This window comes from Larkinella terrae, assembly GCF_009668025.1.
Lineage (GTDB): Bacteria > Bacteroidota > Bacteroidia > Cytophagales > Spirosomataceae > Larkinella > Larkinella terrae.
The window spans coordinates 1,622,166-1,837,223 of record NZ_WJXZ01000014.1; the positions used below are offsets into that span (position 1 = coordinate 1,622,166).

Genomic DNA, 215,058 nt, shown 5'->3' on the forward strand with positions numbered 1-215,058 from the left:
CGGTGGTCCCGTCCAGCGGAACCGTAGTTTTGCGGTTTGATCAACCCTACGACAATCACAACGGCGGAAAAATCGCATTTGGCCCCGATGGCTACCTGTATATTGCGACCGGCGACGGCGGAGCCTGGGGAGATCAGCACGGTTACGCCCAAAACCGGTCGTCGTGGTTAGGGAAATTTCTGAGAATCGACGTAAATAAATCGGAGAAAGGTCAGTACGGCATTCCGTCCGACAATCCGTTTGTTGGAAACCGGGAGGGGTTTCGGGATGAAATTTACGCCTACGGTCTTCGAAACCCCTGGCGGTTTAGTTTCGATACGAAAACCGGTCAGTTGTGGGTTGGCGACGTGGGGCAAAATCAATTTGAAGAGATCGACATTATTACCAAAGGCGGCAATTACGGCTGGCGATTGAAAGAAGCGGATGTTTGTTATAACCCCAAAAAAGACTGTGATCCCGGCACCTTAACCGACCCCATTCACCAGTATCCGCGCGACGAAGGGGTTTCAATTACCGGGGGAGTGGTTTATCGTGGCACCCGCCACCCGGACCTGGTCGGGAAATACCTGTATGCGGATTATGTCAGCGGCAACGTCTGGGCGTTAACCCACGAGAACGGCAGAAAAACCGCTAACCAACTGCTGGTGAGTTCGGCGGGTGCCATTTCCGCATTCGGGGAAGACGAATCCGGTGAAGTTTACCTCCTTGATCATCAGGGAACGATTAAAAGATTGGCTGACCGAAACTAACTTTTCAGTCATTTGAACAGGAGTTGATTTACAGGAAAAGCAACTCCTGTTCAGGGCAAGTTTTCCTTAATAGTCGTATTTAATGCCCATTTTTTTAGCCATATCCGAAAAGACCTGTGGGTCAAAATCGTCGGCTCCCGGGGCATTGAGTTGCGGCTCTTCTTCCAGATCCGGAACTTCGAAACCCGGAATGGCTCCTTCAATCACCACGCATTCCTGGCCGTCGTCGGGGTGTGCGCCGTTCCAGATCAGGCCTGCCTGTTTATAATCGTCCTGGCTGAACGTGTACAGTTGCAAGTGCAGCTTCTGTTCCATGAATTTTCGGGCTTCCGGAAAGGCATTGTTGCTCAGGTCAGGAATCGGCAGTAGTTTGGTCACTTCCACGCCCGTCAGTTTTTCCAGCGCTTTCGCGTAGGCGACGATGTGCAGCCCTCCGCGTACCAATAAATAACCGACCATCGTCCGGGCGGTCGGATCCGAAACCATTTCGTAAGCCCGCATTTTGTTGCCCCGGGCGCCACACTCCAGAAAGAAGTTATGCAGCAAATCCAGTTTCAGGTTGCCGCTGCTGAAAACATTCTGGCCGGACCAGAAATTACCCATTGAGTCGACCGGCAGCGATCCTTGCCCGCTGGCGATATAATGGTAAGTATTGCGGGCATTGACCGCATCTGCCAAGGGAGCCGATACCGGATCATGACCACGTTTGGTAACCCCCGTTAGCAGCAGATTGATGGCATACGAAACCACTTCGATGTGTCCGTATTCTTCGCCCGCAATGCTGCTGATGACGTCATAAAACGGTCGGATTTTCTTGCGACCCCGGAAATTAAACGATTGATAGGTGTAATTCATCAGGGTCGACATTTCGCCGAATTTTCCACCCAACAGTTCCTGAATGGCCGCTGCGTCGTTTGCGGAAGGGTTTTTAGGGGTCGGTAGCTCAATAGGGAGCCGGTCCATTTTTAAAATCATAGCTTTTTGATAAATAGTTGATTAGTTATTCATGTAATTGACATACAGCAGGTTACTGGTTGGAACCAAAATGTTAGGACAGGGTGTCGGACAGACAGAAATTTGACAGGGCATTGAAACAGAACACTTCGTTGAACGTATCGCACAGCACCTACGTCTGGTTTTCGTGCGTTATACGGATCTTCAGGGAGCCTTCGGTGTCTGGTATTGAACTAATCTTCGGTTGTGAATGGCTGAACCGGTTCCTGGAAGTGAGGGAGCGGCCCGAACTGGCGATCTGCCGGAATAAGTGGAAATTTATAAATGACGGGAGCCAGGGCAGCCAGTAAAGCGACCATAAAAAAGGCGACAGTGGTTATTTAACCAGCCCTGTCGCCCTTCCGGATTTCAACGTAATATTATTCGCTGGCAGCCGATTCATTCACTGAACTTTCGGCAATATCCGTCAGCAGCGAATCGGTTTTCTTTTCTTCGGCCAGAGTTGCTTCCAAAAGTGTAACCGCATCCTGAAAACCCAATACACCCGCAAGGGTTTTGAGCGTTCCGTACGAAGCAATTTCGTAATGTTCCACTTTCTGAGCAGCCGAAATCAAGGCGACATCCCGCGTCAGACTCCCATCTTCCGTTTCTTCAATCAGGCCCTCGGCTTCTTCGATCAGGCCCGCCATGGCATCACATTTCTTAGCTGAAGCTTTTTCACCCACGGCTTCAAATACCTGTTCCAGACGGGAAACCTGGTTTTCGGTTTCGGCGAGGTGTTTCTGAAAGGCCGTCTGTAATTCGGGGGATGTTGCCGAATCCGCCATTTTCGTCAACGCTTTGGTCAGATGTTTCTCCGCCCAGTAAATGTCTTTCAACTCATCGACGAATAATTCCTGAAGTGCACTTGCATCACTGGCTTTTTTCTTCGTTGCCATAGTTTGGGGTTTGATTGTTTGAAAAGCTAACCTGTTCCCTTTTTATTTGTTGGTTTCCATTGGGTCATCGGTACAAGGGAGAAAGAGCCGTTTTGCCGGGCTTTGGGTTACTAAGTGCGCTTAAAACGAACCAGATAGCGGGAAGAATATTCGCCCATTTTCTGATTTGATTCGGCCGGGCTGGTAATCAGAAGTGAGGATTCGGTCCGGCAGAGCGGCTGAAAAGCGTGGCTTCTTTTTCATACGCAGGAAAACCGGTGCGGGAAATTCCAGGAATTTTCCCAATTGCCCGCGCGTTTTTTTTCATCAATTTTGTACAGGGATCAAAGCTGCGGTTAACCATCCCCTGACGGCCGATTAAACCGTTTAGCCGGCATTCTCAAATTGAGTATATCCCGTTGCCCTGTTGGCTTACCGAATACTAACCTTCCTGGTGTTTTGGTCATTAAATAGTAGTTTAAAATGTTAAAAGTCTGAAACTTACGCACGGAAACTCAACGTGTGTACATGAAAAAATACTCTACTGCCCTTTGGTGGGTATTACTGGTTTGTAACCCTCTTTTTTCGTTTGCTCAGATTGGCATTAAATGGCAGAAATGGCCGGCTAATCTGCAATTGTATCCGCGCGATGATCAGAATAAGGCTGAGGTTCCCATTATTGGGCAACTCAAGTCAACCGCGTACCTCAACGCGTCGGTGCTGGTTTTCAAAAATGGGGCGAAATGGAAATACCAGCGAATTGCGGTTACCAAAAAGGGAAACCTGTCGCAAATCGAATTCAATCCCACGATCGATGCCGGTTTAAACCAGTACAAATTCATGGTATACGCCATCAAAGGCAAGGATTCGGTGCTGGTCGGCAGCCGGGATAATATCGTTTGCGGAGATGTCATTCTGTGCAATGGGCAATCTAATCTGACCGGTTTTTATCCCAACAACTATTCCTATTCGAATAATTTTGTCCGGACATTCGGCAATAATGCCGGTGGCACGCCCGACACCCTCTGGCGGTTATCCAATGTTCAGGAAGGACAGGTTGGCCGGATCGGAACTGAAATTCAGCGGCTCATTCTGGAAAATTTCAACATGCCGACCTGCCTGATCAACGCTTCCGTGGGTGGAACCTCCATCAAAAGTCACATTTACCGTAATCCCGCCAATCCGGCGGATACGCAGACCCTATACGGCAGACTGCTCTACTGGGCTCAGAAGGCTGGCGTGGCTGGTCGGGTAAAGGCGTTTATCTGGCGGCAGGGCGAAAACGAAGCGGGTGGCGGTTCTACGCTGGGCTATGAAGACGATATGCAAACCTTATTTAAAAACTGGCAGAACGACTACCCAAATGTGGGCAAATACTACGTTGCCCAGGTGAATTTATTGCCGGACGGGAATAAGGGAGCCGCCCAATTGCGTGATTTTCAACGCCGTACTTCCCAGATTTTTCCCAGAACCGAAGCCATCGCTACTTTGGGACTTTCGGGTTACGAAGGTGTTCATTACGGAGCGGAAGGCCATTTCCAGTTTGCGAAAGAAGTTTTCCGGCTGCTTGCCCGCGATATTTACCAGTCGGGCGATGTCAGCAATGTTTCGTCGCCCAACATTCGGAAGGCCTATTACAAAACCACTGAAAGGAAAGAAGTTGTGCTCGAGTTCGAACCCGGCGCCACGATGGTCTGGAAGCAGGATACGCTGGTAAACGGAACGACGATGGATATCCGGGATTTTATCTATTTCGATTACGCAAACGTTCAGCAAACCAGGGTGATTGCGAGCGGCTTGGCGGACGGAAACCGCATTATTCTGAAACTCACCAAACCGGTTTCGGCATCCACGATTACGTATCTGCCCAATAATTACAAAACACCCTTTGGCGGGCCTTTCCTGAAAAACAGTCGCGGAATGCGGGCACTCACTTTCCATAAAGTAGCTATTGAAGCCGCTTCGGCCGAAACACCGACCACGCAAAATAATCCTCCAGGCGCTAATTACGGCGGAAGTTTCGACGGCGTAAGTTGCGGGAACATCTGGGGCTGGGTTTACAATAAGGATTTCCCGGATGCGCCGATCACCATTGAATTTTTAGCCAACAACGCCGTGGTGGGCTCGATTCAGGCCACTAATTTCCGTCAGGATCTGAAGAAGTCCGGCAAAGGAAACGGAGAGCACGGTTTTAATTTCACCCCACCGGCGGCTATTCTGAATGGTAAAAATCAGGCTATTAAGGTTCGGGTTGTGGGCACGAATTATCTCCTGCCGGGCGGTCCGAAAAACATGACCTGCCCGAACAAATCCCGGATGGATGCCGAACCCGGCGAACCGTCGGTAGAGGTCAGCGTCTTTCCGAATCCTTCGGCGGGCCGACTCACGGTTCGTGCGTTCATTCCTGACAAGCAGCCTGCGTATTTCCGCATGGTCGATTTTTCCGGGCGTATGGTGTGGCAGCAAACCGTAGTGGGGCTTGGCAAAATCCACGAAGAAGTCGTTGAGGTACCGAATACGGTTTTTCAATCGGTTTTGGTTTCAGTACAAGTTTCTGACTCACAGTTTGTTAAGAAAGTAATAATTAGCCGGTAAGCAATTTCGACACCGTGGCCATAAACTGCGCTGCGGTGCTGAAATTGGTTTCAAAAATCCAGTTTCAGCGCTTAAAGTTGTCTGTTTCCTAAAAACACTCTAATTTTGGTTTTTAGAATCGTATCATGACAACCGAACAAATTCTGATTCTCGATTTCGGTTCGCAGTACACCCAACTCATTGCCCGCCGGGTGCGCGAACTCAATGTCTACTGCGAGATTCATCCCTACAATCACATTCCAACAATAAGCCCGGACGTTAAGGGCATTATTCTATCCGGAAGTCCCTGTTCCGTCCGCGATGCCGATGCACCAATGGTTCATCTGGCGGCTTTTCGTCACAAATTACCGATTCTTGGCGTTTGCTACGGCGCGCAGCTGATGGCGCACACCAGCGGGGGAGAGGTAAAACCGTCGACCATCCGGGAATACGGCCGGGCTAAACTGAGCACGCTGAATACCGAAAATCCGTTGCTGAAAGGCCTGGAAACCAATACGCAGGTCTGGATGTCGCATGCCGACACCATTACGTCGGTGCCGGAAAGTTTCCAGATCATTGCTTCGACCGAAACCGTGCGGGTAGCGGCTTTTCAAATTGCGAACGAGCAAACCTACGGCATTCAGTTTCACCCGGAGGTAACGCACTCGACGCAGGGAAAAACCGTCCTGAAAAATTTTGTCGTCGATATCTGCGGCTGCGCGCAGGGCTGGACCGCCGAGTCGTTCGTGGAAACAACCATTGCTTCCCTGAAAGAAAAACTCGGCAACGATAAGGTCGTCATGGCCCTTTCGGGCGGGGTGGATTCGTCGGTGGCCGCTACGCTCGTTCACCGGGCGGTTGGCCAGAACCTTTACTGTATTTTCGTGGACAACGGGTTGCTGCGAAAAGACGAATTTGAACAGGTGCTCGAATCGTATCAGCATTTGGGCCTGAATATCAAGGGCGTCGACGCCAAGGATCAATTCTACGGAGCCCTCGCCGGGCTGACCGATCCCGAAGCGAAACGCAAAGCCATCGGCCGGACGTTCATCGAAGTTTTTGACCAGGAATCGCACCTGATCGAAGATGTAAACTGGCTGGGACAGGGGACGATCTACCCCGATGTTATTGAGTCGGTTTCGGTGAAAGGACCGTCGGCCACCATCAAATCGCACCACAACGTTGGCGGTTTGCCCGATTTTATGAAGCTGAAAGTTGTGGAGCCGCTGAATACGTTGTTCAAGGACGAAGTTCGGACCGTCGGAAAAGCCCTCGGTTTGCCGGATGCCATTCTGAAACGCCATCCGTTCCCCGGCCCCGGTTTAGCCATCCGGATTCTGGGCGATATCACCGCCGAAAAAGTGCAGATTTTGCAGGAAGTGGATGCGTTATACATCAACGGTTTGAAAAAATACGGGTTGTACGATCAGGTCTGGCAGGCTGGAGCCATTTTGCTGCCGATTCAGTCCGTCGGCGTCATGGGCGACGAACGGACGTATGAACGCGTCGTAGCCCTCCGCGCCGTCACCAGCGTCGATGGCATGACCGCCGACTGGGCGCACCTGCCGTACGAGTTCCTGGCCGACATTTCCAACGAAATCATCAACCGCGTTAAAGGCGTCAACCGCGTCGTCTACGACATCTCCTCCAAACCGCCCGCAACGATTGAGTGGGAGTAAGAAACGAATGAAGAATGATGGACGATGGATAAATGGCTAAGTAAAATAATTCATCGTCCATAATTCATCATTCTTCACTAGAGAGTCCGTCTGCTTCTTCATCTTCTTCATACAAAGTTGTTTCGGTCAGGTCGGGGTCGGGGCTGGGCAGGTTGCCGGAAGGGCTGATGTCCGGTTCCAGTTCTTCGCCGTTATCCAAATCATTGCGGGCCATTGTGGATGCAATTCCCTGATTTTCATCTTCGGCCGGGTTATAATTTTCCATGCGGTTTTGAGTTAGGTGCCACTGCGGGTTACTTTGCCGCCGAGGGCATAGTTGTCGTCCTGATGATGATCGTGCTCGCCGGTCGGATCGCCGTCTTCGTCCAGCGGCTCATCATACATGTCTTCTTCTTCCTCGATTTCGTCCAGTTCGTCTTCATCTCCATCTTCCATTGCTGCTCCGCTCTGGTTTTTGAAGATGTCGGGGTTCATGTGCGAAATCCGGAAGTCGCCCATCAATGCTAAGATTTCCGTTTTCATGATTTCCGTGCCTGCGGACTTGAGTCCGTGGATACGTGAATAACCAATCCGGTCGGGAAAGGTTTTTTTACTAACTTACCAACCTGAACACCTTGACCGTGAAAAAACTTCTCGCCTTTTTCCTGCTGGCTCTGCCCTGGACTGCTTCGGCGCAAACCGCCCGCGAACCGCTTTTTACCTCATTCGATGGCACCCAGATTCACTATGAAGTGGCCGGTGAAGGAAAACCGGTGGTGCTCGTCCACGGTTTTATGGGCAATGGAACCTCGTGGCAAAAATCGGCTCTGCGCCAGACCCTGCTCGACGCTGGTTACAAAGTGGTTCAACTGGATTTACGCGGGAACGGCTTGTCGGATAAACCGCACACGGTGGAAGCGTATCGGAATGATGCCGAAGCCAAAGACATTATGGGGTTGATGAAACACCTGAAACTGAAAAACTACGATGCTATTGGTTATTCCCGGGGATCGATCATCACGGCGCGGCTGCTGGTGTTGGATAAAAACCTGCGCTCGGCGGTTTTGGGCGGTATGGGCGCCGATTTTACGAATCCGAACTGGTCGCGCCGAATGGCTTTTGCTGAATTGTTCAGTGGCAAAGCCCACCTGCATCCCGAGTTTCAGGGCGCGCTGAATTCGGCCAAAACGCGCGGATTGGACACCCTGGCGCTTGGTTTTCAGCAACAGACCCAGCCGTCGACCAGCCCGGCAGAACTTAACAAAGTGAAAATCCCGGTTTTGATTATTTCCGGCGATCAGGATGAGGACAACGGACGCGCCGGTGATCTGGCGAAGTTACTGCCGAATTCAACCTTGAAAACCGTGCCCGGCAATCATGGCAATACCTCAGGTTCAGAAGGTTTCGCGCGGGAAGTGCTGGCGTTTTTGAAGAAATAATGATAAAACGCTATGCGATTAACGGCTTTGCTTTCTTCCTTTTGGTTGCTTTTCAGTAGTCCATTTGCCTGCACGCAATCCGCCGAAAAACTCAAGCTGCCCGGTTTGAAACAGCCCGTCGAAATCCTGCGGGACCGCTGGGGCGTTGCGCACATTTACGCCCGAAACGAACACGATTTGTTTTTTGCACAAGGCTACAATGCCGCGTCCGACCGGCTTTTTCAGCTCGAAATGTGGCGACGGCAGGCCACCGGAACGCTGGCCGAATTGCTGGGACCGAAGGAAATCAGGCGCGATCAGGGCGCGCGTCTGTTCAGGTTTCGGGGCAATCTGGAGCAGGAATTGAAACACTATCACCCCCACGGGCCTCAGATCGTTAACGCTTTTGTTGCCGGAATTAATGCCTACATCCGGCAAATCAATCAGACGCCCGAAAAACTTCCTGTCGAATTTCAATTGCTGAAAACGCAACCCGGTTTCTGGACGCCGGAAGTGGTCATCAGCCGTCATCAGGGTTTGCTGGAAAATGTCCGCTCCGAACTGGATTATGGTCGGCTGGTGCATTTATTGGGACCCGAAAAAGTGCGGGAGTTGTCCTGGTTTCAACCCGTAGCCAAAACCGGTGAGCCTGATCTGACCCTTCACGTAAACGGTGACGAGCTTTTTCAACCCATTCTGGAGCTGTACGAAGCGTTTCGGCTGCCCGTTCGGTTTACGGACAAGGACCGGGGCCAGGGCGCAACCGAAGAAGAGGCCTCAGTTTGGTTTAAAAATCAGAAACAGTATACCGGTTCCAATAATTGGGTCGTTAGCGGCAAGCGATCGGCGAGCGGTTCTCCGATGCTGGCCAACGACCCGCACCGGGCTATCGGAGTGCCGTCGCTGCGGTATTGGGTCGATCTGCATGCGCCGGGCTGGAATGTCGTCGGGGCGGGAGAACCGGCCTTACCGGGAGTTTCGGTAGGGCATAACGAGTTCGGGGCCTGGGGATTGACCATTTTTGAAACCGATACCGAAGATTTATACGTTTACGAAACCAATCCGGCCAATCCAAACCAGTACCGGTACAAGGGAAAGTGGGAAGCCGTTCGAATCATTTCCGACACGATTGCGGTGAAAGACCAAAAACCGGTTGTTGTATCGTCGAAGTATACGCGTCACGGGCCAGTGGTTTTTGAAGATGCGAAAAACCGGAAGTTGTACGCCGTACGGGCGGCCTGGCTCGAAACCGGTGGAGCGCCGTATCTGGCCAGTCTCCGAATGAATCAGGCTAAAAACTGGACCGAATTTCGGCAGGCATGTTCGTACAACCGGATTCCCGGCGAAAACATGGTCTGGGCCGGACGGCCATCGGCGGGCCAGAAAGGTACGATTGGCTGGCAAGCCGCCGGAATTTCGCCCATCCGACCTTCCGGTTCGGGACGTGGCTGGACAGGTTTGGTGCCGGTGCCGGGCGATGGACGGTTTGAGTGGGGCGGTTTTTTGCCCATTAACCAATTGCCCAGCAAAGTCGATCCACCGGAAGGGTTCATCACAACTGCTAACAACAACCTGATTCCCAAGAACTACCCGAACCGGAATGCCGTGGGGTGGGAGTGGTCGTCGCCGACGCGGGCCAACCGGATTGCGGAGGTTTTGAAGAGCAGGCCCCGGCAATCCCTGGCCGATTTCAGGACGTTACAGGCCGACTATCTTTCCATGACGGCCCGGCGATTAGTGCCGCTTTTAAATGAGTTAAGGGCTGATAACGAGCCGGTTGAGTGGGCCCGCCAGCAGCTCCTGGATTGGGATTTCAAACTCGAACCCGGTTCCATTACGGCGGCAATTTACGTGGCCTGGGAAACGCGGTTGTGGTCGGAGGTCTACGAAAGGGCCGTGCCGGAAAATGCCTGGCGCTACCTCCCGTCGATTCCGACAGAGCGGGTTATCGAGTGGCTGCAACCCGCTTCTCCGGGTCCCTTGAAAAACATCGACCGGACAGATTTACTGCTTTCCTGCCTCGAAAACGCAATGGCCGACCTGACCGAACGACTGGGTTTCGACCGGACGCACTGGTGGTACGGGCAAACAGGGAACAAACATGTTTACCTCACACACCCGCTCAGTAACTTATTGTCTCCGCAACAGGCATCTGAATATGCCATCGGCCCGGTGCCAAGGGGAGGTTACGGCGAGACGGTCAACAGCACCGGAAATTTGCTGAATCAGGAAAACGGCGCGAGTTTTCGGATTCTGGTCGATACGAAGGATTGGGATAAAACGCTGGGAATCAATAACCCCGGGCAGTCGGGCGACCCCGCCAGCCCGCATTACCGGGATCTGTTTCCGCTCTGGGAAAAGAACGACTATTTTCCGGTTTATTTCTCGAAAGAAAAAGTTAAAACCGTCACAGAAAAGCGGACGGTTTTGGAACCGTAAATGCCTTTATTTCAACTTTTTCAGTAAACCGCCCGGTATTTTTAGCATCGTCAGGCTATCGTATTGCAGGGCAAACGAATCAAAAATGTCGCGCTCAATGGTGATATTGGAACTGTCCCGTGAGGTAATGGCCGCGCTGCGGACGTGATTCGTTGGCTTGGTGTGAAGCTCGCTGCCCTGGCTGTCGGCCACGGTGAGCGTCCCGATGGTGCTGTTCGTCAGCAATACCCCACCATTCTGCTGGGTAATTGCCAGATTTTCAGTCGTCAACCGGTTTAAATTACAACTTATTTTGTTCGTGATCAGCGTATGTAGCGAGGGAGTCAGTATGGTGGCCGCAGGAACGGCATTGATGTACTGATTCGGCTTCGACTGCCAGGGCGACGATTCCGGTTTGTAAGCAACCACCAGCGTGTCGCCCAATGAGCGAAAAGTGAACTGGTTTTTAACGTCTTCCTGAAGCCGCATTTCGGACGTTTTTCCGGTTTCGACACTAACCAGGCCGTTTAAATTGCCTTCCAGTTTCAGGATTTGAAACGGTTTTAACGCGATGGACGAAAGGCCGGAAAAGGGGTCATTGAAATCGATTTTATCGTGTTCAGCTTTTAAGGCTACATTAGCCCCGATCAGCGTGAGCAAAGCCGTTATAAAAAGGCCGGTCAGGAGCTTATTACTTGTTTTCATACTGTTTTCGTTTTTGATATACTACTCGGTGAATAGTAAGGTTTTACAGAATTAACCAGCTGCAAATCACCTTTAAATTAAACGGGTCGTTTATTTAAATTCAACTTCAATAAACGCTTTAAAACGCTCCTCAATTTCTTCCAGACTGATGTTCAGTAAATACAAATTTCGAAAAAAATGAGGTAATTCCGTTTCCAGAAATTGCTCCCGCCGGTAAGATTTAATGCGGTCGTCGGCATCATCAGCCGCGAAATAACCGATGCCCCGCTTGTTATAAATAATGCCTTTCTGCTGCAAAAAATCATACGTCCGCATCACCGTATTGGGGTTCACTTCCAGTTCAACACCCAAATCCCGAACCGACAGGATTCGTATGCCCGGCGGCCATTGCGCCAGCAGAATTTTATCGCAGACGTAATCGGCGATTTGTAAATAAATGGCTCTTTTATCCTGAAAATCCATAATTATAGCTCTTTTTCCCTGAATCGAACGTAGGCAATATACCACAAAGCGGGTACGACCAGCACCAGGATCGAATTGATGATCAACCGGGGCGCACCGGCCAAAGTAACCAGATACATCCGCCGGTTTTCGATGAAACTAACTTCCTGAAATAACGTAACTCCGTAATGTTCCCGGTGGGGAAAAATCCGGCGAAGGATGAATTCGTTCAAAAATAAGGACGTGATAAAAAAGATGAGGAAGGCAATGACACCGGTTTTTATAAAGGGTATTTTCGGGAAGTAAATGGAGCCTACCATAAAGAAAGGTGGAACCAGATAAGCCAGATACCGCAGATCTTTTTCTAAATATTTACCCCTTAAATCAAGTAATTCATAATGTGGACTACCAACAGGCAAGCGGTCATTTATTAACCAGAATGTAATGCCTTCGATTGCGTAGAAAATTCCGATAAACACCGGAATAAAAAGCAGAACCATCAGAAATACCGATAAGAATTTTTCCAGTTGCGATGCGGGCAGGGCCAGATACGGAATGCCCCGAACGGGCGTACTCACCATTCGAAAGGCTTCACTGGCAAACCAGGCTCCGGCTCCGCAGAAAATAAAAGCAAAGAAAATTCCGTGTTTCCGGTAGATCGATTCATTGAAAACCGAAATCCGGGTTGCATCCGGTAAAAGCATCATGAGCCAGACGCCCGCCAGAACGCCAAGTCCGAGGAGATACGATTTTAGATGTTCCGAAAGATGCAACTTCAGTACCAGTGTAAACCGGTGAAGATCAAAGGTCTGATTCATGGGGTTAGAGGAGAGAAGTGAGAGTTGAAATGAACGACAACAAAGGCGCGGGGAGGTCCGATAGCAGGGCTGGCAAAAGTTGGAGGAAGATGGCGAAAATGCTCATGGAATTAATGAAATAGGTTTTTAATGCCTTCCCGGTTGGTGACGACGGCGTTGAAAAGCCGCTCCAGATCCACTCGGCTGTCTTCCTGCTCCCGGTTTTCCTGGATGACGGAATAGCCCCGCAGGGAGGGTTCGGCGTATAAAACCCGGTCTGATTCGGTTACCTGGCTTAAGGTGTTGAACATCAGCCGGTCGCTGATATCAGTCAGGGAGTGGTTCATCAAAATTTCGCTTTCGTCGATGATGATGACCCCGTCGATCAGGTTGTCGAGGTCGCGCACCTGGTGGGTAGAGATCAGCATCAGCCGATCGGAGGCCAGCGCCGAGGCAACCACTTTCCGGAACTGACTTTTCGACGGAATATCAAGACCGTTGGTCGGTTCGTCCATGATCAGAACCCGGGTGTTAGTGGCCAGCCCGAAACTGATGATGACCTTTTTTTTCTGGCCATACGACATGGCGGTGAGCTTCTGATCGGCGGGCACGTCGAATTCCGTCAGGTATTTCCGGAACTGCGACTCGTTGAATTTCGGATAAAACGGCCCCATCGTGTCGATATAACGGTTGAGCGAAACCGTCGGCAGGTAAATCTCTTCCGGGATAAAATACATTTCCTGCAGGAAAGCGGGTTCGCGTTTGCGGGGCGTGTGGCCAGCCACTTCCACCGTTCCGGCGATGGGGTACAGCATTCCGCCCATCAGCCGCAGCAGACTTGATTTGCCCGCGCCGTTTTTGCCCAGCAACCCGTAAATGTTTCCGGCCGGAAGCGACAGATTCAGATTCCGGAACATCGTTTTCTTCGGTGAGTACCCAAAGGTTAGGTTTTTGATGTTAATCATAGTTTTAGTGTACTATTTAACTAATACACTACAAAGAATGAAAAACGATTTTACATTGTCAAGCGATTTTTTTGTTTCCTCCGAATTATCATACTGGCTCAACTTGATGATCGGGGCATTTAACCGACTAAAACCGGCATTCAACCTATTTTACTTGGTTTTAACGCCATTCAGTAGGAAATTTCGGGTAGTAAAGCGCCAGCCGCTTTATTAGTTTTGTAATAATTGGTTTTATTTCGTACAATCCCCGGTCCTAACCGGGGAATTGTCTTGACATGAACACCTTACCCATCTCTACACACCTGACGAACCTTCAAAAGTGGCAGCTCGCGGCCAGCGTTTTTGCGATTTACTGGCCCATTCGCATTTACGTCAACTGGCCCATTAAACTGGCCAACAGCCCCAATACATTTAACTGGCTCATTCTGGATCGCGTCTGGCCCCTGTGGCTGATGGAAATTGCCTTCACTATCTTTTTTTTTACGCTGTGGCTCCGGGTGACGGAGTGGATTCAACAGCGGTTTTTCAACCAGATGGGAAAAGAGTTCTTGGTGGAATTCAAGCTCCCGGCGCAACTGGCCACGCTCGTCATTGCGGGGGCGCTGGCGGTTTTGTTCAACCTGGTTTTCAATAACCTCTGGATTACGATCAGCGGTTTTCTGGAGCAGAACTTTCATTATTCGCAGATGTCGACCTGGCGGTTTTTTATCGACAAGGATTGCCTGGAGATCGATCTCGAACGGCGCCGGAAAGTGAACAACGGCCTGACGGTGATGGCCATGCTGTCGTTGTTTTACCTGGCGGCCAACCGACGCGGGTACAAGCGGCTGGAGGATGTACGGGTGAATGCCGAACTGCTCAAGCAGGAAGCGATTCAGGCCCAGTTTTCGGCGCTGAAAAACCAGGTCAATCCGCATTTTTTGTTTAATAGCCTGAGTATTCTGTCGTCGCTCGTCGAGACAAATACCAAAATGTCGGTTCAATACATTAGCCGGTTGTCGAAAGTGTATCGGTACATTCTGGAGCAGCGGAATGCCGAGCGCATCAGTCTGAAGTCGGAGCTGGAATTTGTCGATTCGTACCTGTTTCTGCTCAATATCCGCTTTGCCGACAAGCTGAAAGTGATCATCGAAATTCCGGAAGGCGACGCCACCCGCTACGGCATTGCTCCGCTGACGCTGCAATTATTGATCGAAAATGCCGTCAAGCACAACCGGATGTCGAGCGAAAAACCGCTGATTGTCACCATTCGGAAAGAAAATGAAAACCTGGTTATCCGCAACGGAATTCAGCTGCGGCCCCAGGCCGAAGTTTCAACGGGGCTGGGTTTGCAAAATATCATCAGCCGCTACAAATTGCTGACGCCATTGCCGGTTCTGGTCGAAAAACAATCGGGAGAATTTATCGTGCAAATTCCGCTATTGCCATGAACGTACTGATCATTGAAGATGAGGAGCTGACCGCCCGGCGACTGATCAATTTGCTGCACGACTACGATCCCGGCATCCGCGTGCTGGCCCAGCTGCCGTCGGTTGCCAAGTCGATCGAGTGGTTTGAAACCGCCGACGAAGTGAGCCCCGACCTGATTTTTCTGGATATTCACCTCGAAGACGACCTCGGTTTCAGCCTGATCGATCAGCTTAATTTAACGACTCCCATCATTTTTACGACGGCTTACGACGAATACGCCCTCCAGGCTTTCAAGGCCAACAGCGTCGATTACCTGCTCAAACCGATCGACGCCGACGAGCTTGCGACGGCCATCGACAAATTCAAGGCGCTGCGCCAGACTTCCGCGGATTCGGGCGTAAACCCGGATTTGCTGGTGCAACTGATGACCGAAAACCGGCCGTCGTCTTACCGCGACCGGTTTATGGTGACGGTCGGCCCCCGCCTGATGAGCGTTCCTACGAGTGCTATCGCGTATTTCTATTTCGAAAACAAAGCGACTTATCTGACCACTTTTTCGGGCCAGCATTACATCATCGATTACAGCCTCGACAAACTGGGCCAACTGCTCGACCCCAACCAGTTCTTCCGGATCAACCGCTCGTTTCTGGTGGCGCTGTCGGCCATTCAATCCGTTTATACCTATTCGGGCAGCAAACTAAAACTGGAGCTGCTCCCCGAAACCCGCCAGGAAATCTTCGTCAGCATCGACCGCGTAACGGCGTTCAAAGAGTGGCTGGGGCGCTGAAAAACGGCTTTTTCGTCCATTTTCGGTACCGGATGTAGCGCCACATGTCCTTGAAAAAATCGGAATAAATGACAGTTCCAACGCTGTAATACGTGCCGTTATAATGTTCGTTGACGTTGGTTTGGAAAATGGAGAGCCGGTAGCCGATCTGCGCACTGAAACCCACCCAGCGCGACGCTTTGTATTGCCCATAAACCCCCGCTTGGATCGGCATGAAAAAATCCTTGTGCGAATTACCCTTGAGCGTATCCGTGCGGGTATCGGTCGGAACCGCCGACGCCAATCCCGCCCCGATTTCTACCGGCACGCTGAACAGCCACCGGCGGTTGTTGATCAGGTTGGGCCACAACATCAGGCTGCCGTAGGCCATATCGGTTTTCGTATAATATTCCAGATTTAGTCGCCGGGCGGCATTCCGGTGCCAGTTGATCAGGCGCAGATACGAATTATACGACAGCCAATAATACCCAAAGGTGACTTGATGCCGGTTTTCTCCGAACACGATCCCCGTGTTGACGCCCCACACATTGACCGGTTGCCGGTTGACGAACGAGTTCCGAAAATCGAGATTAAGCGTCCACCGAACGGGATACCGTTTGGGCGTTTGCAGGGAATCAACCGGCGGCTGAATGCCGACCGATTGCGCCCAACCGGCGGAAATTCCCACACTAATCAGCCAGAAAATGATCAAAACCGCTTTCATGTTCCAAGACAAAACCCGCCAAAGTTGGCGGGTCTGTACCGATTCTCTTAAAACATTGTCAAAAAATTTTTAAACGGGCGCTAATGTTTTCGGTCGGTAGAAGACGTAAAACACGAGCGGAAAGATGAACAGGGTCAGAAAAGTGGCCGTGATCAACCCGCCAATTACCACAATGGCGAGCGGTTTGGAGGTTTCGGAACCGATGCCGGTGGAGATGGCCGCCGGAATCAAACCAATGGCTGCCATCATCGCCGTCATCACAACCGGCCGCACCCGCGAAATTACCCCCAGCCGGATCGACTCGTTGAGAGGGAGTCGGTTATGCAGGTTTTTCTTGAAAACCGAGATCAGAATTACGCCATTCTGGATGCAGATCCCGAAGAGGGCGATGAAGCCGATACCGGCCGAAATGCTGAAATTGACGTGGGTGATGAGCAAAGCCGCAATGCCGCCGATGATGGCAAACGGCACGTTGAACAGCACCAGCCCGGCGTCTTTGACGTTGCCAAACAGCACGAACAGGATGAAGAAAATACCGAGCAGACTGAGCGGCACGACCTGCGTTAAACGGGCGGTGGCGCGTTGCTGGTTTTCAAAATCACCCGCCCATTTGATCGTATAGCCCTGCGGCAGTTTCACGTTGGCGGTCACTTTCTGCTGCGCTTCGGCCACAGCACCCCCCATGTCGCGGCCTCGTACCGAAAACTTCACGGCGCCGTAGCGTTGGTTGCCTTCGCGGTAAATCAGAATCGGACCGGTCTGGGTGTAAATTTTGGCAATTTCCTTGATTGGAATTTGCGAACCGTTGTTGGTCGGCACCATCAGATTTCCGATGGCGGCTTCGTTGGAACGGAATGGCTGGTCGTAGCGGATGCGGAGGTCAAACTTCCGTTCACCCTCGTAAATCTGCGTCGCGGCTTTTCCACCGATCGCCATTTCGACAACGGTTTGTGCATTGGCTTTATCAACGCCGTAGAGCGCCAGCTTTTGTTCGTCCAGCTCGATCCGGAGTTCCGGCTGACCAATGTTGCGAATCACGCCAAGGTCGGTAATGCCTTCGACGGTGGACAGTTGCTTCTCAATTTCGGTGGATTTATGTTCCAGCGTGTACAGATCCGGGCCGTAGACCTTCACCGCAATTGACCCTTTGACGCCCGAAACCGCTTCGGCTACATTGTCCATGATCGGCTGCGAAAATCCAAAATCGACACCCGGAAAAACCGCCAGTTTTTTCTGCATCTGATTGATCAACTGCTCCTTGGTGATGGACCGCTTCCATTCCTCTTTCGGAAAAATGCTGACCAGAAACTCGATGTTGTAGAAACCGGTCGGGTCGGTTCCGTCGTTGGGTCGACCGGTTTGCGAAATAACGCCTTTGACTTCCGGAAATTCCTCGAAAACGTGCCGCATCTGGGTCGTCAGCTTCACGGATTCGGGCAGCGAAATGCTCATCGGCATGCTCGCCCGGACGTAAATCGAACCTTCATCGAGCTCCGGCAAAAACTCCGTTCCCAGCAATTTAAAACCGGACAACCCAACGGCCACCAGACCGAAAGCTACCAGCAAACTCAGTTTTTTGTGCGCAAAGGTGAAGCCAAACGTTTTGGTCGCATACTTGGTAATGACGTTAACCACCGGATTGTGTTTTTCCCGAACGTTCGTTTTCAACAGAAAACTCGCCATTACCGGCACCAGCGTCAGTGTAAAAATCAGCGCACCAAGCAGGGCAAATCCGAGCGTCCAGGCCAGTGGGGAGAACATCTTACCTTCCACTTTCTGGAACGAGAAAATGGGAATCAGACAGGTGATGATGATGAGCTTGGAAAAGAAAATTGCCTTGCCCATTTCTGTACCGGTTTTGCGTAACACGCTGAGTTTGGCGAGTTTATTGAACTTCGGCATCCCGTTGTGAATTGCCATTTCGTCGAGCGTGACAAAGATTCCCTCGACCATCACCACCGCGCCGTCGACGATAATCCCGAAGTCAATCGCGCCCATCGACAGCAAATTGGCCGACATGCCCTTGAGCCGCAAACAGATAAACGCGAACAGCAGGGCCAGCGGAATGACGATGGAAACGATGACGGTGGTGCGCCAGTCGGCCATGAACAGAAACACGATCACGGTCACGAAAACCAGTCCTTCAATCAGGTTGTGCGTCACGGTATGCGTGGCAAAATGGATCAGCGTTTCGCGGTTGTAAAACGTGTCGATCTGCACATCCGATGGCAAAATGCGGGTGTTCAATTCGTTGATTTTCGCTTTCACGTTTTCGATCACCTCGCTCGGATTTTCGCCCTTGCGCATCACGATGATACATTCCACGACATCATTCTGTTTATCGCGCCCGGCCTGACCCAGTTTTGGCAAAGCCGATTCCGACACCTGCGCTACGTTCCGAACCATGATCGGCGTTCCGTTGGCGTTTTTGATGATTACGTTGCCAATATCCTGGCTGTTTTTGAGCAAACCGATGCCACGTACGACGTAGGCTTCCGAGTTTTTCTCGATCACATCGCCCCCGACGTTGACGTTGGAATTGGCCACGGCCTGGTACAATTGAAGGGGCGTGATGCCGTAATCGAGCAACCGGCGCGGATCGACCGAGATTTCGTAGGTTTTCGCTTCCCCGCCGAAACTGACCACATCGGCCACGCCCGGGACGCTTTTCAACTGACGATCGATCACCCAATCTTGCAGCGTTTTCAGTTCCCGGCTGGTGCGTGTGGTGCTTTTGAGCGTATACCGGAAAATCTCACCGGTTGGGCCGTAGGGCGGTTGTACGTCCGGTTTGACCCCATCCGGAATGTCGATGCTGCTGAGCAAATTGTTGACCTGCTGACGGGCAAACGCATCGTCGACGTTGTCTTCAAACATCACTTTGACCACCGATAAACCAAACAGCGTCGTGGAACGGATGTCAGTTTTTTTCTGAACCGGATTCAGACCGATTTCAATCGGAATGGTAACAAACTTCTCGATTTCTTCCGCACTCCGGCCCGGCCACTGCGTGATGATGGTGATCTGCGTATTGGTAACATCCGGGAAGGCTTCGATGGGCGTGTTCTGGTAGCTGACAAAACCCGCAACCACGGCCAGTGCGGTCAGAAAGAAGATAAAAAACCGGTTCTTCAGCGAGAACGAGATTATATTTTTGATGAACTTGTTCATGGGAGTGCCAATGAGTGAATGAGTGATTTAGCGAATGACTGGGCCGCCGGAGCGGTGAATGGTTTCGCTGTGATGAGGATTTGAATGAAATTTCACTCAATCGCTCAATCGCAAATCACACAATTAATTGCCGAGCGCATTGTATATCAACAACTGATTCTGTTTGACGACGCGGTCACCGGCTTTCAGGCCGCTGTTGAGGTAGGCAATGTCGCCGATGGTTTTGAAAACGTCGACTTCGCGCACGACGGGTTGATTCCGGGAATTGACGGCCACGACGAAGTTGCGGCTTTTATCAAACACAATGGCTTTAGCCGGTATGCCTATACGTTGCTCGTGTCCGGCGTACTGCACCCGTACATTGGCGAACATCTCGGGCTTCAGCGTGAAGTCCGCGTTTTGCAGCGTTACCCGCACTTTCATCGTTTTGCTTTCGGGGTCGAGGACGTTGAAAATCTTGTCGATTTTTCCTTTAAACAGCCGGTCGGGGTACGAAAGCGTGGAGATCGTCGCGTCGAAACCAACTTTGATGTTGGCCAGATCCGATTCGTAAACGTTGGCCAGCACCCAAACCTGATCGAGGTTCGAAATCGTGAACAGATTTTCGGGATCATCCGAGCGGAGTTCCATTCCCTGCGACGCGTTTTTTTCGACGACAAAACCGTCGACGGGCGCTTTTACAACGTAAATGGAGCCCGAACCGCCCAGAATGCTTTTCCGTTCGGCCACCCGATTGACCTCACCCTGAGCGGCCTGCATCTGTTCGCGGGCGGCAATCAGGTCCTTTTGCGCGGCCAAACCGGCTTTCGACATATCTTCGGTTACCTGAAGATTTTTCTGCGCAACCGCCAGTTGACCTTTGGCGGTGATGGCCTGCTGCTCCAGATCGGCCATGTCGCCGGAGCGAATAACGGCCAGCACCTGTCCGCGCTTGACGTAATCGCCGAGATCGGTTTTAACTTCTTCGATGTGGCCGCCAACCAGCGGAAACACTTTTACGACTTTGTCCTGATTGAAGGTGATTTTACCGGTCAGGTTCAGTTCGTTATCGACGGGTAATAACCGGGCAGTATCTATTTTGGCAGTCGCTAACAGATTGACCTTCTGCTTGGTTGCTTCGTCTTCGTTGTCTTCCGGATTAGCCGATGATTGACAGCCTGCCAGTCCTGCCAATAGCAGAAACGATAGAAAATACGTGACCTGAAGAACTGACTGCTTGAAGGAGTGTTGGGCGAGATGATTCGTTTTCATGATGGTACGGTTGGAAAACCGCTGCTTATTTGGTGAATAGGTTCGTGCCGACGGCGAAATTTAGTTCTTCCAGACTTTGCATCCGGTCGTTTTGCAGTTGGTTATATTGAATCTGACTGGCTTTGTAGGAGTCGAAAAAGTCCAGGAATTCGACGACGTCGATGTTCTGTTTCCGGTAATTCGTGATGACGCCATCGATCAACCGGCTGAAATCGCTGTTGAATTTCTGGTCGAACGTCCGGTACAACTGGTCGGTTTGTTGGACCTTTTTGAACGCCCGCTGCACGTCACTTTCAACCTGCAACGTGTAGGCGTCGGTGATTTTCTGACTGCTCTCGGTCCGGATCGTGGCTGCTTTGATGTTGCCCTGGTTCTTGTTGAAAACCGGCAGGTTAATGCCAACGCCAATACCCACGTAATTCGGAATGTAACCGGCATTGCGGTCGTAGGTGGCCTGAACCGTCAGATCCGGGACCGCCAGGGCTTTTTGCAAAGCGAGATTCTGTTTTTCCTGCATTGCCTGATCCCGGAAGGCTTTCAGGTCGAACCGGTTTTCGGTTGCCTGTTTAATCAGCTCATCCGCAGAAAGTTGACCGACGGCAGGTTGAATGGCCTCCGTATTTTCCAGCAACGGTTTTAGGGGTACAGAAGGGCTGGCATTCAGTAAGACAGCCAGATCGGCCTGGTCGTCGGTCAATTTTCGGAGCAACTGCTGACGTTCATTGGTCAGGTTGAACAGGTAAGCTTTCAGCCGGGTGAGGTCTTTCAACGGCACGTTACCTTTGTCGTATTGTTCCTGAAACAGGTTGACGGTCTGGCGAAGCGTGCTGGTTTCCTGTTCGTACACATTGAGCGCCTGTTGCGTATAATACAGGTCGTAGAACGTGGTGCGCAACTGGTAATTCAGCGTCCGCAGCAAATCGTAAAACCGGTCGTTGGCAATCTCGGTGTTCGTGCGGGCAATGGCCAGTTGCTTGTTCCGTTTTCCAGCCAGCAGGAGCAGTTGCTGCAATTGAATCACCTGTTCCGAATTCTGCTGCCGCAGGGGCATCACTTCCTTCGTCTGGTGATTGTAAGGCATTTGCTCAATGTAAATGTTCGGGTTGTTCCAGAGCTTAGCCTGGAATTCGTAGGCTTGATTTTCGTTGACCCCCAGCTTCGTTGCTATCAGTTGAAGGTTGTTCTGACGAAACTGAGCTTCGGCCTGGGCGAGGGTCAGCCGCAGGGTATCGCTTTGGGCAAACGAAACCATTGGAAAACTGAAAAGCCACCCAAACACGAAAGGAAGAATCCTTTTCATGGTGATTAATTAGCTATGTTTTAAGAGTGTACTACGCCGGTTGGCGTTGAAAGAAACCTGGAAGCACTGGGACGGACTCGTCCGGGGAAATTAAAGCGAAGGAATGCGTAACGAACAGAATAACAGGTAATAAGGCTGATGCGGCCCCGCCCGTTTGCCAACGGGAATGAAAAGGCTTTGTTGGGAAGATTCTGAAACTAGCAGAAAATTATTCCATTCAATCGGTAGCGACGGCAGGAAGTTCGGATCGATCGTAGGAGCATGTTCCTCGTTTTCGTCCTGAATAAAATAAAAGGTCGAATCTGAGCTCAGATTCACCTTGTGATTCTCCTGAATGACGGTCGTCTGCATAGTGGAATGCGCGAATGACACCGTTTCGGCGACAGATGGATAAACACGGCAAACCACCGCCAAAATCAGGCCAACAGTTAGTGCTATGTTTCGGAGAAGACCCATTTTTTCTGTCTTTTGTTGGTACAAATGAAGCCTGTCCAGATTTAAAGCGAATGAAATTATTGTTAAAAGGGGGTTAAAATACCCTGACAGCGGTCCCAGGCCCTGTCAGCGGTACTTTAACCCCCTTTTAAATTGAGAGGTTTTTGATAAGAAATTGGCTTATTGGAGATCGGCTGGCGGTTTTAATAGTGAATTAATGAAATCTTAAAACTGAATTTTAAAGGTCGAAACTCTTAACCGCTGTCAGGGTCTTCGACCGCTGACAGGGTTAGCGGAATTTTAGGGTCGTGCCGATGCGGAAACCGAGCTTCTGGTATTGCCAATCCTGCCACTTCGAAATTACTTCGACCCGGAAGAACGGAAAAATACCGGGAATCAGGCCGTCGAGGGCGTAACCGACTTCGGTGTAGTTTTTGGAATTGGGCGTGCCGAGGTAATGCACAAACAGGTTTTCCTTTAAACCGGTCAACCGCACCACTGTGAGTTGGGTGATCAGAAACTTGCGGTATTCCATCAGCACGTGCCCTTCGACAAACCGCTTGCCGGTGCTGTACTGGTAATACGGCAACATGCGGAAAATGGAGGTCGGGTCGCCCTGTTGCAGGAAAAACTCGTTGCCCTGAAAATGCTTGAAGTCCGGGAAAAACACGGCTTTGTTGTTCAGAAAACCGCCCGCCGACACGTTGTAACTCAACCGGCTCCGAATACCGGTTTCGAACGAATGGCTCAAACCGGCCTGCAAAAAGTCGTAATCGACGTCGCTGATGTCGGACTCGCCGGAATGAAGCGGAATGCCTTTGCGGTAATTCAGCGTCAGTTCGGGGCTGTTGTTGCGGCTGGCCACCCGCCGACCGTTGCGAATCCGATAACGTGTTGCCGCCAGTTTTCCCGACAGCGACAAATTGAAAATCAGCGCCTGATTGACCGGAAAACCGGCCGATCCTTCCGCGTTCGCCGGGCGGTTGGGCGTGTAGCTGAACTGGTTCCAGTCAATCCACGGTTTCAGGTTCTCTTTGTAATTCGCCAGTTCGGTTCGTTCAGCGTACTCCAGGCTGCTGTTAAGGCTGATGCGGTTTTGGAACGGCCGCGCGGCTACATTCAGGCGCAGAAAGTCGCGCTGGTAAAACTTCGCGTAATTCTTCTCAAACACCAGCGAAGTAATCGAATTCAGGAACGGACTGATCGGTTCGTTCGGGTTCAACTGATTGACCCAGCGCCCGCCCGTCAGGCTGACGTTCGTGCTTTTGTAATTGTAACCCACAAAACCCGTTCCGATAAACCGCTTCATGCCAAACTCGTAGCGCCCGGCTCCGCCGATGGTTAAATCCGGCGTGGGTTTGTAGACTTCCCGTCGTCGGGTCGAATCCCGTTGCGGTTTTCGGAGAAAATACCGCAGCCGCAGCCCCAGATCGAAGGTGTAGCCTTCCACGGTGTTGTAATAAATTTTCTGGAGCGGGCTATCCCAGGTCAGCGCCGTTCGCTTGCTGAAATTCCAGGTATTTCCCGAAATCAATTGACCCGGTTTGAACGTCTTGCTGTTCCGGTTTTTCTTCGTCGAATCGCGGACGGCTTTGGTACTGTCTTTTTCAACTTCAATTTTCTGGACAATTTTCAGGCTGTCGCGCTTGACGTAACTTTTCAGTTCGGCCGTGGTCAGCGGAACCGCCCGCAGTGAATCCCAGAACGCGTTGCTGCGTTTGCCCGCCAGCGAATCGACGATGGTGGAGTCGTTCCGCGACACCTCGACCTCTTCTTTCCGTTCTTTCTTGGCCTTGTATTCCTGTTTTTCGTACTCTTTCAGCAGTTTCTTGAAGTCTTTGGTCGAATATTCCTTCTGTTTGGCAATTTTATCTTCCAGTTTCTGGCCTTTAATGTCCTTATTGGAAAGCGAAACCGCCGGTTTGTCGAATTTTTCGTCCACAATCTTTACCTCTTCGACAAATGCCGGATTGACTTGCAGACTCTTAAACGATTGATTGATAATAAACTGGGCGTTTCCGGCGGCTCCCATAATCTTGCCTTCCAGGTTATAGCGTTGATTAACCGGCAGCCAGACGTTCTGCACCGGGCTGTAAACCTGGCGGATTTTGATGTCGAAGCCGAGCGGGTTGCGGGTTTCCAGTTGCAGACTATGAATGGCCCAACTGTTTTCGATGATAAATAGATAGCCCCGAAAAACTCCCTCGCCGTAGGCCCGCGGCACTACCTGAATTTTGCTCACGTCGATTCCGCGCTCGCTGAAGGTTCCCTGGTATACAAATTTGTAATAGGCGAAGGCTTTCGGCGACAGTGGCGAAACGGCGTTGTTGACCTCCGGGCGGTAGAAACTCGTCAGAAAATAATCGCTCACCGACAGGTTATCGCCCATCGAGTTGCGGGTGCCGATCAGGTGGTAGCGGTAGGTGTTGGGTTGCTTGAACGTCACTTCCGAAACCGACTCGTACAGCATCGGAACGCCAATCTTAAAACCGTCTTTTTCGGCTTCTTTCAACTGTTTCCGGTACATGAACTGCATCGGCAGGTCGGTTACGGTAAACGTCGTCTTGGTGTAGGCGCGGGCCGTAAAACTCAGCACCTGAAGCTCGTGGTATTTCGCTTTGGCAATGGCCCGGCGCATAATGCTGTAGGCCGGATCTTCCTTGCCCTCACGCGCCTGAACTTCCTGCAACCGAAACGCCTGTTCCTCCATCGTAACGTCGATCGTTTGCCAGTCGCTGCCGATTTCAACGGCTTTTTCCTGCGCCTGAAAACCCAGGTACTGGAAAACGATGCTGTATTTTCCCGGTTTCAGCGCCACTTCGTAACGACCTTCCGCATTCGTTATGGCTCCGTTCGACGTTCCTTTCACGACAATAGCCGCGTAGGGCAGAACCTCTCCTTTGGCGGTTTTGATTGTTCCCCGGATACCCTGGGCAGCTATAAATGGCGAAATAAAGAGGACGAAGAGGATAGTAAGAAAGTATTTCATACGCTCAGGTTAGCATTCGTAATGGAAAATAACTCTTCCGGACCATTGATGCAATAAAGAAGTAACGGACGGATCGTTCGATTCCGGTATGATATGCGGCCGGTTTTTGTCGGCAAGATGTCGAAAGATAGGCTACAGTTGCTCACCGGAGCAGAAAATACGTATTTTTAACAAATTATAACGTTTGCTTTTTCCGATGAACCGACTTCTCCTCCCGTTGTTTCTGGCTCTTTTTTTGACTTCCGGTTTGTTCGCTCAGCCGGTTTCTCCTTCCGCCATTCTGAACGAGCGCGAACGCGCCCGGGTGATCGACGAGATCCTGGAAGACCGATTTAATAATTTCTTGCCACAATTAATGCGCCGGGAAGGGATCGATATGTGGGTGATTATTTCGCGGGAATACAACGAGGACCCGGTTTTGAAAACCATGCTGCCCAGCACCTGGCTCTCGGCGCGTCGCCGTACCATGATAGTCTTTTTTGATCAGGGCGCCGAGAAAGGCGTGGAAAAGCTGGCCATCGCCCGCTACGATGTTGGGAACCTGCTGAAAGGTGCTTGGGACATCGACGTGCGACCGAATCAGTGGGAAGCGCTGGTGAAGATTATCCAGGACCGCAAACCGAAGAAAATCGGGCTTAATTTCTCCAAAAACTACGCACATGCCGACGGCCTGACCTTTACCGAGCACGGCGAATTTCTGGAAAAACTCCCGGCTGACTACCAGAAAAGGCTGGTTTCGGCAGAAAAACTGTCGGTAGGCTGGCTCGAAACCCGAACGGAAAAGGAAATGGCGATTTATCCGCTCATCTGCCGCCTGTCGCACCAGATCATTCAGGAAGGGTTTTCGGAACAGGTCATTCAACCCGGTGTAACGACCACCGACGACGTGGTGTGGTGGTTTCGCCAGCGGATTACTGAACTGGGCCTTGACACCTGGTTTCATCCAACGGTCGACATTCAGCGCGCCGACGCCCAACAATTTGAACACCTCCGGACTTTCTCGAAAAAACCGTCCCTGCAGGTGATCATGCCGGGGGATTTGCTGCACGTCGATTTTGGCATCACGTATTTGCGGCTGAACACCGACCAGCAGCAGCATGTTTACATCCTCCGACCCGGCGAGACCGAAGTGCCCGAGGCCATTCGGAAAGCGTTTCAGCAGGGAAACCGCCTGCAGGACATTCTGACGGAACGGTTTCAGGCCGGAAAAACCGGTAACCAGTTGTTACTCGAAGCGCTGGAGCAGGCAAAAAAAGAGGGCATTATGGGCACCATTTATACGCACCCGATTGGCGTTCACGGTCACGCGGCCGGGCCGACCATCGGGATGTGGGACCAGCAAAAGGGTGTTCCCGGTTCCGGCGATTATCCATTGTTTGCCAATACCGCCTATTCGATTGAACTCAATGCCGCCGTCGAGGTGCCGGAATGGAAGAAAACCGTCCGCATCATGCTCGAAGAAGACGGGTTTTTCGATGGGAAGATCTTTCGGTACGTAGACGGTCGGCAAACCGAAATTTACACCATTCCCCGAAAGTTATCGTATGTAAAATAATTTAGATACGAATATGCGCCTGCCAGTTGCCCTGAATGTTAAAAGAATGAGAACTAATTAGTAAAAAATTAATAAAATTGTTCTTTGCTTAGAAATACTTAGTTTATCAGACTGTTCTATTATACCTTTTTACCGATCTGTGTGACCAGCTTAAGCTATGCACAGAAGTCAATCGGCTCCGATTTTAATGAATGTTTTCCGGCAGCCCAGACAACGGAACGAGCGATTAGGGATGAAAAATAAAAGGCTTCTTGTTAGCCAGGATCGCGGGATCCGTTCCACTGCAGAATGGTCCCGGCCACAATGGGGGCAGCCCTTCGAGGTGGTAAATCGACGGGAAATGGTCATGACGTTAAAGGTCATAGATAATAGAGATAAGGCTTTCATTGCACGTATCGTATTAAGTCACTCAAGATACGCAATACGCAGCTATTTAGGCTACCAAAAGATGGGTATAAATACTAAATTCTTGATTACTTTTTAGAAAATCGTATTTCAATTCAATACCGGGCAATAATTAGCAATAATTTTAACCAATTTGACCAGTTTTTGGGTTAAATATCAGACAGTGATTTAAAAAAATTCTGGATTTTACTTACTTTTTGGAAAGTATAAATTTACTGAATTTGATTCTATGGTCATTTTATCGATTGAAAAAATGGAATGAAAAACCTGATTTGGGAGGAGAAAAGCAGTGCCGGAATGAAGAGGAATTAATGCAGAAAAGTGAGTTGGGGCAGGTGGCACATGAGTCCGCCCGGCAAGTCTAAGCCGTTCGCTGTTCAACGGCACAAAAAAAGAGTTACAAGCCGAAGCTCATAACTCTTAGCTCAAATTCCTAACTCCTTACGCCAGGCGATTGATGCAATTTAAGTCTTCAAAAGCCACTTTCAGACGGCTCACCAGACTTTCTTCGCCTTTGCGCAACCAGACGCGCGGGTCGTAGTATTTTTTGTTCGGCGCATCGGCACCGGTCGGATTGCCCAACTGCCCCTGCAGATAGTCGCGGTTAGCTTCGTAGTAATTTCTAACACCGTCCCAGGTCGCCCACTGAATATCGGTATCGATGTTCATTTTGATGGCACCGTAGTGAATGGCCTCCCGGATTTCGTCCCGGCTAGACCCTGAACCGCCGTGGAAAACAAAGTTGACCGGCAGCGGACCCGTGCCGAATTTCTGCTGAATGTAGTCCTGCGAATTTTTCAGAATGATCGGCGACAGTTTCACGTTCCCGGGTTTGTAAACTCCGTGGACGTTGCCAAAAGCGGCCGCAATTGTGAAATTTGGTGATATTTTCGACAATTCTTCGTAAGCAAACGCCACTTCCGAAGGCTGCGTATAGAGTTTCGAATCGTCGACGTCCGAGTTATCGACACCATCTTCTTCGCCACCTGTAACTCCCAGTTCAATCTCCAGTGTCATGCCGATTTTCGCCATCCGCTCGAAGTATTTGGCGCAAATTTCGATGTTTTCTTCAATCGGTTCCTCCGACAGATCGAGCATGTGCGAGCTGTACAGCGGTTTTCCGGTTTGGTCGAAATGTTTCTCGCCCGCTTCCAGCAGCCCGTCAATCCAGGGCAGCAGTTTCTTGGCACAGTGGTCGGTATGCAGAATCACCGGAACACCGTACAATTCGGCAATGGCATGAATATGTTTGGCCCCGGAAATCGAACCGGCAATTGCGGCTTGCTGGTTGGCGTTCGACAGGGTTTTGCCCGCGTAGAAAATAGCACCACCATTCGAGAACTGAATGATTACCGGCGAGTTAACGGCTTTCGCCGTCTCCAAAACGGCGTTGACGGAGTTGGTACCGACAACATTGACCGCCGGAAGCGCATAGTCATTTTCGTTGGCGTGACGGAATATTTCGGAGACGCCTTCGCCGGTTACGACGCCGGGCTTAAATCGGGTTGCTACTTCGCTCATAGTCAGTAGGGAATAAAAAAAATAGATAGCTTAAAGAAAAAATAGGCTGATTCCTAGACGGTTACCTGTTTCCAGAATCAGCCTGCAAAGTACGATTTATTTTCTAAAGTTATTTCGCGGAGATGAGCGGAGAAGTAGAGAGTTAAGCGGAGGTTATATTCTTTTTCGCTGCTAACCGCTGATTTTCTCTGCTTAACTCCGCGAAACAAAAGTATCTTTGAGTTCAGCCCGAACCTGTATAAAATGAAAGTTAAAAACCGCCTTTTTGTCTTTCTTTTCTTGCTTCCCATTGGAATAGCTAACCTGAACGCCCAGCCCGGAAATACCGATTGCTCCTGCCAGCAACTGGCCAGACAGGCGTTTCCCAACGCGACCATTACCACCGCCGAATGTGTGGCCGCCGGAACGTTCACGATGCCGGGAAGTGGTGTTTCTGTCCCCGACCTTCCCGCGTTTTGCTGGGTTGCCGCGACCTTAAAACCAACTGCCGAATCGAACATCCGGATTGAAGTCTGGCTGCCTCAATCGAACTGGAATGGGCGGTTTTTAGGAACCGGAACGGGCGGTGGCGCGGGAAGCATCAATTACGGTGCCCTGATCAATGGCCTGAAACGCGGCTTTGCCACAACAAATACGGACATGGGAACCTCTCCGAATGCCAGCGAGGCCGTTGGCCACCCCGACCGCTGGACGGATTTTGGTCACCGGGCGACGCACGAAATGACAAAAACCGCTAAAGCCATCACGCAGGCCTATTACCAGAAACCGGCCCAGCGTGCGTATTTTTCCGGTTGCTCGACCGGCGGCCAACAGGCATTGATGGAAGCGCAGCGGTATCCGGATGATTACGACGGGATTCTGGTGGGCGCTCCGGCGAATAACCGCACGCATCTGCACACTGGTTTTGTCTGGAATTATAAGGTTACCAACGAAATACCAGGAAGTGCTTTTCTGCCGAAAGAAAAGATCGCCTTGATTACCAATGCCGTTGTAAAAGCCTGCGCCGGAAAAGACGGCGGGGCACCCGGCGATAACTTCCTGACCGACCCGAGGGCCTGCCGGTTTGACCCGGAAACCTTGCCCAAATGCCCCAACGGTACCGACGATGGAACCTGTCTGACGGCGGCCCAATTGGCGGCTTTGAAAAAGGTCATCACCGGGCCGATCAATCCCCGAACGGGCGAACGGATTTATACGCCTTTGCCCATCGGAAGCGAGAATTCGTCGGCCGGTCTGGAATACCAGCAAAACCCCAAACAGGCCCCCAACTCGCTTTTTTACCAGTATCTGTGGGTATTCGGACCTAAATTTGATTACAAAACGTTCGACTTCGACCGCGATCAGGACAGGATGGATTCCGTTCTGGCCCCGATTCTGAATGCGAATAATCCGGATTTGGAGCCGCTCAAAAAACGGGGCGGAAAAATCCTGATGTACACCGGAACGGCGGACCCGCTTGTGCCGTATCAGGATGCAGTCAGCTATTATGAGCGCGTGGTGGAAGCGCAGGGAGGGGCGAAGCGCACCGCCGATTTTTTCCGGTTTTACCTGATCCCCGGCATGGCGCACTGTGGGGGAGGACCGGGTTTGAACGACTGCGGTCAGAGTCTGGCGCTCAGCGTCCCGCAGGACAGCGAGCACGATGTCATGACGGCCCTGATCAACTGGGTGGAGAAAGGCAACGCACCCGACAAACTCATTGCAACGGCTTATTCGGGCGGGGTTGCCGCGAATGGTATCCGGTTTCAGCGGCCAATTTACCCATTCCCCAAATTGCCCAAATACAACGGCGGAGATCCCAAGTCCCCTGACAGTTACAAGGGCGTCGCTTATCCCAAACGAGCGGTTTTGAGACCGGCTGCGAAATATTTGAGATGAGGATAGTAATTATTTCGCGGAGTTAAGCAGAGATAAAATGAGTTCAGCGGAGAATAAAATAAAACTCTGCTGAACTCATTTTATCTCTGCTCAACTCTGCGAGACAATCCTTCAAAATTTACTTCCGGTAATCCAGCGCCGGTTTTCGGTTTCCAAGCAGAGCTTCGTATTTGAAGTCGGCACCCCGGGCCTGTTGCCAGTCGGCTTTGGCTTTTTGGATGAGCGCCGGGTCTTTGAAGAGGTCAATGGCGGTCAGAGCCAGTGACTTGGCCGCAACCATCATGCCTTTGACGCCAATGCTCGTGCCGCTGGCCGCGACGGCCTGCCAGCTGTGAGCCGCCGTTCCCGGCACCCAGGTGGCTGCCGACAAACCGACCGTCGGAACCACCCAACTGACGTCGCCCACGTCGGTGGAGGCACTGCCCAACAGGTCGTTATTCGAAAAGGGCGAAACCGTGGCGGCTTCTCCCGGTTTCCGAATCGAGCCAAAAGATGTCCCGAAGGATTCCCCCAGTTTCTCGGCAAATCTGGTTTCTTCCGGCGAATAGGCCACTCCACCGACCAGACTCAGGTTTTTGTGCATCAATTTGGAAAGCGATTCCACCGGCAGCAGGTTATAAACCCCGCCAATGATTTCGTATTCCATTTTCGTTTCCGTACCCAACCCGGCTCCTTCGGCGGCTTTCACCATCCGCTTCCAGACATCCTGCAAAATCGTGCGATTTTTGTGACGAACGTAATAATAGACCTCTGCAAAATCGGGCACGACGTTTGGCGCTTCTCCGCCTTTCGTGATCACGTAATGAATCCGCGTGTCCGACGGAATGTGTTCGCGCATCATGTTGATCATGTAATTCATCGACTCCACGCCGTCGAGCGCCGATCGGCCCCGCTCCGGCGAAGCTGCTGCGTGGGCGGCAATGCCCCGAAACCGGAATTTAGCAGTAATATTGGCTAAAGATGTCGACGGATCAGCCCCGTTCCGGTCGGCGGGGTGCCAGTGTAAAACCACATCGGTGTTGTTGAACATTCCTTCCCGCACCATGTACACCTTTCCCGAACCGCCTTCCTCGGCCGGTGTTCCGTACAGTTGAATTGTGCCGGTTTTGCCGGTTTTCTGCAACCAGTTTTTCACCGCAACGGCCGATGCCACCGAACCCGGGCCGAACAGATTATGCCCGCAGGCGTGTCCGGATTTTTTCGAGTCGATCGGTTTGCGTTCGGGCGTGGCATCCTGTGTAATTCCCGGCAGCGCGTCGTATTCGGCCAGAATGCCGATGACCGGTTTTCCGCTCCCAAACGTTGCCACGAAAGCCGTCGGAATGCCCGCGACGCCGGCTTTGATCGTAAAACCTTCTTTCGTCAGTTCCTGCTGCAACAGGGCCGAACTCTTTTCTTCCTGGTAACCCACCTCGGCCCAGTCCCAGATTTGTTTGGAAAGCGTGCCGTAATGAGCCGATTTGTTATCCAGGCCCGCCATGACTTCCCGTTGTTCCTTCGTCGGTGTCGATTGCGCCTGAAGCTGCGTCGCGAACAGGCTCAGGGCGAGAATCCCAAGTTGATGAAAAGTAATTTTTCGCATAAGCCAAGTTTAAAAACCGGTGTAGTCGCCGTACTGCTAGGAACCGGCACAAAGATGCATATTGATGGAGATAATTTACTAAGATTAAAGTTGATACAGGATTTATTTGAAGAGTACGCCAAACAGGCGAACCATTGTGGTTGTTGTATTCTGGACGGAGAAGTGAACGGTTGGTTAAAATGAGTTTAAGGTTTATGGTCTATAGTTTTTAGTTCAATCTGCACAATTATAGTTGGTTGAGTTCAACCATAGACGATAAACTAAAAACCATTAACTATTTAAATAGATTTTCAGGCAGTACTAAATGGATGAATTGTGGAAAGTCAGTTGAAGAAATTGATGCAAACTTTTCCCCGCGCGGGCCGGTTGGAATGGATTGGTATTCGGCCCGTTCGGAACGAACCGCTGGAAATTGTGGCGCAGGTGGCGGTTTCGGAAAAAGAAGGATTGGTGGGCGACCACTACAGCGGTCGCAGCGGTAATCGGCACGTCACGCTGATCCAGGCCGAGCACCTGCCCGCCGTGGCCGCCATGACTGGTCGGGAAACCGTCGACCCGGTTTTGTTACGAAGAAATCTCATCGTTTCCGGTCTGAATCTGCTGGCGCTGAAAGACCACCAGATTCAGATCGGGGATGCGGTTATTCTGGAAATTACCGGCCTTTGTCATCCCTGTACACGCATGGAAATCAACCTCGGACCGGGTGGCTACAACGCCATGCGCGGCCACGGCGGCCTGACGGCGCGGGTGATCCGGGGAGGAACGATTCGATTGGGAGATGCCGTAACGGTTTTACCCGCTTCCTAAACGGATACCGAGCGGTTTGCTAATTCCTGAAAACGGTCGGGCGATAGTTCGGTGAAATCGCCAATCACTTCGTCGGCTCCGGCGCTGATCAGTTCCTTCGCCGAATCCGTGGTAGTCAACCCAATTACGTAAGCGCCAGCCGCTTTGGCGGCCCGTATGCCCGTGGTCGAATCTTCAAAAATCACGCTTTCATTGGGTTCAACACTCAGCAGTTGCATCCCTTTCTGGTAAATTTCCGGGTTGGGTTTGGGATGAGAAACCTTGCTTTCGTCGAGCAAAACATCGAAATACGCGCGCAGATTCAGGGTATCCATCACGAAATCGAGGTTTTCGACCGGCGCGGAGGTGGCAACTGCCGTCCGAATTCCGGAGTTTCGGAGCAGTTGGAGAAAACCGGCCAGACCCGCAACCGGCTGGATGTCCGGCAAATATAGCTCCCGAAATAGTGCTTCTTTTTCGGCGGCCAGTTGCCGGGCTTCGGTCAACGAAAGACTGCGGTCCGGGAACAGGTGACTTAGAATATCATTGTTGTGTTTTCCGGAAACATATTGCACAAAATCGGCGTCGGTGAGCGGTTTTCCGTATCGTTCGAAATACGAACGCCAGGCCAGGCGGTGGTGCGGATTGGTATCGACAATCACGCCATCCATGTCAAAGAGTACTGCTTTCATGTTGTAATTGAGTGAATGGGCGAATGAATGCCAGGGTTGCCCGCCTGGTGAGTGAATTGTTGCCGTAGAACACAATTCGGATTCCCTCATTCATTGCCTGGTATAATTAAATCGTGATTTCGATGCGGTTTTGTTCCGGATCGAGAACGACACTTTCGTAATAACCGTCGCCGGTGGTTCGCGGGCCGTCGACGACACGAAAACCATCGGTTTTCAGGCGGTTAGTCAGTAAATCGACCTGCCGGTGACTACCAACTGAAACCGCAAAGTGAATCAAACCGGTTCGTTGAACCAGCGGGTCTGTTGAGTCGGTCGGAACGTCGGGCCGGTGCATCAATTCGAGCTGACAACCCTCGCCAAACGAAAGGAAATATGAACTGAACTGCTTGGCGGAATTCTGGTAAATTGCTGACGATGTTGCCCCAAAATACGTCTCGTAGAAGGCCCGAATCCGCTCCAGATCCTGCGTCCAGATAGCCAGGTGTGCAATCATAATTTTATCTTTCTTGAAATTCCGGCGCAAATGAACAGCAGCGCAACCACCAATCCCAGACCGTAATTGAGCCCGTAAGCTTCGGCAACCAGGCCGATGACGGGCGGACCTGCCAAAAAACCGATGAAACTAAAGGTCGCGAAAGTGGCCAGACCCGTTGCCGCCGGAATGCCCGGCACACGGAGGGAAGCCGCGTATAAAATCGGAGCCCCCAGCGAACAGCCCGCGCCCAGCAATGCAAAACCGGTCAGCACAACGATCGAAATGGGAACCGCAATGGCGAGCAGCAACCCGGAGGCCGCCACCAGGCTGCCCAGACTCAGAATCAATTTGGCACCAAACCGGGGAATAATGGCGTCGCCCATAAACCGCCCCAGCGTCATGGCCAGCGAAAAACAGCCGAAACCCAGAGCCGCAATCTGGCTCGAAGCCCCCGCCGATTCGTGGAGGTAAACCGCACTCCAGTCCAGGGCCGCACCTTCGCCCATTGCCACCCCCAAACCGATGATGATCATCAGCAACAGCAGGGTGTTCGGACGTACGAATGCGGCCGAGGATTCGGCGGGTGGTTGTGTCGGAATCGAGGCCAGAATGGGCCGAAGGGCAAAGGTTAAAAGCAACAGGGCAATGGTCATCGCCAGCATGTGAACCGATGGTGAAACGTGCAGCGAGATCAGAATACCGGCCAGCGCGGAGCCAACCATGCCCCCCAGACTCCACATCCCGTGGCACGACGACATGATCTGAATGTTATTGGCCTGCTCGACATCGACCGCGCAGGTATTCATGGCCACGTTCAGCAACGCGGCACTCAACCCAACAAAGAATAGCCCGAGTGCCATCAGGGCAATATTGGGCGCATTTATTGGAAGCAATGTGCTGACACACAGCGTTAAGGCGCTCAGGAAGCAGGTTCGGGCTACCCCAAGTCGGGCCACGATCCAGCCCGAAAATGGGTTCATCAGCAGCAATCCGACGGGCATCGCAAACAACACCATGCCCAGACTGGCGTCGGTCAGGTGAAGCTTACTTTTGACGTACGGAATGTGCGCTACCCAACCGCCGAGCAGCAGACTTTCCGTCGTAAAAACCAGGCCGACGGCTCGTGCCTGCGGGTTCAGAAAGAAGTTTTGCAGACTTCGGGTGAGCGTTGGGGCGGATTGCGGTTTTTCGTCGAGAGATAGATTCATGGCGTGCTGGATAATTCGTTGGCAAAAATAAGGCGGTTTTCTTAGTTGGGTTTTAGTTTAATTACCTTATTTTGGTGCTGTATTGATTTTAATGCTCCAGTAAAGATTAATAAAATGTTAATAGTGCATCTATTTAGGCAAAAACGATGAAACCGCAGTTTGAAAAAATAGAACCGGAATTCGGCAGTTCCTGTAAACTGGTTCACCACATAGAGCCGGATAGTTGCTGGGTGTACTGGCACTATCATCCTGAATACGAGATTGTTTACATTCCGCGCGGCAACGGAAAGCGGCACATCGGGCACCACGTTTCGTCGTATCAGGACGGGGAACTGGTGTTTCTGGGTCCCAATTTGCCGCACCTGAATTTCGGGCATGGCGTGGTGGGCGAGTTTGAAGAAATTGTGGTGCAATTGCGCGAAGATTTTCTCGGCAAGGATTTCCTGCAAAAACCGGAACTGGCCGCCGTTCGGCGGTTATTCGACCGGTCGCACCAGGGCATGTCGTTCTTCGGCGAAACGAAGCAGCGGGTGGGTCGGCAGGTCGCTTCGCTGGTGAAATTGCCGCCGTTTGAACGGATGCTGGCGTTACTGACGATTTTCCAGCAACTGGCGGTTTCGACTGAATACCAACTGCTGAATGCGGAAAGTATTAGTCTGGATCTGAACGGGCGGGAGCAGGACCGGATCAACCGGATTTACGGATTTGTCGAAGCCCATTTCTCACAACCGATTGACATACAGGACGTAGCTTCGCTCGCTAACATGACTGTTCCGGCCTTTTGCCGGTATTTTAAAAAAATGACGCTGATGACCTTCACGGATTTTGTCAACGAATTTCGGATTACGCAGGCCCGAAAACTGCTGGCGGGCGAGCGCAGCATTGGCGATGTTTGTTACGACAGCGGTTTTAACAACCTCTCGCATTTCAACAAGGTGTTCAAGCAGCGAACGGGCCAGACGCCGGGCATGTACCGGCGGGCGTTGACGGTGCAGGGCTAAAAACTGTATCTCATGCCGATTTCCGAGACCATCAAATTCGCTTTGACGTCAAAGCGACGTACGGCGAAGGGCGGGCGATTTTTAAAGATCCCAAAACCGACGACGGCACGAAGAAAAGTGATAAAGTGCTTATTCGACTGGTAAGCGATGAAACCGGTGCGTTGGTGATGGAAATCAGGTGACTCGGGAGAAGGAAAAACCGGTCTGCTTGAGACGGTTTGCATTGGTGGTAAGTTGGTGAAAGAACAGACCTTAAGCGAAATCCGGGCGCGGCTGAAGGAGTAATAACCTGATTACAAAGCTGCCCTTTTTACCTGGATATGGCTCGGCCCAAACTTACAAATAAGGCAAACTGCTGTCCGGGAATTGAAAAAAGCCCGGTCGTATTCGGACCGGGCTTCCTTGTTAATAGGGTTTGTTCGTTCCCTGGATGAGCCACATTTTGGCGTAGTGGTGATCCTTGCTTTGGCCTGCGGGGATATAATTGGTACTTCCCAACCGGCTCACGGCTTCAGTGTAATTCGCAATGTATTTGGGGTCCAGATTGGGTGTTGGGTACATGTAACGGATCGGCAGGGCCGCGCCGAACTGGGCCACCGGACCGGTTTTCAGCGCGGGATAGCCCGTCCGGCGCCAGTCGAACCAGGATTGGACGCTGAACCAGGACGAAATCCATTTCTGCTCTAAAATCCGTTCCTGCTTGTTGGTTGCCCCGGCATAACTGACGCCCGGTTGCGCATAATACGTTTCGAAGTTGAATCCGGTGGCTGCCAGCGCTCCTTCTTTGTCCATCGACGCCTGAACCGCTTTTTTGTAGTGCCCTTCCGCATCCGTCGCGCCGAAAGTCCCCAGCAAAGCCGCTTCGGCAAGAATGAACTCAACCTCGGGATAGTTCATGAAATTCATCGCGACGTAGGGATCGGTATTTTTCCGGTAGCGGTCGTGAATGAACGAAATGTAGGGGTTCTGCTCGTTGGGATACACCGCCACATCATTTCCCTTGTTGTAAACGATGCCCTGCGTAATAGGCAAACCGACCGGCAGACCAACGTAGAGGTTGGTATCGGCACTGGAAGCCACGCTCGGCACATAAACCACCGAATACGTTTCCCCGAACTGGTTCGTGAATGACTTCGTGGTTTCCGTTTTCACGTTGGCATCCCACTTTCTCCGTACCGGATTGGCCCAGCGCTGCAAGCGCGGATCTTTCAGTTGCAGTAACTTGTCGACCAGCGGTTTTGCCGGTTTGGTCAGCCAGTTGAAGGTAGCCGAGGCCAGCGGGCCACCGGGCTGGGCATTGTCGGAGTTGGTACCCAGAAACGCGAGGGTTGCGTCGTCGGCCTTGCTGGTAAATGCACCAGCGGCCGCTTCCTTGAACTCGGTTTCCAGGTTAATGCCCAATGCCGACATTTCCGCCTTTTTATCCGCCAGACGAAGGGCATAGCGCAGCCGTAACGAATTGGCAAACTTCCGCCATTTGGCACCATCTCCCTTATACATCACGTCGGAAGTAGCGCTCACTGCATCCTTGGCCGTCAGGTTCTGAAGCAGCTCGTTTGCTTTTTTCAGATCGGTCATGATGCCCTTGTAGACATCCGCCTGATTATCGTATTTCGGGAAAAATGATCCATCGCTGGCTTTCAGGGCTTCGGAATACGGAATATCGCCGTAGAGGTCGGTCAGCAAACCGTAGATCATGGATTTCATGGTCAGGCCGATGCCCTGGAATAGTTTGTTGTCATCCCGCACGCCGTTGTCGTAAATGATCTGCACGTTCCGCAGGATATCGTAATAACCGCCCCAGGCTTCCTGGGTCCAGGCATACTGGTTCGTCTCGGCGGCCCCTTCGTTCGTTCCGGCCTGCATGTACTGCATGGCAGCCGCAATCTTGGAACTGTTCTTGCCCAAACCGAAGATCAGCTTTCCACTATTGACCAGCGAATAAGTGAGAACGTAGTTGGAAGACACATTTTCGGGACTGTTGGGATTCTTGTTGATTTCCGTAAGGTCCTGACAGGCGGATAGCCACAGACACATCATCGCCAGCAGGGGAATTCGTAATGCTTTTATCGTTTTCATTTTCACTTCCAATTAAAAGTCTACATTCAATTTTGCCCCGAATGAACCCGTGAAAGGCAGAACGTTGTAATATTCCACGCCCTGCGACCAGCCTACACCGTTGGGCCGGAAAGCCCGTTCCGGATCAAGTCCCTTGATGCCCGCGGCCGTCCACATGAAGATGTTGTTGGCGACGAATCCAACCGAGGCATTCTGCAAACGCAACCGGTTGACAAAAGCTTTGGGCAGGCGATAAGTGATCGAAATTTCGCGCACCTTCACGTACGTGGCGCTGTACATGTTCTTTTCGGCAAAGGGGCGATTGGCGTATCGGTAGGCGCTGAAAGGGTCAAGCCATTTGCTGCCGGGACCACCCAGGTTTTCGGTATAAACCGTGTTGCCGCTGGCGTCTTTCGTTACCAGAACGCCCGGATTAAGGCTGGCATCCTGCACCCGCCGGCCCGCTTCCACACTTCCTTCCGGCCAGGCAAAACCGTGGTATTCGGCATTGCGGCCACCGACCCAGCTACCCAGGTATTTGTCCGGATTGGCCTTGATCTGCTCGGCAAGGCTTTTGCTCGGATCGTAGGTTTCGCCGGTCAGGGTTTCTTCCAGCTGACCATTGTTACCCAGGAACATCATCGTGTTGGAGTAGAACGACCCGCCCAGGCGCCAGTCTACGTTCGCGAACAACGTAATGTTTTTATACGTGATCGAGGGTTGAACGCCCATCAGGAACTTGTGGTTGAAGTTCCCGATCTTTTTCAGGTTGTTCACATCGTTGTCGGTCTGATAAAGACCACCGCTGGTGACAATCGGGTAATTATAGTACGGCGAATTGGTGTCCTTCACCCGCAGGATCGGGGCCGCGTAGATGTCTCCGACCTGGCCTCCTTCGTACGTCCGTACCTCGGCGCCGGAGTACGACACGAAGGAGAAGTATTTGATTCCGTCCGCCAGCCGGGTAATGTAGGTACGGTTCCGGGTCAGGGTGAAGTTCATGTCCCAGGTAAAGTTATCCGTTTTGATCGGTGTCGTGTACAGGGCCAGTTCGAAGCCTTTGCTTTCGACCAGTCCGGCGTTGATCTGTTTGGTATTCGCTCCGGATTCAATCGGCGTTACGATCGACAGAACCTGGTTTTTGTTACCGCGCTGATAGAACGTTGCATCCAATCCCAGCCGGTTGTTGAAAAATTTCAGGTCAACACCAATCTCGCTTGAGGTGGCAATTTCCGGTTTCAGGTTCGGGTTGGTGAGCGTTCCGCCCATGTACATGCTCTTGGCTGCGCCCCAGTCGAGGGCGGTTTGGTAAATCCGGCTGTATGAGTACGGCGCAACGTCGTTACCCACCTGCGCGTAACCCGCCCGTAGTTTGGCGAAGCTCACCCACCGGGGCATGGTGAACATTTCCGAAGCGATCAGGCTGAGCGAAGCCGACGGGTAGAAATAGGAGTTATTTCCTTTCGGCAGGGTGCTGGTCCAGTCGTTACGCGCGGTCAGATCGAGATAAACCATGTCTTTGAACCCGATGGAAGCGGATCCGTACACGCCGTACAGTTTCTTGCGGTTCAGCAGGCTGTTGTAGGAAACCGCCCCCGGAGCGCCGTTGGAAATGTTGTAAACGCCGGGCACCACGAGGGCCGTTGCCGACGTCGCCAGACTCCGTCCGTATTGTTCCAGCCGGTTTACACCCGCCAGTGCGTTCAGGCTCCAGTTGTCGCCAAAGCTTTTCTTGTAATTCAGGAGCAGGTCAAGGTTGGTTTCCTTGTTGTAGTTGTTCGAAATCTGGTAAGCCCCGTTCACAGCCTCGAAGTTGTTGTAGGCCTTTTTGGCTTCCTGAATCTCTTCGTACGAGTCGCGCGAGTACCGGCCTGTGATCGAAAACTCCTTCGTGATGTCGTAATCGAGCTGAATCTTGCTCACCACCCGGTCACGCTTAAAACCGGTGGGGTTTTCGTACACGAGGTAGAACGGGTTATTCTGTTTGTCCTTGTATTTCCGCTGGGCGATGCCTTCCTGGCCGGGAAGCCAGTAGTCGCGCAGGTCGTTGATGTTTACCTGAGCACCGGTTTCGTACACACTCCGAACGACGTCATTGCGGCTCTGGTCGATAATCGGCCGGTTATTGGAACCCGATTCGGTGATGTTCATATTCACCGAAGCCCGCAGCTTGTCCGTCAGGTTGTAGGTGGTGTTCAGGGCGAGCGTCAGGCGGTACAGATCCGTGTTTGGGATGATTCCGGTATTCTTCATATTCCCGAGCGACAGCCGGATATTCCCCTTATCGTAGTTCCCGTTGACCGAAACGTTGTTCGTATTGGTAATCCCGGTCTGGAAAAAATCCTTGAAACGGTTGGGATAGGAGACCAGCGGCACTTTTTGGCCATTGCTGTTCCACAATACCCACTGCTCGCCTTTGTCGAGTGCCGCGCCCCAGCTTTCGTTTTCCGGTTCTTCCAGAATGTGCGCACCGGTTTTTCCCGATCCGAATTTGTTCTGAACCGCTACGTACTGCAGCGGTACGTCAGCTACCACGGCTGTATTCAGGGATACCCCAATTCCTTTTTTCCCTCCCGCACCGGATTTGGTCGTGATCAGCACCACCCCGTTACCGGCTCGTGAACCATACAGGGCTGCGGCACTGGGTCCTTTCAGAATGGATACGTTGGCGATGTCGTTCGGGTTGATGTCGGAAATGGGGTTTCCCATGTCGGCACCCGCAAAACCGTTGGAGAGTTTGTTGGCGACTGGTACACCATCGATGACAAACAATGGCTGGTTGTCGCCGTTCAGGGAGTTGGCCCCGCGGATGATCATGCTCACCGACGACCCAACGCCCCCGCCCAACTGCGAAATCTGAACACCGGCCACCTTGCCAGCCATCGCGTTCAACACATTGTTCTGCGGAGTTTGGGTCACGGACGTGCCTTCAATCGTGCCTACGGAGTAGCCCAGCGATCGTTTATCGCGCTTGATCCCAAGAGCAGTTACAACGGCTTCCTGCAGGGTATTCACGCTTTCTGTCATCACCACGTCGATCACACTGCGGTTGTTGACCGGAATTTCCTGCGTCTGAAAACCGATGTAGGAAAAGATCAACACGGCGCCCTCGCCGGTGACGTCGAGAGAAAACTTACCCGTCGCATCGGTGGTCGTTCCCGACTGGGACCCTTTCAGAATGACGTTCACGCCGGGAATTCCCGCCTTGTCGGTGTTGGACGTCACCACCCCGGTTACGGTTTTTGCCGGAGCCGTGCGCGTTTCAGCCACCGCGATGTCCATCGCTCCCGATGCCTTAAGGGTGGAAGTGCTCTTTTTGAAGAGCAGAATTTGTTTTCCTTTCACCTCAAACGACGTCTGTAACGGACTCAGCAGTTTGATCAGCACATCGCTTAACCGCTCGTTGCGGGCGGATACGTTTACTTCCAGCGACGACTGAATTTCGCTGGGGTTGTAAATGAACCGGGCGTCCGACCGGGTTTCGAGCGCTGAGAGCACTTTTTTCAGGGTCATGCCCTCCATTTGAAGGCTTATTCTTTTTTCAAGGATTTCCTGCCCGCGCGCGTCGGCACCGGCAAAAGAAAGGCTGGAAAAGACGAGGGCGATACAGAGCTGGAGTATCGATAGTTTCATAAAAGTGCGCCAAAGAGTTTTGAAACGCTGATTTGGGTTCATATTTTCAGTGATTTTACAACCCCTACTGCCTGGGAAACTGTGTTTACCGGGGCCGGGGGCTATTCAACGAAAGAGGTTAAAGGAATTTAGGATTCAGGATGGTTGCGAAACCATTCGTTTTTTGTAGATCAGGTTTTGTTCATAAAGTAGGGTTTCGTGAATGGTTTGATTCTTCTGCGGGTAATTGTTGATCAGTTTCAATGATCACTTTCCCGTCTTCAATGTGATAAGTGCCTTTGATAATGCGACAGATAAGATCCAGTTCGTCATGCAGGCTCATTTCGGAAAATGTTGCGGTCAGCAGGTAGCCGTCCACCGTTGCAGGTTCGTAGACGATGTCGATCCCGTATTCCTTTTCAAGAGCCGAAAAAACGTCCGTAACGGGTGTTTCGTCAAACGAAAACCGGGGTGCCTGATAGCGGTCAGCGAGTCCCTGAACCCTTGATTTTGTAAACCGCCCCTTATTCTGACTGAACGTAACCTGTTCGTTGGGCAACAAAACCAGCTCTGCGGCCTCCGGCCGGATTGCCATCTGGTCCGTTTTTTCCAGGTCTTTTTTCGCGAATACAGCAACCTTGCCCGTGAGCACGCTCACCGAAGCCTGTTTTTCGCGCTCGTAGGCAACTACCCGAAACGAAGTTCCCAATACTCTGGTAACCAATTGGTTCGAGTAAACAAAGAAAGGGTGCGCCGGATCTTTCACGACGTCAAAAAAGGCATCGCCGTCGAGGTAAACGACCCGGTTTGCTGCATTTTCCAGGGCCGAACTAAACGAAAGCCGACTGCCCGGCTGCAGGATTACGGTGCTCTTGTCCTCCAGCAAAACCGTCATCGGCCGATCCGTGTCATTCCGCCGTTCCACCCGGATTTCCGACGGGGCTGAGGTGGTGGCGACGGCATTCAAAGCCGCTCGTTCGGGAAACCGGAACACCAGCCAGCCCAGTCCGGCCACCACCAGGACGGCGGCCGCCACCCGCGCCCACACCAGGTACATGGGCCGACCAATCGGCTGGCTCGTTTCCGGTTCACTATTGAGCTTGCCCAGCGTGCCTTCCACGATCTCATCGAGTTCAACATCGGAAACCGTCTGTCTTTTTTCGGCCATTGCCAGCAAAAGCGCCCTGGCTTCCTGAACCACTTCCGACCGGTCCGGATTTTCGGCCAGCCAGTGTTGCCAGAACGTTTCCGCCTGGGTGTCGTCGGTCAGAACCCACGCCCGGAACGGAGCATCGGTCAGAAAATCTTCGATGGTGTATTTGCGATAGTCGGTCATAGCAATGCGCTTCAATGATGAGATGCAGGGAATGCGTCTCACATACCAGATTTTTGTATTATTTTTTTAAAATTTATGAAAAGAGCCCTTTCTAGCTCAGAAATAGGCCTAGAATGGCGAGGAGGCTGATGGCAACCGTTTTCATACGGTCCCGGAGATTCATGAAAGCCAGTTGGATCAGGTTCGAAACCGTTTGGGGAGAAATGGTCATGACCTGCGCTATTTCTTCCCGGCTGAGTTCCTGATAATATTTTAGATAGATCACCTCCCGCTGGCGTTTGGGGAGGAGGTTGAGCAGATATCCCATTTTTTGGGTTCGTTCGGCCAGACTTTCTTCTTCAATGAGCCACCACTCCGGGGAAAATTCGACGTGAACACTGCTGTCCCCGCCGTCTGCGCTTTCGTGGGGGGAAAAAAGCGGGAGCTTGTTAACTTCCCGGTAAATCTTGCGTCGGAGCGACGAAAAGAGGTAGGCTTTGACGTTGTCGGGGCTGGACAGGGTGAGTTTCCGGTTCCAGATTTCGATGAACAATTCCTGGATACAGTCCTTGAGAAATTCTTCATCCCGGATAAATTTCTGGCCGTAATTCAGCAAAGACCGGTAGTGAAGCCGCATGAGCGATCCAAGTGCCTGCTCATTGCCAAGCACAAGATCTTTCCAGAGTTGAGAATCTCGCAATCTGTTGGTCTCAGGCAGATTGGGCATGTTACTAAGTTAGCTGAAAGGGTAGGATGAGTCGTTATCGATTCGCTTTCTTCTTTTGTCTGAGTATATGTACTCCTAATTTAGAAAAAGGACTAGTGAAAATGGCACTTAAGCCACAATTTAATAGTAAGAAAATGTGAACTTCGCCGTGGGCCGCCAGAGCGAACGGTTTCGATTGATTTTTCCGATCAAAAACCGGTATGAATTCGCGGATGCCTGACCAGGCGAATCGGGTCTGTACTCGATAACTACCCGTGAAGTGAATCCTTCGCAGAACAGGCACCTCACTTTTGTTAGTTTAAATATGACAAAATAATATATTTGGCTGGTTAAAATTTCGAAAATTATATTTTGTAGTTTTACCAGCATGGCAACGATTTTTCGTACTTCCATCGCTCTGATCCGAAATTTATGAACGTCTCGGTTGACAACAACGAGGAAAAACTTCTGGTGGCACGCCTTCGGGAAGGCGACCACCTGGCTTTCCGTGCGATCTACGAAAATTACGCTGACGCGTTGCTGAGAAGGCTTCTCCGGCTGACCCGAGTCGACCACATTGCCGAAGATTTGTTGCAGGAAACGTTTGTAAAGCTGTGGGAAAAACGGGAAACGATCGACCCGGGTCTGCCGCTAAAACCGTGGCTCTATAAAGTGGCTGAAAACCTGGTGTTTCAATTCTTCCGGAAACTCGCCCTGGACAGTCGGCTTCAGAATGAGATGATCGAGTGGTACGGCAAGGTAAACCGCATCGCCTTTGAAGAAGAACTATTTTCCCGGGAAAAACAGGATTTGCTTCACCAAGCTATCCGGCAACTGTCTCCGCAACAAAGGCAAGTTTTTAATCTTTGCAAACTGGAAGGCCTGAGTTACGAAGAAACCGCCAGTCTGCTCGGAATCTCACCTTCGACTGTCAGCAATCACCTGGTGAAAGCCAGCGCCAGTGTGCGCCATTACCTCCGGCAGCACAAAGACTCCATTTTTAGTCTTCTCTCCCTTTTTCTGTAAAACAACCGGCGTTCGAATGGCTTTTGTCCTGGGAAAGCTATAAAACCGGGAGCGAAAAAATATTTTTCGCACTAGACTAGTGTGTTTTCCAATCCTGCGCATATAGGGAAGAAAAAAGCATTTTGAATAGTCCAAAAGACATCCATGACCTTTTCCCGGCTTTTCTCGATGGGACGCTGACTCCGCCGGAATTGACCAGACTGTTTCGTCATTTTGGTACAGCGGACGAAGAAGAACTGCGTTCGCTGATTCAAACGGAAATGGAATTTGGCAAGGAGCCGGTTGAGCAGGCCGACCGGAATCTCAAACCCCGGCTGGAGGCCATTTATAATCGAATTGATCAGCAGGTACGAACGGAAGTGCGGGCCGAACCTGCCATTGGCCGCCGGAATTTTCCGGTTTTCCTGCGCTATGCGGCTACCGTGCTGCTGGTGTTGGGAGTGAGCTGGCTCCTGATGCAAAAGCTTATTCCCGAGTGGAATACCGGTGAATGGAAAAAGATAACGACCCGATACGAGCGCAACAAAGTTGTGTTGCCCGATGGCACCCAGATCTGGCTGGGGCCGCAAAGTAGCCTGGAATATCCGCTGACGTTTTCCGGCAACCTGCGCCCGGTTAAACTGGATGGCGAGGCATTTTTCGAGGTAACCCGGGACGTAAACCGCCCCTTTACGATCAACTCCGGAAAATTAATCACCCGGGTCTTGGGGACCTCTTTCCGAATCGATTCGTACGACAATGAAAAATCGGCAACCGTCACGGTGCTTACCGGCAAGGTTTCGGTTTCGGCAGCAGCTGAGCCGTCAAAGGAACTGAAGCTTTTACCTTTTCAGCAGGCTTACTTACAATCTGATTCACAGGACGTTGCAATGCGTGCTTATCCTTCGGCAAAGGAATTGGTACGGCGAAGAGAAGGCAACATCCGTTACGAAGGAACCAGTCTGGCTGACATTGTGCGGGATATTCAAAAAATCTCCCCGCAACAGATCGTTACGAAGGCTGACCTTTCCAGATGCTCGTTTTACGGTGAACTGAAGGCCGGAGACAACCCACTGAAATTCTTAGAAAACGTTTGTCAAGTTAACAACTTAACCCTCCAGAAGCAAAATGAAACGTCGGTAACCATTACTGGCAACGGCTGCCGGAAGTAGCTGGGCCAAAAAAAGCCCCTCCTCATCGCCAAACAAGAAAGGGGCACAAGTTAACTGTTTTTAAACCTACAACTGACAATGGCCCGAGAAGCCGCCGAGTTGGTATGAAACAACTAACCCGCGTAAAACTATGTATTTAAATCTACTATTCAAAGTAAACCGTACCGCCACAGGCGCCAGATGGTCTGTTGTGCTGTTCTTTATTTTGACGGCCACAGCCCTTTATGGGCATCCGGCGAGCGCGCAGGAAGTGCTGGAAAAAGAGATCACCGTAAAATTCCAGGATACGCCACTGAAAGTGGTCCTGGACGAACTGGCTACCAAATCAGGGCTTCGTTTTATGTATGGCGGGGATGTTGCCAGAAGTGGTTTATTGGTAACTTTTAAAGCCAGCAACAAATCCCTTAAATACGTTCTGGATGAGATTTTTAACCCGACCCGGTTTAATTACATCGTCGAGGATAAGAAGATTCTGGTTTTGCAGAACCAGTCATCCACGGCCGCCAAATCGCTGACAGCCGCCAACAGCCAGGGCGTGTTGCCCACGATGCTCGACAAAGCATCCGAAATCACCGTTGGCGGCAAAGTGACTGATAACAAGGGGCAAAGCCTCATCGGCGTGAATATCGTGGTGAAAGGCACCACCGTCGGCACCACGACGGATGAAAACGGCGGTTTTTCCCTGAAAGTCGAAAACCGGGACCAGGTGCTCGTTTTCTCATTTGTGGGATTTCAGACCAAAGAAGTTGAGCTGAAAACCCAGACCCGCCTGGAAGTGGTTTTGCAGGAGAGCGACAAAACACTGGAAGAAATCGTGGTGGTGGGTTACGGGACCCAGAAAAAAAGGGACCTGACCGGGGCCGTCGCTCAGATCAGCGCTACCCGGCTGGAAAATGAAAACCCGGCCTCGGTGCAGGATATTTTACGGGGAAACATTTCCGGGCTCAATGTTGGGTATTCGACGACTGCCAAACCGGCCAGTTCGCTTCAGGTGCGGGGAAGTAACACCTTAAATGCCAACGGAGACCCCCTGATTGTTCTGGACGGGATCATCTACTATGGTCAGTTGCTGGATATCAATCCCAATGACATTCAGACCATTGACGTGTTGAAAGACGCCAGTTCGGCGGCCGTGTACGGCGCCAAGGCGGCAAATGGTGTGATCCTGATTACCACCAAAAGCGGTCAGAGCGGAAAGGCTATGGTCACGTTGAACACCAATACCGGCATCACCTCGCTGGCGCATGATCAGCCTCTCTACAACGCTAATGATTTTCTGTATTTCCGCGCCGATGTGCAGCGGAGTATGAACGCCAATCAAAATCCGCTGAAATACACGAACCCGAACGCCCTGCCGGCTTCTATGCCGCTAAAGGATTGGCTTGCGCTGGACGGGGCCACGGGGGACCCGACGACGACCTGGCTAAACCGCCTGAACCTGAGCCAGGTAGAAATTGATAATTACAAAGCGGGCCGAACCAATGACTGGTACAAGAAGGTCTTTCAGCAAGGCGTTCAGCAGGATTATAACGTGAGTGTTTCCGGCAAAAATGATGACATTTCCTACTACATTTCGCTGGGATACATGGATAATCAGGGAATTGTTGTCGGCGACCGCTACCGGACGTTTCGATCCCGGCTCAATCTGGACGCCCGAATTGCGAAGTTTCTCAAAATCGGGATCAACACCCAATTTAGCAGCCGGGACGACGGGTACGTGCCGGTGGTCTGGAGCAACATGGTGAACGCTTCGCCCTGGGGTTCTGAATTTGACGACAAGGGCAATCAGCGACTCAGTCCCCAGGACGATCAGATTGCGCTGAATCCCGCGTTATCGAAAGCCTATACCAACCGCCTGAGTATCAATAATACGCTGATCAGTACGATCTATTCCGTGGTGACGCTGCCATTTGGGATTACGTATCAGGCTAACTTTTCACCGAGAGTGGAAGGATACCGGTATTTCAATCACCAGTCTGCCGACAGTCCGCAGTGGGCACAGGCAGGGGGCTATGCGCAACGGGAGCAGCTTGACATTTATAGCTGGCAGATTGACAACCTGTTCAAGTGGAAAAAAACGTTTGGCAAGTCGCACGACCTCGATATTACATTCCTTGCCAACCTGGAAAAATACCAGAGCTGGCAGAACCGGATCGAGAACAGCGGTTTTGACCCCAGCGACCAACTGGGCTTCCACAACATCGGCACCGGGAAAAATCCCATTGTGACCAGCAACGATGAATATGGCACCGCCGACGCCCTCATGGGTCGCCTGTTCTATTCGTTCAAAAGCCGGTATATGCTGACACTTTCCCTGCGACGCGACGGCTACTCGGCCTTCGGCCAGAAAAATCCGCGGGCGACTTTCCCGGCGGCAGCGCTGGGCTGGGTAATCAGTGATGAAAAGTTTTTTAACTCCTCCTGGCTCAATTACTTAAAACTTCGCTTTTCGTACGGATTTAACGGAAACCGGGACATTGGCCGCTACGTCGCCATTTCCGATCTGGTGGCCGGAAAGTACCTGCACGTTTCCCCAACCGGCACGCTCAAGCAGGTTTCCATGCTGTATGTCAACCGGATGAGCAACGAAAATCTCCAGTGGGAGAAGAAATCGTCCCTGAATATCGGCGTCGACTTTTCGATGCTGCGGAACCGAATCAGTGGAAGCATTGAGACCTACACAATGACCAGCACGAATCTGCTGGTCCAGCGCTCCCTGCCGGATGTCACTGGTTTTAAGACGGTTTGGGCCAACCTGGGCGAAATCCGAAATCGGGGTATCGAGCTCAACCTGACGTCGGTCAACATCAACACCCCGCTGGTGACCTGGAAATCCACCCTGAACTTTTCGATGAACCGGAATAAAATCATCAGCCTGTACGGCGACCGGCAAAACATTCTCGACAGCGAGGGGAAAGTAATCGGCACCCGCGAGCCCAACGACATCACCAACAAATGGTTTATCGGCCAGCCGCTGGATGTGATCTGGGATATTAAAATTCTGGGCGTTTACCAGAAGAACGAAGCCGAGCTTGCCCAGAAATACGGGGTAAAACCGGGTGATTTCAAACTGCAGGATGTGAACAATGACGGGAAATATACCGATGCCGACCGCCAGTTTCTCGGTTATACGGAGCCCCGGTTTCGGTGGACGCTTCGCAATGAGCTCCGGCTTTTCAAACGGTTCGACGTTTCCTTCATGATGTATTCGTACTGGGGGAACAAAGGTTCGTTCAATACCGCGAAAAACCAGAATGGATACATGGACCGGGTGAATGCGTATATGCAGCCTTACTGGACGGCCGAGAACCCGATCAACGACTACGCCCGGCTATCTTCCAGCGACGGAAGTGCGTCGTATAGTGTATACCGTGACCGATCGTTTGTCCGTCTCGAAAATGTATCTGTCGCCTATAATCTGCCCGCTAACGTGTTCGGCAGGCTGGGTCTGAAAAATGCAAAAGCCTATTTCAGCGTCCGAAATGTGGCGGTTTACAGCCGGGAGTGGAGCTTCTGGGATCCCGAAAACGGCGCACCGACTCCGAGAACGGCCACCCTGGGCATCAATGTTTCGCTGTGATGATTCCGGAAAACGTTCATGCCGCAAAATGGCGGAAGCCAGGTATTGGAAAGGATTTGAAAACCGGTTTTTATAAACCTATAGTTATGAAACGACGCATTTATAATTTGGCTGGGGCCATCGTGCTTCTTTTGATGGCGGGATGTAACACGGAATTCCTGAAGCCCAAACCGCTCTCCTTCTTTTCGCCCGAAACCACTTTTTCGGATCCGGAGGCCTTGGTGGCGGGTCTGGTCTCCTGCGAAAACATGCTCCGGGATGAATACCTGGGTACCGGTTCACCGATCACCACCCAACTGGTGTTTTCGGAAGTTGCCATCGAAGGGACCACGGATGCCGCCAAACCCTCGCAGAACCTGAACCTCCAGATTACGCCGGACGCCGACCTGAACAATTCGGCAACTACCCGAATCGGGTGGTTCTGGCAGAAATATTACGAAGGCATCCGGTATGCGAATACGGTGATCAGCCGGATTGATCAGCCGAAATACTCCTCGGAAAAGGAACGGAATGCCATTCTGGGAGCCGCTTATTTTCACCGGGCCTACCGCTATTATGGGCTATGCCATGAGTTTGGCGATGTGCCGCTGGAGCTAAAAGAGCGGACGGGCACCAAACTGGATTATTACTCGACAAAGCGGGAGGTGATTCTGACACGCATGAAGCAGGATCTGGAGTTTGCCCAGGAATGGGTCAGTGATGAGGTCGATAAAGGAGCGGTCACCAAAGGGGCCGTCAGTCACCTGCTGACCAAAGTCAACCTCGCGCTGGGGCTTTTCGACGATGCTATTAAATCGGCCAGTAACGTGATCGATGGAGGCCGTTACGCTTTGATGACCAGCCGGTTCGGTGTCGATAAAGGCAACGCGGCAAAAAATATAACCTGGGACCTGCACCGGCCCGAAAACAAGGCGTTGCCGGAAAACCGGGAAGCCCTGATGCTCGTCATCGACCGGCGCAATGTGGCGGGAAATTATACCGGGGCCAATGGCAGCGATCTCATGTACAACGCCGTTCCGCTGTGGTGGAATAACATTCTGACGCCCAACGGAAACCGGGGAACCGTCGATCAGGCCGGTATCAATCTCGATCAGGTTACCTTCTACGGGCGGGGTGTTGGCAAGGCCCGGGCGACCTGGTATACCACCCACGCCGTTTGGGGAGCCGCCGAAAAAGAAGATTTACGGCACGCTCCGGGGAATTGGATGCGCATGCAGGACCTGGTTTACAATCACCCCAACCTGAAAACGATCGGCGACCCGTATTACGGAAAACCGATCCAGTTATTCAGCAGCTCGGGGGTGTTGCTTTGCAGTGACACGATACGAAACTGGTTCGAATGGCCGCAGTACAAATTGTACATTCCCGATCTGGACCGTACTCCGGCCTTTGGCGGTCGGACGGACTGGTACGTATTCCGGCTAGCGGAAACCTACCTCCTGCGTGCCGAAGCTTATTTTTGGAAAGGGGACTTCGCCCTGGCTGCCCAGGACCTGAATCAGGTCAGGGTCAGAGCGAATGCCCAACCGCTGTCGCCCTCAGCAATTACGATCGGTACCATTCTGGATGAACGCGCGCGCGAACTCTACTACGAAGAGCACCGGAAGGTAGAGCTGACCCGCATCGCCTACATTCTGGCCCAGACCGGAAAAACCGCCTACAATGGAAAGACGTATTCGCTGGCCAATTTTTCGGAAAAGAATTTCTGGTTTGACCGGATTATGGAAAAAACCGAGTTCTACAACAAAGGCGCCAAGACCCGGTATGGAAATCCATATACGATAAGTGCGTACCACGTCTTGTGGCCGGTTCCGGCCAGCGCCATCAGCGGCAACAGCCGGGGTGTGATCAACCAGAATTTTGGGTATGCCGGTTTTGAGCGAAACAAACCCGCCCTCACCGCGATCACCGATGAATAGCCTTTCATAACTTCCAGTTCCGTCACCCAATCAGTTCGAATGATGCCAACAGCCCGATATGTAAGGGGTTGAGTGGGGGCTTTTTGCTTACCATTTTCGACAGCGCCGGTGACGACTTATTGAACAACCAAAGAAAAACCGTTAACCAACATGATTAAAGAGAAAAGCGATCGAAGAACATTTCTTGCCGCGACGATAAAAGGTACAGCTGCCCTTTCAGTTGGAGGGATCCTACCCGGATTCAGTCCCCGGAGTTACGCCAACATTGTGGGCGCGAATGAACGGGTGAATGTGGGGATCATGGGTGTTAATAACCGGGGCCGGGCCCTGGCCAAGAATTTTGCCTCCCAACCCAACAGCCGGGTCGTTCATATTTCGGATGTGGATAGCCGGGCGTCAGCCCGATCGATTGAGGAAGTGACGAAGGTGCAGAACAGCAAGCCGGTCGATACACCGGATTTTAGGAAGGCCCTGGAAGATAAACAGTTGGATGCGCTGGTCATTGCCGCGCCGGATTTCTGGCATGCCCACGCTTCCATCATGGCGTTGAAGGCGGGTAAACACGTATACGTGGAAAAACCGTGCAGTTACGACCCCAATGAAGGGGAGCTTCTGGTCAAGGCTTCCAAAAAATACAAAGGAATCATCCAAATGGGCAACCAAAGGCGTTCGTGGCCCAACATCGTCAAAGCCATTCAGGAGTTGCACGCGGGCGCGATCGGCCGGGTTTATTTCGGAAAGGGCTGGTACGCCAATACGCGGCTGGACATCGGAAAAGGAAAAGAGACGGCGGTTCCGTCCTGGTTGAATTACGACCTCTGGCAGGGCCCCGTGCCCCGGCGGCCCTACCGGGATAATCTGGTGCATTACAACTGGCACTGGTTCTGGCATTGGGGAACCGGCGAAGCTGTAGGAAATGGTGTGCACATGCTCGACATGCTGCGCTGGGGAATGGGGGTCGACTATCCGGTGCGGGTGACATCCGCCGGTGGCCGCTATCACTTTTCGGACGATTGGGAAACGCCGGATACCCAGATCATTACCTGGGAATTTGCCAACAAAAGCAGCATTCTTTGGGAAGCCAGAAGTTGTAACGGACACGGCGTGGACGACATTGGTGTTGGCGTAACCTTCTACGGCGAAAACGGTTCGCTGACCATTAACGGCAACGGCTATATCCTGTATGACCTGAAAGGGGCTGTGGTGAAAACCGTCAAAGAAGGCGACAACATGAATCTGCTCGACCGGTCCAATCCGTCCCAAAATCTGGACTCGCTGCACTTCCAGAATTTCTTTGACGCGATCAAAACCGGCGCTGCCCTGAACGCCGACATTCCGAACGGACACATCAGTACGCTGCTCTGCCAGCTCGGAAACATTGCCTGGCGAACCGGCGACGTCCTGCTCACCGATCCGACCAACGGCCACATCCTCAACAGCGCCAAAGGCAAAAAGCTCTGGGCGCGCACGTACGAGCCCGGCTGGGAACTGACTGTATAACACACCATATTTTTTATCAGTGTTTCAACCTTCCTGCCTGCGGGCAGGAAGGTTGAAAAATCACGGCCTTTTCATGGAAAGCATTTCGGTAGCCACCTTGACAAAACCTCAAATTAACCGATCCATCGTGGTGATCGGTAGCTTATTTTTTGTATTCGGTTTTGTTACCTGGATCAATGCCATTTTAATTCCTTACTTCAAGATTGCCTGCGAGTTATCCAACTTCCAGTCGTATCTGGTCGCGTTTGCCTTCTACATTTCCTATTTCGTAATGTCGGTACCGGCATCTTTTCTTTTGAAAAAAGTGGGATTTAAAAACGGGATGCTGTTGGGTTTTCTGGCGATGGCAACCGGAGCGTTTATTTTTCTGCCCGCTGCTTACACCCGGACCTACGAAATTTTTCTATGCGGTTTGTTTACCATCGGAACCGGGCTGGCCATACTGCAATCGGCAGCGAATCCCTACATTACCCTGCTGGGTCCGAAAGAGCGGGCCGCGCAGCGCATCAGTATCATGGGAATTTGTAACAAGGGTGCCGGGATTCTCGCCCCATTTGTCTTTTCGTTCTTTCTGTTACGGCCGGAAGACACCGAAACCATTGCCCATCTGGCCGACATGGCGGCCGCCGAACGGGAACTCTTTCTGAACGCCCTGATCCGCCGGGTCATGCTGCCGTATTCGTGTTTGGGAATTGTGTTGATTGCATTGGGGGCGCTGGTGAAATTCTCCCCGCTGCCGGAAATCGATACGGATGAAGATCCCATTGAAACCCGGCAGGCTGGTCCGGGGAAGAAGAGCATCTGGCAGTTTCCTTACCTGATTCTGGGCGCTGTAGCTATATTCACCCACGTTGGTACTCATGTGATCGCCATCGACACCGTGATCGGCTATGCGGGGTCGATGGGAATTCCATTGACAAAAGCCCGGTCATTTCCCTCATTTACGCTGCTGGCCACGATGATCGGCTACATTACAGGAATCATTTTGATCCCCCGATTTATCAGTCAGCTTTCCATTTTCAGAGCCTGCACCTTGCTGGGCACCGCGCTTTCCCTGGGCATTTTACTCTCCAAAGCGGACGTAGCCCTATTCGGCTATCAGTCAGATGTATCGCTGTGGCTGGTAGTCTTGCTGGGACTGGCGAATTCGTTGATCTGGGCAGGAATCTGGCCCCTGGCACTCGACAATCTGGGCAAATTTACCAAACTGGGCGCTTCGATCCTGATCATGGGATTATGTGGGCAGGCCATCATGCCATTGATTTACGGCTATCTGGCGGATACCTACGACCACCGGTTTGCTTACGTGATTTTGCTTCCCTGCTATGGTTACCTTATCTTTTACGCCTTCAAGGGGTATCGCATTCAAAGCTGGAACCCCCTTTCGGTCCAAACAGAACGTTAATCCAATTCTTTTTTAACTACTGATGAAACGATTTCAACAAGATCTTTTAAGCGTCTCTGTTTTTCAAAACCGGCAGGAACTTGGCCGTGCGGCCGCGACGGAAATTGCCGCCGTGATCAACCGGCTTCTCCGGGAAAAAGAGTCCATTACTATGGTTTTCGGGGCGGCTCCTTCTCAGGACGAAACGCTGCTGGCATTGGTCCTGGACCCGTCCATCGATTGGTCGCGGATCCGTGCTTTTCACATGGATGAATACGTGGGTCTGGCACCGGATGCCCCGCAGCTTTTCAGTCAGTATCTGAAGGCGCATTTGTTCGATCAGGTTCCGTTACGGGAAACGTTCCTGATCAACGGGAACGCTGAGGATCTGGAACAGGAATGCGCGTGGTATGCGGCTCTGCTGAAGGAATACCCAACCGACATCGTCTGCCTTGGCATTGGCGAAAACACCCACATTGCCTTTAACGACCCGCACGTGGCCGATTTTCACGATAAAAGGCTGGTAAAGGTGGTGGACCTGGATTTACAGTGCCGCAGCCAGCAGGTCAATGACGGTTGTTTCCCAATACTGGAAGACGTCCCCCGGCAAGCCATTACGCTTACCGTACCTGCGCTTTTTCGCGCGGACTACGCGTTTTGCATGGTGCCGAATCAACGGAAAGCGCGGGCGGTTTTTTTAACCCTGACGACCCCGGAAATTACCAGTCGGTATCCGGCCTCCATCCTCCGCGAGCACTCCAATGCCGCCTTGTTTCTGGATGCGGACAGCGCCAGCCAGATTCTGGAAGTTTACGAAGTTACCGGTTTCTGAGCTATTCTTCGATTTTTAAAGCCCTGACTATGATTGAATTGCAACAACTGAAACGAAGAACATTCCTGAAAACGACGATTGCGGGAAGCGTTCCATTCGTGTTTTCCAAATCCTTAAAACCGGTATCATTGGCCCAGCCCGGAAAACGGATCGGGATCATTGGCCTTGATACTTCGCATAGTGTAGCCTTTACCAAAGCCTTACATGCCGCTGCTGAGTCCGATACCTATAAGGGTTACAAGGTTGTTGCGGCCTATCCGTATGGCAGTCAGAAAATTCAAAGCAGCAAGGAGCGGATTCCGGGCTACATGGAGCAAATCGGCAAATACCAGGTAGCCATTGTTGATTCGATCCGTGAACTGCTGACGCAGGTCGATTTTGTCTTGCTGGAAACGAATGATGGTACGCTTCACCTGCCGCAGGCGCTCGAAGTGCTGGCAGCAGGAAAACCGCTCTTTATTGATAAACCGATGGCGGCCAGTCTCCGGGATGCCATTGCCATTTTTAAAGCGGCCGAAAAATACAAGGTGCCGGTTTTTTCGACCTCGTCGCTCCGGTATATTAAAGGTATGGACGAGTTGAAAAAGGAGAAAGTCATCGGCGCGGATACGTTTAGCTCGGCAACCATTGAGCCTTCTCATCCGGATCTTTTCTGGTATGGCATTCACGGAATTGAACCATTGATGGCCGCGATGGGCCCCGGTTGTCGGCAAGTATCCCGGATTTCCCGACCCGATTGTGATCTGGTGATCGGTCTATGGGCGGATAACCGCATCGGAACATTTCGGGGACTGAGAGATACCAAGGTGGGTTACGGCGGAACGGTTTTTACCCAGGCCGGGGAGCGTGTACTGGGTCCTTTTGGCGGGTATGAGCCTCTGCTGGCCCAGATTATCAATTTCTTTGAAACAGGCAAAGTCCCCGTCACACAGCAGGAAACGATTGACGTGCTGGCATTGATGGAAGCGGCCGATGAAAGCAAAAAACAGCATGGCGCTTTCGTCTCCCTGGAATCCATGATAGCGCGGGCCCGGCAATGAAATCCCAGCACTACAGCATTGTTAACGGTAAAATCCTGACGCCCCACCGGTGTATTGCGAACGGAAGCGTGCAGGTTGAAAATGGTGTGATCACCGGTGTGTATGAACGAGCATTTTGTGCGCCCGGTTCGGCGGAGATCGATGCGGGCGGCCTCTACATCGCCCCCGGTTTTATCGATATTCACGTGCATGGCGGAGGTGGGGCCGATTTTATGGATGCTACCGACGAGGCCTTCCAAACCGTGGCGGCTACCCATCTTCGGCATGGAACAACGGCCATGACACCGACTACGCTCACGGCGGGTAAAGAAGAACTCGCGGAAACCCTGACCGTTTGCCAGCGGGTTATGGCTGGCAAAACCGGCGGGGTTCGTTTTCTAGGGATGCATTTGGAAGGCCCATATTTTGCCCTGAATCAGCGCGGTGCCCAGGATCCCCGGTTCATCCGCGATCCGGCCCCCGAAGAGTACCAGTCCCTGATCGACCGGTTTCCCGGCGTATTGTCCCGCTGGAGCGCAGCCCCGGAATTGCCGGGCGCACTGGATTTTGCGCGCCATGCGGTTTCCAAAGGCATTCTGGTGTCCCTGGCCCATACGGATGCGTTATAAGACGATATCGTCAACGGTTTTGACCACGGCTACACCCTGGCTACTCACCTGTACTCGGCCATGAACGGCGTGACCCGAAGGGGAACATTCCGGTATGCCGGTGCCGTTGAGGCCGCTTTTTTGATTGATGAAATGGATGTCGAGATCATCGCTGACGGCATTCATCTGCCGCCCCCGTTGTTGCAACTCGTCTACAAAATGAAAGGCCCCGATCGCATTGCCCTGGTGACGGATGCCATGCGGGGAGCCGGTATGCCGGAAGGAGCCAGTATTCTGGGCTCGTTGCAGCACGGAATCAGCGTCATTGTGGAAGACGGAGTCGCCAAAATGCCGGATCGATCCGGTTTTGCGGGTAGTGTCGCGACGATGGACCGACTGGTGCGTACAATGGTTCACCATGCGCATATTCCCCTGATCGATGCGGTCAGGATGGCTACGTCTACTCCAGCCCGCATCATGGGAGCGAAACAACTCGGGGCTCTGGCTGAAGGAAAACGCGCCGATATTGTCCTGTTTGACGACGACATCCGGATCAAACTGGTGATGGTAGATGGCCAGGTATTGGTCGACAATTTGAAAACCGGTCCGATGGAATAACCGGTACACGGTCGTCCGAATCATTTTTAAGTGGTATAATGGGCCACCATTTTATTGACTTTTCCCTGCTCGTCAAAAAACATGACTTCGATTGCTTTCTTATTCATGACTGAGGTATAATAGAGGGCAACCGAATTGACACCTTCGGTTACGTCAATAAGTTCAAAATGTAGGTCCGGGATTTTTTCCAATGCTTTCTTCCAATAGTCGCCAACCGCTTCTTTGCCGGCCAGCGAATCGGTTTTTCCACCGGTTGCCAGTTTGATCATGGGGGTAGAAATCTCGATATCGTCGGCATAATGCGACAGAATACCCTCCAAATCGTGCGAATTCCAGGAAGCAATCCATTCCCTGGCAAATTGATGAGCGTCCATTTCAGTTGGTAGTTGGGATCGGTGAAAAACGAAAGAGGATTCCAAAAATCAATGGATACCATTCCGTTTTTCAAACCGATGTTCGTGGTAAATACTATATTTTCTTATACAGGATGTTTCTGTATTGAACGATAAAGGGCGGTCCGGAGTGCATTTGAAACCCGATTAGCCCTTCCGGGGTAAAGTTTTTAGAGTCTTCATCAATCGAAATACTCATCACCTGGTTATTAATGATGTGAATCATGATGGGGCCTCGGGCAATGATATGGTAGGTATTCCAGCCGTTGATATTGACCACACCGCGCAGCAGGGCCGGGTCGGCAATCTTTGCCACGGATTTGAAAGTGGGGCCTTCGGCCACGCGCGTAACCTCACCGCGTCGGGCTAAGACCACATGCCCGGTTCTGCCCCGTTCTTCATGAACGTTTCCGGTAAATAGGTTGGTGAAATCCAGGTCCGCCTGATAGCCTTTCAGAATCCATTTTCCGACTTCCGGCAGCTCTTTGCTCCGGTACTGCATGCCACTGTTTGTTCCGTTGATTTTAAAATCGAATTTCAGTTCAAAATCTTTGACGGTTCCTCCGCGCCAGATGAGGAAATTGTTTTCCTTCACCACTTTCGTGGGCGTGGTTTCGCCAATGATTATCCCGTTCTCGGCGCGCCAGAAGGTGACATCCCCATCCCAGCCATTCAGGGTCTTTCCATCAAAAATCGGAACGAATCCAAGACTGTCATCCTTGATGGTTGCCGGGAACAATCGGCCCATTCCGCCCGCACCAGGAGGTCTGGCAGCCGGATTTGCTGCGGGAGTGGTTTGCGCGTAACTGGCAGAACCGTTTAAGCATGAAGTGGTAATCAAACTTCCTAAGGCAAACCGGCGGAAGCGGTTTTTAAGGGCTTTCTTCATTTCGAATTTGTTTGAAGGCTGATTGTCAATTTTATACCAAAAGGAAACACCTTTGACCAGATACTGTGTACCCCTCCAGATATTCACTCGTCGAAATGCGATGATTGAGTGAATGCTATTTACTAAAATCGGATCAATCCTGAAACGATTGGAAGAAACGGCTCTTTACCGGCGGTTTTGTATAATTGCCGGATTACGATTGGACGCTGGAACCTTGGGCACTGACACCCGTTCATCCTTCCAGCCAGAATTAAATCCGGCATGGGCAGGTTTTCAAGTCAATTTGTTATCCTCCAATATTTTTTATTACAAATTCCGGTTTTTAACCGTTCGGGGTGCGTATCTGAAATTATTGGGTCGGAACTGGTGTATTTACTGTGAACTTAAGCGGGGAGAATCCGTCGACTTCTCCACCTGACTGGTCGGTAAAAACCGTACCGACTTTCATCTCAATAACTCCCGATGTCCAAAAAGACGTATTTCTTTCTCATCCTGATTTTAGGCAGTTTGACGGCACTGGGGCCGTTTTCGATTGACATGTATTTGCCGGGCTTCCCCGCCATTGCCAAAGACCTCCACACCACCGCAGCCAAAGTATCCCTTTCCCTGTCCGGTTTTTTCATCGGTATTTCCGTGGGGCAGTTGCTATACGGACCTTTGCTGGACCGGTTTGGGCGCAAAAAGCCGCTGTACATTGGGCTGATCGTCTACATTCTGGCATCGGCTGGCTGCGCTTTCACCACGAGTATCGACGGACTGATCGTCATGCGCGTAATTCAGGCCATCGGCAGTTGCGCGGCTGCTGTCGCTTCGGTAGCCATGGTGCGCGATCTATTTCCGGTGAAAGACAACGCCAAGGTGTTCTCCCTTTTACTGCTAGTCGTGGGCGCTTCACCGATGATCGCGCCCACCGTCGGGGGCTATGTGACGGCGGCTTTCGGTTGGCAAACGGTTTTTGTCATTCTGATGGCGATGGGTATGGCGATTCTGCTCGCCGTATTTTTCTGGTTGCCTGCGAGTTACAAACCCGATAAATCGATCTCGCTGAAGCCCAAACCGATTTTGCTTAATTTCTGGAGTGTCCTGCGGGAACCCCAGTTTTACACCTATGCCTTTACCAGCGCCATCGCTTTTTCCGGACTCTTTGCCTACGTCTCGGGCTCGCCGATTTTGTTTATGGAAGTGTTTCATACCGATGAAAAAGTGTACGGCTGGATCTTCGCCTTTCTTTCTGTGGGCTTTATCGGATCCAGCCAGGTAAATACCCTTTTGCTTCGGAACTTCAGGAGCGAGCAAATCGTCAATGTGGCTTTAATTTGTCAGGTGATCGTTGCCCTGACTTTTCTGGCAGTCGCAATGAGCGGTTTGCTAACCCTCTCAATCACCATCGTTTTTCTGTTTCTGTTTCTTTGCTGCATCGGTTTTACAAACCCGAATGCCGCAGCCTTGTCGCTGGCACCATTTGCCAAAAATGCCGGTAGCGCTTCGGCCCTGATGGGCGCGCTCCAGATGGGAATGGGCACGCTGATATCCATTTTTGTAAGCCTCTTCGAAGTGCCTTCTGCCGTTCCGATGGTGTTGGGAATGGCGGGCTCGGCAACCCTGGCCCTGCTGGTTTTGGTGACCGGGCGAAGAAATATCGTTCATCAGGTGGAAGTTCAACAGGACGCCGATTCGGCCCTGATCCATTAAAGCCGAATAGTCTGCTTCATGCACCTGGGCCGAATCGGCAGCTATTGGGTTTACCAAAAACCGCCTTTCATCTTTCTTAATAGAGCCTCCAAGATCGTTCAAGAGTCGATCGATGGAGACCGTAATCGAAGGTGCCGGATTGCCTGAATGGGAGTAACGGGATGAGGAGGCAGGGCGAGAATTTAGGTCGAAAACCGGTTTAATTAAACAACCGTCTGAATGCCAGTGGAGAAAGATTCGTTTTGGATTTAAAGAGTTTACTAAACGATTGGGAGTGCTCAAACCCTAACGCATACGCCACTTCGCTGACCGTTAACTGGGTAGTAGACAGTTTTTCTTTTGCCTTTTCAATCAGTTTTTCGTGAATATAGTGCTGGGCGTTTTGCCCGATGAGCGACCGCAGCATATCACTCAGGTAGCTGGGCGTAAGGTTCACTTGTTCAGCCAGGTAGCCAACACTTGGCAATCCCTGCAAGACCGACGGCTCATCGTTAAAATAATGCTCCAGTACCTCTTCCAGCTTCTGGAGCAGGTCGTGATTCACGGCTTTGCGGGTAATAAACTGCCGTTTGTAGAAGCGATTGGCGTAGTTCAGCATCAGCTCAATTTGAGAAATAACCACATCCTGACTGAAATCGTCGATCCGGCTGGCCAGTTCCTTTTCGATCATCTTAAAGATATCAAAAATCGTGGCCTTTTCTTCTTCGGAAAGATGCAGCGTTTCCCGGGTCGAATACGAGAAAAAACCGTATTGTTTGATGTTCCGGGCCAGGGGATACCCCAAAAGAAAATCCGGATGTATCAGCAAGGTATACTCGGAAAACGCGCCGACCTCGTTGTCGTGACTTCCAACGACCTGACCGGGGGAAGCGAAGAGCAAACCGCCTTCATCGAAATCATAATAGCTCTGACCGTACTTTATTTTGCCGTTCAGTTTGGGCTTGTAAGATATTTTGTAAAAACCCAGCACATGGTGGTGCGCAATCCGGGTCTCATCAACCTGCGTATAGGTCCCGTTGATCAAACTGACCAGGGGATGCTGCGGCTTCAGTAAGCCAAAGGCCCGGTGCGCATCGGCCAGTGAGACCATTTTTTTCGGACTGTTTTCAACTTTGTTCATCGATCTGCAGATTAAAATGACAACCAAACCTTAAAATGGTTCGGTTGTCAGGGATGTTTCGTCAACAATTTTTGCCATCGGCGGGGTTCCTTAATTGGATGCGCCCTGGGCCGAATTGGAAACCGCTTCCCAGGCTTCCCAGGTGGCTAACCGCTCCGCATAAGCCTGACGGACCCAGGGTAAGCACTGGCTGCCGAGGAAAAACCGGAGTGGCGGCTGTGGGGCATCGACTACCTGGAAAAGAGCGTTCGGCGTTGCCGCCGGATCCCCGCGTTCCATTGCCCTTAAACCACCAAAAAACTGATTTTTAAAATCGGTATAAATGTCCAGGCCTTGCGCGAACTTTAAGGATTCCGGCGTTCCGAACTCGGTGGCGTAGGCGCCCGGTTCGATGATGGTAACCTTGATACCAAACGCTTTAACTTCCTCCGCCAGACTTTCATGAATCGCTTCAAAAGCCCATTTTGAAGAAGCGTAGTACCCGATCACCGGTAAGGTGACGTGCCCGAGATTGCTGGATGTTCCCATGATATGGCCGTATCCCTGCTTTCTCAGGAGGGGCAAAGCCGCCTGAATGACGGAAACCGGGCCGATAACATTGGTTTCGTATAGGAGCCGAATGTCATCTGCGCTGGCTTCTTCAATGGTTCCAACCAGGGAATAACCGGCATTATTCAGCACAATATCCAATCGGCCGAAGTGGGCGTGCGCTTGTTCGATGGCGGTTTTTGCCTGTTCAGGCCGGGTCACGTCAAGTTCGATCGGGAGCACGTTGGGGCCGTATTTTTCCTTCAGGTCGGCAATGCTTTCCAATTTCCGGGCAGTTGCCGCCACCTGATCACCCCGCTGCAGGGCGGCCTCGGCCCAGACGCGGCCAAAACCACGGGAAGCGCCCGTGATGAACCAGACTTTAGTCGATTTTACAGAGGTCGGCGCCGTTTGCAGGCTGCTATTTTCATTCTGAGTTTGCATTTTTTCCTAGACATTAAATGATGCGTCAAAGGTCAGGCAATGCAATTCGCTACCTGTAGTCAAATTGAGGGGATCTGTAGCCAAATCAAGAAAAGACCGCTATCTGGTGCGTAGGATAAATACTAGTTAGGAACTTGAAAACCGTGCCATGTCCATTTGTATGGTGAAGCGGTAAATTTGTCCTTTTTCCGCCAACAGTTTTTGAGCTTATTGCCGGACCGGTTTCGGGCAATAGGCTCTTTTTTCTATAAACCCGTGATGATCAGAATTTCTCTGCCGAAATCACTTGAACAACTTTGAGATCAGTTGGAAATAAAGCCTTGTAGGTTTCCTGAGCCATTCAGACAAGTAAATTGAGCCATAAGAGAAATCGGCCATTGGCAAAACTCCGGAACTTTGTCGCATCAATCAACCAATTAAGCAATGACAACGATTCCAAAAATAAGCCTTGGCAAAAATGGTCCGATCGTGTCCAAACTCGGTATAGGCTGCATGCGCATGTCGTCGACCTGGGGCGGGCCGGTAAATGATGAAACCGAAAGCGTGGCAACCATTCAAATGGCGCTGGACAATGGCATCAATTTCTTGAATACCGGGGACTTTTACGGCAGCGGTCATAACGAATTGCTGGTGGGAAAAGCCGTTAAAGGTCGGAGGGACGATGCCTTCATCAGCGTCAAGTTTGGGGCGATTTTCGACAACGGCCACTTGCTGGGCCTGGACTTGCGCCCCATTGCCATCCGGAATTTCATCAATTATTCATTGGTGCGTTTGGGGATCGATACCATCGATCTGTACCAACCGTGCCGACTCGACAACAGCGTTCCGCTGGAAGACGTGATTGGAACGGTCGCTGACCTGATAAAAGAAGGTAAGGTTCGTTACCTGGGTGTATCCGAAATTACCGCCGGGCAACTGCGTCAAGCCAACAGCGTACACCCCATAGCCGCGCTGGAAATTGGCTATTCACTGGCCGATCGCCAGATCGAAGCCGACCTGCTTCCGACGGCCAAAGAACTTGGTATTGTGGTTGTTGCATTTGCCAATACCGCCGAAGGGCTGCTCACCGGAGAGCTGAAGGCACCGCTGCCAGCCAACGATTACCGGCATCACTTTTCGCGTTTTCAGGGGGAGAATCTGGTCAGAAATCTGGAAAAAGTCGAGTTGGTGAAACGGCTGGCTAACGAAAAAGGAATTACGCCAACCCAACTTGCCATTGCCTGGGTGAATGCGCAGGGCGACCACATTATGCCGCTGGTCAGCATGAGTCGGCGGTCGCGGTTACCGGAAAACATCCAGGCAATGACCATCGAATTTACGGCTGAGGAACTGGCTGTGCTGAACGCGCATTTTTCGCCGGGCGCGATCCTGGGCAGCACTTACCTGCAACGGTAAAATGCTGATGGGAAGCCGGATTGTTCTTAATATTGCACCATGACAAATCCAACTGAAATCATCCCGGGTGTAATTTTTTACTCGTATTTGTCAACCCAGCGAAAGGAGAAAGTGGGTTTTCTGAAGCACAACACCCTGGTGATGCAGGTTTCGGGCCAGTTTACGCTGGAAACGTCTGAGCAGACCATTTCGATGGGAAAAGGGGAGATGCTGCTCATTGGCAAAAATCAACTGGGGCAGATCACCAAAACCCCTCCACCCGGAGAAAATTACGAAACGATTGTCATTTCCCTGCAGGAGGAACTGCTCCGCAAAATTGCGTTGGAGGAACAAATCGAGGTGAAGCAGAAGTACGTCGGACCCCTTAATATTTTGGTTCCCGGCGACGATTTCCTGCGGGGTTATTTTCAGTCGGTTGTGCCCTATGTCCGCAATCCGGCCGAAACGATATCGACGGAAATGGGCATTTTAAAAGTGAAGGAAGGCGTGAAACTGCTGCTGCACGCCATGCCCGAACTCAGCCCATTTTTGTTTGATTTTTCGGAGCCTTATAAGATTGATCTGGAAGAATTTATGCTCCGGAATTTTACCTACAATATGCCGGTAGAAAAGTTTGCCCACCTCACCGGGCGAAGTCTAGCCGGTTTTAAGCGGGACTTTCAGAAAACATTTGGAACCTCGCCCCGGCACTGGCTTCAGGAGAAACGCCTGACGGAAGCGCGGCATCTGATCGAAAAAAAGAAAATGAAACCGTCGGCCATCTACCTCGATCTGGGGTTTGAGAGCCTGTCGCATTTTTCCCGTTCGTTCAAGGATCGATTCGGTAAGGCTCCCACTGAGTGGTTATAGTAAAATTATAAATTTTAGACAGCCTCTTACCTGGACGAAAATTTCTTGGGTTTGAGGCCGATGTGTTTTTCAAATATTCTTGAAAAATGACTCAGGTTGGTAAACCCCAGTTGATAACCTACCTCTGAAACGGACCGCTTTTCCGATTGCAGCAAACGTGCGGCTTCTTTCATTCGGAACGTCTGGTAATAGCTGAAAATGCTGGTGCCGAAGATTTGCCTGAATAACCGCTTTAGTTTGGTTGGACTCATGTGAGCGCGCGCGGCCAGGTCACTAATAACCGGCGGTGTTTCCAGATGATCCAGCACCTGCTCTTTTAACTTGTAAATGACTTGAATATCCTGACTGTTTAAGGCGTAAAGCTGTTTCCCATCCCGCTTTTCCAATTCCATTAATAACCGGCAAATCAGTTCTTCGGCCTTCACCCGCAAAAAAAACAGCTCAAATGGTTCAGCCACCGATTCGTTCACCATTTCTTCAACAATCGGCAGTAAAGACGGAAAAACCATTTCTTCGAACAGCAGCGGCTGTGCATTTTCCAGCAGGCTTTGCAGTACCGGCGATTTTTCTGACAAGTCAAAAAGCCCCTGTAAGTAACCGGCATCCACTTCGATATTAATGACTGACGTGTTGGAATGTACCGGAATCACGGCATGGGCGTTTATGCGGCTGGTCGCAATGAAAACGGACGGGATTTGCCTGCCATTGGGGGCCGCATCTGGTTTGGGAATCACGTTCTGAAACTTAAAAAGAATCCTTCGCTCTGCCCCGTTCACATCCGGATTTTCCACCTCCAGATCCTCCTTGAGTTTGTAATTCATGATCATCAGGCGGATATGTTCGTTGAACACAAATCCGGCGCAGTAACCGGAACCGTATTGTTCGGGGATTATCAACCGGCGGTTTTTCACTTCGGCACCCAGCACAGCAGCCAATCGGGTTAGGACGCCCGGAACAGTTGGCGGTTTTTTAGTTTCCATCAAAAGTCTTTTACGACTAGTTTTGCGTCAAACATAACTATTTTATCTATAAGAGGCATGCTACTTTTGCTTTGAAATCAAATGGAGCAATCTAATGATCCTTCGACACAAACGAGTGGCCATCATCGGGGCGGGGCCCGTTGGCCTGACAATGGCCAGATTACTGCAACTGGAAGATATAAGTGTTACGGTTTACGAACGGGACAAAGACGAATTTGCCAGAATTTGGGGCGGTACGCTGGACCTGCATAAAAATTCGGGGCAGGAAGCGCTGACAAAAGCCGGATTACTGGAACGCTATTTCGATTTAGCCAGACCGATGGGACGAACGCTTGCCGATCAGCACGGCAAGGTATTGTTTACCCGAAAACCGACTCCCGAAAATCAACATGACAATCCCGAGATCAGCCGAAACGACCTAAGGAAAATGCTGCTCGGCAGTTTAGCCAGTCAAACCGTTATCTGGGACCGAAAGTTGACGGGGCTTGACGAACGCGATGGCCAATGGATTTTGCATTTTGATACTAAACCGGATGCGACCGCCGACCTGGTGATTGGTGCGAACGGCGGCATGTCGCGACTAAGAAATTTTGTGACGGATGCTCAGGTGGAAGAAACCGGCACTTTTATCATTCAGGGCGAAGTGCCTGAACCGGCAACCGCGTGTCCGGCATTTTTTCAGTTATGCGACGGAAATATTTTGATGAGCTCTTACCGAGGTAACTCATTGGTGGCGAATCCGTACAACAACGGTGCATTGACCTATGGCATCCTTTTTAGAAGGCCTGGTGAGTGGGTGAACGAGAAGGCATTTGATTTTCGGAATCTAGCTGACATCCGGAAATTTCTTTCCGGAAGGTTCTCGGATTGGGATGACCGCTACCGGCAATTATTCGATTCCACGGCCTTTTTTGTTGGACTGCCAACCCGAATATTGCCGCTGGATAAACCCTGGAAGGCGAAGCGTCCCTTGCCGATTACGCTCATTGGGGATGCTGCCCATTTAATGCCGCCCTTTGCCGGGGAGGGAGTAAACACCGGTTTGGTGGACGCATGCGTGCTGGCCGAAGCGCTGACAAACGGAAAACACGAAACCATCGTAGCTGCCGTTGAATCCTATGAACAGAAAATGTTCGTTTATGCCGCAGCCGCCCAACGGACATCCAGCGAGAACGAATTGGCAATGGCTCATCCCGACTTTTCTTTTCAGCAATTCATCCAGTAAGCAACAGAGCAGTTTTCCCGCATTTCCGTCCTTGCAAGGCAAATAAAAAGAATTACTTCCGTCGACTTAACGCATTTAACCGGAAACCTTCAACGGTTTTATCAAGGCATTCAATAAGGGAAATTTTTTGCTCTAAAAAGCCGCTTCGTTACTAATTTTCGGACGGGTTCATCGTAAAATTTTAAGCATAAATACGCCAATAAAACAGAACCAAAAACCAGTGCTAAGGCTCCCGGCAATGATTGTTCGAACGTGAGGTTTTCATTTTTAACCCATGCGTAATACCAATAAATAAAGGGGTAATGAACCATGTACAACGGATAAGAAATATCTCCTAAAAACTTGCATATCCGGGTAGTTATTTTGTCAGTTGTCATGCCTGAAGCGCCCAGGTAAACCAGTAATGGAAAGAGAATAACGGCGCAGACTGTGTCATACAGACCGTTCATCCATAAGCTATTGCTCCCGCCGATTCGCGGCATGGCTGACAAAATAACAATTGATAAACTGCCGATCCAAAAAGCTCCTTTTACCGTAACCGGTTTGAACACACGGGATAAAAGTAATCCGGCCGGAAATGAAAATAACATTCGCAAAAAACCGCCGAGCATATTGTCTCCGGTAATGGAAAAGCCAACGCAAATATCGCCGTACGGCCCCCAAATGGCAAATGCCGCCAATCCGCAACCAGCCAGCAAAACGAGTGCGGAAAGCGCTTTGGTCGGAAGTTTATGAATAAATAACGCGTAGAGGATATTCCCGATGTATTCAAAAAATAAGGACCAGCTCGGGCCATTCAGCGGAAACATTTCACCAACTCCGCGAATTTCAAAACCGGGTGTTGCCGGAATGAGGCAGGCGTTTATCAAGGTGGCTATCAATAGCTGGGGTACTGATACTTTTGTGACATCCCAGGCTGCGCAACCCTGAAAGTAGAACCAAATGGCTCCGATAACAGCGCCCATAACGACCATCGGATGCAACCGGATAAACCGCCTTTTGATAAAATCTTTTACGGTCATGGTTGCCCACCGGTCATCGTACGCGTAGCCCATAACAAACCCGGACAGGAGAAAGAAAAAATCAACCGCCAGATAGCCGTGATTGATTTTCTGGTCTAAGTGGCTGGTGGCGAAAGCTTCAAATAGGTGAAAACAGACCACGGTTATTGCCGCAATTCCGCGTAATCCGTCCAGTGTGTTATAATGCGGTTTGGTATCTGAAAAGGCTGCCGCAGTGATTTTATTTTCTGACATTAATGGTAAACCTGGTATTATAAAATACGGTTAACAGGCATTTGAAGTAACTTTTTGGAACACTTATCGCACTGACTATTGCCACCCTGGAAAATGATGGGAGTTCTGAATGCTAAAAATAGAGCATGCGGGCGGTCATATCAAGTAATCATTTTTTCGGGCTGGTGATTACTTACTTATTGTCTTCATCAGAGGATGAAACCGCTTGTTTTGAACGCTGATTTAATCCACCGAAATGCTGATGGCCGGTTGGGACCAGTCGGCCAGGGTTTGCTGGTAGGCCGCAATTGCGGACTACTCACTCGTCGGCAAGCCGGCATTGGTTCGCAGTTTTCGCTCCCTGAAAAAGAGAAACAAAGGGCAGGTGAAGGCGAATGCAATCAGAAATGTAAGCAGCACGTAAAGCCAGATGTGCTTCATTTTCAGTCGATATCCTTCCCGGACCATCCAGATCAGGACCGGAGTCGTGCCAATTAGAAAATCCGTCGTTATCGAGCGGGTCAGGGGAGTTGCCATTCCGGCCCGTAACCAGGCTGCAACCGTAAACGGGGTATCGCCGTACCGGATGTGTTGAATGTTGTAGTACCAGGGAATTACCAAACCCGCCAGCGAGCAGAACAGGTAAAAAAGCATGATGGGAGTGAGCGGTTTTTGGTTCATGAGAAGCTGGATTTGCAATTGCCACTTAAGCACTGGTGGGCTCGTTAAAAAGAGGAATGGCAACGGTGAACGAGGTTTCCGTTTCGGTTACGGTAACTTCGCGGGTTCCTAAATAAAAATAGACCGATTTCAGACTCGCCAGCCCCTGTTTATGCGACGTTTCGACGAAGTCTTTCTTCTGGAGGTTATTGACGACAAATAACGTATCCTCAGTTGTGAAAATGTGAATCGTCAAGGGTTCTTCGTCGCTGACAATATTATGTTTCACCGCGTTTTCCAGCAGATTCTGAATCGTAACCGGTACGATCTGGCGGTTCAGGTACCTGTCATCGACCTGAATATCAATCTGTAAAGCGTCGCCGAAACGGGATTCCTGGAGCGCAATGTAATTTTGGGCAAAGGTCAGTTCGTCTTCCAGGCTAACCAGCTCTTTATGTTTATTCTGCAAAATGTATCGGTAGATGTATGACAGTTTTCGCAGAAAGACCGAGGCTTCTTTTGGGCTGGATTTAATCAGACTGTTTAGGGAGGTCAGGCTGTTAAAGAGAAAGTGCGGATTGAGGTGGTTGATCAGGTTCTGGTACTGAATTTCGGCTTTGTCACGTTCCAGGCGTGTGGCTTGCAGATGCAGGTGATGCAGCTTTTCCGTTTGCAGGGCCCGGTATCGAATAAAGAAGTACAGCATTCCGCCGACCGCTAAACCGATCAGCGTCCAGAACCAGGAAGATTTATAAAACAACGTATCGATATAAATTGGCAGTGAACTAACCGGCGTTTCCACGCCCCGGGCATCAATTGCCCTGACGCAAAAGTGATACGTCCCGCCCGGAAGCTTTCCATAAACCGCCATGCCGGCCCAGGACGGTTCGTCGATCCAATGCTCATCGTAGCCTTCCAGTTTGTATTGATAATGATAGGTTAGGCCGTTGGCGGGCGCTAAAATGGAGTATTGAACGGAAAATGCATTATTGGTTGCTTCCAGCCGTACGGGACTGGTCGTATTCGGCAGTAAAAACGTCGTATCGGCAATGCTCAGCGAACTGATCAAGACGCGGTTGCCGGAGGAAGTTAAGGACAATTTCTCCGGCTTAAATTCAACCAGATTTCCCTTTTGGGCCGAAAGAATATGCCCGTTTCGTAACGGAAATAAATAGGTTACATATTCAATATCCTGCTCATTCAGCGGCAATACCAGATTCAGGAACCGGTTTTTGGCAACTGAGAAAACCGAAATCTTGTTATACGCACCCACCCAGATATTTCCGAAGTTGTCGGGCAGTGCCGAGCCGCAGTAGTCGTAGACAAGGCCCTGGTTTTCAGTCCAGTTGGTCAGTTCTCCGGATTGGGGATTATACCGGAATAAACCGTATCCGTTCGACGCCATCCAGAAAGATCCTGATCGGTCTTCAGCAAATGAATCGATGGTGGTTTCATACGGTAATTGTCCGGGTACATCAATTCGCTCAAAAGTTTTAGCCTGCCTGTTGAAGCGGGCAAAGCCTTCCGGATACAATTCGACCCAGAGATCGCCCCGGCGGTCAACCAGGGAAAACCGTACGTGGAATCGGGGATCGGTGGAGGTTGACGGGATCGAAAATGTTTGCCAGTGTCCGGTGACAAGGTTATAACAAAAGACATCTTTTCCGTCGCCGGCAACCCAGAGTAAATCGCCCTGACAGGTAAACGTGCGCAGGTATTTACTGCGCACATAGTCAGGAAGTTGCAGCTGGACAAATTGCCGTGTTTGCTTGGTGAAAAGGAATATCGCATTCTCCGTCCCGATGCACAGCCTGTCACCCCGATCGAAGATGGCCAGGATTGGCAGGCCGTAGGGGTAGTTGGCGGTGCCGTTCGGAAGTTTGAAAACGTCCAATCGATTTCGCTGCGGGAAATAGTGCAGCAAACCGCGAATGGATGTTCCCAGCCACCAGGAACCATCCGAATCTTCCTGAACTCTCAGAATCCCACGTTCATCGGTCAATTCCGGAAAAAGAACACTCAGGTCGTAAATGGTATAGAGTGCCCGTTGCGGATTCGTATAGGAAATACCGTTGTTGGTGCCCAGCCACACGGAGCCGTCGGGATGTTGCCAGGCGGCCCAGAAAAAATTAGCCGCGATGGACATCGGTTTTGCGGCCTGATGAAACAGTTCAACCGGGCGATCGGTACCGGCTTCCATGTAGAAGAGCACATTGTTCCATGAACTTGTCCAGATGTTGTGCTGGCGATCGGTAAAAATTGTGGCAATGGGAAAGACGTTCCGCCGGGTTTGGCTGACGGGCGTAATTGTTCGATCAATGGTTTGATTTTTAAGGTTATAGACCACGATCTGATGCGTCTGGTTATCCGAAAACAGCAGGCGCTCGGAGCCATCCAGGGTTAGTGCGGAACTGGCGTGCTGCGCAAAAACCGCCTGCTTTTGCGGATTAAATCGGTAATCCGTGAATTCATGACGCGTGATGTCGAAATAGCTTAAACCGTTGTGCGTTGCCAGCCAGAGACCGTTTTTAACCGGATCGAGGACAAGACCCCGCTTGGCCGGAATGCCCGGCGGGGCCAGGTGCGGATTCGCCGACTGGTACGAAAAAGAATGAATGACACCCGTTTGTGGCTGAAACGAAAATAAACCATTCAGGCGGCTGGAAAACCAGATTACGCCATTCCGGTCACAGACAATATTGTTGCAGTAACCCAGGTCGGTTCCGGCGGCTTGGGTAATGTTGCGGAACTGACCGGTTTGGGGATTATACCCACTGATACCACCCTCAACGGCCATCCAGATGGTTCCATCGGGTGCTTCGCAGAGGGCGTGAACGGCGTTGTGAAGGATTCCGTTCTGGCCGGGCGGTCGTCGTTTGAAGGTAACGAAATGGCGACCATCGTACCGGCTTAGTCCGTCGAAGGTTCCAATCCAGAGAAAACCGTTTCGGTCCTGTAGTATGCAGTTGACCATATTGGCGGCCAGCCCCTGCGGTTCCTGAATATGCCGAAACTCCAACTGAGTGTCGCTTGATTGAGCGGCCAGAAGCCCGAAATTCAGCCAGAACCAGATGGTCAGAAAATAACCATTTCCGGAATTTATTTTTCCAGCCATTTTTTAAAGGAAGGAGCTTTGTCCCGACTGATTTCGATGTCGAACGGATGATTGGGCGCTTTCAGCTTGAGATTCAGTTTAAGATTCGCCAAACCCTTGACACTCTGCACCGCGTCCCGGTTGACGATGCACTGGCGGTTTACGCGGTAAAACTGCTTCGGGTTGAGGAGCGTCTCGATTTCGTCGAGCGTATTGTATTCCAGAATGTAGCGTTCGCCGGTTGCCGTCACCAGAAAAATCAGCTGATCGCGGGTGAAATAAGCAATTTCCGAGATTTTGACCGGCACCCAACTGTTGCGCGCACTTCCCAGAAAGTACTCCTTAAAGGTTGTTTTGGGCAGGCTTGAATCGCCCAGCGCATCGATAAGTTTCTGAATATCAAGCGGCAGGTTCCCCTGCTTCTTGAGTAATGAACGGGCTTTGGCAATGGCTTTCCGAAGTTCTTTCCAGTCGACGGGCTTCAACAGGTAGTCGATGCCATTTACCTTAAAGGCCTGAATGGCGTATTCGTTGTAAGCGGTCGTGAAAATGATCGGGCAGGAAAGGTGAAATTTCTCGAAAATGGTAAAACTGATGCCATCGGCCAGCTGAATATCCGCGAAAATGACATCCGGTTCGGCATTTTCGGCAAACCAGCGAAGAGCGGTTTTTACACTGCCTACGGTAGCAAGAATTTTAATTGACGGATCGACTTCGGCAATCGTGTCGATCAATTCGAGAGCGACCAGTTTTTCGTCTTCAATAATGAGGGCATTCATAGGGTCTCGGCTTAACTTCCCTTAAAGGTTTGATTTTGAAATACTTTATTCAAAATTTATCAATTGAGCCGTATAAAAATGGACCTAAACGACGCAAAGTTTTAACTCAGTCGTAGTCGGTCAATCCGGTTGATTGATGGAGAGTAACGGCTGATTAGCCAAAAGTGATGATTCATGTCGAAAAATGCGATCCGGACCGGTTTTTCAGGTGTCCTTTGTGCCTGGCATCCGATTCATGCCGACTGATCAACGAACGACCTTCACTATGACTCATCAACAGATAACACTCGTTAAACAAAGCTGGAACCTGCTCCGGGAGATTGATCCGGAGCTGCTGGGCGACGTGTTTTACACGCGGTTATTTTTAAAATACCCGGCACTTCGCTCCCTATTCAAACATTCGCTGGTCAGCCAGTATAAAAAATTCATCGCGATGCTCAACCTGATCGTCTCGCGTCTGGATCAGCCCGGCATCCTGACGGAAGAGATCAGGCAACTCGCCACCCGCCATGGTGGCTATGGAATCAAACCGGAGCACTATGACGAAGTGGGTACCGCTTTACTCTGGACGCTCGAAAAAGGGCTGGGAAAAGACTGGAATCCAGCGCTATACCAAGCCTGGGCTGCCTGCTACACCCGGCTCGCCCGGGAGATGCTGGAAAACTCCTGATTCAGTTCTCACGATGTCTTTAAACCGATGGAAATTTAAAAAGAAAAGAAAATGAAAACGCAAAAGGAGTTAAAAGAGGCTTACAAGCAAAAGAAATTCAGAATTGGAGTATTCCAGATCAGGAATTTGGTCAACGGTAAAATTCTGGTTGCCAGCAGTCTGAACCTGGATGCCATCTGGAACCGCACGCGCATGGAATTAAATTTCGGCGGCTACCGCAACGAAGCTTTGCAGGCCGAATGGAAAGAGTTGGGCGAAACCGGTTTTGCGTTCGAAATCTTATCCGAACTGACTCAGAAAGAAGACGACAGCACGGACTATTCCAAAGAAGTTAGGGAACTTGAAAAACTGTATATCGATGAGTTACAGCCCTTTGACAAAAAGGGCTATCACAAACTGCGGCTTCCGTACCCCTGATTTTTGAATACGGCAGTGGGACAACCTAGTCGAGTCCTTCGCAGCTACCTTGAAACTAACCGAGATCCTCCCAAAGCTCAATGCTATTGCCTTCAGGGTCAAGGATATGGACGAATTTGCCGTAATCATAAACGGCTATTTCATCCAGTACGGTGACGCCATCGGTTTTTAGCTGCTTTACCAGTTCTTCCAGATTCTCGACCCGGTAGTTGATCATGAAATCTTTTTTGGAAGGTTCAAAGTAGGTGGTGTTTTTGTCAAAAGCGCCCCAGACTGTCGTGCCCTCTTTGCTGGGATCATCCGCATCGCGCCATTTGAACAGGGTACCATAGCTTTCTACGGGTAATCCCAGATTCTGAGCGTACCATTCTTTCATTTTCTGCGGGTCATCACACTTAAAAAAGATGCCGCCAATTCCGGTTACTTTTTTCATGCAACTAATGTAGCCAATGTTATCATACAAACCACTTGTCGGACCCAAAACAAAAACGGTCTGCCTTCGATTGCCCGAATACTGCCACAATTGTTTTTTGGGCTGAAAAAAAAGTCTTTAAAAAATAGCCGGTGAAAAGAGGAGTAAAATCCTGATTTTCAACGGCTATTTTTAATACAAATCAATTAAAAATGAATTCAGACTCCGGTAAGTATTTCAAAAACAGACACCTGCCGTCAAAATACCCGGTAAATGACCCTTTCGGCGATTTTTTTGACTACCCACGGGACGTCCTCTGAATGGCGGTACGTGCTGCTTCTCACCTTCCAGGTTCCTTCCTTCGCATCCGCGACCAGTTTGGGATTGTCGGAATTTACCAACCCCGGCGTCCAGATTACTTTGAGCGACTTCCCCGGTTCCAGGAACGTATAGCCCGCAAAGGGTTTGTACTGATCCGGTTCAGCCAGCGAAATGACTTTCAGATCGTCATACCGCTTGCCAGGGTCCCAGACCGAAGAAACAAACGCACCGTCTTCGTAGACGAATTTGTACCCGGTAACCGGTATCCATTTGCCCTCGACATCGTCCGACCAGGCCATGTAATCCGGATGGAGCAAATTCGCTTCCCAAACCGTTTCCATTCCCTTCGTCCGGTCGGTGAATTTATAGCCGGGAAGCGGCTCCCACACACCGTTGGTTGCAGAGGTCTTCACATTGAATTCGGGGTGTTTGATGCCCGCCAGCCATTTTACACCGGTTATCTGCCAGAAAAACCGGGAATCGGCGTTATCGGCATCGATCCAGGCATAGCCGGGGTCTGCCGGTTTTGCCATTAAAAAACCGCTGATTCTGACGCTGACGGTCATGGCAATGATGATGTGCCAGATCACAATCAGAAATACAAGGCCACCAAGGATATACTTCGAAAATTTCATGAGCAGGTAGTATTTGAGTTCAATACAGTGCGCTTAAAATTTAATGGCAAGCCCAACCCGCGACGAAGACAAACCGGTATAGCCCAACTCGACAAATGCTCCGATTTTGTTATTGAAATAGTATTTTCCCCCGATGAAGTAGTTGAGAAACAGACCACTCCGGTAATCGTATCCGTAGCCATAGTTGGAGTCGTTCCACCGGAAACTCCGGTAGCCCAGGCCCACGCCCGCATACAGGTCTACTTTTGAAGTATTGAGCTTCAACACCCGGTTGAAATGGTAGGAACCCCGCACACCAAAATAGGTAGCCGTGTACCGCCAGCGCGAGCTGTTGTAGTAATAGTCGCCGTAATTACCGGAATTGTAATCCAGCTGCGCACCGACACTAAAGTCCTTGTCAATACCCGATTCGAACGAAATTCCAAAGGGGTTTCCGTAATAATAAGACGAAAGCCCGACCCCGACATTCAGCAGGTAATCTCCTTTTTTGAAACCCAATCCGCCCGAATTGCTTACGCGTGCCGTTGTTCTGGGTGGTGTGCTGGGGGGCGCAGTCCGAACCGGAGCCGGAGCGGGGTCCGGTTTCCGTTCCGGGGGCGTAGTCGGTCTGTTCGGAAGCGTCGCCGAATTGGGGCGGTTACCGTTCGGTTTTTGCGGTTTTGTTGCCGATGAATTCGGCTTCGTGGTGGTTGGCCTGCTTTGAGCGTTAACGGAGATTGATCCGACGATTGTCAGCAGAGCCAAGAGGATAATGCGTAATTTTTTCATTGTGTTGGGCTGTTAGAGTTAGATTTTCTTGAAATCGCTGAATTGGCCGTGCACCGTTAGGGTATAGGAACCGGGGCCGCCGGAGACTCTGCCGGGACTGACTAAAATCCGGTAGGTGCCTTTCGCCAAATCCTGCCGGACGATGAATTCCAGTTTGGTGGCTACGGCTGCCGACGACACAATCAGGGTGCCCGCGCTGGTCTGCAAATCGATGCCCGCGGGGGTGTCGGGCGACGTCAATTCAATATCCAGCGGGGAGGTGTTCGGCGTCAGCTGGAGGGTGTATGTATCGACCGATGTTTTACCGGCCCAGGTCCCTTTCACGGTGGTAACCTGCGACTCCACCTTTTTCAGGTTTTGCACTTTGCCCACCACACTCAACTGGTAATTCCCGACGCTGCCCCGCTGATCCGTAGCGGCCATTACTGTATACGTGCCTTTTTTTACGGCAACGACTTTATACCGGTACCGGGAGTTGAAGAAATCAGAGGCAATGACCTGGCCCAGCGGATCGTATAAAACCAGCTCCACATCGGTATCCGCCGATTCAAGGGTGACATCGACACTGAGGTTATCCGCGGTTACATCGAAGGTGTAGAAATGATTTTTAAACGTTTTGACGTTGCCACCTCCGCCGAGAGCTCCCCAGCTTTGGGAACCCGATTGCAAGGATTCAAAGGGGATTCGGGTTGCTCCGGCCTTCGTACCCACCAACGCCAGGTCAAACTTGCCGACGGCCCGCCGGTCCGCGGTCACAACCACCCGGTATTGGCCGGCATTGAGGGTGTATTGTTTCGATTCGCTCCGGCTTTGGCCGGAAACGTCGATTCGGGTTCCGAGCGGGTCAAACAACGCATACTGAACATTGATATCGGGCGACGTCAGGGTAATGGCGACGGGGCGATTGGAACCTTCCACCTCAAACAGGTACTGAAAATTTTTGAATGATTCAAGGTTGTTGAAGCCACCGCCACCCCCCTGGGCTGCAATCCACTGCCCGCTCGGTGTTGCGGTAACCACACCAGGATCAGGGCTATACGGATCAGTTTCTTCCTTTTTGCATCCGAGGAGCGCGGCAACCAGCAGGGTAAGAAATAGTAAATTTTTCATGGGAGTTGGGATGATGTAAGGTTGTTACAATACGTTATCCCGAAGAGGAGGCAAAAAGTAACAACCTGTCTCGAAAATTTTTGCAACGATTTTTGAGGTGAAAATTGCAATGCCTCAATCCGATGGTTGTGTTACATTTGGTACTCCCGGGCGTATCTGGTAATAGAACAGGATCATCCCAAATGAGCAGGTAATTATGAGTCAGGCATTTTTGATGCAGTTCGTACTGGCAGTACGTCTGCTCATCTCCGAATCACCGCCCAAAAAACCGGTCGATGAAACCGTACCGGCGCACCGGGTTTATGCCCGTCTGCTGCATACGCTCGGCGATCCCGCCGATGCCCCTGCATTGCAGGTGCTGACCTTCCGCCAATCGGGCGTCGAAGGACGATTGAGATACCGGCCCGACCAGCCGACCCAAATCGAACTGGGCGATGATGTGCTGACACTCTGCCGGGGCTTCGGGGCGGACGCCGATGCGGCCCTGGCCTGTTTGCTGGGCCACGAACTGGGGCATTTTCAATACCGGCACGGCAGTAAAAAGGAATTCTTTTCGCCCCCGGAGCTGCCCAACAGCAACCCCAATTCGTCCGAAAACCAGGAAGCCCTCGCCGATCGGTCGGGGGTATTTATGGCATATCTGGCGGGTTACGATGCTTTTTCACTGGCGCCAAGCGTCTATACCCGGTTTTATGACGCGTTTGTGCGTGGTCAATTGGTGGGGTATCCCAGCAAAGAGCAACGCATTCAGATGGTGACCGACACCACCAATCGGGTCAGGGAACTGGCCCAATTGTTTGAAATTGGTGAAATCAGTTACCTCCTGCGCGATTACGAATCCGCCAGCCGGTCATTTACTTCCCTGATCAAACGTTATCCGAGTGCTGCGACGCGTACCAATCTCGGAGCGATCAAACTCAATCAGGCTCTGGCGCTGATGCCGCTGGCGAAAAAAGACGCTCGCTTGCGGTTTGAATTTCCGGTTGAATTCGATAGCGACAACCGATTGCTGACGGTGCCGCGCCGGGATAGCCCGTTGCCATTCCGGCAACTGCTGACCGAAGCCCAGACCCTCTTTCGAATTGCTTTGTCGGAGCAGCCTGCGCACCAGACGGCCAGGCTTAATCTGTCCATTGCGGAGTATCTGCTGGGCAATTCCGACCAGGCCCGCCAGACGCTGGCAAACCTTCCGACGCCCCTCACGGCCAATGCGCAGGTGATGTTGGGGATTGTGCTGGCCGATCTGAACCAGACCGACGCAGCCCGAAAGTCGTTCAGGCTGGCCGTAACAAAGGGCGGTTTTCGGGCGGCTGAGAATCTGGCGTATTTTGAAAAAAGCCAGCAATCCGGCTGGGTTCAGTGGTTTGATGCTCTGGTTCGGGAACGCGATGTGAAATCCGCCCAACCGACACCGCTACCCACCTGGCCAGACCCGAAGAAGTGGACCAGACTCCCCCCAATGGAACCGCTGCCCGGCGGATCAAAAGCCGCCCGGATTGCCCGAACCGACTCGTTAACCAGCTATTTTCTGCCCATTGCCGATGAGCCAACCAGGAGTTCGTCGCCAGCGGTGCGGATGTTTCGGGTGTTGAAAAGCAGCCGACTGTCGTTGAAAGGATTCACCATAGGAAGCCCAGTCGGCCAGTTAAAGCGGTACGGTGCGCCAGCCTCGGTTATCGCCGGAGCGCGGAATACGGTTTTCTACGGTTTTCGGAACCGCAGACAGTGGATTTTTCTGGAATACCGGGATAATCGGCTGGCGGGCTGGGTAGCCGCCGAAACTACTTAACCGGCAAAAGCGGTTTTCGCTCGCCAAAGGTTTCTTTCTCAAGCTGGTAGACCTGGCCCTGGGGCGTTTTGAGCAAATAGTCGCCCTGCAGCCGATCGCTCAGAATCCATTGCTTCGCATCGGCGGGCAACGCGGGCAAATAAAGCTGGATACGACCGTTGCCGCTGCTGTATTCGCCACCCGACGGCCCCCGGCTGATGAATTCAACCGAAAACGTAGTCCGGTTCGTTGAACTGTCAGTGGCCATTCCGAGATCCCGCTGGTCGTACGGGATTTCCACAGCCAGCGTTTGGGGTTGCCGGAAGTAGTCGAGGGCCAGCCAGCCAAAGCCCAACACCAGAACGAGAACGGCGGCCGCCCGAACCCAGGTTTGCTGCCAGAGCGGCACGATGCGGGGTGGGGGAGAAACCGCTTTTTTCGCCATAAATTCTGCCACCAGCTCGCGGTCTTCGGCCTGTTGCTGTTCCTCAAGCTGCCGGTTAAGCGCATGCTGAAACAACACGTCGGTCCGAAAAACCGGGTCTTCGTCCATCTTTTGGCGGACCAGTTCCTGCGCAGACGCATCGAGTTTACCGGCCAGATAGGCTTCGATATAAGTCCATTTATTTTCGTCCGTAATCATCAGTCTGTCGTCAGATAGTGAGTTTGCTTTCCAGGCACTTCTTCAATGTTTTACGCGTTTCACCCAGCCGCACACTGGCGGTATGGGCGTCTTTGTAGCCCGCCAGCTCCGCAATTTCTTTCATGTTCAGTTTATCGAAACTGCTGTCCATTTGTTCTTCGCTGAGGAGACCGTCGTAGCCCCTCCAGAAAGCATATTTGAGCCGCACCAATACCCGGCGAGGGTCCTTTAACAGCTTTAAACAATCAGCGAGATCGGACTGAAGCTGGCGAAAATTGACGCGTATATGAAGGGTTTCAGGCGATTCTTTTTGGTTAGACTGCGCCCATTGAGCGTTGGCAGCGGCTTCCTCCGATTCAGTTTCCGCCGGTTTTTCCTCATCAGAATTGGCTTCGTCGGGTTCGTCTTCATGAAGAGCGATCTTATTAAAATCAATGTCAGTCAATTCGTCTTCCAGCGGTTTTTCCGGTTGCGAATCATTTTCATCCGACGCTGCATTGCTCCGTTTTGGCTCTTCCGATTCGGTGTCGTCCGGTTCGGTTTCCTCCGATTCTTTTTTGTCCGGTTTCACAACCAGACGAAGGTCAACGCTTTCCGGCGCCAGCCGTTCGTCGGGCGTTAGGGGGTAGTCGAACGTTCCGATTTCGTCGTCCCCGCTGGATTCGTAAACACTTTCGAGCCACTCCCACGCGTTTTTTCGATCCGATCCCAGTTCCTTCAGCGCCTTGTACCGGGCAACTCCCTTCACGACGGTAGAGATGAGGGCAGTGACCCGATAACCTTTGTCGATCATCCCAAAAAAAGTCCTGAAACTTTCGTTCAAAACGTCGTTCCGCTGGTCGGTGGTGCGGAACGAATAACCGGTCAAAAACCGCGCAACGCCTGCCTGATTCTCGGCCATGATCTGGTTCATCGCTTCCGCCTGTTTCCGGGGCGAACCGTGCACGGCCTGCCAGAGCGTGATCTGTTCCAGCGTTAAACGTTTGGCGAAAGCCGCCAACTGGAGTCGCTGCCTGATCGCAACCCGCCGGATGTGGAGGGCCGCACCGAGGGTTCGGGCGGTAATGTCGGGAACTGCTTGTTCCGGCAGGTCAGCAGCTTTGCCGGTAGACTTATGCGCCAGAATTTTAGTAACAACGGGTTCTATCTGCGACAGGTACAGGTTGAGTTCCTCGGGGGTGGGGGCAGCCATGAAGAAAGTAGCGATTGAGCCCCAAATAAAGAAAAAAACGCCACATTACACTCCCGTAATGTGGCGTTGGAGCCTTATTTTCCAGGCGGTTTGCCAGGTCTGTCAGGGGTATCATCGGCGTTGGAAGGAACGCGGACGGCGGGCCGTGTTTCGGCGGGAGCGGGTTCAACCGCCACCGATTCACAGGCACTCATTGCCAGCATCACCACCAATCCGTATACGCCCAGCCAGCCCATAGCCGTAGCTTTAGGGGGCTTTTGCACATCGGTAACCCTTTTACGGGTCGTTTAAAAGGTGATGAAAACCGGCTCCGGGACGTCCGCAACAAAGCTTTCGAAGCAGGGTTTCGAGGGTGTATGCCTGGTCCTGAAAAAAATATCACAACCCGGACAAAAAAATGTTACTTTCCCCGGCAGTTGCGGAATATGTAACTAAACCTGAACCGCTTCCGCATGACCAGCCAAGACCTGAAACTGTACAAGGATCTATGTTCCGACGATCCCCAACTGCTCACTGCGGCCACCCGGCAGTTGACCCGGCGGGTAAAAGCCATTGCCATACGGATTGTTCTGGGCAACAGCGGTAGCCATTCTGATATCGATGATCTGGTGCAGGACACGGTCGTGGCGGTTTGGCAACAAATGCGGTCGGGAGCCTTTCAGGTACGGGCCGAAACGCCCCTGGATGCCTACCTGGGCGGGGTGGCGCGGAATAAATGGTTGAAAACGCTCCATCGCCGAACCGCCGAAGCCCTGACCGATCTCAACGACTCGCTGACCGAAGCCCCGGGGCCGGAACACCATCGGCTTTCGGATATGGAGGAAGCGCTGGCGAGGCTGGGCAAAACCTGCCAGCAGGTGCTGCGGCTGTTTTATTGGGAAGGCTACAAAATGGAGGAAATCGCCCGGAAACTAGGGATGACGATGGATGCGGCCAAGGTGCGAAAATACCGGTGTATGCTGCGACTCGGCGAACTGCTGGAGTCGGACGCATCGGATGAGTAATGCAGAAAACCGTCCGGCAATCGGACCGTAAACAAATAAATGACCAATTGAAGGGAGAATTTCACGTGCTCACTTCGCAAACAAGACCCGGTTATGCGACCAGACGATCAATTGAAACAGTGGGAATGGATCGAAGACTATTACCAGAACAAGTTGCCCATTTCTGAGCGCCTTATTTTTGAACAGGAACTGGCGCGCGATGCTGAATTTCGGCAAACCGCCGAGCGGCTAAAAACCGCTGATCAGGCCCTGCGGTTCATGAGTCTGGAAAACACGGTCCGGAAAGCCGTTCGGCAGGAGCTGACTCACCGTCCTCTTGTCCGCCGGGTGGGGCTGGGACGAATGGCCGTGAGTGGAGTCGTTCTGATCGGCATGTGGCTGGCCTATCTAACCTTCGATGGAGTTGACCTGCAAACGTACCGGGACGATGTGACGCTGACCCAGCGCTACCGTGAACTGGGCGAAGATGTAGAGGAAACCGCCCTGACTCCCAGACAACGATCGTTCTACCGCAACTTTTTCGATGCTCAGGCTTTTCTGGCGAATGGTCAACCCGAAATGGCGATTGCAAACTTAGAGAAACTGGCCCGCGCCGATAGCCTGCGTCCGTATTTTCGACAGGCCGTGGAATGGCATCTGCTGAATGCTTATCTGCTTAACAATCAGCCCAATAATGCCGATTCGACACTCCGGATGATCAACGAATCCGGCGAACTGGTGTATCGGATTGACCGAACTGATCGCTGGAAAGTCTGGTGGCAGATTCGCTGGCAAAAGCTCACCCACTAACGAAGCCGGCGGTTTTGGTACAAGCTGTAGGTGACCAGAATCAGGGCCAGTAAAACCGCCAGGCCAATGCCCAGCCAGGCCCAGGCCCCGTTTGACGCGGTAGGAAAAACCGCCTGAGGATTGCCCATCAATACCAGGTGAGCCCAGAAATGGGGCGGGCTGTAGGCACCTCTGGACGTCTGCATCTCCAGAAACTGAAGTTTTGCCTGTTGCAGGGCGACATCCGTCGGTTGTCCGCGACGAAGCTCCGTATAAAACAGTTTGGTCAGGATGGCCGTCGTACCGTCGTGGGCGTTCCAGAGCGAAGTGATTATCTGTGGGCAACCGGCTGACGCAAAAGCCCGACTCAAGCTGAGCAAGCCTTCGCCCTCGTGAAGCTGACCATTACCGGTGCGACAGGCCGTCACAACCGCCAGCCGGATATGCCGCAAATCCAGCACATCCAGTTCATGGGCATAGAGCCGATAGGAAGACTCGTCGGGGAAAAACGCTATGAAGGAGTTGCCGGGGTCCGTATCACTGGCTTCCGCATGCGTCGCCAGGTGCAGAAGCTGGTGCTGCGGCAGCAAGGTCAAAAAAGTGCGTTTGCTGGCATTTCCCGCCGTCGAGTACGTGCCCGGCACTACTTCGGCCTCATTTTCTGATCCGGGTAACGGGTCTAAATTCTGTTTCTGGAGCGTTGCCAGAGCGGTTTTCGTCGGAACAAAAGGCGCCATGCTCAACACCGATGGCGTGCCGACTGAGTCAGAAACGCGGTTTTCGGTCAGACTGCTCATGGAATAACCGTAGGAAATTGCCATGTAGCGCAGCAGGTAATCGTTGGGTCGCCGGCCGGTTTCCAGCACCTCAAAAGGCAAGTAATGCAGCGGCCCGTCGCGCACGATCACCAACCGGCGAATGTCCCGCAATTCGCTCCAGATGGGTCGGAGCAGTTGGTTGAACAAAGCCTGCGCGGATTCCTGCCCGGTATACTGAAACGGATCGGGGTTTCGGTAGGCTTCGTGCCGCAGGATACTGCTCAACCGGTTGAGGTCGGCCCCGCTGACCGGCAGCAGCATGACCCGGACGGTTTGGGCTTTCACCACAGTAACCAGCAGCGAGTCCGGCGTCAGACTGTATTGCAGCAGGGCCGTTTGGTGATCCAGGCGGTTTTGCAATTTTGCCAGCAGATCAGGCTGCAGCTTACGACTTCGGCGGTAAGGGTGTAGTTGCTGGTAAACCCGGTTCCAGGCTAACTCAGCGTTGACCAGTTCACTATCGATGGATTCCGTATTTTCAGAATTCCGCTCGACCCAGGCGGTTTTGGCCACCGAAAGGCGGTTTTTAGTTTGCTGCAGTTGTTCGATCAACTGAAGGGGTGCGTTGGAGTAGGGGTTTTGCAAGGTTTGCAAGGTCTCGCGCAGCACCGACGCATTGCCCCGTTCCTGCCGGTTTAATAGCCTGGCGAGTGTGGTTGGATTGGGATTTTGCCGGTAACAATCGTAGGCAACGGCAAGGGCTTCCCGGTAGGCGGGTCGAAGTTTCTTCTGAGCCACTAACTTGGTCCATTCCGAGCTGTACGATTCCTGTAAGAGATCGCTGAGCGCAAACGCCCGCTCGTAGGTCTGATCGGCCAGTTGTAAATGATTGACCATTCCCCGGGCCGCGCGCAGCAATTGGGCTTTCCGGCAAAGCGACTCGAACAAATCCGGTCCGTTGAGAAAATCGGCCGGTGTCGGATTCTGACTCAGATCGTTACTTCGGAACCGGACACTGGCTTGCTGGATGGCCTGCTGGACAAAGGCCAGGGCATTGGGCAGGTCGTTCGGCTGGCGGGCCATCCGGCTCATCGCCATCAGACCGCGCCACAGCAGGCGGTTCGACGCGCCCAGACGTCGGCTGGTTACCAGCGAGCGGGCGAAGAAAATTTTTGCTTCCGCCGGGCGGTTTTTCTGCTCCCAATATTTCCCCTGCGACTGATCGAGGTAAGCGGCTAATTCCGCACCGTCGGCCTGTGCCCGCCGGGCGCATTGCGTCGCTTCGTGGATGAGTTCCGGAACCGCATCGGATCGCTGCTGTTTCAGCCGACATTCAACCAAGCCCAGCAACAGCCAGCCGCGGGTGAGGTCGGAAGCGGTGTAATGGTACAGGGAAGCCCCGAACAGCGAGTCGGCGCGGGCGAGCTGACCGGTTTCCATGTAGAAATAGGCAAACTGATTCTCGGCGATGGCCTGGCGCGTGGGCGTATTCTGGTTGACCAGCAGCAACAGGCGTTTTTGGAAACAGCGTTCCGCCTGTCGGTAATCGCCCTGTTCCAGATAGGACAAACCCTGATTGCTCCAGAATACCGCCACGTAAGCTGAAGTTTCCCGTTCGAGGGCGGGCCGGGCGGTCAGCAGGTCGTTGGCGCGTTTCCAGAAAAAGGCCAGCGAGTCGGGGCGGTTTCGCTGGTGGTATAATTCACCCAGACTGGCCCAGAGTTTAAACCGGGTGCTGTCGGCCAGCGGGTTGAGTTGCAGCCCCGCCCGGCAACTGGTCGTGGCCCGGCGGTAGTTGTCGTACATCACGTTATAAACCGTGGACTCATCGACCCGGATGTTGGCCGCCCGATCGGTTTGTCCAAGCTGGAGAGCCAGTTCGCGGGCCTGCCCGAAAAGCCGGAGTGCTTCGGCGGGCTGATCGCGGTAAATGGCATTGCCTTTCCGTTGCAATTCCACCACCGACTGACCCAACGCCCGGATCGCTCCCGGCAGCAGGAACATCGGCAGGAGCCAGAATCCAATGGCCAGGGAGCGCAGGTGGTGGAACAAAAAAAGTAGCGTTAAGATGTTACTATTGGGCTGAATTAGCGAATATAGATGAAATTCCCGTTCCGTATGCCAATCCATTCGCTGTCAGTCCGTTTCTGCTTCCTTTTTTTGTTCATACCCGCACTGGCGCAGGCTCAGATTGACCCGAAGCTGCTAACCGCCCTTCGCCAAAACAGCCTGGCCGGGGTGCAAGCTGCCCTTAAAACCGGTGTCAACCCCAACGCTACGGATTCTCTGGGTGCCACCCCCCTGATGTGGGCGTGTTTCCATGCGGATACGTCCGTGGTGAAATTACTGCTTCGCAACGGGGCCAAAACCGAGTGCCGGGGCATCATTTCCACAGAAAACAGTTCGGACTACAGCAGCTTGACGGGCCTTGCTGCCGGACGCAACAAACTTCCACTGCTGCGTTATTTGGTCGATACCCTCAAACTCGCCATCAACGAGACCGGTTACAGCCCCGCGACTTTAAAAAAAGCCAATTGGACGCCCGCCGAGTGGGCTGCTGCCAATGGACACCTGGACGTGTTACGGTACCTGACCGAACGGGGGGCTGATTTACGAGTAGGACAGGGCAACGCAATGGTTTTGGCACTCCTGCAGGACCAACCGGCTATACTGCGCTTTTTGTTGGAACACGGCGTCGGTATCGACAATGAAAATCCGGCTCTTGGGCAACTGTGGCAAGGCTATTTTCTTCATCTTAGCTCAGCAATTATGTTCTTTAAAGAACGCGGACAAGACCGGCCGGTGGTATTGGCCACGGAGCAAATGCGGACCATTTTTGGCAAATACGTCGGCAAACAAAACATCATTTATGCGGGATTGGTCAAAAGTGTCGCGCTATCTTATTACAATGTGGGTGAATACGAACGAGCCTTGCCTCCTTTTCTGGAGGCCAGAGATGTCCTGAAGCAGGTGTTGGGAGAGAGCCACCCGGATTATGCGTATACACTCAATAATTTGGGAGGTTTGTATACGGAACTGGGCCAGGATGAAAAAGCCTTACCGCTGTTGCTACAGTCAATTTCTATCTACGTTGCAGCCCCGGATAAAAACCTCCAGGATTATGCGAGTTCGTTAAATAACCTGGCCGCCTTTTATCAGTATAAAGGTCAGTATGAGCAGGCTCTTCCCTTATTACTGGAATCCAGTGAAATTATAAAGCGAGCTTTGGGGGATAACCACCCTGATTATGCACACTCACTGAATAACCTGGCAGAAACGTACCGATGCATGGGTCAATACGATAAAGCCCTGTCACTTTTTCTACAGGCCAAAACGATCCTGGCTGTCGCCCCCGTCACGTATCAACGGGATTATGCGGCTTTATTAAGCAACCTGGCAATTTTGTACTGGAATAAGAATCAGAACGACCAAGCCCTGCCATTGCTTTTACAGGCCAGCGATATTTGGAAGAAGGTGCTGGGGGAAAATCATCCTAACTTTGCTGTTTCGCGTAACAACTTAGCACTATTTTACATGGCGATGGGCGAGTATGAGCAGTCCCTGCCGCTGTTTCTTGAGGCCCAGGCCATCGTTAAACAAATGCTGGGTAATGCGCATCCAGTTTATGCTACGTTGTTGATCAATCTGGCTGAGTTATATGATGCAATCGGCCAGTTCGAGCAAGCTGCGGCTTTTTATTTAGAAGCCCGGCAACAGTATCGTGGTCAGTTGCTCAGCCAGATTGGGGTGATGAATGAAACCGCTATTGGGCAATTTCAGCAAAAAGCTGACTATAAAAACGTCGTGTATTCGCTTTCGCAAACTACTTCTTCCCAGACACTGGCCGGTCAGCATTACAACGATGCCTTGCTGGGTTCGGGTGTAGGACTATTGGCCGGTCAGCAGCTCAACCGCCTGGTTGCCCGGACAACGGATACCACCGCCCGGCGCATCGCCATTCAGCTCCGGGATGCCAAACAATACCTGATCCGCCTTCAAAGCTTGCCCGCGAGTCAGATTCGCAGGATAGATTCCCTTCGGAACCGGGTTGCGGGTTTAGAAGAGCAGTTGGTGCTGGCGCTGCCTGAATACGCCAAGTCCTTTAACAGCCTGCGCCTGGAATGGCCCCAAATACGGCAGGCCCTTAAACCGGATGAAGCCGCCATTGAGTTTGTCTCGTTTCGCTACTTCCATAAACGCTGGACGGACAGTACCTTTTACCTGGCATTAGTACTGCGGCCCGGCTTTGTACAACCTAAAATTGTGTTTCTGGGCGAGCAGCGACAATTTGATCAACTGCTCGCTGCCGGAACCGCATCGCCCACCCAAATTAACAGCCTGTACCGGGGCGGAGTGGTCGAATCCGGTCCCGGTGCTGTTCAGGTAACGCGGGGATTGGACCTCTCGCGCCTGATCTGGCAACCCCTTGATTCGCTGTTGCAGGGTGTCAAAACCGTATTTGTTTCCCCCTCCGGACGGCTCCACCAGATTGCGCTGGGGGCGTTACCAAACCCCGCGGATTCGAGCCAGTGCATAGCCGACCGCTTCCAGATTCGGCAGGTGGGAAGCACCCGGATCGTAGCACTGCGGAATGCGAAAACCGAGCAGCCTTTGGTTAAAAAAACGCTTAAAACCAGCCTTTACGGAGGCATTTCGTACGACGCCGACAGTCTGGGGCTGATCCGGCAGATCAAGCAGAAAGAAGTGCAGCATCAGCTGGCCCTGCGCGAAGCGACTCGTTCGGGCACCTGGGATTACCTGCCCGGCACCCAGGCCGAGGTCGAAAACCTGCGCCGGATCCTGCCACCCGGCCAGACAACTGTCCTGACCAGAGAAACCGCTACGGAAGGTAGCCTCAAAGCACTGGCGGGGCGCTCGCCGAAGATTCTTCACGTTGCCACCCACGGTTTTTTCTTCCCCGATTTGTCCGCTCCCAAAACCGATCAATTTGCCTTTATAAGTGACGGCCCAAACCGGTTTCAGTTTGCAGAAAATCCGCTGCTGCGGTCGGGGCTGGTGATGGCCGGTGCCAATTACGTCTGGAAAGGCGGCACGCCCATCGACGGCATTGACGACGGCATTTTAACCGCCTACGAATTGTCGAATCTGGACCTGAGCAACACCGAACTGGTGGTGCTGAGTGCCTGCGAAACGGGGCTGGGGCAAGTGAAGGGCAGCGAAGGGGTTTACGGTTTACAGCGAGCCGTGAAAATGGCCGGTGCGCGGTATCTCTTAATGAGCCTCTGGCGAGTGGCGGATCGGGAAACGGCCGAATACATGACGCTCTTTTACCGTCGACTGCTTAAAAAAGGCTCCGTGCCCGCAGCCTATGCGTACGCGCAAAACCACATGCGGGCCCGGTATCCAAAGGAACCCTTCAAATGGGCGGCTTTTGTGCTGGTGGAATAAGGTTCACCAACCAAAACCGGGAAGTCGGGGCTGGAACGATTAACCGACTGTTCCTATCAGGCAATGGAAAGTCCCGAAAGCGATCAATCCGTTTTTAAAAGCGTCTTTTTCAAATCCGGTAGCCAGTTTTCGAGCAGGTTGCGGCAATTGATCACTTTTTCGGCCAGATCATTACACACGTAGAAATAATGGATGGAAGCTTCAAAGCCCAATCGGCTGTCCTGGGCCTGCAATCTGGCCATTTGTTTAGCCAGTTGGATCTCTTTTTTCAGGATGGTTTCCAGCAACGAAACCATCTCCTGCCAGTCCTTCTTCGGAAGGTTTCCCGTGGCCAGTTGGTCCCGAATCTGGGTGAATCGGGCCTGGAGCGCAATGCTGCCGTAATGGACGGCTACGGTTTCGGCGACGCGGCATTCACCGGCCAGCCGTCGTTTTTGCAGATTTGTCAGTCGAAGCACCGAGGTTTCCTTCTTCAGTTTTTCCAGCGCCAATGTAAAACCGGTGGCCACTTTCTCAAGCTGGCTGATAAAAACGTCGGTTGTATAATTGCTCTGCCAGCTTTTCAGGTCGTCATACGCCAACCCCACCATGCTCGCCTTGTAACCGGTTGGCTCCGACCAGAGCAGGTTGGCCGGTCCCATTTGTAAGGGCGCATTATAAACGACGCCAACGTGGTAAGGGAACTCCGAGAACGCCCGACTAAACTGACGCCAGGCGTTGGTAACAGCCTGAGCAGCCGATCCATATCGTCGTTTCGCCACGTTCTGCATGGCTTCCAAAGGTTCAATCGTGGCACTGCTTCCCATTTCGGCCACCACCTCCAGATTGGGCGACGGATATCCGCCCAGCGTCCAGCCGAGCATCAGCCCTTCAACGCCGGAATTGCGCAGGTTTTTGGCATGGGTAGCCACGTTCTCGAGCGCCGGAATATAGGGAACAGCGGCAATTTCCCAGGTATTGCCCGCCTGAATTTTGGCGATGGTTTTCAGACCGTTTTGTCGGGCAATCGCCCAATGGCGGGACGCCCGCGGACCCGGCCCAATGGAAGAAATGGAATATTCGCCAACCGCGTTTTTAATTCCGCCCCGCTCGATGGGCAGTTCCCATTCGCTGACGCTCATCAGGGCGGCTTCTTTCGGGAGTTCTGGAATGATTTCTTCGGCAAAACCGGTTTTCCAGCCCCAATCCCAAACGATCAGCTGCGGTTTGCTGGTTGCGGTTTTGGACGCCAGGCCCTTTTGAATGCCGGTCATGTAGATTCCATTTAACTCCGCGATGACCTTGGCGGGGCTGCGTTTCGAACAGCGCGGACAGCCGTCGCCTTTCCCGTGCGACCAGCAATTGGTGTAATTCTCCGAAGCCGTAATCGAGAAAAAACCGGCCAGTTCAGGGATGCGGCTGACAATCAGGGCAATTGAGTCAGTCAGGTACTGCTGAACCAGTGGATTCGACGTACAAAGCGCGGCCTGCTGACCGATGGTCACGCCTTTTAAGTCAGGATTTTTGTCAAAAAAAGCGAGCGGCAGAAATCGGGGTTCGTTCAGGTAGAGATAAATACCGATGCCGTGTTGCCGGGCTTTTTTGACCAGTTTCCCCAAATTTTCCAGCCGTTGTTCCCAGTGTTCGCTCAGCGCCGGATCCCAGGGAAAGGGGGTGATTTTGGAAAGAACAATGTGCATCCAGGTTCCGTCCATGCCCGCCGATGCCATTTGCTCCAGGTAACCAACGGGATATGGATCGATGTCCGGTTCCAGCAAAGGATCGCCGAACAAGGCAAAATAAGCGTAACCAAACCGGGGCGAAATCTGCGATGAAGAAGGCAGCGGCTTCGTTTCGGGCGGTTTGGACAGGTCTTTCACAAACTGAAACAGCGGTTCCTGATGAATCGGAAAACCGCCCGGAAATTCTTCCCGCATCCACCGAACCAGCTGTTTTTCGCGGAGTTTCGTTGCCGTCGAAGCGGCAGCCTGAAGCCGGATCGGTTCGCAATCCGGCTTCAGGCTGCCCAGTTTTATATAGAAGAAATCGTCTTCCTGAAGCGTGAAAGTCAATTTTTCATCAGTCCAGTCGAGAATGGTCAGAAGCTGTTCGCGGGGCAACAGGTGCCAGTTCCGCCGAATTATCGTCAGGTAACTCCGTTTTAGCTGGTCGGCCGAAACCGCTTGTGCGGGAGGGAGCGCCATCACCGATGCCAGCTTTTTTACTTCGTCAGGATTGGTTTCCAGAACCCGCGCCAGTTGTTCGAGCGGGACCAGGTTCCAGTTGCGCCAGATGAAGGCGTGGAGGGGAGAAGGGAAGTGCCGGAAGGAAACCGGTTGTTTCAGAGGCCCCGCTAAAACCGGTAGCGAGGCCCAGACCGGACTGGCTACCGCGCAGGCGGTTACGGCAGAAGCTGCGATTAAAAATTGCCTTCTCGAAAAGGGTAAGGGGCTTTCAGGCATGGGAATTCGGTTCGGTTCAGAAAAGCAAAAATACCGACCGGGGCCTTATAATTCTTTTACTTATGGGGAGATTTGTGATACTATCTTCCGGAAAATCGGAATAAACAAAGAAGTGTTTGTGCAAAAAAATAGCTCAAACCCCTTTTGAGCTCGCTTTTAATTTAAAAGCTTTACGGTTTACAGGCTCTCATTGAGGGTCTGTTTCAAATTATCTCCGACTGGGTGAACTATCGGGAAACGTACGGGTGTAACGCCTACCCAATAAGTGGTTGACCATCCCTATTATCGCCTGCCAGGATAGCGCCAGTATCTTGCTTGCTGATTTGCTGTTGCAGAACAGGGATGGCCAGAGCCACCGCCCGACTGAAGGATTCTTCCTGTTCCTGGTTGAGGGTAAAACTGTAATACTGGATTTGCGTACCGATTTGGCGATGAATACCCTGCTCAATTTCCCGTTCGAACTGGGGAAATATTTCGGAGTGAAAATAGCGCTGCATCGGAGGGGTCAAAAACATTTCACAAGTGTTTACCTGAAGGCCGGTAGCAAGTTGAGTCGTGTTGGTGATTTTGATGTTATTCAACATAGTGAGGCACAGAAAAGGGTATATGGGTACAAGTGCTTGGTGGGTTTTCTTCTATCAAAAGGCGGCATGTGCAGATTTTACCATCCGGATACAGAAGCGTGAAGTGAAGCCACATTCGACCAGAGTTAAAAATGATAAGTTGATTTCGAAACAGATAGAACCCTGGAAGCTATGAAAACACAGAATTGCTCATGTAAAATTACTTATCAATCGTATCAATAGTTGTGCCATAAATTTTGTACCGGCAAAATTGTAAGTAAGTGGTTGAAAAGCGCTGGTTTTCAGTCAAATGGATAATATTAATCCCATTTCAAAATTGAAGGTGAGCGGTTTTTAAAAATGCCGGAACTGACCTCTCCTTCCTTCTTGCTATGGCGTAAATCTGCTGGGCGGTTTTTACAATTTCAGGACTGCCCTGTTGAGGAGAAATGCAGCAAAGAGTAAAAGAATCATGGATAATAAAAGAGACTGCCTAAATTTAAAAATCCTGTAAGAGAATGTCTGAAATTCAGATTTTCCCTTTCTTCGTTTTGCCCCCAACCCCCTAAAGGGGGCTTTGAAATCCCGATTATAGCCCCCTTTAGGGGGTTGGGGGCAAAGCAGAAAGGGAAAATTATAAAATTCAGGCAGTCTCTAAGCCCGGGGTAATTTTAAACATCTGGAATTATTTCCGGTTATCCGTCACGAGGTATGCATAGGAGAAATGGAGTAGTTGGCCGAGGAATACCTTCAACGCACCCTGAATCGAAGGCATTTAACTAGTGGCATGAATCTGCATCAATTTGGTAAGTCATCCGAAAGGCCGTTTCCTTTTTTTCTCATGCTCCTAACCCAACTGGTTTTGGCATTTGGGGGAATTCAGGGCGGAATTCGCCTGCTGATTGATCCAACCGGGTTCGAAATGGGAATTCATCCGGAGTTGCGGAATAGTTTTCCGGTGGACGATTTCTTTCTGGCGGGGGTATTTGTATTGATCACGTTTGGATTGACCCCGCTCTTTCTGGCTGGCTGTTTATGGGGCCGTGTTCGAATTCCGATTGCCGAGGCCGCATTCAACGGCTATAACTGGGCCTGGGGCGCTTCAGTTGGGCTCAGCATTTTACTGCTGGCCTGGACCCTGGTGCTGGTGAGTTTAATTGGGTATCGCACTTATTATCAGTTGATTGACGGATTAATGGCGTTGCTCCTGCTCAATCTACAACTCCATCCCAAAGTCCGTAAGTTAATGATCTACTCCAAAAGTTAACCTTCATAATTTTAGGGGATATTGATGGTGTACTGGTGGTTCCGCGCGGGATTTCCTACAACGTATTGATGCGGACGGAAGAAATTATTGCAAACGAAAAGATGATTTTCAACTGGGTCCACGAGGGGCAAACGATTCAGGAAATTACCCAGAAAGGGGGTTACTTCTGACGAAACAAGACCTATGCGAATCAAGGGTTGGAGCCGCAAAAATTGGCGCTTGATTCGCATTTATCACCCGAAAATCGTGTCTTATTTCTTGAAAACCAGTGCTTTAATGGGTTGGATTTTCGTGGCTACCAGCGTGGGCAGCCACATGACCATCGCAATCAGACTGATGGTCGCGATGTTGACCAGACCGATTACGGGAAAATTCCAGGCAATCGGCACGGTATCCATGTAATAGTTTTTAGGGTCGAGCGGGATGAGTTCGAAATAATACTGAATGGCGCACAAACCGATCCCGATCACGTTGCCGATCACCAAACCTTTAATTACCATATTCAGTCCAACGTAAACAAAAACGCGCCGGATCAGGGCGTTCGGGCTTCCAAACGCTTTCAGCAGACCAATCATCGGCGTGCGCTCCATCATCAGCACCAGCAGAATGGCCACCATATTAAAACCGGCCACGAAGAGAATCAGGGCCAGAAAAATACCGGTATTTTGATCCAGCAGCGTCATCCAGTCGAACAGCGGTTTGTACGTATCCGTGACGCGCATCGGCCGCATGTCGGGCGAAGCCGCTTCGCGCACGTCCCGATACGCGATGTTCAGCTGACTGAAATCCTTGACAAAAATTTCGTAGCTGCCCACCGAATCCGGCCCCCAGTTATTCAATTGCTGAATGAGCCGTAAGTCGCCGATAACCATTACATTGTCGCCTTCTTCCAGTCCAGTATCGTAAATGCCTGTCACCTGAAGCTTGCGGGGGCGCAGCGTATTACCGATAAAATACATGATGACGTCTTCGCCCACGTCGAGTTGAAGCCGCTCCGAAATCCGCTTGCTGATCAGAATCTGGCAGGAATAGTTCGGGTTGCACTGGGCGCTGTCTTTATAAAACTGCGGCAGTTTCCCGGCCACGATCGCGCTCCGAAACAGATCCCAGTCGTATTCCCGGCCAACACCTTTCAAAACCGCTCCCGCCAGTTCATCGGCGGTTTTGAGCATCCCGGCTTTGGTCGCAACGGCCTGAATATGACGAATTCCGCTGATTTTATCAGCCCCTTTATAAAGGGGCGTCTGGAGCGGCAGGGGCGTTTCTTCGTACGAATTATTGAGGGAAAATTTCGAGACGGTGATGTGCGAACCAAACACAAAAACCTTCTGCTGGATGCCCTGTTTATAGCCGAACAAAACCGCAAAAGCCACAATGATACTGGCCAGACCAATGGCAATACTTGCAATACCAACTTTGGTAACGGTCGCCGAGAAGCTCGATGTGGGGGTGTGGCGGATGCGCCGGGCAATAAAAAACGGGACGTTCAAGCGAAAAGGATTTAGTGGTCGGTTGGTTGTGTCAACGAACGGTTTTAAATTACTTAATTGAAAAACGAATTACCGGAGACTGTTGTGCGAAAAATGCCACATAAAAGTAACAGATTTGCAGGAGATATGATCAGACGCCCGATGACTTCATTCGTAAAATTGCTCTTTGTTGCCAGTTTTCTGGGGCTGGCCGGAAGTTCGGTCTGCTGTTCGGCCCAAACCAACCGGAAACCGGTCTCCGAACTACCTTCGGAAACCGTGCGGACCGGCGCCGAACAAATGAACCTCTATTTGCCGTCGCTGCTCGGAAAACGGGTGGGCATGATTGTCAATCATACGTCGGTTATTGGTAAAACCCATCTGGTCGACAGTTTGTTGGCGCGGGGCGTTACGATCAAAACCATTTTTGCGCCCGAACACGGTTTTCGGGGACAGGCCACCGACGGCGAAACGGTCAGCAACGGGCGCGATCCGCGGAGCGGGGTGTCGATCATCTCGCTGTATGGCGCCAACCGCAAGCCGACAACGGCTCAGCTCGATTCGCTGGACGTGATCGTTTTCGACATTCAGGACGTGGGAACCCGGTTTTATACCTACATCAGCACGATGCATTTCGCGATGGAAGCCTGTGCCGAAAACAAGAAACCGTTTATCGTGCTGGACCGCCCGAATCCCAACGGCAAATACGTGGATGGCCCGGTTTTAAACCCAGATTTTAAGTCGTTTGTGGGCATGCATCCAATTCCGATTCTCCACGGCTTGACGGTGGGCGAGCTGGCGCGGATGATCAACGGTGAGAAGTGGCTCAAAAAACCAGATACGGCCAGCGCGGACCTGCGTTGCCCGCTGACGGTGGTTCCGATAAAAAATTACACCCACCAGGTTGCTTATACGCTGCCGGTTGCCCCATCGCCGAACCTGCCGAACCAGCAGGCGATTTTGCTGTATCCGACCCTTTGTCTGTTTGAAGGAACGATTGTCAGCGTTGGGCGGGGAACCGACAAGCAGTTTCAGGTGATCGGCGGACCGGGTAATCCGAAGTTTGGGCCGTACCAGTTTACGCCGGTCGATAAACCGGGCGCGGTCAATCCACCCCAGGAGGGCAAGCTCTGTTACGGGATGGATCTGTCGGGCGTGGATGCTACTCAACTGGGTTTTTCCCTCAACTACCTGATCGATTTTTACAAAAAAGCCGTCGACAAAGACCACTTTTTTCTTGCTACCAACTACATATACCGACTCTACGGCAACGATCAACTCCCCAAACAGCTCAAACTGGGACTGACCGAAGCTGCCATCCGAAAAACCTGGGAACCTGGGTTAAGTCAGTACAAGGAAATGCGCAAAAAATACCTGCTTTATCCGTAAAACTGCTGGCTTGATCAATGATAAAATAATAGCAACATCTTTTTAGTTTTGCTATTACGGATTGGAACAATGGAATTATAAGCTGAGACATATTGAAATGAAAAATCTGCGGATAATACTTTCAAAACCGGAGTTATAACGTTTTTTATCGCAGAAAGCGGTTCAATGAAAGTACTCGGCTGAAATAGTCTGCCGAGCCTTCTTTCCTGTTGGATTTTGGAAATAATCGGAGTTTATAAGGTGGGTAAAAAGGATAATAAAAACCGATTTTGATTCCGGTAATAGCTGTCTTAAGGAAGTTTACTATTGGCGTTTAATCCTGCACGTTAGGAAGTCTGAGGTTTTGGGGAATCCGGACAAAAGAATTATGTAATTCATTAAATCTCAGGATATGGTTTATATTCCCTGAACATTTTCTAAAGAGTTGAGTTAATACCTGTAGTTAGTTTAGCTGTTCCCGGGACTACTCTCCTTCACTTCTCTGAAATGGTGGTCAGCACTCTGTAAACCGCCATTCCAAGATTTTTTTTCTTCTGCATTCTTCTATTTTCTATAAAGTTAGTTCGTTATATCTTTTACCAAATTCGCAGCACCATGACTATCACATTTGAACCCGTCCAGTTGCCCTTTAAAGTCGGTGATACCATTTTTGTCAACGAAAAGCATGATCAGCGCTTGGATAACAAAGTAGGGGAGTCGGTTCCCTTTTTTGAAGGAGAAATCGAGCGGATCTTTTTTGATGGACGACTGGAAGAAATGAGTGTTGTTATTGAGCCTGTTGATGTATTTGAAATGAAAGTGTCAACGGCAGTCTATGTTGTAAAACCAACGGGTCAATATAGTGATTTGATGCGTCTTCCTGTCAAAATTACGATACCTGTTAAAGAACCAAAATTGTTTGCTTCTGAAGAAGAGCTTAGGAATTACCTGCATGATCGCGATCAGATTCAACAGAATATTATGCCGAACCATCCGGAATAAGGCTTACAAAAGTTATTCGATTAAATTAGTATCGAGCCAGTACTTCCCAAGTTGTGCCACGAGTTCCATTTGAGCGGTAAATTCGATTGGTTTCCGAATAAAAGAATTAGCACCAGCCCGATAGAGATTCCGTATCTCTGAGGAGTCAGCTTCACTGCTCATCATGACAACCGGAATGTGTCGATAGGCCGCACTTTGTTTTAACTGAAGTATGGTTTGGTAACCATCGAGAACGGGCATATGACAATCCATCAAAATCAGAACAGGGAGCGCGTCTGATTGATTCAATCCATCCAGAAGGGCTTGACCATTTTCAAACAAACGTGTGGTTGAGCGAGGGACTGCCATCGAAAATAATTGCTTCAGTATAAATCGAAAATCAGCATGGTCATCCACTATATAGATGGATCGTTCTACTATCATAAATACGCTAATCACTAACTGGACTGAATATCTAGTACTACTCTAGAAGAAACTGTTGAATAGTATTGTTTTGAAAAACCAGTGAAATCAAGTTATTTAGACTTACTCTAAAAAATAAATTTAATTCTAACTTTTTGGTTTGTATCAGTGAAGAGTTTTTCCTGAAAATCATTCTGTTTGGGCCGAATTACGATCTAGATTAATCAGAATGGAAATAATCTAAGCTTATAATAAAAAAAGCAGCGGCTAGGAAACCCGGCCAGATTGCCCATTCTGAAATGTGGAAATCAGCTGGCCTCTGATTTGTTCCTTCATTCTCCATTCCGCTGATGTGAACGTATTTCATCGGAGATTCTGGCTTGCAGTATCCCAAATTATTTTCAGTGTTCCAGCTTCACCGCCCAATCGACAAGCAAAGTTCTGAAGTATTCCTGGCTAAGCAGAAGGAAATGGCGAGCTTCAGACATGAAACCGATGGAAGAAAAACAAACTTGCCCCAAGTATCCCCTCAAAACAAATAAACCCCTCAACCTGACAGACTAAGGGGTTTGTGTGGTCCCACCGGGAATCGAACCCAGATCTAAAGTTTAGGAAACTTCTATTCTATCCGTTGAACTATGAGACCAAATAAAACCTGTCAGGTCTCCGAGACCTGGCAGGTTTGTAAATACGGTATTTACCCGCAAAAATGCTTAGAAATCTGCTATTTACCAAAATTACCGGTATCGTCGGTCTGCTCGGCCCAGTCGCCCAGCGGTACGTCCAGCCAGTTGGGATAGATGGCGTAATGCTTCTCTTTCACCATCGTATACAGCAGGTTACGCAACTCGTCGAGGTTCTCGCGCGTCTCGGCGGAAATGAAAACTACGTGCTCGGCTTTCTGCGTCAGATACGTTTTTTTTAGGTAATCCAGCGCGGTTTGCTTCCGGATTGCTACCGGCAGGTCGTCGTCGAAATCGTCTTCCGGATGCATCCACTCGTCGCGGGGTTCAAACTGGTCTATCTTGTTGAAAACCAAGACTGTAGGCTTTTCGCCTGCCGGTCCGCCGACGCCGATTTCCGATAGAATATCGTTGACAATCCCGATGTGTTCCTCAACCGACGGATGGGAAACATCGACCACGTGCAGCAGAATATCCGCGTCGCGCACCTCATCCAATGTCGATTTAAAGGCTTCGATCAGCGTCGTAGGTAATTTGCGGATAAAACCGACGGTATCCGTCAGCAGAAAGGGAATATTACCCAGAACCACTTTGCGAACCGTTGAGTCAACCGTCGCGAACAGCTTGTTTTCGGCAAACACATCCGCCTTGGCCAGCGTCCGCATCAGCGTCGATTTGCCCACGTTGGTGTAGCCCACCAGCGCCACCCGCACCAGCCGGTCGCGTTCTTTCCGGCGCGTAGCACTCTGTTTATCAATCTTTTCCAGCTTTTCTTTCAGGAACGCGATCCGATCCTGCACAATCCGGCGGTCAGTTTCAAGCTCCTTTTCCCCCGGACCCCGCGTTCCCACCCCGGCCTTCATCCGGCTTAAGTGGGTCCACATCCGGGTCAATCGCGGATACATATACTGGTACTGCGCCAGTTCGACCTGCAACTTGGCCTGGGCGGTTTGCGCCCGCATCGAGAAAATATTCAGAATCAGCAGGCTGCGATCCAGCACCTTGATTTCGGGGAGACTGGCTTCCAGATTTCGGACCTGCGAGGGAGTCAGATCGTCGTCGAAAATAACCGTATCGACCGGATTGTCGATCAGGAACGTGCGGATTTCTTCTAACTTTCCTTTACCAACGTACGTCCGGGTGTCGGGCCGGTCGAGTTTCTGTACAAACGATTTTACCGTAATAACGCCCGAAGTTTCGGCCAGAAACGCCAGTTCTTCCAGGTATTCCTGCGTTTTTTCGGCCGACTGCTTCTGCGTCACCAAAGCCACCAGGACCGCGGTTTCGGGCTGTTTGTGTGTTTCAATCATATGGAATGGAGTTACAAAGGTAGTGAACACGCGAATGGCGGTTTTGGTGCCGAAAAACACGCAAAAACCCGCCCGTAGCGGTTTCAATCACCTCAATTTACAAATGAGAATAAGGAATACAACCGTCGAATGCAAATACGGTTTTTAGCGGAAGCGGAAGGGGCCGAAATCGGCAAATACTTTCATGGGCGTACTACTTTAAGCGGTGCAAAATTAACAAAATTTTCTCAAAAAAATAATACCGTTTGCTCAATCCTGCTTTTTCAGGAAAAAACTTTCCGTACATTTGCCGTCTCAAAGCTAAAAGCCGATGACCACTTTCACCCGCTAAGGGTCCCTTCCGCTGTTTATTCAACCGTCTCATCAGATCGATCGACGGGCTGAACTCCTTTATTCAAGCTGTTTTTCTATTCGGCGATTCTGTCGCCTGTTACTTCTTTTTCATCCATGACGAAATTTATTCGCCTGTTAATGGCCGCATTGCGCGGTACAGAAAGCAATTATACATCCGGTAGCATCAACCGGGCCATTTTTATGCTGTCGGTTCCGATGGTGCTGGAGATGGTAATGGAATCGCTTTTTGCGGTTGTCGATGTCTTTTTTGTGGCCAAAATCAGCACCGAAGCCGTTGCGACGGTCGGGCTGACCGAGTCGGTTTTAACGATTGTCTATTCCATTGCGATTGGGCTGAGCACGGCGGCCACGGCGCTGGTTTCGCGCCGGGTGGGAGAAGGAAACGCCCGCGAAGCCGGAAAATCCGTGGCACAGGTCATCCTGGTTTCCATCGCCGTCGCCCTGCTGATCGGTATTCCGGGGGCGGTTTTTGCCGAAGATATTCTGCGGTTAATGGGCGGTAACGAACAGCTCATCAGCCGGGGCTCCGGTTTTACCCGCCTGATTTTCGCCAGTTCACCGGCCATCATTTTGCTGTATACGTTGAGCGGTTGTTTGCGGGGTGCCGGCGAAGCCTCCACGGCGATGCGCTCGCTCTGGATTGCCAACGGTCTGAACATTCTGCTGTGCCCGGTTTTTATCTTCGGCTGGGGCCCGGTACCCGAAATGGGCGTCATCGGATCAGCGATTGCCACAACCATTGGACGTTCGGCGGGAGCCATTTATCAACTGTACAGCCTGATGCGCAACGGCCGGGATGTGCAGGTTCAGGGTGCTGATTTCCAGCCGGATACCGGCATCATTCGGAATCTGCTCAGCATTGCCGCCGGTGGAACGGCTCAGTTTCTGGTGGGTTCGGCCAGTTGGGTGTTTCTGACGCGTATTTTGTCAACGTTTGGTAGCGATGTCGTGGCGGGGTATACGATCGCGATCCGGATCATGATTTTCACGATCATGCCGTCCTGGGGTATGGCCAACGCGGCCGCTACGCTGGTGGGCCAGAATCTGGGGGCGGAAAAACCGGATCGGGCCGAAACCTCGGCCTGGCGGGCGGCTTTCTGCAACATGCTGTTTCTATTGGGCGTTGGTATTTTATTTTACAGTGCCGCGGCTGAGATTGTCGGCATTTTCAACCGGGAACCCACTGTGGTGGCAATCGCCGTGAAATGTCTCAAAATCTTTTGTTTAGGCTACGTCTTTTTCGCTTACGGCATGGTGATCAGTCAGGCGCTCAATGGGGCAGGGGATACCCGAACGCCCACGCTGATCAATATTGTGTGTTTCTGGCTGATCGAAATACCGCTGGCGTATCTGCTGGCCAATACGCTCGGCTGGGGCGCGGAAGGCGTGTTCTGGTCGGTCGCTTTCAGCGAATCCCTGCTGGCGGTGATTGCAGTTCTGGTATTCAGGAGAGGGCGCTGGAAGCTGGTGCAGGTGTAAAATTTCGGTCAGCGGTTTTTCAGAAAAAACCGCTGACCGAAATAAGGTTACTTTAGGATGAAGCAGAATATCGATTTGTGTTCTACAACCATTTTGTCTCTGCAGTACGTGTCATCATTCGCAGGTAAACGTACTACTCAGCTTTTAAGGGAATAGGAACAAAAACAAGAAATGTGCAATATTTCACGAAAAACCAGTCTTTTCCAATGAACATTCGGTAAATCCTGCTTTTTTCAAACTTTTCCCTAAACTTGCTGTATTGTTCACCAATTTCAAAAACCCATCCTGCATTTTTTGGGACTTATGAAAGATTACATTCGCCCGATTAAACGCCTGCTCGTCGCCAACCGGGGCGAAATCGCCATCCGCATCATGCGGGCCGCTACCGAGTTGGGAATCACCACCGTCGCTGTCTATACCTACGAAGACCGCTATTCGCTGCACCGCTACAAAGCGGACGAAGCCTACCAGATTGGTCGCGACGACGAACCGCTGAAGCCGTACCTGAATATTGAAGGTATTATTCAACTGGCGAAACACAAGAAAGTGGACGCCATTCATCCCGGTTACGGTTTTTTATCGGAGAATGTGACCCTGGCGCGCCGGTGCCGGGAAGAAGGTATCATCTTCGTCGGCCCCACGCCGGAAGCAATGGAAGCGCTGGGCGATAAAGTGCGGGCCAAAAACCTGGCAACAACGGCTGACGTACCAATGATTCCAGATAGCCGGATCGATATATCAGACTTTTCGGTCGCAATATCGGAAGCCCGGCGGATCGGTTTTCCGGTGATGATCAAAGCGGTAGCCGGTGGCGGAGGACGCGGGATGCGCGTGGTTCGGCAGGAAGAGGAATTTGAAAAATCATTCAACGAAGCCCGCAACGAAGCCCGCAACGCGTTCGGCGACGATACGATTTTTCTGGAAAAATTCGTCGTCGATCCCAAGCACATTGAAGTGCAGTTGCTGGGTGATACCCACGGCAATATTGTCCACCTGTACGAACGGGATTGCTCGGTACAGCGTCGTTTTCAGAAGGTTGTGGAAGTGGCACCTTCGTTTGGCTTAAAACAGGAAACCAAGAATAAACTCTACGAATACGCCCTGAAAATCGGTCGGCAGGCGAATTATTCCAACGCCGGTACGGTCGAGTTTTTGGTCGACAAACAGGAAAATATTTACTTCATCGAAGTCAATCCACGGATTCAGGTTGAGCACACGATCACAGAAGAAGTAACCGGTATCGACCTCGTCCGGACGCAGATCCTGATTGCAATGGGGTACAAATTGTCGGACAACGGAATTTACATCAATCACCAGGATGAGATTCCGCTGAACGGGTACGCGATTCAGTGCCGGATTACGACCGAAGACCCGGCCAACGGTTTCCGTCCCGACTTCGGAACCATCATCGCCTACCGCAATGCCGCCGGTTTTGGGATTCGTCTCGACGAAGGCAGTTCGTATCCCGGCGTAAAAATTTCGCCCTACTTCGATTCTATGATCGTGAAGGTTTCGGCGCGGGGCCGCACACTTCGGGGGGCTACCCAGCGGCTGAAACGGGCGCTGGTCGAATTCCGGATTCGCGGGGTGAAAACCAACATTCCGTTCCTGATGAACGTGATCGACCATCCGATTTTTCAGGCGGGTGACGCGCGGGTTTCGTTCATCGAAAACCATCCCGAACTTTTTGACCTCCGCAAGCCGAAAGACCGCTCGACCCGGGCGTTGAATTACCTGGCGGACGTGGTCGTCAACGGCAATCCCGAAGTGAAAGTGAAACCGGGTTCCAAAGGTCCGGCCCAGAAATTCCGGACGCCAATCATCCCGGTTTTTGATCAATACGGCGCTTATCCCAAAGGAAACAAAGACCGCCTGACGGAACTGGGGCGTGATAAATTCGTCGAGTGGGTCCGCGATCAGAAACCGGTTTTATACACCGACACCACTTTCCGCGACGGCCACCAGTCGTTGCTGGCGACCCGCGTGCGGACCAAAGATCTGCTGAATGTCGCCGAAGGATTCGCCAAAAACCACCCGGAGTTGTTTTCGATGGAAGTTTGGGGCGGGGCCACGTTCGACGTTGCCATGCGGTTTTTGCACGAAAGCCCCTGGACGCGGCTGAAGAAATTCCGCGAAGCGATGCCGAACATGCTGCTGCAGATGCTGTTCCGGGGTTCCAACGCGGTGGGGTATTCGGCCTATCCGGACAACCTGATCGAGAAATTCGTTGAAAAATCGTGGGAATCCGGCATCGATGTTTTCCGGATTTTCGATTCGCTGAACTGGGTGGAGGCCATGAAGGTCAGCATCCGGGCCGTTCGCGAACGAACCGACGCCCTGGCCGAAGCTGCGATCTGCTACACCGGCGACATGCTCGCGCCCGAGCAGCACAAGTATACGTTGCAGTATTACCTCGACATGGCCCGTCAGCTGGAAGACGAAGGGGCTCACCTGCTGGCAATCAAGGACATGGCCGGTTTGCTGAAACCGCTGGCAGCCGAAGTGCTGGTACGCGAATTGAAACAGGCCGTCAGCATTCCGATTCACCTGCACACGCACGATACATCGTCGATTCAGGCGGCAACTTACCTGAAAGCCGTTGATTCGGGCGTTGACATTATCGACTGTGCGCTGGGCGCATTATCCGGGCTAACTTCTCAACCGAACTTCAACTCGGTGGTAGCCATGTTACAGGGTCATGAGCGCGAAAGTGCGATTGATCTGAACTCACTGAATGCCTATTCCAACTATTGGGAAGATGTTCGGGAATGGTACTATCCCTTTGAGTCGGGCATGAAAGCCGGAAGTGCGGAAGTGTACCAGAACGAGATTCCGGGCGGGCAGTATTCGAACCTGAAACCGCAGTCTATTGCGCTCGGCTTGGGCGATAAGTTCGAAACGCTGAAGAAGAACTATGTCGTTGTTAATCAACTATTTGGCGATATTGTTAAGGTGACTCCTTCGTCGAAAGTCGTGGGCGATATGGCGTTGTTCATGACGTCGAACAACCTGACGGCCGACGATATCTTCAAGCGCGGGGCCTCGCTTTCGTTTCCGGAATCGGTAAAAGGATTTTTCAAAGGTGAACTGGGGCAGCCGTATGGGGGTTTTCCGCATGAAATTCAGGAGATTGTGCTGAAAGGTGAAGAGCCGCTCACCGGTCGCCCGAACGAGAAACTGGCGCCGATCAATTTTGAAGAAGACTTCAAGAATTTTGAAGAGCAATTTCCGCAGAATGAAGGCTTCCTCGATTACCTCTCGTACCAGATGTATCCGAAAGTCTACGAAGAGTATTATAAAGCCATTGAGGAACACGGCGATGTCAGCATCATTCCGACTCCGGCCTTTTTATACGGCCTGAAAGAGAACGAAGAGATTCTAATTGAGATCGATGAAGGTAAAAATATTCTGGTGCGCCTGCTCTACGTTTCCGAACCCGATGAGCAGGGTATGCGGACAGTTACCTTCGAGTTGAACGGCCAGAGCCGCCAGGTTCAGGTCCGCGATAGATCACAGAAGGTTGATTTTCAGGCGAATGCCAAAGTCAGCAAGGACGGCGACGTGGGCTCCCCGTTGCAGGGCCGTTTGACGAAAATTCTGGTCAAGCCAGGCGATGTGGTCGCCAAAAACCAGCCACTGTTTGTAATCGAAGCCATGAAAATGGAAAGCATCGTGGCCGCGCCCCGCGCCGGAACTGTCAAGCAGGTGGTTCTGAAAGAGGGAATGGTCGTGGTGCAGGACGACTGGGTCGTCGAACTGAGTTAACGAATCGCGAGGGATCTGGTTTTCAGATCCCTCATTTTTTATCCGAATGTCCCAGCGGTTTTTCCGGATTGACGACATCGCGGACCAACTGCTTCAATTCTTTAATTTCCGGAAACCGCCCGGCCTCTTTCCGGTCGAATAGTTTCACGCCATCAATCCAGACCGAAAACCGCCCGCTGATTTCTGACGGATGCAGCAGAACACCGTGTACATCGTCGGTAAAGGTGGTTAAGAGCTCCTGCGCCATCCAGGCCGAACGCATCAGCCAGCCGCATTTCGGGCAATATTCAAGGGTTACAGTAGGTTTCATGAGAAACTGGAAAGAATCGTTACAATCGTCCCAATTTACAGATAAAGAGCGTGCGAAAAACCGCCTATTTTATCCGAATCCACCCAAGTCGATTTATTCACGATTTGATTTTTGTATATTTGATTCGATGGCTGCTTTCGTTGGACTTGACTCGTTTTATAAAAACATTCTGAACCGAACGTCGGAATACCCCAAAAATGAAGTGGGTCACTTCAATATTTTTAAGGTGGAAGACATTCGGCTGCCTACTCACAAACCGGTCAATTATACCCGTCGCAATTTTTTTAAGATGACGCTGGTCACCGGTCACAGTAAAATTCATTATGCCGATCAGAGTATCGAAGTGAACGGCAGCGTTCTGGTTTTTACCAACCCGATGATTCCGTATTTCTGGGAAATCATCAGTGAAGAGCAGACCGGTTTTATGTGCATTTTCACGGAGGCATTTTTCAGCCGGTTTGGCAGCATCAGCGACTACCCGGTTTTTCAACACGCAGATTCGGCTGTAATCGCTTTAAATGAGAGCGAAGCTGCCAGTTACAAAGCTCTGTTTGTAAGGATGTTGGATGAGTTACAGGGCGATTACGCTTACAAATACGATCTCCTGCGCAATCTGCTGATGGAGGTGGTTCACGGAGCACAGAAAATGCGGCCGCTGGCTGGAAACCGGCACGCAGGTTCAAATGCGGCTGAACGCATCACCGGTTTGTTCGCCGAATTACTGGAACGGCAATTCCCGATCGAATTGAGTAATCAGGTCATTCAACTCAACACGCCAGCGGCTTTTGCCCGGCAACTGAACATTCACGTCAATCACCTGAACAAGGCACTGAAGGAAACAACCGGCCAGACCACTTCGCAACTGATCAGCGAGCGGGTGCTTCAGGAAGCCAAAATTCTGCTAAAGAGCACGAGTTGGACAATCGCCGAAATTGCCTGGAGCCTGGGTTTCGAAGAACCGAACCATTTTTCCAGCTTCTTTAAAAACCGGGCAAAAATAACGGCTCAAAAATTCAGAAGCTCGGGCGCGGATTGATTTTTGTAGTTTTTGGTTTCATTCCCGTATCGTCGCTGCCAGCGGTTTTCCGGACCTTTGTTCCATAAAATATGCTGTTATGTGGACAAAGAAAAATATTCCCGATCAAACCGGTAAAACGGTAATCGTCACGGGTGCCAATGCCGGTATCGGTTTTGAAACCGCGTTGGCTTTATACGAAGCGGGGGCGCGGGTGATACTCGCCTGCCGCAGTCTGGAAAAGGCCGAAGAAGCACTTCTTCAATTAAAGAATCTCGGAGGAAAAGGAACGCTGGAAACCGGACGGCTTGATTTATCGAGTCTGGCTTCGGTCCGGCAGTTTGCCGAAACGTTCCTGCAAAACCACCCGCAACTTCACGTATTGATCAACAATGCGGGCGTCATGACTCCACCGCCGTCGAAAACCGCTGAGGGGTTTGAGCTACAATTTGGTGTCAATTTCATCGGGCATTTTGCCCTGACCGGTTATTTGCATCCGCTGCTCCGGGCAACTTCCGGCTCGCGAATCGTAACGGTCAGCAGTGGCGCCTACCGGCGGGGGGCGATCGATTTCGATAATTTACGGTCCGAAAAAGATTACGATCCCACGCGAGAATATGCGCAGAGCAAACTGGCCGATATTCTTTTTGCCCTCGAATTGCAGCGTCGGATCACAGCCATCGGCGACCCGGTTCTTTCGTTGGCGGTTCAGCCCGGTGCCAATAAAACCGAACTGTCGCGGTACATGAGTGAAGATGCTTTTACGGCGGCCGTCGAGCGGGTGGGTCCGCTGATGGAACCCTGGCAGGGTGCGCTGCCCTCGTTGTATGCTGCCGTGTCGGACGAAGTGAGGCCGGGCGGTTTTTACGAACCCGATCAGGACCATGGGTATCGGGGATTTCCGGTGCTATCGACACTGAAATCGCATGCACAGGATGAAGTCGTGGCGAAAAAGCTCTGGGATTTTGCCGAAGAGGCTACCAATCTGCAGTATCCGGCATCATTTCAGTCCTGAGGAATAAAAACCGGCGGTTTTCATCCAAAGAGAACCCGCCGGTTTTTGATCTGTCAAAGCCAAAACGTTCTTTCGGCCGTTTTGTGAATATTCCCGGGAATCCGCTAATCCGTTCCTTTGCGACTCCTTCCGATTCTCGTTCCATTCCTGTAACTTATGATTGCAAAAACCGTTTCTTTCGGCGTAATTGGCTGCAACTAAATTACTTGCGATCATGGAAAACCAACCTTACAACAACCCGCTTCCTCCGTCATCCGTAACGCCCCTAAGCCCCTCCGACGAACGGATGTGGGGTTTGCTGGCTCACCTGAGTTCGCTGGCCGGTTTTATCATTCCGTTTGGAAACATCATCGGGCCGGTGGTGGTGTGGCAGATTCAGAAAGACAAATCCGCCTTCGTGGATTACCACGGCAAAGAATCCGTAAATTTTCAGATCACGATGGCCATTGGCTACTGCATCTCCTTTTTGCTGTTTTTTATTTTTATTGGTGTCCCCATCCTGATTATTCTGGGTCTGCTCAACATCATTTTCGCCGTCCTCGCCGGTGTAAAAGCCAACAACGGCGAATATTACCAGTATCCGTTTGTGATTCGGTTTATAAAGTAATTCAGGGTTTATCGTTTAGAGACAATCGAAAAGTCAGATTCACCTTACTGCGGTCTGCCGTCAACCCCCTGAAGGGCGCTTTTAAGGTTTGAAGTTTAAGCCTTCCAAACCGCTTTTAACCTTAAACGATACACCTTAAACCTACACTAAAACCACGGACGACGGACTCGGAATGATTTTTTCAGGCCGCGGATCAGGAGGAAAGCGCCGAGTAAACCGAAAATAATGGCCAGCACGCTGATGTGCAGAACGGCAAAAACGATGGCCACGCCAATCACCGGAATCGACGCTTTGAGTTGCCAGGGAATCCGTTGCCACCAGTTTAATTTCTTGCGGGGTTTGAGGCCCAGAATTTCCCGTAAAGTTTTCTTCTGACCGGGTTTGGGCCGGGGTTGAGCGACGACCTTGCTGGCGTAATTTTCAGTAGTTGATGGGGTATTGCCAGCAGACGTTGCCGGTCGAACCCGTTGATGTGCCGAATGGGTGGGTGGAGTAACCGCCGATGAAGCATAGAATTCCGGCGTTGGCAATTCGGGTTCCGGTGATTCGTCAACCAGAGTTGTCCAGTCTGTTTCCGGCACGACGACTGAATCGCGGGACGCCGAAACCGGTTTTGTTTTTCCGGCAGAGCGAAACGATTCGACAGGGATGGGCTGGTAGCGTGCGTACGGGCGATGGCAGGAAGCTGCAAATAAACAACAAACGACGGCAATGGGAGCAAGGGCTCTTTTTCTCATCAGGCTGGGCGAAGATTCAGGATGCAAAACCTTCAGTTACAACGAAACCAATCCGCCGGTTTATACTTTCTGAACCAAAAATTATGATCAAAAAAAGACCTGTACGGTTTGTTAATCCCTACAGGTCTGGAAGTCAATGACTTAAAAAAAGGAGTTTCTGGCTCTGAATGCTGGTTATTTGGCCGGTGTTCCGCTTTGGGGTGCCGTGGCCGGAGCGGCCGGTTTTTGCTGAGCAGGAGCCTGCATGCCTGCACCCGGAACGGTTTTTGTAGCGGCCGCATCCACATTGGCGCTGTTGATCGTTGCTCCAATGGGGTTCCGGTCGATAACGACATACGTGGTAAGCGTCAATAACATGATAGCGATGCCGAGGCCCCAGGTTACTTGTTCCAGAAGATCAGTGGTCTTTTTTACCCCCATCAATTGATTGGAGCCCAGTCCGCCAAATTCGCCGGCCAAACCGCCCCCTTTGGAATTTTGAATCAGTACTACCAGGATCAGCAGTACCGTACAGATACAAATTAATACAATGATTGCCGTTAGCATTTCGATTCGCCCTTGCGGTTATTTTAGTACGCGTAATGATTATGGAAAAGGAGTAACTTACTGATCTTGAGGCCCCTTTAAAGCCGCGATTTTCTCCGCAAAATAAACCTTTTTTTCCGGATTTTTCAACATTAGTTTCACGTAAATGTCAATCGCGCGGTCGGACTTACCCTGTCGGGCGAGGATTTGGGCGAAGGCCTCGGTGACCGGAACGCCCGAATTGGCTGGCGTCCGGCGCGTCAGATCTTCCTGATCGGCCTGCTCGCTGGTGTTCAGGCGCGGACGCTGAATCATCGGTTCCCTTTTGATGAAATCTTCGATGATCTGCAACTGGCGGTTTCGTTCCGGGTCCGGGGACTCGATCATCGCAACGGGTTCATCCGCCGATTTTTGCTGTTCCAGCGTGGTTCGAATCTCCTTTTCGGCCAGAATAACTTCGTCGATAATCGGCAAAACTTCTCCGATCGGCTCCGGTTTCAGCTCCGTTTCGTCTTCCGGACTTTCCGCAATCGGATGCTCTTCAAAAGCGACCGACTTGGCAAAATCGAAAATGGGGTTTGAGGAAAAAGGATGATTTTGCTCGGCTTTCCGTTTGAACAACTCGTAGCTTTCTTTCTTGTAATCGTCGGGAATCGGGACCTGCTTGAGCGACAGTTCATTCAGGCGACTCAGGAGATTTTCGGACCATTGAAACTCATTTTCGATCAGTTTGCGCAGCGCATTCCGGCTCAGCGCGTGTGCGGCTGCCTGCCGAACGTACTCAACGGCGTGACTTTTCTGGTGAACCGAAGTGGCTTTGGCCGCCAGTAGATACAGCGACTGGCAATACGGGTAGGCTGAAATCGCTTCCGTTAACGGTTGAATATCAGCAGGTAACAACTCTTCGGGGTGGGTGACCCAAAAGGAAAAAGTTTCTTTGTCCAATTTGTTCATTGGATAGGGTACGGGTAGGGGTGTCGCTTTGGTCAAATTTAACGAATTGTTATCAGTTTCCGGTCGCGGCAGCCGTTAAAATTAACAGGAAGTAAGTGGACACTTCGCGGTCAAAAACCGGTATTTTACCAATCTGCGGCCGTTTTATTGAAGATGTCCAGCACCAGCTGATCCTGGATTTTGGGCACCAGGCGGCTTTCACTCTGCGTGAGCGTCTGGTTAGCCGGAAAATCCTGATAGAAGGAAAAAGCCTGATCGAAGTTTTTGGTTTCGTCTTTCGAATTGGAAAACCGCACCTGCACGGTTACCTGCAAGCGGTTTTGGGCAGCCTGGTCGGAAGCCGTGGCGGCAACGGGCAACACGTCATAGCCGGTGAAGGAGCCTTCCAGCACAATATCACCGTTGTTGGGAACCACCTTCATATTGGTGTACCGCTGGTAATATTCCTTCAGTTTTTCGGTAAACTGTAACGTCAGGTTCGCCGGACCACCAGCCGCCGAGGTCGTAAACGTATTGACAGTAATGGTTTTAATATTCGGATCGAGCGTCGTACCGGTAAAAGAATACTTTCCGCAGGAGGAAACAAATAATGAAAAATGAACAATGAACAATGAATAGAATAGTGGAAGACGAAGCAGGCTGCGGCCTATGGTGTTCATTGCTAATTTTTCATTGTTCATTAAGTTAATCTTCTTCATCGATCTGGTATTGTTTAATCTTTCGATACAACGTTCGTTCGGAAATGCCGAGTGCCTGGGCCGCGTATTTTCTTTTGTTATTACTGCGCCGTAAAGCCTTGACAATCATTTCTTTCTCTTTCTTCTCCAGCGAAAGCGAATCGTCTTCTTCGGTTTCGTGGGTGATGTCTTCCACCGTTACTTCACTGACGGGATCATTCGCGTCGTAATCATCCACTTCGATCAGATTGCCCGAAGGAAGCAGACGGGGAACGACCGGTTCCGGTTCCGGAATCAGCTCGCTGGGCTGGAGCGTATCGAATAAATCCTTGTGATTGCTCAGGATTTCGTGGCCGTTCTTTTCGTTTTTCAGGACGTCGAGCACTAGTCTCTTCAGCTCATTCATATCCCGGCGCATGTCGAACAGCACCTTGTAGAGCAGCTCGCGCTCGGAGAAATTGTTTTCCGTATGCGTGCCAGGCAGCACCATCGGCGACTGGGGCGACTGCGACGAAACCGGTGGCAGGTACCTCGCCAGCGTCTCGGCTTCAACCACTTTGTGGTTTTCCGACTCCAGAATAGACGTTTGCTCGGCGATGTTTTTCAACTGCCGGATGTTTCCCGGAAACGGATACCGCAACAGCAGCAATTTGGCGGCCTCCGACAACTGAATGGGCGGAATCCGGTAGCGTTCGGCAAAATCGGTCGTGAACTTCCGGAACAACAGTTCAATGTCATCGCCACGCTCGCGGAGGGGCGGCACAAAAATCGGTACGGTATTCAGCCGGTAATACAAATCTTCGCGAAACTTCCCCTGTTCGACAGCCGCAAGCAGGTTGACGTTGGTTGCCGCCACCACCCGAACATCGGTTTTCTGCACTTTCGACGAACCAACCCGGATAAACTCGCCATTTTCAAGCACCCGCAACAGCCGGGCCTGGGTTCCCATCGGCATTTCGCCGATTTCATCCAGAAAAATGGTGCCGCCGTTGGTAGTTTCAAAATACCCTTTCCGCTGATCGACCGCACCGGTAAACGAGCCTTTTTCGTGGCCAAACAGCTCCGAATCGATCGTGCCTTCGGGAATCGCTCCGCAGTTGATGGCGATGAACTGGCCGTGTTTGCGGCTGCTCAGGCTGTGAATGATCTTCGAAAAAGACTCTTTCCCACTTCCGCTTTCGCCCGTAATCAACACGGTCAGATCGGTAGCCGCCACCTGAATGCCCACGTTAATGGCGTAGTTCAGGCTCGTTGCATTTCCGATAATACCGAATCGCTGCTTGACCGACTGGATTTCTTTTAAATTCATAGATACTGGAAATGGGGAACTCTTAAACCGTAACGCCCCGCAGCGTGGCCGCCGTGCAATCCGTTACTAACACGTTGACATACTGGCCTTTCTGGTAATCGCCTTTCGGAAAAACCACCATTTTGTTCTGGTCATTGCGGCCGCTCAGAAAGTCGTCGGAACGTTTGGAAAACCCTTCGATCAACACGCGCTGGACCTTGCCAATGTGCCGTTGGTTACGTTCCAGCGACATGTCGCGCTGCAAAGCAATGATTTCGTTCAGGCGACGGAGTTTGACCTCATACGGAACGTCATCGGCGTATTTTTTTGCTGCTGGTGTGCCGGGTCGCTCCGAATAGGCAAACATGTAACCGTAGTCGTAACGCGCGTATTCCATCAGCGACAGTGTATCCCGATGCTCTTCTTCGGTTTCGGAGCAAAAACCGGAAATCATGTCGTGTGAAATACCGCAGTCTTCGCCCAGAATGGCGCGAATCCGGTCGATTTTCTGCATGTACCACCCACGGTCGTAGGTGCGGTTCATCAACTTGAGAATCCGGTCGTTACCGCTTTGGGCAGGCAGGTGAATGTATTTGCAGATGTTGTCGTACTTCGCCATTGTATGCAGCACCTCGTCGGTGATGTCTTTCGGGTGTGAAGTCGAAAACCGGATGCGCAACTCGGGATCAACCAACGCGACGCGTTCGAGCAACTGGGCAAAATTGACTTTCTCTAAACCATCTTCCGATGCCCACTTGTAGCTGTCGACATTCTGGCCGAGCAGCGTAACTTCCTTATAACCTGCAGCTGCCAGATCCCGGGCTTCGCGAACGATCGAATGGGCATCGCGGCTGCGTTCGCGGCCACGGGTGTAGGGCACAACGCAAAAGCTGCACATGTTGTCGCAGCCCCGCATGATGGAAATGAAAGCCGTTACGCCGTTGGAATTCAGGCGAATTGGTGAAATATCGGCGTACGTTTCTTCGCGCGACAGGAAAACATTGACAGCCTTCTGGCCCGTTTCTGCCTCCTCCACCAATTTCGGAATGTCGCGGTAGGCATCGGGTCCGGCCACAATGTCCACCATTTTTTCCTCCTCCAGCAGCTTGGCTTTCAGCCGTTCGGCCATGCAGCCCAGCATCCCGACCAACAGTTCCGGTTTCCGTTTTTTCAGCACATTGAGTTGCTTCAACCGGTTGCGGACTTTCTGCTCGGCGTTGTCGCGGATGGCGCAGGTATTCAGGAAGATAACATCGGCTTCGTCGGCGGTGGCGGTGGTGGCAAAACCGGCGTTTCGCATCACCGAAGCCACGATTTCACTGTCCGAAAAATTCATCTGGCAACCGTAGCTTTCAATGTAAAGCCGCTTTTTCCCGACGGCCAGTTCTTCTTCCAGCACCCGGGGCTCTTCGGTGCTTTCCTTGTCGGCTTCCGTCAGTATGGATAATGTCTCAATGCGTCCCATAAATCAATTATTCGGCGGAAGGATTGTTTGTGGCTTAGGATCTATGGATTATAGTTTTGTAGCGCTGCTGCGAACCATAAACCTTAGACGATAAACTCCAAACACAGCTTCCGCTACTTTAAAAGTAAACACCAAAGTTACGAAGATTTTGGGGAACTGTGACAGTTTGTCAGGCTTAAAACCCCTAAATCCCCTAGAGGGGACTTGGAGTTTGCTATTCTAGATTAGAAGTCCCCTCTAGGGGATTTAGGGGTTTCAGAATGGATACCCGATTCCAAAGTTGATAACGAGCGGGTTGGGGCCTTTGAACATTTTATCAAACCGGAATTTTGGCAGAAAAAATCGCTCATCAATCAGGTCGCCGGGGTTTTTGCCGGGGATAATGTACCCGCTTCCGTCGGAGTTGGGCGTGTAAATGTAGTAGCGGGAAGGATCGTAGACTTTAACCGCGCCATCGAGCCGGATGATGAAGAACGAGAAATCGATGCGCAACCCAACGCCGGAGCCAACGGCAATCTGCCGGATGAATTGAGGAGAAATATTTTCGCCCGACCGGTTTGAGTTATTCCGTAACGTCCAGACATTTCCGGCATCCACGAAAAATGCCCCGTTGATGTCACCCCCTAAATGGAAAAGGTGCGTTCGCAACTCGGCCGATCCTTCCAGAATAATATCGCCGGGTTGTTCGAAATCATAGCGAAACTGACCGGGCCGTCTCGGATTGAAGATCGGCACCAGCGGGTTGTCGCTTTTGGAATACGGAATCGACGAGCCCGGACCCAGTCGGCGGGGCAGCCAGGCCCGGATGCTGTTGCTTCCACCGGCAAAAAAGAGCTTTTCGTACGGAGCGGTTTTGTTTTCGCCGTATCCGATCACCATACCGGTATTGATGCGAAAGGCAAGGGTGGTTTTGGGCCGTAAGGGTATGTAATGGCGGAAATCGACACTGCCCCGCAGGTATTTGTAATACTGCAAACCGGAAGTGGAGGTGGTGTTGAAGAAGCTTTTAAGCTGTTCGTTACTGAAAAAATTTAAGGTTGTTCCACCCGATTCAAACGATAACCGAAGAAAATTAGCGCGTCGGTTTTGCCCCAATATATTTGTGTTGTACGTATACGTAAAGCTGATGCTGGAAGCGAATGCACTCAGAAAACTTTTCCGGATCGTGCTTCCCAGTGAATCCTGGGTGTTCAAATAATCCCGAAACGCGTTGCCATCATCGCCCGGTTTGATAGTCGCTTTTAAGTAATTGATATCGGCAATAATGAAATTATACTGGTGTGTATTGTTTTTCAACCAGTTGTAGGATAAAGCCGTCCGTAAAAGTCGGCGACCGTAATCGGGTCGGCTGGTGTAATTATAGCCGAGACTCACCTGCGTACGGGGGCTCAGCCGGTTGAACAAAAACCGGGCTCTGCCGGGAAATAAAATATGGGGGAATATTAAGGACGTATTGATCCCCAATTCCTGCGCAAAGCCCACTCCGCTACCCGAAAGCGCAAAGCCCGTCTGGGCTTCAAAACCGTACCGAACCGCCGTCTCAAACGTACCCAAACCGCTGAAAATATTATGAACCCGAAACGAGGCCGTGCCGAACGGCCCCGGATAACCCTGCCCCTGATACAACACAAAAACGCCACCTTCGCTGGTCAGTTCGTATTTGTCGATCGGAATCAGGTTAATGCGGGTGCGCAGATGTCCTTTCGTCGTATCTGTAAAGCTGATGTTAGCAAACCGGAACTGGTTCAGCAGGAATAACTGACGCTGGGAATCCTGGTAATTTCTGAGACGATACAGGCTATCGGGCCGCAGAAAAATCCGGCTGTCGAGCAGTCGGAGCGAATAATTTTGCTGACCCAGGTAAAACCGCAGACCGTTGTACTGGATGGTATCGAGTGAAGCCCGGTCTTCGGCCCGCGCCACCCGCACGTCCACTTCGCCGATTCGAAAAACCGGGTGGCGAGGTTGACCGGGCGGATTGGCAATTTTTACCCAGATATTGAGGTTTCGGAACGATGAGTCGGTGCTGAGCGACCGCGCCGAATCGACATCGAGCGGCAGCGGAATGTATTGACGGGTAAAGCTGTAATAACCGTTATTCCGCAACAATTCTTCAATCCGGATTCGCTCGGTTTCGATCTTTTCGGCGTTGTAACGTTCACCGGTTTTCAGCACCGAAGAGCGGGCAAGGGTGGGCCGGACAATCGAATCGACCCGCGGATCGGCGATCTGGTACGTGATCTTGTTGAGGTGGAACGAAACGTTTTCGGTGATGTTGTAGGTCACGCGCACCCGGCGGCCCAGTGTTCGGTTGCTATCAACCGAATACGACGCTTTTCCCAGAAAAAAGCCGTTGTTGAACAAAAACCGTTGCATTTTTTGGGCGTTTTCTTTGGCGTCGGCTTCGTAAAAATAAGCGGGCGGTTCGCCCAGTGAACGCATCACCCAGTTGCCTTCTTCGGCCCGTCGGCGCAGTCGCGTGAGTTGGCGGTTGAATCGTTTCTGCTCTTTCCGGTATGATTTGGTCGAATCCGGTTTGGCCGTAAATTCGTCATATTCTTTGCGTTTGGCTTCCAGTTCGCGCTGAGCGGCTTCGCGATCGAAGGTTCGTTCGCCCAGGCGATAAAACCAGAGGGCGGGGGTGATGGGCAACCGCAGAATCCGGCGGTTGGGTCGCTGCGGAATGAGCGCTTCGAAGTCGGAATTGGGCAGCGTCCGGTTTCCGCGGATGGTCTGGCTAAAGAGCAGGTACTGGTTTTTTTGTAAATTTTCCGAACTTACGCAGCCCGAAAGGCCGGAGAGCAGGCCAGCCCCGAAAACTAAAAAACTGATCGTACGAACCACGCATTTCGGATTACAGCTCAGGATGCTTCCCCATACTTTGTAATTCGTACGCATTAATCCGTATTTTCTTGCCATGATTTCCAAATCGCTTAGCAAATATATCCAGTCGCTGCATCAGAAAAAATACCGGCAGGAACACGGCGCCTTTCTGGTTGAGGGAGCCATTGATGTACTTGAATTGTGCGCATCAGATTATCAGATGGAATTGTTGTTGGTAACGGAGCCATTTTACAAAGAAAACGCCGGGCTGCTGGATAAACAACGGGTACGTCTGGAAATGGTTTCGGCCGACGATCTGAAACGGGTCGGTACGCTGGTCGTTAACGAAGCCGCCCTGGCAGTAGCTAAAACGAAGGAAAACCGGTTTTTAGTGGCGGATGCCGATGAGTTTGTGCTGGTGCTGGACGACATTCGCGACCCCGGAAACCTCGGCACCATTCTCCGGATTGCCGACTGGTACGGCATTCGGAAACTAATTTGCTCCCAGTCGACCGCCGATGTTTATAATCCCAAAGTCATTTCGGCCAGCAAAGGCTCTTTTGCGCGGGTTGAATGGTATTACTGCGATTTGAACACCTACTTAAAGGCGGTTTCGGAACCGGTTTTTGGCGCGTTTCTGGACGGCGAAAATGTGCATTCACTGGACTTCGGAAAATCGGGGTATCTCGTGATGGGAAATGAAGCAAATGGAATTAGTTTTGAAGTGGAAAAGCTTGTCAGTAAGCGCATTACAATTCCGCGTTACGGCCTGGCTGAATCCCTGAATGTGGGCATTGCCACGGCGGTTATCTGCGACAACCTGCGCCGGGGAGAAACCGCTCGGGTAGGAGCAAAATAAAAGTAGCCCTGTTCAACGCAAGGCTACTTTTACTGCTTTCTTAACCTAAACTAAATGTACATATTATTTACAAAAATACGACTTCGGGAGGGCTTCACATTTACCCCAAATTGGGGGATTTATTAAAAACCGGAGAAGGCGTAAATTTGTGAAATAGGGGGATTTTATCCCCCAGGGCCGATGAAAAGAAATCTCAGTGTGTTGATGCTCTGTCTGGGCTGGGTGACGGCGTTCACCCAGGCGATTAAAAGCCTGCCGTCGGGCAGTTCGCTGGAGTCGCGCGGAACGGTGATAAAATTTCTGGATCAGATTTCAGTCGATAATGGCCTTTCCCAGAGCGGTGTTGACTGTATTTTAAAAGACAGCCGGGGCTACGTCTGGTTCGGCACACAGGACGGTCTGAACCGCTACGATGGTTACCAGATTACGCATTACAAACACAATCCGTTCGACGCAACGACCATTTCCCACGACCAGATTATGTCGTTGTACGAAGACGCTCACGGAAAAATCTGGGTCGGAACCGTCAATGGATTGAGTGAATACGACCCGGTCACCGGGCGGTTTCGTCGCCACGGGAATCTACTGGAACCCAAACGGAGTCGCTATGGCCTGACGACCATCAACGCCATCACCTCCGACCGCTTCGGTACCTTGTGGCTTGCGACCAGCTGGGGACTTAAGCGACTGGTTTTTAAGAATGCCAGGCAATACGACGTCGTTCATTATACTATCGAAAACGAGGAAGACCGGCGGGCGCAGGTGATCAACACGCTCCTGATCGACGCCAGCGGAACGCTCTGGATTGGTACGGGAAACGGCCTGGCTGAGCTACCCCTCACGAAACCCGGCCCCTTTAAAGCCAAACCGGCTCCCATCAGGGTGGTGGCCAGTACCGAGCAGATGTCGTATCAATTGCCCAGCGCCTGGGTAAAATCATTGGCTGCGGATGAGTTTGGGACGATTTGGGTGGGAACCGCCAGCGGAGTCACCCGGATCAATCCGAAGCTGGGGCAATCGGAGCTGTATCCGGAAATTGGCGAACAGATTGGCGATCTGCCTATTTCATCCCTGCACATCGATCGGTATAAAGTGCTGTGGATCAGTACCCAGAAGCGCGGGATTTATCGGTTTAAAGTTGTCAGCGATCAGCACATTCGTTTCATCGACAGTATTCAGGAAGATTTGTTTGCGAAAAAAGGTTTAAAAACCGGGGTCATCAACACGATTTACGAAGGACCGGCACCGCTGGAAGACATTGTCTGGATCGGAACGCACGACGCCGGGGTGCAAGTTTACAGCCGGTCGAAAAATACCTTCCGGCAGTGGCCCATCATCACCAACCGCATGCAGTCGTCGGCCGCCGGCCTGGTGTTTGCCGTCACGACCGATCACATGGGCAAACTCTGGATAGGAACCCACGAGGGCCTGATTCAGATCGACCGCCTAACGTCGGCCATGCAGCGGTTTCGGGGCAACCCGAATGATCCCCACAGTTTGAGCAGCGACAAAATTCAGTGTCTGCGCGAAGACCGGAAAGGCAATCTGTGGGTCGGCACGATGGAAGGCTTGTATTTGTATGATCGGCAGCACAACCGGTTTGACGCCCACCTGCCGGGAACGGGGAAAGAGCTCACGGTACGAGGGGGTGAAAAGGGCGACGGCGTGTTGAGTTTGTACGAAGATCGGGCCGGAAATTTGTGGGTGGGCGGGTACTCAAGTCTGCGAAGAATTGACGCCAAAACCGGCCAGGTGACTTCGTATCGCCATGATCCGAAAGATCCGAATAGTTTGCGGGCGTTTATTGTTTACGCCATTCAGGAAGATCGGAATGGGATGATCTGGGTAGGAACCGGTTTTGGGTTGAATAAGATCAACGTGCAAACCGGGAAAATCACCCATTATGAGAACAATCCGAAAGACCCGCACAGCCTGATTGGCGAACAGGTGCTGGGGTTTCTGCGCGACAGCAAAGACCGGTTTTGGGTTTGTAGCAACAAGGGGTTCAGCAAAATGGTGTACGGAAAGAACGGCGAGGAACGGTTTATTCATTACACCGAACGGCAGGGTTTGCCCAATGAACTCGTTTACGGCGCTTTGGAGGATGCCCACGGACGCATCTGGATGAGTACGAACCTCGGGCTGTCCTGTTTCGACCCGGAGCGGGAGAAATTTGAAAACTACGACATCAACGACGGGCTGACCATCAACGAGTTCAACATGAACGCGTACCACCAGGCCGCCGACGGCGAGATGTTTTTCGGCGGGATTGGCTCGCTGGTGAGTTTTCTGCCCCTGCACATGGTCAAAAACCGGCACCTGCCGCGCGTGGTGCTGACGTCGTTCAAGAAGTTTGAAAAACCGGTGAATATCGATAGCCTGCTGGCCAAAACCGGCCGGATCGAGATTCTGCCCGGCGAAAATTTCTTCTCGTTCTCGTTTGCGGCCCTGGATTACACGAATTCGCACAAAAATCAGTATGCGTATAAGCTGGAAGGTTTTCAGGATGGCTGGATTGAAAGCGGGGTGCGCCGGTACGTCAGTTTTACGAATCTGAAACCGGGTGATTACGTGTTGAAAGTTCGGGGCTCCAACAGCGACGGCGTTTGGAGCGAAGCGAATATGCTGCGGATTCCGATTACGGTTTTGCCCCCGTTCTGGCAAACGTGGTGGTTTATGCTGGCGCTGGTGACGGTGATCGGAGCCGCAACCTGGCTGGTGTACAATTACCGGGTGCAAAAGAAAGTGGAGCACCTGCTGGAGCTGGAACGGGTGACGCTGGCGGAAAACGAACGCGTTCGGAAAATGGCCGCCCAGGATTTGCACGATGAATTCGGCAACACGATAACCCGGATTTCGATGCTGACCGAAATCATCAAGAACAAACTAAACGGGCACGGCGCGGAGATTGCCCCGTTGCTGACCAAAATCAGCGATAACAGCAACCGGCTTTACCAGGGCACCAAAGATTTTATCTGGGCCATCAATCCCGAACACGACAATTTTCTGGAGATTGCCATTCGTCTGAAGGATTTCGGTGACGACGTTTTCGACCGGAGCCGGATTACGTTTGAAGCTACCGGTATAATCGACGACCTGCGCAGGGCGGTTTTGCCGGTCGGCACGAGCCGCCACCTGATTTTTCTGTTCAAGGAAGCCATGAGTAACACGCTGAAACACTCGCAGGCCACGAGCGCGCAGATTCATTTTGCGATGCTGAACCGGCGGATCGAGGTTCAGTGGAAAGACAACGGCATCGGGATTCAGCAAAGTAACAAATCGTCGGTCGGCAACGGGCTGCACAACATCCGCAGCCGGGCCGAAAAAATTGGCGGAAAAGTCGACATCACGTCAGAATTTTTGGAAGGTACCACCGTTACGTTTCGGATGGACATCCCGCACATTGGGTGAAAACCCGAACAACTTCTTCATCGACATTCCTTTCGTAAAGACAATTGCTCCGTTGGTGTAATAACGGGGTTACCTGGCCTAAAAAAGTAGTTACTTACTTTCGCAAACTCTAATGAACACACTATGAATGTAGCTCAACTATTACGCAGTCCGCAGACGATACGGATTTGCATTGTGGAGGATGACAATTTGATTCGGGACGGCTTCGCGTTGCTCATTAACAGTACGTACGGTTTCAAGATTGTTAACACGTATCACCGCTGCGAGGATGCCATTAAAAACCTTCTTTCCGACGCGCCTGATGTCGTTTTGATGGACATTGAGTTGCCGGGCATGAACGGGATCGAGGGGATTGCCCGAATCAAGAAACTGCGCCCGAAAACCAACATCATCGTGGTTTCGGTGTATGAAAATGACGAGCTGGTATTCAAGGCGTTATGCGCCGGTGCGGGCGGTTATCTGACCAAAAACATGCAGCCCACGCGGCTTTTGGAAGCCATCCGCGACATTCAGGAGGGGGGCGCGCCGATGAGTACGAACATTGCCCGAATGGTAGTGGCGTCGTTCCAGAAAAACCGCAATTCGCCCCTGACGGCGCGCGAAACCGAAGTGTTGGAGCTGCTGTCGAAAGGGAAAAGTTACACCACCATTGCCGAGCAGTTATTCGTGGACAAAGAGACCATCCGGACGCACATCAAGAATATCTACTGGAAGCTCGAAGTCCATTCCAAGGCTGAAGCGATTGAAAAAGCAATCAAAGAAAGGTTGATTTAAACGAGAAAATCCCCTTTTCTGGGGTAGAGGGGCGCTCACACCTTCCCTTACTTTTGTAGTGTTCGATGCGTGCGCAGGGCAACTGGCAGTGTGCTGACCGACAAAAAATGAAGGTTCCGGTAATTCTGAACCTGATCTATGAGATGAACGTAAAACAGAAAAACCAGTCGTTTCGGCTGGTTTTTTCTGTTAATAAAATCCCCCTCAATGCGGGATTTTAGGACTCGTCAGGTTCTTGACCTTTGTTTAAAAATCATTTTGAAATTTAAACACTGATCAACAAACCGATGAAATTACTACTTCTACGTGTAATTCTACTGGTCCTTCTCAGTTACCAGTATGGGTTAGCTCAATCCAAAACCGTTTCCGGAACGGTGCGAAGTTCCTCCGATAATTTGCCGATGCCCGGCGTTACCATCGGGATCAAAGGAACCACCCAAGGTGCCACCACCGACGGCAGCGGGGCTTTCCGGATCACCAATGTTCCCGACAATGCCACCCTGGTTTTTTCGTTCATTGGTTTTAAAACCCAGGAACTCCCGGTCGGAAACCGCACTACCTTCGACATTGTGTTGCAGGAAAGCGCGGCCATTCTGAACGAGGTCGTCGTGACGGCATCGGCCATCGAGCGGGAGAAGAAAACGCTGGGATACGCGGTCACGAACGTGAAAGGCGAGGATCTGGTCCGGGCCAACGAGTCGAACATGCTGCGGTCGTTGCAGGGCCGGGTGCCGGGCGTTCAGATTTCGAGCGCGTCGGGCGCGGCAGGCGGGGCCACGCGGGTGGTGATTCGCGGAGCACAGTCGTTTAATGGCAACAACCAGCCGCTGTATGTCGTCGATGGAATTATTGTCAGTAACAACAACACGACCACGCAGATTATCAACGGAAACGGGACCAATTCGGCCGCCGGAACCGGTGGCGATTTGAACAACGGCGTAGACATTACCAACCGTGCGGCCGACATCGATCCGAATAACATTGAGTCGGTTTCCATCCTGAAAGGACCGGCTGCGGCTGCTCTTTACGGTTCGCAGGCAGCCTCGGGCGTGATCATCATTACGACCAAAAACCGGAGTAAAAACGTCACGGATAAGCCGCAGATCAGCCTGAATAGCTCAGTTTCCTTCGAAAATCCGCTGCGTTTACCGCAATTCCAAAACACCTTTGCGGGTGGGTTTGACGGTATTTACGATCTGAACGACGGTGGAAACGTAAGCTGGGGGCCCAAAATTCGGGGGCAGAAAGTGGCCGACTGGCACACCTACGGATTGTATACGCTCGGCCAACTGGATCATCCGGATTCGGTGGCCCTGGTGGCCCGGCCCAACAACGTTCGTAATTTTTTCCAGACCGGTGTTACGCTCAATAACTCGTTTTCGGTGCGGAACAACAATGGGACGTCCAACTACGTCCTGACGGTTTCGGATGTCAACACCAAGTCGATGATTCCCAGTACGACGTACCGGCGGACGGCGGTGAATGTTGGCGCGGGAACCCGGTTTTTCAACAATAAAGTTTCGACCAACCTCTCGGCGACCTTCACCCGTTCCGGGGGAGATCGCGGGGTGCAGGGGCAGGGCCGGTCGAACATCCTGCAAACGATTTACAACACGCCCCGCGATATTGAGATCACCGATCAGAAAGATATCAACGATCCGCGTTACAACCTGGACGGTTATTACCTGGCCGGTTTTCGGAACAATCCTTACTGGTTGCTGGAAAATAACCTCCTGAAAGACAACGTGAACCGGTTTTTCGGAAACGCGCAGGTGAGTTACGATCCGGTGCCGTGGCTGAACCTGACGTACCGGATTGGCACGGATATGTACTCGGATCTGCGGACGCAGAAGTTTGCGCTGGGAACGATCAACACCGTCAGTGGGCGTTACGTCGAAGACAACACCAACTTCCAGAGTCTGCTTTCCGACTTTATCGTGACGCTGAACCGCGATCTGAATTCGGACATGAACCTGAAGGTCATTCTGGGCCACAACCTGCAGGATTACAATTCGTCACGGGGCGTTTACGACGGCCAGCCGCTGATTGTTCCCGGTTTTTACGACCTGAGCAACGCCAGCGCCATTGTAACCACTCGCGTGGATCAGCACACCCGGTTATACGGGATTTATGGCGATGCGCAGTTGTCGTATAAGGATTACCTGTTTCTGGATGTTACCGGCCGGAATGATTATTCCTCAACGCTGCCGAAGAAAAACCGCTCGTTCTTTTACCCCGGCGCCAGCGTCAGTTTCATTCCGACCTCCGCGTTTCTTAACCTTAGAGGATCAGTGCTGAGTTACACCAAACTCCGGGCGAATATTGCGCAGGTGGGTAAAGTGGCCAATGCCTATCAGATCAACCCGGTTTTCACGCGGACGTCGATCACGGACGGTTTTCAGGCGCTCTACCAGTTCCCGCTGAACGGCATTGCGGGCTTTTCGGTCGGCAACATTCGTGGCAATCCGGATCTGCGATCGGAGCTGACGACCTCCTGGGAAATTGGCGCGGAAGCGCAGTTTTTCAACAACCGCTTGGGGCTGGATTTTACGTATTACAACTCGAAAAGTGCGCAGCAAATCGTCAACGTGCCCATTTCCAGCACTTCCGGTTTTCTGGCCCAAACCCTGAACGCGGGTGCCATGACCAACAAAGGACTCGAAATTTTGCTGACCGGCACGCCGGTAAAAGCCAGCTCCGGTTTTCGCTGGGACGTTTCGCTGAACTTTACAAGAAACCGCAATAAGGTTACCGAATTGTACAATCCACTGGCACCCGTCGGGCTGGGCGGTTTGTCAACGCCGGGTCTGCAGGCCCGCCTGGGGGAACCGTACGGAACGTTTTTCGGTAGTAAAATGCTCCGCGATCCGGAAGGTCGCATTGTGGTAAACCCGACGACAGGCCGCCCGCTTGCCGACCCGGTTTTGCAGGTTCTGGGAAACATTCAACCCGATTTTTCGGCCGGTTTGAGCAATACGGTTTCGTTCAAAGGATTGACTTTCAATGTTTTGTTCGATACACGGCAGGGCGGTAAATTCTTCTCGCAAACCGCCAATCTGGGCCGTTTCGGCGGTTTCCTGAAAGAAACCACTTTCAACGATCGCGAACCGTTTGTCTACCCGAACTCCGTTACCCAGAATCAGGACGGGACGTTTACGCCCAATACAACGATCAAAACGAGTGGCGGTTTTGAGTACTGGTCGACGCTTTCCAACTTCGGCGAAAACACGCTGTTCGACGCTTCTTTCGTGAAACTGCGGGAAATGAGCCTGAGTTACGCGCTGCCCAAATCCCTCATTGGCAAAACGCCGTTCTCGACCATTCAGGTGTCGCTGATTGGCCGGAATCTGATGTTGTGGACCCCCAAATCGCAGCCGAACGTCGATCCGGAAGTGAGTTCGTTCGGAACTGGCAACAGCCAGGGCTACGAATACCTGGCGTATCCATCGGCCCGGAGCTACGGTGCCAGCTTGAAAATTGTGTTATAACCGACCAAGATTTCACCAAAAATATGAAACGAATATTTCGGAAAGCCGTGTTTCTGAGCCTGTTTATAGGTCTGAACACCGCCTGTAAAAATGATTACCTGGACATCAATACCGACCCCAACAACCCTTCCGTTGCGGATATCAACCTTTCGTTACCGGCGGGACAGGCGCAGGTTGCCTTCATTGTGGGCGGTCAGCTCAACATCGTGGGAAGCGTGCTGGCGCAATACTGGACCACCCCCAAAGGCGGCAACCAGTACCGTGCCTGGGATCAGTACAACATCACGTCTTCCACGCTCGACGGCCAGGGCGGCCAGTTTGCCACAATGTATTCCGGCGCATTGGAAGATTTTCAATACGTTATCAATCAGGGCAGTACGCAGAACGAATGGCGGATGGTCGGCATTTCGAAAATCATGAAAGCCTACGCCTTTGAGGTTTTGACGGATTTATACGGCGATATTCCGTTTTCGGAAGCCCTCGACGCCGACAAGACGATTACGCCCAAGTACGACGCGCAAAAAGATGTTTATGCGGGCTTACAGACGCTGCTGGATGATGCGAAAGCCGATATTGCCAAAAAACAGGGGCGGTTTCCGGGAACGTCGGACATGATTTATCAGGCAGGAACTGAAGCCGCGATGGACCGCTGGGTTCGTCTGGCCAACACGCTGAAGCTCAAGTTGTACATGCGGCTGAGCCAGGTCGATCCGGCGGGAGCCAAGGCCGGAATTCAGGCGCTTTACACCAGCAGCGGCACGGCTTTCATGCGGACCGGAGAGAGTTTCCAGTTTGCAAACGGAACGGCCACCAATACCGAAAATCCGCTCTGGCAGGCTAATTTTCGCTTGTCAAATAACCTGACGGCCAGCACGACAATCGGGAATTTAATGGTTCCGAATGCCGATCCACGGCTACCGGTTTTCTTCCTGGATGCGGATTTGCGGACACCCGAAATCGATTACGTGTTCACGCCTAACGGCACCACATCGACCAACACCGCTCAATATTCTTCCTATCCGGGCAAGTACTTTATCGGACAGCGGTTTTTGAACGGAACCATAAACGGGACGTCGGCTGCCAGTGGGATTACGGCCGCCGATGACAATGCTGCCAAATCACGTCCGGTGGTATTACTGTCGTACGAGGAGAGTCTGTTCCTGCGCGCGGAAGCCGTTGCCCGGGGCTGGGCCGGAACCACCGCCGACGACGCGGCCAAATTGTATAACGAAGCCATTACGGCATCCATGACGCGTTTTGGCGTCCAGCCGGGCGATTACCTGACCAAACCGGGTGTCGATTACACCAAGCAAACCGATAAAATCAAGGCGATTATCACGCAGAAATACCTCGCGATGTACGGTCTGAATGGGGTAGAAGCCTGGTCGGAGCAACGCCGGACCGGTTTTCCGGCACCCACGATTCCGGTGGTTAACCTGACCGGCAACAAGCTGATCAAACGGCTGCCGTACGTCGATTCCGAGTTACAAAGGAATCCGAGCATTGCGACGACCGGCATTGCCCCCGGCGACGTTCTAACCCCCGTTTGGTGGGATGTCGACTAGCGCCATAGTTCATTTCTAACAACAGGGAAACAGTAATTCCGGGATCAAAAACCAGCCAAATCGGCTGGTTTTTCCTTTATCAAGCCATTCGACCATTCATCATCTAAAGGATTCCATTCGGCAATATCACCTCATTTGGGGTAGAGCGACCGAGTGCCAGCCTGGTACTTTTAGGTCATTAAAGAATTGCCAACAACGAATCAGTGGTCACTCAAAAACAACAAATACGATGAATCGTACCCTAAAAATGGCTGCACTTGTTCTGATGATGAGTGCCCCGGCAATGGCCGGAATTTCGTCCACAGGTCCGATACCGGGCGATGAAAAAGAGAATACGTATTCTGCCTCGCCCAACGTCACGCGAACCAAGGCAATGGGGGTAGCCATTTACCGGTCGATCAACACTTCCAAGATGAATCTGATGATCGAAAACTACATCGAAGTGCCGATCCAGGTAACCTTGCTGAACGAAAATAACGAAGTACTGCACGCCGAAAAAGTGGGCAAGCGCCTGAAAAAATACTGGCGGAAATTTGATATGGAAACGATGAGCGACGGTTTGTATACCTTCGAAATCAGTGACGGGTTCACGAAAGTGACGAAATCGTTCCGGCTGGAAACCCAAAAAGTAGAAGTGAAGGAACCGACGCGGTTTGTGTCCCTGCTGAATTAACGACCGGTTTTCGCTGAATCAATCCCCCGCCAACGAAGGCAATGCGAGTGAGAGAAGGCCGCTCTGTCACTTTCTGCTTCGTTGCGGGGATTTTTTTATGGAAAAACCGACATACTGACGGTATAATCAGTGATTGATCAGGTATTCTTTCCGGTCGGACACGGACAGCGGTGAAACCAGTGTACCCCGGTTGAGTTCTTCTACCAAATTGCGGTAAACCTGCGGGCCATCAGCCGCGGTAGTTAGGATGAGCGAATTATCTTTTGCGATCTGCAATTTTGGTTCAGCCGAACCCGCCAGCGAATAAACCGCCTGATCACTCCGTTTGTAATCCCAGACCTTGATGGCGAAATCAATGCCTCCGCTGACGACATATCGGCCATCCGCCGAAAAGATGACGACGGACACCGCGCCTTTGTGTCCTTTTAGCAAGCGAGCGGTTTTGTCCGTCGTAAGGTCCCAGATCCGGATGATTTTGTCGGCACCTCCGGTGACGGCATAGCGTCCATCTTCCGAGAAATCCAGACCAAAAACCGTCCGTTCGTGGCCTTTCAGAAGGTGCGTAACTTTGCCAGACTTCCGGTTTTTAAGCACAATTACCTCATTTTCTTCCCCGTCTCGTAGATCCAGATACGTTCGGCTGGTTGTGTCTGGAAGTGGAAAAAGAGTCTGTTGCTGAACGGTTGACAGTTTCACGGTTCTTTCCTGATTCCAGTTCCAGATCTTGATGGTGCGATCGCAACTCCCGCTTACAATCTGGTCGCCCTTGACGGAAAAACCGACGTAGACAATCGCTTTCTGGTGCCCCCGTAACTCATGCAGCACTTTTCCCTGCTGCCAGTCCCAGACTTTGACCGATCCATTCTGACCACCGCCCACTAGATAGCGTCCGTCCGGGGAGAATTCTGCGCTCAGGACGGCACCCAGATTTCCCGGGAGCGTAGCGACAAGCTGGCGTTGTTTCCAGTTCCAGATCTTAATGGTTTCATCGTCTCCGCCACTGATTAAGTAGCGTTCGTCCGCCGAAACATTCACCCAGCGGACGGTGCCCAGGTGAGAGTCTAGGGAATAAAGGAGTTTTTCCTGCTGCCACTCCCAGACCTTGATCGCTTCGTCGTCGCCAGCGCTGATGACATACTTTCCATCAGCCGAAAAATAAACACTCATGGCGGCCCGGCTTTTTAATTTCACCGGTTCCTGATCCGATTGCCACCGCCAGATCCGGATGATTTTGTCTTCACTGCCGCTGACAATAAAATTGCCGTCGGCCGAAAAATTGACGCTCAAAACCGCCCCTGCGTGGCCATGTAGCGTTTTTACGAGCTGCCGGTTCTGCCAGTCCCAGATTTCGATGGTTCGGTTTGCTCCTCCGCTGACCAGATAACGCCCGTCGGTCGAAAAAGCCACACTCAAAACCGCCCCCGAGCGACCCGTCAGTACCTGAATGACCTTCTTCTGCTCCCAATCCCAGATGCGGATGGTGTTGCCGTAGCTGCCACTGGCCAGAAAATGGCGGTTTTTTGAAAACCGCATGCAACTCAGGTTGCTGCTGTCGCCACTTTCAATTTTCTGTTTATAAAATGAAGCCGGATCGGTAGTGGACAGGATGGAGTAGAGTTGCTGAACCGCTGTTTCGTGCCCGTAATGGGACGTATCGCAGGCAATTTTCAGCAATTGCAGCGCCAGCGTCGGGTCTTTTTCCCTGAGCTGGGAACCAAGAGTCGCCAATCGCGATGCCTCGGCCAACCGGGCCAGGCTATCGGCTTTGTTTCGTTGAATAACCGCATTATCGCGCTCCCGATTGGCATTTATTTTCTCCAGTGTGGCATTTCTATTCGCAATTCTGGCGGCTTGAGTCTGCCTTTCCGCGAACTTTTGTTGATTCAGCGCTTTCCTGGCCTCTTCGTTGGCTTGCTTTCGCAGTTCGTCAATTTTGGTAGAGACGTTGACAATCAGGCTATCCACCATTTGCGGTTTCCCGTTGGGGCATTTTCGGGCGGCCACCCGGGCCGAATAGAGTTTTTTCAACGACAAGACGAAATTCGTATCCCGCTCATTCCGCGCAGCCTGATCCAGTAAGCGTTGCAGCAGCTTGCAGGGCGCTTCCGACTGGCCGTATGCCAGTGCCGGAAATAGGGTTAGGAGCAGCAAAAAACGGGCAAGTTTTCTCATAGGCCCGTACGGTTTTTCTTTTTGTTCAATTTGGTCAGATTTTCTTCAAACTCCCTCACTTTCTGCTGGATAGCCGGGTTTTCTTCGTTCATCTTCAACGCTTCCCGGGCGTTGTCGAGCGCTTCCTGAAAGTCTTCACTGGCGCTGAAGGTTTCGGCGTCGAGCAGCAGCAGTTTGGTTCGCTCTTCCTTAAACTGCGTCAGGCTTTTCTCCGATTTCTGGTATAAAATAAAGCTCCAGATGGACAGGCCAACGGCAATAACGATGACCGAAATAACCGCCATTAGCGACCGGGTCAGGTTTCGGTTGGAGGTTTGTAAGGTTTCGGCGGTTGTCCGGAGGTTTTCCGCCGTGGTTCGTAATGTCTCCGCTTCCCGGCTGTTTTCCTCCCGGCTGGCTTCAATGTAGTGTCGCATCGGATCGTCATCGTCAAGTGACAATTTTTCGCGAAACTGGTCGTAAAGCGCCACCTGCTGTTCATTCAGAAAACCGCCCTTCTTCTCATAGATTTCGAAATTAACCTTAAAGCTCTGGATCAGGTTGTTCAGCAGCCGCTGTTCGGCGGTGCGTTTCTGATCGATGATGCCCGCCAGCGAATCGTGCGCCAGTTCCAGAAACCGGTCGTCGCGCCGAATCAGCCGGGCTTTTTCGAGTTCGAGCAAACATGCACTGACGGTTTCGGTCGGAATACTCTTCAGGTCGATTTTGGGAAGGAGCAGTTCGTTGTCCTGTTGGAAAGCAACCGGCTGCTTAGTGCCCTCCGTGGTTACGAAATAATCGAGAACCTGCATGATTATTTCATCGGGCAATTGCAGGCTGGTTTGGATGGCCGTTTCCTGGTCGTACAAATACCGCTGTAAAACACTGCCGATATCGCCGGTATGGCTAAGTGTTGCCTGCGTGATTCGGACGGGAGGGTGGAGATCAGTACTTTCCAGCTGGCCGTATTGCTGCTCGTACGCTTCGCGCCAGAGTCGATCCATGTAGACCTGTAAATACGCTAACTGGCTGGTAGCCTGTCCTTTGAGCAGGCTGCTGGCAATCGAATCTGTAATGGCCGGGGACTCGCAGGTGATGTTGAACTTGTTAAACGTTTTATCAACCACTTCCCGAACCGTTCGGAAATTCATCGGTTCGACCCGCAGCCGGAAATCGAATAGGGCGGGCACAATTCGCTCATATTCATACAATTGTCCAATGAATTCCTCCCGCATGATGAGAATGATTTTACAGGGAGCATCTCCATCGGCCAGCAGCGCGTGGAGTGACTCGAAAAACTTTTCCTGTTCTTTTTTGGTGGTATCGTCCAGTTCATCCGCTTCAGTTTCGGAGCTTTTGAGCGTAAAGAGTTCTTCAAACTGGTCGAATATCAGGTAAATGGGCCGGAAGTAATACCGGAAAACCGTATTGACCAACGTTGGCAGGTCGTCGGAAGCCGGGGGCGTAAATAACGTCGCCTTTAAGGCGTCTCGCACCGACTGATTGATGTCGTGGCCGCGCCTGATAAAAAACGGATACCAGTCGGGCCCGTCGAACCGCTCGGACAAACCGCATTGCACCAGACTCGTTTTACCCGTTCCCGACAAGCCATAAAACAGCACCAGTGAGGTAGCATGGATGTACTGATAGAGCGTTTTCGTTTCTTTGGTTCGCCCAAAAAACACGTCCTTGTCGGCCAGCGTATAGGCGTCCAGAAACTTAAAGGGACTTTTCATGGCTCGACCGACGTTTGGCGTTCCCGCAATCCGAAATAGGCATCCAACTGCTTTTTCATTTCGAAATACAGCAGGGTTCGCGGTTGGTCTTCTTCCGTTGCCGTGAGCGGATCGACCTCGCACAGGGTTAGTTTCGGCCCGTCGAAGCGCAGCAAATGCTGGTAAATGAGTTCTTCTCCGTTCCGGCGGCTGGACTGCCAGGCAAACAGATTGGATTGTGTGGCTTTTTCCTGAAATGTATTTTCGTCGATCAGAAAGGGCGTTAGATTCAGGTAATCGTTCAGGCTTCCGACCTTCTTCTGGATCAAAACGGAGGTATTATCCAGAAAAAATGCCGAGGTCGTATTCCGCAGAATCGGATCGAGGTACGTCTCCCAATACTGGTAAATCCGGTGGGCGTAGCGTGGTTCGGTGGCAACCCGGTTTTTGATGATGGAAATATTTTTAACGGAAATGAGTTTGTACAGCGCCAGAAACGCCACATTTTTCAGGAGTTCGGTCAGGTGCTTTTCGGCCAGTTGACAACCTCCGCTTGCTTCGGCTTCCGACATGCGTTCAATGCCGGATTGCAGCCCTTCGAAATACACCCCGGTTTTGAAAATCTGCGCCAGGAGATCGGCGTTGTTCACCAGTTCGGTCACGAAAACCTTGCCGCCGTTCTGCCGTAGGGCGTCTGCCAGTTTGCTCACCAACTCGTGTTTGGGTAAGCGGCCCGTCGCGTAGATCTCGCTCAGCAACCGAAAGGGAGCCTGATTGGCGGGGGCGCTGGCGAGGCAGTTCCACCACTCGGCCTGAATAACGGCCGACAGAATTTCGAGAACCGTCTGATACGTGCGGAGCAACTGCCAGAGCCGGTCTTTGCCCACCTGGTTGTAAAACTTCATTTCGTCACCGTCGTTCCGGCCGCGAATGGCGCGTAGTTTCCGAAGCTGAACGCTAATGGGGTGGGGGAAGCTCTTCAGCAGATCATCGTCGTAAGGCGAAAAATCGTTGATCATCATCTGCTCATTCTCCCAGGTCTCCTGAATGCGGGGATTGTATTTTTTCAGCGAAATGATCAGGCTTCGGAAAAGGTCGCTGTTGGGCTTGTAATTGGCGGTTGCCTGGGGCGCCAGGGCGTTGCTGAGCGTCCATTGAAGTCGGTGATCGCTGTCTTCGCCAACGGCCGGGTAAATTCCCCAGACGCTCTCCTCCGAATCGTCCTGATTGGCAGCACCTCTCAGCTCGCATTTATCTACTTCGATGGTACCGGCGGTTATCTGCGTTTGAGAGACTCCGAAGGCGGTTTCAAAGGCCCGTTCCAGCGTGCTGTTGTACAACAAGAGCTGGCGAAAAAACGTAATGCCAAAATCCTTGGCGGGTTTGTCGCCAACGCTTGCCGAGGTGGCCACGACAACCGGAGCCGGGCGGTTTTGGGTTTCAAAAGCTGCCTGGATCAGCCGAACCTGACCGATTGTCGAGCAGCCGTTCAGAACAATCAATTTCAGGTTGGGGCACTGACTAAGCAAATTCGATAAACCTCTGGAGTGCGTGGCTTCTGCTTCGGTTACGAGCCGGTCGCCAGCCGCGTGACCGCTGTACGAAAAAATGAGCAGATTCTCGCGGTCTTCCGGCGTTGTCAGGATTTCGGCCAGCCGCTCCCGGGCCGCGAACGACTCCCGGATAATCCGGAACGGCTGGATGGCCGAGCGGCTCTGGAGGTATTGGTGTACTTCATCATCCTCTTCGCGCAGGCTGGGAAGCGGATCCTTGGCATTGTTGGCGTAAGCGATTATGACCAGCGGCAGTCCCATCGGCTGACATGTAAAGGTTTATGGTTTGGCTTTACTGGCGTTTTCGACAAAATAAGCGGTTTCCGCTCCCCCGACATTTCGCGCGTCTAATCGCAGGGTCGTTGGAACGGACGTCAGTTCAACCAGCCGATGAAAGTAATACCCGTTCGGGCAGCTTTCGTGTTTGGTTAAGAAGTCGTTCTGCTCCAGTGGTTGTTCTTCACCATTGATGAAAAATCGGATGGATTCAGTGGAATTTAGGTTGGTAATGCAGGCAAATGTCTGAACGGTGGTAAAATTCCGGGTGGCGGTTTTCCATTGGATATTGGGCGCTGGCGGCAGCAACGCGAAGGTATTCAGCGCCACCTTCTCGCCTTTAAAAACCAGGGTTGTGTCTTTCGCCCGGCTGGTTACCTGTGCCCAACTGGTTAGTGGTAAGGCGAATAGCAGAAAAAGTTTGATTCTTTTCATGCCGGTTTTCAATTAAAATGAATAAGCGAGTCCCGTTGAGGTTGCCGTTCCGATGAAGGTAAACCGATTGTGTTTCGCCTTTTCCCGCTGAACCCAGGAGTAGGCTAAATTGCCCAGCAGAACCGCGACCGACACGCCCAGTAACGGGTAAATTCGGCTCTGTCGCAACCGGAGATTATCGCGCTCCGTGTCGAATGTCAGTTTCTCCTTTTCGTTGCCCGGCAGCGACGCATCGTTGTATTTTTTGATGTCTTTCATAAGCGACACGCTTTTTACGATGGCAAAAGCCGCCAAACCGGTCCCGATGGTCCACCGGCCGAGGTTGATGACCTGCTTTTTCCCCAATACCAGTCCCTGACGTGCCTTGTAAAGTGATTTGATTTTTAAAACCACCTCCACATCGTCGTTAAATTTCTGGCGGTCGGCGATGGCATCCCAGAAAATGGTTTTGTCCGGTCCGGGGGTGAGATGGGTACCTGCATCACCCAATACGGAACGGGGGCGCACGGTTTGGCCATTGCTCAGCTTCAGTTCCAGATAAAGCGAATCGCTGGGTTCAATATTCACCAGATTATACTGAAAAACGATCTGCTTCCGAACGGTGTCCGCCAGCGCACGGATGTTCCAAACGTTAGCGTATTGGGATTGGCCGAACGAGGAAAATGCCAGCAATAGGAAAAAGAGAACGACGATTTTCCGGACTCTGCTTATTGTCTTTCGATTTCCCATAAACCGGTTAGGTAAAGCCTTGTTTCTCATAATTTAATTACCTGAGAAGAAAGCTTATAACCCTCATTTTCCGACCAGCCATAAATGTCGAATGTCCAGATTTCGTAATCGCTCACCACCAATACCAACTCTTTTGTGCCAGAATAACCGTGTGAAATATATCGGGAATTGCCCCTGGGAAACCAGGCAGTATAAACCGTCGACATGTTGGTTTTGATCTTAGCACTTTCCACTTTTTCCACATTCAACGCTAAAAACCCCTGACCTTTATTGAGAAAAATATCGGTCCAGCTAGAACTGCTTAATTGAAACGGAATGGTTTGTTGATCCGTTTGGTAATACAAATCACCCGATGTCATGTCGGGATTAATCCGGCTCACTGTATTACTGGTAATTTTATACGCTTTAAAGGTGTTGGAATACTCCGGTCCGCCTGTGATAAGGGTGTTGTTGGTCCACAGATAAAACTTGGAAGGATCGATTTTATCCTGCAGGGTTAATTTTGTAACCGTAGGCTTTGCGAACGGAATTCGGGAACAGTTTATCAGATTTGAATCCGCCCTCGAAACAACATATAAATTCTTGTCATCCGTAAAAGTGGTCATTACTTCCACATTTCGATCACGAAGGACGGCAATCGATTGGCAGTCGATTAGCGAAAAATTTTTGTCGAGTGTGAGCAGCGAAAGGGAATATTTATAGCGGTTTACGTCAGGAACATCTGCTTTCAGGTTAACCAGAACGTGATACCGCTCATTAACGACATAAACTTTGTAAACTTCCGTTGCATAAAGCGGAAAGGAAACGATGGGTTTATTGGGGTTGGCCGGATCTCTGTAATCGAGACCGTAGCAGGTCTCATTTTTAATGGTACCGACTTTTGTCCACTGCCTGCTGACGGGATCGAACTGATAATTATTGATAAAGGCATCTTCAATTTTCAGGCAATTAATTAACCCGTGATTTTCATAAATTCTTACTTTATTTCGAATCAGACTTCCCGGCAGAACGGACTGAAAAACCCAGGGGCTAATCTGCACTTTAATGTGTCCTTTGGCAGTTATAATTCGTTTCGCTCCGTTTTCCGTACGGTAGCCATACGGGACCAGATAAATGAACTGGCCTTTGTTTAAATCGAACTTGATGTTGGTGGACGTGAACGTTTGCTCTCCTACTTTTTGCGCGGTATACGACAGCAGCGGATTGATCGCAATTTGTTGTTTAATATAGGTTATGCTTTCCAGGCTATCGTAAAAAAGCATTACGCCGTATGATAAGGCAGGATCGAGTACGGGAAATGTAATGGCACAGCTGGAGCGATCTTTGGTGCTGGTTGAGATAACTTTTACTGAATCATTCAGGACAATAGGCGAATAAATGTCCTTTGGTTTCACTTCAAACCACTGCGAACAGCCCCAAACGGTCAGTAAAAACGACAGTACTACGAAGCCTGATTCCCTGAATGGTTTCATTGCTTTCCGTATCTCTAAAATTTCTGGACAATTCTCCCTGAACAATATAAACTGAACCTGAATAAAGATAAGTATATTTAAGTATTTTTAACATAAAATACCATTTTTTTGAAATATATTTTCCCAGTATGATCTTGAGTAAATTAAGCAATCCAGTCATTCAAACAAACTTTGTTTAAATGACTGGATTTTAGGCTTAAAACGCAGTTTTGAAAGGAGCTTCAAATGATGATAAATGATACTATTTTCAGTAACGGATTACCAGTACATTACTCTAAGGTTAATATTTAATGCAGGTGCTGGCAGTTGATATATAGCGACTTCAATTCATCTATTTTAAAACGCCAAGAAATCCGCAAGGGATTTATTCCGTCGGTTCCAGACTAACCAGATCAATCACGATTTTCCATTGTCCCTGGCTGTCTTTTTTCCAGACCCGAAGGTAATTTCCCATTTGTTTAACGGCTTTTCCGGCCACGGTTGCCATTGCCTGTGAGTTTCCGTAAACGTACCCCAAATCCCCCGATTCGGCCACAGCAGCGTTCAAGGGTAAAAAACCGAGCGTAACGGGTTGCTTCAGCAAGGAGTCGATGGCCGCTCGTTCGAGATACGGTTGCTGATTCATCCGGTATAGCCGGGCTTGCGGGGCAAGAAACTGCTTATAGGTTGCAGCAGCCCCGGTTTTCTCCAGCGTTTTAATAAACTGATTGTCAAAAGCCAGCAATTCCTCCCGGTTTTTCAAAGAGTCCGGACTCGTCACACTCCGGATTCCGGTAGCTGCCCGAATCATATTGACGGGTGGACTAGGCGGTGCCGGATGCATAATGCCAATGTCGAGCGCGACCCGCCAGTTGTTGTTGGATATTTTTTTCCAAATGGTAACAAAATGACCAAAAGCGCTGGGTTTGTCCGACAGCGATTTCGGGCGGGATTCCCAGGGGCCGGTTGTGTAGCCGAGGTCGCCGGATGCCGAGACATCGGCCGCGACGGGCTGCCAGGTTAGTTTTCCGGGATTTTCGGGACCGGTTTCGAACATCTCCCGGCCGTTGGTTACTTTCCCCTTTGTAAATAAAACCCCGTCCGGCGCCAGGTATTGCAGAAAGGCGGTTTTGGTCGTGCTGTCTTGGGATAGCTGGGCGAATTTCTTTTCGGTATTCACCAGCGTCAACAGCGGGCTTTGCGCGACCGCTGAACCGGCGATCGCCAACAGCAAAAGAACATAGAAGACGTTTTTCATACTACATAAACGAACTCATGCTCGATTCGTTTGCCAATTCTTTGGCGTGTTCTTTGCCGAGGTAGTTATCGATCAGAAAATGAGCGACATACAATATGGGAGTGAGGGCGACGGCGATAAAAAATTTGTAAATGTAATTGACAATCGCAACGGCAATTACCTGCTTGAATGACCAGTTCCCAAAAATGTAAAACGCAATGGTGAGAACGACGAAACTGTCGATGAGCTGTGAAACAAGCGTCGATCCGGTGGCCCGCAGCCAGATCTTACGGCTGCCCGTTATCTTCTTCAGCGATTGAAAAACCGTCGCATCCAGCAATTGCCCCACCATAAAGGCCGTAATTGAACCAATGATAATGCCCAGACCCTGCCGGAAAATCATGGCAAAAGCGTTGTTAATGTTCACCGGATTGCCCACCGCATCGGTTTTGTTTACATCGAGCCAGAACTGCGCCGGGGGCAGCGTGGTAACAAAGTAAATGATCAGAAAACTATACGCGATAAATCCGGCCGTAATGTAGGAAATCTGCTTAACGCCTTTGACGCCGTAATACTCGTTGATGATATCGGAAGTAATGAATACAAAGGGCCAGATGACCACCCCCGCCGTCAGGTTAAAATCCAGCACAAAATCGCCCAGCAAATGCAATTGCGCCGGAGCAATCCCCAGAAACGTTTCCGCCGAAAAAATTTTGACACCAATGATTTCGGCCACAATCGCATTGGTCAAAAAAACGGCACTTAAAAACAGGTATAAATTGGTTTTTTTGCTGGTAAAAGAGGCCATAGGGGAGGTAAGAATGATGAGTTATGAATGATGAATTAATCGGGGTTGAACGCTCTGACAAGATATAACTCATAATTCATAACTCTTAATTCTTAATTCACTTTCTGCGGCTTTCCAGGAACGTTTCGATTCGGTCGATGGCGGGATTGAGGTCGTCGACGCTGGGGAGACAGACGATGCGGAAGTGATCGTCGTGGACGTAGTTGAAACCGGTTCCGGCCACCACCAGCACTTTCTGTTCGTCCAGCAGATCATACACAAAATCGTCGTCGCTGGCAATGTTGAACTGCGACAGGTCTATTTTCGGAAAGATATACAGCGAACCTTTCGGTTTGACGCAGCTCAGGCCCGGAATGGCCGTAATCCGGTCATACGCCAGTTGAATCTGCCGGTACAGCCGACCCGTTGGAAGGATCAGATCGTTGATGCTCTGGTAACCGCCCAAAGCGGTCTGGATCGCGTACTGGGTTGGCACATTGGCGCATAACCGCATGCTGGCCAGTAGCGTTAGCCCTTCAATGTAAGACTTTGCCCGGTGTTTGGCCCCACTCAGAATGAGCCAGCCACCCCGAAAGCCAGCCGCGCGGTAATTCTTCGACAAACCGCCCATCGAGATGCAGAGCGTATCTTCCACCATCGTCGCCATTGGGTAATGCACCGCGCCGTCGTACAGGATTTTGTCGTAAATCTCGTCGGCAAACAGAATCAACTGATGCTTTTCGGCCATCCGGGCGATGCCCTGCAAAATATGTTTATCGTAAACCGCACCCGTCGGATTGTTCGGATTGATGACCACAATGGCCCTGGTGCGCTTCGTAATCTTGCTCTCCATATCTTCCAGATTTGGATTCCAGTCGGTCTGCTCGTCGCAGAGGTAATGAACCGGTTTTCCGCCCGAAAGCGCCACCGAAGTCGTCCAGAGCGGATAATCCGGCGACGGAACCAGCACCTCGTCTCCCTCGTTAATCAGGGCCTGCATTGTCAGCAGAATCAGTTCACTGACGCCGTTGCCGATGAACACGTCGTTAATGGCGACGTCCTTAATGCCCAGATTCTGCGTATAGTGCATCACGGCTTTCCGGGCCGCAAACAGGCCGCGCGAGTCGGAATAGCCCTGCGCATTTCGGATGTTCAGAATGATGTCGTGGACAATTTCGTCGGGCGCGTCGAAGCCAAACGGAGCCGGATTACCGATATTCAGTTTGATTATCGTGTAGCCCTGACTTTCGAGGTCGAGGGCTTTTTCGTAAACCGGTCCGCGAATTTCGTAACGCAAATCATTGAGCCGGTTGGATTTTAAAAAATTCATAGGAATAGAAACAAAAGTGCGCAAAGGTATAAAAAAAGAAAAAGCCGCCGGTCGTCAAACCGGCGGCTCTCGTTGATCGTTCTCCGTGGGTCAGACTGTCGCAAACATCGACTTGGCTTTCGCTTCCAGTTGAGTTTCACCCATCAGGAAGAGGTCGGCCGCTCGCGCGGCTTCCCGACCTTCGGAAATGGCCCACACCACCAGCGACTGACCCCGGCGCATATCACCGGCGGCAAACACTTTCGGGTTGGTTGTTGTCTGATAATTAACGGCTTTGACGTTGCCGCGTTCGTATTCGAGTTCGAGCGCGTCGAGCAGCCCTTCCTGTTGCGGATTTAAAAAACCGGCAGCCAGCAAAGCCAGTTCACACGGCACATCGCGCTCTGACCCGGGCACTTCGACCATTTTCATTTTTCCGTCAACGGTTTGCCAGTCCAGATCGACGATACGCAGGGCTTTCAGATTGCCGTTTTCGTCGCCGATAAAGGCTTTCGTGTTGATCGACCACTGCCGTTCGCAGCCTTCTTCGTGCGAGGTAGACGTCCGCAGCATCATCGGCCAGTTCGGCCAGGGCGTGCTTTCGGCGCGGTCTGCCGGGGGCATCGGCATTAATTCGATTTGGGTCACGGATTTGGCACCGTGGCGGTTTGAAGTACCCACGCAGTCGGAACCCGTATCACCACCGCCGATCACGAAGACGTTTTTGCCGGTGGCCAGAATTTCGCCGTTTTCGTATTTCGCTCCCCGGTGGTCAACCTCAACGGGACGTTCGGCTACTCGCTTGTTCTGCTGGCTCAGGAATTCCATTGCAAAGTGCACACCTTTCAGCTCGCGGCCCGGAATGGGCAGGTCGCGTGGAACCGTGGAGCCGCCCGTCAACAAAATGACGTCGAATTCGGCCAGCAATTCCTTGGCTTTGATGTGTTCACCGACATTGACACCGGTTTTGAAGGTAATGCCTTCGGCTTCCATGACGGCCAGCCGACGGTCAATCACCCATTTTTCCAGCTTGAAATCGGGGATGCCGTACCGCAGCAAACCGCCAATCTGGTCGGCGCGTTCAAAAACCGTCACCGTGTGACCGGCTTTGTTCAACTGCGCAGCTGCAGCCAGTCCGGCCGGACCTGAACCCACAATGGCTGCGGTTTTGCCCGTCCGTTTGATGGCTTTTGCCGGTTGAACAATGCCTTTGGCGAAAGCCGCTTCAATGATTGATTTTTCGATGAATTCGATCGCTACGGGCGGTTTATTAATGCCCAGCACGCAGGCAGATTCGCAGGGAGCGGGACAAATCCGGCCCGTAAATTCCGGAAAATTGTTGGTCGACGCCAGAATTTCGTAGGCATATTCCCAGTTCTGTTCGTAAACGGCGTCGTTGAATTCCGGAATAATATTGCCCAGCGGACAACCGTTGTGGCAGAACGGAATCCCGCAGTCCATGCAACGGGCGGCCTGTTTCTGGGTGTCTTCCACGACGAACGGTTGTTCGATCTCCTTATAATCATGAATCCGCTGCTGAACGTCGCGCTTCTTGGGCAGTTCGCGGGTGAATTCTAAAAATCCGGTGGGTTTTCCCATGTAGATTAAAGCGTATACGGTTTTTCAAATACTTCGTCCCAGGTCAGGTCGGTGTTGAGCACCGAAACTCCGGTTTCGATTTCTGCTTCAGCCCGGGCTTCGTTTACCGAAGATTCCCAGATGCTTTGGATAAAAGTTTCGTTGAGCGAAGGCGTATATTCCCTCAAACTCCGAATCTCAAAGCGGGCATTTTTTATGGTCAAAAGCCAACTGCGGGACTGCTTTTCCGGCTGAATTTTCCACTTGAAAATGTGCAGCATCAGCCGAATCAATTGGCTTTGCAAAGCCCGGCGTTCCGAACGGGACATGGTTTCGATTAACTGATTCAGGCCACGCTCGGCTTCTTCCAGATCACCCTCATTCCAGGAGTTTTTGATTTCCTGAGCCGCCAGCAATTCGGAAGTCGAGGCAATTTCTTCCCAGTTTTTCATGGCATTACCTTGATTTTATACAAAGATAACGAAAGAAAACGGGTTGTTTTTAGCCGTGAGCGACGTCGACCACGATGTCCTGGTACACCACATTTTTGTCGCGAATCTGGTCGGAGAGCGAAATGCCGCGACCGGCCAGCGCCTTGCGGAAATCGCCCGGCATTACCTTGACAAATTGCGGGATGAGGTTGTCCCAATCCTGAATCAGTTGCAGCGCCACGTTGCTGGTCGTGTACTGGAAATGTTTGTCGACGAACTCCTTCACGATGGCAATGTCTTCGCTGTCCAGTTTTTCGAGCGAAACCATTTCGCCGTTGACCTTCGACGCAAAATCACCTTCCTGATCCCAGACGTACGCGACTCCGCCCGACATTCCGGCTGCGAAGTTCCGCCCGACGGAGCCCAGAATAATCGCAAGACCGCCCGTCATGTATTCGAGGCCGTGATCGCCGACTCCTTCAACTACCACTTTGGCACCGGAGTTCCGAACACAAAACCGCTCTCCCGCCATGCCGCGAATGTATGCTTCACCGGAGGTCGCCCCGTAGAACGACACGTTTCCGACAATGCTGTTTTCTTCCGGTTTGAACGGCGCCATGCGGTCGGGATACACGATCAGTTGCGCTCCGCAGAGGCCTTTGCCAAAATAATCGTTGGCGTCACCTTCCAGTTCGAGCTTGATGCCGTGGGTGTTGAAAGCCCCGAAACTCTGACCGGCGGTTCCCCGGAATTTAAAGTGAATCGTACCTTCGGGCAATCCCTTGCCTTCGTGGACTTTCGAGATTTCGTTGGACAAAACCGTACCGACGGCCCGGTTCAGGTTGATGATCGGGTATTCGGCATAAACCGATTCGCCGGTTTCGATCGCCGGTTTGGCAACCTTGAGCAGTTCCCAGTCCAGAATGTCGGACATGCCGTGATCCTGATCTTCCTGCTTGTAAAACGCGACGTCCAGGTTGCTGCTGTCTTTGAACAAAACCGCTCCCAGATCGACGTGGTCGTATTTCCAGTGCTTGATGTCTTTCCGCATTTCAAGCATTTGCGACTGCCCGACCATTTCACTGATCGTCCGGAAACCGAGTTCCGCCATGATCTCGCGCAGTTCGGTCGCCAGGAACGTAAACATGTTCACAACGTGCTCCGGTTTTCCGGTGAACAACGCCCGCAGGTCTTTATTCTGGGTGGCAACGCCGACCGGACAGGTGTTCAGGTGACACTTCCGCATCATGATACAACCTACCGTCACCAATGCCGCCGTAGCGACGCCAAATTCTTCGGCACCCAGCAGCGCGGCAATCGCCAGATCGCGGCCCGTCCGGATTTGACCGTCGGTTTGTACCGTCACCCGACCACGCAGTTTGTTGCGAACCAGCGTCTGGTGCGTTTCGGCCAGACCCAGTTCCCAGGGCAAACCGGCGTGGCGAATCGAACTCAGCGGTGAGGCACCGGTTCCGCCGTCGTGACCCGAAATCAGGATGTGGTCGGCGTGGGCTTTGGCAACCCCGGCGGCAATCGTTCCAACTCCGGCTTCCGACACCAGCTTGACGCTGATCCGCGCTGCCCGGTTGGCATTTTTGAGGTCGAAGATCAACTGCGCCAAATCCTCGATCGAATAAATATCGTGGTGGGGTGGGGGCGAAATCAACCCGACGCCCGGCGTCGAATGCCGCGTGCGACCAATCCAGTCGTCGACTTTGTGTCCGGGCAACTGACCACCTTCGCCGGGTTTTGCACCCTGCGCCATTTTGATCTGCAGTTCGCGGGCGTTTGTCAGGTAATGACTGGTGACGCCAAACCGGCCCGAAGCCACCTGCTTGATGCCCGAATTCATGTTGTCGCCGTTGGGCAGCAGCGTGTACCGCAGTTCGTCTTCACCGCCCTCGCCGGAATTGCTTTTGCCGCCGATTCGGTTCATGGCAATCGCCAGGGTCGTGTGGGCTTCCCACGAAATCGAACCGAACGACATGGCACCGGTGGCAAACCGGGTGAAAATGCTTTCAATCGGTTCCACTTCTTCAATCGGAACCGGTGTGCCTTTCCTGAACTTCATCAAACCACGCAGCGTCAGGGCTTTACGGGTCTGATCGTCGATCAGATTGGCGTATTTCTTGTAAATCTGGTAGTCGTTTTTCCGGGTTGCCTGCTGGAGCAGGTGAATCGTATCCGGGTTGAAAATGTGCGCTTCCCCGCGTTGTTTCCACTGGTAGACACCACCCACTTCCAGCCGGGGCGTCAGCACGTTGTTTTCGGGGAACGCCCGGCGGTGACGCACCAGAATCTCGCGACCGATCTGTTCCAGACCCATGCCGCCGATTCGGGAAATCGTACCCGTAAAATAATGGTCAACCACTTCTTTGTTTAGACCGAGGCACTCGAAAATCATGGCACCCTGGTACGATTGAAGCGTTGAAATGCCCATTTTCGAGAAGATCTTGAGCAATTCCTTGTTGACGGCTTTGATGTAATTCTGATGCAGTTTTTCAACCGGATAATCGGACTGAATCAGGCCGTGCTCCTTCATATCCGTAATGGTTTCGAAAGCCATGTACGGATTGATACCCGAAGCACCATAACCGATCAGGGTCGCAAAATGGTGCGTTTCCCAGACATCACCGGCTTCGACCAGAATACCCACTTTTCCGCGCAATCCCTGACGAATCAGGTGATGGTGAATGGCCGAGGTCGCCAGCAGCGACGGAATTGGCGCATGGTCGGAATCAATGGCCCGGTCCGAAAGGATAATGATTTCAAAACCGTCTTCAATGGCATCTTCGGCGTAGCGGCAAATCCGCTCCAGCGCGCGTTCGAGACTGGTTCCATTGTCTGCCCGGAAATACGTATTGATGGTCTTGGCCTGGAAGTGGTTTTTATCCACAAACCGCAGTTTGTCGAACTCTTCGATGGTCAGAACCGGCTGAGTCAACTCAATCTGTCGGCAGTGATCCGGTTTTTCTTCCAGCAGGTTGCCCGTAGCTCCGACAAATGAGATCAGCGACATGATGGCCCGCTCCCGAATCGAGTCGATCGGCGGGTTGGTAACCTGCGCAAACAGCTGCTTGAAGTAGTTGGCGAGGTGTTGACTCTGCTCCGACAGAATGGCCAGGGGCGAATCTGTTCCCATCGATCCCAGCGCTTCCAGACCGGTTTCGGCCATCGGTGCCAGAATCATCCGCAGGTCTTCAGACGTAAAGCCAAAGGCCTGCTGACGCTGCGTAATGTCCTGTTTCCGCATGTGGCTAAACGTGCGGACCGGTTTTGGCAGGTCGGAAATCTTGATTTTATATTCGTCCAGCCACTGCTTGTACGGTTGCCGTGAGCAGATGTCGGATTTCACTTCTTCATCACTGATGATGCGGCCCTGCTGCATATCGACCACGAACATGCGGCCCGGTTGCAAACGGCCTTTTTTGACCACCCGCGCCGGATCGATGTCGTTCACCCCGGCTTCCGACGCCATGATCACCACGTCTTCGTCTGTCACCCAGTAGCGGGAAGGCCGTAAACCGTTGCGGTCGAGGGTCGCGCCAACAATGCGTCCGTCCGTAAACGAAATCGACGCGGGGCCGTCCCAGGGTTCCATAATGGCCGCGTGGTATTCGTAAAAGGCGTGCCGGTCAGGGTCCATGCTTTCGTTGCCGTCCCAGGCCTCCGGCACCAGCATCATCATGGCGTGCGGCAGCGACCGGCCCGACATCACCAGCAATTCGATGGCATTGTCGAGGTTGGCCGAATCCGACTGGTTCAGGTTGCAGATCGGGCGAAGCATCGCTAGTTCTTCCGGCGTGAACAACTTGGATTCGAGCATGGATTCCGCCGTTTTCATCCAGTTGACGTTGCCTTTCACGGTGTTGATTTCACCGTTGTGGGCAATGTACCGGAACGGCTGCGCCAGTTGCCAGGAAGGAAATGTATTGGTCGAAAACCGAGAGTGCACCACGCCCAAAGCCGAAACCAGTTCTTCGCGCTGCAGATCCGGGAAATAATCGCGGAGCTGCTTCGTCGTTAACTGACCCTTATACGTTATGACCCGGCTCGACAGCGAGGAGTAGTAAAAACTATTGTTCAGACCGGTTACGGTTTCGTTGATAATCCGGCTGCTGTAGTTTCGGATGATGTAAAGTTTACGCTCAAATTCGTCGGCGGATAAAATTTCCGGTTTTTTAATAAAAACCTGTTCCATAATCGGCTCCACCGAACGGGAACCGTTGCCCAGATCGGATGAGTCGACGGGAACGACCCGGTAACCGATCAGCTCCAGGTTCAGCTTTTTGATGGTCCGATTGAGAATATCGCGGCATTCCTTGCGCAGACGATCGTCTTTGGGCATGTAAATCATCCCAACGCCGTAATTACCGGCGGACGGCAGCGAAAAGCTTAATTTGCGACACTCATCGACGTAAAGCTCGTGGGGAATCTGAATCAGAATGCCTGCACCATCGCCTGTATTAGGTTCATAACCAACCGCACCCCGGTGATCCATGCGTGTCAGCATCGTCAGGGCGTCCTCCACAATCTGGTGTGATTTCCGACCTTTTACGTGCGCGACAAATCCAATTCCACAGGCGTCATGTTCAAACTCGGACCGGTACAGGCCCTGTTGCGGTGCGTTAGAAGAAGACATCGGCGTAAACTCGTTTGTAGTTTAATATTAAAAAAATGGCAAATCAGATGGTCTGCTGGTGAGTAAATAAAAACTAGCTTTAAGTAACAGACACTACTGTTTTCGTGTTGGAAGTGCAAGTTACATTAAAATATATTTTGCGAAAAGTCCAAAACACGAAATTTCGTTTGCATAGGCAAATTTATAATTATGGTACAAAATTGTCTTGGTTAGTGAATAGAATTTAGTGAAAATAGGCTTCGATTGAAGAAATTTAAATTTATGAATTTGTTAAATTTTAAATCAAATACGACTACTATGGTTTTAGTTGATAATATTGTTACGCCAATTTGGTGAAAAATATATTGAAAATTTGGCTTAGTTTGAATTTTAAGGTCAAATCCTTAAAATTCAGTAATTTTTAGAATAATAAGTTCAGTTTTAGAGTAGTTAATTGATTTTTCATGATAAAATTGAAAATATAGGTTCAATTTTTAACCAAATAAATTGATTTAGGTTCTCGCCAATTTCTAACCGGTTTGTGCCCATTAATTTCTCGCGCATGGCATCGGAAATAGTTACCAAACTCAATCTTTTGTATGCTTCGTCAACCGAGGCTTCTCTTGCCGTTTGCTCAAGAATACACACTTCAGGACTCATTTTTGACGACTCATCAGTAGTATTGTAGCAATACTTCCATCGGCCCTCTACTTTCGTCCCAGTTCGAAAATTCCACACCATGCCGCAAGCTATCTATTTCATCTTTATGCTTTTAATGGTTGCCGGAACTTCGGAAGCGCAACTGGCCGCTTCCGGTTCCAGGCAGCCGTTAACGTACAAAAACCGCCAGATCGTGGTCGGAAAAGGCGGTGGTTTTACGGGGGCAACGACTTCGTATTATTTACTGGAAAACGGTTCCTTATACCGTAAATCCGATGCCGATTCGGTTTTTACTCCGCTCGGTAAAAAATCGCTAACCGCCACCCGGCGTCTTTTCAAGGAGCTGGAAACCGGGTGTCGCATCAAAACCACCCGGTTTTCGAAGCCGGGCAATCTGTACCAGTTTGTCAGCTGGAAAAAGAACCAACAGGAATTTACCGTCAGCTGGGGCGATCCCCGACAGCCGCCACCGCCCCGGTTTGTCAAATTTTACAAGTCGTTTATGGCGCTGATTCCAACTTCAAAAGCGACTCATTAACCAGATCTTACCAACAACAAATAGACTCATGAAATCAATTCTATCCACGCTGTTCGTAGCCCTTTCGGTCGGTGCGCTGGCGCAGGCTCCGCAGCCCGGTTTTGGCCGCAAGCTCAAAACGCAGTCCCCAACGCCCGGTTTGGCGCAAAGGCTAAACGCCGAAATCGCCACGGGTTCAACCCGGAAAGGTGGTTTTCGGATGGCGGCCGGAGCCACGACCACGCAGTTCGATGCCCAGACGCTCAGGCTGCGGATCGTGCGCGATACGGCAACCAACCTGCCGGTTTATATTGAAAACCACTCGCCTGTTTCGGCCAATAAAGGAGCCCGGATGAGCGCCCGCGCGTCGGCGTTTTCGTTCATGAGCCAGATCAAGGGGCTGTTGAAAATTGAAAAACCGGAAGAGCAGTTTGTGGTAACGACCACCGAAACCGACCAGCTCGGGCAGACGCACATCCGGATGTCGCAGCAATTTCAGGGAATCCCGGTTTACGGCAGCGAACTGGTCGCGCACCTGACCAACGGTACGGTTACCTTGCTGAATGGCCAGTTCCGGCCTGCCCAGAATGTTTCGACCACACCTCGTTTATCGCTCAGGGAAGCGACCGACCGGGCGTTTCAGGATGTGGGCAAGGAGTCGATCGTGCGGTCGTTCGGACAGAATATTTTCAATATGAAACCCTCGGAAGGGGCGTTGTGCCTGTATCCGGAAGGCGAAAAAGTGACGCTGGCCTATCAATTGACGATCCGGCCGAATATGATCGAACGCTGGCAATACGTGATCGATGCGCAAACCGGTGCGGTTTTGAACAAATACAACCACACCTGTGGCGTCGACGGACCCGTGAAGGCGTCGGGCAAGGACCTGAACGGCGTCATGCAGAATTTTCAGACTTACCAGTCGGGATCGACGTATTACCTGCTCGATGCGTCACGGTCGATGTTTGACGCCAAGAAGTCGACCATCCAGAAACCGGTTGGCGCCATTGTCACTTACGATGCCCGCAACAAGCAGAATGATGACGGAAGTTTCGCTATCTATGATCTGACGTCGAAGGACAACAAAAGCTGGACGGCGAACGCCATTTCGGCGCACAACAACGCCGGGCTGGCGTATGAATACTACGAAAAAACGCACAAACGGACGTCGCTTGACGGCAAAGGCGGAACGATGGTTTCCATTGTCAATGTGCTGGAAGACGGCGAACAGATGGATAATGCCTACTGGTCGGGCGAATTCATGGCGTACGGCAATGGCAACAAAGTTTGCAAACCGCTGGCGGGAGGGCTGGATGTTGCGGGCCACGAAATGACCCACGGCGTGATTGAAAAAACCGCGAATCTCATTTACCAGGATCAGTCGGGCGCCATTAACGAGTCGATGGCGGATGTGTTTGGCGCGATGGTCGATCGGGATGACTGGCTGATTGGCGACGATGTGGTGCTGAAAACCGCTTACCCAACCGGTGCCATGCGTAGCATGTCGAACCCGAATCAGAATGGGAAAGGAACGCGCGGGTATCAGCCCAAAACGATGGCTGAATTTCTGGTGACCAAATCGGATAATGGCGGGGTGCACGGCAACAGCGGCATTACGAACTACGCGTTTTACCTGTTCGCCACCAAAATCGGCAAGGAAAAGGCCGAGCAGGTGTATTACCGCACCCTGACGAAATACCTGACGCTGAAATCCCAGTTTCTGGATTTGCGGCTGGGCGTTATTCGCGCGGCAACGGATCTGTACGGCGAAAACAGCGCGGAAACGAAAGCGGCTAAAGATGCCTTTGATGCCGTCGGGATTGTCGAAAACACCCCCAAACCGGAAGAACCGAAGGATGTGCCGGCCAACAACGGTCAGGATATGATTCTGCTCTACAGCATTGGCGACCAGAAACTGTATACGGCGCCGGTGAGCACCGGCAACCTGACGGCCCGCATCAAGGCGGAGGTGAAACACAAACCGAGCATTACGGACGACGGGAAAGGCGCTTATTATGTGACGTCGGACGGCCGGATTCGGGCAGTAACGCTGACCGGTGCGGCTCAGGAAGTGGTCATTTCCGACGAGCCCATCTGGGACAATGTGGCGATTTCGCGCGACGGAACCAAAATTGCCGCCCTGACCAAAGAGAAAGACAAATCAATTTGGGTCTACAGTTACGACCTGAAAAAATGGAAGCAATTTCCGCTGAGCAACCCGACGACCGCCGAGGGTATTTCGACGGGCGAGGTCGAATATGCGGATTCATTCGAGTGGGATTTTGCCGGTGAGGTGCTTATTTACGACGCCTTTAATAAACTGAAAAGTGGCGATGGCGCTGATATTGAATTCTGGGATGTGGGCATTCTGGATGCCTGGAGCAATGACGACAAAGGCTTTGGCAGCGGCCAGATTATCAAACTGTTCAAGAATCTGGAAGAAGGTGAGAGCGTTGGCAATCCGAGTTTCTCCCGCAACTCGCCGAACATCATTGCGTTCGATTATTATAATTCCATCGACGATAGCTACAAAGTCTGGATCGGCGATCTGAAAACCGGTACGTTGAATACGGTTTTGACCAACACAACGCTGAGCTTTCCGGGCTATTCCCGGCTTGATGATCGCCTTATTTTCAATACGTTGAACGCAAACGGCGACAAGGAACTGGTGGCCACGCTGGAGCTTCAGGCGGATAAAAAAACGTCGAAAGGAGATGTGAAATCGTTGTACGAAAACGCCAAATGGGCGGTTTGGTATGCCGCCGGAACGCGGGTGGAAACCAGCCCTGGAAAAACCGCCCAGACGATTACGTTCAATGCCATTCCCGACCGGTACGACGGTGACGGCTCGTTTACCTTGTCGGCCACGGCATCGTCCAAACTGGCGGTTAGTTTCGAGATTGTTTCCGGGCCCGCCACGCTTTCGGGAACTCGCGTGACGCCGACCAAACCGGGTGTCGTGACTGTAAGGGCCATTCAGACCGGGAATAACGAGTTTGCGGCCGCCACGCCGGTGGAACGGAAATTCAACGTGCTGGCCGTTACGGGCACCGAACCGACCTGGTCCGATGCGCTGAAATCGTACCCCAATCCGGTTACCACCTCGCTGACCGTTGAACTGCCATCTGGCGAGTATTTCGAAAATCTGACGCTAACTACGGTTTCGGGAGCGACCCTGATTCAGCAGCCCGTTAAAAACCGCACGAACCTTTCGACGCTGGATACGAGCCAGTTGCCCTCCGGTTTTTACATCCTGAAAGTACAAACCCCGAAAGGTGTTGTACACCGGAAAGTAATCAAACCCTGACAGCGGTCGATAGACCCTGTCAGCGGTTGAAAAAATCGGAATTAGATAAACGGCGGAGGTTTAGCCGCTGACAGTGGTTGATAGACCTTGTCAGCGGTTGAAAAAATCGGAATTAGATAAACAGCGGAGGTTTAGCCGCTGACAGGGTTTGATAGACCTTGTCAGCGGTTGAAAAAATCGGAATTAAACAAACGGCGGAGGTTTAGCCGCTGACAGGGTCTGTCGACCGCTGTCAGGGCTAGACTTCCGTCGTTTGGCCTTCGATGGCCAGGTACGTTTCCGGGAAAACCGACCGCGCCTGAACCAGAAACTCGTCGGTGACTTTGTAGCGGGACGAAAAATGACCGATCATCAACCGCCCCGCTGCCACTTGCCTGGCCGTCAGAGCCGCCTGGCGGGCGGTGGAATGAAAATACTTTTCACTCAGCGATTCCATATCATCCAGAAACGAGGCTTCGTGGTAAAGCAAATCGACCCCGCGAATCTGGTCGAACATGGCTTCGTTGTAGCGCGTGTCGGAGCAAAAGGCGTAGACACGGGGCTGGGGTGCGGGCAGCGTGTATTCTTCGGCGCTGTACAAAACCTGGCCCATGTCATCCAGAATATCCTGTCCGTCTTTTAGTTGCCGGTAAAAAGTGACCGGTAAATCGGCGGGTAACTTATCCGCAATGAGCTTCCGCTTGCGGTTTTTCTCCCGAAACAGAAAACCGGTGCAGTCGATGCGGTGTTGCAGCGGAATGGTTTCGACCGTGACGTTTGGATGGTCGAGGATCTGGGCTGGCTGGTGCGGATCGGTTTCCTGAAAATGGATCGCATAATTCAGCTTCGTGTCGGAATAGCGGAACTGCACCGTGATAATTTCCCACAATCCGCGCGGCCCGAACAGCCAGAGATCGTCGGTGCGACCGGCCAGATTCAGGCTCGACAGCAGGGGGACGAGCCCAAAATAATGGTCGCCGTGGAGGTGGCTGATAAAAATATATTTGAGCCGACCGGGCCGCAGGTGGTTTTCGATCAGGCGGTATTGCGTACCTTCTCCGCAGTCAATCAGGAAGTAATCTCCCTCAATGGAAAGCATCTGGGCGGTCGTATGGCGATCCGGCACCGGCGTGGCCGAACCGCTGCCAAGTATGGTCAGGTTGAATGTCATATTTTTTGTAAACTTGCCGGTAATCCATTCAGTTTCCAAATCTCAACTTATTCTTTCATGGATACCATTTTGATTCGCGACCTGGCCAAAATGATCGATCATTCGCTGCTCCACCCGACGCTGACGGATGACGAACTGCGGGAAGGCTGCGAGTTAGCCAAAAAATACGACGTGGCTTCCGTGTGCATCAAACCGTACGCGGTCAAACAGTCGGTTGAACTGCTGGCCGGGAGCGATGTGCTGGTCGGAACGGTGATCGGTTTTCCGCACGGAAACAGTGCGACTGCGATCAAAGTGGCTGAAACCGAGCAGGCTTGCCGCGATGGAGCCGTTGAAATTGACATGGTCGTAAATATCGGGAAAGTGTTGTGCAACGATTGGCCGTATGTAACCGGGGAAATTCGGGCGGTTCATGATGCCTGCGTCCGTCACGGAGCTATTTTGAAAGTCATTTTTGAGAATGATTTCCTGCCCGACGATTCCTGCAAAATCCGCTTGTGCGAAATCTGCACGGAAGTGGGAGCGGAGTTCGTCAAAACCTCAACAGGCTACGGTTTTGTGAAAGGGGCTGACGGAAACTATTCGTACGAAGGCGCCACCGAACACGACCTGAAACTGATGCTCGACCACGTCGGACCGGGCGTCAAAGTAAAAGCCGCCGGTGGGGTCCGCACGCTCGACGGTTTGCTGAAAGTCCGGGAATTGGGCGTCGCCCGACTGGGAGCCAGCGCCACGGCCGCCATCCTGGAAGACGCTTACCGCCGGTTCGATCCCGCAAATTCGGACCGGCCGACTGAAACTAGTAAAGAATCTAAAGGATATTAATTAAACCGTAAACGATAAACCATCCAACTATCTAATGCTGTATCTCGGTTTTGTAAGTGCAATTCTGGCGGATCACGATCTGGAATATGTGTTGAAATTTGCGTCGGAACAACGATTTAAATGTGTGGAAGTCATGTGCTGGCCCACGGATAACGCCGATGCGCGACGGTATGCGGGGGTTTCGCACATTGATGTAGACAACCTGGATGAGAAGCACATTCAGCAATTGACGCAGCAATACGGGGTTTACATTTCCGGTTTGGGGTATTATCCCAATCCGCTCGACCCCGATCCGGTCAAGGCTGAATATTATCGGGAGCACATCAAAAAAGTCATTCGGGCGGCTGCGAAGCTGGGTATCCCGGTCGTCAACACCTTTATTGGGCGAAATCCGGGACTCAACATCACGGAGAATTTGAAGCTATTCGCGGCTCACTGGCCCGAAATTGTGAAAGTGGCCGAGGAAAATAACGTCAAAATCGGCATCGAAAACTGCCCGATGTGGTTTACCGACGACGAGTGGCCGGGTGGCAAAAATCTGGCAACGACGCCCGCCATCTGGGACCGGATGTTCGAGATCATTCCGTCACCGATTCTAGGGTTGAACTACGATCCGTCGCACCTGATTTTCCAGATCATGGACGAAGTTCGGCCAATTTACGATTACAAAAACCGGTTGCACCACATTCACTTAAAAGATGTCAAACTGTACCGGGAAAAGCTGAACCGGGTCGGAATCATGGCCAATCCGCTGGAATACCATTCACCGAAACTGCCCGGTTTGGGTGATGTGCGCTGGCGGGATTTCTTCGCGGCCCTGACCGACGTTCGCTACCGGGGTCCGGTTTGCATTGAGGTGGAGGACAAAGCCTACGAAGGCAGCGCCGAGGACGTCCAAACCGCTATTCTGACCGCCCGGAATTACCTGAGCCAGTTTCTGGTGCTTCAGTGAAATTGTTTCGCAGAGTTAAGCAGAGAATACCAGAACTAAGCGGAGAAAAACTCTGTGTAACTCTTCTTTCCTCCGCTTAACTCCGCGAACCAATCATTCCCCAACTATTCTCTGTAACTCATATGCCCAAATTTAAAGCCGCCATTATTGGTGGAGGAAGTATCGCCGGTAAAAACCACATTCCGGCGCTGAAACAACTCCCGGAGCAGGTTGAAATAGTTGCTGTTTGCAGTCGGGATGCTGGAAAAGCCCGGGCGCTGGCCGATCAGCATAGTATTCCGTTTGCATATGCGGATGCCACCGAAATGTACCGGGAATGCCGCCTGAATATGGTGGTGATCTGCACGCCCAACAATCTGCATTATCCTTTCGCGATGCAGGCACTCGAACAGGGCTGCCACGTATTCTGCGAAAAACCACCCGCCATTCGGGCCAGTGAAGCGCGTGAAATGGCGGACCTGGCGACCCAGAAAGGCGTGGTGCTGGCCTATAACCTGCAACTCCGGCAAACCAGCGAATGGGAACTGCTGATGCGCTGTAAAGCCGAGGGGCAACTGGGTGAGATATACCACATTAAAGCCCATTTCCTGCGTCGGAGAGGCATTCCGGGCTGGGGTTATTTTACGAATAAAGCCATGCAGGGTGGGGGAGCGCTGATCGATTTGGGCGTCCACGTGCTAGATCTGGCCTTGTGCGCGGTCGATTACGCCGTTCCCGCGAACGTCTTGGCTAATACCTACGATTTTATCGGAAAAACCGGTGGCAAAGGCTTAATGGGTTCGTGGGACCCGCAGCAGTTTGAAGTGGAAGATGCGGCAATGGCGTATTTGTCATTTCCCAATAACGCGTCGATTATGCTATCGGCTTCGTTTGCGCTGAACACCCAAACGGATGTAGATCGAAATCTGGAGGTGTTTGGCAGCAAAGGCGGGGCAAAACTGTTTCCGTTTTCCCTGTATACAAGCGTGGCCGGTGAACTGGCGGATGTCAACTTTCCCTATCTGGAAGATGTTGATATTCAGCTGAAAAACACGGCGGCTTTTGTCGATGCCTGCCTCGGAAAACCGTCGAATGTTTGTACGGCGGAGCAGGGAGCGGTTTTGCAGGCAGTGGTCGAGCGGATTTATGAATCGGCAAAGAAATAGAAGTTCAGCATTTTAGGAATCCCCCACCCCTCTAAAGGGGGCTTTTGTCGGCTTGCTGAAAGCCCATTTTCTGGGGTGGGGGTAGAAAAGTTTTAATCGTCCGCGCTGCCGCCAAATTCGTAGCTGTCGTCGTCTTCACTGCGGAAATCATTCTCCAGTTCGTTCATGAAAACCGCATCGATGGCTTCTTCCACGGTTGGCAAAATGGTCAGGTCGGGGATTTTTGAGCTATCCAGAAAACCGATGATGGGTTCACTTTTTGTAACCAGAATCAATAGACCGGACTCGTTGCTGCACTGCCGGTTGATTTTCCGAATGGTCGGGACGCCTTCCGCTTCAACGTTCTGAACCGCGCTAAAATCGACGATAATATTGCTGTAACCTTCCCGGAACAGGTTTCGACTCAGCGTTTCGAATGCGGCTGTTACGTCACCGCCGAATACCGGTTCATTCAGTGTAACGAGCGAATATTGCTCGTTTTTTTCAATGGCGTAATTCATGATAAGGTAAACTGTTTCCGTTTCAAAATTAACGAACTGCTAGTGAATGACGGATGTTTTCTTCAATCCGGTTGTAAATATTCTCCGTTTTGGAACGAACAAAGGGTTGTCCGGTTACGGTTTCGTACAATTCGATGTAACGATTTGAAATCTGGTCAATCCATTCGTCTGTCATTTCCGGAATGGTTTGTCCTTCTTTCCCCTGGAAGTTGTTGGCAATGAGCCATTCCCGAACAAATTCTTTCGATAATTGCTTCTGTTGAAGCCCTTTCTCCTGATTTTCGACGTAGGAATTCGAATAAAAATACCGGGACGAATCGGGCGTATGAATCTCGTCGATCAGGTAAATCTTCCCGTTAAGGATTCCGAATTCATACTTCGTATCGACCAGAATCAATCCTCGTTCGGCGGCCATTTCGGTCCCGCGATTGAACAGCGCCAGGGCGTATTTCTCCAGTTGAACATACTCATCCTCAGGCACAATGCCCTGCTTCAGAATCTCCTCCCGCGAAATATCTTCGTCGTGGCCTTCCTGCGCTTTGGTCGATGGCGTAATGATCGGATCCGGCAGTTTGTCGGCTTCCTTCAAACCGTCGGGTAACGCAACTCCGCAGAGCGTCCGGCGTCCGGCCCGGTATTCGCGCCAGGCATGACCCGCCAGGTAACCGCGCACAACCATCTCGACCGGATACGATTGACATTTCAGGCCGACACTCACATTCGGATCGGGAACGCCCAGCAGCCAGTTCGGAACGATGTCGGCGGTGGCTTGCAGAAAATGAGCCGCGGTCTGGTTCAAAACCTGCCCTTTGAACGGGATCGGAACGGGTAAAACCACGTCGAAAGCCGAAATCCGGTCGCTGGCGACCATCACCAGCCGGTCGTCAAAATGATAAACATCCCGGACTTTCCCCCGGTAAAAACCGGTTTGCCCGTCGAAATGAAAATGGGTTTCTTTTATGGCCTGTTTTGGGTTGCTCATTTTCGAAAAAAAAATGAATTATAAATGGTAAATGAGTAATGATAAATGTAAAAGTTGAAAACCGGGACATGCACTTTTACATTTATCATTACTCATTTACCATTTTACATTTAAAATTAAATCTTTTCAATCACCAACGCTGACGCACCTCCTCCGCCGTTGCAGATGCCGACGGCCCCGATCTGCCCGTTTTGCTGCTGTAAAATGCTCGTCAGCGTCGTCACGATCCGCGCCCCGGAAGCTCCCAGCGGGTGGCCCAGCGAAACCGCTCCGCCGTAAACATTCAGTTTCTCCTGCGGTATTTCCAGCAATTGACTGCAGGCCAGCGAAACAACGGAAAATGCCTCATTGATTTCGTAAAAATCGACCTCATCCGGTTTCACGCCCGCCCGTTTCAAAGCCGCCGGAATCGCCAAAACCGGAGCCGTAGTAAATTCGGCGGGCTCCCGTTCCGCGTCGGCGTAGCCCAGGATGCGGGCGATCGGTTTTAGCCCCAGTTCATCGGCTTTTTTCCGACTCATGATGACCAGCGCCGAAGCGCCGTCGTTGATCGTCGAAGCGTTGGCGGCCGTCACGGTGCCGTCGGGCGAAAAAGCCGGTTTCAGTTTCGGAATCTTGTCAAAATATACATTTTTGAACTCCTCATCCTCCGTGACGGTCTGGGTACCTTTGTTGAAAGGGACGTCGACCGGAATGAGCTCGGTGCCAAATTTACCATTTTTCGTCGCATCTGCGGCCCGTTGGTACGATTGAATGGCAAAAGCATCCTGGGTTTCGCGGCTGATGTTGTATTTTTTTGCCGTCAAATCGGCAAAAACGCCCATCGGATGCCGCTCGAACGGATCGACCAACCCATCTTTGGCCAGGCCGTCGATTAGTTGTCCATCGCCGTATTTGTAACCAAAGCGCGCTTTCGGAATATAATAAGGAGCGTTCGACATGCTTTCCATGCCTCCGGCGATGATGACATCGGCCTGACCCAATTGAATGGTTTGGGCCGCCATCATAATGGCCTTCGTTCCCGACGCACAGACTTTATTGACAGTGGTACAGCGAACGGGAATTGGCAAACCGGCCTTCAAAGCCGCCTGACGGGCCGGAGCCTGGCCGAGATTGGCCGAAACGACATTGCCCATAATCACCTCCTCAACCTGATCGGGCGAAATACCGGCTTTTTCAACGGCTCCCCGGATGGCCAGCGCGCCCAGATCAATCGCCGACAGCGGGGATAAAATTCCGCCAAAACTGCCGATGGGCGTACGAACCGCCGAGACAATGACTACTTCATTCATGTTTAGCGCCTAACTTTTTCGTTTAGGGTTTATGATTTTGGGTTTATAGTTTATTGATTCAAAGTTGAACGGTTAATTAACAATAAACTTTAAACCAACAACCTTAAAGACTTTCAAAAATTCAGATTTTCCTTTTTCACTTTTGCCTCCAACCCCCTAAAGGGGGCTTTGGAATGCCGATTAAAGCCCCCTTTAGGGGGTTGGGGGCAAAAGTGGAAAAGGAAAATCTGAATTTTAAATGGTCTCTTAGACTACATTAATACGTATTGAATCGTTGCCGGTTTTTCGACGTCGCCGATTGTTTTCGCTGGTGAATATACTGGACCTCGTTGTCCTGCATGGCGTTCAGGATGGATAACGCCTGTTCTTCCGATAAATTCAGTGAGCGCAGCCGACGCAGCAATTCATCCTTATTGTCACCCTGTTCGACTTCCGTGCCTTTATCCCGTCCGCTTTCCATTGCCACTTCCGTTTCTTCCGTGCTTTGCCGGGGTTTGGGTTTGGGCCGTTGAGAACCGTTGGGATTCGGTTTTCCGGAATAGGTTTTCTTGATCAGTTCGTAATTGAATTGGGCCGGTTCGAGGGCCGGAACCGTGTTCATCGCTTTGCGAAAGTACGCCAGCGCGGAACTAGAATCGCCCTGGAGGGCCGAAATGACGCCGAGCTGAACTTCGGCAGCCGCGGCCAGTTCGGGCTGGCTGACCTGCGCGACCAGGCGGTAATGTTTCTGAGCCTGAGCATATTGCCGAAGCTGAAAATAGGAGTGCGCCAGGTTGAGCCGGGCCGACGGTTCTACGAATAAAGTGGAGTTGACCAGCGCAACGTATTGTTCAGCCGCGCGTTTGTAGTTACCGGCCTGGTAGGCGCGTAACCCTTCAATCCGCGCGATGTTATCATGCGAGATTTTATCGAACGAACGATTGTCATACAACCAGAGCAATATCGATAAAATAAGGTAGGTCATGCTTAAAATTAAAAACGATCCGCGAAAATACGAACTCTTTCGCAGAAAGGAACGCGGTTTACAGCCTAAACGTGCGAACCGTTATGAGAATATCAACGGCAATGAACACCAACGCAGCGATAAGAAAGTAGTAGTATTTATTTGTTGTTACTTCCAGTTTCCGTTGATCGACCAGGCGGTTTTCCAGATTTTGAATGGCCGATACGAGGGTCGTCAAATCGCCGGACGACGACGCCAACTCCAGGTACGAACCCCGCGTATCCTTCACAAACTGGCGCAGGTAGGTGCGGTTGAGCTGCGATCGGACAATATTTCCGTCTTTATCGCGCAGGTTGCCTTTGGGAGTTGAAATCGTCGTACCCGCTTCCGTGCCGACGCCCACCACAAAATTAGCAATACCGTATCGGCGCAATTGCCCCGCGAGCGCCGGGTCGCACTCCCCGAAATCTTCTCCGTCGGTCAGGAGCACCAGCACTTTCGTCTGATTTAGATCCGAGGTTTCGGCCAGTTGTTTCCGCAGGGCCAGCTCGATTGCCGAGCAGATATTGGTGCCGGATTCGGGGACCAATCGGGTGTTTAACGACTGAATAAAAAGCGCCAGCGCACCCTGATCGGACGTGAGCGGGGCGTGAACGTAGGCTTCCGTGGAGAAAACCAGCAGTCCGAAGCGGTTTCCGGGTAAGGCTTCAATGAGCCGCTTTAATTCATATTTTACTTTTTCCAGGCGCGTCGGCGGAATGTCGGTCGCATCCATCGACTTCGACAAATCGACGGCGATGTAAATGTCTTTCCCTTCCGAAACCAGTTCTTTTTCGACCACTCCGAACGAAGGACCCAGTAAGGCGACAACCAAAAGAGTTAGATAGGCCGTTCGGAGAAAAAATTTTGGAATGGTCGCCCAGGCCGTGGTGCCCAGCAGTCGGGCGACCCGAAATATGCGGAAAAAAAAGTAGCCGTAGAGCAGTACAAAAACTGCAATGAACAGATATTCAGTTTGAGTCAGACTATAATTCCAGTTCATGCAAACTCCGCAGGATCAGGATATCAACGAACCGACGACCGCCGGGTTGAATCCGTGCAGCCGCGAAATTAGGAGGAAAAGACCGGATGCCATACCGGCAGTCGTAAATTCCGCTGAAAGTTTTTGCCCGAAATCTTGGCGAAAAGAGTGGAATACATCTATATTTGTGACCCCAATCACCGCAAAGTGGGTTTGGGGTTCTTTCGGAGAGATGCCTGAGTGGCCGAAAGGAACAGTTTGCTAAACTGTCGTACTGGTAACGGTACCGAGGGTTCGAATCCCTCTCTCTCCGCTTAAAAGGATGTCGATAACGGCATCCTTTTTTTGTTTGCGTAGGTAGCGCGCGCAGAAGCTGCCATATTTTCCGGTTTCTCCATCCTGAAAGGCTTCAATAGCCGCGCTCTTCACTACTACAGTTTCTGCCGAGCTCCGGTTTGCTCAGCCGGCCTTTCAACTGCTGTAAATTTTATCAAGAATTCTTTGGTCGAACTAAAAAGCTATTATTATCTTTGTAGATAAGATATTTAGTTGCTAAGATTTAAGATGGAAAACGAAGAAGTCCGATCTCTGAGGAAACTCACCCAGCAATACGCCTACACGTCTTTACAGATGCACGAAACCGTAGCCCGAAAGGCGGGGCTTTCGGGAACCGACCATAAATACCTGGGATTTTTAATGGAAAAAGGGCAGATGACGGCGGGAGAGCTGGCCAATCTGACCGGTTTAACGACAGGTGCGATTACGGGTTTGATAGACCGATTCGAAAAGAAAAATCTGGTAAAAAGGCAGTTAGCACCGGACGACCGGCGAAAGGTCATCATCGAACCCAACACCCCGGAAATCATGGCCTTGCTGGTTCCGCTTTATAAAGAGTTCCGCAAGAGGTCGGAGGATTTGATTGCTTCCTTTTCAAACGAGGAAATCAAAATCATTGAATCCTACTTCTCAAAAGCAATTGGAATCATGAATGAAACAACAAATACGCTCAACAACCAATCCTTGTAAAATGAAAAACCGCCATTCGTACTTGCTAGATTTTCAGGATATTGATAAAACGAAATTTGCGTTGGTCGGGGGGAAGGGTGCGAACCTGGGCGAGCTCTCCCGGATTGATGGCATTCAGGTCCCGGGTGGTTTTTGTATTTCCACGGAAGCCTTTCAACGAATCGTCGACGAACCCGCGATTACGGAACTACTTGACCAGTTATCGCATCTAAAACTGGAAGACCGGGCTGAAATCGCTGAACTGAGTGGGGAGATTCGGAGGGTCATTGAAACAATTGTTATTCCGCAGGATTTGCACGAGGAGATTACCGGTTTTTTGTCCAGATATGATGAAAAACAACCTGTTGCCGTGCGCTCCAGTGCCACGGCGGAGGATTTGCCGACGGCATCGTTTGCGGGTCAGCAGGACACTTATTTGAACATTATCGGGAAGGAGGTAATTCTGAAGCACATTAGCAAATGCTGGGCCTCGCTCTTTACCGAGCGCGCCGTCGTTTACCGCCTGCAAAACCGCTTCGACCACCGGAAAGTCCAGCTGGCGGTAGTCGTTCAGCAGATGGTTTTTCCACAGGTGGCCGGTATTTTATTTACCGCCGATCCCGTCACGTCCAACCGAAAAATTGTGTCGATCGATGCCAGTTTCGGACTGGGTGAGACGCTGGTTTCCGGTTTGGTGAATGCGGATAACTACAAAGTGAGTAACGGCCAGATTGTCAGTAAGCAACTCTCGACCAAGAAGCTGGCAATTTATGCCTTGGAAACCGGCGGTACGAAAGAACGGGAAATTGAGCCGGAAAGCCAGAACGAACAGGCGCTGACCGATGAGCAGATTCAGGCACTTGAATCCATTGGGCGAAAGATCGAAGGACATTTTGGCTGCCCGCAGGACATTGAATGGTGCCTGGTGGATGATTCCTTTTATATCGTCCAGAGTCGGCCCATCACGACTCTGTTCCCCATTCCCGAAGCCAGCGATCAGGAAAACCACATGTATGTTTCGGTTGGTCATCAACAGATGATGACTGACCCCATGAAACCGCTGGGTTTGTCTTTATGGCGGTTAACGGCGGCCCGACCCATGTATCAGGCGGCAGGAAGGCTGTTTGTGGATGTCGTCCAGGATCTGGCTACTCCGGCCGGGAGAGATCTCCTGATCAATGTTCTTGGCAAATCCGATCCGCTCATTAAGGATGCGCTGACGACTATAATAAAGCGTGGAGATTTTATTCCGCCTTTGATGGATGAAACGGAAAAACCGCCTAAAGCTTCGTCGCATGCGAATTTTCAAATGGTGCTCCCCAACGACCCGACAATTGTTGCCGACCTGATCAGGGACAGCCAGGCATTGATTGAAACGCTCAAGGAGGATATTCAGGAAAAGTCGGGCGTGGACTTGATCGACTTTATTCTCGATGACCGGCTGAAGTTGACCCAGAGTCTTTCGTATCCGCAAAGTTTTGGTGCGATCATGACGGGTATCAATACGGCGGCCTGGATCAACGAAAACATTCAGGCGTGGTTGGGTGAAAAGGCCGTAGCGGATACGCTTGCCCAGTCGGCGCCCAACAACATTACGTCGGAAATGGGGCTGGCTTTACTGGATGTTGCCGATGCAATTCGTCCGTACCCGGAAGTCATTGCGTATTTGGAGCGGGGCGGTTTTTCGCACGCAAACGATGACGAATTTCTGAATGAACTGGTTCAATTTGAGGGTGGAAGGGAAGCCCGGAATACTATCCGCGCGTTTCTTGACAAGTACGGAATGCGTTGCGTCGGCGAAATCGATATCACCAGGCCGCGTTGGAGCGAAAAACCAGCGACGCTCATCCCCTTGATTCTCAGCAATATCAAAAACTTTGAGCCCGGGGCCAGCCGTCGGAAATTTGACCAGGGACGCCGGGAAGCGTTGAAAAAAGAGCAGGAACTATTGGCTCGATTGAAGCAATTGCCGGATGGTGAGCAGAAGGCCGAAGAAACCAAACAGCAGATCAGTCGGCTCCGGAACTTCGTCGGCTATCGGGAGTATCCAAAATACGGTATTGTCAATCGCTATTTCATTTATAAGCTGGCGTTGTTGAAAGAAGCCGAAAATCTCGTAAACGCGGGTGTTTTTCATGAAAAAGAAGATTGTTACTACCTCACGTTTGAAGAGCTTCGGGAAGTCGTTCGCACTCATCAACTGGATTACCAGCTCATCCAGCACCGAAAAGGCGAGTACCAAAGCTATGAAAAACTAAAACCGCCCCGGGTTATGACGTCGGATGGTGAGATTATCACCGGTGCGTACCAACGCGAGAACCTCCCGGCCAACGCGATTGTCGGCCTTCCGGTTTCCTCCGGAGTTGTTGAAGGTCGGGCGCGGGTTATTTTAACGATGGAAGAGGCCGGGCTGGAAGAGGGCGATATCCTCGTCACCGCGTTTACGGACCCGAGCTGGACGCCCTTGTTTGTGTCCATAAAAGGTCTGGTTACCGAAGTAGGCGGATTGATGACCCACGGAGCGGTTATTGCCCGGGAATACGGTTTGCCAGCCGTTGTCAGCGTGGAGAATGCCACCCGATTGATCCGGGATGGGCAACAAATCCGGCTGAATGGAACGGACGGATACATCGAAATACTGTAGCCTGAAAGGGGAGTTTGACCCTGGCCAGACTCCCCAAAACCACAAATAAATGGAAATATTCAGGTGTCGATTTTCTTTTCCGAATTAAAATCGTACATTTGTGCTCTCGAAAGTAATCGGGGTGTAGCGTAGCCCGGTATCGCGCCTGGTTTGGGACCAGGAGGTCGTAGGTTCGAATCCTGCCACCCCGACGTCAAAAGGACAAAATGGAGTCAAATCCGGTTTGTCCTTTTTTTGTTTTTCAGCAGGTTGTTCCGGCGGTCGCTGAGGATCAAATCCAAAAGTTGTGGAGTGCGTAGGATTTTTCTAGGTTTGTGCTTTCATCAAACCGATTTGTTTTGGAGAGTTTCTTACCTATCATTCAGTTCCTGCTGCCTGAGTTCATTCTGGAAAATTTCGAATTGACGTCCATCGATCGTGCAGAGGGCGTCTTTCATGTGCATATCGAAGAGAAAAATGCTGACGAGAATGACCCGGACCGGAAAAACCTACTCTCCAAAGGCTTCTTTCCGACGATAACGGTGCAGGATTTTCCTATTCGGGGCCATTTATGAACTGAGTCAGTCCCTTAGTTACATTTTTGAAACTACCACCGAAAAGCTCTACGGTTTAGCGCGCCTGGCTAAATGGCATGAAAAAGTCCGGCAAGCCGGATTCAAGTCTTTCAACACGGTAGCCCGTTCGATTCAGAACCATTATGAGACGATCTTGAACTACTTTGACAATCGCAGTACAAATGCTTCTGCCGAGTCATTCAATGCCAAGATCAAAGCCTTCCGGGCCCAGTTCAGAGGGGTAAGAAATGTGGACTTTTTCCTTTACCGATTAACGCAGCTATATGCTTAATCCAAGATGATCCACAACTTTTGAACTTGATCCGTCGCTGATCCTAAAAAGGGTAGGATAGAAGCCGCTAACCCGAAATAGGCAATGCGTTTTCTTGTGGAATTGTCGGCATTGCCGTACTTTTAGGGCCTGAATTCACGCATTCTTTTTTGCGGTCCCGTAGCTCAGTTGGATAGAGCATCTGATTTCTAATCAGACGGTCTTTGGTTCGAATCCAAACGGGATCACATTTTTACTGACGCGACTAGCTAATAATCAGGTGATTAGCTAGCCGCGTTTTAGTTTTATAGAATAATCAGCACTTCTGCGTGCCCAATCAAAGGAGCCCCCGTCAAAGTACATTTGACAGGCTTACGGATAATCGGCTGATCGACCGGTATTTCAAGAACTCAATTTCGGGGGTAACATAACCCGGTTTGATGGGCTCCTGCCGAACCAGGTCGGTGCTCAGGTATTTTTTATTGCTGTCGCACAGAATGGTCACCACCCTGGATTCGGGACCCATTTCCCGCTGTAAATTAATGGCACCGATCAGATTCGCTCCCGACGAAATCCCCACCGCCACGCCCAACTGCTGCGCCAGTTTCTGGGCCATTAAGATGGAGTCGCCGTCACTGGCCTGCACAACATGGTCTAGTTCGTCTAATCGGAGAATTTCGGGGATGAACTCATCAAAAAAGCCCTGAATCCGGTGCGTACCGGTTTTGTGACCTACCGTTAGCGTCGGTGATTCGGCGGGCTCGAGCGGATGAATCCGGATGTCGGGTTTGCGAAACTTAAGATAACGGCCAACGCCCATCACCGTCCCGCCCGTGCCGACTCCGGCCACGAAGGCATCCGGTGTCACATCGACACTCTGGAGTTGCAGCCAAATTTCTTTGCCCGTGGTCAACCGGTGCGCATCAGCGTTATACTGATTGGCGAACTGGTGGGGCAGAAAAACACAGGGGTCGCTGATGGCCATTTCTTCCGCGCGTTGAAGAGCGCCCAAAAAACCGCCTTCCTCTTTGGTAACCAGCAGGACATCGGCGCCCAGACTCTGAATGATCGCGATGCGTTCCAGGCTTACACCGGCGGGCATGATTATCGTAACGGGATGTCCCAGCGCCCGGCCCACCGCCGAAAAGGCAATCCCCGTGCAGCCACTGGTGGCCTCCACAATTCGGTCGCCCGGTCGGATATTCCCTTCACGATAGGCCTCGTGCAGAATGTGGAGCGCCATACGATCTTTCATGCTGCCGGTCAGGTTGTAATGCTCACACTTCACATACAGCGAACGCGGTTTTCCCTGATCCGTATAGAATAATTCCAGCATGGGCGTGTTGCCAACCAGATTCCAGAGCTGTTCAAATTTTTCTTCAATACCGGGTGTCAGGGTGGTTTCAGGTGATAAAATCATGGGAGTTGAAAGTTTTTCAGATGCGTCAAAGAGAAACGGAACAAGTAATTGGGGCACTTAAGCCCTGCTTTTCATGCTGAGCAGGTGTTGATACTCTTTTGTCAAATTCTGCACGCCAACGGCTGCGGGTAATCCATCAAAAGCCGCAACGGGGAGGTCAATGCGCGTGCCATCATCATCGAGCAGGAAAGCAGAAAAGAGAACGTTACCGACGGCTACAAAGCTGTTCAGAACGTCCATAAGGGTTTCAAATTCCGCACTACAAACGCAGGGGCTATCCGAGGCTCCAAGAGAGAAATAAAGAGTCATGGAATTGAAAAGTTAGGGTAGAAGATCGGTTACAAACCTACAGGATGAAAGACAGACCGACGATAACGCCTGTTCCAAATACCATAACGCCTGTTCCAAACCGCTCCGATGGTCAAAAAACGGGTTGAAAAGAAGGGGTAGTCAGGAGGGTAGGTAAGAATGAGCGGTTTTTAAGGCCGGACCATTCCCTCATTACGGAGAAATTTCCCAACCAAGTGTTGCGTCTTCAGTTCAATGGACACCTGTCAAACACCAAAGCCCAGCGACCAAAACCGCTGAAATCAGTCCTTCACCACACAATGTTTACCTCAATTGTTCAAATGAAAAATAGAAATCAGACGACGATTCTGATGGGAATCGTGTTATTATCCGCACTGACAGCCTGCGACAAGGATCACCTGATTGGTTCACAAATTCCCGAAACCAACAAGGAACCCACCTCGGCCAGCATTCAGGGAAACGTATTTGAACCGGCGCTGGTCGACGCGACGGACGAGCGCATTGCCCAGTTACGAGTCCCTGCGGGTTTTCGCATTGCCAAATTCGCCGATCAGCTCGGAAAGCCCCGGATGCTGACTGTGAGCGCTGCGGGCGATGTGTATGTCACCAGCCGGGAAGCTGGGACTGTCACCTTGCTGCGTGACACGAACGCCGATGGAAAAGCCGACTTCAAGCAGGAGGTCGCTAAAATAAAGGCGGTTCACGGACTCACGATCCACGACGGAAAGATGTATCTGGTGTCGGTCAAGGAAGTCTACCGGGCCGACATCAAGTCGGATGGCTCGTTGGACACTCCGCAACTGCTCATCAATAACCTGCCCGATGGCGGTCAGCACCCCAACCGCACCCTGGGCTTCGGTCCCGATGGTTTGCTGTACATTACCGTGGGCAGCACCTGCAACGCCTGTGCCGAACCGAATGCCGAGAACGCGACGATTCTGCGGGCGAATCCGGACGGTTCCGGGCGCATGATTTTTGCCAGCGGTTTGCGTAACACCATCGGTTTTGGCTGGCATCCGCAAACCAAAGAACTCTACGGACTCGATCACGGCATCGACTGGCTCGGCGACGAACAGCAGAAAGAAGAGCTGAATGTGATCAAACCGGGCGGTTTTTACGGCTGGCCTTACATCTATGGCGACGGAAACTACAATCCTCACCCGCGACCGATGGGCGACACGACCTATGCCGAAATTCTGGCCAAAACCACGCTGCCCGTTTTCTCCTACGAAGCCCATGCCGCCCCGATGGGCCTGATTTTTTATACTGGCAGCAAGTTTCCGGCGGAGTTTCAGAACGACGCATTCGCCACCCTACGCGGGTCGTGGAACCGCACCCAACCCTCCGGTTATAAGGTGGTACGGATTCATTTTGAAAACGGAAAACCGACCCGTTTTGAGGATTTTGTAACCGGTTTTCTGGTCAACAACAACCAGGCTCAATTTGGACGGCCCGTCGGCATTGCGACCATGCCCGACGGTTCGCTGCTGTTTACCGATGATAACAATGGCGTTATTTACCGGGTGAATTACGGCCAGTAAAACCGGTCGTTCACCAATGAACCAAAGCGTAATAACAATACTGACGTCCTATTTTTCAGACCGGCTGCTTTGTGGCCGGTTTGATTTTGTAGTCGGACCGACGTCCGGCGGTTTTAGCTTTTTAAGGGCATAATGGATAAAAAAAACAACATTCGATCTTCTTACTGGTTACGTTCGTATGGCAAATCGAAACAATGCAATTTTGGAATCCCTGGGTAGCGGTTTGATCGGCGCAGGTGTGCTGACGGCTCTCCACGAAACTGCCCGGCACCTTATTGACGAAGCTCCCAGAGCCGATCTCCTGGGAATGCGGGCTATTCAGAAAGTAATGGAGAAAACAGATGCCGAACCGCCTGATGACCGGGAACTTCATACCTGGGCATTAGGGGGCGACCTGGTTTCCAATGCGCTTTATTACAGCCTGATCGGGCTGACAAAACCCCGGCACGCGCTGCTGGCGGGCGCAGCGCTGGGACTTGCCGCCGGAGCGGGCGCTGTTGGGTTACCCGGCCCGCTGGGATTGGGAACCGAGCCTACCCGTCGCACGACCGCAACGGCTGCGATGACTGTCGGCTGGTACCTCATCGGTGGGTTGGCAGCTGCGGGCGCTTACGCCTTCTTTAAGAAACGGCGAAAGAATGCTGAATAATCCCGGTTTTTATAAGAGAAGCTTACTTTGACTACCTAAGCCATTCCAATTCAATCGGGATGGCTATTTTTTTGTTAACCAGGGACGATCTTGGAAATTTCTTATTGGATTGCCTTTTATTTTAAACAGTTAATCCTGTGGATGGTTAAACTCCCAATGAACCGATTAACCGGAACTAGTTAATCGTTCATACCTATGAATATAACCTTCAGACTATGGCCTTGGCAACGTTGACGAATGGTCCTCTGGTGTACATTGACGATGACGAAGACAATCATTTTATTTTTGAACGAATCATCAATGAGTTGAATTTGACCAATCAACTCCGTTTATTTCAAGAGGGAGAAGAATTTCTTTCCTATTTGCAAGCTACCCGGGAAAAACCCCTTTTGATTTTGTGTGACCTGAATATGGGTGGCATGAGCGGCCTGGAGCTAAAGCATCGCATTGACACGGACGAGTTTTTAAGGATGAAGGCAATACCCTTCATTTTTTATACGGCACTGGCGAGTCCTCAGCAGGTTACGGAAGCTTATAAGGCCACCATCCAGGGTTTTCATCTCCGACCGACCACCTTTACGGAAACCAAAGAGCAAATCAATTTAATCGTCCGATATTGGCAGAATTGTTTACACCCGAACAGTTTCTAATTCGCTTTCTCACCAGAAAACCTTGTTTTGAACTCTCAGACAGGATTTTACGCTATTGCGTGAACCGGAACTTACCGCTCGGAAGAAAACCGGTTTTTAAGTTCAATCAAGGCCATCCGAACCCTGGTTTTGACTGTTCCCAGGGGCAAGGCCAATTCGTCGGCCGCCTGTTGCTGCGTGTAACCCTGAAAGTAAATCAATTCAATAACCGCCTGATGGTCCGGCGATAAAGCCGACAGAACCGTTTCCCGCAGTCCAACCAGGTTTTCGTTCGTTAGGATGGTTTCGCCCATCTTCCATTGAAATTCCACGGAGTTAGTATAATCGGGACTGCGCAGGTAATCCAGCGTTGTGTTGCGGGCAATTTTTAATAACCAGGTGAACAAACGCCCTTTTGCCGGATCGTAACGGTGAATCTGCTGCCAGACTTTGATGAATGTCTCCTGCAATAAATCTTCCGCCTGAACCTGGTCATTCACCATGCGGTTGATGAATCCCAGAAGCGTAGAACCATAATAATCGTATAACTCACTGTACGCCTTGCGACTATATTGAATCAACCCTTCCAGTAATAAGGCTTCCTGGTCGGCAGTTAAATACTTTTTCAATGCAATTCCTTCGATGTTGAGCGGAGTAGAGTGACTGTGCCAGGCGGAAGCGGTTTTAGGTTGAGCGTATTCATACGTACGAAAAAGCCGCCGATTGCGATTCGTACAAATCAATTTATTTACATTTTAACCTCTTCGATTTCAACCGTTACGATCCGAAGAATGGCTTGATTTCGTTCACACTCGTCCCTCAATGCGCCACACTCATCGGCCTCATTTACACGCTCGTCGCCTTTGATTTTCAGGCCTGACCATCCCGTCGCAACTTTGTTTCATCGGATCGCCGATGGATCGAATCGGCCGAACGGATACAGAAACTAAACTTTAAAAGCCATGAAAAAAATAGGAATGCTAATGCTGGGACTGCTAGCCGGTACCGTATCATTCGCTCATCAACCGCTCACTTCGACTACACCGGCGCGGCTGGTAATGAACACCGAAAATAAAATCAGACTCTACGTACAGCCGCTTCAGAGCAAGGGGCAACTGGCCATCTGGGATGCCAACGGTCGACCGGTTTACTTCTCAACGGTTGCGCTTCAGAAAGGATTAAGCCGGCAATTCGACTTCTCAAGTCTTAGCGCGGGTACCTACCGGTTAACGCTCCAGACAAACGCGGAAACGGTTACAAAGCGGTTTGTGGTGCAGGCTAATCCGAATGAAAGCTTTGTCGTTCAGGAACCGTAAAAACCGCTTATTCCATAAGTAAACCACGTATTAGACCCATCTAATCATTATTAAATCACGCAGTTAACCAATTATCAAAATGAAAAAAGTAAGCCTTTTCCTGTTTGTTTTTTTTCTGAGTATTGCCAGTAAGGGCATCTCGCAAACCACAAACCCGTCGGACTTTTTTGTCGGAAAATGGGAAATTACCATCAGCGGAACGCCAACCGGTAATTCTGTGCTGGTGACCGAATTGAGCCGGAAAGACGGCAAGTTGACCGGTGAGTTGAAAGACCCGTCGGGAACGAATCCTCAGGCCGTTGCGATTACAAAAATCGAGGAAGAAGAAGGGAAAAAACTGACCATTTACTTTAATACCGAGCAGGCTGGCGAGATTGCCCTGGCACTGGAGAAAGTCGATGACGATCATTTAAAGGGAATGTTGATGAGTATGCTGGAGTCGACGGCAGTACGAATTAAAAAATAACCACCATTAGTGTGGATCAACCGGGATTTTGCGCCCTGAGGACAATCCAAGCTCCTCAGGGCGCTGTTACTGAGACCGGTTTCCTTGTTCCGTGAGGAGAAAGAAACGATTAACTCCTTTTCGATTCGCGGACCGGGCGCCCGTTACCCCTTTTACTTTCGCACCTTGATATTGTATGGCCGCATTACTGACATACCGACAAAAATGGCAGTTGGCAATCCGGCTTCTTCTCCTGTATTCGCCCCTGTTGTTGTACATCAACCTGCCCGAACCGGTCCGCAATCCGGCCAAGCTCGTTGAGATTTTTCCAATTATCGGCGTGGTGATTCTGATTGCGCTGGTTCTGTATTTTATCTGGATTGTGGTAACGGACTGGATTCAGAATCAGCTATTTCGCTGGTTTGGGGAGGATTTTTTACTGGACTTTAACTGGGGAGCGATGATTCTGACCATGCTGATTTCGCTGGGGCTGGCCTTATCCTACGCCCAGGTTTACCAGTGGCTCACGTCAGCGGTTTTCTCCCTGATCTTTCAGATCGATACAGTCCAGCAGCGAGCTCCGCTGTTTGGACCGGAAGTAGCCGCTTATTTGCAGCGCGTGAACACGGTTTTCAATATGGTGGTGATGCTGTCGGCCTTTTACCTGACCATTCTTTCGCGCTCGTTTCAGCAACTGAAAGATGTTCAGCTCCGCGCCGAACGGTCGGAGAAAGAAGCCGCCCTGAGTCAGGTGGAAGCCCTAAAAAACCAATTGAGTCCCCATTTTCTCTTCAACAGCCTGAGTATTCTGACCTCGATGGTGCATGAAGATGCCGATTTGTCCGAACAATACATCAAACAACTTTCCAGGGTGTATCGCTACATTCTCGAGCAGCGCGATCAGCAGTTGGTAACTCTTAAAACGGAAATTGAATTCATTGAATCGTATACTTTTTTGCTGCAAATCCGCTTTGAAAACAAGTTTGATGTCCGGATTGAGCTAAGCCCGGCCCAGCAAAATCAGTATCGAATTGCTCCGTTATCGCTCCAGCTTCTGGTCGAAAATGCGGTTAAGCACAACCGGATGTCGGTCCAGGAGCCCCTTCACATCCGGATTTACGGTCAGGATGAGGAGTTGGTGATCGAAAATCCCTGGTTGCCCCGCGACCAGCCGGAAGTTTCGACCGGCCTGGGATTGCAGAATATCGTGAACCGGTATGTTCTGTTAACGCGTCGGCCGGTTTGGTATGGCCATCTGAATGAGTTTTTTATCGTTAAAATTCCCCTCCTGACATGAACGTGGTCATTATTGAAGATGAAGATCGCAACGCCCGGCAACTGGAGCGGTTATTGAAAAAATATGACCCGACGATTCATATCATGGCGCAGTTGCCCTCGGTAAAGGAAGCGGTGGAATGGTTTGGGCAACGCAGCCAGTCGTCTCTGCCCGACCTGGCTTTTATGGATATTCACCTCGAGGATGGGCTCTCTTTCCGCATTTTTGAACACCTGCACCTGACCCTGCCCATCATTTTCACGACGGCCTATGATGAATACATGCAGAAGGCATTCAAGGTCAACAGCATCGATTACCTGCTAAAACCGGTTGCTTTTGAAGAACTGGTGGCGGCAATGGAAAAATTCAAAACCATCCGAAACCAACCGGTTTTACCCGATCTGAGTGCGCTGCTTCAGTTGATTCAAAAACCGCAGCCAGCCGGTTTCAGGGAACGGTTCATGGTCACGATTGGAACCAAAATATTCAGTGTGGAAGTGTCCGATATTGCGTATTTCTATTCCGAAGAAAAAGCGACTTTCCTGCTTTCCAAAAGCGGGCAAATGCTGCCGCTGGAGTACAGCCTGGACCAACTGTCGGCTCAATTAAATCCGACTCATTTTTTTCGCGTAAGCCGCCAGTTTATCGTGGCCCGGACCGCCATTCAGGCCGTTCACGCATATTCGGCGGGGCGGCTCAAACTGGATTTGCAACCAATCGCTCGTCAGGAGGTATTTGTCAGCATCAGTCGCCTGTCGGATTTTAAGGACTGGCTGGGCCGCTAAAAAAGTGGATTTGCGCCACCTGATCCTATTTTCCGTAAAAAAACCGTAGTCGTGTGCCACACGCTACGGTTTCTACAACTATTACAGCCAGTTTGAAGCTGACAATCGTTATTTTTTATCGACTTTGTACAGTCGGCCCTGGTCGGTGACAGCGTACAAGGCGCCGTCCTTGCCCTGGGTTACATCCCGAAACCGCTGCATCTCGCCCGCAAGCAGTCGCTCTTCACCCACCACTTTATTTTTCTCTATCACGAGCCGCACGATGTGCATGCCGCTCAGCGAGCCAATAAAGAGGTTGTTTTTCCATTCGGGAATGCGGTCACCGCTGTAGAACGTCATTCCACTCGGCGAAACGGAAGGATCCCAGTAATAAACCGGTTGCTGAAGTCCTTCTTTTTGCTGAATGCCGTCACCCACTTTTTTTCCGCTGTACTCAATGCCGTAGGTAATGGTCGGCCAGCCGTAATTTTTTCCCGGCTCGATGCGGTTTACCTCATCACCACCCCGGGGGCCAAATTCTGCCTCCCACAAATCGCCGGTAACTGGGTGGAACGCCAGGCCCTGTACGTTCCGGTGGCCGTAGGAGTACAGTTCCGGCCGGGCGTCGGCCTGTCCGGCAAATGGATTGCCTGCTGCCGGTTTTCCGTCTTTCGTAATCCGAATGACTTTGCCCAGACCCGAATTGATCGACTGCGCCTGGGGCCGGGTTTCCAGATCCGAACGCTCTCCGGTGCTGATCACCAGATTACCGGTTTTATCAATTAAAATCCGGCCGCCGTAATGCAGCGTTCCTTTGTAAGCGGGAGTCGCCTGGTAAATAACCGTCGCACCTTCAATGGTTTTTTCATCGGCCGACAGTTTTCCTTTTGCCACGGCGGTCAGATTGCCGTCCGCAGTTGGGTCAGAAAAAACCCAGTAGATCATCCGGTTAGTCGCAAAAGCGGGATCGACCCGGACCCCGAGAAGACCGCCCTGACCGGCCGAATTTACCTTCGGAATGCCCGTTATAGGCTCGCTTACCTTTCCATCCGTTGTGGCAATGCGCATGGTTCCGGCTTTTTCCGTTATAAGCAGACGCCCATCCGGCAGGCTGGTAATACCCCAGGGGTTTTTCAGGCCTTCCGCCAGTACTTTGCCTTCGTAGTTCGTTGCGGATTTAACACCGGCTACCCGGGTTTGACCGGCAAAAGCAGGCTTATAAGCTGAATTTGGCTCTTTGGTCTCCACCGGAGCACCGGTTTGTGTTGACGCACTCTGACCACAGGCGTTGAACGCCAGCGTAGCCCCCGCTAAGAACATGATAATTCTGTTGCTCATTTTTGCTCAGTTATATTGTTTTTTGAAGTGGATTCGAAGGTACAAAATTGGATTCTGGAAACCGGGCTTTATCGCGCCGAAGAACTCCCGGTTGTCGGGCCAGCCTGTCCTGTAAAACCCGATGAAAGCCCAAATGTACTCCTTATTTTTCCAGGAAGAAACCGCCCCTACGACCAATGGCGGACGGTTTGGGTTTCGGCCAGGGAATATTTCGACCAACGACCATTTTTCTCGACAAACTGCGCCGGTGCTTTCGGTAAGTTAGTTGGCAAAATGAATTAATTTTAAGTCGAAAATAGAGCTTCAATTTCAGCGCAATCCATTGATTCTTTCGCCGGATAAAACCGCCTGACGGGCCGAAGCGGTTTGCCGGATTTATCTGCGGTTTTGCAAAAACCGCCTGTTTGATTGCGTACGTATCGGTTTGACTTTCGTTAAAAAACGATTTACCGACTTTTTGGTTTTGTACGGAAATGATTCCGAATTCTTATTACATACAACGATGCAAAAACGCAAACTGGGAAACGACGGCCTGGAAGTTTCCGCGATAGGCCTTGGCTGCATGGGCATGAGTTTTGGCTACGGCCCGCCCAAAGACAATAACGAGATGATTACCCTGATTCGTGCCGCAGTTGAACAGGGAGTTACCTTTTTCGATACAGCGGAAGTGTACGGCCCGTTCATCAACGAAGAACTGGTTGGGGAGGCTCTCGAACCGTTTAAAAACGAAGTGGTAATTGCGACCAAGTTTGGATTCCACATTCAGGACGGCAAAATGAATGGGGTCAACAGCCGCCCGGAACACATTCGGGAAGTGGCCGAAGCCTCGCTGAAACGGCTGCGGGTCGATGTCATCGACCTGTTTTACCAGCACCGCGTTGATCCGAACGTGCCGATCGAAGACGTAGCCGGGACCGTAAAGGAACTGATCCAGGAAGGGAAAGTAAAGCATTTTGGATTATCGGAAGCGGGCGCCCAAACCATCCGCCGGGCGCACGCCGTCCAGCCGGTTACGGCGCTGCAAAGTGAATATTCCCTCTGGACCCGTCAGCACGAAACCGAAATCATTCCGACTATTGAAGAACTGGGCATCGGTTTAGTGGCCTTCAGTCCGCTGGGGAAGGGTTTTCTGGCCGGTAAAATTGATGAGAATACCAAATTTGCCGAGGGCGACATCCGGAATATTCTGCCGCGATATACCGAAGAAGCGCGAATGGCCAATAAAACCCTGCTGGATTTGCTGGATCAGTTTGCCGGGCGTCGAAACGCCACACCCGCCCAAATCGCTCTCGCCTGGGTGCTGGCGCAAAAACCGTGGATTGTACCGATTCCTGGCACCACAAAACCGCACCGCCTGGCGGAAAACAACGGAGCCGCAACGATTCAACTCACCACGGACGAACTTCGGGAAATTGCAGAAGCCTCGTCCCGGATTGATGTGATGGGAAACCGGTACACCGACCAGATGGAGAAGTCGACGGGGCTGTAAAACTGACGGATGCATGGTATTAGGCGTGCATCCGTCAGTTCCTTTCTAACCTGAATCCAATTGGCGGCAGGCTAGTATCGATGAAACTCAAGATCAGTCGCCAAAGGTATCAACCGTAATCGCTAAATCGTACAAGGTCGAACCAACAATCTGATCCTTTTCAAATAAGGTCGTCAGAGAGGACTCGTGGGCTTTTGATGAGCCAAGAATGGCTACGCCCAATTTTTGTCCGCTCACTTTATCACGAGCCGAAATTTTGTACATTCCAACAGGAATGTCTTCAATGTAATCGCTCCGTTGCGGCATCATTGCAACCAGTTTCTTGCCAGTACTTCCGTCGACCAGCGGGCCAACGGGCTCGAGTGTGATTTCCAGATTTTCGCTATCGATTTTATTGAAATTGGGGTGCACCTCCAGCCGGGCACCAAGCGGACGACTCGTCTCGTCGTCATCGGCCGCCCGTTTTCCCGTCAGGCGAAACACGAAATTGCGAACGGCCCCATCGTAGGCGGAAAAGACCCGCGTATCTTCCTGGTACAGCCCCATTTCAAAATTCTTATTGTGGTACTTGAGAGTTACTGTTCCGCTAACCGTGTAGGAGCCTTCGGCAATGCCGGTGGGCAATTTGAAGCGGTAATTTCCGGACGCATCGGTATACCCCGTGGAGGTTTTGTTGTAATAGTCGGTGTTGCTGGCCACAATAACGGCATTGGCAACGGGTTTGCCCTGACTGTCGACTACGCGCCCACTGACAATCCCTTCCTGAGGCTTACCCCCGGTGGAAGGGCCGTCGATACCGGGTTTGGTACAGGCTGCCGAACTCAGGAGGGCAACCAGGAGCAGAAGATAATAAACCGTTTTCATAAAAGTGTGGATTTGGATGTTTGATAGATGGGTCAAAAATAGAACCTTCAACACCCGGTTTGGAAACGGTTGTTTACCCAATTGTGGGATATGTATACTGAGTTGCTACCTGTAACGGATGGACTGTCAATGGCGAATTCGATGAATTTGTCATGGAGAAAATCCAATTTATCTTCTGATGAGTATATTATTGGGCAGCCTGAACGGCGCTTCCTCAGAATTTGTTAAAATGGTATAAACCAATCTTTTCTATGAAATCTATTAAAACCGCTGTGTTGGGCTTGTTACTCCTGATTGGTTGTACGCCCGCTCAGACCCAGGATACCAATCCCGCAAAATTGCCCACACTAAAACCGGGCGAAGCGGTTGCCACGTTTGCCGGGGGCTGTTTCTGGGCGCAGGAAGAAGGATTTGATCAATTAAAGGGCGTTCGGGAAGTCATTTCGGGCTATGCGGGCGGAAATGTCAAAAATCCGACATACCGGCAGGTTGGAACGGATGAAACCGGTCATGCCGAATCGGTGCAGGTGTATTACGATCCGGCGGTCATCAGTTACAATGAACTTCTCGATGCGTTTTTTGCCGGTCACGATCCCACAACGCTCAATCGGCAGGGCCCCGATGTCGGGCGAGATTACCGCTCGGTAGCCTTTTACCGCACACCAGCCGAAAAACAGGCCATTGAAGCCGCCATTCAGCGGACGAACGCGTCAAAGCATTACAAAAATCCGGTGGTGACGGAAGTGCTGCCGTTCACGGCATTTTACCCCGCCGAAAACTACCATCAGAATTACTGCAAACTGCATCCCAACCAGCCGTATATTCAGAGCGTATCAATCCCCAAAGTGGAAAAGCTCCGGAAAGCGATGAAAGGGAAGTTGAAAAAAGAAGGTGATTACGCCATTTAATGGCGCGAAACCGCTTGTTTAATCCCCGTTATAGGGCAGGTTTTGGTAGCTGACGTAGTTAATTTTAGGTCAGCTACCAAAGCTGTTACTCGTTTTCCGGATCAATATCGATTGTCAAATCATCGATATCGCCTTCATAGGCCAACGAATTAGAGCGGTTTTCGGCCGTATTGATGGCTGTATGGGTATCGCTGTAAAGCATCGTGTCGAGTGCTTCATCACTTCCCTTATTGTAGTTATCCTCAGCACCCAGACCCAGATCCGTGTACATCGGAGCCGTATCGGCTGCTGAAAGCGGTGGAAGCTCATCCTCTTCGTAAGGTTCTGAAGAGCGATTGGTGTCGGGTTTTGGAGCGTCTGAATCCAGTTCTCCTTTCTTCTGATTTTCCATAATTCGTCATTTCTGATTATGGAAGTATAACATCCAGCCGATCCAATTGTTGGAAACTCCGACCGATTGGGCGGGTTTTACAAATACCTCAGAATGTTTTTTCCGGAAAAGGCATTGGCTACCTGACTGAGATAGAGACCTTTCCGACGCGGTTTGTCAATGGCCTGTACGCGCGCCCGCATCTTCAGAAATACACCAGCTGTCATGTACAGAAAGAACATCCCGACCAGAATGAACAGCGATTCGGTGTTGGTGATGTCGCGGTGAAAAAGAAAAAATAAAACCGTATTGATCAGTGAGATCGAGCAAAGCACCGCCGTGGCGGCTGCGTGCGACAATCCGTTGTCGACAATGATGTGGTGCATGTGATTCCGGTCGGCGGAGAAAGGCGAACGGCCCGCCATAATCCGAACCAGGAAAACCCGCAGGGTGTCGAAAATCGGGACAATCAGAATCACAATGGCAATAATCGGGGCGTTGAAAAACGAAGTGGGATCGAACCGGAACGAGTTGTTCAGGTTAATAAACCGTACCGCAAAAAACGACAGCAAAAAGCCCAGGATCAGTGAGCCGGTATTGCCCATAAAAATTTTGCTGGTGTGCGAGAAATTAAACCGCAGAAAGCCCACCAGCGCGCCCGACAGCGTAAAGGCCAGACACGCCATGGCGAAGTGATTCGTGAGCAGAAACCAGCCGCCAAACGTCAGGCTGGCCAGCGTCGAAATCGCGCCTGCCAATCCGTCGATGCCGTCGATCAGGTTAATGGCGTTGATAATGGTAATGAAAATGAGGCAGGTAATCAGGATGGAAAACACATCGTTGATGTGATACATGCCAAAAATGCCGTATAAATAATCGATGCGCAGTTTTCCGAAGAAAATCAGAATCAACGAAGGCAGTACCTGAAAGAAAATCTTTTTATTCGGGTCAATACCCACCATATCGTCTTTGATGCCGATAAAAAACAGAATCGACATGCCTACAATCGACAGGTTCGTCCGGTAAATATCGGTTTGGTCGATGGCGGGCCAGAGGAAATAACTGATCAGGATGGCGGCAAAGATGGCAATACCACCAAATGTCGGTGTGGCGGTTTTGTGTGAACTCCGGGAACCGGGCTTCTCCATGAGAAACTTCAGTTCCGAAATTTTAATGACTACCGGAATAGAAACGACTGCCACAAAACAGGCAACCAGAAAGGATAAAAGACACTGGTAAAGACCCAGCTGAAAAAGATCGTCGGTTAGCTTATTTTGGATATAAGACAGAAGCAATTCAAGATTCATAGCGGTAGGTGTGATGATACTCAAGGATAAAAATCACCATGACAGAGTGTAAATGTTACCGTTTTGTGCTTTTAGTACAATTAAAAATGACTATTCGGTACATATATTTATCTTGCGGTGCAAAAAAACGCTATTTTTTACAACTTTGGTAAGAGTTGGTTCAATTTTCTCAACGGTTTCAGAAAAAGTGTAAAAAAGTAAGGACGCAACCCGTTGATTTTCCAGGCCTGTCGATCTTCCCGATTGGCCCGAAACCGGTGTTTCAGGGTCGCATTACTCATCCCGCCCGACCGCATCGCCACCAGCACCTCCGGCAGGTAACTGATCTTGATTTTGTATTTGTGAATGAATCGCAGCAGCAGTTCATAATCCGATGAACTTTTCAACTCCAGTGTATAATTGCCGAGTTTTTCGTAGACCGACCGTCGGATGAAGCAGGTAGGGTGGGGAGGCATCCAGCCCCATAAGAAATCCCCCTCTTTGTATTCTCCAACTTTCCAGTTCCGGTCGATTTTTTCAACGTTGGTTGCATTGACATAAATGATATCTCCGTAAACCGCATCACAGCCCGTTTGGTTGAAAAGATTCACGACTTTTTCAACCACCTGATCGTGTTTGTAAAAATCGTCGGCATTGATTAGTCCAATCACCTCTCCCGTGGCCAACCGCAGACCCTTGTTGATGGCATCGTACAGCCCCTTGTCCGGTTCTGAAACGAAGCGGGTGATCCGCGACCCGTAGGACCGGATAACGTCGGCACTATTATCGGTCGAGTTGCCGTCGATGACGATGTATTCGATGTCCGGATAAGTCTGACTCAGTACCGAATCAATGGTATCTCCGATGGTTTTTCCGCCGTTATAGACGACAGTTATGATGGTTATCTTCATTCAACTTCACGATTTTTGACCCGGATTGCCGGATTTCCCTGATAAATACCGTAGGCTTCCAGCGATTGAGTGGCCACCGATCCAACCGTCAGAATGGAATGCGAGTGACAGGTGACGCCGGGGCAAACGATGGACCTGGCGCCGATCCAGACGCCGTTTTCGAGGTGGATGGGTTTAACGAACAAATCGAATGTCCGTCGGCGGTAGTTGTGATTACCGGTTTCGAACATGGCGCCTTGCGAAATGCACACATGGTTTCCGATGGTAACCGGCGCCAGATTGTCGATCCAGACTTCCTCACCCACCCAGACGTAATCGCCGATGGTCAGAAACCAGGGAAATTTGATGTTCACCTTGGGCTTAATTGCAAAGCCTGCGCCAATTTTGGCACCAAAAAGGGTTAAAATCCATTTTTTGAAGCTGATTGGCAGTGGTAAATACGAATTGACAGTAACCGAACTGACCAAAAACCAAAGGATAATTTTCCACTTTGGTCCCGGATTCCACCAGCTATTGTCATACACCGACAGGTCAGTGCTGGCCCGGCCGCTGAGCCAGGAGGTCTTTTCCATATTCTGTTCGGAAAAAATCAATAATTGCTTGTCTATCAGTGCCTACGCGGTGGTACACTTCGTACAGTTTGGCATCGACCAGAAACCGGTACCAGAGCCCCTGCAAAAAATGCCACATCAGGCCCGGCCGTCCGTCGATCAGTCCCAGCCGCACAAAGTACCGATAGAAAAAGTACAGAAAAGGTCGCGTAAACAGCGGCAACGATGCATACCGCAATTTCAAATACCGCTTGCGCTGCTCCTGCGTACCAAACAAGTTGGGCTCAACCCGGATCGATTTATCAAAGTTAAAGCGAATGTTTAGAATATCGATCACTTCGCGGATGGCGTACAAATTATGTTTTTGTGTCCACCACGTTAGATTGTTCAGGTTGTGATCCACAATGTCGTGCTCAAACTGGATCGACCGGCCGGTCGACAGCTTGATGTGTTCGTCCATCCAGGTTTCTTCGCAAACGCCCTGACCGCTGCGCCAGAGCCGGAGTAACCAGGTCGGATAATAGTCGCCGTGGCGCATCCAGCGGTTCATGAACATCACCCGGCGCTTGACGTAAATACCGCTAACATCTTCCGGCAAACCGCTCAGACGGTTATTAATTTCTGCGGCCAGTTCGGGCAGCACGTATTCGTCGGCGTCCATCCGCATCAGCCAGGTAGTCTGAAAGGGGATATGACGGATTCCGTAATTAAATTGCGATGCGTAGTTGACCCAGGCGTTCTGAACCACAACGGCCCCCATGGCCCGGGCGATTTCAACGGTTTGATCGCTCGAAAATGAATCGACGATAAAAATCTGGCGGGTGAATGGCAGCAGACTGGCGATGCAGCGACCGATGTGTTTTTCTTCGTTGTGCGTCAGAATAATAACTGAAATGCTGCTCATACCTGTTGGGGAACAAGTTGATAATAGGCATCGAGAACCCGGTTGGCCACGACGTTGATGTCACATACTTCGCTGATCATGCGCTGGGCATTTCGGGCCATCCGGGCAGCTTCATCGGGATGATCAAGCATATAGGCCAGCCCGTCGCGCACCGATTCAACGGTGGTATCGCTGATGTTGGCGGCTTCGTAGGAACGCAAATAATCGCTGAAACCGACGTGGTCCGTAAGAACCGAAGGAACACCGCAGGTCAGGGCTTCCATGGCGGCCACCGAAAACCCTTCGGAATAAGACGGCAAGGTAAAGACGTCGGCGTCGGCAAAGGCGGCCAGCTTATCGGTCTTGATGAGCATTCCCGGCAAAATGATACTTTTCTGGAGCTGATGCGTTTCGATAAACTGCTGAATTTCCGGTAGATAGCCGTCGTCAGGACCCGCCAAAACCAAAACCGCATGGGGGTGGGATTGACGAAGCAATTGGAAAGCCGGAAGTAGAATGTCGAGTCCTTTTTTAATGTGAAGCCGGCTCAGAAACAGCACCAACTGCTGATGGTCGCCGATCTGGTGTTGCCGACGGAACGTTCCTTTGGCGGGAAGATTCTGGTATTCCGAAATCCGCAGCCCATTCGGAATGATCTGAACATTCGGATGCTGATAGCCCAGATACCGTTTCACATCTTCGTATTCCCGCTGATTGTTGATCAGAATCAGGGGCGTTTTTTTGAGCAAACGTTTTTGAATGAGCCACGTCATGACCTTCTTTTTCCAGTACCCGTGTTTAAGGGTCCAACGGTCGAGCAAGCCGTGAATCGTAATGACTTTTTTCGCCCGTAGTTTGACGAAAAATGGAGCGACGGACCCAAAATGCCAGATGCCGTGAATGTGAATAACGTCGTATTCGTTACCGTGTTCGCGCAGATATTGATAGAGACCGGGCGAAAATTCCGGGAAATATTTGGCAAACCAGTGGCGTTTTACCTGAACGACCCGAACGCCCGGCGCGGTGGTATAGAGCACATCCCCTTCGGACATTGGGGTTAAAATCGTTATTTTTTCACCTTGAGGAGCCTGTACGCTGGTGTAATCATAGATAATCCGGGGTGGCCCGCCAATGTCCCAGGAATAGGCGCAGATGTGGAGAATGTTCATAGAGAAGGTTGAAATAACGACCCGCGGCCCACTTTTACAAATCCTTCCATCATTTTCTGTCCAACGACGCGCGGATCATATTCCGCGATGATTTGTTCCGACCGAATGCCCATCGCCCGTCGGTCGGCCGGGCCGTCGATAAATTTGAGCAGAGCCTTCACCAGTTCGGTCGGCTGCAGCGGGTCAAAACCGTACCCATTTTGCCCATCCTGCACCAGATCCCGGGCGCATCCGCAGCGTTCGGAAACCACTACCGGCATCCCGCAGGCCATCGCTTCGTTAACAACCAGTCCCCAGGGTTCCGACAGGCTGGGCAGCACCAGCACATCGGCCAATGCCAGCGTTTCCGGAACCCGGTACCAGGGCTGATTGGGTAAAATTTTGATAAAAGACTGGAGGTTAAGTCGTTCGATCTGAACCTGAATCGTTGCTTTCTGGTCGCCATCGCCGAGCAGAATCAGGCCCCACCCACCGGGTTTGGTTGCCTGCTGTAGCGCCTGATGGAAGGCATCGACCAAAACCGTAAGATTTTTTTCGGAGGCCAGGCGACCCACGTAAACAAAGTTGGCTGGTTGTAGCCCTAATTCACCCTGTCTTAAAAACCGGTCCGGAAGGGCGCGATCATATACCTGGCGTAGTTTCGTGTTGTCGACCACGGCATTGCTCCGAACCAGAATTTTATCGGGAGAAACACCCAGTTGAGTCAGGTAATCGGCCTGGGGCGTTCCGAAACAGAAGAAACCGGTCGCCATCGAAATGATGCGGCTTTTCACCCATTCTTTCACCGGGCTGCGGACCAGATCGACGGGTGTCGATTCGGTTTGAATGATGACTTTGATGCCGCTCAGCCGGGCAATCGCCATCAAAAGGACCTGAGCAGGATCGTAATAACCGGTTATTAATAGCACATCGGGCTGGTACGCGCGCATTCGGCGGACCAGTGCCTGAAGTTTGGCTCTGGTGCCGACCTGCTCGACATACGTGTCAAAAAGCAGTTCGTAGCTGTACTGATCCGGCAGTTGATCTGGTTTTCCGAACGAAGCCCGGGATTGTTCGCTGCGGGCAATCTGCAACACGTGGACCTCGCAATCGTAGGCCGACGCCAGCCGATTGAGTTCACTGAAAACCGTTGCTTTATAGTGTGCCCACAAAATGTTGTGAACAATCAATATTTTCATAGAGATAGGTAGATCAGCCGGATACGGCCGGTGCGACCGTCGGATGATTGAGCAGATTGGGCGGATAGAGGTGACTAATGCCAACGAATCGAATCATCAGACAGAAGGGGTGCCAGAACGAAATTTCGTACGGACGCCCGTTTGTAAACAACTGGACGAACAGCATGATGTAGAAGTACGCCAGAAAAGTCGATAGCGAGTCGGGATTGTCGCGAATGGTTTTGATGCTATAAAACAGGGCCGAAAAACAGAAGGCGGTAAAGGTCACAAAACCGGCAATCCCGTGGTTGATCAGCGCTTCCATAAGCGGAACGTCCAGATACGCCGATTTATAACCCTGCCCAATCAGTACGACGTGTAGGTGACCTTCAAAAATGTTTCGGAGGTACTGAAAGCTGGTCGCCCGGTTTCCGGCCGAGGCATCGAACGAAGCCGTAAACTGATTCTGGACTTTCATACCTAATAACGCGTACACGTTTTCCATGTTTCGCTCGATAAAAGCCACGGCATATCCGTACAGAATGGCGATCAGATCCCCGTTTTTACGCATGAAGAAACTGATTCCCATAAAAACGACAAGCATCAAAGCGAGCGATGCGGGCCGGAAAAGTCCCCGAATGGCATCTTTGATCTGCCGTGGGCGGATGTTGAACATGAAAAACAGCCCGATAATCAAGATCAGGGCCACGATACTCGAACGGGTTTGGGTCAACACCAGAATCCCCATACCGAACACGCTAGCAAATAATGACAGAATCCGCGGAACAAAGGTGGTTTGGGGCCGGAACGCCCAAATTCCGCAGGCAATCACGCTCATGAGTGCATTCCGGGAGAACACGTGCGGATTACCGGTACGGTATTCTCCTTCGCCAAATTGAATGGCCGCGCGTTGCCCGATGCTCCAGGTCGGGTCGGTCAATAGGGCGTAAACCAGCGCGATATTGGAAACGACCGTAAACGCAATGGTGATCGGGATAAAAACTTCAATGATATCGTTGGGAATATTGATCAGAAAAATCAGGAATAACAGGACGTAGACGTAGTAAACCGCATCCATTGTGCCGTCCCGAAACCACTGATCGCGGTAAAACGCCATGTAAAACAGGATCACCGCAAAAAACAGCAGCGCCATTTTCAGCAGGGTCGTGTTGATCCGATAAAGTTTATGGAGAAAATGGAACGGGATCATTAAAATGAAACCCAACGCCATGAACGCGGCCGTGAAAGCCGTGCTGCCCGGTGCTAGGCGAAGTGTTTCCTTGAAAAAGAAAACCAGTGGGTAGCCATCAATAACCATTAGAATACCGACAACATACCGCATTAAATGCAGTTTTCGCCAGGTAAACAGTTCCGATAATGAAAGGGACAGCATATAAATTAAGATTTAAGCGACGTTAAAAAACCTCATTTTGCCCGAATTGACCACGTTGGCAATTGTATTTTTTTAATATCACTACAAAGATAACGAAAAGAATAGTGAACATTTACTAATGAACAATGAACAATGAATAATTAACGGGGAAGTTCCGATTTACTGCAATCGGGTAATAATTCATTGTTCATTTTTAATTGTTCATTTTCCTCGGTACGTCGACGGTTTCGATGAATTTGACGGTTTGGTGAAGTTTCTCGACGGTTTTTTTGCGCCAGCCCCGCAGGGGCGGTTTAAAAGCTTGCTTACCATAAGCCGGTATAAAGGCGCTTAGTGAACTGGAGAGGTCTTTCCGGTCGAAATAATGTACCCGGTTTTGGTAGGCTAGCAGGCGTTTTTTGATGGCCGGATAAGCCGAAATCCGGACCCGGTTTTGCGCCTGGAAATACCCTTCCTGATCGATTATGCCTTTGTAATTCAGGAAAATAACGGGCGCGTTTTCGATGCTGGCCCGTTCGTGCAAATTCCACAGGCCGAGGTGCCAGGCGGGATTTTTGACAATCACCACACCATCGAATAAGCCTGGCGTCAGCACCAGCCAGATCTGATCGGTGTACATGCCTTCGCAGGGGCAGGCAAACGCGCGCTCCGGCACCCGGCTGCTCCACCAGTCCAGAAACCGGGCCGCTTCGGCAGTGCGTTTGAGCGCGAGAAAACCGGAGCTGTACAAGCCCACATTCTGCAGGAATTTTTCGTCCGGAAAAGCCGTGTCCGTCACCGGCTTCAGCAGGTGTGGCGTCAGCAAAAGTGTCGCGTTGGCATACTGGCTCGGCAAATCCGCCAGGGGCTGGTACAAATAAACCGACGGATCGAGGTAGATCACCCAATCGGTTTGCGAACGGTGGCGGTAAATGTGCTTGATAAACAGCGGTTTGCAGGCAGCGACAAATTCGGCTGGCGTGTACTGCTGCGAAAGCTGGTCCAGATCCGGAATCGTTAATTCATTGATCGAAACCAGCGGAAATGGAATCTGAAAACCGGTCGGAAGGTTGAGCAAATCGTCGCAAAGCCCGACGATAAACGCATCTTTCGGATGGTGCTGCTGCAAACTTTCGCCCAGGGCGAGCGCCTGCGGCAGTTGACGAATGGTACAAACGGTTAAAAATGTAATCATCATAGTGTCACTCTAATAAATCACCCAAAGCTGCCAGATAAGGTGCATAGCCGTTGGCTTCCTGATCGGCGTAGCGATGATAATTCCCGGCCAGCAACTCCCGAACCACCGATCCAATTCGGAAAAACCGCCCGTCGGGCAATGTGCTTCGTCGATTGTAATGGTCCAGCCGCCGTTCAAACTGCTCGATTCCCGGCGTTTTGGTTGGCATTCGTTGCGTAACCAATTGGTATAATTCCTTCAGTTCCTGATGCTTATGAATCAGCGGTTCCAGTTTCTCGCTGTGCGGCCGTGAAAACCGCTCTGTAAACCGCACCGGTTTTCCGGCCGCCGGAGGGCGCGTGCCCACCTGCTGTTTGTCGTGGGTGCGGTACCAGATTAACGGTTTTTCGTAGAAATCGATTGTCCCTTTGGCGGCAGTCACCAACCCCATCCAGCCGTCATAAATGTAATTCGGCAGATTCGGAATCGGTAAAAAAGATGCCAGCAGCCGTCGGCGCAACGCCGAGGTGCAGCCCATCACGCGGTTACCGTCCAGCAAAACCTCCGTTGCTTCGCCCCGGCGCCATTTTTCCCGAATCGGTTTCGTAAACCGTACCGTGTCCCAGAACAGCCGACCGGTATCGTTCAGGTTGGTATCGGCAATGACGGCATTGGAAAAAACCAGATCGACAGCCGGGTTTTGTATCAGATAGTCGGCCAGCGTCTCGATTTTTTCGGGCAGCCAGTAATCGTCCTGATCGCAGATAAAAATCAGTTCGCCGGAACAGAGCGAAAGTGCTTTTTCAAAATTTTTGTTGAATCCCAGCCGCGTCGTATTCCGAATGATCCGGACGGAAAATGGCGCATTGGCGGTCAGCCGCTCGAGCAGCGTCCGGGTCTGATCGGTCGAATCGTCGTCACAAACAATCAATTCGTCCGGCAACCGGCTCTGTTTCAGCAGACTTTGCAACTGCGTTTCCAGGTAGGCTTCGCCGTTGTAGGTGCAAAGCGCCACCGAGATCGTCGGGCGGTTCGGGTCAGATGGTGTAGCCATAGGTTGCAAAAATGGGTCGCCAATAATCGGTTCCGTGAATGTTCCAGGCGTGGCAGCCGAAGGGCAACTGACCCTGATTATAGGTTCGAATGGCGCGTTCGGGGTAAAATTCGACCGCAAACCGCATCGCCGTCCGGAAATCCGGGACGCTGATCAGCGGAAAATACCGGTTGAGTTCAATGCCCCAGAAAACGTCTTCGTTGTATTGGTGGGCGTGAATCTGCTCGTAACGGACGATCTTTTTTCGAAAAAAACGGATCCAGCGCAGCAGCGACGAAACTTTCCGGAGCGAAAAACCGCCATTGCCAACCCCGTTCAACGACGTGATTTCGCGGGGCGTAATGCCATCATCTTTCTTCAAATCGAAAAGTATCGCAATTCTTTTCTTGAAGTTGAAAACGGTTTCATCCGCCCAGCCGGTGAAATCACGGTCGCGGAGCCAGGGTGCCCCGATATATTCGTAACCACTTCGGCACCAATTGGTTAGCTCATCGCTGAAAACAAACGCGTCCAACTGGTAGATCAACATGAACTCAAAATCCGTGAACGCCTGATAAAACGCTTCCGACAACATGAGCCGGTTATACGACTGAACATTCTTGAAGTAGGCATCGTCGAACGTCCGGACCTGAAGCTCCGGATGCGGCTGGGTCAGGTACGACACATCGAGCGAGTGCGGTTTTACCAGAATAATCGGGTATTTTCCCAGCACGCGCAGGCATTGCGTGAGCGAAATGCGTTCATAATCCGTCAGCGACGATTGATAAACCGGAATGACAACACAGGCCAACTGCGGATTCTTACGTTGTTTGTTCATGTGGCGGTTTACGGTTTACGGTTTTCAGGTTACGGTGGATGGCGCAAGTCTCAACCTGGATACGTCAGCCTCCATAAATGATAAACCATGAACCGTATACTTTTCATCTGTTTTCCAGCGTCGAAATTAACGCATTGATGGGTGATTTCAGTGACTTCCGGACTTGCTGGTAGTACAAAACTTTGGGCGGTTTTATGTAAAAACACGGGTAATTTCGGTACGTTTCATTCTGATTATCAAGCAGTCGCTGCCGGTACAGTTCAAAAAGTGGAACAACATCCGGGCGATCTTCAAACGTAAACCGGTTTTGATACTTGGATATTTCCTGCGGTTTGTGAACGCCGTAGCCGCTGTAATGAAAGAACTGCAAATCCGAGGTTTCATTCACTTTCCATATCCCGTTCTGTTCCGAAAAATGCCGTTCGTGCAGGTTCCAGTAGGCGGTGTTGTAACCGGGATGTTTCTCAATCCAGACCTTGTCATAGTAAATCGGCGCAAAATTGACCCAGTGCTGATCGACGAACAAACCGTTGCAGAGATCGATGCGGCATTCGTTGACCAACCGTTTTTTCCACCATTGAACAAACCGGTTGGACTCTTCCGTTTTTTGCAAACCGATGAAACCCAGATTGAACGTCCCGGTATTCAGGTGATTCAACTCATTGGGAATCAGCCAGTCGTTGATGGGTTGACAAATGTGGGGCGTTACCACCAGGTTGTATTCGCCCAGATGCTGTTTCAGGCGCGTCAACGGCTGAAAAACGATAATGTCCGGGTCAAAATAAATAACTTCAGTCGCTTCGGGTCGGTGTTTGAAAAAATAGTCGATGTAAAACGGTTTGACGGCGGTGTTCAACTCCGTAATGTCGTACCGGTTGCACATGCCGGCAAAATCCTCGATCTCGATCTGATCGACTTCCAGCATTGGATAGTCGGGCAGGAGCGAGGCTGGCAGGTTGGCCTGATCCAATTTATCGACCAGACCGATCACGTAGTGCCAGTCGGGGTTGGTTTGCCGCAGCGAATCACCCAGTGTTCGGGCCTGCGCCAGGTAATTGATCGAGCAAATGGTGAATGCTAAGGTCATGCCGCTGATTTTGAATAAGTAAAATACCGTTTTAACTGGTTGATCGGTTTTTCGATCAAAAACCAGGACAACGAAGAAAGAAGAATCAGCAGGATAAAACTGGCAATCCGGTGAATCCAGGGGTCTTGGAGGGAAATGGGCGAAAACCGGCTCAGTTTGTTGAGAACCGGCCCGGTGATGTACCCCGAAACCACCATGTGGTAAAGGTAAATACCGTAGCTTATTTTGCCCATAAAAATCAAGGCCGGGTTTGTCAGAATCCGTCCGGCCATACCGCGAAAACCCAGGGTCGCGTGCACGATAAAATACAGGGATAAAACGGACAAAATGGTTCGCTGGTAAATACGGAAAAAGCTGGTGTACGGCTGCGTGATCAGGTAAGCAAAGCAAACGAGCGCGAGCAGCGTGGCCCACAGCAGTTGCTTCCTGAAAACCGGGATGGTTTCGGGCTGCTCCTCCACAATGTAGCTCCAGAGCGCGCCGATGCCAAATGAATCGAGGCAGGTGAGGGTCATCACGCCCTGCGAATTGCCGTTCAGCGCCCACCAGATGCGCGTTCCCAATCCCAGAATAATCGTAAAAATGATGACCGAGCGCAACTGCGTACGGGGTGTCAGTAAAATAACCGTCGGCCAGAAGAGGTAGAATTGTTCTTCAACCGACAGCGACCACAGGGGCGAAAGCAGGTCACCCCAGTTGCCGGTTTGGTGCAGCAGAATGTTGTAGCCGTAGAGGTAATAATACAGCGGAAACTTGCTGATGTCGGACGTTTCGGGCAGCGTGAAATAAATAACCGTCAGAAACAGGTAGTAGATCGGGAAGATGCGAAGGGCGCGTCGGACGATGAAGTTTTTGTAAACCGCAGTCTGCGTGTTCTTTCCGGCCAGAATCTGGTTGCGGTTTTTAATCAGAATTTGGGTGATCAGAAAACCGCTGAGGACAAAAAAAAGGGTGACGCCGATGGACCCGTTCGGTAATTTATTGATCAGGGCTTCCTGCGGAAACCAGTGGAAAATCAACACGAACGTGACGGCAAACGCCCGTAACGCATCCAATTGGGGCAAATGACCGGCGGGTTTACTCAAACTCATATCAGGTTGTTGTTGCGGTCAATTGGTCGACAATTGACAGAAAAGAGTCCATGCTTTGTTCGGAAGAATGCCGTTGGATGACTTTCCGCCGAAGTTCCTGCCCCATAGCCCGGCGCATTGCTTTGTCGTCGATCAGCGTGGCGATTCGGTCGGCCATCGCCACCGTATCGAGGTAAGGAACCACAAAACCGCCATCCGTTTCCACCAGTTCCGGGGCTCCTCCGGCGCGTTCGAAACACACCACGGGCGTTTCGCTCAGGGCCGCTTCCAGCACCACCAGCGGATAGGGATCTTCGCGTGAACAGAGTGCAAATATATCAAAACGAGTCGTATACCGGAACACTTCGGGCGTGGGTTCGATCAGCAGCACCCGATCACTCAGCCCGGCTTTTTTCAAATCCAGTTCAAGGTCTTCGGACAAACTGTTGTGGGGCATGCCAACCCAGACAAAATAAACCGGCAAATCCGAAAACCGGTCGATTACCTGCCGGGCGATGACGTTGAACAGATCGTTGCCCTTGCGCCACTCGGCATTTCCGCAGCCCCCGACGATGATGGCATTTTCGGGAATACCATGTTTCGCCAGCACATCCGGCAGCTGCCTGGCGTGTTCGATTTTCTGAAGAAGACTCGGAATATCAATGAGTTGGAAGGTGCTGATCTGCGACGCGTCAAAACCAAAGGTTTCCTCATAATACCGGGCCACGGCTTTTGAAACCGCGATCAGATGGTCGGTATGCTCCATCATAAACCGCAGCGTGTCGGGCCGGGTGTACATCCGGACGGCCATTTCCAGTTCGTGAACAAACAGAATAACCGGTAACGTCCTGACCAGTTCATAAATCGGGCGGTAGCCTTTGGAACTCGTGACGGTGTTGACCATTACCAGGCCGATGTCCTGCGACCGGAGCTCGTCTTCGAACGCCTGCCAGCGCCGTTGTTCTTCGCGCCGGTGCAGCCATTGACCAATCCGCAGCAGGTACAGCAGTTTGTCGATCCGGCGGCCAAACAGGCGGTTGACGGGCTGGGGCCACAGGGAAACGGAAGTTAGTTGGCGGTATTCATTCTCCAGCGGACCACTGTCGCAGAGCAGCAAATGCGCGGGAATGTTCCGCTGCTTCAGCATCTGGAGCATCTGCAACAACACCAACTGAGCACCCGCGCGGTTGGCGTCGTGGCCGATGAGCAATATCTTTTTCAATACACTTTATGGCTTGGAATCGGTCTTTTTTCGGCGGGGTTGCCCATGTAAACGCCCCAAGGTTCGGTGGCTTTGGTGACGGATGCCGACATGGCCACCAGCGTTCCCTCGGCAATGTGCAGGTAATCCCGGATGGTGCTGTTTACCCCGAAAAAGCAATAGGATTCGATGACGCAATGGCCGGACAGGACGACGTGGGACGTAAAAAAGACGTGGTCTTTGATCTGCCCGTGGTGACCGATGTGGTTCCCGCTCCACAAAACGACGTTGTTGCCGATGGTGGTAAAGGGCTGGATGGTGTTATCTTCCAGAATGAAGCAGTTTTCGCCGATCTGGTTGTTGAATAGGGTCGCTTTGGAGCTGATGTAGGAGATAAACCCGTAGCCTTTGGCTTTGGCTTCCAGGTAGATTTTCTCCCGGTTTTTGTTCATTTTCCGGCCGGTCATGGGCGCGAAGAATTTGAATTCCTGCGGAGGGAAAATCGTTTCCACGTCTTCGAACGCAACCACTGGCAAACCTTTGAATTCCGTTTCTTTCAGAAATTCGCGGTTGACGGTAAAAGCCACCACCTCGTCGGCGGAGTCGTGAGTGAGGTAGTAATGAGCCAGTTCGGCGGTGTCCAGCACGCCAAAAATGATAACTTTTGCCATAGAAAGAGTTAATTTTGAATGAGTGAATGAGCGATTGAGTGAATAACCTGACGGGAGCCATTTTTTGCGGAGCTATTCACTCATTCGCTCATTCACTCATTCACTCATTCAAAATTAAACCAATTCAAATTCGTCCAGCATTTTTTGAACGTCTGGAACATCGTTGAACATCAGCACGTCGGCGATGGAAAGCCAGGGCACGAATTCATTCTGAAACTGTGGATAGTCCACACGCCTGGATTGAATAAAAAACAGCTCGATGCCTTCGTCTGCAAACCGCTGGCGATCATACAGTTCCTGACCGCCGATGGGATTGATGTACCGGTTGGCTTTCTCGCGATGGCAAATGTCCAGAATGCGTTCCTGTGCTTTTAAGCTGTCGTTTCCGTACACCGTTGACGATGGAATAATCTCGGTCTGAATGTCAAGGTAGGCATTCAGCAACGTCAAACTTCCGCCAATCAATTCGGCAATCGTCCGGGCCTCCAAGTTTACAATTTTTTCCAGCAATGGATAGACCGTTGTATAAAAAGGCGCTTTTCGGTACGATTGTTCAATTGTTTTCAGCAATTTCTGCCGCCATTTCGGATCATCGCCCAATTCAACGTCGCAGATGCGCTTGTTCTGGCTGGCGTCTTTCAGCGGAATCGTAAATAAATGCTCCTTTCCGTTCACCAAAAGCCGGTTTCGGTTGATCCAGCCGCGGTTGATGAAGGCAACGTCGTCGTAAATAATAAACTTATCGACCGCCTTCACCAGTTGTAAATAACCAATGTAAGGCAGGAAATAAGGCTGCATGATGGCAATGGTCATAGCGAAACCGTCCTACTTCAATTTGCGTAAATAATAATCCTCTCCGCGCACGATCACTTCCTTCATGGTCGTGTCGGTCCCCAGCCGGATGTCGCCCGGTTGCGGTTTGATAACATTTTTCGAGAAAAAGAGATAATCCGTTCCTTTCGGGATGGGCTGAACGCCTTTTTCGAACGGATTGATCGGAATGAGTCGGCGGCTCAGGTTTTTCCCGTACAACGGATACTCAAAATCGTCGTTGATGGTGCCTAAAGCAACCGTTGCGTTTTCCGGTACCAACTTGTCGAATCGCTCGTAAGGCACGTAACTGTCGGGCCGGAACATCATCTGGAAATACATCCGTTCCGTATTGAATGCCGACGGACGACCGTAGGCTGGAAAGGGCAGACAGCGCTCGTTCAGAAAAACCGCAAACAAGGCTGATAGACAGCCGACTCCGACGACAACTCCCACGTAGGCTTTCAGAATGACCCGCCCCGGTTTGGCTAAATTCAGCCAGCGGTTTGTAAACAGCAGGGACAAAAACAGCGAACCCATCAACCCGGTTTCGATGAAATACCGCCCTTTGAACGGATCGTATGGCGCGGAATAGGAGAGGGCAAGAAAGTGTAAAGCGAAGGCCAGTGCCAGAAAGAAATGCGCGCGTGACTGTAAAACCCCAATCAACGTCAGAAAAACCAGCGGTAAAATCAGGGCAAAACCAATGGCGCCCCAATACGGATTCGCGTTGTAAAAGACGAACTTCCGGCTGAATTCGAAGGGCAAAATGGAAAAATCAGTTTCCTCGTCCAGCCGCAGTTTGGCGACTTCTTCCAGTTTGACCAGCGGTTTTCGCATGATTTGATTCAGGTCGAGGCCCCACTGCGTGTTGCGCAATCCGTCCAGATTGATGTGGTCATACCCGTACCGGATGACGTTGCGCGTGCCCTGCTCCAGCAGGTTGGGTAATGAACCTGCCCGCTCGACCGACTGGTGTTTGAGAGCGGTTGGCGGCCCAATCGGGTGGCCAAACACCTGAATGTTTCTCAAGTAACCGGTGGGCAGCATGAACAGGCAGACGCCAACGATGATGGCGGGCGTCAGGTGCTTCAGGCGATTGAAAAAGACCGGCAGGCTCGGCGACCAGAAAACCGTGTAGACCATCACCATAAAAACCGATGGCAGCAACAGCGTAAAAGTGACTTTATGGCCGTAGGCAATGCCGAACGCCATGCCGGTCAGGTACAGATACCGGACGTCGCGGGTTTCGGAATAGGCAAACAGAAAGTAAAGGACGCTGCCCAGATAAGCCGTCAGGACAATATCGGTTTCGGTCGAAATGGCCTGCATTAAAAAATCAGGAAGTAGTGCATAACACAAAGCCGCAAAAAAACCGGCTGTCAGGCTCTTGCTCAGGAACCGCGAAATGCCAAAAACCGCTACGATTGCCATCCAGTACGACAGATGGTGAATCAGTTTGAAGGCGCTTTCGAAGCGGCCGGAGATCAGAAACGAATAAATCTGGATGGTGCAGACACTTTTGGGATAGGTGTCCATGTTCCAGTTGGTGCCGCCAAAATGCCGCATGGTGCCGCGCTGGATGTACTGCATGACGCGGTTCAGGTGGCCGGTCATGCTGTCCCACTCGTTCGGTGGCGTAAATAAAATCAGCAGCAGATTGGTGACGGCAATGACGCCCAGGGTTGCCAGCAGGATGGTAAAAAGAAGTCGGAAATACGTGGTGAGCGACTTGTACCAATCGCCAAATTCAAGCCGTTTTTCCCAAATCAGGCGGTTGACCGACCAATGCCGCTGATCCACCAGTTTTCCGAAAACCAGTCGGAAGAGGGTTGCCGTGACAAAAACCGAAACCGCCCAGGTCGGGGTGCTGGCCGTCAGCCGGAAATATGAAAGGCAAAAACCGGTCAGAATGATGCTGCCCGCAAATAGAATGAAGGAAACCAAAAGCCATTCGGGCAACGACCGCCGACTGATACCGGTTGCCGTATTGCCGATGTATAACACGAACAGGACAAACGTAAGCAGGTAGAAGAAAGTCATTGGTTGTGGATGGCGTTGATTTTTAAATGATGAATGATGGACGATGAATGATGAAGCAAGAGTTATTTAATTTATCATTCATCGTCCATCATTCATCATTCAGTTTACGTGTTGATTGACGACCTTACAGATAGTGTCAATGATTTCAATTTCCAGATCGGGATACATCGGCAGGCAGAGCACGCGGAGCGCAATGTCTTCCGAAACCGGGCAGGGCTGGTAATTTTTCAGAAAGGGCAGTTTGTTCAGGGACGGGTAAAAATACCGCCGGGGGAAAATATCCAGGGTTTCCAGTTCGGCTTTAACAGCCAGCAGCTTTTCTTCCGTTTCAAAAACGACCGGATAATAGGCGTAGTTATAATCCACCCCCGGCCGCAGGTTTGGGCGTTCGAGTTTCGACAGATCGAGTTGGGTATCATACAGGCCAAACCGGTATTTCCGGGCCGCGATCAGATCCGGAACGCGGGGCAGGTTGCAGAGCCCCATAGCTGCGTGGATTTCCGAATTTTTACCATTGATGCCAAAGTCGAAATATTCATCGAACCGGTGGCCAAAGCTCCGGTACTGGCTCAGCTTTTCGGCTACCACCGGGTCTTTACAGGTCACCAGACCACCTTCGACGGTGTGAAAAACCTTAGTCGCATGGAAACTACAGGTGCTGATGTCGCCGTACGAAAGCGCCGACTGCCCGTTGTAAACCGTGCCGAACGTATGCGCACCGTCGTAGATCACTTTCAGCTTGTGTTTCTGGGCGATGGCTTCGATTTCTTCCACCCGACACATGTTGCCGTATACGTGCGTAGCCAGAATGGCTTCGGTGTCTTCCGTGATCAGCCGTTCGATTTTGGCCGGATCGATGGTGAAATCATCGGGCAGAATATCGGCAAAAACCGGGGTACAGCTTTCCCAGAGAATGACGTTGGAACTGGCGCAGTAGGAGAAGGGCGTGGTGATGATCTCTTTGGTCAGCCCCAATGCCTTGATCGCCATCTGCAAAACAATGGTTCCATTGCTGCAATACAGCAGATTTTCAATTCCCAGGTAGTTTTTCAGGTCCTTTTCAAGTTGTCGAACGAGCGGACCGTTGTTGGTCAGGTAGACGCGTTCCCAGATTCCCTCCAGATACTTGACGTATTCTTCGAGGGGAGGCAGGTACGATTTTGTGATGTTAATCATTCAGAATGTTTTCTTCCATCATTTCGGTATGGAACGTGAGTTGCGGCCGAACAAAACCCGGCCATTTGCCATACCAGGCCACACCATCGCGGTAATCGGCAACGTCAAAGATAACCCCTTCTTCCATATTGTACAGGACAGTCACGGTATCTTTTACAATCATCATGGAAACATTGTAGGTACCATCGTTCAGGAAGTGGCCCGGAATCAGGCATTCACCCGAAATCAAGCCTTTCGCAAAGGGTTGGGAGAGCGTGCCGACGTTGAAAATACATTCGCCGGTCATCGAATACAGGTGCAGACTCAGATTCAGGTTCGCCCGATCCATCATGTTCCAGTACTCAAACCGGATGCGGAACGGTGTGCGAACGTCAATAAAAATCTGATTGTCGACGTATTCGGGGATAATTTCGATCTTTTTGACCCGAACCAGATCATTCCCGGGCGCTTCCTCGGGCGTACTCCATTCGCGGAGGAGCTTGGTTTTGGAAATCTTGCTCAGGTACGAAGCCACCACCTGATTGGTTTCGCCCTGTTCAATCAACCGACCGCGTTCGAAGAACAACGTCCGGTTGCAGAGCGCCTGAACGGCGGTCATGTTGTGGCTAACGAACAAAATGGTCCGACCGCTGGTCGAAACATCCCGCATTTTGCCCAGGCTTTTTTTCTGGAATTCGGCGTCACCAACGGCCAGAACCTCATCGATAATCAGAATTTCGGGATCGAGGTGGGCGGCAATGGCGAAACCGAGCCGCACGTACATTCCGGAAGAATACCGCTTCACGGGCGTGTCCAGAAACTTTTCGATGCCGCCAAAGTCGACGATCGCATCGAACTGCCGACGGACTTCTTCGCGCGTCATTCCGAGAATGGCACCATTCAGATAGATATTCTCGCGACCGGTCAGTTCCGGGTGAAAACCGGTTCCTACTTCCAGCAAACTGGCAATCCGACCCTTGATATGAATCCGTCCGGTGGTTGGCTCGGTAATTTTGCTGAGAACCTTCAGCAAGGTTGATTTACCGGCTCCATTGTGCCCGACAATACCGATCCGGTCACCCTGTTCAACGGAAAAATTGACATCCTTCAGCGCCCAGAAATCCTCATGTTCGATATGTTCGTGCTCCGGGTTGGAGCCCTTTTTGCCGTTAAAAACCTTTCTTAGCTGCTCGGACAATGCATCCTTGATGGAGCTTTTACCCTTGCCTTTTTTATGGTCGATGATGTATCGTTTGCTAATATCTTCTGCTGTGATGACCGCCATAGTTTACTGAGTTGCCAGTTGTAAGTTGGTTGCTTTCAGTGTACTGTAAAGTAAAGTAATATTTTCTGCCCGTAACTAACCGCTACCCAACAACTTATTTTATATATCATCTACAAAAGAGTTTTCCCGTTTCCGGAAAAAAGCGAGTGAGATAAAAAGAAACAAGCCAATGATCACGACGGAATTGATCACGCTTTTGGGATTAAAAAAAGCGTTTTCGCCCAGTAATGACCACTTAAAGCCATCAATTATTCCCACCATCGGGTTGATGTAGTAAATGGGGTGCCACCATTCGCCTGCGTTTTCTTCAACCAGCCGACTGCTGTAGGCAATCGGGCAGGCGTAAAAACCGATCTGAACGATAAACGGAATGAGTTGACCAATGTCCCGAAACCGGACGTTCAACACTGCAAAGATAAGACCAAATGCAAAGGAAGCCAGCAGTGCCAGTATTATAAAGAACGGCAGAAACAGAATGTGCCAATCGGGCCAGAACTGGTACCAGATGGTTAAAACAAAAAACAGTCCCAGGGCCACCAGAAAGTCAATAAAACTGACGATGGAGGAACTGAGCGGCATAATAAGCCGTGGGAAATAGACCTTCGTGACCAGGTTGGAGTTGGCCGTAATGCTGGTGCTGATCTGGGTGAAAGCGTTCGCAAAAAAGGTCCAGATGGTCAAACCCGCCAGAATCATCAGCGGATACGGAATGCCGGGATCACCCTTAAGTTTGGCTACCTTGCTGAATACAAAGAACATAATCAGCATCGTAATCAGCGGACGGATCAGGCTCCACGACGTACCCAGTACGGTCTGTTTGTAGCGTACTGAGATGTCGCGCATCGATAAAATATACAGCAACTCCCGATTTCTCCACAGATCACGCCAGTAATTCTTTTCAGACCGGCCTGGTTCAATAACCACCTCGTGTGTTTTCACAAACTTTCTCTAGTATTTACGTTTAATTAATAATTAACAATGAATAATGAACGGGAAGCGTAAGCTTGTCTATTGTTCATTATTCATTGCTAATTGTTCATTAATCTAGCTCTGCATGATGCTTTGGTACGTCTGTTTCAGGAAGACGAACACCAGCCCGAGCATCAGTCCGAGAACAATTCCGGCCTGCATGGCGTACGGCTCGTGCGATTCCTTGTACAGGGGAAGCGATACCGGTTCTACAATCGTAAACAGCGGAGCTTCTTTGATCAGGCTCAGCCGCAGGTTATCGACGCTCTGAACCGCCGAGTAGTACAACTGCTGGAGGAACGTGGAATTTCGCGTTAATTTTGACTGCTGCAATTGCCCTTCTGCCACCACAATTTGCTGGTTCTGGTCAATGTAGCGGGCCAGATTGGCGTCGTTTTGTCCCAGCAGGCGTCCCAGTGAATCCCGACGGGCTTTCATCAGCGTATACATCTCGCTGGTTTTCTGGGTTTGCTTTTCCGTGTAATCTTCCTGTACGGTTTCGAGCAGGATATTCACCCAGGCAGCCGCCAGCGGCTCCGAGTGTAAACCGGTTTTCAGGGTCAGGAACGATGATTTCCGGTCGAGCTGGGCGATCGTCGTTTCGCTCTTGATCCGCGTAAAAACACCGTCCAGGGCTTTCATTTCCAGTCGGGTAAAATCTTTCATCTTTTTCCCCCGAACAAACCGGAAGTTCCGGAGTGTGTCGTCTTTTTCCCACTCATCTTCCTGAATACCACTGTGGTTAATGTAGTAGTTGATCATCAGGTCTTTGTGGTTGGCCGTTGTATCGACTTCCCTCAGCAAAGAACGGGTGATGATGGGCTTGGACACCACGTAATACAGGAAGTTTTCGCCCGTAAAAATGTTGGCATCCGGGGCGCCACCGCCCATCCCGAACATGCTGGCAATGTTGCCCAGCTCGCCCATGCCGCTCTGGCCCGAACTACCGCCGAGGTTGAACGTGATCCAGGCCGTATAGGTGGGGCGCTTATCCAGATTTAAATCGATGAAAAAGCCGACAACTGCACCAATCACCATGAAAGCCGCAATCAGTTTCCAACTCCGGATTAACTGGTTTTTGAACAGAATGGCCCGGTTAACCACTTCCTTCGGCGATATCTGATCGGGTGGAAGCTGATTTTTGTCTGTGTTTCTTGAATCGATAGTTTCCATACTAACAAATTACCGTGATTATCTGGCTAAGGCCCGTAGAGCTACCAGAGTGGTTACTAAACCAATAATTGAGCCAGCGATACCGGTGGTACTCTGAATGACTTGCAGCGGAGTAAGCTCTCCACGGGTTTGTTGAGGCACAATAACCTCGGAACCCGGTTCTACGCGCGGGTAAATGTTGAAGAACGCAAACCGGCGGGTCCGGTCAGCCGAACCGTTGGCGTAAACCACGTAAGCTCTTTTCCGGGCCGAACGGCTGGTGAAACCTCCGGCCTGTGAAATATAATCCTGGAAAGACTGCCCTTTCCGGAATTTCGCCGTTGTCGGCAGCAGAACTTCGCCACTCACACGCACCGTTTCGAGTTGCTTCGGAATCCGCAAAATGTCACCTTCCTGCAAAATCATATCTTCTGACGAGCCCGGATTGTTAATGATTTTCCGCAGGCTGATTCCGATGAGCTGCTGCGTATCCTGCGACGTAGCGTCCTGTTTTACAACGGCTTTCGGGCTATCGTCGGCCAGCTCGGTAATGGTTTGCTGACGCATTTTCATTTCAGCTTCGCTGATCTGGATTGTTCTCACCAGGGTTGCTCCCTCCACATAGGCGTAGGGAGATAAACCGCCCGCCATTTTGACCAGGTCTGAAATGCGCTGATCTTTGGTGATGATGGGGTATTCGCCCGGAATCAATACCTCGCCGTCTACATTAACGAAGGTCTGCTCCTGATAATTGGGTGACCGGCGTACAATAACCTGATCGTAGGGAAACAACGCAAACTTGCTATCGGTTGCTTTGATGCTCAGATCACGGTCGACGTTGAATCGGTAGATCTCCGAAACCTGTGCCGATTTGGAGGTAACATCCACGTCTTTTTTCCGACGTACCACCTCGATTTGCGCGGCTGCGGCCGATTCTTTCAGACCACCCGCCCGCAAAATCAGGTCTTCGAGCGTCATATTGGACACGTACGGCGTTGCCGGAATGGGCGTGATCACTTCACCAACAATGCTGATTTCGGCAAATTCGGCCATGTCGAACCGGGAAGGAATAATCACCTGGTCTTCGCGTTTCAACTCGATATCCGGTGCCTTTCCGTTGAGAATGTCGGCCAAATTTAAGGAGATATTTTCGATTGCCATGTCCTCGCGGGTGCGGACGATCTGAATCCGGCCCGTGAAAGCTTCGCCTTTGATACCTTCGGCGCTGGTAATCAGTTGCTTCAGGGTTTTATTCTGATCGAGCGAATAAACACCCGGCCGGAAAACCGCCCCCTGAATACCAACCTGGTTTTCGTAACGGGCCAGTACGGATTCCACCACAACCTGATCACCGTCCTCGGTGGCAAAGGTCGGGAAATCGGCCTGAAGCACGTCGATTACTTTCAATTCCCGATTTGTAAACCGGGTCACTTTGATCCGGGCTTTGTAGGCATTGCTCGTAAAACCGCCCGCCAGTTCCAGCAGTCGGCTCATCGGCTCACCTGGCAACATTTCGAAGATGTTATTCCGCCGGGTTGCTCCGTTAATTTCGACGTGCGACTTGAAGGTAGTAAAACGGATGTTGTCGTTATCCTGCAGGCGAATGTCATTCCGTTGAATCCCGGTCGTCAGGAAGTCGTATAAGTCAATGGATGCGACCACCCGGTTACTGCGGATGACCTGTACATTCCGGAACGAACCGATCTCGCTCGGACCACCCGCCTGATAAATGACGTTCATGGCCGTTGAAAGCGACGAAACGGTGAAGGTTCCGGGGCGGATAGCCTCGCCGGTAACCGTTACCCGAATGCTCCGAATGTCGCCCAGCGTAATTACCATGTACGTATTGGCGGCACCGTATGGTCCACTCTTTAATCCGACGTAAATTTTAGCCAGTCGGTCCTGAATCCGGGTTTTAGCCTGTTCGATCGTCAAGCCAGATACGTGGATCGGCCCCACGCGGGGGATGTAAATAAAACCGTCGGGGTTAACCGTGGTCGGGTAAGTGGCTTCTGAAAAACCGTAGATGTTGATATTCAGCTCATCGTTCGGCCCAACCACGTAGCCTTTCGGCGTCGCAATATTGACATTGGGTTGAAAAGCTCCGCCGTTGGCCGGATCGTTAAACAATTGGTAGCCGAACAATTTCCGGCGCTGGGCCGCCAGTTCACGCTCCCGCAGAAGTTCCTGTTCGGTTTTTTCCTGACCGCTGTCCAGTTCTTCCAGAGGCTGATCGGCAGCATTGGCACTTTTGCCGTCGGCTCCGGTGGTCTGGCCCTGTTGATTCGTGGTTCCGGTTCCCTGCCCGGTCTGACCGGCTTGGGTCCGGCCGCCCTGCTGGGTCGTGTTTCCGGTTCCCTGACCGGTTTGTCCGTTCTGGGAGCGTGTTCCCTGTTGTTGTGGTGTGGTGGTCGTGCCCGGCTGTTGGGTGCGGGGCGCATTGGTTTGACCCGGTACCTGACCGGCCGGTGCCTGGCTCTGGGTAGGTCGGGGCACTCCGGCAGGAAGGGTTGCGGGGGCCGAGGTAGGCGCCGAAGGTGCCTGAATGACCTGAGCAGCGGCATTTATGCCGGTAGAAACCAGCAATACACCGAGAATACTTTTACGAAAAAACCGCATCGAAGAGTAGGCGAAAAAATTTGAGGAAAAAGAGTGTAAATGTGGAGTTTTTTGCATATTTTTAAGAAAGTATACGGCCGTACTCCGGCATTCGATCTCATTTGTTTTTGATTACCTTTCGTAGTAAATCGTGTATTGCCGTAATTTGACGCACTTTGCGCTACAAAGTAAACGAACTTTTGCTACATTCTAAACATTTTCTTTTTAAAGAGTAAAATTTCATATTTTGCGAACATTCGACGACCGGCCAAAGGCAGATTTATGCTTAAAAAACCGCTTCTTCCGATGTTTTTCCGACCGAAAACCAGTTAATAAATTATATGGCAGATAGTAATGACGTTCAATACACGGAGGACAGCATCCGTTCGCTCGACTGGCGGGAGCACATCCGCCTGCGCCCCGGAATGTATATCGGAAAACTGGGCGATGGATCGGCGGCTGATGATGGCATCTATGTATTGATCAAGGAAGTAGTAGACAACTGTATTGATGAACACGTGATGGGCAACGGGAAGCTCATCGATATTAAAGTGTCCGACCACCGCGTGGAAGTGCGCGACTACGGCCGGGGCATTCCCCTCGGAAAAGTGGTCGATGTAGTTTCCAAAATCAACACTGGCGGTAAGTATGATTCGGGTGCGTTTCAGAAATCCGTCGGTCTGAATGGTGTCGGTACGAAAGCCGTCAACGCCTTGTCCACGCTGTTTCGGGTTCAGTCTTTCCGGGAAGGAAAAACCGTCTGGGCCGAATTTGAGCGGGGAATTCTGATCCGTCAGGGTGAAGATACCACCAATCAGCGCAACGGGACCCTCGTGGTTTTCGAACCGGATAATACGGTTTTCAAGAATTTCCACTTCATTCCGCAGTTTCTGGAGAATATGATCTGGAATTACTGCTACCTCAATGCAGGTCTAACCATTAATTTCAACGGCCAGAAGTTTGTCTCCCAAAACGGTCTGCTCGATCTGCTGCGGAACAAAACCGACGAAGAAGCGCTGCGGTACCCCATTATTCACCTTAAGGGTCCGGATATTGAAATTGCGCTGACCCACGGCAACCAGTACGGCGAAGAATATTATTCCTTTGTCAATGGTCAGTACACCACGCAGGGCGGTACTCACCTGGCAGCTCTGCGCGAAGCCTTTGTGAAAACCATTCGCGAATATTTCAAGAAGGAGTACGACGCTTCGGATATTCGGGCGTCGATTATTGCCGCCATCAGCATCCGGGTTCAGGAACCGGTTTTTGAATCCCAGACCAAAACCAAGCTGGGGTCGATCAATATGGCTCCCGATTCCAACAGCACGACGGTTCGCTCGTTTGTGATTGACTTTGTCAAAAACCAGTTGGACGACTTCCTGCACATGAACACCGAAACCCGGGAAGCCCTCAAGAAGCGGATTGAACAATCGGAACGGGAACGGAAGGAACTGGCCGGGATTAAAAAGCTGGCGAACGAACGGGCAAAAAAAGCCAATCTTCATAATAAAAAGCTGCGCGATTGCCGGGCGCACCTGCCCGACCTCAAATCCGACGACCGCTACAGCACGACCCTGTTCATTACGGAAGGCGACTCGGCCAGCGGTTCGATCACCAAGTCCCGGAATGTGCAAAACCAGGCGGTTTTCAGTCTGCGCGGAAAACCGCTGAACTGTTTCGGTCTGACCAAGAAAGTCGTGTACGAAAACGAAGAGTTCAATTTGCTGCAACATGCCCTCGATATTGAAGACGGTCTGGAGGGCCTTCGGTATAACCGCATCGTGGTAGCAACCGACGCCGATGTCGACGGCATGCACATCCGGCTGTTGCTGATGACTTTTTTTCTGCAATTTTTTCCGGATTTGGTCCGAAATGGGCACCTTTACATCCTCGAAACCCCGCTGTTCCGTGTCCGCAATCCGAAAAACCACAAGGAAACGACGTATTGTTACTCGGAAGAGGAAAAACAGCAGGCTACGAATAAATTTCTCAAGAGCGGTAAAAAAGTAGAAATAACGCGCTTTAAAGGATTGGGCGAGATTTCACCGGATGAGTTCGGTTTGTTCATTGGCGATAACATGCGACTGGAGCCGGTCATCATGGAGAAAGAAACCTCCGTTCCGAAATTGCTCAGTTATTACATGGGAAAAAATACGCCCGACCGCCAGCGTTTTATCATCGACAACCTCCGCATCGAAAAAGACATGGAGGAAGTCGCATTGGTTCTGGATTAAGAATGAATAATTAACAATGAACAATGAACAATGAATAGTGAAAGCATCGGTCCTTCATTATTCATTGCTCATTGTTCATTATTCATTAAAGTATGACCCTCGAATCCCTCCGTACCCAAATCGATTCCATCGACAATCAGATGCTGACTTTGCTGAACCAACGCATGGAAGTGGTGCGGCAAGTTGGCGAATTAAAGAAATCCAGTAAATCGGTCATTTACCGGCCCGAGCGCGAAAAGCAGATTCTGGATCGGTTGCACGAACTCAATAGCGGTTTGATGACACCGGCCGCCATCGATGCGATTTACCTGGAAATTTTTGCGGTTTCCCGCAATCTGGAAATGCCGGAACGCGTGGCGTATCTGGGGCCGGAAGGTAGTTTTACCCACCAGGCTGCCGAAAGCCGGTTTGGGGCCATGAGCGACTACATTGCGTTGCCCAACATTCGCTCGGTTTTCGAAAGTGTGGAAACCGGTCGGTCGCGGTTTGGCGTCGTGCCGATTGAAAACAATCAGGAGGGCGTTGTCAATGAGACAATTGACCTGCTTTACGAGAAAGACCTGCTCATTGCGGCCGAAGCCCAGATTCCGGTTCATTTCACGTTTGCCACCCAAACGGATGTGTTGAGCGAGATTACGCACATTTATTCCAAAGACATTGCTTTTGGGCAGTGCAGCAAGTTTTTACGGGATTATTTCGACGGTTTGTCCGCGGAACTGGTGCCGGTTGAATCCACTTCGAAAGCGGCAAAAATGGCGGCACAACAACCCAAGTCGGCGGCCATTTGCTCCAATATTGCCTCTAAATTATTCGGCGTCCCGGTTTTATTCGATAACATCGAAGACACCGACCTGAACCGGACCCGGTTTTTGGTTCTGGCCAAAGATTTCGAAAATCAGAAAAGCGGTCAGGACAAAACCACTATTGTTGCCCGGCTGCCAGACACGAACAAACCGGGCGTACTGGCGCAGTTTCTGCAGGAGTTCGACGCCCGAAACATCAACTTGACCAAAATCGAAAGTCGACCTCTCCGCGATGGGGCGACTTTCCGATACTGGTTTCTTATCGAATTTGAAGGCCACGCCAACGATCCCGGCGTTCAGGAAATCCTGCAACACCATGCTGCCGACGTCAAATGGCTGGGAAGTTACGTAAGGTCGCTGGGGTGATTTTATGAAAAGAATGATGAATCATGGATGATGAGCGATGAATTAAGACCATTCAATTTTAATTCATCGTCCATCATCCATAATTCATCATTCTTTTCACATCTTCAGGATTTCCCGGCACCGTTCGACATCCAGTTGCATCTGATCGACCAGGGTCGCCAGCCCTTCAAACTTCAGTTCCGGGCGGAGGTATTCGATAAACCGCACCGTCAGATGTTCGCCGTAGATTTCCTGGTTGAAGTCAAAAATATAAACTTCGATGGTCCGGTGTGTACCGCCCACGGTTGGCCGCGTGCCGATGCTCATGGCGCCCCCCAGTTTCTGCCCCTTGTAAATGACTTCCGTGGCATAAATACCGTTGGAAGGAACGAGTTTAACCGGATCATCGACCTGAATGTTGGCAGTCGGAAAACCGATGGTTCGGCCCAGTTGCTGACCTTTCACGATGGTCCCACTTAGGCTGTAGGGGCGACCCAGAAATTTGGTAGCGGTTTTTAAGTCACCCTCCAGCAAGGCCGTCCGGATTTTGGACGAACTTACTCCGACGTCTTCCACATCCTGACGCGGAATTTCTTCAATCTCAAAACCGTATTCGTGCGCGTGCTGCTGCAAATAGTCGAAACTGCCTTCCCGGTTTCGGCCAAAATGATGATCGTAGCCAATGACAAGTTTTTTGGTGCCGATTTTATCGACCAGAATTTGCTGAATAAATTCTGCCGACGACAGTTCCGAAAACGATCGGGTGAATGGGATCACCACCAGGTTGTCGACGCCCGCAGCGGCCAGTAACTCAGTTTTTTCCTCCAGCGTCGAGAGCAGTTTCAGATCCTGACTGTCGTTGGAAACCACCGTACGTGGGTGTGGCCAGAACGTGAGCACCACGGTTTCTCCGCCCGCATTTGAAGCGTCACCCCGGCGGGCGATTTCGGTCAGCCGGGTTAAAATTTTCTGGTGACCCAGGTGAACTCCGTCGAACGTGCCGCTGGTAACAACGGCGTAGGGAATGGATTGAAACGTATCGGTTCCGTGGTAAATCTTCATGAATGTAATGGCTCAACAGGGCGGTTTTTGCTGATAAACCCGTCGATCGTTTCGGCATCTTCGATTCGAAAATCGCCAATGCGGGTTCGGCGAAGAGTTTTTAGGTAAGCCCCATTTTGCAACAATAGCCCTAAATCGCGCACTAAACTACGGATGTATGTTCCTTTTGAGCAAACAATCCGGAAATCAATTTCAGGAAATCGTTCTGAATGGACCTCAAAGGTAGAAACCGTAATGGTACGCGATTTAATTCCCCCCTCCACTTTATCGGCGGTTTCGCCCCGGCGCGCTTTTTCATAAAGCCGCTCACCATTGACCCGAACGGCGGAGTAAATGGGCGGAATCTGGTCGATGACGCCGGTGAGTTGGGCTACCGCAGCCTGAATGGCGTCGGGCGTAATGGCGGAAATATCATATTCCGCATCGAATTCGGTTTCCAGATCGACCGAAGGCGTGGTTTTTCCGAGCACCAGTGTGCCGGTGTATTCTTTTTCCTGAGCCTGGTAACTGTCAATTTGCTTGGTCATTTTACCCGTGCAGAGAATCAGCAAACCCGTCGCCAGCGGATCGAGCGTTCCGGCATGACCGATTTTCTTGAACTTGCAGGCAAATTTGAGCTTTTTGACAACGTCGAACGACGTCCAGGTAAGCGGTTTATCAATGAGGATCAGTTGTCCCTCTTCCATGACTTTGATCACCGTAATCATAGTCTCAGACGATGTCCAGTTTCACGCCAGCCGCGATCAAACCCAGCAGCAGCAATCCGAGGGCTATGCGGTAATAGCCGAACAGTTTAAAACCGTATTTGGTCAGAAATCCGACGAAACTCCGGATGGCCAGCAAGCCGACGATGAACGCGATGAGGTTGCCCAGCAGCAGAATCTGGATGTCGTCGGATTGGATGGTTTTGTACGTTTTCAGCAGTTTGTAACCCGTAGCGGCCGCCATCGTGGGAACGGCGAGAAAAAACGAAAATTCAGCGGCCTGTTTGCGTGTAAGTCCTTGAGTCATACCGCCAATGATGGTTGCGGCTGACCGGGAAACGCCCGGAATCATGGCAATGCACTGAAAAAAACCAATTTTTAGCGCTTCAGGGAAGGTGACGTCGTAATCGCGGGGAATTTCCTTGAATGTCCGATCGATGTAAATCAGCAGAATACCGCCCAGCAGCAACGTAACGGCCACAACGGTTACGTTTTCCAGCAGCGAATCGATGAAATCATTCAGCAAAAAACCGATAACGGCGGCTGGCAGGAAGGCGACAAATAGCTTGAAATAGAAGTCGGTGGTTTGGAGAAACCGGCGCCGATAGAGCACCAGAACCGAAATAATACAGCCAAACTGAATATTTACAGTATAGAGTTTAGTAAACTCCGATTTACTAATTCCGACCAGTGACGAATAGATAATCATGTGACCCGTCGACGAAACCGGCAAAAACTCAGTCAATCCTTCAATAATGGCAAGGATGATCGCGTGGAGAAAACTCATTGATTCGTTGGTCGGCGCAAAATGGCAAAAAATTCAAGAACAAAACCGCCGATGACAATGAGCGGGCCAACGGTAAGCCCCAGCGCACCGAAGCCAAATTCTTCCGTATCGAGGCTCATCACAATGAAGCCAAGCAGAATGACGACTACGCCAATGGTCATCAGGGTATAGTTGGCGCGTCCGAAGGGTAATTTATTCATCTACTTTGTGAATGGTTGAGTGGTTAAAACAGGGTTGAAACAGGAAACGAGTGCGTGGCCGTTGGCCCTTTCAACCGATTAATATAAGTCATCCAGTGACAATCGTAAATACCGGTGTACGGCCTGAAACGTACTGATCAGTCCAATAATTATACCGAGAATGACGACCCCACCCAATAAATAAACAATTTTTTCGGGCTCCTGCAAGGCCGCCAGACCGTCGATATTGCGCAGGGCGAGCTGCAGCAAAATCATCAGGAGCGTTGCGGCAATCAAACCGCTCAGCAATCCCTGAATCATCCCGCGACGCAGAAAAGGCAGTTGAATAAAACCGTTTGTTGCCCCGACCAGTTGCATACTCCGGATGAGCAGCCGCTGCGAATAGAGTGCCAGGCGGATGGTATTGTTCATTAAAACGATGATAATCACCAGCATGATGACGGCAAAAACCGACATGATGATGTAAATCTTGGTGATGTTTTTATTGATTTCGTCGACGATATTTTCCTGATAAATGACTTCAAAAACGCCGTTGACGCTTTCCAGATCGGCTTTAACTTCCTGCAGACGGGCTTCCTGAAAATAATCTTCCTGTAACTTGATGCGGTAGCTGTCGCGGAGCGGATTTTCGTTCAGGAAATTGGAAAAATTCTCTTTGGTGTCAGCCATGAACTCCTTGGCAGCCACGTCTTTGCTGACAAAAGTAACCTGCGGAGTGGTGCCGTTGTAAAGCACGTACGGTTTTTTAGTGATTTCTGCTTGCAGTTTCCCGAGTTTGCCCGAATCCAGATCCTTGTCCAGAAAGACCCGAACTTCATTGTTTTCGCGAATGTACCGCACTAACTTTTTAGATTGGAGCACCAGCATTCCGCAAAATCCGATTAAAAACAAAGCCGAAGTCAGGCTGAAAAGAATCATCCCGCTCGGATAGGCACCCACTCTCTTTTTTGAAGCCATATAAAACTTGGGTTGGGTCGTGTTAGCTTCCCATTGCAACGTCGGTTACAAAAATACGGATTTTGCCCGAACACCAACCCTTTCCACTTGGTCGGTGCGGGAGATTTAGGAAAAATTAAGAGTTTGGCCGTAAATAAGTGGTTTTTACGGGGTATCGAGTCTGATAATTTCAGCCATCGATACGCAGGAACCGGAACGAACGAAGCGGTTCAATAAAAAACAAAACCGCAACCGCAGGTCTGTTCAAAATGGCCGGGCTTCTTTTTACGGATCTGACCAGGAGTTTCAAACAATCCTACCGGAAGCGGTTTGTAAGTTGACAATTATTCCAAGCGGTTTTGTAGAATAATCTCAACCTTATTGAAGTTTAGATCTCAATCGGCCCCAAGTGAATGGGCGTCAGGTGATCGAGTTCTTCCAGCTCAAACAAGCGGGAGCGGATCAGAAAGCGCACGCCCAGCGGAATTTCCAGGGAAAAACTTGCACCCCGTCCGGGCGTTACATCAATGGTCAACTGCGTGTGCTTCCAGTACTCAAACTGATCTTCGGACATAAAAAAGTCGCAGCCGTGAATCTGTCCCAACCAGACGTCGGAGGAGCCAACAATGAAGTCGCCTTTGGCAAAACACATCGGCGACGATCCATCGCAGCAGCCTCCGCTCTGGTGGAACATCAATTCGCCGTTTTCTCTTTTGAGTTTGTCGATGATGATGACGGCGGCACCAGTAACCTCAACGCGAGAGATAATCATTTCAATTGCGATTGTGTGATTGAGCGAATGAGTGATTACCAGTGAACGCCATAAATCACTCAATCACTCATTTGCTCAATCACAATTGCTTAAAAGAATCCCAGTTTATTCTTGCTGTAGGAAATCAGCAGGTTTTTCGACTGGCGATAGTGGTTCAGCATTGAAAGGTGGTTTTCACGGCCAAAACCAGATTTCTTATAACCGCCGAACGAAGCATGCGCGGGATAGTTGTGGTAACAATTGACCCAGACCCGACCCGCCTGGATGGCACGCGGAACCTGATACAGTTCGTGGGCATCGCGTGTCCAGACGCCCGCGCCCAAACCGTACAGCGTGTCGTTGGCCATTTCGATGGCTTCATCGACGGTTTTGTAAGTCGTGGCCGAAACCACTGGGCCAAAGATTTCTTCCTGAAAAATCCGCATTTTGTTGTTGCCCCGGAAAATCGTCGGTTCAATGTAATAACCGTTTTCCAGACCGCTGTTCAATCGCGCCGGGCCACCGCCGGTCAGAATTTCGGCTCCTTCCTGTTTGCCAATGTCGATGTACGACAGAATTTTCTCGTACTGATCGTTGGAAGCCTGAGCACCCATCATGGTCGTGGTATCGAGCGGATGGCCCAACTTGATCGCTTTGGTTCGTTCGATAACGCGTTCCATAAAACCGTCAAAGATGCTTTCGTGCACCAGCAAGCGGGAGGGACAGGTACAGATTTCGCCCTGGTTGAGCGCGAACATCACCGCACCCTCGATGCATTTATCAAAAAAGGCATCGTCGGCGTCCATGATCGATGGCAGGAAAATATTGGGGGATTTACCGCCCAGTTCCATCGTCACCGGAATCAGATTTTCCGAGGCATATTGCATGATGAGTCGGCCAGTGGTGGTTTCGCCCGTGAATGCTACTTTCGCAACGCGCTTCGATTGCGCCAGCGGTTTTCCGGCTTCGGGGCCAAAACCGTTGATGATGTTGACTACTCCGGGAGGAATCACATTTTCGAGCAGCTCCATCAGCACCAGAATAGAGGTTGGGGTTTGTTCGGCGGGTTTCAACACCACGCAACAACCTGCGGCCAGGGCAGGCGCCAGTTTCCAGGTCGCCATCAACAAGGGGAAGTTCCAGGGAATAATCTGGGCCACCACCCCAATTGGTTCTTTGATAATCATTGAAACCGTATCCGCATCAAGTTCCGAAACGGAACCTTCTTCGGCGCGAATGACGCCCGCAAAATACCGGAAGTGATCGACCACCAACGGCAAATCGGCGGCCATCGTTTCGCGGACGGCTTTGCCATTCTCCACGGTTTCGACCCGGGCCAGAAACTCGAGATTTTTCTCAATGATGTCGGCAATCTTGATCAGCATGTTGCTGCGTTCCGTTGCCGAGGTCCGCGACCAGGCTGGGAAGGCTTTATGAGCTGCATCGAGGGCCAGTTCAACATCCGCAGCTTTCGAGCGCGGCATTCTGGAGATCAGGCTATCGTCGATCGGTGAGTTATTTTCAAAGTATTCACCACCAACGGGTGGCACCCATTTGCCTCCGATAAAATTTTCATACTGATTCTTGAATTGCGGTCGTTCCAATTGGGTAGCCGAGCGGGTGGCCACGGGTGCTTCTAAGGTTTCCATGGATTAAGAATGAGTTTAACTGATCATCTGGATTTGAATTGTGACAAATTTTGTCGAAATCGTGCAAGATTATTTTCGAAATCGTCTCAAAAACTTGCGGAATTCTCTCTTTGTGCAGATGACAGATAAACGGTATTGAAAAAATGCTTTCTTCGTGATTGATTTAGATTTTTCCGGGATTTCGCCCGATCGAAACAGATTTGTGAACGGAATAGAACGAGCAGCCAATGACATCGATCAAAAAATCAGCCCAAAATTCGGAAGTAATGCCGGCCTGGGGAGGGCGTCTGGATGCCCTTGTCGAGAATAAATTAACGCTCAGCCACGACGTTGCCGAACTGCATTTGTATGAGACATTCCAGCGGGCTCAACTGGTGGAACTGGAGTTTAGCTCACCGGTTTTGACGAGCATGTTGACTGGCAAGAAAGTCATGCATATCAACGATCTGAAACCGTTCGATTACCTGCCGGGCGAGTCACTGGTTTTACCGGCCAACATGCCGATGAAAATCGATTTTCCGGACGCAACAATTCAGTCACCGACACGATGTATTGCGCTGACGATTTCGGATGAATTTATCCGGCAGACGGTCAATCATCTTAACGAAGAATATCCACGCACGGAACCGAACGAACTCTGGGAAGTAAATACCAATAATTACCACTTACAGAACAGCTTTGAAATCAGCGCCTTGATCGATAAAATCATTCGGCTGTACCGCGAAAATAATGTGCTGAAACCGTTTTTTATCCATAACTCCCTGGAGGAGCTGATCGTGCGGCTGATGCAAACGCAGGCCCGGCGCGTGCTGATCGATCAGGCGCGGAATTACATGAGCAATCACCGGCTGGCTTTTGTGGTGGAGTATATTCGCAACAATCTGACGAAGGCGTTGGCAATCGACGATCTGTCGAATCAGGCCTGTTTGTCCAAGTCCCATTTCTTTCGCTTATTCAAAAACGAACTGGGAATATCGCCCATCCAGTTTATTCTTCAGGAACGCATCCGGCTGGCCAAACAGATTCTGAGTAATCCGGCCAAGTCGATCACGGACGCGTGCTTCGAATCCGGATTTAACAGCGTGACGCATTTCAGCAACGCCTTTCGGACCGTTGAGCGCATCAGCCCCCGTCAGTACAAACAGCAGTTGGCTTAGGCGGTTTTAATGTTCGTGCCGACTCATCCAGTCATCCACCGAAAATTTACCGGAACCAACTACCAGGAACATCAACATCAGAAACAGAACGACAACCGACAGCCAGAGTTCGGAATTCAGTGCCGAAAATCCCCGGCTTACGTTGATGAAAAAAACCGCCCCAATCAGAATGGGCAATTGAGCCGCCACGGCGATTCGGGTCAGGCAGCCTACCGCAATCAGCAAACCGCCAACTAGGTGTGCAAAGGCCACGTAATGGACGATCATAACCGGGGTCAGGCCGAATTTACTGCCGCCCACGAGCGAAGAAAGGTAAGTGGTATCTCCAATAAAACTAACTCCTTTCAGGAACAGAATGATTCCAAGCATAATGCGAAGTGCGTCAATCCAGGCAGGGTGATGTGTATCCCCCCAATGCTCAACACGTTGTAGAACGTTCATGACTTAGCTTGTTTAGGATATAACTGTCATAAGTTAGCTATTTTTAATAGACAAAAGCAAGAAATTGTTTAGTTATTGAGTGATTTAGGAGTTGTGCGGTTTAGTGATTTAGCGATTGAGTGAATGTGTGATTTAGCCTAAATAATTTTTGGACATTTTGTGCTGCCCGCCAGCCGCGACCGGCGTGGTTTGGGCATGCGTTTGCTGGTGACCCGGATGATTTCGGGAACTACCGATTTGGATGGATTGACGGTAATTTCCATCGTGAGAAGGTCGTCGAGCGGGCGGTAATCCGGTGGCGTAGGGGTGTCGGTCTGGATCGGGAAATAGTGATCGCCCGGGAATTCGTAGCGTTCGAAATCGTAATCGTACAAATAAATATTGATGTAACCGTCCTTGCTATATTTTGAACTAATGGAGTTGGTCGGCATCAGGTTCTGCGCCTGTAGAATGTCAGGACGGTGGGCCAGCGAATCCTTAAAGTACTCTTTGTAAACCTTATAGCGATTAAATTGGTAAACCATACTGGCCGAATCGATCGACAGGGCAATGTTCAGGTAGTGATTTCCAAATTCACCTTTTCCATTGCGGGCATAGAGTACGCCAAGGTTGTTGATGGCGCTTTTGTCGAGGTGGCCTAAATAACTTTTGATGGCTTTATCGTATTCCTCCGTGTTTTTATAGACATTCCCTAAATTGTTGAAGAATGTTTTGTGCGTCGAATCCAGATCCCGGGATCGTTCATAGTCGCGAATGGAACGGTAATAGTATTGCTTCGCATTGTGAAGATCCCGCTGTTTTTCGTGTTTTAGGGCCAGATACGACCGCACAATCCCCCGGTTATTATACAAAAAAGCCTTGTGATGACCCCGGTTTATAACGCTATCCAGCACACTCTCAGCTTGTTCAATACGGTCTTTTTCGAGTAAAGAAATAGAAAGACCGTTCAAGGCATTGATATTCTGTGAATTGTGGTGAAGCGCCCAGGAAAAATTATCGTAAGCTTCATCCATATTTCCGGATTTCAGATACATATTCCCCTTGTTGGTCAGCATTTTATCGTTTTGCGGAGAAAGCCGGATGGCTTTTTCCAGGTAAGCCAGGGTGTAGCGGTGACTATCTTTCTTGCGATACACTTCGCTGGCGCCCGCATAAGCCGCCGGATGGTCTTTGTTGAGCCGCATGACAATGCTCAGATTGACCAAAGCCGTATCCAATTGATTCAGTTCCAGAAAGGTAAGGCCACGACTCAGAAAACAATCCGCAAGGTCTTTTTCTTTTTCTTCGAACAAGTCCGGCGCTTTCGTAAAATGCTCCAGCGCCTGTTCATGCAAACCCTGACGGTGACTGACGACGCCCAAACCGAGATGGATATGCTGGTTTTCCGGTTCCAGCGCTAATGCCGTTTCAAATTCAATGCGCGCCGAGCGGTAATCCCGGATGCTGCACAAGGCATTCCCTAAACCGGTTCGGGCCTGAACCCACTGGGGACGGAACTGTACGGCCCGGCGAAACTCGGCGACAGCTTTCGTAAACTCCTTCTGGCCATACAAGGCATTTGCGAGTCCGAAACGGGCCGGGGCTTGAAAGGTGCGGTCGCCGGAGAGCAGGTATGTATTGAATTGCTCGCCAGCTTCTTCGTATTTTTTCAGACCAAGCAGGGCATTTCCGATCCGGACGGGCAACAAATTAGCCAGTTCGGGCACTTTTTCGAGGGCTTCGTAAAGATGAAGGGCCTCCCGGTATTTTCCCAAACCCAGCAAAGCATCCCCTTTTGTCAGTCGATACATGGGTTCAGCGGGGCGCATTCGCGCGGCTTCGGAAGCTGCCCGCAGGGCTTCGTCAAATTGCCCGGCGTGGAGATGCGCAACCGCCCGATTGAAAGCAATTTTGTCGGCTCCCTTACCGCCAGCGGTGTTTTCCAATAAGGCCAAACCCACATTGACATCGCCACTCAGGCAGAAGAAAACTCCTTGATTGGCCTGTGCATGTGCGAACGATGGAATCTTTTGCAGGAGGCTACTGGCTTCTTCGAATCGTTTCAGTCGACCCAGAACGATGGCCTGATTATAAAGCAATGTATCGGAAGGTCGGCCGGCTGCGGCCCGTTGCAGGAGCTGAAGTGCGCCCGAATAATTCTTATTCCGGGCCAGTTTAAGCGCTGTATTATTTAAACGCGGAATGGAGTCGTTATCCACTTGATTCGCAGGAACTCCCCCCAATGAATGCCCGGCTATCGGTAGACACACGATGTACCCCAACAGCATTATAGCTTTCCCCAGCAATCTCGGCATCATTTACTTCCAGGTGACAATAGTTAAGACGGGTCGGGTGAAGATACGGTTTTTGAGCGGACGAGCCAAAGAAAGTGAGTTTGAGGTCCGATTTATTGAGTGTTTGGTCTAATATTTCGGGAAAAATATCGTTCTATTTAGTTTTTGCTGAGCAACAATCCGGTGTATGTTGGAGCAAGCGCGACTAGTCCGTCGCACGAAACGGAGCAGGAAAAAGCCGTAAAAAGGATGCCAATAGCGGGGGAAAGGTTTCCGGCTTAGCGTACATTTCGAAACAACTAAACCGGAAACTACTCAGAGACTGTCTAAGATTTAGATTTCCTCTTTTTTCGGTCTGCCCCCAACCCCCTAAAGGCCGGGCGGCCGGTGCCGGGCTTTAATCGGCGTCTCGAAGCCCGG

176 protein-coding genes and 4 tRNA genes (1 of these 180 cut by a window edge) are annotated in these 215,058 nt (G+C 51.1%); 69 read left to right on the plus strand and 111 right to left on the minus strand.

Annotation, left to right across the window (positions count from 1 at the left end):
• A protein-coding gene (locus GJJ30_RS28345) for a PQQ-dependent sugar dehydrogenase (protein WP_154178513.1) crosses the window boundary here: on the plus strand, nt 1-749 show its 3' portion. It extends 466 nt beyond the left edge of the window; the window shows 749 of its 1,215 coding nt (coding positions 467-1,215); the start codon falls outside the window, past its left edge; it ends in the stop codon at nt 747-749.
• Between the two features lie 66 nt (nt 750-815).
• On the opposite strand, the gene GJJ30_RS28350 is transcribed toward GJJ30_RS28345, so the two are convergent.
• The 3 genes from GJJ30_RS28350 to GJJ30_RS28355 form a co-directional block, all read right to left on the minus strand.
• Nucleotides 816-1,724, minus strand: coding sequence for a manganese catalase family protein (locus GJJ30_RS28350; RefSeq protein WP_154178514.1), 909 nt, complete (start codon nt 1,722-1,724; stop codon nt 816-818).
• 212 nt (nt 1,725-1,936) lie between these two features.
• Entirely contained in the window at nt 1,937-2,062 is a 126-nt protein-coding gene (locus GJJ30_RS32560) for a hypothetical protein (protein ID WP_262885397.1), read from the minus strand.
• Between the two features lie 60 nt (nt 2,063-2,122).
• A complete protein-coding gene (locus GJJ30_RS28355; protein ID WP_154178516.1) occupies nt 2,123-2,641 on the minus strand; it encodes a YciE/YciF ferroxidase family protein in 519 nt (172 codons plus the stop codon).
• Between the two features lie 507 nt (nt 2,642-3,148).
• Between GJJ30_RS28355 and GJJ30_RS28360 the strand changes: the two genes are divergently transcribed.
• Together GJJ30_RS28360 and guaA are read left to right on the plus strand one after the other, a co-directional pair.
• Nucleotides 3,149-5,215 (plus strand): sialate O-acetylesterase, encoded by a 2,067-nt coding sequence (locus GJJ30_RS28360; protein WP_154178518.1) that lies wholly within the window; start codon nt 3,149-3,151, stop codon nt 5,213-5,215.
• Between the two features lie 125 nt (nt 5,216-5,340).
• Complete coding sequence (gene guaA / locus GJJ30_RS28365) at nt 5,341-6,873, plus strand: glutamine-hydrolyzing GMP synthase (RefSeq protein ID WP_154178520.1); 1,533 nt, start codon at nt 5,341-5,343, stop codon at nt 6,871-6,873.
• A gap of 67 nt (nt 6,874-6,940) precedes the next feature.
• On the opposite strand, the gene GJJ30_RS28370 is transcribed toward guaA, so the two are convergent.
• Entirely contained in the window at nt 6,941-7,138 is a 198-nt protein-coding gene (locus tag GJJ30_RS28370; protein ID WP_154178521.1) for a hypothetical protein, read from the minus strand.
• Between the two features lie 11 nt (nt 7,139-7,149).
• Entirely contained in the window at nt 7,150-7,395 is a 246-nt protein-coding gene (locus GJJ30_RS32230) for a hypothetical protein (RefSeq protein ID WP_205880625.1), read from the minus strand.
• Nucleotides 7,396-7,493: 98 nt separating this feature from the next.
• Between GJJ30_RS32230 and GJJ30_RS28380 the strand changes: the two genes are divergently transcribed.
• Together GJJ30_RS28380 and GJJ30_RS28385 are read left to right on the plus strand one after the other, a co-directional pair.
• A complete protein-coding gene (locus tag GJJ30_RS28380; protein ID WP_310588412.1) occupies nt 7,494-8,291 on the plus strand; it encodes an alpha/beta fold hydrolase in 798 nt (265 codons plus the stop codon).
• A 12-nt stretch (nt 8,292-8,303) separates the two neighbouring features.
• Nucleotides 8,304-10,709: a penicillin acylase family protein gene (locus tag GJJ30_RS28385; protein ID WP_154178523.1), complete on the plus strand. Its 2,406-nt coding sequence runs from the start codon at nt 8,304-8,306 to the stop codon at nt 10,707-10,709.
• 6 nt (nt 10,710-10,715) lie between these two features.
• Here GJJ30_RS28385 and GJJ30_RS28390 read toward each other — a convergent pair whose 3' ends face one another.
• From GJJ30_RS28390 to GJJ30_RS28405, 4 genes are all read right to left on the minus strand, one after another.
• Nucleotides 10,716-11,393, minus strand: a complete 678-nt coding sequence (locus GJJ30_RS28390; protein ID WP_154178525.1) for a hypothetical protein — start codon at nt 11,391-11,393, stop codon at nt 10,716-10,718.
• Nucleotides 11,394-11,483: 90 nt separating this feature from the next.
• Nucleotides 11,484-11,855, minus strand: coding sequence for a GntR family transcriptional regulator (locus tag GJJ30_RS28395; RefSeq protein WP_154178527.1), 372 nt, complete (start codon nt 11,853-11,855; stop codon nt 11,484-11,486).
• Nucleotides 11,856-11,857: 2 nt separating this feature from the next.
• Nucleotides 11,858-12,652 (minus strand): hypothetical protein, encoded by a 795-nt coding sequence (locus tag GJJ30_RS28400; RefSeq protein ID WP_154178528.1) that lies wholly within the window; start codon nt 12,650-12,652, stop codon nt 11,858-11,860.
• A gap of 110 nt (nt 12,653-12,762) precedes the next feature.
• The gene (locus GJJ30_RS28405; protein WP_154178530.1) at nt 12,763-13,596 is read right to left on the minus strand and encodes an ABC transporter ATP-binding protein; all 834 of its coding nucleotides are present in this window, start codon (nt 13,594-13,596) and stop codon (nt 12,763-12,765) included.
• Nucleotides 13,597-13,871: 275 nt separating this feature from the next.
• Between GJJ30_RS28405 and GJJ30_RS28410 the strand changes: the two genes are divergently transcribed.
• Both GJJ30_RS28410 and GJJ30_RS28415 read left to right on the plus strand, forming a co-directional pair.
• The gene (locus tag GJJ30_RS28410) at nt 13,872-15,026 is read left to right on the plus strand and encodes a sensor histidine kinase (RefSeq protein ID WP_154178532.1); all 1,155 of its coding nucleotides are present in this window, start codon (nt 13,872-13,874) and stop codon (nt 15,024-15,026) included.
• On the plus strand, nt 15,023-15,793 hold the full coding sequence (locus tag GJJ30_RS28415; protein ID WP_154178534.1) for a LytR/AlgR family response regulator transcription factor: 771 nt from the start codon (nt 15,023-15,025) through the stop codon (nt 15,791-15,793). The genes GJJ30_RS28410 and GJJ30_RS28415 overlap by 4 nt, the downstream gene beginning before the upstream one ends.
• Here GJJ30_RS28415 and GJJ30_RS28420 read toward each other — a convergent pair.
• The 6 genes from GJJ30_RS28420 to GJJ30_RS28445 all read right to left on the minus strand — a co-directional run bounded on the left by GJJ30_RS28420 (nt 15,771) and on the right by GJJ30_RS28445 (nt 25,642).
• Nucleotides 15,771-16,496 (minus strand): hypothetical protein, encoded by a 726-nt coding sequence (locus GJJ30_RS28420; RefSeq protein ID WP_154178536.1) that lies wholly within the window; start codon nt 16,494-16,496, stop codon nt 15,771-15,773. The genes GJJ30_RS28415 and GJJ30_RS28420 overlap by 23 nt on opposite strands.
• Before the next feature lie 69 nt (nt 16,497-16,565).
• On the minus strand, nt 16,566-19,667 hold the full coding sequence (locus tag GJJ30_RS28425; RefSeq protein WP_154178538.1) for an efflux RND transporter permease subunit: 3,102 nt from the start codon (nt 19,665-19,667) through the stop codon (nt 16,566-16,568).
• 123 nt (nt 19,668-19,790) lie between these two features.
• A complete protein-coding gene (locus GJJ30_RS28430; protein WP_154178539.1) occupies nt 19,791-20,918 on the minus strand; it encodes an efflux RND transporter periplasmic adaptor subunit in 1,128 nt (375 codons plus the stop codon).
• A gap of 25 nt (nt 20,919-20,943) precedes the next feature.
• Nucleotides 20,944-22,218 carry a TolC family protein gene (locus GJJ30_RS28435; RefSeq protein ID WP_154178542.1) on the minus strand — a complete coding sequence of 425 codons (1,275 nt, stop codon included), beginning with the start codon at nt 22,216-22,218 and terminating at the stop codon, nt 20,944-20,946.
• A 90-nt stretch (nt 22,219-22,308) separates the two neighbouring features.
• Nucleotides 22,309-22,569: a hypothetical protein gene (locus GJJ30_RS28440; protein ID WP_154178543.1), complete on the minus strand. Its 261-nt coding sequence runs from the start codon at nt 22,567-22,569 to the stop codon at nt 22,309-22,311.
• A 373-nt stretch (nt 22,570-22,942) separates the two neighbouring features.
• A complete protein-coding gene (locus GJJ30_RS28445) occupies nt 22,943-25,642 on the minus strand; it encodes a DUF5686 and carboxypeptidase regulatory-like domain-containing protein (RefSeq protein WP_154178544.1) in 2,700 nt (899 codons plus the stop codon).
• A gap of 196 nt (nt 25,643-25,838) precedes the next feature.
• Here GJJ30_RS28445 and GJJ30_RS28450 point away from each other — a divergent pair, with 196 nt between their 5' ends.
• Complete coding sequence (locus GJJ30_RS28450; protein ID WP_154178545.1) at nt 25,839-27,197, plus strand: M24 family metallopeptidase; 1,359 nt, start codon at nt 25,839-25,841, stop codon at nt 27,195-27,197.
• Between the two features lie 846 nt (nt 27,198-28,043).
• Here GJJ30_RS28450 and fbaA read toward each other — a convergent pair.
• Complete coding sequence (gene fbaA, locus GJJ30_RS28455) at nt 28,044-29,123, minus strand: class II fructose-bisphosphate aldolase (RefSeq protein WP_154178546.1); 1,080 nt, start codon at nt 29,121-29,123, stop codon at nt 28,044-28,046.
• Nucleotides 29,124-29,366: 243 nt separating this feature from the next.
• Between fbaA and GJJ30_RS28460 the strand changes: the two genes are divergently transcribed.
• Nucleotides 29,367-31,001 (plus strand): tannase/feruloyl esterase family alpha/beta hydrolase, encoded by a 1,635-nt coding sequence (locus tag GJJ30_RS28460; protein WP_154178547.1) that lies wholly within the window; start codon nt 29,367-29,369, stop codon nt 30,999-31,001.
• A 118-nt stretch (nt 31,002-31,119) separates the two neighbouring features.
• On the opposite strand, the gene GJJ30_RS28465 is transcribed toward GJJ30_RS28460, so the two are convergent.
• The gene (locus tag GJJ30_RS28465; protein ID WP_154178548.1) at nt 31,120-32,583 is read right to left on the minus strand and encodes an amidohydrolase; all 1,464 of its coding nucleotides are present in this window, start codon (nt 32,581-32,583) and stop codon (nt 31,120-31,122) included.
• A gap of 339 nt (nt 32,584-32,922) precedes the next feature.
• Here GJJ30_RS28465 and GJJ30_RS28470 point away from each other — a divergent pair, with 339 nt between their 5' ends.
• Nucleotides 32,923-33,390 carry an MOSC domain-containing protein gene (locus tag GJJ30_RS28470; RefSeq protein ID WP_154178549.1) on the plus strand — a complete coding sequence of 156 codons (468 nt, stop codon included), beginning with the start codon at nt 32,923-32,925 and terminating at the stop codon, nt 33,388-33,390.
• Here the strand turns inward: GJJ30_RS28470 and GJJ30_RS28475 are convergent.
• The 3 genes from GJJ30_RS28475 to GJJ30_RS28485 form a co-directional block, all read right to left on the minus strand.
• Nucleotides 33,387-34,061, minus strand: a complete 675-nt coding sequence (locus GJJ30_RS28475; protein ID WP_154178550.1) for an HAD family hydrolase — start codon at nt 34,059-34,061, stop codon at nt 33,387-33,389. The two genes, GJJ30_RS28470 and GJJ30_RS28475, sit on opposite strands and share 4 nt — an antisense overlap.
• Nucleotides 34,062-34,167: 106 nt before the next feature.
• Entirely contained in the window at nt 34,168-34,554 is a 387-nt protein-coding gene (locus tag GJJ30_RS28480) for a VOC family protein (protein WP_154178551.1), read from the minus strand.
• Complete coding sequence (locus tag GJJ30_RS28485) at nt 34,551-35,744, minus strand: MFS transporter (RefSeq protein WP_154178552.1); 1,194 nt, start codon at nt 35,742-35,744, stop codon at nt 34,551-34,553. Before GJJ30_RS28485 ends, GJJ30_RS28480 begins: the two co-directional genes overlap by 4 nt.
• Nucleotides 35,745-35,890: 146 nt before the next feature.
• Between GJJ30_RS28485 and GJJ30_RS28490 the strand changes: the two genes are divergently transcribed.
• A complete protein-coding gene (locus GJJ30_RS28490) occupies nt 35,891-36,745 on the plus strand; it encodes a helix-turn-helix domain-containing protein (protein ID WP_154178553.1) in 855 nt (284 codons plus the stop codon).
• Here GJJ30_RS28490 and GJJ30_RS28495 read toward each other — a convergent pair.
• The 5 genes from GJJ30_RS28495 to GJJ30_RS28515 form a co-directional block, all read right to left on the minus strand.
• Entirely contained in the window at nt 36,742-36,969 is a 228-nt protein-coding gene (locus GJJ30_RS28495; protein WP_154178554.1) for a hypothetical protein, read from the minus strand. The two genes, GJJ30_RS28490 and GJJ30_RS28495, sit on opposite strands and share 4 nt — an antisense overlap.
• A gap of 181 nt (nt 36,970-37,150) precedes the next feature.
• Nucleotides 37,151-38,824 carry a SusD/RagB family nutrient-binding outer membrane lipoprotein gene (locus GJJ30_RS28500; RefSeq protein WP_154178555.1) on the minus strand — a complete coding sequence of 558 codons (1,674 nt, stop codon included), beginning with the start codon at nt 38,822-38,824 and terminating at the stop codon, nt 37,151-37,153.
• Between the two features lie 12 nt (nt 38,825-38,836).
• Nucleotides 38,837-42,436 (minus strand): SusC/RagA family TonB-linked outer membrane protein, encoded by a 3,600-nt coding sequence (locus GJJ30_RS28505; RefSeq protein WP_170299294.1) that lies wholly within the window; start codon nt 42,434-42,436, stop codon nt 38,837-38,839.
• Between the two features lie 181 nt (nt 42,437-42,617).
• Nucleotides 42,618-43,751, minus strand: coding sequence for a FecR family protein (locus GJJ30_RS28510; protein WP_154178557.1), 1,134 nt, complete (start codon nt 43,749-43,751; stop codon nt 42,618-42,620).
• Between the two features lie 91 nt (nt 43,752-43,842).
• Nucleotides 43,843-44,430 carry an RNA polymerase sigma factor gene (locus GJJ30_RS28515; protein ID WP_229313474.1) on the minus strand — a complete coding sequence of 196 codons (588 nt, stop codon included), beginning with the start codon at nt 44,428-44,430 and terminating at the stop codon, nt 43,843-43,845.
• A 438-nt stretch (nt 44,431-44,868) separates the two neighbouring features.
• Here GJJ30_RS28515 and GJJ30_RS28520 point away from each other — a divergent pair, with 438 nt between their 5' ends.
• From GJJ30_RS28520 to GJJ30_RS32635, 10 genes are all read left to right on the plus strand, one after another.
• On the plus strand, nt 44,869-45,462 hold the full coding sequence (locus GJJ30_RS28520) for an RNA polymerase sigma factor (RefSeq protein WP_154178559.1): 594 nt from the start codon (nt 44,869-44,871) through the stop codon (nt 45,460-45,462).
• Nucleotides 45,463-45,584: 122 nt separating this feature from the next.
• A complete protein-coding gene (locus GJJ30_RS28525; protein WP_154178560.1) occupies nt 45,585-46,613 on the plus strand; it encodes a FecR family protein in 1,029 nt (342 codons plus the stop codon).
• Between the two features lie 130 nt (nt 46,614-46,743).
• Nucleotides 46,744-50,193: a SusC/RagA family TonB-linked outer membrane protein gene (locus GJJ30_RS28530; protein ID WP_229313476.1), complete on the plus strand. Its 3,450-nt coding sequence runs from the start codon at nt 46,744-46,746 to the stop codon at nt 50,191-50,193.
• An 86-nt stretch (nt 50,194-50,279) separates the two neighbouring features.
• Entirely contained in the window at nt 50,280-52,112 is a 1,833-nt protein-coding gene (locus GJJ30_RS28535) for a RagB/SusD family nutrient uptake outer membrane protein (protein WP_154178561.1), read from the plus strand.
• Between the two features lie 150 nt (nt 52,113-52,262).
• Complete coding sequence (locus tag GJJ30_RS28540) at nt 52,263-53,612, plus strand: Gfo/Idh/MocA family protein (protein WP_154178562.1); 1,350 nt, start codon at nt 52,263-52,265, stop codon at nt 53,610-53,612.
• 73 nt (nt 53,613-53,685) lie between these two features.
• The gene (locus GJJ30_RS28545) at nt 53,686-55,017 is read left to right on the plus strand and encodes a sugar MFS transporter (RefSeq protein ID WP_154178563.1); all 1,332 of its coding nucleotides are present in this window, start codon (nt 53,686-53,688) and stop codon (nt 55,015-55,017) included.
• Nucleotides 55,018-55,039: 22 nt separating this feature from the next.
• Nucleotides 55,040-55,828 carry a 6-phosphogluconolactonase gene (locus GJJ30_RS28550; protein ID WP_154178564.1) on the plus strand — a complete coding sequence of 263 codons (789 nt, stop codon included), beginning with the start codon at nt 55,040-55,042 and terminating at the stop codon, nt 55,826-55,828.
• Between the two features lie 29 nt (nt 55,829-55,857).
• The gene (locus GJJ30_RS28555) at nt 55,858-56,868 is read left to right on the plus strand and encodes a Gfo/Idh/MocA family protein (RefSeq protein WP_154178565.1); all 1,011 of its coding nucleotides are present in this window, start codon (nt 55,858-55,860) and stop codon (nt 56,866-56,868) included.
• Nucleotides 56,865-57,476, plus strand: coding sequence for an amidohydrolase family protein (locus tag GJJ30_RS32630; protein ID WP_310588414.1), 612 nt, complete (start codon nt 56,865-56,867; stop codon nt 57,474-57,476). Before GJJ30_RS28555 ends, GJJ30_RS32630 begins: the two co-directional genes overlap by 4 nt.
• A 6-nt stretch (nt 57,477-57,482) precedes the next feature.
• Nucleotides 57,483-58,073: an amidohydrolase family protein gene (locus GJJ30_RS32635; protein ID WP_310588424.1), complete on the plus strand. Its 591-nt coding sequence runs from the start codon at nt 57,483-57,485 to the stop codon at nt 58,071-58,073.
• A gap of 26 nt (nt 58,074-58,099) precedes the next feature.
• Here the strand turns inward: GJJ30_RS32635 and GJJ30_RS28565 are convergent, their stop codons facing one another.
• The gene (locus GJJ30_RS28565; RefSeq protein WP_154178566.1) at nt 58,100-58,447 is read right to left on the minus strand and encodes a nuclear transport factor 2 family protein; all 348 of its coding nucleotides are present in this window, start codon (nt 58,445-58,447) and stop codon (nt 58,100-58,102) included.
• A gap of 94 nt (nt 58,448-58,541) precedes the next feature.
• A complete protein-coding gene (locus tag GJJ30_RS28570) occupies nt 58,542-59,354 on the minus strand; it encodes a 3-keto-disaccharide hydrolase (protein WP_154178567.1) in 813 nt (270 codons plus the stop codon).
• 462 nt (nt 59,355-59,816) lie between these two features.
• On the opposite strand from GJJ30_RS28570, the gene GJJ30_RS28575 reads away from it, so the two are divergent.
• Nucleotides 59,817-61,046 carry a multidrug effflux MFS transporter gene (locus GJJ30_RS28575; protein WP_154178568.1) on the plus strand — a complete coding sequence of 410 codons (1,230 nt, stop codon included), beginning with the start codon at nt 59,817-59,819 and terminating at the stop codon, nt 61,044-61,046.
• A gap of 199 nt (nt 61,047-61,245) precedes the next feature.
• On the opposite strand, the gene GJJ30_RS28580 is transcribed toward GJJ30_RS28575, so the two are convergent.
• Together GJJ30_RS28580 and GJJ30_RS28585 are read right to left on the minus strand one after the other, a co-directional pair.
• Complete coding sequence (locus GJJ30_RS28580) at nt 61,246-62,166, minus strand: helix-turn-helix domain-containing protein (protein WP_154178569.1); 921 nt, start codon at nt 62,164-62,166, stop codon at nt 61,246-61,248.
• A gap of 90 nt (nt 62,167-62,256) precedes the next feature.
• Nucleotides 62,257-63,138 carry an SDR family NAD(P)-dependent oxidoreductase gene (locus GJJ30_RS28585; RefSeq protein WP_154178570.1) on the minus strand — a complete coding sequence of 294 codons (882 nt, stop codon included), beginning with the start codon at nt 63,136-63,138 and terminating at the stop codon, nt 62,257-62,259.
• Between the two features lie 423 nt (nt 63,139-63,561).
• On the opposite strand from GJJ30_RS28585, the gene GJJ30_RS28590 reads away from it, so the two are divergent.
• The gene (locus GJJ30_RS28590; RefSeq protein ID WP_154178571.1) at nt 63,562-64,533 is read left to right on the plus strand and encodes an aldo/keto reductase; all 972 of its coding nucleotides are present in this window, start codon (nt 63,562-63,564) and stop codon (nt 64,531-64,533) included.
• A 39-nt stretch (nt 64,534-64,572) separates the two neighbouring features.
• Entirely contained in the window at nt 64,573-65,382 is an 810-nt protein-coding gene (locus tag GJJ30_RS28595) for a helix-turn-helix domain-containing protein (protein ID WP_154178572.1), read from the plus strand.
• Nucleotides 65,383-65,408: 26 nt separating this feature from the next.
• Here the strand turns inward: GJJ30_RS28595 and GJJ30_RS28600 are convergent, their stop codons facing one another.
• Nucleotides 65,409-66,362 (minus strand): helix-turn-helix transcriptional regulator, encoded by a 954-nt coding sequence (locus GJJ30_RS28600; RefSeq protein WP_154178573.1) that lies wholly within the window; start codon nt 66,360-66,362, stop codon nt 65,409-65,411.
• Nucleotides 66,363-66,456: 94 nt separating this feature from the next.
• Between GJJ30_RS28600 and GJJ30_RS28605 the strand changes: the two genes are divergently transcribed.
• Nucleotides 66,457-67,587, plus strand: a complete 1,131-nt coding sequence (locus GJJ30_RS28605; protein ID WP_154178574.1) for an FAD-dependent oxidoreductase — start codon at nt 66,457-66,459, stop codon at nt 67,585-67,587.
• A 110-nt stretch (nt 67,588-67,697) separates the two neighbouring features.
• Here the strand turns inward: GJJ30_RS28605 and GJJ30_RS28610 are convergent, their stop codons facing one another.
• From GJJ30_RS28610 to GJJ30_RS28625, 4 genes are all read right to left on the minus strand, one after another.
• The gene (locus GJJ30_RS28610) at nt 67,698-68,843 is read right to left on the minus strand and encodes an acyltransferase family protein (protein ID WP_154178575.1); all 1,146 of its coding nucleotides are present in this window, start codon (nt 68,841-68,843) and stop codon (nt 67,698-67,700) included.
• Nucleotides 68,844-69,137: 294 nt separating this feature from the next.
• On the minus strand, nt 69,138-69,503 hold the full coding sequence (locus tag GJJ30_RS28615) for a DUF2834 domain-containing protein (protein WP_154178576.1): 366 nt from the start codon (nt 69,501-69,503) through the stop codon (nt 69,138-69,140).
• A 25-nt stretch (nt 69,504-69,528) separates the two neighbouring features.
• A complete protein-coding gene (locus tag GJJ30_RS28620; protein ID WP_154178577.1) occupies nt 69,529-72,597 on the minus strand; it encodes a ligand-binding sensor domain-containing protein in 3,069 nt (1,022 codons plus the stop codon).
• The gene (locus GJJ30_RS28625) at nt 72,582-73,355 is read right to left on the minus strand and encodes a LytR/AlgR family response regulator transcription factor (RefSeq protein WP_154178578.1); all 774 of its coding nucleotides are present in this window, start codon (nt 73,353-73,355) and stop codon (nt 72,582-72,584) included. The genes GJJ30_RS28620 and GJJ30_RS28625 overlap by 16 nt, the downstream gene beginning before the upstream one ends.
• A 265-nt stretch (nt 73,356-73,620) precedes the next feature.
• Here GJJ30_RS28625 and GJJ30_RS28630 point away from each other — a divergent pair, with 265 nt between their 5' ends.
• Together GJJ30_RS28630 and GJJ30_RS28635 are read left to right on the plus strand one after the other, a co-directional pair.
• The gene (locus tag GJJ30_RS28630; protein ID WP_154178579.1) at nt 73,621-74,025 is read left to right on the plus strand and encodes a globin domain-containing protein; all 405 of its coding nucleotides are present in this window, start codon (nt 73,621-73,623) and stop codon (nt 74,023-74,025) included.
• A 51-nt stretch (nt 74,026-74,076) separates the two neighbouring features.
• A complete protein-coding gene (locus GJJ30_RS28635; protein WP_154178580.1) occupies nt 74,077-74,442 on the plus strand; it encodes a GIY-YIG nuclease family protein in 366 nt (121 codons plus the stop codon).
• Nucleotides 74,443-74,497: 55 nt separating this feature from the next.
• Here GJJ30_RS28635 and GJJ30_RS28640 read toward each other — a convergent pair whose 3' ends face one another.
• From GJJ30_RS28640 to GJJ30_RS28655, 4 genes are all read right to left on the minus strand, one after another.
• Nucleotides 74,498-74,875, minus strand: coding sequence for a VOC family protein (locus GJJ30_RS28640; protein ID WP_154178581.1), 378 nt, complete (start codon nt 74,873-74,875; stop codon nt 74,498-74,500).
• A 236-nt stretch (nt 74,876-75,111) separates the two neighbouring features.
• Nucleotides 75,112-75,810: a hypothetical protein gene (locus tag GJJ30_RS28645; protein ID WP_154178582.1), complete on the minus strand. Its 699-nt coding sequence runs from the start codon at nt 75,808-75,810 to the stop codon at nt 75,112-75,114.
• 33 nt (nt 75,811-75,843) lie between these two features.
• Nucleotides 75,844-76,578 carry an outer membrane protein gene (locus GJJ30_RS28650; RefSeq protein ID WP_154178583.1) on the minus strand — a complete coding sequence of 245 codons (735 nt, stop codon included), beginning with the start codon at nt 76,576-76,578 and terminating at the stop codon, nt 75,844-75,846.
• Between the two features lie 18 nt (nt 76,579-76,596).
• The gene (locus GJJ30_RS28655; RefSeq protein WP_154178584.1) at nt 76,597-77,688 is read right to left on the minus strand and encodes a hypothetical protein; all 1,092 of its coding nucleotides are present in this window, start codon (nt 77,686-77,688) and stop codon (nt 76,597-76,599) included.
• 196 nt (nt 77,689-77,884) lie between these two features.
• Here GJJ30_RS28655 and GJJ30_RS28660 point away from each other — a divergent pair, with 196 nt between their 5' ends.
• Nucleotides 77,885-79,477 carry a tetratricopeptide repeat protein gene (locus GJJ30_RS28660; RefSeq protein ID WP_154178585.1) on the plus strand — a complete coding sequence of 531 codons (1,593 nt, stop codon included), beginning with the start codon at nt 77,885-77,887 and terminating at the stop codon, nt 79,475-79,477.
• Here GJJ30_RS28660 and GJJ30_RS28665 read toward each other — a convergent pair.
• From GJJ30_RS28665 to GJJ30_RS28675, 3 genes are all read right to left on the minus strand, one after another.
• Nucleotides 79,470-80,099, minus strand: coding sequence for a hypothetical protein (locus GJJ30_RS28665; protein WP_154178586.1), 630 nt, complete (start codon nt 80,097-80,099; stop codon nt 79,470-79,472). The two genes, GJJ30_RS28660 and GJJ30_RS28665, sit on opposite strands and share 8 nt — an antisense overlap.
• A 10-nt stretch (nt 80,100-80,109) precedes the next feature.
• Complete coding sequence (locus GJJ30_RS28670) at nt 80,110-81,291, minus strand: hypothetical protein (protein WP_154178587.1); 1,182 nt, start codon at nt 81,289-81,291, stop codon at nt 80,110-80,112.
• 74 nt (nt 81,292-81,365) lie between these two features.
• Nucleotides 81,366-81,554, minus strand: a complete 189-nt coding sequence (locus GJJ30_RS28675; RefSeq protein ID WP_154178588.1) for a hypothetical protein — start codon at nt 81,552-81,554, stop codon at nt 81,366-81,368.
• 189 nt (nt 81,555-81,743) lie between these two features.
• Here GJJ30_RS28675 and GJJ30_RS28680 point away from each other — a divergent pair, with 189 nt between their 5' ends.
• Both GJJ30_RS28680 and GJJ30_RS28685 read left to right on the plus strand, forming a co-directional pair.
• Nucleotides 81,744-82,295 carry an RNA polymerase sigma factor gene (locus GJJ30_RS28680; RefSeq protein WP_154178589.1) on the plus strand — a complete coding sequence of 184 codons (552 nt, stop codon included), beginning with the start codon at nt 81,744-81,746 and terminating at the stop codon, nt 82,293-82,295.
• A 93-nt stretch (nt 82,296-82,388) separates the two neighbouring features.
• Nucleotides 82,389-83,084 carry a hypothetical protein gene (locus GJJ30_RS28685; protein ID WP_154178590.1) on the plus strand — a complete coding sequence of 232 codons (696 nt, stop codon included), beginning with the start codon at nt 82,389-82,391 and terminating at the stop codon, nt 83,082-83,084.
• On the opposite strand, the gene GJJ30_RS28690 is transcribed toward GJJ30_RS28685, so the two are convergent.
• Nucleotides 83,081-85,873, minus strand: a complete 2,793-nt coding sequence (locus GJJ30_RS28690; protein WP_170299295.1) for a CHAT domain-containing protein — start codon at nt 85,871-85,873, stop codon at nt 83,081-83,083. The two genes, GJJ30_RS28685 and GJJ30_RS28690, sit on opposite strands and share 4 nt — an antisense overlap.
• A gap of 108 nt (nt 85,874-85,981) precedes the next feature.
• Between GJJ30_RS28690 and GJJ30_RS28695 the strand changes: the two genes are divergently transcribed.
• The gene (locus GJJ30_RS28695; protein ID WP_170299296.1) at nt 85,982-89,230 is read left to right on the plus strand and encodes a CHAT domain-containing protein; all 3,249 of its coding nucleotides are present in this window, start codon (nt 85,982-85,984) and stop codon (nt 89,228-89,230) included.
• An 83-nt stretch (nt 89,231-89,313) separates the two neighbouring features.
• Here GJJ30_RS28695 and GJJ30_RS28700 read toward each other — a convergent pair whose 3' ends face one another.
• Nucleotides 89,314-91,671 (minus strand): glycoside hydrolase family 20 protein, encoded by a 2,358-nt coding sequence (locus GJJ30_RS28700; RefSeq protein ID WP_229313478.1) that lies wholly within the window; start codon nt 91,669-91,671, stop codon nt 89,314-89,316.
• A 254-nt stretch (nt 91,672-91,925) separates the two neighbouring features.
• Nucleotides 91,926-92,255 carry a hypothetical protein gene (locus GJJ30_RS28705; protein WP_154178593.1) on the minus strand — a complete coding sequence of 110 codons (330 nt, stop codon included), beginning with the start codon at nt 92,253-92,255 and terminating at the stop codon, nt 91,926-91,928.
• Nucleotides 92,256-93,075: 820 nt separating this feature from the next.
• Here GJJ30_RS28705 and GJJ30_RS28710 point away from each other — a divergent pair.
• Nucleotides 93,076-93,501 carry a hypothetical protein gene (locus tag GJJ30_RS28710; RefSeq protein WP_154178594.1) on the plus strand — a complete coding sequence of 142 codons (426 nt, stop codon included), beginning with the start codon at nt 93,076-93,078 and terminating at the stop codon, nt 93,499-93,501.
• A 251-nt stretch (nt 93,502-93,752) separates the two neighbouring features.
• Here the strand turns inward: GJJ30_RS28710 and GJJ30_RS28720 are convergent, their stop codons facing one another.
• The gene (locus GJJ30_RS28720; RefSeq protein ID WP_154178595.1) at nt 93,753-94,991 is read right to left on the minus strand and encodes an ABC transporter permease; all 1,239 of its coding nucleotides are present in this window, start codon (nt 94,989-94,991) and stop codon (nt 93,753-93,755) included.
• A gap of 141 nt (nt 94,992-95,132) precedes the next feature.
• On the opposite strand from GJJ30_RS28720, the gene GJJ30_RS28725 reads away from it, so the two are divergent.
• Together GJJ30_RS28725 and GJJ30_RS28730 are read left to right on the plus strand one after the other, a co-directional pair.
• Nucleotides 95,133-96,359, plus strand: coding sequence for an exo-beta-N-acetylmuramidase NamZ family protein (locus GJJ30_RS28725; protein ID WP_154178596.1), 1,227 nt, complete (start codon nt 95,133-95,135; stop codon nt 96,357-96,359).
• Between the two features lie 594 nt (nt 96,360-96,953).
• Nucleotides 96,954-97,340, plus strand: coding sequence for a hypothetical protein (locus GJJ30_RS28730; RefSeq protein ID WP_154178597.1), 387 nt, complete (start codon nt 96,954-96,956; stop codon nt 97,338-97,340).
• Nucleotides 97,341-97,352: 12 nt separating this feature from the next.
• Here GJJ30_RS28730 and GJJ30_RS28735 read toward each other — a convergent pair whose 3' ends face one another.
• From GJJ30_RS28735 to hflX, 3 genes are all read right to left on the minus strand, one after another.
• Nucleotides 97,353-97,763: a response regulator gene (locus GJJ30_RS28735; RefSeq protein WP_154178598.1), complete on the minus strand. Its 411-nt coding sequence runs from the start codon at nt 97,761-97,763 to the stop codon at nt 97,353-97,355.
• A 553-nt stretch (nt 97,764-98,316) separates the two neighbouring features.
• Nucleotides 98,317-98,388: transfer RNA gene (locus GJJ30_RS28740), tRNA-Arg, on the minus strand.
• 78 nt (nt 98,389-98,466) lie between these two features.
• Nucleotides 98,467-99,735: a GTPase HflX gene (gene hflX / locus GJJ30_RS28745; RefSeq protein WP_154178599.1), complete on the minus strand. Its 1,269-nt coding sequence runs from the start codon at nt 99,733-99,735 to the stop codon at nt 98,467-98,469.
• A 447-nt stretch (nt 99,736-100,182) separates the two neighbouring features.
• Between hflX and GJJ30_RS28750 the strand changes: the two genes are divergently transcribed.
• Together GJJ30_RS28750 and GJJ30_RS28755 are read left to right on the plus strand one after the other, a co-directional pair.
• Nucleotides 100,183-101,568 (plus strand): MATE family efflux transporter, encoded by a 1,386-nt coding sequence (locus GJJ30_RS28750; RefSeq protein ID WP_154178600.1) that lies wholly within the window; start codon nt 100,183-100,185, stop codon nt 101,566-101,568.
• Nucleotides 101,569-101,871: 303 nt separating this feature from the next.
• Nucleotides 101,872-105,333, plus strand: coding sequence for a pyruvate carboxylase (locus GJJ30_RS28755; RefSeq protein ID WP_154178601.1), 3,462 nt, complete (start codon nt 101,872-101,874; stop codon nt 105,331-105,333).
• Between the two features lie 31 nt (nt 105,334-105,364).
• Here the strand turns inward: GJJ30_RS28755 and GJJ30_RS28760 are convergent, their stop codons facing one another.
• Nucleotides 105,365-105,643 carry an Rdx family protein gene (locus GJJ30_RS28760; protein WP_154178602.1) on the minus strand — a complete coding sequence of 93 codons (279 nt, stop codon included), beginning with the start codon at nt 105,641-105,643 and terminating at the stop codon, nt 105,365-105,367.
• Between the two features lie 127 nt (nt 105,644-105,770).
• Between GJJ30_RS28760 and GJJ30_RS28765 the strand changes: the two genes are divergently transcribed.
• The 3 genes from GJJ30_RS28765 to GJJ30_RS28775 all read left to right on the plus strand — a co-directional run bounded on the left by GJJ30_RS28765 (nt 105,771) and on the right by GJJ30_RS28775 (nt 108,280).
• A complete protein-coding gene (locus GJJ30_RS28765) occupies nt 105,771-106,679 on the plus strand; it encodes a helix-turn-helix domain-containing protein (protein ID WP_154178603.1) in 909 nt (302 codons plus the stop codon).
• Between the two features lie 79 nt (nt 106,680-106,758).
• Complete coding sequence (locus GJJ30_RS28770; RefSeq protein ID WP_154178604.1) at nt 106,759-107,673, plus strand: oxidoreductase; 915 nt, start codon at nt 106,759-106,761, stop codon at nt 107,671-107,673.
• 214 nt (nt 107,674-107,887) lie between these two features.
• A complete protein-coding gene (locus GJJ30_RS28775; RefSeq protein WP_154178605.1) occupies nt 107,888-108,280 on the plus strand; it encodes a DUF4870 domain-containing protein in 393 nt (130 codons plus the stop codon).
• A gap of 146 nt (nt 108,281-108,426) precedes the next feature.
• Here the strand turns inward: GJJ30_RS28775 and GJJ30_RS28780 are convergent, their stop codons facing one another.
• The 7 genes from GJJ30_RS28780 to tamL form a co-directional block, all read right to left on the minus strand.
• On the minus strand, nt 108,427-109,017 hold the full coding sequence (locus GJJ30_RS28780) for a hypothetical protein (RefSeq protein WP_154178606.1): 591 nt from the start codon (nt 109,015-109,017) through the stop codon (nt 108,427-108,429).
• Nucleotides 109,018-109,191: 174 nt separating this feature from the next.
• A complete protein-coding gene (gene secG, locus GJJ30_RS28785; protein WP_154178607.1) occupies nt 109,192-109,563 on the minus strand; it encodes a preprotein translocase subunit SecG in 372 nt (123 codons plus the stop codon).
• Nucleotides 109,564-109,620: 57 nt separating this feature from the next.
• On the minus strand, nt 109,621-110,496 hold the full coding sequence (locus GJJ30_RS28790) for a DUF8458 domain-containing protein (protein ID WP_154178608.1): 876 nt from the start codon (nt 110,494-110,496) through the stop codon (nt 109,621-109,623).
• A 125-nt stretch (nt 110,497-110,621) separates the two neighbouring features.
• A complete protein-coding gene (locus GJJ30_RS28795) occupies nt 110,622-111,155 on the minus strand; it encodes an LptE family protein (RefSeq protein ID WP_229313482.1) in 534 nt (177 codons plus the stop codon).
• A 25-nt stretch (nt 111,156-111,180) separates the two neighbouring features.
• The gene (locus GJJ30_RS28800; RefSeq protein ID WP_154178610.1) at nt 111,181-112,482 is read right to left on the minus strand and encodes a sigma-54 interaction domain-containing protein; all 1,302 of its coding nucleotides are present in this window, start codon (nt 112,480-112,482) and stop codon (nt 111,181-111,183) included.
• Between the two features lie 22 nt (nt 112,483-112,504).
• Entirely contained in the window at nt 112,505-113,926 is a 1,422-nt protein-coding gene (gene miaB / locus GJJ30_RS28805; RefSeq protein WP_154178611.1) for a tRNA (N6-isopentenyl adenosine(37)-C2)-methylthiotransferase MiaB, read from the minus strand.
• 255 nt (nt 113,927-114,181) lie between these two features.
• Nucleotides 114,182-116,824, minus strand: a complete 2,643-nt coding sequence (tamL, locus tag GJJ30_RS28810) for a translocation and assembly module lipoprotein TamL (RefSeq protein WP_154178612.1) — start codon at nt 116,822-116,824, stop codon at nt 114,182-114,184.
• Between the two features lie 19 nt (nt 116,825-116,843).
• Between tamL and GJJ30_RS28815 the strand changes: the two genes are divergently transcribed.
• The 6 genes from GJJ30_RS28815 to GJJ30_RS28840 all read left to right on the plus strand — a co-directional run bounded on the left by GJJ30_RS28815 (nt 116,844) and on the right by GJJ30_RS28840 (nt 127,519).
• Entirely contained in the window at nt 116,844-117,608 is a 765-nt protein-coding gene (locus GJJ30_RS28815; protein ID WP_154178613.1) for an RNA methyltransferase, read from the plus strand.
• 180 nt (nt 117,609-117,788) lie between these two features.
• The gene (locus GJJ30_RS28820) at nt 117,789-121,019 is read left to right on the plus strand and encodes a sensor histidine kinase (RefSeq protein WP_154178614.1); all 3,231 of its coding nucleotides are present in this window, start codon (nt 117,789-117,791) and stop codon (nt 121,017-121,019) included.
• A 123-nt stretch (nt 121,020-121,142) separates the two neighbouring features.
• Nucleotides 121,143-121,793: a response regulator gene (locus GJJ30_RS28825; RefSeq protein ID WP_124869346.1), complete on the plus strand. Its 651-nt coding sequence runs from the start codon at nt 121,143-121,145 to the stop codon at nt 121,791-121,793.
• A gap of 287 nt (nt 121,794-122,080) precedes the next feature.
• Nucleotides 122,081-125,281, plus strand: a complete 3,201-nt coding sequence (locus tag GJJ30_RS28830; protein ID WP_154178615.1) for a SusC/RagA family TonB-linked outer membrane protein — start codon at nt 122,081-122,083, stop codon at nt 125,279-125,281.
• Nucleotides 125,282-125,304: 23 nt separating this feature from the next.
• Nucleotides 125,305-126,846: a SusD/RagB family nutrient-binding outer membrane lipoprotein gene (locus tag GJJ30_RS28835; RefSeq protein WP_154178616.1), complete on the plus strand. Its 1,542-nt coding sequence runs from the start codon at nt 125,305-125,307 to the stop codon at nt 126,844-126,846.
• 229 nt (nt 126,847-127,075) lie between these two features.
• Entirely contained in the window at nt 127,076-127,519 is a 444-nt protein-coding gene (locus GJJ30_RS28840; RefSeq protein ID WP_154178617.1) for a hypothetical protein, read from the plus strand.
• Between the two features lie 126 nt (nt 127,520-127,645).
• Here GJJ30_RS28840 and GJJ30_RS28845 read toward each other — a convergent pair whose 3' ends face one another.
• The 13 genes from GJJ30_RS28845 to GJJ30_RS28905 form a co-directional block, all read right to left on the minus strand.
• On the minus strand, nt 127,646-129,691 hold the full coding sequence (locus GJJ30_RS28845) for a WD40 repeat domain-containing protein (RefSeq protein WP_154178618.1): 2,046 nt from the start codon (nt 129,689-129,691) through the stop codon (nt 127,646-127,648).
• Nucleotides 129,688-131,406: an ATP-binding protein gene (locus tag GJJ30_RS28850; RefSeq protein ID WP_154178619.1), complete on the minus strand. Its 1,719-nt coding sequence runs from the start codon at nt 131,404-131,406 to the stop codon at nt 129,688-129,690. Before GJJ30_RS28850 ends, GJJ30_RS28845 begins: the two co-directional genes overlap by 4 nt.
• Nucleotides 131,403-133,199, minus strand: a complete 1,797-nt coding sequence (locus GJJ30_RS28855; protein WP_154178620.1) for a hypothetical protein — start codon at nt 133,197-133,199, stop codon at nt 131,403-131,405. The genes GJJ30_RS28850 and GJJ30_RS28855 overlap by 4 nt, the downstream gene beginning before the upstream one ends.
• 18 nt (nt 133,200-133,217) lie before the next feature.
• Entirely contained in the window at nt 133,218-133,649 is a 432-nt protein-coding gene (locus tag GJJ30_RS28860) for a hypothetical protein (protein WP_154178621.1), read from the minus strand.
• A gap of 12 nt (nt 133,650-133,661) precedes the next feature.
• A complete protein-coding gene (locus GJJ30_RS28865; RefSeq protein ID WP_154178622.1) occupies nt 133,662-134,321 on the minus strand; it encodes a hypothetical protein in 660 nt (219 codons plus the stop codon).
• Nucleotides 134,322-134,404: 83 nt separating this feature from the next.
• Entirely contained in the window at nt 134,405-135,850 is a 1,446-nt protein-coding gene (locus tag GJJ30_RS28870) for a hypothetical protein (RefSeq protein WP_154178623.1), read from the minus strand.
• 364 nt (nt 135,851-136,214) lie between these two features.
• Entirely contained in the window at nt 136,215-137,087 is an 873-nt protein-coding gene (locus tag GJJ30_RS28875) for a YybH family protein (protein ID WP_154178624.1), read from the minus strand.
• 1 nt (nt 137,088) lies between these two features.
• Nucleotides 137,089-137,874 (minus strand): queuosine precursor transporter, encoded by a 786-nt coding sequence (locus GJJ30_RS28880; protein WP_154178625.1) that lies wholly within the window; start codon nt 137,872-137,874, stop codon nt 137,089-137,091.
• Between the two features lie 97 nt (nt 137,875-137,971).
• Nucleotides 137,972-139,183, minus strand: a complete 1,212-nt coding sequence (locus GJJ30_RS28885) for a pyridoxal phosphate-dependent aminotransferase (RefSeq protein ID WP_154178626.1) — start codon at nt 139,181-139,183, stop codon at nt 137,972-137,974.
• A 90-nt stretch (nt 139,184-139,273) separates the two neighbouring features.
• Nucleotides 139,274-140,761, minus strand: a complete 1,488-nt coding sequence (locus GJJ30_RS28890) for a glutamate synthase subunit beta (RefSeq protein ID WP_154178627.1) — start codon at nt 140,759-140,761, stop codon at nt 139,274-139,276.
• A 5-nt stretch (nt 140,762-140,766) separates the two neighbouring features.
• Nucleotides 140,767-141,192 carry a DUF29 domain-containing protein gene (locus tag GJJ30_RS28895; protein ID WP_154178628.1) on the minus strand — a complete coding sequence of 142 codons (426 nt, stop codon included), beginning with the start codon at nt 141,190-141,192 and terminating at the stop codon, nt 140,767-140,769.
• Nucleotides 141,193-141,241: 49 nt separating this feature from the next.
• On the minus strand, nt 141,242-145,813 hold the full coding sequence (gene gltB, locus GJJ30_RS28900) for a glutamate synthase large subunit (RefSeq protein WP_154178629.1): 4,572 nt from the start codon (nt 145,811-145,813) through the stop codon (nt 141,242-141,244).
• Nucleotides 145,814-146,254: 441 nt separating this feature from the next.
• A complete protein-coding gene (locus tag GJJ30_RS28905) occupies nt 146,255-146,452 on the minus strand; it encodes a hypothetical protein (RefSeq protein ID WP_154178630.1) in 198 nt (65 codons plus the stop codon).
• 79 nt (nt 146,453-146,531) lie between these two features.
• Between GJJ30_RS28905 and GJJ30_RS28910 the strand changes: the two genes are divergently transcribed.
• Both GJJ30_RS28910 and GJJ30_RS28915 read left to right on the plus strand, forming a co-directional pair.
• Entirely contained in the window at nt 146,532-146,990 is a 459-nt protein-coding gene (locus GJJ30_RS28910; protein WP_154178631.1) for an FAD-binding oxidoreductase, read from the plus strand.
• Between the two features lie 28 nt (nt 146,991-147,018).
• On the plus strand, nt 147,019-150,276 hold the full coding sequence (locus tag GJJ30_RS28915; protein WP_154178632.1) for a M4 family metallopeptidase: 3,258 nt from the start codon (nt 147,019-147,021) through the stop codon (nt 150,274-150,276).
• 238 nt (nt 150,277-150,514) lie between these two features.
• Here GJJ30_RS28915 and GJJ30_RS28920 read toward each other — a convergent pair whose 3' ends face one another.
• Entirely contained in the window at nt 150,515-151,426 is a 912-nt protein-coding gene (locus GJJ30_RS28920) for a ribonuclease Z (protein WP_154178633.1), read from the minus strand.
• Nucleotides 151,427-151,483: 57 nt separating this feature from the next.
• Between GJJ30_RS28920 and deoC the strand changes: the two genes are divergently transcribed.
• The 3 genes from deoC to GJJ30_RS28935 all read left to right on the plus strand — a co-directional run bounded on the left by deoC (nt 151,484) and on the right by GJJ30_RS28935 (nt 154,348).
• The gene (gene deoC / locus GJJ30_RS28925; RefSeq protein WP_154178634.1) at nt 151,484-152,251 is read left to right on the plus strand and encodes a deoxyribose-phosphate aldolase; all 768 of its coding nucleotides are present in this window, start codon (nt 151,484-151,486) and stop codon (nt 152,249-152,251) included.
• Nucleotides 152,252-152,285: 34 nt separating this feature from the next.
• Nucleotides 152,286-153,203, plus strand: a complete 918-nt coding sequence (locus GJJ30_RS28930) for a sugar phosphate isomerase/epimerase family protein (RefSeq protein WP_154178635.1) — start codon at nt 152,286-152,288, stop codon at nt 153,201-153,203.
• A 122-nt stretch (nt 153,204-153,325) separates the two neighbouring features.
• Nucleotides 153,326-154,348 (plus strand): Gfo/Idh/MocA family protein, encoded by a 1,023-nt coding sequence (locus tag GJJ30_RS28935; protein WP_154178636.1) that lies wholly within the window; start codon nt 153,326-153,328, stop codon nt 154,346-154,348.
• A gap of 92 nt (nt 154,349-154,440) precedes the next feature.
• Here GJJ30_RS28935 and GJJ30_RS28940 read toward each other — a convergent pair whose 3' ends face one another.
• The 5 genes from GJJ30_RS28940 to GJJ30_RS28960 all read right to left on the minus strand — a co-directional run bounded on the left by GJJ30_RS28940 (nt 154,441) and on the right by GJJ30_RS28960 (nt 159,107).
• Nucleotides 154,441-154,848 (minus strand): STAS domain-containing protein, encoded by a 408-nt coding sequence (locus GJJ30_RS28940; RefSeq protein ID WP_154178637.1) that lies wholly within the window; start codon nt 154,846-154,848, stop codon nt 154,441-154,443.
• 28 nt (nt 154,849-154,876) lie between these two features.
• Nucleotides 154,877-155,830, minus strand: a complete 954-nt coding sequence (locus GJJ30_RS28945; RefSeq protein WP_154178638.1) for a phosphoribosylaminoimidazolesuccinocarboxamide synthase — start codon at nt 155,828-155,830, stop codon at nt 154,877-154,879.
• A 116-nt stretch (nt 155,831-155,946) separates the two neighbouring features.
• The gene (locus GJJ30_RS28950; protein WP_154178639.1) at nt 155,947-157,122 is read right to left on the minus strand and encodes a thiolase family protein; all 1,176 of its coding nucleotides are present in this window, start codon (nt 157,120-157,122) and stop codon (nt 155,947-155,949) included.
• 256 nt (nt 157,123-157,378) lie between these two features.
• The gene (locus tag GJJ30_RS28955) at nt 157,379-158,086 is read right to left on the minus strand and encodes a tetratricopeptide repeat protein (RefSeq protein ID WP_154178640.1); all 708 of its coding nucleotides are present in this window, start codon (nt 158,084-158,086) and stop codon (nt 157,379-157,381) included.
• 58 nt (nt 158,087-158,144) lie between these two features.
• Complete coding sequence (locus GJJ30_RS28960) at nt 158,145-159,107, minus strand: vWA domain-containing protein (protein WP_154178641.1); 963 nt, start codon at nt 159,105-159,107, stop codon at nt 158,145-158,147.
• Between the two features lie 205 nt (nt 159,108-159,312).
• Here GJJ30_RS28960 and GJJ30_RS28965 point away from each other — a divergent pair.
• The 7 genes from GJJ30_RS28965 (at nt 159,313) to GJJ30_RS28995 (ending at nt 163,808) form a co-directional block, all read left to right on the plus strand.
• A tRNA-Ser gene (locus tag GJJ30_RS28965) sits at nt 159,313-159,399 on the plus strand.
• A gap of 251 nt (nt 159,400-159,650) precedes the next feature.
• On the plus strand, nt 159,651-160,112 hold the full coding sequence (locus GJJ30_RS28970) for a MarR family winged helix-turn-helix transcriptional regulator (RefSeq protein WP_154178642.1): 462 nt from the start codon (nt 159,651-159,653) through the stop codon (nt 160,110-160,112).
• A 1-nt stretch (nt 160,113) separates the two neighbouring features.
• On the plus strand, nt 160,114-162,735 hold the full coding sequence (gene ppsA, locus GJJ30_RS28975) for a phosphoenolpyruvate synthase (protein WP_154178643.1): 2,622 nt from the start codon (nt 160,114-160,116) through the stop codon (nt 162,733-162,735).
• A 117-nt stretch (nt 162,736-162,852) separates the two neighbouring features.
• Nucleotides 162,853-162,926: transfer RNA gene (locus tag GJJ30_RS28980), tRNA-Pro, on the plus strand.
• A gap of 147 nt (nt 162,927-163,073) precedes the next feature.
• Nucleotides 163,074-163,289 carry an ISAon1 family transposase N-terminal region protein gene (locus tag GJJ30_RS28985; RefSeq protein ID WP_229313484.1) on the plus strand — a complete coding sequence of 72 codons (216 nt, stop codon included), beginning with the start codon at nt 163,074-163,076 and terminating at the stop codon, nt 163,287-163,289.
• Between the two features lie 22 nt (nt 163,290-163,311).
• The gene (locus tag GJJ30_RS28990) at nt 163,312-163,581 is read left to right on the plus strand and encodes a transposase (RefSeq protein ID WP_369008985.1); all 270 of its coding nucleotides are present in this window, start codon (nt 163,312-163,314) and stop codon (nt 163,579-163,581) included.
• Between the two features lie 153 nt (nt 163,582-163,734).
• Nucleotides 163,735-163,808: transfer RNA gene (locus GJJ30_RS28995), tRNA-Arg, on the plus strand.
• A gap of 104 nt (nt 163,809-163,912) precedes the next feature.
• Here the strand turns inward: GJJ30_RS28995 and GJJ30_RS29000 are convergent.
• Nucleotides 163,913-164,980 (minus strand): PLP-dependent cysteine synthase family protein, encoded by a 1,068-nt coding sequence (locus GJJ30_RS29000; RefSeq protein WP_154178644.1) that lies wholly within the window; start codon nt 164,978-164,980, stop codon nt 163,913-163,915.
• Between the two features lie 57 nt (nt 164,981-165,037).
• Nucleotides 165,038-165,289 (minus strand): hypothetical protein, encoded by a 252-nt coding sequence (locus GJJ30_RS29005; protein WP_154178645.1) that lies wholly within the window; start codon nt 165,287-165,289, stop codon nt 165,038-165,040.
• Between the two features lie 320 nt (nt 165,290-165,609).
• Between GJJ30_RS29005 and GJJ30_RS29010 the strand changes: the two genes are divergently transcribed.
• The 3 genes from GJJ30_RS29010 (at nt 165,610) to GJJ30_RS29020 (ending at nt 168,129) form a co-directional block, all read left to right on the plus strand.
• The gene (locus tag GJJ30_RS29010; RefSeq protein WP_154178646.1) at nt 165,610-166,830 is read left to right on the plus strand and encodes a PQQ-dependent sugar dehydrogenase; all 1,221 of its coding nucleotides are present in this window, start codon (nt 165,610-165,612) and stop codon (nt 166,828-166,830) included.
• Between the two features lie 178 nt (nt 166,831-167,008).
• Entirely contained in the window at nt 167,009-167,479 is a 471-nt protein-coding gene (locus tag GJJ30_RS29015; RefSeq protein ID WP_154178647.1) for a hypothetical protein, read from the plus strand.
• A gap of 215 nt (nt 167,480-167,694) precedes the next feature.
• A complete protein-coding gene (locus GJJ30_RS29020; protein ID WP_154178648.1) occupies nt 167,695-168,129 on the plus strand; it encodes a response regulator in 435 nt (144 codons plus the stop codon).
• A 71-nt stretch (nt 168,130-168,200) separates the two neighbouring features.
• Here the strand turns inward: GJJ30_RS29020 and GJJ30_RS29025 are convergent, their stop codons facing one another.
• Nucleotides 168,201-168,851 carry an RNA polymerase sigma factor gene (locus GJJ30_RS29025; protein WP_154178649.1) on the minus strand — a complete coding sequence of 217 codons (651 nt, stop codon included), beginning with the start codon at nt 168,849-168,851 and terminating at the stop codon, nt 168,201-168,203.
• 219 nt (nt 168,852-169,070) lie between these two features.
• Between GJJ30_RS29025 and GJJ30_RS29030 the strand changes: the two genes are divergently transcribed.
• The 4 genes from GJJ30_RS29030 (at nt 169,071) to GJJ30_RS29045 (ending at nt 171,930) form a co-directional block, all read left to right on the plus strand.
• Nucleotides 169,071-169,424, plus strand: a complete 354-nt coding sequence (locus GJJ30_RS29030; RefSeq protein ID WP_154178650.1) for a T9SS type A sorting domain-containing protein — start codon at nt 169,071-169,073, stop codon at nt 169,422-169,424.
• A gap of 79 nt (nt 169,425-169,503) precedes the next feature.
• Nucleotides 169,504-169,890 (plus strand): hypothetical protein, encoded by a 387-nt coding sequence (locus GJJ30_RS29035; protein ID WP_154178651.1) that lies wholly within the window; start codon nt 169,504-169,506, stop codon nt 169,888-169,890.
• Between the two features lie 175 nt (nt 169,891-170,065).
• On the plus strand, nt 170,066-171,166 hold the full coding sequence (locus GJJ30_RS29040; protein ID WP_154178652.1) for a sensor histidine kinase: 1,101 nt from the start codon (nt 170,066-170,068) through the stop codon (nt 171,164-171,166).
• Nucleotides 171,163-171,930 (plus strand): LytR/AlgR family response regulator transcription factor, encoded by a 768-nt coding sequence (locus tag GJJ30_RS29045; protein WP_154178653.1) that lies wholly within the window; start codon nt 171,163-171,165, stop codon nt 171,928-171,930. Before GJJ30_RS29040 ends, GJJ30_RS29045 begins: the two co-directional genes overlap by 4 nt.
• Nucleotides 171,931-172,038: 108 nt before the next feature.
• Here GJJ30_RS29045 and GJJ30_RS29050 read toward each other — a convergent pair whose 3' ends face one another.
• A complete protein-coding gene (locus GJJ30_RS29050) occupies nt 172,039-173,247 on the minus strand; it encodes a PQQ-dependent sugar dehydrogenase (RefSeq protein WP_154178654.1) in 1,209 nt (402 codons plus the stop codon).
• A gap of 502 nt (nt 173,248-173,749) precedes the next feature.
• On the opposite strand from GJJ30_RS29050, the gene GJJ30_RS29055 reads away from it, so the two are divergent.
• The gene (locus GJJ30_RS29055) at nt 173,750-174,736 is read left to right on the plus strand and encodes an aldo/keto reductase (protein ID WP_154178655.1); all 987 of its coding nucleotides are present in this window, start codon (nt 173,750-173,752) and stop codon (nt 174,734-174,736) included.
• 93 nt (nt 174,737-174,829) lie between these two features.
• Here GJJ30_RS29055 and GJJ30_RS29060 read toward each other — a convergent pair whose 3' ends face one another.
• Nucleotides 174,830-175,600 carry a carboxypeptidase-like regulatory domain-containing protein gene (locus tag GJJ30_RS29060; protein ID WP_154178656.1) on the minus strand — a complete coding sequence of 257 codons (771 nt, stop codon included), beginning with the start codon at nt 175,598-175,600 and terminating at the stop codon, nt 174,830-174,832.
• Nucleotides 175,601-175,851: 251 nt separating this feature from the next.
• Here GJJ30_RS29060 and msrA point away from each other — a divergent pair, with 251 nt between their 5' ends.
• Nucleotides 175,852-176,508 carry a peptide-methionine (S)-S-oxide reductase MsrA gene (msrA, locus tag GJJ30_RS29065; protein ID WP_154178657.1) on the plus strand — a complete coding sequence of 219 codons (657 nt, stop codon included), beginning with the start codon at nt 175,852-175,854 and terminating at the stop codon, nt 176,506-176,508.
• 85 nt (nt 176,509-176,593) lie between these two features.
• Here msrA and GJJ30_RS29070 read toward each other — a convergent pair whose 3' ends face one another.
• The 22 genes from GJJ30_RS29070 to GJJ30_RS29175 all read right to left on the minus strand — a co-directional run bounded on the left by GJJ30_RS29070 (nt 176,594) and on the right by GJJ30_RS29175 (nt 201,317).
• A complete protein-coding gene (locus GJJ30_RS29070; protein WP_154178658.1) occupies nt 176,594-176,899 on the minus strand; it encodes a hypothetical protein in 306 nt (101 codons plus the stop codon).
• A 77-nt stretch (nt 176,900-176,976) separates the two neighbouring features.
• On the minus strand, nt 176,977-178,185 hold the full coding sequence (locus tag GJJ30_RS29075) for a glycosyltransferase family 4 protein (protein ID WP_154178659.1): 1,209 nt from the start codon (nt 178,183-178,185) through the stop codon (nt 176,977-176,979).
• Nucleotides 178,186-178,322: 137 nt separating this feature from the next.
• Nucleotides 178,323-179,075, minus strand: coding sequence for a glycosyltransferase family 2 protein (locus GJJ30_RS29080; protein WP_154178660.1), 753 nt, complete (start codon nt 179,073-179,075; stop codon nt 178,323-178,325).
• Nucleotides 179,072-179,647 (minus strand): WcaF family extracellular polysaccharide biosynthesis acetyltransferase, encoded by a 576-nt coding sequence (locus tag GJJ30_RS29085; protein ID WP_154178661.1) that lies wholly within the window; start codon nt 179,645-179,647, stop codon nt 179,072-179,074. The genes GJJ30_RS29080 and GJJ30_RS29085 overlap by 4 nt, the downstream gene beginning before the upstream one ends.
• A complete protein-coding gene (locus tag GJJ30_RS29090; RefSeq protein ID WP_154178662.1) occupies nt 179,607-180,530 on the minus strand; it encodes a glycosyltransferase family 2 protein in 924 nt (307 codons plus the stop codon). The genes GJJ30_RS29085 and GJJ30_RS29090 overlap by 41 nt, the downstream gene beginning before the upstream one ends.
• Nucleotides 180,527-181,678, minus strand: a complete 1,152-nt coding sequence (locus GJJ30_RS29095) for a glycosyltransferase (protein WP_154178663.1) — start codon at nt 181,676-181,678, stop codon at nt 180,527-180,529. The genes GJJ30_RS29090 and GJJ30_RS29095 overlap by 4 nt, the downstream gene beginning before the upstream one ends.
• Nucleotides 181,675-182,856 carry a glycosyltransferase family 4 protein gene (locus tag GJJ30_RS29100; protein WP_154178664.1) on the minus strand — a complete coding sequence of 394 codons (1,182 nt, stop codon included), beginning with the start codon at nt 182,854-182,856 and terminating at the stop codon, nt 181,675-181,677. Before GJJ30_RS29100 ends, GJJ30_RS29095 begins: the two co-directional genes overlap by 4 nt.
• 13 nt (nt 182,857-182,869) lie before the next feature.
• Nucleotides 182,870-184,228 carry an O-antigen ligase family protein gene (locus GJJ30_RS29105; RefSeq protein WP_229313486.1) on the minus strand — a complete coding sequence of 453 codons (1,359 nt, stop codon included), beginning with the start codon at nt 184,226-184,228 and terminating at the stop codon, nt 182,870-182,872.
• 193 nt (nt 184,229-184,421) lie between these two features.
• Nucleotides 184,422-185,405 (minus strand): hypothetical protein, encoded by a 984-nt coding sequence (locus GJJ30_RS29110; RefSeq protein WP_154178665.1) that lies wholly within the window; start codon nt 185,403-185,405, stop codon nt 184,422-184,424.
• A 4-nt stretch (nt 185,406-185,409) separates the two neighbouring features.
• Complete coding sequence (locus tag GJJ30_RS29115; RefSeq protein ID WP_154178666.1) at nt 185,410-186,438, minus strand: glycosyltransferase family 2 protein; 1,029 nt, start codon at nt 186,436-186,438, stop codon at nt 185,410-185,412.
• The gene (locus GJJ30_RS29120; RefSeq protein ID WP_154178667.1) at nt 186,422-187,255 is read right to left on the minus strand and encodes a DUF5672 family protein; all 834 of its coding nucleotides are present in this window, start codon (nt 187,253-187,255) and stop codon (nt 186,422-186,424) included. The genes GJJ30_RS29115 and GJJ30_RS29120 overlap by 17 nt, the downstream gene beginning before the upstream one ends.
• A 103-nt stretch (nt 187,256-187,358) precedes the next feature.
• The gene (locus GJJ30_RS29125; protein ID WP_154178668.1) at nt 187,359-188,342 is read right to left on the minus strand and encodes a glycosyltransferase family protein; all 984 of its coding nucleotides are present in this window, start codon (nt 188,340-188,342) and stop codon (nt 187,359-187,361) included.
• Nucleotides 188,339-189,433: an acyltransferase family protein gene (locus GJJ30_RS29130; protein WP_229313488.1), complete on the minus strand. Its 1,095-nt coding sequence runs from the start codon at nt 189,431-189,433 to the stop codon at nt 188,339-188,341. The genes GJJ30_RS29125 and GJJ30_RS29130 overlap by 4 nt, the downstream gene beginning before the upstream one ends.
• Nucleotide 189,434: 1 nt before the next feature.
• Nucleotides 189,435-190,634, minus strand: coding sequence for a glycosyltransferase family 4 protein (locus GJJ30_RS29135; RefSeq protein WP_154178669.1), 1,200 nt, complete (start codon nt 190,632-190,634; stop codon nt 189,435-189,437).
• Nucleotides 190,631-191,284 carry an acetyltransferase gene (locus GJJ30_RS29140; protein ID WP_154178670.1) on the minus strand — a complete coding sequence of 218 codons (654 nt, stop codon included), beginning with the start codon at nt 191,282-191,284 and terminating at the stop codon, nt 190,631-190,633. The genes GJJ30_RS29135 and GJJ30_RS29140 overlap by 4 nt, the downstream gene beginning before the upstream one ends.
• A 114-nt stretch (nt 191,285-191,398) precedes the next feature.
• The gene (locus GJJ30_RS29145) at nt 191,399-192,097 is read right to left on the minus strand and encodes a WbqC family protein (protein ID WP_154178671.1); all 699 of its coding nucleotides are present in this window, start codon (nt 192,095-192,097) and stop codon (nt 191,399-191,401) included.
• A 12-nt stretch (nt 192,098-192,109) separates the two neighbouring features.
• Nucleotides 192,110-194,137, minus strand: a complete 2,028-nt coding sequence (locus GJJ30_RS29150; protein WP_154178672.1) for an ArnT family glycosyltransferase — start codon at nt 194,135-194,137, stop codon at nt 192,110-192,112.
• A gap of 99 nt (nt 194,138-194,236) precedes the next feature.
• A complete protein-coding gene (locus GJJ30_RS29155; protein ID WP_154178673.1) occupies nt 194,237-195,313 on the minus strand; it encodes a DegT/DnrJ/EryC1/StrS family aminotransferase in 1,077 nt (358 codons plus the stop codon).
• A complete protein-coding gene (locus GJJ30_RS29160) occupies nt 195,306-196,577 on the minus strand; it encodes an ABC transporter ATP-binding protein (protein WP_154178674.1) in 1,272 nt (423 codons plus the stop codon). Before GJJ30_RS29160 ends, GJJ30_RS29155 begins: the two co-directional genes overlap by 8 nt.
• Nucleotides 196,578-196,676: 99 nt before the next feature.
• Nucleotides 196,677-197,516, minus strand: a complete 840-nt coding sequence (locus GJJ30_RS29165) for an ABC transporter permease (protein WP_310588415.1) — start codon at nt 197,514-197,516, stop codon at nt 196,677-196,679.
• Nucleotides 197,517-197,621: 105 nt separating this feature from the next.
• Entirely contained in the window at nt 197,622-198,719 is a 1,098-nt protein-coding gene (locus GJJ30_RS29170) for a hypothetical protein (protein WP_154178675.1), read from the minus strand.
• 18 nt (nt 198,720-198,737) lie between these two features.
• A complete protein-coding gene (locus GJJ30_RS29175) occupies nt 198,738-201,317 on the minus strand; it encodes a polysaccharide biosynthesis/export family protein (RefSeq protein WP_229313490.1) in 2,580 nt (859 codons plus the stop codon).
• Nucleotides 201,318-201,637: 320 nt separating this feature from the next.
• Here GJJ30_RS29175 and GJJ30_RS29180 point away from each other — a divergent pair, with 320 nt between their 5' ends.
• Nucleotides 201,638-203,530: a DNA topoisomerase IV subunit B gene (locus GJJ30_RS29180; RefSeq protein WP_154178677.1), complete on the plus strand. Its 1,893-nt coding sequence runs from the start codon at nt 201,638-201,640 to the stop codon at nt 203,528-203,530.
• 92 nt (nt 203,531-203,622) lie between these two features.
• On the plus strand, nt 203,623-204,699 hold the full coding sequence (pheA, locus tag GJJ30_RS29185) for a prephenate dehydratase (protein ID WP_154178678.1): 1,077 nt from the start codon (nt 203,623-203,625) through the stop codon (nt 204,697-204,699).
• Between the two features lie 96 nt (nt 204,700-204,795).
• On the opposite strand, the gene GJJ30_RS29190 is transcribed toward pheA, so the two are convergent.
• The 7 genes from GJJ30_RS29190 to GJJ30_RS29220 all read right to left on the minus strand — a co-directional run bounded on the left by GJJ30_RS29190 (nt 204,796) and on the right by GJJ30_RS29220 (nt 210,767).
• Nucleotides 204,796-205,740 carry a bifunctional riboflavin kinase/FAD synthetase gene (locus GJJ30_RS29190; protein WP_154178679.1) on the minus strand — a complete coding sequence of 315 codons (945 nt, stop codon included), beginning with the start codon at nt 205,738-205,740 and terminating at the stop codon, nt 204,796-204,798.
• On the minus strand, nt 205,737-206,447 hold the full coding sequence (gene truB / locus GJJ30_RS29195; protein WP_154178680.1) for a tRNA pseudouridine(55) synthase TruB: 711 nt from the start codon (nt 206,445-206,447) through the stop codon (nt 205,737-205,739). Before truB ends, GJJ30_RS29190 begins: the two co-directional genes overlap by 4 nt.
• 4 nt (nt 206,448-206,451) lie before the next feature.
• Complete coding sequence (locus GJJ30_RS29200) at nt 206,452-207,231, minus strand: undecaprenyl-diphosphate phosphatase (protein ID WP_154178681.1); 780 nt, start codon at nt 207,229-207,231, stop codon at nt 206,452-206,454.
• Nucleotides 207,228-207,431 (minus strand): DUF3098 domain-containing protein, encoded by a 204-nt coding sequence (locus GJJ30_RS29205; protein ID WP_154178682.1) that lies wholly within the window; start codon nt 207,429-207,431, stop codon nt 207,228-207,230. The genes GJJ30_RS29200 and GJJ30_RS29205 overlap by 4 nt, the downstream gene beginning before the upstream one ends.
• A 78-nt stretch (nt 207,432-207,509) precedes the next feature.
• On the minus strand, nt 207,510-208,388 hold the full coding sequence (locus tag GJJ30_RS29210; RefSeq protein WP_154178683.1) for a cell division protein FtsX: 879 nt from the start codon (nt 208,386-208,388) through the stop codon (nt 207,510-207,512).
• Nucleotides 208,389-208,755: 367 nt separating this feature from the next.
• Nucleotides 208,756-209,139 carry a DUF779 domain-containing protein gene (locus tag GJJ30_RS29215; RefSeq protein ID WP_154178684.1) on the minus strand — a complete coding sequence of 128 codons (384 nt, stop codon included), beginning with the start codon at nt 209,137-209,139 and terminating at the stop codon, nt 208,756-208,758.
• An 89-nt stretch (nt 209,140-209,228) separates the two neighbouring features.
• On the minus strand, nt 209,229-210,767 hold the full coding sequence (locus GJJ30_RS29220; protein ID WP_154178685.1) for an aldehyde dehydrogenase family protein: 1,539 nt from the start codon (nt 210,765-210,767) through the stop codon (nt 209,229-209,231).
• A gap of 227 nt (nt 210,768-210,994) precedes the next feature.
• Here GJJ30_RS29220 and GJJ30_RS29225 point away from each other — a divergent pair, with 227 nt between their 5' ends.
• Nucleotides 210,995-211,924, plus strand: a complete 930-nt coding sequence (locus tag GJJ30_RS29225) for an AraC family transcriptional regulator (protein ID WP_154178686.1) — start codon at nt 210,995-210,997, stop codon at nt 211,922-211,924.
• Between the two features lie 6 nt (nt 211,925-211,930).
• On the opposite strand, the gene GJJ30_RS29230 is transcribed toward GJJ30_RS29225, so the two are convergent.
• Together GJJ30_RS29230 and GJJ30_RS29235 are read right to left on the minus strand one after the other, a co-directional pair.
• Entirely contained in the window at nt 211,931-212,365 is a 435-nt protein-coding gene (locus GJJ30_RS29230; protein ID WP_154178687.1) for a DoxX family protein, read from the minus strand.
• Nucleotides 212,366-212,502: 137 nt separating this feature from the next.
• Entirely contained in the window at nt 212,503-214,563 is a 2,061-nt protein-coding gene (locus GJJ30_RS29235) for a tetratricopeptide repeat protein (RefSeq protein WP_170299298.1), read from the minus strand.
• Nucleotides 214,564-215,058 lie beyond the last annotated feature (495 nt).

Bases quoted from the DNA above. Each gene is read 5' to 3' on its own strand.
- GJJ30_RS28905 (WP_154178630.1), bottom strand. From the start codon at position 146,452: ATGAGTCCTGAAGTGTGTATTCTTGAGCAAACGGCAAGAGAAGCCTCG.
- GJJ30_RS28355 (WP_154178516.1), bottom strand. From the start codon at position 2,641: ATGGCAACGAAGAAAAAAGCCAGTGATGCAAGTGCACTTCAGGAATTA.
- GJJ30_RS28705 (WP_154178593.1), bottom strand. From the start codon at position 92,255: ATGTTGAATAACATCAAAATCACCAACACGACTCAACTTGCTACCGGC.
- GJJ30_RS28890 (WP_154178627.1), bottom strand. From the start codon at position 140,761: ATGGGAAAACCCACCGGATTTTTAGAATTCACCCGCGAACTGCCCAAG.
- GJJ30_RS28605 (WP_154178574.1), top strand. From the start codon at position 66,457: ATGATCCTTCGACACAAACGAGTGGCCATCATCGGGGCGGGGCCCGTT.
- pheA (WP_154178678.1), top strand. From the start codon at position 203,623: ATGACCCTCGAATCCCTCCGTACCCAAATCGATTCCATCGACAATCAG.
- GJJ30_RS28405 (WP_154178530.1), bottom strand. From the start codon at position 13,596: ATGATTAACATCAAAAACCTAACCTTTGGGTACTCACCGAAGAAAACG.
- GJJ30_RS28725 (WP_154178596.1), top strand. From the start codon at position 95,133: ATGACTTCATTCGTAAAATTGCTCTTTGTTGCCAGTTTTCTGGGGCTG.
- GJJ30_RS28940 (WP_154178637.1), bottom strand. From the start codon at position 154,848: ATGAATTACGCCATTGAAAAAAACGAGCAATATTCGCTCGTTACACTG.
- GJJ30_RS28615 (WP_154178576.1), bottom strand. From the start codon at position 69,503: ATGAACCAAAAACCGCTCACTCCCATCATGCTTTTTTACCTGTTCTGC.
- GJJ30_RS28795 (WP_229313482.1), bottom strand. From the start codon at position 111,155: ATGAACACCATAGGCCGCAGCCTGCTTCGTCTTCCACTATTCTATTCA.
- GJJ30_RS28660 (WP_154178585.1), top strand. From the start codon at position 77,885: ATGAGTCAGGCATTTTTGATGCAGTTCGTACTGGCAGTACGTCTGCTC.
- GJJ30_RS28770 (WP_154178604.1), top strand. From the start codon at position 106,759: ATGTGGACAAAGAAAAATATTCCCGATCAAACCGGTAAAACGGTAATC.
- GJJ30_RS28920 (WP_154178633.1), bottom strand. From the start codon at position 151,426: ATGACATTCAACCTGACCATACTTGGCAGCGGTTCGGCCACGCCGGTG.
- GJJ30_RS28895 (WP_154178628.1), bottom strand. From the start codon at position 141,192: ATGAAAAACTGGGAAGAAATTGCCTCGACTTCCGAATTGCTGGCGGCT.
- GJJ30_RS28470 (WP_154178549.1), top strand. From the start codon at position 32,923: ATGCAAACTTTTCCCCGCGCGGGCCGGTTGGAATGGATTGGTATTCGG.
- GJJ30_RS28780 (WP_154178606.1), bottom strand. From the start codon at position 109,017: ATGAGAAAAAGAGCCCTTGCTCCCATTGCCGTCGTTTGTTGTTTATTT.
- GJJ30_RS28775 (WP_154178605.1), top strand. From the start codon at position 107,888: ATGGAAAACCAACCTTACAACAACCCGCTTCCTCCGTCATCCGTAACG.
- GJJ30_RS28830 (WP_154178615.1), top strand. From the start codon at position 122,081: ATGAAATTACTACTTCTACGTGTAATTCTACTGGTCCTTCTCAGTTAC.
- GJJ30_RS29200 (WP_154178681.1), bottom strand. From the start codon at position 207,231: ATGAGTTTTCTCCACGCGATCATCCTTGCCATTATTGAAGGATTGACT.
- GJJ30_RS28610 (WP_154178575.1), bottom strand. From the start codon at position 68,843: ATGTCAGAAAATAAAATCACTGCGGCAGCCTTTTCAGATACCAAACCG.
- GJJ30_RS28655 (WP_154178584.1), bottom strand. From the start codon at position 77,688: ATGAAAAATTTACTATTTCTTACCCTGCTGGTTGCCGCGCTCCTCGGA.
- GJJ30_RS29115 (WP_154178666.1), bottom strand. From the start codon at position 186,438: ATGGCTACACCATCTGACCCGAACCGCCCGACGATCTCGGTGGCGCTT.
- GJJ30_RS28550 (WP_154178564.1), top strand. From the start codon at position 55,040: ATGAAACGATTTCAACAAGATCTTTTAAGCGTCTCTGTTTTTCAAAAC.
- GJJ30_RS28635 (WP_154178580.1), top strand. From the start codon at position 74,077: ATGAAAACGCAAAAGGAGTTAAAAGAGGCTTACAAGCAAAAGAAATTC.
- GJJ30_RS29130 (WP_229313488.1), bottom strand. From the start codon at position 189,433: ATGAGTTTGAGTAAACCCGCCGGTCATTTGCCCCAATTGGATGCGTTA.
- GJJ30_RS28495 (WP_154178554.1), bottom strand. From the start codon at position 36,969: ATGCAAACCGTCTCAAGCAGACCGGTTTTTCCTTCTCCCGAGTCACCT.
- GJJ30_RS29215 (WP_154178684.1), bottom strand. From the start codon at position 209,139: ATGATTATCTCTCGCGTTGAGGTTACTGGTGCCGCCGTCATCATCATC.
- GJJ30_RS28845 (WP_154178618.1), bottom strand. From the start codon at position 129,691: ATGAGAAAACTTGCCCGTTTTTTGCTGCTCCTAACCCTATTTCCGGCA.
- GJJ30_RS28930 (WP_154178635.1), top strand. From the start codon at position 152,286: ATGCTGTATCTCGGTTTTGTAAGTGCAATTCTGGCGGATCACGATCTG.
- GJJ30_RS29150 (WP_154178672.1), bottom strand. From the start codon at position 194,137: ATGACTTTCTTCTACCTGCTTACGTTTGTCCTGTTCGTGTTATACATC.
- GJJ30_RS29055 (WP_154178655.1), top strand. From the start codon at position 173,750: ATGCAAAAACGCAAACTGGGAAACGACGGCCTGGAAGTTTCCGCGATA.
- fbaA (WP_154178546.1), bottom strand. From the start codon at position 29,123: ATGAGCGAAGTAGCAACCCGATTTAAGCCCGGCGTCGTAACCGGCGAA.
- miaB (WP_154178611.1), bottom strand. From the start codon at position 113,926: ATGGGACGCATTGAGACATTATCCATACTGACGGAAGCCGACAAGGAA.
- GJJ30_RS28630 (WP_154178579.1), top strand. From the start codon at position 73,621: ATGACTCATCAACAGATAACACTCGTTAAACAAAGCTGGAACCTGCTC.
- GJJ30_RS28640 (WP_154178581.1), bottom strand. From the start codon at position 74,875: ATGAAAAAAGTAACCGGAATTGGCGGCATCTTTTTTAAGTGTGATGAC.
- GJJ30_RS28650 (WP_154178583.1), bottom strand. From the start codon at position 76,578: ATGAAAAAATTACGCATTATCCTCTTGGCTCTGCTGACAATCGTCGGA.
- GJJ30_RS28545 (WP_154178563.1), top strand. From the start codon at position 53,686: ATGGAAAGCATTTCGGTAGCCACCTTGACAAAACCTCAAATTAACCGA.
- GJJ30_RS28880 (WP_154178625.1), bottom strand. From the start codon at position 137,874: ATGGCCTCTTTTACCAGCAAAAAAACCAATTTATACCTGTTTTTAAGT.
- GJJ30_RS29120 (WP_154178667.1), bottom strand. From the start codon at position 187,255: ATGAACAAACAACGTAAGAATCCGCAGTTGGCCTGTGTTGTCATTCCG.
- GJJ30_RS32230 (WP_205880625.1), bottom strand. From the start codon at position 7,395: ATGAAAACGGAAATCTTAGCATTGATGGGCGACTTCCGGATTTCGCAC.
- GJJ30_RS28790 (WP_154178608.1), bottom strand. From the start codon at position 110,496: ATGAACAAATTGGACAAAGAAACTTTTTCCTTTTGGGTCACCCACCCC.
- GJJ30_RS28590 (WP_154178571.1), top strand. From the start codon at position 63,562: ATGACAACGATTCCAAAAATAAGCCTTGGCAAAAATGGTCCGATCGTG.
- GJJ30_RS28410 (WP_154178532.1), top strand. From the start codon at position 13,872: ATGAACACCTTACCCATCTCTACACACCTGACGAACCTTCAAAAGTGG.
- GJJ30_RS28430 (WP_154178539.1), bottom strand. From the start codon at position 20,918: ATGAAAACGAATCATCTCGCCCAACACTCCTTCAAGCAGTCAGTTCTT.
- GJJ30_RS29155 (WP_154178673.1), bottom strand. From the start codon at position 195,313: ATGATTAACATCACAAAATCGTACCTGCCTCCCCTCGAAGAATACGTC.
- GJJ30_RS29180 (WP_154178677.1), top strand. From the start codon at position 201,638: ATGGCAGATAGTAATGACGTTCAATACACGGAGGACAGCATCCGTTCG.
- gltB (WP_154178629.1), bottom strand. From the start codon at position 145,813: ATGTCTTCTTCTAACGCACCGCAACAGGGCCTGTACCGGTCCGAGTTT.
- GJJ30_RS28425 (WP_154178538.1), bottom strand. From the start codon at position 19,667: ATGAACAAGTTCATCAAAAATATAATCTCGTTCTCGCTGAAGAACCGG.
- guaA (WP_154178520.1), top strand. From the start codon at position 5,341: ATGACAACCGAACAAATTCTGATTCTCGATTTCGGTTCGCAGTACACC.
- GJJ30_RS29175 (WP_229313490.1), bottom strand. From the start codon at position 201,317: ATGCGGTTTTTTCGTAAAAGTATTCTCGGTGTATTGCTGGTTTCTACC.
- GJJ30_RS29045 (WP_154178653.1), top strand. From the start codon at position 171,163: ATGAACGTGGTCATTATTGAAGATGAAGATCGCAACGCCCGGCAACTG.
- GJJ30_RS29170 (WP_154178675.1), bottom strand. From the start codon at position 198,719: ATGGAAACTATCGATTCAAGAAACACAGACAAAAATCAGCTTCCACCC.
- deoC (WP_154178634.1), top strand. From the start codon at position 151,484: ATGGATACCATTTTGATTCGCGACCTGGCCAAAATGATCGATCATTCG.
- GJJ30_RS29220 (WP_154178685.1), bottom strand. From the start codon at position 210,767: ATGGAAACCTTAGAAGCACCCGTGGCCACCCGCTCGGCTACCCAATTG.
- GJJ30_RS28520 (WP_154178559.1), top strand. From the start codon at position 44,869: ATGAACGTCTCGGTTGACAACAACGAGGAAAAACTTCTGGTGGCACGC.
- GJJ30_RS28445 (WP_154178544.1), bottom strand. From the start codon at position 25,642: ATGAAATACTTTCTTACTATCCTCTTCGTCCTCTTTATTTCGCCATTT.
- GJJ30_RS28385 (WP_154178523.1), top strand. From the start codon at position 8,304: ATGCGATTAACGGCTTTGCTTTCTTCCTTTTGGTTGCTTTTCAGTAGT.
- truB (WP_154178680.1), bottom strand. From the start codon at position 206,447: ATGATTACGGTGATCAAAGTCATGGAAGAGGGACAACTGATCCTCATT.
- msrA (WP_154178657.1), top strand. From the start codon at position 175,852: ATGAAATCTATTAAAACCGCTGTGTTGGGCTTGTTACTCCTGATTGGT.
- GJJ30_RS28680 (WP_154178589.1), top strand. From the start codon at position 81,744: ATGACCAGCCAAGACCTGAAACTGTACAAGGATCTATGTTCCGACGAT.
- GJJ30_RS28875 (WP_154178624.1), bottom strand. From the start codon at position 137,087: ATGAAAAACGTCTTCTATGTTCTTTTGCTGTTGGCGATCGCCGGTTCA.
- GJJ30_RS28485 (WP_154178552.1), bottom strand. From the start codon at position 35,744: ATGAATCTATCTCTCGACGAAAAACCGCAATCCGCCCCAACGCTCACC.
- GJJ30_RS28535 (WP_154178561.1), top strand. From the start codon at position 50,280: ATGAAACGACGCATTTATAATTTGGCTGGGGCCATCGTGCTTCTTTTG.
- GJJ30_RS28860 (WP_154178621.1), bottom strand. From the start codon at position 133,649: ATGAAAAGAATCAAACTTTTTCTGCTATTCGCCTTACCACTAACCAGT.
- GJJ30_RS29040 (WP_154178652.1), top strand. From the start codon at position 170,066: ATGGCCGCATTACTGACATACCGACAAAAATGGCAGTTGGCAATCCGG.
- GJJ30_RS28575 (WP_154178568.1), top strand. From the start codon at position 59,817: ATGTCCAAAAAGACGTATTTCTTTCTCATCCTGATTTTAGGCAGTTTG.
- GJJ30_RS29090 (WP_154178662.1), bottom strand. From the start codon at position 180,530: ATGAGCAGCATTTCAGTTATTATTCTGACGCACAACGAAGAAAAACAC.
- GJJ30_RS28885 (WP_154178626.1), bottom strand. From the start codon at position 139,183: ATGAATTTTTTAAAATCCAACCGGCTCAATGATTTGCGTTACGAAATT.
- GJJ30_RS28915 (WP_154178632.1), top strand. From the start codon at position 147,019: ATGAAATCAATTCTATCCACGCTGTTCGTAGCCCTTTCGGTCGGTGCG.
- GJJ30_RS28390 (WP_154178525.1), bottom strand. From the start codon at position 11,393: ATGAAAACAAGTAATAAGCTCCTGACCGGCCTTTTTATAACGGCTTTG.
- GJJ30_RS28670 (WP_154178587.1), bottom strand. From the start codon at position 81,291: ATGGCTGCCCCCACCCCCGAGGAACTCAACCTGTACCTGTCGCAGATA.
- GJJ30_RS28970 (WP_154178642.1), top strand. From the start codon at position 159,651: ATGGAAAACGAAGAAGTCCGATCTCTGAGGAAACTCACCCAGCAATAC.
- GJJ30_RS29105 (WP_229313486.1), bottom strand. From the start codon at position 184,228: ATGCTGTCCCTTTCATTATCGGAACTGTTTACCTGGCGAAAACTGCAT.
- GJJ30_RS28700 (WP_229313478.1), bottom strand. From the start codon at position 91,671: ATGCCTGAAAGCCCCTTACCCTTTTCGAGAAGGCAATTTTTAATCGCA.
- GJJ30_RS28510 (WP_154178557.1), bottom strand. From the start codon at position 43,751: ATGACCGACTATCGCAAATACACCATCGAAGATTTTCTGACCGATGCT.
- GJJ30_RS28600 (WP_154178573.1), bottom strand. From the start codon at position 66,362: ATGGAAACTAAAAAACCGCCAACTGTTCCGGGCGTCCTAACCCGATTG.
- GJJ30_RS28500 (WP_154178555.1), bottom strand. From the start codon at position 38,824: ATGAAAACGATAAAAGCATTACGAATTCCCCTGCTGGCGATGATGTGT.
- GJJ30_RS28585 (WP_154178570.1), bottom strand. From the start codon at position 63,138: ATGCAAACTCAGAATGAAAATAGCAGCCTGCAAACGGCGCCGACCTCT.
- GJJ30_RS29205 (WP_154178682.1), bottom strand. From the start codon at position 207,431: ATGAATAAATTACCCTTCGGACGCGCCAACTATACCCTGATGACCATT.
- GJJ30_RS29015 (WP_154178647.1), top strand. From the start codon at position 167,009: ATGGCAAATCGAAACAATGCAATTTTGGAATCCCTGGGTAGCGGTTTG.
- GJJ30_RS29020 (WP_154178648.1), top strand. From the start codon at position 167,695: ATGGCCTTGGCAACGTTGACGAATGGTCCTCTGGTGTACATTGACGAT.
- GJJ30_RS28360 (WP_154178518.1), top strand. From the start codon at position 3,149: ATGAAAAAATACTCTACTGCCCTTTGGTGGGTATTACTGGTTTGTAAC.
- GJJ30_RS28370 (WP_154178521.1), bottom strand. From the start codon at position 7,138: ATGGAAAATTATAACCCGGCCGAAGATGAAAATCAGGGAATTGCATCC.
- GJJ30_RS28800 (WP_154178610.1), bottom strand. From the start codon at position 112,482: ATGAATTTAAAAGAAATCCAGTCGGTCAAGCAGCGATTCGGTATTATC.
- GJJ30_RS29070 (WP_154178658.1), bottom strand. From the start codon at position 176,899: ATGGAAAATCAGAAGAAAGGAGAACTGGATTCAGACGCTCCAAAACCC.
- GJJ30_RS28580 (WP_154178569.1), bottom strand. From the start codon at position 62,166: ATGAACAAAGTTGAAAACAGTCCGAAAAAAATGGTCTCACTGGCCGAT.
- GJJ30_RS28835 (WP_154178616.1), top strand. From the start codon at position 125,305: ATGAAACGAATATTTCGGAAAGCCGTGTTTCTGAGCCTGTTTATAGGT.
- GJJ30_RS28505 (WP_170299294.1), bottom strand. From the start codon at position 42,436: ATGAAACTATCGATACTCCAGCTCTGTATCGCCCTCGTCTTTTCCAGC.
- GJJ30_RS29010 (WP_154178646.1), top strand. From the start codon at position 165,610: ATGAAAAATAGAAATCAGACGACGATTCTGATGGGAATCGTGTTATTA.
- GJJ30_RS28820 (WP_154178614.1), top strand. From the start codon at position 117,789: ATGAAAAGAAATCTCAGTGTGTTGATGCTCTGTCTGGGCTGGGTGACG.
- GJJ30_RS28465 (WP_154178548.1), bottom strand. From the start codon at position 32,583: ATGCGAAAAATTACTTTTCATCAACTTGGGATTCTCGCCCTGAGCCTG.
- GJJ30_RS28565 (WP_154178566.1), bottom strand. From the start codon at position 58,447: ATGGACGCTCATCAATTTGCCAGGGAATGGATTGCTTCCTGGAATTCG.
- GJJ30_RS29080 (WP_154178660.1), bottom strand. From the start codon at position 179,075: ATGAAGATAACCATCATAACTGTCGTCTATAACGGCGGAAAAACCATC.
- GJJ30_RS28440 (WP_154178543.1), bottom strand. From the start codon at position 22,569: ATGCAGACGACCGTCATTCAGGAGAATCACAAGGTGAATCTGAGCTCA.
- GJJ30_RS29100 (WP_154178664.1), bottom strand. From the start codon at position 182,856: ATGAAAATATTGATTGTTCACAACATTTTGTGGGCACACTATAAAGCA.
- ppsA (WP_154178643.1), top strand. From the start codon at position 160,114: ATGAAAAACCGCCATTCGTACTTGCTAGATTTTCAGGATATTGATAAA.
- GJJ30_RS29050 (WP_154178654.1), bottom strand. From the start codon at position 173,247: ATGAGCAACAGAATTATCATGTTCTTAGCGGGGGCTACGCTGGCGTTC.
- GJJ30_RS29190 (WP_154178679.1), bottom strand. From the start codon at position 205,740: ATGAAGATTTACCACGGAACCGATACGTTTCAATCCATTCCCTACGCC.
- hflX (WP_154178599.1), bottom strand. From the start codon at position 99,735: ATGATTGAAACACACAAACAGCCCGAAACCGCGGTCCTGGTGGCTTTG.
- GJJ30_RS28540 (WP_154178562.1), top strand. From the start codon at position 52,263: ATGATTAAAGAGAAAAGCGATCGAAGAACATTTCTTGCCGCGACGATA.
- GJJ30_RS28950 (WP_154178639.1), bottom strand. From the start codon at position 157,122: ATGAATGAAGTAGTCATTGTCTCGGCGGTTCGTACGCCCATCGGCAGT.
- GJJ30_RS28755 (WP_154178601.1), top strand. From the start codon at position 101,872: ATGAAAGATTACATTCGCCCGATTAAACGCCTGCTCGTCGCCAACCGG.
- secG (WP_154178607.1), bottom strand. From the start codon at position 109,563: ATGCTAACGGCAATCATTGTATTAATTTGTATCTGTACGGTACTGCTG.
- GJJ30_RS28945 (WP_154178638.1), bottom strand. From the start codon at position 155,830: ATGAGCAACCCAAAACAGGCCATAAAAGAAACCCATTTTCATTTCGAC.
- GJJ30_RS28415 (WP_154178534.1), top strand. From the start codon at position 15,023: ATGAACGTACTGATCATTGAAGATGAGGAGCTGACCGCCCGGCGACTG.
- GJJ30_RS28400 (WP_154178528.1), bottom strand. From the start codon at position 12,652: ATGAATCAGACCTTTGATCTTCACCGGTTTACACTGGTACTGAAGTTG.
- GJJ30_RS29230 (WP_154178687.1), bottom strand. From the start codon at position 212,365: ATGAACGTTCTACAACGTGTTGAGCATTGGGGGGATACACATCACCCT.
- GJJ30_RS28960 (WP_154178641.1), bottom strand. From the start codon at position 159,107: ATGAACTGGAATTATAGTCTGACTCAAACTGAATATCTGTTCATTGCA.
- GJJ30_RS28450 (WP_154178545.1), top strand. From the start codon at position 25,839: ATGAACCGACTTCTCCTCCCGTTGTTTCTGGCTCTTTTTTTGACTTCC.
- GJJ30_RS28760 (WP_154178602.1), bottom strand. From the start codon at position 105,643: ATGAAACCTACTGTAACCCTTGAATATTGCCCGAAATGCGGCTGGCTG.
- GJJ30_RS28490 (WP_154178553.1), top strand. From the start codon at position 35,891: ATGAAACCGCAGTTTGAAAAAATAGAACCGGAATTCGGCAGTTCCTGT.
- GJJ30_RS29085 (WP_154178661.1), bottom strand. From the start codon at position 179,647: ATGGAAAAGACCTCCTGGCTCAGCGGCCGGGCCAGCACTGACCTGTCG.
- GJJ30_RS28595 (WP_154178572.1), top strand. From the start codon at position 64,573: ATGACAAATCCAACTGAAATCATCCCGGGTGTAATTTTTTACTCGTAT.
- GJJ30_RS28840 (WP_154178617.1), top strand. From the start codon at position 127,076: ATGAATCGTACCCTAAAAATGGCTGCACTTGTTCTGATGATGAGTGCC.
- GJJ30_RS28555 (WP_154178565.1), top strand. From the start codon at position 55,858: ATGATTGAATTGCAACAACTGAAACGAAGAACATTCCTGAAAACGACG.
- GJJ30_RS28750 (WP_154178600.1), top strand. From the start codon at position 100,183: ATGACGAAATTTATTCGCCTGTTAATGGCCGCATTGCGCGGTACAGAA.
- GJJ30_RS29095 (WP_154178663.1), bottom strand. From the start codon at position 181,678: ATGAACATTCTCCACATCTGCGCCTATTCCTGGGACATTGGCGGGCCA.
- GJJ30_RS29160 (WP_154178674.1), bottom strand. From the start codon at position 196,577: ATGGCGGTCATCACAGCAGAAGATATTAGCAAACGATACATCATCGAC.
- GJJ30_RS28665 (WP_154178586.1), bottom strand. From the start codon at position 80,099: ATGATTACGGACGAAAATAAATGGACTTATATCGAAGCCTATCTGGCC.
- GJJ30_RS28855 (WP_154178620.1), bottom strand. From the start codon at position 133,199: ATGGGACTGCCGCTGGTCATAATCGCTTACGCCAACAATGCCAAGGAT.
- GJJ30_RS29140 (WP_154178670.1), bottom strand. From the start codon at position 191,284: ATGGCAAAAGTTATCATTTTTGGCGTGCTGGACACCGCCGAACTGGCT.
- GJJ30_RS29110 (WP_154178665.1), bottom strand. From the start codon at position 185,405: ATGATGATTACATTTTTAACCGTTTGTACCATTCGTCAACTGCCGCAG.
- GJJ30_RS28460 (WP_154178547.1), top strand. From the start codon at position 29,367: ATGAAAGTTAAAAACCGCCTTTTTGTCTTTCTTTTCTTGCTTCCCATT.
- GJJ30_RS32630 (WP_310588414.1), top strand. From the start codon at position 56,865: ATGAAATCCCAGCACTACAGCATTGTTAACGGTAAAATCCTGACGCCC.
- GJJ30_RS28620 (WP_154178577.1), bottom strand. From the start codon at position 72,597: ATGGCTGGAAAAATAAATTCCGGAAATGGTTATTTTCTGACCATCTGG.
- GJJ30_RS32560 (WP_262885397.1), bottom strand. From the start codon at position 2,062: ATGGTCGCTTTACTGGCTGCCCTGGCTCCCGTCATTTATAAATTTCCA.
- GJJ30_RS29145 (WP_154178671.1), bottom strand. From the start codon at position 192,097: ATGACCATTGCCATCATGCAGCCTTATTTCCTGCCTTACATTGGTTAT.
- GJJ30_RS28765 (WP_154178603.1), top strand. From the start codon at position 105,771: ATGGCTGCTTTCGTTGGACTTGACTCGTTTTATAAAAACATTCTGAAC.
- GJJ30_RS28935 (WP_154178636.1), top strand. From the start codon at position 153,326: ATGCCCAAATTTAAAGCCGCCATTATTGGTGGAGGAAGTATCGCCGGT.
- GJJ30_RS28870 (WP_154178623.1), bottom strand. From the start codon at position 135,850: ATGAAACCATTCAGGGAATCAGGCTTCGTAGTACTGTCGTTTTTACTG.
- GJJ30_RS29035 (WP_154178651.1), top strand. From the start codon at position 169,504: ATGAAAAAAGTAAGCCTTTTCCTGTTTGTTTTTTTTCTGAGTATTGCC.
- GJJ30_RS28730 (WP_154178597.1), top strand. From the start codon at position 96,954: ATGACTATCACATTTGAACCCGTCCAGTTGCCCTTTAAAGTCGGTGAT.
- GJJ30_RS28645 (WP_154178582.1), bottom strand. From the start codon at position 75,810: ATGAAATTTTCGAAGTATATCCTTGGTGGCCTTGTATTTCTGATTGTG.
- GJJ30_RS28815 (WP_154178613.1), top strand. From the start codon at position 116,844: ATGATTTCCAAATCGCTTAGCAAATATATCCAGTCGCTGCATCAGAAA.
- GJJ30_RS29075 (WP_154178659.1), bottom strand. From the start codon at position 178,185: ATGAATCTTGAATTGCTTCTGTCTTATATCCAAAATAAGCTAACCGAC.
- GJJ30_RS28475 (WP_154178550.1), bottom strand. From the start codon at position 34,061: ATGAAAGCAGTACTCTTTGACATGGATGGCGTGATTGTCGATACCAAT.
- GJJ30_RS29125 (WP_154178668.1), bottom strand. From the start codon at position 188,342: ATGACCTTAGCATTCACCATTTGCTCGATCAATTACCTGGCGCAGGCC.
- GJJ30_RS28910 (WP_154178631.1), top strand. From the start codon at position 146,532: ATGCCGCAAGCTATCTATTTCATCTTTATGCTTTTAATGGTTGCCGGA.
- GJJ30_RS28955 (WP_154178640.1), bottom strand. From the start codon at position 158,086: ATGACCTACCTTATTTTATCGATATTGCTCTGGTTGTATGACAATCGT.
- GJJ30_RS28350 (WP_154178514.1), bottom strand. From the start codon at position 1,724: ATGATTTTAAAAATGGACCGGCTCCCTATTGAGCTACCGACCCCTAAA.
- GJJ30_RS29030 (WP_154178650.1), top strand. From the start codon at position 169,071: ATGAAAAAAATAGGAATGCTAATGCTGGGACTGCTAGCCGGTACCGTA.
- GJJ30_RS28625 (WP_154178578.1), bottom strand. From the start codon at position 73,355: ATGAATGCCCTCATTATTGAAGACGAAAAACTGGTCGCTCTCGAATTG.
- GJJ30_RS29000 (WP_154178644.1), bottom strand. From the start codon at position 164,980: ATGATTTTATCACCTGAAACCACCCTGACACCCGGTATTGAAGAAAAA.
- GJJ30_RS28395 (WP_154178527.1), bottom strand. From the start codon at position 11,855: ATGGATTTTCAGGATAAAAGAGCCATTTATTTACAAATCGCCGATTAC.
- GJJ30_RS28850 (WP_154178619.1), bottom strand. From the start codon at position 131,406: ATGAAAAGTCCCTTTAAGTTTCTGGACGCCTATACGCTGGCCGACAAG.
- GJJ30_RS29060 (WP_154178656.1), bottom strand. From the start codon at position 175,600: ATGAAAACGGTTTATTATCTTCTGCTCCTGGTTGCCCTCCTGAGTTCG.
- GJJ30_RS28435 (WP_154178542.1), bottom strand. From the start codon at position 22,218: ATGAAAAGGATTCTTCCTTTCGTGTTTGGGTGGCTTTTCAGTTTTCCA.
- GJJ30_RS28570 (WP_154178567.1), bottom strand. From the start codon at position 59,354: ATGAAGAAAGCCCTTAAAAACCGCTTCCGCCGGTTTGCCTTAGGAAGT.
- GJJ30_RS29005 (WP_154178645.1), bottom strand. From the start codon at position 165,289: ATGACTCTTTATTTCTCTCTTGGAGCCTCGGATAGCCCCTGCGTTTGT.
- GJJ30_RS28420 (WP_154178536.1), bottom strand. From the start codon at position 16,496: ATGAAAGCGGTTTTGATCATTTTCTGGCTGATTAGTGTGGGAATTTCC.
- GJJ30_RS29225 (WP_154178686.1), top strand. From the start codon at position 210,995: ATGACATCGATCAAAAAATCAGCCCAAAATTCGGAAGTAATGCCGGCC.
- GJJ30_RS28825 (WP_124869346.1), top strand. From the start codon at position 121,143: ATGAATGTAGCTCAACTATTACGCAGTCCGCAGACGATACGGATTTGC.
- GJJ30_RS28685 (WP_154178590.1), top strand. From the start codon at position 82,389: ATGCGACCAGACGATCAATTGAAACAGTGGGAATGGATCGAAGACTAT.
- GJJ30_RS28735 (WP_154178598.1), bottom strand. From the start codon at position 97,763: ATGATAGTAGAACGATCCATCTATATAGTGGATGACCATGCTGATTTT.
- GJJ30_RS28480 (WP_154178551.1), bottom strand. From the start codon at position 34,554: ATGATTGCACACCTGGCTATCTGGACGCAGGATCTGGAGCGGATTCGG.
- GJJ30_RS29210 (WP_154178683.1), bottom strand. From the start codon at position 208,388: ATGGCTTCAAAAAAGAGAGTGGGTGCCTATCCGAGCGGGATGATTCTT.
- GJJ30_RS28710 (WP_154178594.1), top strand. From the start codon at position 93,076: ATGCTCCTAACCCAACTGGTTTTGGCATTTGGGGGAATTCAGGGCGGA.
- GJJ30_RS28530 (WP_229313476.1), top strand. From the start codon at position 46,744: ATGTATTTAAATCTACTATTCAAAGTAAACCGTACCGCCACAGGCGCC.
- tamL (WP_154178612.1), bottom strand. From the start codon at position 116,824: ATGCGTACGAATTACAAAGTATGGGGAAGCATCCTGAGCTGTAATCCG.